This is a genomic window from Arthrobacter sp. FW306-05-C, from assembly GCF_021801725.1.
Classification (GTDB): Bacteria; Actinomycetota; Actinomycetes; order Actinomycetales; family Micrococcaceae; genus Arthrobacter.
Genome location: NZ_CP084556.1, coordinates 1,476,102 through 1,706,787, shown reverse-complemented (window position 1 = coordinate 1,706,787; position 230,686 = coordinate 1,476,102). Strand labels below are relative to the sequence as shown.

The 230,686-nt window shown below is 66.3% G+C and carries 199 protein-coding genes, 1 tRNA gene, 3 rRNA genes and 3 pseudogenes (1 of these 206 running past the window's edge); 59 read left to right on the top strand and 147 right to left on the bottom strand.

Annotated elements, in window-relative coordinates; translation table 11 throughout:
- Window positions 1–94: 94 nt before the first annotated feature.
- Window positions 95–1,498 carry a class I SAM-dependent RNA methyltransferase gene (locus tag LFT44_RS07830; protein WP_236802083.1) on the bottom strand — a complete coding sequence of 468 codons (1,404 nt, stop codon included), beginning with the start codon at window positions 1,496–1,498 and terminating at the stop codon, window positions 95–97.
- Complete coding sequence (locus LFT44_RS07825) at window positions 1,495–3,471, bottom strand: APC family permease (protein WP_236802082.1); 1,977 nt, start codon at window positions 3,469–3,471, stop codon at window positions 1,495–1,497. Before LFT44_RS07825 ends, LFT44_RS07830 begins: the two co-directional genes overlap by 4 nt.
- 118 nt (window positions 3,472–3,589) lie before the next feature.
- On the opposite strand from LFT44_RS07825, the gene LFT44_RS07820 reads away from it, so the two are divergent.
- Both LFT44_RS07820 and LFT44_RS07815 read left to right on the top strand, forming a co-directional pair.
- Window positions 3,590–4,264 carry a potassium channel family protein gene (locus LFT44_RS07820; protein ID WP_236802081.1) on the top strand — a complete coding sequence of 225 codons (675 nt, stop codon included), beginning with the start codon at window positions 3,590–3,592 and terminating at the stop codon, window positions 4,262–4,264.
- A complete protein-coding gene (locus LFT44_RS07815) occupies window positions 4,261–5,016 on the top strand; it encodes a potassium channel family protein (RefSeq protein ID WP_236802080.1) in 756 nt (251 codons plus the stop codon). The genes LFT44_RS07820 and LFT44_RS07815 overlap by 4 nt, the downstream gene beginning before the upstream one ends.
- Before the next feature lie 93 nt (window positions 5,017–5,109).
- Here LFT44_RS07815 and LFT44_RS07810 read toward each other — a convergent pair whose 3' ends face one another.
- The 4 genes from LFT44_RS07810 to dut all read right to left on the bottom strand — a co-directional run bounded on the left by LFT44_RS07810 (window position 5,110) and on the right by dut (window position 7,585).
- Window positions 5,110–5,892: a DUF3159 domain-containing protein gene (locus tag LFT44_RS07810; protein WP_236802079.1), complete on the bottom strand. Its 783-nt coding sequence runs from the start codon at window positions 5,890–5,892 to the stop codon at window positions 5,110–5,112.
- On the bottom strand, window positions 5,889–6,197 hold the full coding sequence (locus tag LFT44_RS07805) for a hypothetical protein (RefSeq protein ID WP_236802832.1): 309 nt from the start codon (window positions 6,195–6,197) through the stop codon (window positions 5,889–5,891). The genes LFT44_RS07810 and LFT44_RS07805 overlap by 4 nt, the downstream gene beginning before the upstream one ends.
- 46 nt (window positions 6,198–6,243) lie before the next feature.
- Window positions 6,244–6,960: a DUF3710 domain-containing protein gene (locus tag LFT44_RS07800; protein ID WP_236802078.1), complete on the bottom strand. Its 717-nt coding sequence runs from the start codon at window positions 6,958–6,960 to the stop codon at window positions 6,244–6,246.
- Window positions 6,961–7,066: 106 nt separating this feature from the next.
- Window positions 7,067–7,585: a dUTP diphosphatase gene (gene dut / locus LFT44_RS07795; protein ID WP_236802077.1), complete on the bottom strand. Its 519-nt coding sequence runs from the start codon at window positions 7,583–7,585 to the stop codon at window positions 7,067–7,069.
- 151 nt (window positions 7,586–7,736) lie between these two features.
- On the opposite strand from dut, the gene LFT44_RS07790 reads away from it, so the two are divergent.
- From LFT44_RS07790 to LFT44_RS07780, 3 genes are all read left to right on the top strand, one after another.
- Window positions 7,737–8,225 (top strand): DUF3093 domain-containing protein, encoded by a 489-nt coding sequence (locus LFT44_RS07790; protein WP_236802076.1) that lies wholly within the window; start codon window positions 7,737–7,739, stop codon window positions 8,223–8,225.
- Between the two features lie 163 nt (window positions 8,226–8,388).
- Window positions 8,389–9,708: a septation protein SepH gene (gene sepH, locus LFT44_RS07785; RefSeq protein WP_236802075.1), complete on the top strand. Its 1,320-nt coding sequence runs from the start codon at window positions 8,389–8,391 to the stop codon at window positions 9,706–9,708.
- Between the two features lie 95 nt (window positions 9,709–9,803).
- Window positions 9,804–10,409, top strand: coding sequence for a dihydrofolate reductase family protein (locus LFT44_RS07780; protein ID WP_236802074.1), 606 nt, complete (start codon window positions 9,804–9,806; stop codon window positions 10,407–10,409).
- Window positions 10,410–10,463: 54 nt separating this feature from the next.
- On the opposite strand, the gene LFT44_RS07775 is transcribed toward LFT44_RS07780, so the two are convergent.
- From LFT44_RS07775 to LFT44_RS07750, 6 genes are all read right to left on the bottom strand, one after another.
- Entirely contained in the window at window positions 10,464–11,912 is a 1,449-nt protein-coding gene (locus LFT44_RS07775) for an HNH endonuclease signature motif containing protein (RefSeq protein ID WP_236802073.1), read from the bottom strand.
- A gap of 140 nt (window positions 11,913–12,052) precedes the next feature.
- A complete protein-coding gene (locus LFT44_RS07770; RefSeq protein ID WP_236802072.1) occupies window positions 12,053–12,412 on the bottom strand; it encodes a hypothetical protein in 360 nt (119 codons plus the stop codon).
- A 66-nt stretch (window positions 12,413–12,478) separates the two neighbouring features.
- Window positions 12,479–13,207 (bottom strand): thymidine kinase, encoded by a 729-nt coding sequence (locus tag LFT44_RS07765; RefSeq protein ID WP_236802071.1) that lies wholly within the window; start codon window positions 13,205–13,207, stop codon window positions 12,479–12,481.
- The gene (locus LFT44_RS07760) at window positions 13,200–14,414 is read right to left on the bottom strand and encodes an alkaline phosphatase family protein (protein ID WP_236802070.1); all 1,215 of its coding nucleotides are present in this window, start codon (window positions 14,412–14,414) and stop codon (window positions 13,200–13,202) included. The genes LFT44_RS07765 and LFT44_RS07760 overlap by 8 nt, the downstream gene beginning before the upstream one ends.
- Window position 14,415: 1 nt before the next feature.
- Window positions 14,416–15,159, bottom strand: a complete 744-nt coding sequence (locus LFT44_RS07755) for a DUF5998 family protein (RefSeq protein ID WP_236802069.1) — start codon at window positions 15,157–15,159, stop codon at window positions 14,416–14,418.
- Window positions 15,160–15,200: 41 nt separating this feature from the next.
- Window positions 15,201–17,885 carry a bifunctional acetate--CoA ligase family protein/GNAT family N-acetyltransferase gene (locus LFT44_RS07750; protein WP_236802068.1) on the bottom strand — a complete coding sequence of 895 codons (2,685 nt, stop codon included), beginning with the start codon at window positions 17,883–17,885 and terminating at the stop codon, window positions 15,201–15,203.
- Between the two features lie 77 nt (window positions 17,886–17,962).
- Between LFT44_RS07750 and LFT44_RS07745 the strand changes: the two genes are divergently transcribed.
- Window positions 17,963–20,479, top strand: a complete 2,517-nt coding sequence (locus LFT44_RS07745) for a DNA gyrase/topoisomerase IV subunit A (protein ID WP_236802067.1) — start codon at window positions 17,963–17,965, stop codon at window positions 20,477–20,479.
- On the opposite strand, the gene LFT44_RS07740 is transcribed toward LFT44_RS07745, so the two are convergent.
- The 3 genes from LFT44_RS07740 to LFT44_RS07730 form a co-directional block, all read right to left on the bottom strand.
- A complete protein-coding gene (locus LFT44_RS07740; protein WP_236799774.1) occupies window positions 20,476–21,453 on the bottom strand; it encodes an IS481 family transposase in 978 nt (325 codons plus the stop codon). The two genes, LFT44_RS07745 and LFT44_RS07740, sit on opposite strands and share 4 nt — an antisense overlap.
- Window positions 21,454–21,608: 155 nt before the next feature.
- Window positions 21,609–22,409, bottom strand: coding sequence for an ABC transporter permease subunit (locus LFT44_RS07735; RefSeq protein WP_236802066.1), 801 nt, complete (start codon window positions 22,407–22,409; stop codon window positions 21,609–21,611).
- Window positions 22,399–23,397: an ABC transporter ATP-binding protein gene (locus tag LFT44_RS07730; protein ID WP_236802065.1), complete on the bottom strand. Its 999-nt coding sequence runs from the start codon at window positions 23,395–23,397 to the stop codon at window positions 22,399–22,401. Before LFT44_RS07730 ends, LFT44_RS07735 begins: the two co-directional genes overlap by 11 nt.
- A 69-nt stretch (window positions 23,398–23,466) precedes the next feature.
- On the opposite strand from LFT44_RS07730, the gene LFT44_RS07725 reads away from it, so the two are divergent.
- Window positions 23,467–23,985: a DinB family protein gene (locus LFT44_RS07725; RefSeq protein ID WP_236802064.1), complete on the top strand. Its 519-nt coding sequence runs from the start codon at window positions 23,467–23,469 to the stop codon at window positions 23,983–23,985.
- A gap of 45 nt (window positions 23,986–24,030) precedes the next feature.
- Here the strand turns inward: LFT44_RS07725 and cydD are convergent, their stop codons facing one another.
- Genes cydD through LFT44_RS07710 form a run of 3 tightly spaced genes read right to left on the bottom strand, consistent with a single transcriptional unit; the run spans window position 24,031 to window position 30,160 of the window.
- Entirely contained in the window at window positions 24,031–27,489 is a 3,459-nt protein-coding gene (cydD, locus tag LFT44_RS07720; RefSeq protein ID WP_236802063.1) for a thiol reductant ABC exporter subunit CydD, read from the bottom strand.
- Between the two features lies 1 nt (window position 27,490).
- Window positions 27,491–28,540, bottom strand: a complete 1,050-nt coding sequence (gene cydB, locus LFT44_RS07715; RefSeq protein WP_236802062.1) for a cytochrome d ubiquinol oxidase subunit II — start codon at window positions 28,538–28,540, stop codon at window positions 27,491–27,493.
- 15 nt (window positions 28,541–28,555) lie between these two features.
- Window positions 28,556–30,160: a cytochrome ubiquinol oxidase subunit I gene (locus LFT44_RS07710; protein ID WP_236802061.1), complete on the bottom strand. Its 1,605-nt coding sequence runs from the start codon at window positions 30,158–30,160 to the stop codon at window positions 28,556–28,558.
- Between the two features lie 260 nt (window positions 30,161–30,420).
- On the opposite strand from LFT44_RS07710, the gene LFT44_RS07705 reads away from it, so the two are divergent.
- On the top strand, window positions 30,421–30,804 hold the full coding sequence (locus LFT44_RS07705; protein ID WP_142134261.1) for a BlaI/MecI/CopY family transcriptional regulator: 384 nt from the start codon (window positions 30,421–30,423) through the stop codon (window positions 30,802–30,804).
- A 6-nt stretch (window positions 30,805–30,810) separates the two neighbouring features.
- The gene (locus LFT44_RS07700; protein ID WP_236802060.1) at window positions 30,811–31,800 is read left to right on the top strand and encodes a M56 family metallopeptidase; all 990 of its coding nucleotides are present in this window, start codon (window positions 30,811–30,813) and stop codon (window positions 31,798–31,800) included.
- Window positions 31,801–31,905: 105 nt separating this feature from the next.
- Here the strand turns inward: LFT44_RS07700 and LFT44_RS07695 are convergent, their stop codons facing one another.
- Window positions 31,906–34,014 (bottom strand): DNA gyrase/topoisomerase IV subunit B, encoded by a 2,109-nt coding sequence (locus LFT44_RS07695; protein WP_236802059.1) that lies wholly within the window; start codon window positions 34,012–34,014, stop codon window positions 31,906–31,908.
- Window positions 34,015–34,269: 255 nt separating this feature from the next.
- Here LFT44_RS07695 and LFT44_RS07690 point away from each other — a divergent pair, with 255 nt between their 5' ends.
- Window positions 34,270–34,491: a DUF7455 domain-containing protein gene (locus LFT44_RS07690; protein ID WP_013600696.1), complete on the top strand. Its 222-nt coding sequence runs from the start codon at window positions 34,270–34,272 to the stop codon at window positions 34,489–34,491.
- 189 nt (window positions 34,492–34,680) lie between these two features.
- Here the strand turns inward: LFT44_RS07690 and LFT44_RS07685 are convergent, their stop codons facing one another.
- The 4 genes from LFT44_RS07685 to LFT44_RS07670 all read right to left on the bottom strand — a co-directional run bounded on the left by LFT44_RS07685 (window position 34,681) and on the right by LFT44_RS07670 (window position 40,119).
- Window positions 34,681–35,988, bottom strand: coding sequence for an RNA polymerase sigma factor (locus LFT44_RS07685; RefSeq protein WP_142134267.1), 1,308 nt, complete (start codon window positions 35,986–35,988; stop codon window positions 34,681–34,683).
- Window positions 35,989–36,317: 329 nt separating this feature from the next.
- Window positions 36,318–37,676, bottom strand: coding sequence for a DUF4192 domain-containing protein (locus tag LFT44_RS07680; protein WP_236802058.1), 1,359 nt, complete (start codon window positions 37,674–37,676; stop codon window positions 36,318–36,320).
- Between the two features lie 106 nt (window positions 37,677–37,782).
- Window positions 37,783–39,129 (bottom strand): MFS transporter, encoded by a 1,347-nt coding sequence (locus LFT44_RS07675; RefSeq protein WP_236802057.1) that lies wholly within the window; start codon window positions 39,127–39,129, stop codon window positions 37,783–37,785.
- Window positions 39,130–39,180: 51 nt separating this feature from the next.
- Complete coding sequence (locus LFT44_RS07670) at window positions 39,181–40,119, bottom strand: proteasome assembly chaperone family protein (RefSeq protein WP_236802056.1); 939 nt, start codon at window positions 40,117–40,119, stop codon at window positions 39,181–39,183.
- Window positions 40,120–40,375: 256 nt separating this feature from the next.
- Here LFT44_RS07670 and LFT44_RS07665 point away from each other — a divergent pair, with 256 nt between their 5' ends.
- From LFT44_RS07665 to LFT44_RS07645, 5 genes are all read left to right on the top strand, one after another.
- Window positions 40,376–41,899, top strand: coding sequence for a leucyl aminopeptidase (locus LFT44_RS07665; protein ID WP_236802055.1), 1,524 nt, complete (start codon window positions 40,376–40,378; stop codon window positions 41,897–41,899).
- A 260-nt stretch (window positions 41,900–42,159) separates the two neighbouring features.
- Window positions 42,160–43,545: a dihydrolipoyl dehydrogenase gene (lpdA, locus tag LFT44_RS07660; RefSeq protein ID WP_236802054.1), complete on the top strand. Its 1,386-nt coding sequence runs from the start codon at window positions 42,160–42,162 to the stop codon at window positions 43,543–43,545.
- Between the two features lie 114 nt (window positions 43,546–43,659).
- Window positions 43,660–45,432, top strand: a complete 1,773-nt coding sequence (sucB, locus tag LFT44_RS07655) for a 2-oxoglutarate dehydrogenase, E2 component, dihydrolipoamide succinyltransferase (RefSeq protein ID WP_236802053.1) — start codon at window positions 43,660–43,662, stop codon at window positions 45,430–45,432.
- 160 nt (window positions 45,433–45,592) lie between these two features.
- On the top strand, window positions 45,593–45,946 hold the full coding sequence (locus LFT44_RS07650) for a hypothetical protein (protein WP_236802052.1): 354 nt from the start codon (window positions 45,593–45,595) through the stop codon (window positions 45,944–45,946).
- 136 nt (window positions 45,947–46,082) lie between these two features.
- Window positions 46,083–46,511: an OsmC family protein gene (locus LFT44_RS07645; protein WP_236802051.1), complete on the top strand. Its 429-nt coding sequence runs from the start codon at window positions 46,083–46,085 to the stop codon at window positions 46,509–46,511.
- A gap of 82 nt (window positions 46,512–46,593) precedes the next feature.
- Here LFT44_RS07645 and LFT44_RS07640 read toward each other — a convergent pair whose 3' ends face one another.
- A complete protein-coding gene (locus tag LFT44_RS07640; RefSeq protein ID WP_236802050.1) occupies window positions 46,594–50,115 on the bottom strand; it encodes a S41 family peptidase in 3,522 nt (1,173 codons plus the stop codon).
- Between the two features lie 73 nt (window positions 50,116–50,188).
- Here LFT44_RS07640 and LFT44_RS07635 point away from each other — a divergent pair, with 73 nt between their 5' ends.
- The gene (locus tag LFT44_RS07635) at window positions 50,189–51,091 is read left to right on the top strand and encodes a TIGR01777 family oxidoreductase (protein ID WP_236802049.1); all 903 of its coding nucleotides are present in this window, start codon (window positions 50,189–50,191) and stop codon (window positions 51,089–51,091) included.
- Window positions 51,092–51,170: 79 nt separating this feature from the next.
- Here LFT44_RS07635 and LFT44_RS07630 read toward each other — a convergent pair whose 3' ends face one another.
- Window positions 51,171–52,898 (bottom strand): serine/threonine-protein kinase, encoded by a 1,728-nt coding sequence (locus LFT44_RS07630; RefSeq protein WP_236802048.1) that lies wholly within the window; start codon window positions 52,896–52,898, stop codon window positions 51,171–51,173.
- Between the two features lie 135 nt (window positions 52,899–53,033).
- Here LFT44_RS07630 and lipB point away from each other — a divergent pair, with 135 nt between their 5' ends.
- The 5 genes from lipB (at window position 53,034) to LFT44_RS07605 (ending at window position 56,986) form a co-directional block, all read left to right on the top strand.
- The gene (lipB, locus tag LFT44_RS07625) at window positions 53,034–53,702 is read left to right on the top strand and encodes a lipoyl(octanoyl) transferase LipB (RefSeq protein WP_236802047.1); all 669 of its coding nucleotides are present in this window, start codon (window positions 53,034–53,036) and stop codon (window positions 53,700–53,702) included.
- Window positions 53,699–54,718 (top strand): lipoyl synthase, encoded by a 1,020-nt coding sequence (gene lipA / locus LFT44_RS07620; RefSeq protein ID WP_236802046.1) that lies wholly within the window; start codon window positions 53,699–53,701, stop codon window positions 54,716–54,718. The genes lipB and lipA overlap by 4 nt, the downstream gene beginning before the upstream one ends.
- Window positions 54,719–54,806: 88 nt before the next feature.
- Window positions 54,807–55,559, top strand: a complete 753-nt coding sequence (locus LFT44_RS07615; RefSeq protein WP_236802045.1) for a DUF4191 domain-containing protein — start codon at window positions 54,807–54,809, stop codon at window positions 55,557–55,559.
- A 97-nt stretch (window positions 55,560–55,656) separates the two neighbouring features.
- Window positions 55,657–56,010, top strand: coding sequence for a DUF3817 domain-containing protein (locus tag LFT44_RS07610; RefSeq protein WP_236802044.1), 354 nt, complete (start codon window positions 55,657–55,659; stop codon window positions 56,008–56,010).
- A gap of 49 nt (window positions 56,011–56,059) precedes the next feature.
- On the top strand, window positions 56,060–56,986 hold the full coding sequence (locus LFT44_RS07605; protein WP_236802043.1) for a DMT family transporter: 927 nt from the start codon (window positions 56,060–56,062) through the stop codon (window positions 56,984–56,986).
- Window positions 56,987–56,996: 10 nt separating this feature from the next.
- On the opposite strand, the gene LFT44_RS07600 is transcribed toward LFT44_RS07605, so the two are convergent.
- Entirely contained in the window at window positions 56,997–57,434 is a 438-nt protein-coding gene (locus LFT44_RS07600; protein ID WP_236802042.1) for an RDD family protein, read from the bottom strand.
- A 285-nt stretch (window positions 57,435–57,719) separates the two neighbouring features.
- On the opposite strand from LFT44_RS07600, the gene glnA (LFT44_RS07595) reads away from it, so the two are divergent.
- Complete coding sequence (glnA, locus tag LFT44_RS07595; RefSeq protein WP_142134301.1) at window positions 57,720–59,144, top strand: type I glutamate--ammonia ligase; 1,425 nt, start codon at window positions 57,720–57,722, stop codon at window positions 59,142–59,144.
- 286 nt (window positions 59,145–59,430) lie between these two features.
- On the opposite strand, the gene LFT44_RS07590 is transcribed toward glnA (LFT44_RS07595), so the two are convergent.
- From LFT44_RS07590 to glnA (LFT44_RS07580), 3 genes are read right to left on the bottom strand one after another with little or no spacing between them, the layout of a single operon-like run.
- Entirely contained in the window at window positions 59,431–59,967 is a 537-nt protein-coding gene (locus LFT44_RS07590) for a GNAT family N-acetyltransferase (protein ID WP_236802041.1), read from the bottom strand.
- Window positions 59,957–62,968 (bottom strand): bifunctional [glutamine synthetase] adenylyltransferase/[glutamine synthetase]-adenylyl-L-tyrosine phosphorylase, encoded by a 3,012-nt coding sequence (locus LFT44_RS07585; protein ID WP_236802040.1) that lies wholly within the window; start codon window positions 62,966–62,968, stop codon window positions 59,957–59,959. Before LFT44_RS07585 ends, LFT44_RS07590 begins: the two co-directional genes overlap by 11 nt.
- A gap of 9 nt (window positions 62,969–62,977) precedes the next feature.
- The gene (glnA, locus tag LFT44_RS07580; protein WP_141160830.1) at window positions 62,978–64,318 is read right to left on the bottom strand and encodes a type I glutamate--ammonia ligase; all 1,341 of its coding nucleotides are present in this window, start codon (window positions 64,316–64,318) and stop codon (window positions 62,978–62,980) included.
- A 284-nt stretch (window positions 64,319–64,602) separates the two neighbouring features.
- Here glnA (LFT44_RS07580) and panB point away from each other — a divergent pair, with 284 nt between their 5' ends.
- Window positions 64,603–65,490, top strand: a complete 888-nt coding sequence (gene panB / locus LFT44_RS07575; RefSeq protein WP_236802039.1) for a 3-methyl-2-oxobutanoate hydroxymethyltransferase — start codon at window positions 64,603–64,605, stop codon at window positions 65,488–65,490.
- A gap of 16 nt (window positions 65,491–65,506) precedes the next feature.
- Here panB and LFT44_RS07570 read toward each other — a convergent pair whose 3' ends face one another.
- Entirely contained in the window at window positions 65,507–65,671 is a 165-nt protein-coding gene (locus LFT44_RS07570; RefSeq protein WP_110544584.1) for an SPOR domain-containing protein, read from the bottom strand.
- 121 nt (window positions 65,672–65,792) lie between these two features.
- Here LFT44_RS07570 and map point away from each other — a divergent pair, with 121 nt between their 5' ends.
- On the top strand, window positions 65,793–66,671 hold the full coding sequence (map, locus tag LFT44_RS07565) for a type I methionyl aminopeptidase (protein WP_236802038.1): 879 nt from the start codon (window positions 65,793–65,795) through the stop codon (window positions 66,669–66,671).
- A gap of 103 nt (window positions 66,672–66,774) precedes the next feature.
- Entirely contained in the window at window positions 66,775–67,578 is an 804-nt protein-coding gene (ppgK, locus tag LFT44_RS07560; RefSeq protein WP_236802037.1) for a polyphosphate--glucose phosphotransferase, read from the top strand.
- Window positions 67,579–67,629: 51 nt separating this feature from the next.
- Here the strand turns inward: ppgK and nrdR are convergent, their stop codons facing one another.
- The 3 genes from nrdR to LFT44_RS07545 all read right to left on the bottom strand — a co-directional run bounded on the left by nrdR (window position 67,630) and on the right by LFT44_RS07545 (window position 70,180).
- Window positions 67,630–68,130 carry a transcriptional regulator NrdR gene (gene nrdR / locus LFT44_RS07555; RefSeq protein WP_236802036.1) on the bottom strand — a complete coding sequence of 167 codons (501 nt, stop codon included), beginning with the start codon at window positions 68,128–68,130 and terminating at the stop codon, window positions 67,630–67,632.
- Window positions 68,131–68,268: 138 nt separating this feature from the next.
- Window positions 68,269–69,642 (bottom strand): histidinol dehydrogenase, encoded by a 1,374-nt coding sequence (gene hisD, locus LFT44_RS07550; RefSeq protein WP_236802035.1) that lies wholly within the window; start codon window positions 69,640–69,642, stop codon window positions 68,269–68,271.
- Window positions 69,643–69,646: 4 nt separating this feature from the next.
- Window positions 69,647–70,180: a hypothetical protein gene (locus tag LFT44_RS07545; RefSeq protein ID WP_236802034.1), complete on the bottom strand. Its 534-nt coding sequence runs from the start codon at window positions 70,178–70,180 to the stop codon at window positions 69,647–69,649.
- Between the two features lie 127 nt (window positions 70,181–70,307).
- Between LFT44_RS07545 and LFT44_RS07540 the strand changes: the two genes are divergently transcribed.
- On the top strand, window positions 70,308–70,808 hold the full coding sequence (locus LFT44_RS07540; protein ID WP_236802033.1) for a flavin reductase family protein: 501 nt from the start codon (window positions 70,308–70,310) through the stop codon (window positions 70,806–70,808).
- Between the two features lie 108 nt (window positions 70,809–70,916).
- Here the strand turns inward: LFT44_RS07540 and dnaE are convergent, their stop codons facing one another.
- The 23 genes from dnaE to dinB all read right to left on the bottom strand — a co-directional run bounded on the left by dnaE (window position 70,917) and on the right by dinB (window position 97,794).
- Window positions 70,917–74,474, bottom strand: coding sequence for a DNA polymerase III subunit alpha (gene dnaE / locus LFT44_RS07535; RefSeq protein ID WP_236802032.1), 3,558 nt, complete (start codon window positions 74,472–74,474; stop codon window positions 70,917–70,919).
- A 50-nt stretch (window positions 74,475–74,524) separates the two neighbouring features.
- The gene (locus LFT44_RS07530; RefSeq protein WP_236802031.1) at window positions 74,525–75,451 is read right to left on the bottom strand and encodes an RluA family pseudouridine synthase; all 927 of its coding nucleotides are present in this window, start codon (window positions 75,449–75,451) and stop codon (window positions 74,525–74,527) included.
- A complete protein-coding gene (gene lspA / locus LFT44_RS07525) occupies window positions 75,444–76,016 on the bottom strand; it encodes a signal peptidase II (protein WP_236802030.1) in 573 nt (190 codons plus the stop codon). The genes LFT44_RS07530 and lspA overlap by 8 nt, the downstream gene beginning before the upstream one ends.
- Window positions 76,017–76,112: 96 nt before the next feature.
- Complete coding sequence (locus tag LFT44_RS07520) at window positions 76,113–76,796, bottom strand: DivIVA domain-containing protein (protein ID WP_236802029.1); 684 nt, start codon at window positions 76,794–76,796, stop codon at window positions 76,113–76,115.
- Window positions 76,797–76,970: 174 nt separating this feature from the next.
- Complete coding sequence (locus tag LFT44_RS07515; RefSeq protein WP_142134322.1) at window positions 76,971–77,258, bottom strand: YggT family protein; 288 nt, start codon at window positions 77,256–77,258, stop codon at window positions 76,971–76,973.
- A 132-nt stretch (window positions 77,259–77,390) separates the two neighbouring features.
- Complete coding sequence (locus LFT44_RS07510; protein WP_141160844.1) at window positions 77,391–77,921, bottom strand: cell division protein SepF; 531 nt, start codon at window positions 77,919–77,921, stop codon at window positions 77,391–77,393.
- Between the two features lie 90 nt (window positions 77,922–78,011).
- A complete protein-coding gene (locus LFT44_RS07505; RefSeq protein WP_236802028.1) occupies window positions 78,012–78,773 on the bottom strand; it encodes a YggS family pyridoxal phosphate-dependent enzyme in 762 nt (253 codons plus the stop codon).
- Window positions 78,766–79,455 (bottom strand): polyphenol oxidase family protein, encoded by a 690-nt coding sequence (locus LFT44_RS07500; RefSeq protein WP_236802027.1) that lies wholly within the window; start codon window positions 79,453–79,455, stop codon window positions 78,766–78,768. Before LFT44_RS07500 ends, LFT44_RS07505 begins: the two co-directional genes overlap by 8 nt.
- An 8-nt stretch (window positions 79,456–79,463) precedes the next feature.
- Window positions 79,464–80,717 (bottom strand): cell division protein FtsZ, encoded by a 1,254-nt coding sequence (ftsZ, locus tag LFT44_RS07495; protein WP_236802026.1) that lies wholly within the window; start codon window positions 80,715–80,717, stop codon window positions 79,464–79,466.
- Window positions 80,718–80,901: 184 nt separating this feature from the next.
- Entirely contained in the window at window positions 80,902–81,819 is a 918-nt protein-coding gene (locus tag LFT44_RS07490; protein ID WP_236802025.1) for a cell division protein FtsQ/DivIB, read from the bottom strand.
- Entirely contained in the window at window positions 81,812–83,188 is a 1,377-nt protein-coding gene (murC, locus tag LFT44_RS07485) for a UDP-N-acetylmuramate--L-alanine ligase (protein WP_236802024.1), read from the bottom strand. The genes LFT44_RS07490 and murC overlap by 8 nt, the downstream gene beginning before the upstream one ends.
- Complete coding sequence (murG, locus tag LFT44_RS07480; RefSeq protein WP_236802023.1) at window positions 83,185–84,285, bottom strand: undecaprenyldiphospho-muramoylpentapeptide beta-N-acetylglucosaminyltransferase; 1,101 nt, start codon at window positions 84,283–84,285, stop codon at window positions 83,185–83,187. The genes murC and murG overlap by 4 nt, the downstream gene beginning before the upstream one ends.
- Window positions 84,286–84,291: 6 nt before the next feature.
- Entirely contained in the window at window positions 84,292–85,617 is a 1,326-nt protein-coding gene (gene ftsW / locus LFT44_RS07475; protein WP_236802022.1) for a putative lipid II flippase FtsW, read from the bottom strand.
- 2 nt (window positions 85,618–85,619) lie between these two features.
- On the bottom strand, window positions 85,620–87,197 hold the full coding sequence (murD, locus tag LFT44_RS07470) for a UDP-N-acetylmuramoyl-L-alanine--D-glutamate ligase (protein ID WP_236802021.1): 1,578 nt from the start codon (window positions 87,195–87,197) through the stop codon (window positions 85,620–85,622).
- Window positions 87,179–88,288, bottom strand: a complete 1,110-nt coding sequence (mraY, locus tag LFT44_RS07465) for a phospho-N-acetylmuramoyl-pentapeptide-transferase (RefSeq protein ID WP_236802020.1) — start codon at window positions 88,286–88,288, stop codon at window positions 87,179–87,181. Before mraY ends, murD begins: the two co-directional genes overlap by 19 nt.
- Window positions 88,285–89,748, bottom strand: a complete 1,464-nt coding sequence (locus LFT44_RS07460) for a UDP-N-acetylmuramoyl-tripeptide--D-alanyl-D-alanine ligase (protein ID WP_236802019.1) — start codon at window positions 89,746–89,748, stop codon at window positions 88,285–88,287. Before LFT44_RS07460 ends, mraY begins: the two co-directional genes overlap by 4 nt.
- Before the next feature lie 6 nt (window positions 89,749–89,754).
- A complete protein-coding gene (locus LFT44_RS07455; protein WP_236802018.1) occupies window positions 89,755–91,398 on the bottom strand; it encodes a UDP-N-acetylmuramoyl-L-alanyl-D-glutamate--2,6-diaminopimelate ligase in 1,644 nt (547 codons plus the stop codon).
- Window positions 91,399–91,494: 96 nt separating this feature from the next.
- The gene (locus LFT44_RS07450; RefSeq protein WP_236802017.1) at window positions 91,495–93,297 is read right to left on the bottom strand and encodes a peptidoglycan D,D-transpeptidase FtsI family protein; all 1,803 of its coding nucleotides are present in this window, start codon (window positions 93,295–93,297) and stop codon (window positions 91,495–91,497) included.
- 48 nt (window positions 93,298–93,345) lie between these two features.
- Window positions 93,346–94,050, bottom strand: a complete 705-nt coding sequence (locus LFT44_RS07445; RefSeq protein WP_236802016.1) for a hypothetical protein — start codon at window positions 94,048–94,050, stop codon at window positions 93,346–93,348.
- Window positions 94,047–95,039, bottom strand: coding sequence for a 16S rRNA (cytosine(1402)-N(4))-methyltransferase RsmH (gene rsmH, locus LFT44_RS07440; protein ID WP_142134347.1), 993 nt, complete (start codon window positions 95,037–95,039; stop codon window positions 94,047–94,049). Before rsmH ends, LFT44_RS07445 begins: the two co-directional genes overlap by 4 nt.
- Window positions 95,040–95,205: 166 nt before the next feature.
- A complete protein-coding gene (gene mraZ / locus LFT44_RS07435; RefSeq protein ID WP_018763545.1) occupies window positions 95,206–95,634 on the bottom strand; it encodes a division/cell wall cluster transcriptional repressor MraZ in 429 nt (142 codons plus the stop codon).
- A 354-nt stretch (window positions 95,635–95,988) separates the two neighbouring features.
- Complete coding sequence (locus LFT44_RS07430; protein WP_236802015.1) at window positions 95,989–96,360, bottom strand: DUF3040 domain-containing protein; 372 nt, start codon at window positions 96,358–96,360, stop codon at window positions 95,989–95,991.
- A 252-nt stretch (window positions 96,361–96,612) separates the two neighbouring features.
- Entirely contained in the window at window positions 96,613–97,794 is a 1,182-nt protein-coding gene (gene dinB / locus LFT44_RS07425) for a DNA polymerase IV (RefSeq protein ID WP_236802014.1), read from the bottom strand.
- A gap of 173 nt (window positions 97,795–97,967) precedes the next feature.
- On the opposite strand from dinB, the gene LFT44_RS07420 reads away from it, so the two are divergent.
- Window positions 97,968–98,492, top strand: a complete 525-nt coding sequence (locus tag LFT44_RS07420; RefSeq protein WP_236802013.1) for a hypothetical protein — start codon at window positions 97,968–97,970, stop codon at window positions 98,490–98,492.
- Entirely contained in the window at window positions 98,489–99,583 is a 1,095-nt protein-coding gene (locus LFT44_RS07415; protein WP_236802012.1) for a polyprenyl synthetase family protein, read from the top strand. The genes LFT44_RS07420 and LFT44_RS07415 overlap by 4 nt, the downstream gene beginning before the upstream one ends.
- 9 nt (window positions 99,584–99,592) lie before the next feature.
- Here the strand turns inward: LFT44_RS07415 and LFT44_RS07410 are convergent, their stop codons facing one another.
- Window positions 99,593–99,946 carry an Rv2175c family DNA-binding protein gene (locus LFT44_RS07410; protein WP_236802011.1) on the bottom strand — a complete coding sequence of 118 codons (354 nt, stop codon included), beginning with the start codon at window positions 99,944–99,946 and terminating at the stop codon, window positions 99,593–99,595.
- A 249-nt stretch (window positions 99,947–100,195) separates the two neighbouring features.
- Here LFT44_RS07410 and LFT44_RS07405 point away from each other — a divergent pair, with 249 nt between their 5' ends.
- Both LFT44_RS07405 and pknB read left to right on the top strand, forming a co-directional pair.
- Entirely contained in the window at window positions 100,196–101,575 is a 1,380-nt protein-coding gene (locus LFT44_RS07405) for a lytic transglycosylase domain-containing protein (RefSeq protein ID WP_236802010.1), read from the top strand.
- A gap of 95 nt (window positions 101,576–101,670) precedes the next feature.
- Window positions 101,671–103,767 carry a Stk1 family PASTA domain-containing Ser/Thr kinase gene (pknB, locus tag LFT44_RS07400; RefSeq protein WP_236802009.1) on the top strand — a complete coding sequence of 699 codons (2,097 nt, stop codon included), beginning with the start codon at window positions 101,671–101,673 and terminating at the stop codon, window positions 103,765–103,767.
- A 79-nt stretch (window positions 103,768–103,846) separates the two neighbouring features.
- Here pknB and LFT44_RS07395 read toward each other — a convergent pair whose 3' ends face one another.
- Together LFT44_RS07395 and LFT44_RS07390 are read right to left on the bottom strand one after the other, a co-directional pair.
- Window positions 103,847–105,238: a class II 3-deoxy-7-phosphoheptulonate synthase gene (locus tag LFT44_RS07395; protein ID WP_236802008.1), complete on the bottom strand. Its 1,392-nt coding sequence runs from the start codon at window positions 105,236–105,238 to the stop codon at window positions 103,847–103,849.
- Window positions 105,239–105,335: 97 nt separating this feature from the next.
- Entirely contained in the window at window positions 105,336–106,160 is an 825-nt protein-coding gene (locus LFT44_RS07390) for a lysophospholipid acyltransferase family protein (protein ID WP_236802007.1), read from the bottom strand.
- A gap of 111 nt (window positions 106,161–106,271) precedes the next feature.
- On the opposite strand from LFT44_RS07390, the pseudogene LFT44_RS07385 reads away from it, so the two are divergent.
- From LFT44_RS07385 to LFT44_RS07375, 3 genes and pseudogenes are all read left to right on the top strand, one after another.
- Window positions 106,272–107,059, top strand: a pseudogene (locus LFT44_RS07385) (alpha/beta hydrolase).
- Complete coding sequence (locus LFT44_RS07380) at window positions 107,056–107,862, top strand: alpha/beta hydrolase (protein ID WP_236802006.1); 807 nt, start codon at window positions 107,056–107,058, stop codon at window positions 107,860–107,862. The pseudogene LFT44_RS07385 and the gene LFT44_RS07380 overlap by 4 nt, the downstream one beginning before the upstream one ends.
- Window positions 107,849–108,415, top strand: a complete 567-nt coding sequence (locus LFT44_RS07375; protein WP_236802005.1) for a hypothetical protein — start codon at window positions 107,849–107,851, stop codon at window positions 108,413–108,415. The genes LFT44_RS07380 and LFT44_RS07375 overlap by 14 nt, the downstream gene beginning before the upstream one ends.
- Window positions 108,416–108,491: 76 nt before the next feature.
- Here the strand turns inward: LFT44_RS07375 and LFT44_RS07370 are convergent, their stop codons facing one another.
- Window positions 108,492–109,580, bottom strand: a complete 1,089-nt coding sequence (locus LFT44_RS07370; RefSeq protein ID WP_236802004.1) for an ROK family glucokinase — start codon at window positions 109,578–109,580, stop codon at window positions 108,492–108,494.
- A gap of 170 nt (window positions 109,581–109,750) precedes the next feature.
- Here LFT44_RS07370 and LFT44_RS07365 point away from each other — a divergent pair, with 170 nt between their 5' ends.
- The gene (locus tag LFT44_RS07365; RefSeq protein ID WP_236802003.1) at window positions 109,751–111,559 is read left to right on the top strand and encodes an AMP-dependent synthetase/ligase; all 1,809 of its coding nucleotides are present in this window, start codon (window positions 109,751–109,753) and stop codon (window positions 111,557–111,559) included.
- 60 nt (window positions 111,560–111,619) lie between these two features.
- Here LFT44_RS07365 and LFT44_RS07360 read toward each other — a convergent pair whose 3' ends face one another.
- A complete protein-coding gene (locus LFT44_RS07360; protein ID WP_236802002.1) occupies window positions 111,620–115,018 on the bottom strand; it encodes a pyruvate carboxylase in 3,399 nt (1,132 codons plus the stop codon).
- Between the two features lie 302 nt (window positions 115,019–115,320).
- Between LFT44_RS07360 and LFT44_RS07355 the strand changes: the two genes are divergently transcribed.
- Entirely contained in the window at window positions 115,321–116,139 is an 819-nt protein-coding gene (locus LFT44_RS07355) for a ParA family protein (RefSeq protein WP_236802001.1), read from the top strand.
- A 97-nt stretch (window positions 116,140–116,236) separates the two neighbouring features.
- Here the strand turns inward: LFT44_RS07355 and LFT44_RS07350 are convergent, their stop codons facing one another.
- The 5 genes from LFT44_RS07350 to gcvH form a co-directional block, all read right to left on the bottom strand.
- Entirely contained in the window at window positions 116,237–116,830 is a 594-nt protein-coding gene (locus LFT44_RS07350) for a MerR family transcriptional regulator (protein ID WP_142134380.1), read from the bottom strand.
- 233 nt (window positions 116,831–117,063) lie between these two features.
- Window positions 117,064–117,567 carry a bifunctional nuclease family protein gene (locus LFT44_RS07345; RefSeq protein WP_056331728.1) on the bottom strand — a complete coding sequence of 168 codons (504 nt, stop codon included), beginning with the start codon at window positions 117,565–117,567 and terminating at the stop codon, window positions 117,064–117,066.
- Window positions 117,567–118,283: a transcriptional regulator FtsR gene (gene ftsR / locus LFT44_RS07340; protein ID WP_018763526.1), complete on the bottom strand. Its 717-nt coding sequence runs from the start codon at window positions 118,281–118,283 to the stop codon at window positions 117,567–117,569. Before ftsR ends, LFT44_RS07345 begins: the two co-directional genes overlap by 1 nt.
- Before the next feature lie 23 nt (window positions 118,284–118,306).
- Window positions 118,307–118,783 carry an FHA domain-containing protein gene (locus LFT44_RS07335; protein WP_236802000.1) on the bottom strand — a complete coding sequence of 159 codons (477 nt, stop codon included), beginning with the start codon at window positions 118,781–118,783 and terminating at the stop codon, window positions 118,307–118,309.
- A 157-nt stretch (window positions 118,784–118,940) separates the two neighbouring features.
- On the bottom strand, window positions 118,941–119,327 hold the full coding sequence (gcvH, locus tag LFT44_RS07330) for a glycine cleavage system protein GcvH (protein ID WP_018763524.1): 387 nt from the start codon (window positions 119,325–119,327) through the stop codon (window positions 118,941–118,943).
- A gap of 167 nt (window positions 119,328–119,494) precedes the next feature.
- Between gcvH and LFT44_RS07325 the strand changes: the two genes are divergently transcribed.
- Together LFT44_RS07325 and LFT44_RS07320 are read left to right on the top strand one after the other, a co-directional pair.
- Window positions 119,495–120,364 carry an Fpg/Nei family DNA glycosylase gene (locus LFT44_RS07325; protein WP_236801999.1) on the top strand — a complete coding sequence of 290 codons (870 nt, stop codon included), beginning with the start codon at window positions 119,495–119,497 and terminating at the stop codon, window positions 120,362–120,364.
- A gap of 115 nt (window positions 120,365–120,479) precedes the next feature.
- Window positions 120,480–122,261, top strand: coding sequence for a polysaccharide deacetylase family protein (locus tag LFT44_RS07320; RefSeq protein ID WP_236801998.1), 1,782 nt, complete (start codon window positions 120,480–120,482; stop codon window positions 122,259–122,261).
- A 184-nt stretch (window positions 122,262–122,445) separates the two neighbouring features.
- Here LFT44_RS07320 and LFT44_RS07315 read toward each other — a convergent pair.
- The 10 genes and pseudogenes from LFT44_RS07315 to LFT44_RS07270 form a co-directional block, all read right to left on the bottom strand.
- Window positions 122,446–122,519: transfer RNA gene (locus tag LFT44_RS07315), tRNA-Pro, on the bottom strand.
- Between the two features lie 136 nt (window positions 122,520–122,655).
- Complete coding sequence (gene der / locus LFT44_RS07310; protein WP_236801997.1) at window positions 122,656–124,203, bottom strand: ribosome biogenesis GTPase Der; 1,548 nt, start codon at window positions 124,201–124,203, stop codon at window positions 122,656–122,658.
- A gap of 12 nt (window positions 124,204–124,215) precedes the next feature.
- A pseudogene (locus tag LFT44_RS07305) lies at window positions 124,216–124,891 on the bottom strand (lysophospholipid acyltransferase family protein); the annotation flags it as partial.
- A gap of 31 nt (window positions 124,892–124,922) precedes the next feature.
- Complete coding sequence (gene cmk / locus LFT44_RS07300) at window positions 124,923–125,636, bottom strand: (d)CMP kinase (protein WP_236801996.1); 714 nt, start codon at window positions 125,634–125,636, stop codon at window positions 124,923–124,925.
- Window positions 125,636–126,745, bottom strand: coding sequence for a prephenate dehydrogenase (locus LFT44_RS07295; RefSeq protein WP_236801995.1), 1,110 nt, complete (start codon window positions 126,743–126,745; stop codon window positions 125,636–125,638). The genes cmk and LFT44_RS07295 overlap by 1 nt, the downstream gene beginning before the upstream one ends.
- 3 nt (window positions 126,746–126,748) lie before the next feature.
- Window positions 126,749–127,957 (bottom strand): pseudouridine synthase, encoded by a 1,209-nt coding sequence (locus LFT44_RS07290; protein ID WP_236801994.1) that lies wholly within the window; start codon window positions 127,955–127,957, stop codon window positions 126,749–126,751.
- A gap of 123 nt (window positions 127,958–128,080) precedes the next feature.
- Window positions 128,081–128,740, bottom strand: coding sequence for an SMC-Scp complex subunit ScpB (gene scpB, locus LFT44_RS07285; protein WP_236802830.1), 660 nt, complete (start codon window positions 128,738–128,740; stop codon window positions 128,081–128,083).
- Window positions 128,741–128,766: 26 nt separating this feature from the next.
- Window positions 128,767–129,582, bottom strand: coding sequence for a segregation and condensation protein A (locus LFT44_RS07280; RefSeq protein WP_236801993.1), 816 nt, complete (start codon window positions 129,580–129,582; stop codon window positions 128,767–128,769).
- Window positions 129,583–129,589: 7 nt separating this feature from the next.
- Window positions 129,590–130,489 carry a ParA family protein gene (locus LFT44_RS07275; protein WP_026266195.1) on the bottom strand — a complete coding sequence of 300 codons (900 nt, stop codon included), beginning with the start codon at window positions 130,487–130,489 and terminating at the stop codon, window positions 129,590–129,592.
- A 231-nt stretch (window positions 130,490–130,720) separates the two neighbouring features.
- The gene (locus LFT44_RS07270) at window positions 130,721–132,064 is read right to left on the bottom strand and encodes a cation:dicarboxylate symporter family transporter (protein ID WP_236801992.1); all 1,344 of its coding nucleotides are present in this window, start codon (window positions 132,062–132,064) and stop codon (window positions 130,721–130,723) included.
- 157 nt (window positions 132,065–132,221) lie between these two features.
- Here LFT44_RS07270 and LFT44_RS07265 point away from each other — a divergent pair, with 157 nt between their 5' ends.
- Together LFT44_RS07265 and LFT44_RS07260 are read left to right on the top strand one after the other, a co-directional pair.
- Entirely contained in the window at window positions 132,222–133,856 is a 1,635-nt protein-coding gene (locus tag LFT44_RS07265; protein ID WP_236801991.1) for a sensor histidine kinase, read from the top strand.
- Window positions 133,853–134,566 carry a response regulator gene (locus LFT44_RS07260; protein ID WP_236801990.1) on the top strand — a complete coding sequence of 238 codons (714 nt, stop codon included), beginning with the start codon at window positions 133,853–133,855 and terminating at the stop codon, window positions 134,564–134,566. Before LFT44_RS07265 ends, LFT44_RS07260 begins: the two co-directional genes overlap by 4 nt.
- Before the next feature lie 33 nt (window positions 134,567–134,599).
- On the opposite strand, the gene LFT44_RS07255 is transcribed toward LFT44_RS07260, so the two are convergent.
- On the bottom strand, window positions 134,600–136,504 hold the full coding sequence (locus LFT44_RS07255) for a propionyl-CoA synthetase (RefSeq protein ID WP_236801989.1): 1,905 nt from the start codon (window positions 136,502–136,504) through the stop codon (window positions 134,600–134,602).
- Between the two features lie 172 nt (window positions 136,505–136,676).
- Here LFT44_RS07255 and LFT44_RS07250 point away from each other — a divergent pair, with 172 nt between their 5' ends.
- The 4 genes from LFT44_RS07250 to LFT44_RS07235 all read left to right on the top strand — a co-directional run bounded on the left by LFT44_RS07250 (window position 136,677) and on the right by LFT44_RS07235 (window position 140,972).
- Window positions 136,677–137,333 carry a GntR family transcriptional regulator gene (locus LFT44_RS07250; protein WP_236801988.1) on the top strand — a complete coding sequence of 219 codons (657 nt, stop codon included), beginning with the start codon at window positions 136,677–136,679 and terminating at the stop codon, window positions 137,331–137,333.
- A complete protein-coding gene (locus LFT44_RS07245) occupies window positions 137,326–138,846 on the top strand; it encodes an MmgE/PrpD family protein (RefSeq protein ID WP_236801987.1) in 1,521 nt (506 codons plus the stop codon). The genes LFT44_RS07250 and LFT44_RS07245 overlap by 8 nt, the downstream gene beginning before the upstream one ends.
- Window positions 138,846–139,748 carry a methylisocitrate lyase gene (gene prpB, locus LFT44_RS07240; RefSeq protein WP_236801986.1) on the top strand — a complete coding sequence of 301 codons (903 nt, stop codon included), beginning with the start codon at window positions 138,846–138,848 and terminating at the stop codon, window positions 139,746–139,748. The genes LFT44_RS07245 and prpB overlap by 1 nt, the downstream gene beginning before the upstream one ends.
- An 84-nt stretch (window positions 139,749–139,832) precedes the next feature.
- The gene (locus tag LFT44_RS07235; RefSeq protein ID WP_236801985.1) at window positions 139,833–140,972 is read left to right on the top strand and encodes a bifunctional 2-methylcitrate synthase/citrate synthase; all 1,140 of its coding nucleotides are present in this window, start codon (window positions 139,833–139,835) and stop codon (window positions 140,970–140,972) included.
- Between the two features lie 85 nt (window positions 140,973–141,057).
- Here LFT44_RS07235 and LFT44_RS07230 read toward each other — a convergent pair whose 3' ends face one another.
- From LFT44_RS07230 to LFT44_RS07135, 20 genes are all read right to left on the bottom strand, one after another.
- Complete coding sequence (locus LFT44_RS07230) at window positions 141,058–141,540, bottom strand: 8-oxo-dGTP diphosphatase (protein ID WP_236801984.1); 483 nt, start codon at window positions 141,538–141,540, stop codon at window positions 141,058–141,060.
- Between the two features lie 35 nt (window positions 141,541–141,575).
- On the bottom strand, window positions 141,576–142,367 hold the full coding sequence (locus LFT44_RS07225; protein ID WP_236801983.1) for a hypothetical protein: 792 nt from the start codon (window positions 142,365–142,367) through the stop codon (window positions 141,576–141,578).
- A gap of 2 nt (window positions 142,368–142,369) precedes the next feature.
- Window positions 142,370–142,891 carry an RNA polymerase sigma factor gene (locus LFT44_RS07220; RefSeq protein WP_236801982.1) on the bottom strand — a complete coding sequence of 174 codons (522 nt, stop codon included), beginning with the start codon at window positions 142,889–142,891 and terminating at the stop codon, window positions 142,370–142,372.
- A gap of 105 nt (window positions 142,892–142,996) precedes the next feature.
- On the bottom strand, window positions 142,997–144,019 hold the full coding sequence (xerD, locus tag LFT44_RS07215) for a site-specific tyrosine recombinase XerD (RefSeq protein ID WP_236801981.1): 1,023 nt from the start codon (window positions 144,017–144,019) through the stop codon (window positions 142,997–142,999).
- A complete protein-coding gene (locus LFT44_RS07210) occupies window positions 144,019–144,678 on the bottom strand; it encodes an NUDIX domain-containing protein (protein WP_236801980.1) in 660 nt (219 codons plus the stop codon). Before LFT44_RS07210 ends, xerD begins: the two co-directional genes overlap by 1 nt.
- Window positions 144,679–144,703: 25 nt before the next feature.
- Window positions 144,704–146,491: a CTP synthase gene (locus LFT44_RS07205; protein ID WP_236802829.1), complete on the bottom strand. Its 1,788-nt coding sequence runs from the start codon at window positions 146,489–146,491 to the stop codon at window positions 144,704–144,706.
- Window positions 146,492–146,529: 38 nt separating this feature from the next.
- A complete protein-coding gene (gene recN / locus LFT44_RS07200) occupies window positions 146,530–148,269 on the bottom strand; it encodes a DNA repair protein RecN (RefSeq protein WP_236801979.1) in 1,740 nt (579 codons plus the stop codon).
- Window positions 148,270–148,273: 4 nt separating this feature from the next.
- Complete coding sequence (locus LFT44_RS07195) at window positions 148,274–149,299, bottom strand: NAD kinase (RefSeq protein ID WP_236801978.1); 1,026 nt, start codon at window positions 149,297–149,299, stop codon at window positions 148,274–148,276.
- 13 nt (window positions 149,300–149,312) lie between these two features.
- Window positions 149,313–150,128, bottom strand: coding sequence for a TlyA family RNA methyltransferase (locus LFT44_RS07190; protein WP_236801977.1), 816 nt, complete (start codon window positions 150,126–150,128; stop codon window positions 149,313–149,315).
- Window positions 150,128–150,391 (bottom strand): hypothetical protein, encoded by a 264-nt coding sequence (locus LFT44_RS07185; protein ID WP_236801976.1) that lies wholly within the window; start codon window positions 150,389–150,391, stop codon window positions 150,128–150,130. Before LFT44_RS07185 ends, LFT44_RS07190 begins: the two co-directional genes overlap by 1 nt.
- Window positions 150,392–150,400: 9 nt before the next feature.
- On the bottom strand, window positions 150,401–151,390 hold the full coding sequence (locus LFT44_RS07180) for an HAD-IIA family hydrolase (RefSeq protein ID WP_236801975.1): 990 nt from the start codon (window positions 151,388–151,390) through the stop codon (window positions 150,401–150,403).
- A gap of 6 nt (window positions 151,391–151,396) precedes the next feature.
- Complete coding sequence (locus LFT44_RS07175; protein ID WP_236802828.1) at window positions 151,397–152,320, bottom strand: hypothetical protein; 924 nt, start codon at window positions 152,318–152,320, stop codon at window positions 151,397–151,399.
- The gene (locus tag LFT44_RS07170) at window positions 152,305–153,093 is read right to left on the bottom strand and encodes a hypothetical protein (protein WP_236801974.1); all 789 of its coding nucleotides are present in this window, start codon (window positions 153,091–153,093) and stop codon (window positions 152,305–152,307) included. The genes LFT44_RS07175 and LFT44_RS07170 overlap by 16 nt, the downstream gene beginning before the upstream one ends.
- A gap of 605 nt (window positions 153,094–153,698) precedes the next feature.
- Entirely contained in the window at window positions 153,699–155,027 is a 1,329-nt protein-coding gene (locus LFT44_RS07165) for an ISL3 family transposase (RefSeq protein ID WP_236798899.1), read from the bottom strand.
- 186 nt (window positions 155,028–155,213) lie between these two features.
- Window positions 155,214–155,330 (bottom strand): 5S ribosomal RNA (gene rrf, locus LFT44_RS07160).
- Window positions 155,331–155,499: 169 nt separating this feature from the next.
- A 23S ribosomal RNA gene (locus LFT44_RS07155) occupies window positions 155,500–158,629 on the bottom strand.
- Between the two features lie 534 nt (window positions 158,630–159,163).
- A 16S ribosomal RNA gene (locus LFT44_RS07150) occupies window positions 159,164–160,686 on the bottom strand.
- The 16S, 23S and 5S rRNA genes sit together here, the layout of an rRNA operon.
- A 489-nt stretch (window positions 160,687–161,175) precedes the next feature.
- The gene (tyrS, locus tag LFT44_RS07145) at window positions 161,176–162,489 is read right to left on the bottom strand and encodes a tyrosine--tRNA ligase (RefSeq protein ID WP_236801973.1); all 1,314 of its coding nucleotides are present in this window, start codon (window positions 162,487–162,489) and stop codon (window positions 161,176–161,178) included.
- A gap of 34 nt (window positions 162,490–162,523) precedes the next feature.
- Window positions 162,524–164,752 (bottom strand): HelD family protein, encoded by a 2,229-nt coding sequence (locus LFT44_RS07140; protein WP_236801972.1) that lies wholly within the window; start codon window positions 164,750–164,752, stop codon window positions 162,524–162,526.
- Window positions 164,753–164,803: 51 nt separating this feature from the next.
- The gene (locus LFT44_RS07135; RefSeq protein ID WP_236801971.1) at window positions 164,804–165,493 is read right to left on the bottom strand and encodes a DNA-3-methyladenine glycosylase; all 690 of its coding nucleotides are present in this window, start codon (window positions 165,491–165,493) and stop codon (window positions 164,804–164,806) included.
- 128 nt (window positions 165,494–165,621) lie between these two features.
- Between LFT44_RS07135 and LFT44_RS07130 the strand changes: the two genes are divergently transcribed.
- Both LFT44_RS07130 and LFT44_RS07125 read left to right on the top strand, forming a co-directional pair.
- The gene (locus tag LFT44_RS07130) at window positions 165,622–167,130 is read left to right on the top strand and encodes an AlkA N-terminal domain-containing protein (protein ID WP_236801970.1); all 1,509 of its coding nucleotides are present in this window, start codon (window positions 165,622–165,624) and stop codon (window positions 167,128–167,130) included.
- A complete protein-coding gene (locus LFT44_RS07125) occupies window positions 167,127–167,621 on the top strand; it encodes a methylated-DNA--[protein]-cysteine S-methyltransferase (protein ID WP_236801969.1) in 495 nt (164 codons plus the stop codon). Before LFT44_RS07130 ends, LFT44_RS07125 begins: the two co-directional genes overlap by 4 nt.
- A gap of 101 nt (window positions 167,622–167,722) precedes the next feature.
- On the opposite strand, the gene LFT44_RS07120 is transcribed toward LFT44_RS07125, so the two are convergent.
- The 10 genes from LFT44_RS07120 to argC all read right to left on the bottom strand — a co-directional run bounded on the left by LFT44_RS07120 (window position 167,723) and on the right by argC (window position 177,843).
- Window positions 167,723–168,460, bottom strand: coding sequence for a maleylpyruvate isomerase family mycothiol-dependent enzyme (locus tag LFT44_RS07120; RefSeq protein ID WP_236801968.1), 738 nt, complete (start codon window positions 168,458–168,460; stop codon window positions 167,723–167,725).
- 21 nt (window positions 168,461–168,481) lie between these two features.
- Window positions 168,482–169,030, bottom strand: a complete 549-nt coding sequence (locus LFT44_RS07115; protein ID WP_236801967.1) for a pyridoxine/pyridoxamine 5'-phosphate oxidase — start codon at window positions 169,028–169,030, stop codon at window positions 168,482–168,484.
- Between the two features lie 141 nt (window positions 169,031–169,171).
- A complete protein-coding gene (gene argH / locus LFT44_RS07110; protein ID WP_236801966.1) occupies window positions 169,172–170,599 on the bottom strand; it encodes an argininosuccinate lyase in 1,428 nt (475 codons plus the stop codon).
- A gap of 5 nt (window positions 170,600–170,604) precedes the next feature.
- Window positions 170,605–171,810 carry an argininosuccinate synthase gene (locus LFT44_RS07105; protein WP_236801965.1) on the bottom strand — a complete coding sequence of 402 codons (1,206 nt, stop codon included), beginning with the start codon at window positions 171,808–171,810 and terminating at the stop codon, window positions 170,605–170,607.
- Between the two features lie 46 nt (window positions 171,811–171,856).
- Window positions 171,857–172,387 (bottom strand): arginine repressor, encoded by a 531-nt coding sequence (locus tag LFT44_RS07100; protein WP_236801964.1) that lies wholly within the window; start codon window positions 172,385–172,387, stop codon window positions 171,857–171,859.
- Entirely contained in the window at window positions 172,387–173,388 is a 1,002-nt protein-coding gene (argF, locus tag LFT44_RS07095; RefSeq protein ID WP_236801963.1) for an ornithine carbamoyltransferase, read from the bottom strand. The genes LFT44_RS07100 and argF overlap by 1 nt, the downstream gene beginning before the upstream one ends.
- Window positions 173,385–174,638 carry an acetylornithine transaminase gene (locus LFT44_RS07090; protein WP_236801962.1) on the bottom strand — a complete coding sequence of 418 codons (1,254 nt, stop codon included), beginning with the start codon at window positions 174,636–174,638 and terminating at the stop codon, window positions 173,385–173,387. Before LFT44_RS07090 ends, argF begins: the two co-directional genes overlap by 4 nt.
- The gene (argB, locus tag LFT44_RS07085) at window positions 174,635–175,594 is read right to left on the bottom strand and encodes an acetylglutamate kinase (RefSeq protein WP_236801961.1); all 960 of its coding nucleotides are present in this window, start codon (window positions 175,592–175,594) and stop codon (window positions 174,635–174,637) included. The genes LFT44_RS07090 and argB overlap by 4 nt, the downstream gene beginning before the upstream one ends.
- Before the next feature lie 54 nt (window positions 175,595–175,648).
- Entirely contained in the window at window positions 175,649–176,815 is a 1,167-nt protein-coding gene (argJ, locus tag LFT44_RS07080) for a bifunctional glutamate N-acetyltransferase/amino-acid acetyltransferase ArgJ (protein ID WP_236801960.1), read from the bottom strand.
- Window positions 176,812–177,843: an N-acetyl-gamma-glutamyl-phosphate reductase gene (gene argC, locus LFT44_RS07075; protein ID WP_236801959.1), complete on the bottom strand. Its 1,032-nt coding sequence runs from the start codon at window positions 177,841–177,843 to the stop codon at window positions 176,812–176,814. Before argC ends, argJ begins: the two co-directional genes overlap by 4 nt.
- Before the next feature lie 155 nt (window positions 177,844–177,998).
- On the opposite strand from argC, the gene LFT44_RS07070 reads away from it, so the two are divergent.
- On the top strand, window positions 177,999–178,964 hold the full coding sequence (locus LFT44_RS07070; RefSeq protein WP_236801958.1) for a quinone oxidoreductase family protein: 966 nt from the start codon (window positions 177,999–178,001) through the stop codon (window positions 178,962–178,964).
- An 89-nt stretch (window positions 178,965–179,053) separates the two neighbouring features.
- Here LFT44_RS07070 and pheT read toward each other — a convergent pair whose 3' ends face one another.
- Together pheT and pheS are read right to left on the bottom strand one after the other, a co-directional pair.
- Window positions 179,054–181,597 (bottom strand): phenylalanine--tRNA ligase subunit beta, encoded by a 2,544-nt coding sequence (pheT, locus tag LFT44_RS07065; RefSeq protein ID WP_236801957.1) that lies wholly within the window; start codon window positions 181,595–181,597, stop codon window positions 179,054–179,056.
- 2 nt (window positions 181,598–181,599) lie between these two features.
- Window positions 181,600–182,661 (bottom strand): phenylalanine--tRNA ligase subunit alpha, encoded by a 1,062-nt coding sequence (gene pheS, locus LFT44_RS07060; protein WP_236801956.1) that lies wholly within the window; start codon window positions 182,659–182,661, stop codon window positions 181,600–181,602.
- A 200-nt stretch (window positions 182,662–182,861) separates the two neighbouring features.
- Here pheS and LFT44_RS07055 point away from each other — a divergent pair, with 200 nt between their 5' ends.
- From LFT44_RS07055 to LFT44_RS07045, 3 genes are all read left to right on the top strand, one after another.
- Window positions 182,862–183,311 (top strand): hypothetical protein, encoded by a 450-nt coding sequence (locus tag LFT44_RS07055; RefSeq protein ID WP_236801955.1) that lies wholly within the window; start codon window positions 182,862–182,864, stop codon window positions 183,309–183,311.
- Entirely contained in the window at window positions 183,311–183,967 is a 657-nt protein-coding gene (locus LFT44_RS07050; protein WP_236801954.1) for an SIMPL domain-containing protein, read from the top strand. Before LFT44_RS07055 ends, LFT44_RS07050 begins: the two co-directional genes overlap by 1 nt.
- Window positions 183,968–184,045: 78 nt before the next feature.
- The gene (locus LFT44_RS07045; RefSeq protein ID WP_236801953.1) at window positions 184,046–185,164 is read left to right on the top strand and encodes an Rv2578c family radical SAM protein; all 1,119 of its coding nucleotides are present in this window, start codon (window positions 184,046–184,048) and stop codon (window positions 185,162–185,164) included.
- A gap of 64 nt (window positions 185,165–185,228) precedes the next feature.
- Here the strand turns inward: LFT44_RS07045 and LFT44_RS07040 are convergent, their stop codons facing one another.
- Complete coding sequence (locus LFT44_RS07040) at window positions 185,229–185,684, bottom strand: (deoxy)nucleoside triphosphate pyrophosphohydrolase (protein WP_272910882.1); 456 nt, start codon at window positions 185,682–185,684, stop codon at window positions 185,229–185,231.
- 168 nt (window positions 185,685–185,852) lie between these two features.
- On the opposite strand from LFT44_RS07040, the gene LFT44_RS07035 reads away from it, so the two are divergent.
- Together LFT44_RS07035 and LFT44_RS07030 are read left to right on the top strand one after the other, a co-directional pair.
- Window positions 185,853–187,061: an MFS transporter gene (locus tag LFT44_RS07035; protein ID WP_236801952.1), complete on the top strand. Its 1,209-nt coding sequence runs from the start codon at window positions 185,853–185,855 to the stop codon at window positions 187,059–187,061.
- Between the two features lie 152 nt (window positions 187,062–187,213).
- Entirely contained in the window at window positions 187,214–187,489 is a 276-nt protein-coding gene (locus LFT44_RS07030; protein WP_159632311.1) for a GlsB/YeaQ/YmgE family stress response membrane protein, read from the top strand.
- Between the two features lie 559 nt (window positions 187,490–188,048).
- Here the strand turns inward: LFT44_RS07030 and LFT44_RS07025 are convergent.
- The 6 genes from LFT44_RS07025 to infC all read right to left on the bottom strand — a co-directional run bounded on the left by LFT44_RS07025 (window position 188,049) and on the right by infC (window position 192,342).
- Window positions 188,049–188,885 carry an IS3 family transposase gene (locus tag LFT44_RS07025; RefSeq protein ID WP_236802826.1) on the bottom strand — a complete coding sequence of 279 codons (837 nt, stop codon included), beginning with the start codon at window positions 188,883–188,885 and terminating at the stop codon, window positions 188,049–188,051.
- Between the two features lie 14 nt (window positions 188,886–188,899).
- Window positions 188,900–189,226 (bottom strand): helix-turn-helix domain-containing protein, encoded by a 327-nt coding sequence (locus tag LFT44_RS07020; RefSeq protein WP_236801951.1) that lies wholly within the window; start codon window positions 189,224–189,226, stop codon window positions 188,900–188,902.
- A gap of 313 nt (window positions 189,227–189,539) precedes the next feature.
- The gene (locus LFT44_RS07015) at window positions 189,540–190,466 is read right to left on the bottom strand and encodes a TrmH family RNA methyltransferase (RefSeq protein WP_236801950.1); all 927 of its coding nucleotides are present in this window, start codon (window positions 190,464–190,466) and stop codon (window positions 189,540–189,542) included.
- A 69-nt stretch (window positions 190,467–190,535) separates the two neighbouring features.
- Complete coding sequence (gene rplT, locus LFT44_RS07010) at window positions 190,536–190,925, bottom strand: 50S ribosomal protein L20 (RefSeq protein WP_018763610.1); 390 nt, start codon at window positions 190,923–190,925, stop codon at window positions 190,536–190,538.
- A gap of 122 nt (window positions 190,926–191,047) precedes the next feature.
- Window positions 191,048–191,242 carry a 50S ribosomal protein L35 gene (gene rpmI / locus LFT44_RS07005; RefSeq protein WP_009358635.1) on the bottom strand — a complete coding sequence of 65 codons (195 nt, stop codon included), beginning with the start codon at window positions 191,240–191,242 and terminating at the stop codon, window positions 191,048–191,050.
- Window positions 191,243–191,361: 119 nt separating this feature from the next.
- Complete coding sequence (gene infC / locus LFT44_RS07000) at window positions 191,362–192,342, bottom strand: translation initiation factor IF-3 (protein ID WP_236801949.1); 981 nt, start codon at window positions 192,340–192,342, stop codon at window positions 191,362–191,364.
- Between the two features lie 401 nt (window positions 192,343–192,743).
- Here infC and LFT44_RS06995 point away from each other — a divergent pair, with 401 nt between their 5' ends.
- Complete coding sequence (locus LFT44_RS06995; RefSeq protein ID WP_236801948.1) at window positions 192,744–193,130, top strand: DUF1844 domain-containing protein; 387 nt, start codon at window positions 192,744–192,746, stop codon at window positions 193,128–193,130.
- 148 nt (window positions 193,131–193,278) lie between these two features.
- Here LFT44_RS06995 and LFT44_RS06990 read toward each other — a convergent pair whose 3' ends face one another.
- The 8 genes from LFT44_RS06990 to LFT44_RS06955 form a co-directional block, all read right to left on the bottom strand.
- Window positions 193,279–194,574, bottom strand: a complete 1,296-nt coding sequence (locus LFT44_RS06990; protein ID WP_236801947.1) for an MFS transporter — start codon at window positions 194,572–194,574, stop codon at window positions 193,279–193,281.
- 59 nt (window positions 194,575–194,633) lie between these two features.
- Complete coding sequence (locus LFT44_RS06985; RefSeq protein WP_236801946.1) at window positions 194,634–195,518, bottom strand: SseB family protein; 885 nt, start codon at window positions 195,516–195,518, stop codon at window positions 194,634–194,636.
- Window positions 195,519–195,538: 20 nt separating this feature from the next.
- Entirely contained in the window at window positions 195,539–196,285 is a 747-nt protein-coding gene (gene priA / locus LFT44_RS06980) for a bifunctional 1-(5-phosphoribosyl)-5-((5-phosphoribosylamino)methylideneamino)imidazole-4-carboxamide isomerase/phosphoribosylanthranilate isomerase PriA (protein ID WP_236801945.1), read from the bottom strand.
- 122 nt (window positions 196,286–196,407) lie between these two features.
- Window positions 196,408–196,566, bottom strand: a complete 159-nt coding sequence (locus LFT44_RS06975) for a hypothetical protein (protein WP_167562184.1) — start codon at window positions 196,564–196,566, stop codon at window positions 196,408–196,410.
- Window positions 196,567–197,334 carry an imidazole glycerol phosphate synthase subunit HisH gene (gene hisH, locus LFT44_RS06970; RefSeq protein WP_236801944.1) on the bottom strand — a complete coding sequence of 256 codons (768 nt, stop codon included), beginning with the start codon at window positions 197,332–197,334 and terminating at the stop codon, window positions 196,567–196,569.
- Window positions 197,331–197,957 (bottom strand): imidazoleglycerol-phosphate dehydratase HisB, encoded by a 627-nt coding sequence (hisB, locus tag LFT44_RS06965; RefSeq protein ID WP_236801943.1) that lies wholly within the window; start codon window positions 197,955–197,957, stop codon window positions 197,331–197,333. The genes hisH and hisB overlap by 4 nt, the downstream gene beginning before the upstream one ends.
- A gap of 60 nt (window positions 197,958–198,017) precedes the next feature.
- The gene (locus LFT44_RS06960) at window positions 198,018–199,136 is read right to left on the bottom strand and encodes a histidinol-phosphate transaminase (protein WP_236801942.1); all 1,119 of its coding nucleotides are present in this window, start codon (window positions 199,134–199,136) and stop codon (window positions 198,018–198,020) included.
- Between the two features lie 111 nt (window positions 199,137–199,247).
- The gene (locus LFT44_RS06955) at window positions 199,248–199,598 is read right to left on the bottom strand and encodes a LysM peptidoglycan-binding domain-containing protein (RefSeq protein ID WP_236801941.1); all 351 of its coding nucleotides are present in this window, start codon (window positions 199,596–199,598) and stop codon (window positions 199,248–199,250) included.
- Between the two features lie 359 nt (window positions 199,599–199,957).
- On the opposite strand from LFT44_RS06955, the gene lexA reads away from it, so the two are divergent.
- On the top strand, window positions 199,958–200,695 hold the full coding sequence (gene lexA / locus LFT44_RS06950; RefSeq protein WP_236801940.1) for a transcriptional repressor LexA: 738 nt from the start codon (window positions 199,958–199,960) through the stop codon (window positions 200,693–200,695).
- 125 nt (window positions 200,696–200,820) lie between these two features.
- On the opposite strand, the gene LFT44_RS06945 is transcribed toward lexA, so the two are convergent.
- Together LFT44_RS06945 and hflX are read right to left on the bottom strand one after the other, a co-directional pair.
- Entirely contained in the window at window positions 200,821–202,881 is a 2,061-nt protein-coding gene (locus LFT44_RS06945; protein WP_236801939.1) for an ATP-dependent DNA helicase, read from the bottom strand.
- Window positions 202,874–204,454, bottom strand: a complete 1,581-nt coding sequence (gene hflX, locus LFT44_RS06940) for a GTPase HflX (protein ID WP_236801938.1) — start codon at window positions 204,452–204,454, stop codon at window positions 202,874–202,876. The genes LFT44_RS06945 and hflX overlap by 8 nt, the downstream gene beginning before the upstream one ends.
- Before the next feature lie 427 nt (window positions 204,455–204,881).
- On the opposite strand from hflX, the gene LFT44_RS06935 reads away from it, so the two are divergent.
- The gene (locus LFT44_RS06935) at window positions 204,882–205,505 is read left to right on the top strand and encodes a class I SAM-dependent methyltransferase (RefSeq protein WP_236801937.1); all 624 of its coding nucleotides are present in this window, start codon (window positions 204,882–204,884) and stop codon (window positions 205,503–205,505) included.
- On the opposite strand, the gene dapF is transcribed toward LFT44_RS06935, so the two are convergent.
- From dapF to LFT44_RS06905, 6 genes are all read right to left on the bottom strand, one after another.
- Entirely contained in the window at window positions 205,477–206,421 is a 945-nt protein-coding gene (gene dapF / locus LFT44_RS06930) for a diaminopimelate epimerase (RefSeq protein WP_236801936.1), read from the bottom strand. The two genes, LFT44_RS06935 and dapF, sit on opposite strands and share 29 nt — an antisense overlap.
- A 114-nt stretch (window positions 206,422–206,535) precedes the next feature.
- Window positions 206,536–207,432, bottom strand: coding sequence for a tRNA (adenosine(37)-N6)-dimethylallyltransferase MiaA (gene miaA / locus LFT44_RS06925; protein WP_236801935.1), 897 nt, complete (start codon window positions 207,430–207,432; stop codon window positions 206,536–206,538).
- 3 nt (window positions 207,433–207,435) lie between these two features.
- Complete coding sequence (gene miaB, locus LFT44_RS06920) at window positions 207,436–208,995, bottom strand: tRNA (N6-isopentenyl adenosine(37)-C2)-methylthiotransferase MiaB (RefSeq protein ID WP_373462212.1); 1,560 nt, start codon at window positions 208,993–208,995, stop codon at window positions 207,436–207,438.
- A 3-nt stretch (window positions 208,996–208,998) separates the two neighbouring features.
- A complete protein-coding gene (locus tag LFT44_RS06915) occupies window positions 208,999–209,526 on the bottom strand; it encodes a regulatory protein RecX (protein WP_236802824.1) in 528 nt (175 codons plus the stop codon).
- A gap of 93 nt (window positions 209,527–209,619) precedes the next feature.
- Window positions 209,620–210,675: a recombinase RecA gene (recA, locus tag LFT44_RS06910; RefSeq protein WP_236802823.1), complete on the bottom strand. Its 1,056-nt coding sequence runs from the start codon at window positions 210,673–210,675 to the stop codon at window positions 209,620–209,622.
- Between the two features lie 196 nt (window positions 210,676–210,871).
- Window positions 210,872–211,096, bottom strand: a complete 225-nt coding sequence (locus LFT44_RS06905; RefSeq protein ID WP_141940786.1) for a DUF3046 domain-containing protein — start codon at window positions 211,094–211,096, stop codon at window positions 210,872–210,874.
- A gap of 41 nt (window positions 211,097–211,137) precedes the next feature.
- Between LFT44_RS06905 and LFT44_RS06900 the strand changes: the two genes are divergently transcribed.
- Entirely contained in the window at window positions 211,138–211,668 is a 531-nt protein-coding gene (locus tag LFT44_RS06900; RefSeq protein WP_236801934.1) for a MarR family winged helix-turn-helix transcriptional regulator, read from the top strand.
- Between the two features lie 93 nt (window positions 211,669–211,761).
- Here the strand turns inward: LFT44_RS06900 and LFT44_RS06895 are convergent, their stop codons facing one another.
- The 7 genes from LFT44_RS06895 to LFT44_RS06865 form a co-directional block, all read right to left on the bottom strand.
- Window positions 211,762–212,214, bottom strand: a complete 453-nt coding sequence (locus LFT44_RS06895; protein WP_236801933.1) for a helix-turn-helix domain-containing protein — start codon at window positions 212,212–212,214, stop codon at window positions 211,762–211,764.
- A 167-nt stretch (window positions 212,215–212,381) separates the two neighbouring features.
- A complete protein-coding gene (locus LFT44_RS06890) occupies window positions 212,382–212,861 on the bottom strand; it encodes a CinA family protein (RefSeq protein ID WP_236801932.1) in 480 nt (159 codons plus the stop codon).
- A complete protein-coding gene (gene pgsA, locus LFT44_RS06885) occupies window positions 212,858–213,502 on the bottom strand; it encodes a CDP-diacylglycerol--glycerol-3-phosphate 3-phosphatidyltransferase (protein WP_236801931.1) in 645 nt (214 codons plus the stop codon). Before pgsA ends, LFT44_RS06890 begins: the two co-directional genes overlap by 4 nt.
- A gap of 17 nt (window positions 213,503–213,519) precedes the next feature.
- Window positions 213,520–216,420: an FtsK/SpoIIIE family DNA translocase gene (locus LFT44_RS06880; protein WP_236801930.1), complete on the bottom strand. Its 2,901-nt coding sequence runs from the start codon at window positions 216,418–216,420 to the stop codon at window positions 213,520–213,522.
- A 140-nt stretch (window positions 216,421–216,560) separates the two neighbouring features.
- Window positions 216,561–218,252: a ribonuclease J gene (locus LFT44_RS06875; protein WP_236801929.1), complete on the bottom strand. Its 1,692-nt coding sequence runs from the start codon at window positions 218,250–218,252 to the stop codon at window positions 216,561–216,563.
- Window positions 218,253–218,292: 40 nt separating this feature from the next.
- Complete coding sequence (gene dapA, locus LFT44_RS06870) at window positions 218,293–219,201, bottom strand: 4-hydroxy-tetrahydrodipicolinate synthase (protein WP_236801928.1); 909 nt, start codon at window positions 219,199–219,201, stop codon at window positions 218,293–218,295.
- Window positions 219,202–219,259: 58 nt separating this feature from the next.
- Window positions 219,260–219,727 carry a hypothetical protein gene (locus tag LFT44_RS06865; RefSeq protein ID WP_236801927.1) on the bottom strand — a complete coding sequence of 156 codons (468 nt, stop codon included), beginning with the start codon at window positions 219,725–219,727 and terminating at the stop codon, window positions 219,260–219,262.
- 121 nt (window positions 219,728–219,848) lie between these two features.
- Between LFT44_RS06865 and LFT44_RS06860 the strand changes: the two genes are divergently transcribed.
- Window positions 219,849–221,084, top strand: coding sequence for a heparan-alpha-glucosaminide N-acetyltransferase domain-containing protein (locus LFT44_RS06860; RefSeq protein WP_236801926.1), 1,236 nt, complete (start codon window positions 219,849–219,851; stop codon window positions 221,082–221,084).
- A 126-nt stretch (window positions 221,085–221,210) separates the two neighbouring features.
- Here the strand turns inward: LFT44_RS06860 and LFT44_RS06855 are convergent, their stop codons facing one another.
- The 8 genes and pseudogenes from LFT44_RS06855 to LFT44_RS06820 form a co-directional block, all read right to left on the bottom strand.
- A complete protein-coding gene (locus LFT44_RS06855) occupies window positions 221,211–222,176 on the bottom strand; it encodes a TM2 domain-containing protein (protein WP_236801925.1) in 966 nt (321 codons plus the stop codon).
- A gap of 333 nt (window positions 222,177–222,509) precedes the next feature.
- Window positions 222,510–222,983, bottom strand: coding sequence for a hypothetical protein (locus tag LFT44_RS06850; RefSeq protein WP_236801924.1), 474 nt, complete (start codon window positions 222,981–222,983; stop codon window positions 222,510–222,512).
- Window positions 222,984–222,986: 3 nt separating this feature from the next.
- Entirely contained in the window at window positions 222,987–223,757 is a 771-nt protein-coding gene (gene dapB / locus LFT44_RS06845) for a 4-hydroxy-tetrahydrodipicolinate reductase (protein WP_236801923.1), read from the bottom strand.
- A gap of 67 nt (window positions 223,758–223,824) precedes the next feature.
- Window positions 223,825–224,289: a molybdenum cofactor biosynthesis protein MoaE gene (locus LFT44_RS06840; RefSeq protein WP_236801922.1), complete on the bottom strand. Its 465-nt coding sequence runs from the start codon at window positions 224,287–224,289 to the stop codon at window positions 223,825–223,827.
- Window positions 224,279–224,803, bottom strand: coding sequence for a MogA/MoaB family molybdenum cofactor biosynthesis protein (locus tag LFT44_RS06835; RefSeq protein WP_236801921.1), 525 nt, complete (start codon window positions 224,801–224,803; stop codon window positions 224,279–224,281). The genes LFT44_RS06840 and LFT44_RS06835 overlap by 11 nt, the downstream gene beginning before the upstream one ends.
- A complete protein-coding gene (gene moaC, locus LFT44_RS06830) occupies window positions 224,800–225,291 on the bottom strand; it encodes a cyclic pyranopterin monophosphate synthase MoaC (RefSeq protein WP_236801920.1) in 492 nt (163 codons plus the stop codon). The genes LFT44_RS06835 and moaC overlap by 4 nt, the downstream gene beginning before the upstream one ends.
- Complete coding sequence (locus tag LFT44_RS06825) at window positions 225,279–226,538, bottom strand: molybdopterin molybdotransferase MoeA (protein ID WP_236801919.1); 1,260 nt, start codon at window positions 226,536–226,538, stop codon at window positions 225,279–225,281. Before LFT44_RS06825 ends, moaC begins: the two co-directional genes overlap by 13 nt.
- A 23-nt stretch (window positions 226,539–226,561) precedes the next feature.
- Window positions 226,562–228,083 (bottom strand): annotated as a pseudogene (locus LFT44_RS06820) (molybdopterin-dependent oxidoreductase).
- 227 nt (window positions 228,084–228,310) lie between these two features.
- On the opposite strand from LFT44_RS06820, the gene moaA reads away from it, so the two are divergent.
- The 3 genes from moaA to LFT44_RS06805 all read left to right on the top strand — a co-directional run.
- Window positions 228,311–229,438 (top strand): GTP 3',8-cyclase MoaA, encoded by a 1,128-nt coding sequence (gene moaA / locus LFT44_RS06815; RefSeq protein ID WP_236801918.1) that lies wholly within the window; start codon window positions 228,311–228,313, stop codon window positions 229,436–229,438.
- 5 nt (window positions 229,439–229,443) lie between these two features.
- A complete protein-coding gene (locus tag LFT44_RS06810) occupies window positions 229,444–229,710 on the top strand; it encodes a MoaD/ThiS family protein (RefSeq protein WP_236801917.1) in 267 nt (88 codons plus the stop codon).
- Window positions 229,711–229,801: 91 nt separating this feature from the next.
- Window positions 229,802–230,686, top strand: partial view of an HNH endonuclease signature motif containing protein gene (locus tag LFT44_RS06805; RefSeq protein WP_236801916.1) — the 5' portion only. 789 nt of this gene lie beyond the right edge of the window; 885 of the gene's 1,674 nt are visible here — the first part of the coding sequence; it begins with the start codon at window positions 229,802–229,804; its stop codon lies off the right edge, out of view.

Below are 230,686 nucleotides of genomic sequence, written 5' to 3'. Positions count from 1 at the left end.
TAGTTACAGGGCCCGAAAATTGCACACGGCCGGCCGAGAATTCGGGCGCGACGTGGGACTACTACCGCCATCGTAGTCCAAAACCCCGGCCCCATCACCGACCCGGAGTAAGCAGTGCCACCGTCTCAAGGTGGTGGGTGTGGGGGTACAGATCGAAGGCGCGCAGGCCTGCCAATTCCCAGCCGGAGCGGCGGAAGTAACCGAGGTCACGGGCAAACGACGCCGGGTCGCAGGACACGTAGGCGATGGCGCGGGGCTGCGATGCGATCAGTTGGCCCACGACTGCTTTCCCGGCTCCTGCCCGGGGCGGGTCGAGGACCAGGGCGTCGAAATTCCGCGGCTTTTGGCGCAGGACCCGCTCCACGCGGCCCTGCACCACCTCCACCTGCGCGGCGGAATGCAGGTTCTTCCGCGCGTCACGGCTGGTTCCCGGCGCCCCTTCCACGGAGAGCACGGACCCCGTCTCCCCCACCGCATCGGCCAGGACGGCAGTGAAGAGCCCGGCACCCGCGTAGAGGTCTGCAACCACCGCACCCGGGTGCAGGAAGTCCCCTTGCAGGGGGTCCCCTTGCCGCAGGAATTCCGTGACGGCCCCCACAAGGGTCCCGGGCGCGTCGCGGTGGATCTGCCAGAAGCCTTCGCCGGTTACGCGGTATTCGTGGCCGACGGCGGATTCCTGCACCCAGGTGCGTCCCCGGAGTTGGGTCACCTGCCCGGTCAGCGGATCAAAGGCAGCGGCGGAGGCGTCACCCGGCACTTCCGCGGCGATGGCCCGCAACCGTTTTTCCTTGGTTCCGGGAGCCGGGGCGAGGAGCACCAGGGGGCGCGAGCCGTTGGCGGGGGCGGCTACCTCAACGCGCTCCACCCCTTGCAGGTCCAGGTTCCACAGGCGCAGGCCATTGATTGCTTCGCTGGCCAAGGGCATCTCCCGCACCGGGATGATGTGGTCGGAGCGGTGGGCGTGCATCCCCAGCCTGCCGCCGGGGGTGACCGAGAAGCTGGCGCGTGTGCGCCACGCAAGGCCCGTGCCGCCGTCGTTCCTGTCCCCTACCGCTTCCACGCCACCGGTCCACACGGACGGCACCTGCTCGAAGCCGGCCAGCCGGGTGAGTTGCTCGGCCAGCACGTCCGCCTTGAGGCTGCGCTGCCGGGCCAGGGCGATGTGGCCGAATTCGGCGCCCCCAACCGGCGGGTGGCCGTGGCTCCAGGCGCGCAGGGAATCGGCCGGACGCCAGAAGTGTTCCACCCGGTCCGGGGAGGCCTCCAGCACCTCGATGGCATCTGCGCGCCAGAACTTGGCGCCGTCCTCCGCATCGGTCAGCCGGACCCGGACCTTTTCGCCCGGAATGACGTGGCGGACAAAGACCACGCGGCCCTCATGCCGGGCTACGCAGTGCCCGCCGTGGGCAACGGGCCCGACGTCGAGCACCGCCTCTTCGCCGGTGTGGCCGGCCTCACCGGCTTGGTGCTGGGTGGCTGTGGGCGTCCTGCTGGTCACTGCACGTCCTGGAGGTTCTTGGCTTCTTCGGATGATTTGAGCTGCCAGGGCACGCTGGCCACCATGACGCCCGGTTCGAAGTGGAGGCGGGTCTTGATGCGCAGGGCCGTCTGGTTGTGCACCAGCTGCTCCCACCACTTGCCCACCACGTATTCGGGGATGTACACCACGATGAGGTCCCTCGGGGAGTCCAGGCGCATCTGCTTGACGTAGTCCATGATGGGCGTGACGGTTTCCCGGTAGGGGCTGGCCAGGACGGTCAGGGGCACCGGGATTTCGAGCTTGTCCCAGTCGGCAATGGTGTGCGCCGTTTCCTCCGGGTCGATGTCCACCGTGATGGCATCAAGCCGCGACGGCCGGGAAGCGCGGGCGTAGGCAAGGGCACGCAGGACGGGCTTGCGGACGTGCGACACCAGCAGGACCGCGTGCACCCGGGTGGGGAGCGCCCGCGGCGAGGAATCCTCATCCACCGCGAGTTCCTTGGCCACGTTGTCGTAGTGCGCGCGGATGCTCCACATAATCAGGAACAGGACGAACATGGCCAGCAGGGCGATCCAGGCACCCTGCTCGAACTTGGTGATGAGGACGATCACCAGCACCAGGCCGGTCATGCCGAAACCGATCGTGTTGATGGTGCGTGACTTCAGCATCCGCCGCCGGACAGCCTTGTCCTTGGCGAGTTTCAGTTCCCTCCCCCAATGCCGGATCATCCCCAGCTGGCTGAGGGTGAAGGAGATGAAGACACCCACGATGTAGAGCTGGATGAGCTTGGTCACGTCGGCGTCGAACGAAATGATGAGCACCAGGGCGCCGGCGGCGAGGGCCAGCACACCGTTGCTGAAGGCAAGGCGGTCGCCGCGGGTGCGGAGCTGGCGGGGCAGGTAGCCGTCCTGGGCCAGGATGGAGCCCAACACGGGGAAGCCGTTGAAGGCGGTGTTGGACGCGAACACCAGGATGACGCCGGTGGCGGCAACGACGATGTAGAAGGGAATGCTGCCCGCGCCGAAGATGGTCTGGGCGATCTGTGAGATGGCAGGGTTCTGGACGTAGCCCTCCGGCAGCGGCTTCCCGTCCAACAGAAATTCTGTGGCGGGGTCCAGCACAATGTGGACCTTGGTGGCGTTGGCAAGGTAGATGATGCCGGCCAGCATGGCTGCGCCGATGACGCCCAGGAGCAGCAGCGTGGTGGCCGCGTTCTTGCTCTTGGGGTGCCGGAAGTTGGGAACGCCGTTGCTGATCGCTTCCACGCCCGTGAGCGCCGCGGCACCGGAGGAAAAAGCCCGGAGCAGCAGGAAGGCACCGGCCAGGCCCACCAGGCCCTGGTCGAAGCCCTCCGCCGGGACGATGGTGAAGGCCGCCGACGGCGCCTCCCCCAGCTGCCCGGTTGCGGCCTGGAACATGCCCACAGCGGTCATGCCAAGGATGGAGGCCATGAAGATATAGGTGGGGACGGCGAAGACGCTGCCCGCTTCCTTGATGCCGCGCAGGTTCACCAGGGCAAGGATGACGACGCCGATGGTCGCTATCACGGCCTGCTCACCATGCAGCGACGGTACTGCAGTGGTGAGGTAGGCGGCGGCGGACGACATGGACACGGCCACGGTCAGGACGTAGTCCACCAGAAGGGCCGACGCCACCGTCAGGCCTGCGAACTTGCCGAGGTTTTCATTGGCGATCTCGTAGTCGCCGCCGCCCGAAGGGTATGCGTGTACGTTCTGCCGGTAGGAAGCGACCACGGTGAGCAGCACCACCATGACGGCCAGGCCCACCAACGGCGAGATGGCCACGGCACTGACACCGGCCAGGGCCAGGGTCAGCAGGATCTCATCCGGAGCATAGGCCACGGAGGACAAGGCGTCGGATGCAAAGATCGGAAGTGCGATCTTCTTCGGGAGCAGGGTATGGGACAGGCGGTCGTTCCGGAAAGGGCGGCCCACCAGCACGCGTTTGACGGCGTTCAGTATTGTCAACACCCCACAAAGCTAGTCTGATTCGCGGGCGATGTCATGACGGGGCCGGGCCGGGCCGAACGGGGGCCATGCCGGTAGAGTTCTAGCTGCACGATCCTGACATACATAAAGAGGAGATACGGTGGCGCATTTCGTGATCATGGGATGTGGCCGGGTGGGGGCAACGCTGGCGCACACGCTGGAGGATGCCGGGCATTCCGTGGCCATCATCGACCAGGACGACCGCGCTTTCCGCCGGCTCCGCCAGGGCTTCACCGGCCGTAAGGTCACCGGAGTGGGCTTTGACCGCGAAACCCTCAAGCAGGCAGGAGTGGGCGAGGCCTATGCCTTCGCTGCCGTTTCCAGCGGCGACAACTCCAATATCCTTGCAACGCGGGTTGCCCGGGAAACCTTCCACGTGCCGCATGTCGTCGCGCGCATCTACGATCCCGGGCGTGCTGAGATCTACCAGCGCCTGGGCATCCCCACGGTGGCCGCCGTCCGCTGGAGCGCGGACCAGGTGCTGCGGCGCATCCTTCCCGAACAGCACCTCGCGGGCGACTTCCGTGAACCGTCCGGACGCCTGGTCCTGGCCGAACTTGACCTCGACGCCGGCTGGATCGGGCACCGGATCAGCAGCATCGAAAAGGCCGCGGATGTCCGCGTCGCCTACCTCACCCGCTTCGGCGAGGGCATCCTTCCCGATGCCGGGACCGCATACCAGGACGGCGACACCGTGCACGCCATGCTGCAGGTGGACCGCAGCGCCCACATCGCCCAGGTCCTCGCCAAAGCCCCCGCCAAGGAGTACCAGTGAAAGTCGTTATCGTCGGCGCAGGCAGCGTCGGGTCATCCATCGCCCGGGAGCTGCTGGCGCACAAGCACGAGATCCTGCTGATCGACCTCAAGCCCGAGGTGATCGGCCGCAGCGGCCTGCGTGGCGCCCATTGGCTGGTGGGCGATGCCTGCGAGCTTTCCACCCTGCAGGGCGCCAAGGTGGAGGACGCCGATGTGGTGGTTTCCGCCACAGGCGATGACAAGGTCAACCTGGTGGTGTCCCTGCTGGCGAAAACGGAGTTCGGTGTAGGCCGCACCGTGGGCCGGGTGAACAACCCGAAGAACGACTGGATGTTCAACGACTCCTGGGGCGTGGACGTCGCTGTCAACACTCCGCAGCTCATGACCGCCCTCGTGGAGGAGGCGGTGGAGATCGGCGACCTGGTCCGGCTCCTGACGCTGCAGACCGGGGTTGCGTCGCTGGTGGAATTCACCGTCCCGCACGATTCGCACGTGATCGGCATGACGGTGGGCGATATCCACTGGCCCGAGGACGCCACCCTGGTGGCCATCCTCCGGGACCAGGCACCCATCACCCCCAGCAGGGACGACGTGATCGACGGCGGCGACGAGCTCTTCTTCGTCACCACCATCGCCGCTGAGGACCGGCTCCGGGAGCTGCTCTCCTCTGCCCCCGGCAGCATCGACGCCGGCCACGTGCCGGCGGACAGCAGCACGCCCGCCGGCGCCAGCCACGGGCATGCCACGGACGACGACGGCTTCGACGGCTAGGTTTCCGGCGCCGCCTTTGGTGCCGGGTGCTGGGCGTCAGCCGACATTGGGTGCCGGCGCGGGGCGCGTTCTGGTGCCAGTTTCTTCGGTGGGTCAGCTTTCCTGGTCGGCTTCGGGTTCCGCCGGAGCCGGCCGGGTCACGAGCCAGGCCACCCAGATCCCGAGGATGTACAGGGGTGCACCCATGATCAACCGGGTGGTGGCGAGGGCGGCCAGGCCGTCAGTGCCCATCAGGTACAGGGGCACCTGCACGATGAGCCGGAGTGCCAGGACGGCAACAATGATCCAGGTGCCCAGGCGGTAGGCCTTGACGCGGTCCGGATCCTTGCGCCATTCCACGCCCTCATTCCGGATGAAGCCGAAGAGCAGTCCGGCCACAGGCCACTTGACTGCGATCGAGATAACCATCGCCAGGATGTAGGCTGCGTTGGTGAAGAAGCCCGGCAGGTAGAAGTCTTCGGCTTTGCCGGTGGTGTTGGCCAACCAGGCCGAAATGCCGACGCCTGCCACGCCGGCCAAGGCCTGGGTGAGGGGCCGGCGCTGGACCAGGCGGACAACAGTGAACACGGCCGCCGATGCCAGGGCCGCCACCAGGGACAACGTAAGTTCGCGGGTGACGGTGAAAGCCACCAGGAACACCAGGCCAGGAACAATGCTTTCGGCAATGCCCTGCACTCCCCCGGCGCTGCGCAGGACGTCCACGCGGCCGTCATGGGTGCGGTGGAGTCCGGCCTTGGCTGCATACTCTGCGGCCAGGCCGGCAACTGGGGACTGTCCTGCAACCGGGGACTGTCCTGCAGCCTGCGGCCTTCCCTCCTGCGGCCTCCCGGCGGGGCCTGCAGAGCCGTTCGGCTGCTCGGGCTGGTGCTCGCTCATTCGTTCTCCTGGCGGGACAGTATCTCGTAACGGGGATTGAAGATGGTGGGCACGTCCTTGCCGCGAGCCAGCATTCCCTCTACCCGGATCTCGGCGCCCGCTTGGATGCCCGGCACGCGCCGCCGGCCCAGCCAGACAACCCGGAGCCGTGGGGGCCTTCCGCGGCCCACCCCTGTAGCAGGGCGGCCAGCGTCGTCCTCAGTGACGATGGCGCTGAACTCGGGGGCCCGGTCGGCCGGAACGAAGGTCACTGATTCGATGTGCCCCTGGCAGAGGACACGTCCCCTGTCCGGAAGCTGCCGCAACGGCGTGAGGCCGCCACGTCCCGTGGCCGCCTCGTCGGGGTGGGAATCAGCCGATCTGGGTGATTTCTGGACCACGTTCGGGCTCCTCCAGGGTGGGCGCGGCGGGCGGAGGAGTAGTGGAGGCGTCCTTGGGCAGCCGCAGCTGCAAAAGATCACGCGGCGGCATGGGGCTGTCACCGCGAACCACCACAACCTGCCGGAACAGGGCTTCAAGCGGTTCCGCAGCGGGGCGTTCCAGTGCCGCAGGTCCACCCAGGACGCCGCGCAGGAACCAGCGGGGGCCGTCCACACCGATGAACCGGGCCACACGGTAGCCCTGGCTTCCGTCCGGGAGCCCTGCGGGAAGCTTGGCCACCAGTTCGGTACCGAATGCCCCTTCCACCTCTTCAACCTGGCCGCCCTGCGCACCGACCGACTGGCCGATCTGTTCGCGGATCTCGTCCCAGAGCGTCTCCGTCTTGGGGGCGGCGAAAGCCTGCAGCTGAAGGCTGGAGCCGTTCAGGTCAAGGGTCACTGCCACGACCCGCTGTGTTGCCTCCCCTTCCACTTCGAGCCGGAGCTGGAGGCCCTCGCTCGGCGTGATCAGCAGGGCGCCCAGGTCCACGAAACCGTCGGTGCTGGTGATTTCGGACTCGTCGAACGGGCCGTGCTGGCGGCGGGCGTCCGGGGCGGGGGCGTCTTCGCCGGCCTCCGCGAGCGTCAGCTCTTCCACCGGCTCCGCCGGTTCGTCCTTCTTTGCTTTCCTGCCGAACCCAAAGACCATGGGTGACTCCTTAATTCTTCAAATGTGCCAGTTCTGAAACCTGCCGGCCGGGCCCCTGGAGGTCCCGCCGTCGTGCGTGCTGGCGTGGCAGCGGGTACAGCCGGGGTCAGGCCCCGGGTACGCTGAACCCGCCGGTGGAGCCAAAGCCCCCGGTGCCGCGCACGGATTCGCTCAGGTCACTGACAGGAATGAACTGGGCGTACTCCACCCGCTGGATGACCATTTGGGCAATTCTATCGCCGCGCCGCAGCTCTATCGGCTGGGTCAAATCGGTATTCAGCAGGGTTACCGAAATCTCGCCTCGATATCCTGCGTCCACGGTGCCGGGAGCATTGACGATCGTGAGGCCGTGCTTGGTGGCCAGGCCGGACCGGGGGTGGATCAGCGCCACGAAGCCGTCAGGCAGTGCGATGGCCACGCCGGTGGGAACAAGCTTGCGCTCCCCGGGCAAGAGGACCACGTCCTCCCGGGCGCGAAGGTCGGCGCCGGCGTCGCCCGGATGCGCGTAGGAGGGGGCTTCCAGCTCCGGATCCAGCATCTTCAACTGCACCTGCAGGGTGGGGGCAGCAGCAGCGGGCGATGCTGCGTCCGGGACAAGGTCTACCGTTGCGGGATGATCAGTCACAGTCACTCACTCTAGCCCGCGCCCCCAAATCGAGCCTAGGCAGCACTTGGGCGCGGGGCTGTCCAGGGGCCGGCACGGGGGGCCGGGGCAGGGTTGCGGGAGCAGGGTAGCCCAAGGTGAAATACCCAGCCAAAGGTGGAAAGCTTGGGCTATGCCCGAATCAAGCCCGCACGCATCCGTACCAAGCACGCCCTCAGCCGGGGCGCCTGTTGTCTACAGGGAAAAACTGTGGCCCAACGCCTGGATCTGGATCATCGCAGCCGGCGTCTCCGCAGCGGGCATCCTTGTCTTCGCCCCCATCAGCATGGCGGCGGGTTACACGGCGGCGCTGGTGCTCTTCGCCATCATCACTGTCCTCCTGGTTCTCTCCACCCCCGCCATTACGGTGACCGGGGACGCGCTCACCGTTGGAAGGGCCACCATTGAACGCCGGTTTGTGGGCAGCGTGCAGCAGTTCACCGGCGGCGAGGCGACGGCCGAGCGCGGGACCCGGTTGAACGGCCTCGCCTACCTGTGCATCCGCGGCTGGATCGATCCCGTGGTGAAGATCGAGATCACTGACCCTGCCGACCGTACCCCGTACTGGCTCGCCTCCACCCGTCATCCGGATCAACTGACTGCGGCCCTGACGCGGCGCTGACGACCCCGGGATCCCGGCGCCGGGACCTCCGAAGTCCTGTGACCTCCCCCTTTATCCCTGGGGATCCAGCGGAAAATGACGGCGCGCCCTGCTCCTTGAGCCAAATCCGCGCCTCCGAGTGGCAGAGTTTCGGTTGATAGTAATGCCAGGGTGGAGGATTTGTATGCAGGATCTACGGCTTGTAGGCGTGCACGACGACGGGACGCATGTCCTGTTGAGCGGGGCCGGCGGCGAGATGTTCCAGCTGCCGATCGATGAAGCACTCAGGACGGCCAGCCGGTCTACGGCAAAACCGCGCGCGGAACGGCCAGCTGTTCCCATGTCTCCCAGGGACATCCAGGCCCGCATCCGTGCCGGTGCCACCGCTGCGGACGTCGCCGAGTTGTCCGGGATGCCGTTGGCCAAGGTGGAGCGCTATGAAGGCCCCGTCCTGGCGGAGCGGGAGTATGTTGCCCAGCAGGCCCGGAAAGTGGAAGTTGCGGCGCCCTCCCCCGGCCACGACGTCTACCGGTCCGCCTTCGGCGACAACCCGGCGACCCTGGATGACATGGTGGCCCACCGCCTGTCAGCCCACGGCATTGACCCCGGAACCGTGGAATGGGATTCGTGGCGGCGCCAGGACGGCACGTGGACGGTCTCGGCAAGCTTCGAGGCCAAGCCCGGCGGGACGTCCGGAATCGGCGAAGAACCTCCGGCCCTGTGGACGTTCAACCCCGCACGGAAGTCGCTGCAGAACACCAACCGCTGGGCGCAGCAGCTGAGTGAACTTGAGCCGTTGGACGGTCCTGTTCCCGCGCGCAGGCTCACTGCAGTTTCAGACCGCCCCTTCGATTTCGAGACTGACGCTGATACGTCCAAGGCCTCTTCCGGTGCCCAGGCCGGCCCTGCCCAGGATGCCGGCAAGGAACCCGATGGCCTGCTGGACATGCTCCGGTCACGGCGCGGGCAGCGGCTGGGTGTGGACGAGGATTCCGACGACGCACTTGCACTGCTCCTCACGCATGGCGTACCGGCCGCGCACCCCCGTCCTTCCGAAGTGGCCGCCGAACCTGAGGCAGAGGAACCAGAGCCACGGGACGACCAGCGGGACGCGCCCGCGGCCCAAGGCGATTCCTTCATCCGGCGCAGGGACACCAGGCCGTCGATGCTTTCGAGGCTCAGCCTGCTTCCGCAGCACCGGGAGGGTCACGACGATGGTCTGCGGCTCCACGACGGCGTGAGCACAGATACCAGGGAAATCACCATTGCGGCGTCCCCGAAGAATCCCTCCGGTTCCGCAGCCGGCTCGGGGTCCGAGAATACTGGCGGAGCCGGGCTGGATGAACTGTTGGGCAGCAACCCGCGCCGCCCTGCCAAAGAGGACGACGCTGCACCTGCCACTGGGCAGCTGCCTGAGACCGAGGCACCGGAGCGCCCTGCCCGGCCGAAGCGGTCCAGCGTGCCGTCCTGGGATGAAATCGTCTTCGGCACCCGGAGCGACTAGGGCTTTTCCTCCCGCCGTAAGGGGTGTTCCTGCTGCGCTGCGTGCTACGATCCCCGCACGCTCTCGGTCAGAAGCTGCAAGTACGGAGGTTCCCTGTGTCGGACACTACCTGCCACATGTCCATGTCGCTGGACGGCTTCGTCGCCGGGCCTGACCAGAGCCGCGAAAACCCCTTGGGTAAGCGCGGGCTGGAACTGCATGGCTGGCACATTGGCGATCCTCGGGCCAACGATGCCGACGAGACCGCAACCGGATGGCTCATGCGCCCCCGGGGAGCGTATGTGATGGGCCGGAACATGTTTGGCCCTATCCGTGGCGAGTGGGATGGTGACTGGACGGGCTGGTGGGGGCCGGAACCGCCGTACCACGCTCCGGTGTTCGTGCTGACCCATTATGCGCATGACCCGATCCAGATGGAGGGCGGGACGCCTTTCCACTTTGTCACCGGGGGCTTCGACGCAGCCTATGCGGCAGCACTCGATGCCGCCGGCAGCAAAGGGGTGGACATCGCGGGCGGCGCCTCCACTGTCCGGCAGGCGTTGAAGGCGGGCGTAATCGACGAGCTCACCCTCGACATCGCGCCGGTTCTGCTCGGCTCGGGCGAGCGGATCTTCGACGGGATTGAGTCCTTCGACTTCGAACCTGTCGAGGTGCTACATTCCCCACTCGCCACCCACGTCCGCTACCGCCGGGTGGCCTAGCGAGAATTTGTGCTGCCGCAGCCCCGAATGCGGCACCACTCCGGAGTGGCACGATTACAAGACGAGATGCTCCTCGAGGGCTTCCTCGAGGATGCTGTGTTCGCCGGGCAGGGTACAACGAGGCCAGTGTGTTGGTTCCCAGTCCTGGTGCTCGCTGGGGTAATGCCGGCCGGTGGGTGAAATCCAGCCGGGCGGCTCGTTCTTCGCGGCCGGGGTGGGTTTCCATCCGGTGGTGTGCCGGAGTTTGTGGTGTTTCGGGCAGGGTTGTCCCAGGTTGCTGATCCCGGTGGTGCCGCCCTTGTGCCAGGCGAGGATGTGGTCGGCGTCGTTGTCCAGGGAGTTGTTGCTGCAGCCCGGAAACGGGCACTTTCCGTCCCGCATCCTCAGCCAGGCCCGCATCGCCCCGGTCACCCGGTAACTCTTCCGGCCGATCTCCAGCGGCGCCCCATCCCGCGGATCCACCAACACCCGGTAAAACGACCCGGCGCCGTTCGCCACCAGGTCCCGGGCCATCGACGGCGGGATCGGCCCGTACCCGTCGAGCATGGCCGGTTCATCGGTCAAGCCCATCAGGGAGAACACAGGAACCGTAACCAGAACCTGGGCCCGGATCGGTGAAGGCAAGTCTTCCCGTCCGGCGCCGGCACCTTCAACGTCAGCACTGCCGCTGTCACGCGCCCCGCCGTGGCCACTGCCGCTGCCGAGGAACACCTCGGCGAAGTTGTCGGCCCGCAACTGGGACATGGTCCGGGACTCCTCCGGACCCTGCATGCTCCGGGACATTGCGGTGAGCCGGTTCCACCCCGCCAACGCCTGCTCCGCCGGCAGACACGCGGACAGCCACGCCATCCCGTCCTGGTCCGGCCGGAACTCAACCCGCCGATCCGCCACCCCCTTGGCATGGCGCACTTCGATGCTCTCGGCGTGGTGGCGTTCCCGCCACGTCCGGGCCTTGACCCTGAACCGATGCGCTGGCATCTCCCCCACCGGGCATCCCCTCGCCGGATCCTGGGCATCCGGGTCCAAGAAATGAGCCTCCAACGCTGCCGCCCCGGCAGCATCCAGGCACACCGCTTCATCGGCCATCACCACCGCGTGCTGCCACGACAACGTCCCCGCCTGCAGCCCCGCAAGGGTCCGCGGCAACGACGACATCAGGGCGTGCGAAGTCGCCAGGAACGACGACGCCGCCCGGGGCCCCAACGCCAGCACACACCCAATCTCAGCAGCGACCGCCATCTCCTGCGCCTGCACCGGCACACCCGGCCCGGCAACAGCGCATGCGCTCTCCGCGTACCTCACCGCGGCCTTCGCCTTCAACCCCGCCAACCCGGCTTCAACCTCCCGGGCACCGGCAAGAATGTCCAGGCACCCATCAGCCAACCCAGCCAACGGATCAGCCACCGAAAACGCGTCAGACCCGCACCCATCCACCTCAGCACCAAGCACAGCAAGGGCAGCCCGGATGTCCGCATAAGCCTTGGCCACCGCCGCCTTTCCCATAAACCCATCATGACAAAGGGGTACGACAATCAGACTTTGGCACTTAAGACCTGCAGTAGCTGCTTCTGCCTGCACAGTTACCGACAATTGAAGCGCACCATGCAGCTATGCCAGCAGGTAGCATCCTCGTTCCCCGACCCTCAACTGAGGCTAAACCCGGGAGCAAAAAAGCCCAGATAGAAAAAGCCTGCTCCCACAACCAGCGCCATTACTCCAAAAACGCGCACAAAAAACATCGAAGCCAGCAAGGACTTGGAGTAATCCACACCAAAGGGGTGGTAATTCTTAATGCCCTCCACTAACCCGCTGGCAGCCCCGTTGATGTTGGCGATCACGCACAGGCCCAACAGGAATAGGACGACGCCCATGCTGCCAGACGTCCAGCGGACGTATTCAACAAGTTTGAAGGCCACGGCAATCATGTTCACGATGAAAACCAGGAAAAACACGAGGTATAGGCTTTTCAGTGGTTGGGGCAGGGCCCCAATGAACTCCCGCATCGCTCCCCCGTTACCTTCGCGCCGGTTTCTCCAAAGAATAGGGGAATTAGCGTCGAGGAAGAAGCATTATGTTGCGCGGCTGTCGCCCAGCCCACCCGAACCCCGCCAGAGGCACGCGTCCACGTCGAACGGCAGCAGCTGATCCTGCTGCGCCATTAGGGACGCACCGTGCGCCGTGACCCGCCGCATGAAGTGGCGCCGGCACAGCGTCTCGTATCCCACCACCGGAAGGTGCCCGGCCTCCGGGGCGGCGGCCTCGACCACCATGTCCACGTCGCCAACCACCACCTGCGCGCCCTCGGTGACCATGACGCCGTCCACCGTCCTGGCATTGTGTGTGGCCCTGCGGCCACACCAGCACAGCGCCTCCACTTGAAGCACCTGCACCCGGTCGGCGAGCTCTATCAGGCGCTGCGAACCCGGGAACAACCGGGTTCGGAAGTCGGCGGTGATGCCGAAAGCGAAGACGTCCACATCGATCTCGTCCACCACCTTGGCCAACTGCTCCACCTGCTCGGGAGTATAGAACTGGGCTTCGTCGCAGATCAGGTAGTCAACCCGCTGGCCTTGCGTGCGCCGGACCATGACTTCCTCCCAGAAGTCCGTGCTGTCCAGCACCTCCACGGCATCCGTCTCCAGGCCGAGGCGGCTTGAGATCCGGGACTCGCCGGCGCGGTCGTTGCGGCTGAACCGTACGCCGCCGCGCCCGCGGGCCCGGTGGTTGTAGTCCATCTGCAGGGCCAGGGTGGATTTGCCGCAATCCATGGTGCCGGAGAAGAAGATCAGCTCAGCCACGACGGTTCCTTCCCTGGGCGGTAAAGCAGAGCAGCGGAACCTCCCGCTCGGCCTTCGTCAGCGAGCCGTGCTGGCCCACCACTTCCATAGCCGTGGGTCGCATGCGCCGGCCGTCGTAAAGCGCGACGGCGTCACGCGCCGCGATCATGACGTCACCGATCCTGCCTTCAACAGCAGGCCGCACGTCGCCAAAGAGCCCACCGGCAACGGCCTCCTCCTTGGTGAAGGCCCACACCCGGTCACCGAACCGGGCTTTCCACGCGGCCAGGAGCCGGTCGCGGGCACCGGCGGCGGACTCCACGTACCCCTCGTCGAGGTACAGGTGCACCATGCGCGGTTCACCGGCCGTGTGGCGGACTCCGTCCACCAAATCCGGATCCTTGGAGAAATCAATACGCTGCGACTCGGGGACGTCCAGCATCCCGTGGTCCGCAGTCAGCAGGATGGTGGTGCCGGCTGGCAGGGAGGAGCTAAGCCGCTTGACGGTGGCGTCGAGCTCTTCCAGCTGGTGTTCCCACTGTTCGGACTTGCAGCCGTAGCGGTGCCCTGCCTTGTCGAGTTCATTGACGTAGAAATACATCAGGGACCGGCCGGAGCCGGCCATGGCCTCTGCCGCTGCGGCGGTACGCGCGTGGGAGGTTGTCCCGGAGATGAACCTGCCGCCCCGAAGCGCTGCCCGTGTCATGGGCGAACTGTCGAACTGGGCAAGGCTGACCGTGCTGACATCCACCTCTTCGGCGATCCGTTCAAAGACCGTGGGGAAAGGCTGCCACGTCGACGGATCGACACCCGGATCCCAGTTTCCCAGCAGGTTGACCACCTTGTCCTGGTCCGGGTCCAGCACGTCATAGCCCACCATGCCGTGCTGGCCGGCCGGAAGACCGGTCCCAAAGCTCGACAATGCCGCGGCGGTGGTGGAGGGAAAGGCGGAGTCCAGCCACACCGGAACCTCGCCCTGTCCCGCCTGCACCACCGAGCGCAGGAAGGGTGTGTGCGCGGCCTTTTGCTTCAGGAGGTTCCGGCCCAGGCCATCCGCGAGCACAACGCAGATTTTGGCGGCGGAGGGGAGGCCGAGGGTGTTGGCGAAGCTGTCCACGCCAAGGCTGGCTGCCGCGCTGGTGAGCACTTCGGCGATGGAGCGGTGCCCATAGGCGGGAGCGGGCGGAAGGTCGGGGGCTTGTACTGAGTGGTTGGGGTCTTCCGGCATCTCAGCGCTGCTGGTGCCCGCGGCTGAGCCGGTTGCCAAACACTCCGGAGCGCGTCCGGGGGCCCATGGACTGCACATGCGGGACCGGCGCCGCGGAGCCGGTATTGACTGCCCGCAGGGCCCGGGCAAACAGCTTGGCGTCCTGCACGGCCTGAAGGCCATCCGCCTCGGCGCTGATGCGGAGCACGATGTCTTCCTGCGCGATGGTTCCTGTGTAGCCGTGGTCCGCTTCGCACTGCGGATCGCCGCAGCTGGCCGGCCCCATGTCCAGCCGTTGGCCGCCGGACCACGCGATGGACAGGGTCAGTTCGCGGACGGGGTCCGACGGCTTGTAGTTCTGCGGCTGGGCGTACATGTAGCTCAGGACCACGGACCGGATTTGGGCCACGGGAACGGACTCGGTGGAGATCTGGGCGACGATCTGCTCCCCCGCCTCGTCCAGTTGCTGGTCGTCCACGTGGGTGATCACCAGCATGTCCGCAGTGAGGACCAGCACGGTGATGTGGCGGCGGACCTCGGCCCGGTCGAAGTGGGTCTCCAGGTGCACCAGGTGGGCCACGCAGTCCCGGCCGTCCAGTGCGTCGTCGACGACGTCCGAGACAAGGCGCGGGTAGAACCCTGCCTTCTGCAGTGCGTCTTCCAGGCTCTGGCCCTGCACTCCGTGGTTGTGTGAGCTGTGGTGGCGGACGGCCTGGTTTTCATTGCCGGGCGTTTCGGGCGCCGACGCGGGAGGCTGGAAGCTCATGCCCCCATTTTCACAGATCGCCCGGTCACTTGCTAACCGCGTCAGCCCAGCATGGCCCGTCGCGCGCTGTCCGTGCGCTGCGCGGCGTTGCCGATCCGCACGTCGGCGGCGAGAATGGTCACCCCGGTGGTGCCGCACAAAACCGGGTTAAACTCCACCAGCGCGATCTCCGGATGGTTGTCCTTCATCCAGGCCAGCCGCCCGGCAAGGTCCTCCAGGGCAGCGACATCAACGGGCGGCAGGCCCTGGTAGCCGAAGAGCTTTCGGGACGCCCGGGGGGAACGGATGAAGTCGTGCACGTCGGCGGCGGAGAGCGGCGGGACGCGGTGCGCCCAGTCGTCGAGCAGGTTGACGGCGTCACCGGCAAGGCCGAACGAGATGACGGGGCCCAGCAGCGGATCCTCGATGGCACGGAAGGTGCACGCCTGCCCCACCGGCGCCATCGCCTGCACTTCGAGCGCAGGGTCTCCGTAGGCTGCGAGCGCCCGCCGCATCTGCACCACGTTTTGGCGCAGCGACTGTTCATCCTCGATGCCCAGGCGCACCCCGCCAAGATCCAGGCGGTGGCGGAGGGCCGGGGCGGTGGTCTTCAGCACCACCGGCCAGCCCAGTGCGTCAGCGGCCGCCACGGCCTCATCAGGGGTGCTGAAGGGCAGGGAGGGCAGGACCGAGATGCCGTAGTGCCCCAGCAGGGAAGCAGTCGCCGCCGGTTCCAGCTGCTTGAGCTGGTCACCGGTGACGTCCCGCAGCAGTTCGTCGAGCTCAGCCTCGGCCTGCCGCGGGTCGCAGCCTGCGGGTTCCACAAACTGCCCCTGGTCGCGGGCGGCCCACTCCGCGTACCGCACCACGGCGGCGAGCGCGGCGACGGCGGCTCCGGGGTTGGAATAGCAGGGGACGGTGCAGCCGTCCGCCCCCAACAGGCCTTCCACATTGATGGCCGGGTCCAGGATGCCGGTGAAAGCGGCCACCACCGGTTTGCGGGCGCTGGCCGAACATTCGGCCAGGACCTGCGCCACGGCATCGGGTGTCAGTCCGCGGGCCGGCAGCAGGGCAGCGACGGCGGCATGCACGGCATCGGAGGCCAGGGCATCGAGGAGGGCCTTCCGCAGTGCGGGAAGTGCCACCGACTGGCCGGCGTCGAGGTCCAGTCCGGAGACCACCTGCGCCACCCCCAGCCCGTGGGCCACAGCACTGTCCGCCACCACATTGCCCAGCGCCTGGGAGTTGCTGAAGATGGCAACATCCGGTCCCGCGGGAAGCGGCCGGCCGGAGACCACCTGCGCCACGTCCACCAGCTGCTCCACGGTTTCCACCCGGATCACGCCCGATTGCCGGAGCATGGCATCCAGCGCCCCGGCCGGTGCCTGGGTGGTCCGGACGGCATGGCCGGGCGGCAGCCGCAGGCCCATGGTGTCCGACTTCGCCACGATCACGGGCTTGGTGCGGGCCAGCCGGCGGGCGATGCGGGAGAACTTGCGGGGGTTGCCGATCGACTCAAGGTACAGGCCCACGGCGGAGGTATCGGCGTCGTCCTCCCAGTACTGCATCATGTCATTGCCCGAAACGTCCGCCCGGTTGCCTGCCGAGAGCAGGCTGGACACTCCCACCCGGCGCCGGCTGGAGGCGGCGTAAAGCGAGACGCCGATGGCCGCGGACTGGCTGAACAGGCCCAGGCCGCCGCGCAGCGGCATGGTGGGGGCCATGGAGGCGTTCAACGCCACGTCGGGGTGGGTGTTGGCGATGCCGAGCGACGCCGGCCCGATCACCCGCATGCCGTTCGCCCTGGCCTGGCGCACCAGGGCGCGCTGCCGCAGCAGGCCGCGTTCGCCGTCGTCCGCGAAGCCTGCCGAGGCGATCACGACGCCCTTAACGCCCGCAGCGGCGCACTCCGCCACAACCCCGGCCACCTCCTCGTAGGGGACGGCGATGATGGCCAGCTGGACGGGTTCGGGGACCTCTGAGAGCTTGCCGTAGGACATCATGCCCGCGAGCTCCAGCGCTTCCGGGTTGATGGCGTAGACGGAGCCGTGGAAGCCGCCCTCGATGATGTGTTCCAGCAGCTGGTACCCCACGGTCCCCCACCTGCGGCTGGCACCGATTACAGCAACGGACGACGGCGCCAGCAGCTCCCGGACGCTTCTCGCCTCTGCGCGGTGCTCGCGGGATTCCATGACGGCCCGCGATTTTTCGGTGGGGTCGATGTTGAACTCGAGGCTCACGACGCCGTCGTCGAAGTGGCGCTTGACGTCGTAGCCGGCGTCGGAGAAGACCATCAGCATCTTCCGGTTTTCCGGCAGCACCTCTGCGGTGAACTTCCGGATCCCGTTTTCGTGCGCAGCTGCGGCCAGGTGTTCGAGCAGGATGGAGCCGATGCCCCTTCCCTGGTGGGCGTCGGCGATGTTGAAGGCGACCTCGGCCTCAGTGGGGTTGGGGAGGCGGTCGTAGCGTCCGATGCCGATGATTTCCCCGTGGATGGTGATGACGAACGCCACGCGGTCCTTGTAGTCCACCTCGGTGAAGCGCTTGAGCTCCTTGGCGGACAGCCTGGCCTTGAAGGCGAAGAAGCGCATGTAGATTGAATTCTGCGACTGCCCGGTATGGAAGGCCTGGACAGCATCCTCGTCCGACGGGTGGATGGGCCGCAAATGCGCTGTTCCGCCGTCCCGCAGGACGACATCGGCTTCCCAATGTTCCGGATATTCGCCGTCCCCGGGCTGATCCACCATAGGCTTAGCCTAGCCAAAAACTCCCGCAGCACACCCCAACGGCTGCGCAGTAACCCCAGAAGGATTCACCACACCCCATGGCCCGCCGCCAAAGTCCAGCCCCGATCGCAGACGAGAACTACACGGAAAACATCGTCGATATCGATGTCACCTCCGAGATGCAGGGCTCGTTCCTGGAGTACGCGTACTCAGTGATCTACTCGCGCGCGCTCCCGGACGCCCGTGACGGGCTCAAGCCAGTGCAGCGGCGGATCCTCTACATGATGAGCGACATGGGCCTGCGCCCCGACCGCGGCCACGTCAAGAGCGCCCGGGTGGTGGGCGAGGTCATGGGAAAGCTGCACCCGCACGGCGACGCCGCCATTTACGACGCCATGGTGCGCATGGCGCAGGACTTCTCGCTGCGCCTCCCCCTGATTGACGGGCACGGCAACTTCGGCTCGCTCGACGACGGCCCCGCAGCACCGCGGTACACGGAAGCGAGGCTGGCGGCGGCCGCCCTCACGCTCACCAACCACCTCGACGAAGACGTGGTGGACTTCGTCCCGAACTACGACAACCAGCTCACCCAGCCGGACGTCCTGCCTGCCGCTTTCCCCAACCTGCTGGTCAACGGCGCCACCGGCATCGCCGTCGGCATGGCCACCAACATGGCCCCGCACAACCTGGTGGAAGTCATCTCCGCCGCCCGGCACCTGATCGCCAACCCGGACGCCACCCTGGATGACCTCATGCGGTTCGTTCCGGGCCCGGACCTGCCCAGCGGCGGCCGGATCGTCGGCCTGGACGGCATCCGCGACGCCTACGCCACCGGCCGTGGATCCTTCAAGACCCGCGCCAAGGTGGAGATCGAACAACTTTCCGCGCGCCGCACCGGCCTGGTGGTCACGGAACTGCCGTACATGGTGGGCCCGGAAAAGGTGATCGAAAAGATCAAGGACGCGGTCAACGCCAAGAAGCTGACCGGCATCAGCGACATCGTGGACCTGACCGACCGCAAGCACGGGCTCCGGCTGGTCATCGAGCTCAAGAACGGCTTCAACCCCAACGCCGTGCTGCAGCAGCTTTACCGGTACACGCCGATGGAGGACTCCTTCGGCATCAACAACGTCACCCTGGTGGACGGCCAGCCGCAGACTCTGGGCTTGGTGGACCTCTTGTCCGTCTACGTCAACCACCGCATCAACGTGGTCCGCCGCCGGACCGTGTTCCGCATGGGGAAGAAGAAGGACCGGCTGCACCTGGTGGAGGGCCTCCTCATCGCCATCGTGGACATCGACGAGGTCATCCAGATCATCCGGTCCTCGGACGAGGCTGCTGCGGCCCGTGAACGGCTGATGTCCATCTACGACCTCACCGAGGTCCAGGCCAACTACATCCTGGAACTGCGCCTGCGCCAGCTCACCAAGTACTCCCGGATCGAGCTGGAAAAGGAACAGGACGAACTGCGCCGCGAGATCGCCGAGCTGCAGGCAATCCTGGACTCCGAGGAACTGCTGCGCACGGTGGTCTCCGACGAACTCGGCGCCATCGCCGAGGAGCACGGTACGCCCCGCAGGACCGTCCTGCTGGAATCCGAGGCCGTCTCCCCCACCGTGGCCGCCGAACTTGCCGGGGCCAACGGGAAGAAGGGCAAGCCCACTCCACTGTCCCTGGAGATTGCGGACGACCCCTGCTGGGCCATCCTCACAGCCTCCGGGCAGGTGGCCCGCACCAGCAACCAGGAACCGCTGGCCGAGGCCGGTCCCCGCAGCAAGCACGACGTCTACACCTCGGTGGTGAAGACGTCGGCCCGGGGCGAGATTGCGGCCGTCACCTCGCTGGGCCGCATGCTCCGGCTGCAGGTCATGGACATGCCCGTGCTCGCGCCCATGGCCGGGCTGCCCAACCTCGCCGGCGGCGTTCCGGCCAAGGAGTTCCTCACCCTGGTGAAGGGCGAGTCCCTGGTGGCGTTCGTGCGCCTGGACGAGGTCCTGGCCATCGGCACCGCCCAGGGCGTGGTGAAACGCGTCCAGCCGGACTATCCGCTGAACCGCGAGGACTGGGAAGTCATCACCCTCAAGGACAAGGACTTCGTGGTGGGCGTGGCTCCGGCCAGCGCAGACGACGTCGACCTGGTGTTCCTCACCCGGGAGGCCCAGCTGCTGAAGTTCCCCGCATCCGCCGTCCGTCCCCAGGGGCGTACCGCCGGCGGCGTGGCGGGAATCAAACTGGCCGCGGGTGACCAGGTGATCTTCTTCGGTGCCGTGCAGCCCAAGGACGAGGCCGCCGTCGTGGTAACCATCGCCGGGACCAACGGCGCCCTCCCTGGCACGGCTCCAGGCACGGCGAAGGTCACCGCCTTCTCCGAATACCCGGCCAAGGGACGCGCCACCGCCGGGGTTCGGTCACACCGTTTCCTGAAAGGCGAGGACATGCTGCTGCTCGCCTGGGCAGGACACGGCCCGGCGAAGGCGTCATCCGCCGCCGGCGTGGCAAGGTCCCTGCCCCAGGAGCACGGCCGCCGTGACGGATCGGGCGTCCCGCTCTCCCAGGCCGTGGAAGCGGTGGGCCCGGCCATGGCCTGGCCGGACGGAGCATCCGAGGACGACTAGGTGTAATTCCCACTGAGGTTGTGAACGCGGCTGATGGGGGTTGTGCCGCCGATGCCGGTATGGGTTCTGTGGTGATTGTAGTGGTGGAGCCACTGGTCGTAGGTGGCGGCGCGTTCGGCTTCTGAAGTGTAGGGCCGGGCGTAGGCCCATTCCGTAGCGAGAGTGCGGTTGAAGCGTTCTACCTTGCCGTTGGTCTGCGGCCGGTAGGGGCGGGTCCGCCGATGCTTGAGGTGTGGGCCCAGGGCAGCTGCGAAGGCCCGGGAGCGGTAGCAGGATCCGTTATCGGTCAGTACGGCTTTGACGGTGATGCCGTGGGCGGCGAAGAACCCTGCTGCCCGGATCCAGAAAGCGGCAGCGGTTTCCTTCTTTTCGTCGCCGAGGATTTCCGAGTACGCGAGCCGTGAGTGGTCATCGACGGCGTGGTGGAGGTACGCGTACCCGGTCCCGGCCCTTCGGTTCCTACGGCCCAGCGCCCGGCCCAGGGCGCGGTGCCCGCCGCCATCGGGAATACGGCCGAGCTTCTTGATGTCCACGTGAACGAGGTCTCCGGCGTTGTTGTGTTCGTAGCGCTGCGGCGCCGGTTTACGAACGGGCAGGCCAGTGCCTTGATCCAGGCAGGCCAGCCGGGGCATCCGGTACCTGGCCAAGACCTTGCCTACGGTTGAGCGGGCAAGACCGAGATGGGCCGCGATCCGGTGCGGTCCCCACTGCCGGTTGAAACGTAACGCGACGATCCGCCGTTCGGCGCGTACCGGTGTGCGGTTCGGGCTCCGCCGAGGCCGTGAGGACAGATCAGCCATACCGTCCTCACCACAGACGAGGTACCGGTCTACCCACTTCTTTGCGGTGGCGGGCGAGCACTGGAAACGCTCTGCGGCTCGGCGCAACGTCCAGCCCTGCTCGATGACTAAACGGGCGAGCTTACCCCTGGCCTTGGGTGTCAGGTCGGCGTTGGCATGGGTAACGTAGGACACGAGGGCCTCCTGGCGTCGATATGAGTGTGGTAACCCAAATCGATACCGGAGGCCCTCGCCCTTTACATCACGCCACGCTGTTCACAACGTCCGCGGGAATTACAACTAGTGCGGGCGGGACTGAGGCGCGGCCGCCTCCAACAGTGCAGCTGCGCTCAACCCGCCACGTCCCTGCGCCGAAAGCCCGCGACGGCGAGCGCCAACAGCACCGCAATGGTGAGGGCGGACACCAGCACGCTGTCCCACGCGGGCCCCTGCCGCAACGGGTCCTGGCCAACGTACTGGTAGAACGGTGAGGCCTTTTGGATCCGGCGGAAGGCTTCCACCAGCGGTGCAAGCGCGTTGACGATGTAGGCAAGAACCGCCAGCACCGCGGGGATTCCGCGGCTGAGGCCGGTCCGCCCTGTGGACGCCGACAAGGCGAGGGCCAGGGATCCGAAAACCACGCCCAGCAGTGCCAGGTGCAGCATGGCGGCAGCCACCTTGTCCGGCGGCAGGACAAGGTCCGCCATGTTGCCCTCAATCACCAGCGACAGCCCCATGACGGCGGCCAGCAGGAAGGTGCCCAGCACCATGGCGAAGAACTTGTCCACCACCACCCTGCCCCGGCCCACCGGGTTGGCAAGCAGCAGGTCCATGGTGTCCCGGTCCTCTTCCCCGCCAATCGACCCGGCCCCGGCGCTGATGGCGTAGATCAGCACGGCGATCGGCCCCATGAAGGACAGCAGCTCCACCTGGATATAGCCCGTGGGAGTGGACATGTCGGCGCTGGATGTGGCGAACAGCGACCGGAACGCCTCCGGCATTTGGTCGATGAAGTCACTCATGGACGGCTGCGACTTCACGGACGGCCAGATGGCTGCGTACGTGGCCACAATCAGCGCCAGGGAGACGGCCCATGCCAGCAGCACCCTCCCCTGGTCCCGGAGCGTCTTCAGCAGGACGTTAGCCAGCATGGCCCACCGCCGTTCCGGACACGCTTTCCGTCTCGGCGGCGGACGTATGGCCGGGTTGCTGGTCAATCCCGTAGTAGCTCAGGAACATCTCCTCCAGCGGGGCTTCGGAACATTCGAAGTCCTCCACTTCCCTGGCGCTGACCAGCTTGAGCAGTGCATCCAGGGCAGCCTGCGGGGCGTTGCAGCTCAACGTGCGGCCGTCAACCTGCAGATCCCGCACCCCGGGAACACCGGCAAACTCCGCCGCAGAGACCCCGTCGGTGAAACGGGCCCTCACCCGGTGCAGGGAGCGGGCGGCAAGGTCCTGCAACCGTTCCACCGCCACCAGTTTTCCACCGCGCACCACTCCGATTCGGTCCGCCACACGCTCCACCTCGCCCAGGACGTGGGAGGAGAACAAGGCTGAACCGCCGTCGGCAGTGTGCTCACGCAGGATGGAATGGAAAACCTGCTGCACCAGCGGATCGATTCCGCTCGTTGGTTCGTCCAGCACCAGCAGCCGTGGCCGCGACATCACGGCCAGGACCACGGCGAGCTTCTGGCGGTTCCCGCGCGACAACGTGCGGGCCGGCCGGTCCAGGTCCAGGTCCAGCCGGACCGCGACCTCCGCTGCCCGTTTCCGGTCATCGCGGTGCCGCAGGTGGGAGCAGTAGGCGACGTGCTGGTTGCCGGTGAGGCGGTCGTACAGCGCCGGCTCGCCGGGCACGTAGCCCACCAGGCGGTGGACGTCCCGCGACTGCCGCCAGGCATCCAGTCCCAGTACGGCCGCTGTTCCCGCAGAAGGCCGCAGCATCCCCACCAGGAGCCGGATGGTGGTGGTTTTGCCTGCCCCGTTCGGGCCCAGGTAGCCAAACACCTCGCCTGGCCCGATGGTGAGGCTGACGTCGTCGAGCGCTGCGTTCCGGCCAAACCGCTTGGTCAGGCCGGCCAGCCGCACCATGCTTTCCCCGTCCGTGCTTTGCGCGCCCATGCTCGTTTCCGGGCTCATGCTGCGACGCTAGCCGGGCCGCTGCGTCCATCCCAGAGTCTTTTGGCCCGCACCGCTTAGACTGCTCCCATGCCTATCGTTCCCGATGCCAAGGACTGGACCTGGGTCCTGTCCCGCCCCTGCCCGGAATGCTCCTTCAACGCCTCCTCAGCCACACCGGCAACGGTCCCGGGCAGCATCGAAAGCATGATTCCGCGATGGCTGGCCGTCCTGCGCCGGCCGGACGCGACCCAGCGCCCCAACGACGACACCTGGTCCGCGGTTGAGTACGCCTGCCACGTGCGGGACGTCTTCACCCTGTTCGTCCAGCGGCTGAACCTGATGCTCACGGCGGATGATGCCCGCTTCGCGGACTGGGACCAGGACCGGACAGCGGTCGAAAAGGACTACGCCAACGCCGACCCGTCGGAAGTGGGCCCGGAACTGGCGGCAGAAGGACACGAGGCGGCCGAGTCGTTCGCCGGCGTCCCCGAAGAGGACTGGGGACGCAAGGGGCTGCGCAGCAACGGCTCGGAGTTCACCGTCCTGACGCTCTCCCAATACTTCCTGCACGACGTCTTCCATCACCTGCACGACGTCAACGGCTAGGGATACAGGCTTCCCGGCCCCTTTCCGGCTTTAACGGGAGGGGCGTCAGCGCAAACGCGCCAGCGGTGCCCGCGCCTGTCCCGAGAATTCCGACAGGTCAAGGCGCCCGTCACCGGCCTGGATGTCCGCCGGGTTGTGGGTGACCAGCACCACCGTGCGGTCCCGCAGCCCGGAACGCAGGTCCGCGAGCATGGCGGCGGCGGACTCCGCGTCCAGGTGGGCGGTGGGCTCATCCAGCAGGATCACCTCCGCACCGGTCAGCAGGGTCCGGGCCACAGCCAGGCGCTGGCGCTCGCCGCCGCTCAGGAAAGCACCCCCCGGGCCGATCCGCGTGTCCAGCCCCGCCGGCAGCCGGCCAACCAGCCCGGCCAGTCCGACGGCGGCCAGGACGGCGTCCAGCTCTTCGTCACGTCCCGCAGAGGCGCCGCCGGTGGACGGCCTGCCCAGCAGCAGGTTGCCGCGGATGGTGGAGTCGAACAGGTGTGCATCCTGCGGGCACCACGCCGCCCGGCCGGTCACCCTCACCTGGCCGGAAGCGGGCGGCAGGAAACCCAGCAGCACCGAGAGCAGCGTGGATTTGCCGGAGCCTGAGGGTCCAGTGACCGCCAGCCAGCGCCCGGGTGCTGCCTCCGCATCCACGCCCGAGAAGACCGGGGAGCCACCCGGCCAGGCCGCAGCCAGGTCCACCAGTTCGATGCCTGGCGCACCGCCGGCCCTGGCGGGAACGGGCTGCAACCCGTCGGACGCGTCGCCGCCTTCTTCAAGCGCCCCCGACTCCCCCACCCGGCGCATGACGGCACGGAGCGCCGGGAACTGGCGCACCGCCGTCGTCATTGCTGCGAAGGGTTCCACCAGCGCCAGCAGCAGGAGGACCACCACGGCCGCGATGGCCGGGGCAACCCTGGCTGCAAGGACTTCGGGCCCGGCCAGCCAGGCTGCAGCCAACGCGGCAGCACCGCAGGCGGCCGTGGCGACGGCGTGTCCCAGCCCGTCGGCCCAGGCGGACCGTTGGGAGGCGCGGGTGGCGTCCCGGTCCTCGGCCAGCAATGCGTCAAGGACGCGGGGCGCCACACCGTTGGCGTGCAGTTCGGCCCGTGCGTCCAGGGCTGCCGTGACGCGGCGCAGGACGCCGGAGCGCAGGGCCTGCTCGGCACTGGCGGACTTCCGGTCACCCCACAGGGCGGCTGCGGGCGCCAGCAGCAGGCCACTGACCGCTGCCCCAACCACTGCGGGAAGGGCGGCCGGCACCAAGGTTCCGGTGGCGGCCACGGCAAGGACGGACACCGCAAGCGCCGTGACCGGCGGCAGGACCACGCGCGGCAGGAGGTCGCGGACGGTGTCGACGTCGTCGATCACCGTACCCAGCACGTTGCCGCCCTGCAGGAGCCGGCGCAGCGACAGCGCCCTGCGGCTCAGGGACTCCCACAGCCGTCCGCGCAGGCGGGTCAGGGCGGCGAACACGGCATCGTGCAGCAGCAGCCGCTCCCAATAGCGGAACACGGCGCGGCCGATGCCAAAGAACCGGACGCCGACAATGGCCGTCAGGAGGTAGAGGATGGGCGGCTGCTCGCTGGCGCGGATGATGAGCCAGCCAGACAGGCCGGAAAGCGCGACGGCGAAGACGGCCGCCAGGGTGCCGACGAAGGCCGCCGCCGCGAACTTGCCCCGGACCGGTGCCAGGAGTGCGGCCAGGAGGCGCGCGGCCCGGGGATCGGCGCCAGGAGCGGCACTGCGGGCGGGGCGGACGGGCCTGGCGCGCCTGGCGTCCGTTCCGCCGTCGGCACCGGTGTCTGTGGCGGGCGTGCCATTCGACCTTGTGCTGCCGGCGGTGCCGGCGTCATCTGCCAGGAGCGCGGAAATGCCGGCACGCGGTACCTCCGGTGTCGTGCCGGCAGGGCCGACCGGCACCAGGACGTCTGCCAACTGCCGGGTGCGCTGGTTGTGGGCCACCAGGATCACGGTGACCTCGCCGCGGAGCCGCCGGATGGCGTTCTCGACGATGACGGCCGAGGCGTCGTCCAGGTGCGCCGTGGGCTCGTCCAGCAGCAGGAGGGTGGCACCCGCGTCGATCCGGGCCAGGCCTCGGGCCAGTGCCACGCGCCGCAGCTCACCCGGGCTCAGCTCCGCCTGGTGCTTCCCGGCGAGGTGGCCGGCTCCTGCGCGTTCCAGGCAGCCGCGGGCGGCGCTTTCGGCCGTGAACCGGTCCGGGCCGTGGCCGGCGTCCGGTGAGAGGTACAGCAGCACCTCGTCCAGGACCTTTCCGGCGACCATGACCGGATGCTGCGGCACCCAGGCCACGGCGCCACGGTCCAGGCCGTTGATGTACCCGGTAATGCTGGTTCCTGCCGCATCCGGTTCGCCGCCGTTGCCGATGGTGCCGGCCAGTACACCCAGGACGGTGCTCTTGCCGGCGCCGCTGGGGCCGTCCAGGGCGGTGATCCTGTCCTGGGGTGCGGTGAAGGAGAGGGGTCCTACGGCGGCTCCGGACCGCCCGGGATAGGTCACCGTGAGGGCGGTGACCTCCAGCGGGGCGCCCGGCCTGCCGGCCTTGGCGGCCGGCAACGGCGCCGGTTCAGGCGCATCCGTCACGGCGGCTGTTTCCGCGAGCGCCACCCGGCCGTCGTCGCTGGCGTGGTGGGCGGTGCCCAGTTCCCGCAGCGGAAGGTAGCAGTCCGGGGCCAGGAGGAGTGCCAGCAGGCCCGCCTCCAGCGGCATGCCGCCGTGGACCAGCCGGACGCCAATGAAGACCGCCACCACGGCCACCGAGATGGTGGCGATGAGTTCCAGGGCCAGGGCGGACAGGAACGCGGTCCGGAGGGTGCCCATGGTGCGCGAGCGGTATTCCTCGGAGATCTCCTCCAGGGCCTTGCGCTGCGCGGTGGCCCTGCCCAGTCCCACCAGGACCGGCAGGCCCTTGGCGAGCTCCAGCATGTGGCCGGACAGCCGCGCCAGCGAGGCCTGGGCCTGCCGCACGTTGTCTTCGGTGTAGCGGCCGATCAGCACCATGAACACCGGGATCAACGGGACCGTCAGCACGATGACCAGCGCGCTGACCCAGTCTGCGAAGAGGATCCGGGCCCCGAGCAACAGCGGAACGGCGGCGCAGTTGACCAGCGCCGGGAGGAACTGGGTGTAGTAGCTGTCCAGCGCATCCAGGCCGCGGGTGGCCAGGACGGCCAGGCCGCCGTCGCCGGGACCGGTTCCCCGCACCCCGCTTCGCAAGGCCCGCTCCAACAGTTCGGCGCGAAGCTCCTCCTTGACCCCCAGGGCTGCGCGGCGGGCGGCGACGGCCTGCCCCCAGACGGTCAGGGAGCGGAGGACGACGCCGACGGCACCTGGAGTGAGCTGCTGTGCCCAGGCCTCGTTCCCCTCGGCGAGGCCGGCCAGGACGGAGGCCACCGCCTGGCCGATGAGGATCAGGGACAGGGCCTTGAGCGCGGCCAGCAGTCCCAGCCAGTAGATGGCGGACCGGGTGGCCGGGCCTGTGGGGAAGGTTGGCCGCACGTCAGCCCTTGGTGGTGAAGGCTTTGGCGGCGATGGCAGGGAGGAAGCTGTGGGCTTCGGGAATGTGCGCAGCGCTGACGCGGCGGCGGAACACCCAGTAGGTCCAGGCCTGGTAGGCGATCACCAGGGGAAGCCCAAAGGCCGCCACAATGCTCATCAGCCCCAGGGTGTAGTCCGAGGATGAAGCGTTGGAGATGGTGAGGTCAAAGGCGCTGTCCAGCGTGGAGGGCAGCACCACCGGGAACACGGCCCCGAAGATGGATGCGGTGCCCAGGATCAGGAAGGCGCCAAGGGCCAGGAAGGCCCTGCCTTCGGAGCCGTTCCGGGCCAGCAGCCAGGCGGTGGCGGCAGCGCCAACGGCCAGCACGACGGCGGCCCAGGTCCACGGCTTGCCGTCCAGGAACTGGATGGCCGAGGCCCATGCGGCGATGGGCAGGAGCAGGACCGGCAGCAGCCGCACGAACCACTGGCGGGCACGGTGGCGGACGTCGCCGTCGGTCTTGAGGGCCAGGAAGGCCAGGGCGTGGAGGAGTGAGAAGCCCACGACGGCAAGGCCGCCCAGCAGGGCGTAGCCGCTGAACCAGGCCATGGGGCCGCCTTCCCGGTCGCCGTTGGCATTCAGCGGAAGCCCGGTGGTGGTGAGGGCCAGGGCGGCGCCCACGCCGAACGCCGCGAAGAAGGAGCCCAGCGCGATGGCCCAGTCCCAGCGGTTCCGCCAGCTGTCCGTGTCCACTTTGCCCCGGTATTCGAATGCGACCGCCCGGAAGATCAGGGCCAGCAGGACCACCAGGAGGGGGAGGTAGAGCGCGGAGAACAGCGAGGCGTACCAGAGGGGAAAGGCGGCGAAGGTGGCGCCGCCGGCGGTCAGCAGCCACACCTCGTTGCCGTCCCACACAGGCCCGATGGTGTTCAGCAGTACCCGGCGCTCGGTGTTGTTGCGGGCGAAGAGCTTCATCAGCATCCCGACCCCCAGGTCGAAGCCTTCCAGGAAGAGGTAGCCGGTCCACAGCACCGCGATGGCGATGAACCATATGGTGGGAAGCAGTTCCATTGTTTGTTTCCTCTGCTAGTAGGCGAAGGCCAGGACGTCGTCGGCAGGTTTGGGCCCGGTGTTGCCGCCGGAACCGGGTGTTTCGTCCTCGTTCTCGTCCGCCGGTGCGTGGCCGAGTTCCGGCATCGCGGACACCACACCCCCGCGGATGTACTTGACCAGCAGCTTGACTTCCACCACCAGCAGGACGGCGTACACGGCGGTCAGTGCCACCAGCGAGGCAATGAGTTCCCCTGCGGAGACACCCGGGGATACGGCGGCGGCGGTGAACATGAACACCTGGTCGATTCCGCTGGGGTCCGGGTTGGGCGCCACGACGAAGGGCTGGCGGCCCATCTCGGTGAAGATCCAGCCGGCGGCATTGGCGCCGAAGGGGGCCAGGATGCCGAAGACTGCCAGACGCATGAGCCACCGGGATTCCGGCACGGTCCCCTTGCGGGTGAGCCAGAGGGCCACCAGTGCTGCCAGGGCGGCGAGGCCGCCAAAGCCGATCATCATCCGGAAGCCCCAGTAGGTGACTTCCATGACAGGGACGTACTGGATTTCCTGGCCTGCGCGCTCGCCGTAGATCGGGTTGTCCGGCAGGTGGGTTCCGTAATTGGCCTGGTACTCCGGCAGCAGGGTGTTGACGCCCTTGACCTCGGTGGTGAAGTCGCCCTTGGCTAGGAAGGACAGGATGCCCGGAACCTCGATTACGGCCACCACGTCGTCGCAGTTCCTGGAGCCGACGTTCCCGACGCTCAGGACGGAGAAGCCGGTACCGTCGTGGCAGGCGGCCTCCGCCGCGGCCATCTTCATGGGCTGCTGCTGGAACATCAGCTTGCCCTGGAGGTCGCCGGTGACGGCGGTGCCGGCGAACGAGATCATGGCGACCACGACACCGATGCGCAGGGAACGGATCCAGACGTTGTGATCGGCGCGGTCGCGGCCGGGAATGCGGACGTCTTCACCGGGGATCACCCGGCCGTCTGCACCCACGGTGTCAACGCCGTCGTGCCGCCGCCGCCACAGGTGGTACCAGGCGATGCCCAGGAGGAAGCCGCCTGCCACGGCGAGGGCGCCGAACAGGGTGTGCGGAACGGCCACAAGCGCGGTGTTGTTGGTGAAGACGGCCCAGGCGTCGGTCATGACGGGCCGGCCGTTGATCATTTCCACCCCTACCGGGTGCTGCATCCAGCTGTTCGCCACGATGATGAAGTAGGCGGAGAGTGCTGATCCGATGACGGCCACCCAGAGGCAGGCCAGGTGGATGGCCGGCTTGAGCTGCTTCCAGCCGAAGATCCACAGGCCGAGGAATGTGGACTCCACGAAGAAGGCCAGGAGCGCTTCCAGGGCCAGGGGCGCCCCGAACACATCCCCCACGAAGCGGCTGTACTCGCTCCAGGCCATACCGAACTGGAACTCCTGCACGATGCCCGTGGCCACGCCCATGATGAAGTTGATGAGGAACAGCTTTCCCCAGAACTTGGTCATGCGCAGGTATTCGGGCTTGCCGGTGCGGTACCAGGCTGTCTGGATGACGGCCACCACGAGGCCCAGGCCGATGGTCAGCGGCACCATCATGAAGTGGTAGACGGTGGTGATTCCGAATTGCCAGCGTGCGATTTCCAAGGCGTCCATGGCGGTCCCTACTGTTAGCCGATGTAGTTTTCTACGCTTCGTAGAACTTCAACTTCTACAAAGTGTAGAACATCCTTGACGGCGGATGAAAACCCTCCCGCCCTCACCTAGCATCCCGCGGCGGGCCACGCCGCGCCAGATGTTCTACTCCATGTAGAACGTTGGCCGGTTTCGGGGTAAATTAGTTCTGTAGTTGAACAACAGTGGGACGTAACCGTGCACCGAAAGTGCGCGGCGCGGGGAAATAAAGGAAAAGTGAAATGGCTAGTCTTGGTGAACTGGAACGGGCGGTCATGGACCTGCTCTGGGCGGGCCAGGAAGCGGCTACGGCCAATACCCTGAGGGACCAGTTGGCGCGCACGTCGGCGGCACAGGGCGGGCCGGGCCATGAAGGCAAGGAACTGGCCGTCACAACGGTACTGACCGTACTTTCACGCCTGGAGAAGAAGGGGCTGGTGGAACGCGAACGCGGCACCCGTCCCCACCGCTACCAGGCGGTGTCCAGCCGCGCAGACCACACCGCGGAACTCATGCATGAGGTCCTCGGGTCAGCACCGGACCGCGAGGCCGTCCTGGCCCGCTTCATCGGGTCGGTGTCCGAAGGTGAAGCCGAGACGCTGCGCAAACTGCTGGGCCGCGTCTAGCACACCATGTTCTGGGCCTCATACCTGCTGGCGGTCCTTGCGATAATCCTGGCGTGGCCGGTGCCGATCCTCCTGTCCCGGGCCCAGTGGCCGGCCAGGTCGCCGTTCACGGCCATGCTGCTGTGGCAGGCGATCGCGCTTGCAGGTGGGTTGTCAATGATCGGCGCCATGCTGGTCTACGGCCTGGAACCTATTGGAGACAACCTGATTGCAGGCCTCCGCGGCCTCGCCGGCATGGTATTTTTCAACGCGCCCACCACCGCGCTGGGGTTCTGGCACATCTTTGCCCTGTCCGCTGCTGCCCTGCTCACCGTCCATCTGGTGTTCACCCTGCTGCTGACGTACTACAAAATCCAGCGCCAGCGGCGGCGGCACCGCGAAATGCTGGCCCTGCTGGCCTCACCCTCCGGCCAGGACGCCGGAACCCTGGTCATCAGCCACGACTCACCCGTGGCGTACTGCCTTCCGGGCGGCGCGCGTTCGGTGACGGTGCTATCGGACGGCCTGATGGCGGCGCTCGAACCGGCAGAGCTTCGGGCGGTGCTGATTCACGAGAACGCCCACCTCAACCAGCGGCACCACCTCCTGCTCTGGGCCTTCGCCGCGTGGCGGCAGGCCCTCCCGTGGCTGCCCACCACCCGGCTTGCCCAGGAGTCCGTGAACTCCCTCATCGAGATGCTGGCCGATGACGTGGCCCTGCGGACCGAGAGCAAAGCCACCCTCATCAAGGCCATCGCCATCGTGGCCAGCGGTTCAGCCGCGGAGGCCGGCGCCGGTGTCCGGCCCTCCTCGCCCACGCTGGCCCTGTCCGGGCTTGAGTCAGCATCAGGCGGAGCCGGCTCGGACGCTGTCCGTACCGCAGCTTCCCGGGTCAGCCGCCTGCTGACGCCCCAGCCTCCGCTTCCTTCCGCCGTCCGCAGCGCCGTCATGGCAGGCAGCGTCCTGCTGCTCGCGCTGCCCACCGCACTTCTGCTGGTTCCCGGACTGCTCGGCTGACCAGCCGCCGTCGGGCCCTGTCCAGCGGGCCCCGCGGTACCCTCCGGCGCCTTCCCAGCCAGGTGCCAGCCGCCCTGCCCCCAATTGCGAGGCCGTACGCCGCTGTCAGGCGTCGATGCGCTCCCGGTCCAGGCTGGAGGCGCCGGCGATGATGAAGTCCTTGCGCGGCGACACGTCCGAACCCATCAGCAGGTCGAAGATTTCCTCCGCCTGCTGCGCGTTCTCGATCCCCACCTTGCGCAGCGTGCGGTGCCGCGGGTCCATGGTGGTTTCGGCCAACTGCTCGGCGTCCATCTCCCCCAGGCCCTTGTACCGCTGGATCGGTTCCTTGTACCGCTTGCCTTCCTTGGCCAGGCGGGCCAGCAGCACGTGCAGTTCAGCTTCTGAGTAGGTGTAGATCATCTCGTTGGCCTTCTGGCCTGCGTTGATGACCTCCACGCGGTGCAGCGGAGGCACCGCCGCGAATACCCTTCCCTCAAGGATCATGGGACGCATGTAGCGGAAGAACAGGGTCAGCAGCAGGGTCCGGATATGGGCTCCGTCCACGTCGGCGTCCGTCATGAGGATGACCTTGCCGTACCGGGCCGCGCTGATGTCGAAGCTGCGGCCGGAGCCTGCGCCCACCACCTGGATGAGGGCCGCGCATTCGGCGTTGGAGAGCATGTCCCCCACCGACGCCTTTTGGACGTTCAGGATCTTGCCCCGGATGGGCAGCAACGCCTGGAAGTCGGAGGATCGCGCCAGCTTGGCAGTGCCAAGTGCGGAGTCACCTTCCACGATGAACAGTTCGGAACGTCCGACGTCGTCCGTCCGGCAGTCGGCGAGCTTGGTGGGCATCGAGGAGGTTTCCAGCGCGTTCTTGCGCCGTTGGGTCTCCTTGTGCACCCGGGCCGAGATGCGGGACTTCATCTCGCTGACGATCTTTTCCAGCAGCAGGGCGGACTGGGCCTTGTCATTCTTACTTGACGACGACAGCTTGGCGGAGATCTCCTTCTCCACCACCCGGGCCACGATGGCCCGGACGGCGCTGGTGCCGAGGATCTCCTTGGTCTGGCCCTCGAACTGCGGTTCCGCCAGCCGCACGGTCAGCACCGCCGTCAGGCCCGCGAAGATGTCGTCCTTTTCGATCTTGTCGTTGCCGGCCTTGAGCTTGCGGGCGTTTGCCTCCACCGCTTTGCGGAACGTCTTGACCAGCGCCTGCTCGAAGCCGGACTGGTGGGTGCCGCCCTTCGGGGTGGCGATGATGTTCACGAAGCTGCGCACGGTGCTGTCGTAGCCGATGCCCCAGCGCAGCGCCACGTCAACTTCGCAGTCACGCTCAACCTCTGCCAGCTGGCTGTGCCCGCGTTCGTCCAGGACCGGGACCGTCTCCTTGAACTTCCCCGACCCGTGCAGGCGCCACACGTCGGTGACGGCAGGATCGGCGGCGAGGAACTCGACGAACTCGGAGATGCCGCCGTCGTGGTGGAAGACCTCCTCATGGGGGCCGGCCTCACCAGGCGTCCCGGCGACCCTGCGCTCGTCCCGCACCGTGAGCTTGAGTCCGGGCACCAGGAAGGAGGTCTGGCGGGCGCGGGCCACGAGGTCCTCGTAGGAGAACTTGGCATCGGGGGTGAAGATCTGCCGGTCCGCCCAGTAACGGATGCGGGTTCCGGTGACGCCGCGCTTGGCTTTGCCCACGATGTCCAGCACCGAGTCGTCGACGAACGGTGTGAAGGGCGCTGCGGGGTCCAGGCGGGATCCGGCGTCCTTGAACCGCCCGGGTTCGCCCCGGCGGAAGGACATCCGGTAGGTCTTGCCGCCGCGGTCCACTTCCACGTCAAGGCGTGAGGACAGGGCGTTGACCACCGAGGCGCCAACGCCGTGGAGTCCGCCCGAGGCGGTGTAGGAGCCGCCGCCGAACTTGCCGCCCGCGTGCAGCTTGGTGAAGACCACCTCGACGCCGGTGAGCCCCGTCTTGGGCTCCTTGTCGATGGGGATGCCACGGCCGTCGTCGTGGATCTCCACGGAGTTGTCCGCGTGGAGGATGATGCGGATGTCGTGCCCGAACCCGGCCAGGGCCTCGTCCACGGAGTTGTCGATGATTTCCCAGAGGCAGTGCATGAGGCCGCGCGAGTCGGTTGAGCCGATGTACATGCCCGGGCGCTTGCGGACGGCTTCGAGGCCCTCCAGGACGGAAAGGTGCCGGGCGGTGTAATCAGAGCTAGGTGCCACTGGTGATGAACTCCTTCAGGGACGTGTGCGCGGCGCTGGAACCGCATCTTCTAGGGTAATCGGCTGCGGCGGCTGGAGCCGTCTGCCACACCGCCGGCGGCTGTGCGGCACGCCACCAGCCCCAGTGATGGGCGGAACTTGCCCATTCTTGATTGAACCTTGCGGCTACGCGCACAGCGAACTTGCCCCATCCTTGCGATGGTTTGGATACGAATGCTGGTTATATAGATGTACTGATCTACTAAGGAGGCCGACATGACAACAGCAGTGGCAGACCGCACGCTCAACGCACTCGACCGGTGCGACCGTTGCGGAGCCCAGGCATATGTGCGGGTTGTACTCGAGTCCTCCGGCGGTGAGCTGCTGTTCTGCGGCCACCACGCCCGTGCAGTCGAGGCGACGCTCAAGCCGTTGAGCTCCGACTGGCACGATGAGACGGGAAAGCTTCACGAGAAAGCTGCCGTGGAAATCGACTAGATGAGGCATCGGTAACAACGAACCCTGCGGGGCCCTTCCACTACCGAAGGGCCCCGCAGGCGTTTAACCACATGCCACCGCGAAGTTCGCGGCGCGAAAAAGCAGCGAAAAACAGGGGCCGTGCCGGAGCCACCCGAAGGTGGGTTCGGCACGGCCCCTGCCGGGTCCCGTACGTGGAGTCCGGTGGACCTAGTCCAGGTAGTCCCGCAGGACCTGCGACCTGGAGGGGTGGCGGAGCTTGGACATGGTCTTTGATTCGATTTGCCGGATCCGCTCGCGGGTGACGCCGTAGACCTTGCCGATTTCGTCTAAAGTCTTCGGCTGTCCGTCGGTCAGGCCGAATCGCATGGCAACCACGCCGGCCTCGCGTTCGGAGAGGGTGTCCAGCACGGAGTGCAGCTGCTCCTGGAGGAGGGTGAAGCTCACGGCGTCAGCCGGAACAACGGCCTCGGAGTCCTCGATCAGGTCACCAAACTCCGAGTCGCCGTCCTCGCCCAGGGGCGTGTGCAGCGAAATGGGTTCGCGGCCGTACTTCTGGACCTCGACCACCTTTTCGGGTGTCATGTCCAGCTCCAGTGCCAGTTCCTCGGGCGTGGGCTCTCGGCCCAGGTCCTGCAGCATCTGGCGCTGGACACGGGCCAGCTTGTTGATGACTTCAACCATGTGCACCGGGATGCGGATGGTGCGGGCCTGGTCGGCCATGGCGCGGGTGATGGCCTGGCGGATCCACCAGGTGGCGTAGGTGGAGAACTTGAAGCCCTTGGTGTAGTCGAACTTCTCCACTGCGCGGATCAGGCCCAGGTTGCCTTCCTGGATCAGGTCCAGGAACAGCATGCCGCGGCCGGTGTAGCGCTTGGCCAGGGAGACCACCAGGCGGAGGTTGGCCTCCAGCAGGTGGTTCTTGGCGCGCTTGCCGTCGTGGATGATGAATTCGAGTTCACGCTTGTACTTCGGATCCATGGAGCCGTCGTCCGCGGCGATCTTTTCCTCGGCGAACAGCCCGGCCTCGATCCGCAGCGCAAGGTCGACTTCCTGCTCGGCGTTGAGCAGTGCGACCTTACCAATCTGCTTCAGGTAGTCCTTGACAGGGTCAGCCGTGGCGCCGGCAGACATGACCTGCTGCACGGGGGCATCGTCATCATCTGCGTCGGAGTAGACAAAGCCCTTGCCGCTGCCCACTGCGCCCTTGACGGGATCGGCGTCGGTATCGGCATCCTCTACTGCGTCCGGCCCTTCGAGGACGTCAAGGTCTTCCTCAGCGTCCTCAACCTCGTCCGCGTCAACGGCGGACTTTCCTGCAGCCTCGGCTGCAGCCTTGGCGCCAGGCTTGGGCCCACGCTTCTTGGGCTCGCGCTTGCCGTCCGCTGGAGCCGCGCCGGCCGAAGCCTTGTTGGCTGCCCGCGTAGCTGCCCGCTTGGCATTGGTCGCGGCCTGCTTCTCCTCAGGGGACAAGACATCCTGGGCGGCGGAATCCTTCTTCGTGGAAGACGGGGTCACAGAAAACCTTTCTAGCGGTGGTCTGTGGAATCACCATACGGGCAACACCACTATGACCCTGTCAAGTCCGTGATGAAAACCAAGCGCCACCACGGCCGGCAGAGTCACTTAAGACAACTCCCGGAGCGGCTGTAATGTTCCCTTGCGGGCCCATTCCAAGCACTCGATGCACGGACCCAACCGGGTCTCGGCATCTATTGTCTCATGATTTGCCTGGATCCGGCCTCCCCCGCTTCGATCCGGTCCCGCCACCTGCTGAAGGTCTTGCCCATGCCGGGCGGCGCATCCCGCTCCTTACACCGGCCGGGCGCCCCTCACAGCTCCCACTTTCACCCGGCAGTGTCCTCCCCGAACTTCTGCCAGGCGGTCTCCTTTCTCGCCGCCCAGCCACAGAGCGTGCCCCTGCCAACGAGGTCCAGCAGGAGTTCCGCAAGCCGGTAATCCGGGTCAAGTTCGAGGGCCTGTCCCAGGTGTGCAGCAGCATAGGAACCCCGGCCGCGGCACCATGCCACCCAGCCACGCATGGTCAACGCCGCCGCGGCAGCCTGCCCACCCAGCACAGCCAGATTTCCCAGGATCCGGTCCAGCGCGTCCAGGCCTTCCCAGTCGGGGACGTTCGGCGCCACGCCCATAAGCACCTCGCCGTACCCGGCAGGAACGGGACCGGGGCCGACCGGGGTGCCACTCCCGGCAGGAACGGGGCGTAAAGGGGCACCGTTCCCCGTCCGGCGCGGCGGCCCCAGGGCAGGCGCCCTTCCTCCCGCCTCTTCCGCCGCTGCCGCCCCCGGTTTGCCCGCCGCCGAGGCCCGGTGTGGGATTTCGACCGGCGGCAGCACCGGCAGGGACACGACGGACTCATCGGCACCGCCCGCGCCATCCCCGTCAGCAAATACCTTGAACTGTTCAGCCCCGGCTTCCGCAGCGTTCCTGCCCGCCGCAGCCATCACCATCACGGCGTCCCGCCACGTGGGAACCAGCAGCGTGGCCCGAAGAAAGGCATCCCGCTCGATATCAGGCAGCCAGGCAACCGGTGGGGTCCGGTCCAGCAGCGTCTGCCAGAAGCCGAGCACGGCAGAGAACTGCGCGCGGCTTCGGGACAGCCCGCCCAACTCCTCCTCCCAGCCGGCCTGTGCTTCACGGACCGCTGCCAGGTGCATGGCAGGCACCGGCGCTTCCGGCACGCTGCCTGACCTTGGCGCCGGCCCCACGCTGCTGCCGCGGTAGACCATCTCGGCGTTCAGCATGCTGTCCCTGATCTCCTGCACGGGCCGCCCCGGCATCGGACAACACGAACCGTCGCTGCACAGGGCATCCCGCCAATAGACATCGCCCACGAACCAGGCAGCACGCACCGGCATCCCGGCCTGCTCGAGGGAACACTGCACGGTGGAAATCAGGAGGTCGTAGGCACTCGGCGGGACCATTCCTGCGTCGCTGGTGAAGACGGCCAGCAGCGCGCCGTCGGCATCCTGGTCCGACTCAAGGTAACGGCGGACGGCGTCGGCGAACCCGAAAGGAGCGGCCTGCCCTGCAGGTGTCGGAAGGTCAAGCCGCAGTGTGGCGCCAAGGGTAGTGCCGTGCAGCGTCATGGCCACCAGGCTGGAAGCCGGCCAGTACCCCAGGCTGTGTGGAATGAAGCCAAGAATATCTTCCGGCCCGCGGACTGTTAATCGTTCTGGAGCTGTCATGGCTCCAGCTTTCTCCGACCACAGCACGGGCTGGCAGGGCTCAGTTCAGCTATGTGGGCAAACAGTCCGGTGGAGGAACAGTGGCAGAGGAAGGAACAGGCATGCCTCAGTCGTCGCTGCGCACTGGCTGGCGGCGGCGCGCCAGGCTTTCCCGGCGCTGCCGGGCCAGGGCACTGCGCAGCGGCGGCACCACAATCCCCTGGGCGGCCATCTGCCGGCGCACCTTCCGCCGCGAGGCCACGATGGCGGCGGCGCCCAGGGCCAGGAGCAGGAACTGGACGCTCAGGGCCAGCCGGAAGGGATCCAAACCGTACAGCACCCCCTGCGAGAATCCGGTGGCGTAGAGGAGGTCCAGCACCAGGCCGATCAGGAAGATGGACACCAGGGCAGCAATGAAGCCGCCAACGTTCACGATCCCGGTGGCGGTGCCGATCCGGTGTGCCGGATTGAACGTCCGGGCGAAATCGAAGCCGATCATCGAACCGGGGCCGCCGATGGCAAGCACCACCACCAGTCCCGCCAGCAGCCACAGCGGAGCCCGCCCGGGCAGGATCAGTACCGCAGCCCAGGCCACTGCGGTGGCGCCGGCAATCAGCAGCACCATGGTGGAGCGGCGCAGTGGGTGGCGCGAGACGAAACGTCCGATGAAGGGGCCCGCCGCCATGGCCGCGGCGACATAGAGCGCCATCAGGGCGGCAACAGTGCCTGCGTCCAGGCCCTGCCCGGAAATCAGGAACGGGTAGCCCCAGGTCATGGCAAAAACGGTGCCGCTGAACTGGATGGTGAAATGGCTCCACATCCCCAGCCGCGTGCCGGGCTGCCGCCAGGCCCGGGCCAGCGATGCCCCCGTTGCCCGGAGCCCCTGGCGGGCCTGCGGCCGCTCGGTGCCAGGGGGAGCGTCCTGGAGCAGCAGGACCACCAGTACGACGGCGAGCGCGGACATCCCTGCCAGCATCAGGAAAGCGGGGGTCCAGCCGGACAGGTGCAGGACCATGGCGAAGGGCAGGACACTGAACAGCTGCCCCAGCTGGCCGGACATACCGGTGAGCTGGGTCACGAGCGGGACGCGGGCGGGGGCGAACCACAGCGGGATCAGCCGGATGACGGAGATGAACGTCATTGCATCGCCGGCACCCACCAGGACACGGCCCAGGACTCCCCCGGGAATACTGTCCGCAAACGCCAGCTGCAGCTGTCCCAGCCCCATCAGGACCGCACCGCCGGCAATCATCACCCGCGAACCAAGCCGGTCCACCAACAGGCCCACGGGAATCTGGAGCCCGGCGTAGACCAGCAGCTGCAGGACAGTGAAAAAGGAGATGGCGGACGCCGTGGCGTGGAAACGCTCCGTCGCTTCAAGGCCCACCACGCCGAACGAGGTCCGCTGCGCCACGGCCACCAGGTACCCGAAAATTCCAATGGTCCAGATAAGCCAGGCGCGGGGTGCAGTCACCACTTCATTATGCCCGGCGGGACGCCGCTTTCCCGGAAGTTGTGACCAGCGCTACTGCCCCGGGTTCTCCCTGGCCAGGTAGGCCTCCACGGCGGCGCCGAGGTCGTCGGCGTCGGGCAGCTCGTCGTTCTCGTTGGCCAAAAGCGACCGGCGCACGATGCCGTCCGATTTTTCGTCGTACCGGGTTTCGAGGCGGGACACTACCTGCTGGACTTCCTCCGACGCTTCGATCTGCTCGGCGATCTGGCGGCTCACCTCGCGGCCCGATTCGCGGAGCCGGTCGGTGGGCAGCATCAGGGACGTGGCGGCGCCCAGGTACTCCAGACCGGCGACGGCGGCTGTGGGGTACTCGGCCTCGGCAAGGTAGTGGGGCACGTGGATGACGTAACCGGCAACGTTGCGTCCGGCTTCCACCAGCCGCAGCTCCAGGATGTGGCCGACGGCGGCGGGAACTTCAACGGTGGGCTTCCATACCGAGATGCCCTCGATGAGTTCGGGCCGGTTCCCGTGCACCGTCACCCCCACGGGGCGGGTATGTGGCACGGGCATGGGGATGGAGTGGATCCAGGTGGTGAGGTTGACATCCAGCTTCTCCACGATGTTTACGACGGCGCGGGCGAAGCGTTCCCACTGCAGGTCGGGCTCGAAGCCGGCCAGGAGCAGGAACGGCTTTCCCAGTCCGTCCACCAGCCGGTAAAGGGCCAGCCGGGGCTCCTGGTAGTCCTGGATGTGGTCCTCGACGAAGCTCAGGTGCGGGCGCCGTGACCTGTAGTCGATCAGCTGGTCGGCATCGAAGACCGCAACGGGCTGGGCGTCGAGGGAGTCCAGCAGCTCGGCATTGATCTGCTTCACCACGTGGCCGGCATCGGCAAATCCGGTGAATCCCATCACCAGGTTCAGCCCCTGGAGTTCCGGGCTGTGGAACAGCTCGATGTTGCTGGCATAAAGCGCGTCGGGGTCCAGCAGGGAGCCGGAAATCCGTTCAAGCACGGCATGTTCCTTTCAGGGGTGCGGGTGGACATCATTCATAACGCTGCAGTGACACCCGGCATTCCATCGGCCGGTGTGGCGCACCTCTCAGGAAATTCTCGCGCGGTGCCGGGGAAGGGCTACGATCGGAACTGGCCTGCCAGGCGGGCTTGCACGCACCCGGGAACCGTCCAGAACGGCCGGATCCGGGCCACCATGGCAGAGCGCCCAACATGCATCCCTGCCCGAACGTTTCGAGAATTGAGGACTCATCCCTGTGGTCAAGAATACTGAAGTCAACCTTAGTACCGTCGCGCGGGACCTTAAGAAGAACCCCAGTGATGCAGTGGTCATCGGGGTGGGCCAGGGAACCGACGGCCCCGTCCTGTTGGAGAACCCCCTGACGGCGAAGTCCGCGGAGGCCCTCGGGGACTCGCTCAAGGCGCTGGGTGTCACCGGCGCCGCGGACCAGCTGGTCCGCCTGCCGGGGCTGCCCGAAACCGGGGCAGGCATTCTGGTCCTGGCCGGCGTCGGCAAGGTTCCCGCCACCGGACCGCTCACGGGCGAGTCGCTCCGCCGGGCAGCAGGATCGGCCGTCCGGCAGCTGGCCGGCCTGCCCACGGTCACTTTGGCATTCCCGACGGCGACGGTGCAGGACGTCACGGCCGTCGCCGAGGGCGCCGCGCTGGGCGCCTACTCCTTCACCGAGTTCCGGTCTTCCTCCGACGGACTTAAGGACCCGGTGCGCAATGCCGTCATCTTCACCGAACTGGCCGGCACCCCGGAGCTGGAGGTGGCGCTGAAGCGGGCCGGCCTGGTGGCCAAGGCTGTTAACGCCACCCGGTCCCTGGTCAACACCCCGCCGAGCCACCTATACCCCGAATCGTTCGCCGAGGCCGCCAAGGACCTCGCCAAGGGACTGCCCGTCAAAGTCACGGTCTGGGACGAGAAGCGCCTCGAGAAGGAAGGTTTCGGCGGCATTATGGGCGTGGGCAAGGGATCCACGCGCCAACCGCGGCTGGTCAAGGTCGAATACTCCCCCGCCAAGGCCACTGCCAAGGTCGCCCTCGTGGGCAAGGGGATCACCTTCGACACCGGCGGAATCTCCCTTAAGCCGGCCCTCAACATGGGCGACATGAAGAGCGACATGGCCGGTGCCGCCGTCGTACTTAACACTGTCCTGGCCATCGCCGGCCTGGGCCTGCCCGTTAAAGCGACAGCCTGGCTCTGCATCGCAGAGAACATGCCCGGCGGCGGCGCCTCACGTCCTGCCGACGTCCTGACCATGTTCGGTGGCAAGACGGTGGAGGTCCTCAATACCGACGCCGAGGGCCGCCTGGTCATGGCGGACGGCATTGTCGCCGCGAGCCGCGAATACCCGGACGCCATCATCGACGTCGCAACCCTCACCGGCGCGCAGCTGATCGCCCTCGGCAACCGCACCGCCGGCGTCATGGGCTCGGACAGCGTCACGGGCGCGCTCAAGGCGGCGGCGGACCGTGCAGGCGAGCTGGTCTGGCCCATGCCCCTGCCGGAGGAACTGCGACCCACCCTGGACTCCCAGGTGGCCGACCTGGCCAACATCGGCGAACGCCACGGCGGAATGATGACCGCCGCCGTGTTCCTGCGCGAGTTCGTGGGTAAGGACAAGGCAGGCGAACAGATCCCCTGGGCGCACATCGATATTGCAGGACCTTCCTTTAATAACGGCAGCCCGTACGGCTACACGCACAAGCAGGGCACCGGCTGCACCGTCCGTACCCTGGTTGCCTACGTGGAGGACATCCTGGCCGCCGCCTAGGTGCCCCTGGGCAGTTACAACCACTGCCACGCGGCCCTGCGGCGCAGGTGATTCCTGTGCCACAGGGCCGCGTGACACTGGACACAAGCGCTCCACAAACGCAGTGCCAAGGTGGAGCATGGATAGGTGGTTCGCTAAGGTGAACCACGGTAGTCACAAATGCAAGAGAGTTGCCCTGCTGACATAATCACGGCAGTGCAAGTTCCAAGACCAGATGATGCGCGCTGATCGCGTCATCGTTCACGCGAGGGAGCGTTTAAGTGGCCGATCAGGCAACTGCGCAAGAATTCGACATCCTGGTACTCGGTGGCGGCAGCGGCGGATACGCTGCAGCGCTGCGTGCGGTACAGCTCGGCCTCACCGTCGGCCTCGTGGAGAAGGCCAAGCTGGGCGGCACCTGCCTCCACAACGGCTGCATCCCCACCAAGGCCCTGCTGCACTCCGCAGAGCTGGCCGACCACGCCCGTGACTCCGCCAAGTACGGCGTGAACGTCACCCTCGACGGCATCGATATCAACGCCGTCAACGCTTACAAGGACGGCATCATCGCCGGCAAGTACAAGGGCCTGCAGGGCCTGATCAAGTCCAAGAAGGCCATCACCGTCATCGAGGGTGAAGGCAAGCTGCAGGGCACCGACACCATCGTGGTGAACGGCACCGCCTACAAGGGCAAGAACATCGTCCTGGCCACCGGCTCCTACTCGCGCACCCTTCCCGGCCTGGAAATCGGCGGCAAGGTCATCACCTCCGACCAGGCCCTCACCATGGACTTCATTCCCAAGAGCGCCATCATCCTGGGCGGCGGCGTCATCGGCGTCGAGTTCGCCTCGGTGTGGAAGTCGTTCGGCGTGGACGTGACCATCGTCGAAGGCCTGCCCTCCCTCGTTCCCAACGAGGACGCCACGATCGTCAAGAACTTCGAGCGTGCCTTCAAGAAGCGCGGCATCAAGTTCTCCACCGGCGTCTTCTTCCAGGGCGTCGAGCAGAATGACGACGGCGTCAAAGTCACCCTGGTGGACGGCAAGACCTTCGAAGCGGACCTGCTGCTGGTCGCCGTCGGCCGTGGCCCCGTCACGGCCAACCTGGGCTACGAGGAAGCCGGCGTCACCATCGACCGCGGCTTCGTCATCACCAACGAGCGACTGCACACCGGCGTGGGCAACATCTATGCCGTCGGTGACATCGTCCCCGGCGTGCAGCTGGCCCACCGCGGCTACCAGCAGGGCATCTTCGTGGCCGAGGAGATCGCCGGCCTGAAGCCCGTGGTGGTCGAGGACATCAACATCCCCAAGGTCACCTACTCCGAACCCGAGATCGCCACCGTCGGCTACACCGAGAAGGCTGCCAAGGAAAAGTTCGGCGAGGACCAGGTGCAGACCCAGGAATACAACCTGGCCGGCAACGGCAAGAGCTCCATCCTTGGCACCTCGGGCCTGATCAAGCTGGTCCGCCAGAAGGACGGCCCCGTGGTGGGCGTCCACATGATCGGTGCCCGCATGGGCGAGCAGGTGGGCGAGGCCCAGCTGATCGTGAACTGGGAAGCCTACCCGGAGGATGTGGCACAGCTGGTGCACGCCCACCCCACCCAGAACGAAGCCCTCGGCGAAGCCCACCTGGCGCTGGCCGGCAAGCCGCTCCACGGCTGATTTTCGCCAGCATTACCAGGCCCGGTGCACCCGGTCGCGCAGACCGGGTGCACTAGGCTTCCAACAAGGCAGCAACCATTCGCACTAAAGATCAATAAGGAGAACGGGGACGACATGTCTGAATCCGTTAACTTGCCCGCCCTCGGTGAGAGTGTCACCGAAGGAACCGTCACCCGCTGGCTCAAGCAGGTAGGTGACCGGGTAGAGGTGGACGAGCCGCTGCTCGAAGTCTCCACCGACAAAGTAGACACTGAAATCCCCTCTCCTGTAGCTGGCGTGATTGAAGAAATCCTGGTCGCTGAAGATGAGACCGCCGAGGTAGGTGCGCCGCTGGTGCGCATCGGTGACGGCTCCGGCGGCGGTTCCGCACCCGCTGAAGCTCCCGCGGCTGCCCCCGCCGAAGAGGCACCTGCAGCTGCTCCCGCACAGGAAGCACCCGCCGAAGCAGCCCCCGCGCAGGAGGCACCCGCCCAGGAAGCACCCGCTGCAGGCGGCGGCGAAAGCCACGAGGTCACCCTCCCCGCACTCGGCGAAAGCGTCACCGAAGGCACCGTGACCCGCTGGCTGAAGGCCATTGGCGATTCCGTCGACGTTGACGAGCCGCTGCTCGAAGTCTCCACCGACAAGGTGGACACCGAGATCCCCTCCCCCGTTGCCGGCACCCTGCAGGAAATCCGGGTCAACGAGGACGAAACGGCCGAGGTTGGCTCCGTACTCGCCGTCATCGGCTCGGGCGCTCCCGCTGCCGCGGCTCCGGAGGCTGCACCCGCCGCTCCCCAGCAGGAAGCCCCCAAGCCCGCACCGGCAGAGTCCGCTCCCGCGCAGACCGCTCCCGCCCAGGCTGTTCCTGCCCAGCAGGCCCCTGAGCAGGCTGCACCGCAGGCTGCCCCGGCTCCCGCCGCCCAGGCTCCCGCTGCTCCGCCAGCCCAGGAAGCAGCTCCGGCCGGCGGATCCGACTCCGGCTACGTCACCCCCCTGGTCCGCAAGCTTGCCAACCAGCACGGCGTGGACATCTCCAGCCTCTCCGGCACCGGTGTTGGCGGCCGCATCCGCAAGCAGGATGTCATCGCCGCCGCCGAGGCCAAGGCTGCCCCCGCTCCCGCCGCTGCTCCGGCAGCAGCCCCCGCCGCGTCCGCCCCGGCTGCAGCCGGTGCAGCCTCGTCGCTGCGCGGCACCACCCAGAAGGCTCCCCGCATCCGCCAGGTCATCGCCCGGCGCATGCGCGAGTCGCTGGAAATCTCCACCCAGCTGACCCAGGTCCACGAAGTGGACATGACCAAGGTCGCCAAGCTTCGTGCCCGCGCCAAGAACTCGTTCCAGGCCCAGAACGGCACCAAGCTGACCTTCCTGCCTTTCATCGCCAAGGCAGTTGCCGAGGCCCTCAAGCAGCACCCCAAGCTCAACGCTGCCTACGACGAGGAAAAGCAGGAGATCACCTACCACAACGCCGAGCACCTGGCGATCGCCGTCGACACGGACAAGGGCCTCCTGGTTCCGGTCATCGCGGACGCCGGTAACCTGAATCTCGCCGGCCTGGCCGGCAAGATCGCCGACGTTGCTTCCCGCACCCGCGACGGCAAGATCGGCCCGGACGAACTCTCCGGCGGCACGTTCAGCATTACCAACATCGGTTCGGTTGGAGCGCTGTTCGATACCCCGATCATCAACCAGCCGCAGGTCGGCATCCTGGGCACCGGCGCCATCGTCAAGCGCCCCGTGGTGGTTGCTGACGAAAACGGCGATGACTCGATCGCCATCCGCTCCATGATGTACCTGTCCCTGACGTACGACCACCGCCTGGTGGACGGCGCCGATGCAGGCCGGTTCCTCCAGACCCTGAAGGCACGCCTGGAGGAAGGCGCGTTCGAAGCGGACCTGGGACTGTAACCAACAAAGGGTCCAACGACGGCGGCGCCGGCGCGGGTGGGAAACCTCCCGCAGCCGGGGCCGTCGTCGTCGTTTAACCCAAACTCCCGCCAGCCCGCCGCAGTCCGGGAACCGCGTGGCTTTGCTACAGGCGGTAGAAATGACTGGCTAAGCTGGAGCCATGAACATTCTCTTCAACATCCTGGTCTTCCTGCACGTCGTCGGGGCCGCCATGATCGTGGGCTACTGGATTGCCACGATGCGGACCCCCACCGTGCATCCGCGCCAGCGTGACGGCGCCTTCCTGCAGCTGCTCACCGGCATCGCCATGATGGGCATCCTCCCGTTCCTGCCGGACTCCAATCCGAACTACGCCAAGCTGGGCATCAAGTTCGTCATCGCCATCGTGGTGGCAGTCCTGGCGGTCATCGGCTCACGCAAGGTCAAGAACGGGCAGCCCGTCTCCACCGGACTCGCGCACGGCGTCGGTGGCCTGGCGCTGCTTAACATCGCCATTGCCACCATCTGGCAGTAAGCCCATGACGGGGAGCCGGTCATAATCCTCTGAGAGCGGACAACCCGTGCACCGGGGGTGGCTGGTCCCTAGGATGGGAAACGGTGGGGCCGGCAGCGGCTGCCGGCCCCGGATCGAACCGACGTTGAGGAGAGACATGGCTACAACACGCAACGCCCACACTGTATGGACCGGAAGCCTGACCGAGGGCTCGGGCAACACCACCCTGGACAGCTCGGGCCTGGGCACCTTCGATGTCACGTGGAAGGCCCGCACCGAAGCTGCCGGCGGCAAGACCAGCCCGGAAGAGCTCATCGCCGCAGCCCATTCAGCCTGCTTCTCCATGGCCTTCAGCCACGAACTGAGCCAGGCCGGCTTCACGCCCGAGGAGGTCAACACCAAGTCGGAGGTTGGTTTCCAGCCGGGCACCGGCATCACCGGCAGCCACCTCACCCTCAACGCCCGCATCCCCGGCATCTCGCAGGACGAGTTCCAGCGCATTGCCGAGGCCGCCAAGAAGGGCTGCCCCGTATCCCAGGCCCTGGCCGGCATCGAGATCACCCTCGACGCCACGCTGCAGTCCTAGCAGTCCCGGGCCCACCGGCCCTGCACAACGCGAAGGCCCTGTCCTTCCGGGAAACCGGAAGGACAGGGCCTTTTTGTTGTTCCTAGCGTCCCTGCGGGCGGGCCGGCAGCGGCGCAGGCAACAGCTTGCGGTAGCCGGAGCGGGCCGGCGGCCGGTCCGTGGGCAGCTCCTGGATCATCTCCTTGAGCGCCCCGATGCCGTATTCCAGCTGGGGATCGCGACCGGCCGCGTAGGCGTGCGGCGGGTAGGTCACTTCGATGTCGGGGTCAACGCCGTAGTTCTCCACGCTCCAGCCAACGCCGCCGCTGAACCAGTTGGCATAGCGGGGCTGGGTGACTCCGGTGCCGTCCGCCAGCGCAAACCGGTTGTCGATGCCCACCACACCGCCCCAGGTGCGCGTGCCGATGACCGGCCCGATGCCCCTGAGCTTTGACACCTGGGTGATGATGTCGCCGTCGGATCCGGCAAACTCGTCAGCCAGGATGATCACCGGCCCCCTCGGCGCGTGGTGCGGGTACGTGCGCGGCTTCTCCCCGCGCGGCATGCTCCACCCGGTCACCTTGCGGCCGATCAGTTCCGCGACGAGCTGCGAGGTGTGACCGCCACGGTTGCGGCGTACGTCCACGATGAGGCCGTCCAATGCTGTTTCCGTGTCGAGGTCACGGTGGAGTTGCGCCCAGCCGTTGGCCATCATGTCCGGGATGTGCAGGTAGCCAAAGGTTCCGTTGGAGGCTTCACGGACGGTCCGCCGGTTGCCGGCGACCCATTCCTGGTAGCGGAGGCGCTCTTCATCCTTGACAGGCACGACGGCGACCCGGCGTTGGGTGCCTTCGGCAGCACCGTGCCCGGAACCGTTGAGGAGGGTCAGCTCCACCGCGCGGCCTGCCGCTCCCACCAGCTGCATGGCCGGGGTGGTGCTTTCGGACAGCGGGACACCGTCAATCGCCAGCAGGATGTCCCCCGCTTTGGCGCCTACACCGGGCCTGGTCAACGGGGAGGTAGCCAGCGGATCGGAGGACTCGCCGGCCAGGATCCGGGTGATTTCCCAGCCATTGGCCGTGTGCGCGAGGTCGGCACCGAGGCGGCCCTGTCCACGGCTGCCGCGTTCGGTGACGGCGGCCGGACGAACGTAGGCGTGGGACGTTCCCAGTTCGCCGTGCAGTTCCCACAGCAGGTCCACCAGGTCGTCATGCGAACCCAGCCGTTCCACGATGGGGCGGTAACGGGCGTGGATGGAATCCCAGTCCTGCCCGGCCATGTCTTCGGTCCAGAAGAAGTCGCGCTGCAGCCGCCAGGCTTCGTCGAATGCCTGGCCCCAGACGCTGAGCGGGTCCAGCAGGACGCGGATCCGGCCCAGGTCAACCTTGACCAGCTTGCCCGATTCCTCGTCCGCCTTGGCGTCCGAAGGCACCACGGTCACCTGCTTGTCGGATACCAGCACCACCTTGCTGCGGTCACCGGTCAGCCGGTAGCTGTCAACTGCATCGACCAGCGTGGTCTGCTTCCGCCGGACGATGTCGTAGCGGACCAGGCCTGGGCGGGCGTCCTTGTCCTCCTGGCTGGCCTTTCCGTCGCCGGTCACACCTGCCAGGACGGAATCGAGCCAGAGGAGTGCGCCGTCGACGGCCGCCAGCGAGCTGTAGTTGCCCTGCGGAACCGGAACTCCGATGACGCGGTGCGCCAGGCCCTCCGCATCCACTCGGACGCCAGGAGTGTCCTTCTCCCCTGCCTCGCCCTCGTCCGTGCCCTCCGCGTCCGCTTCCGGCTCCCCGCCGGCGGGGTCAACCGATGGACCGAAGGGCGACGGCGTGTCAGCGGCGAGTGCCACCAGGTACGGCTTGATGGGGCTGGGGAAGGAGAGGTCGAACGAATGCCCGTCGTACACGGGGTCGAAGCTGCGGTTGGACAGGAAGGCGAGGAACTTGCCGTCTGGAGTGAAGGCCGGTGAGGCATCGCGGAAGCGGCCGTCGGTGACGTCCACGGGGTCGGCGTCGAGCCGCTCCACAGTGGCCAGCCGAAGCCGGCTGCGCGAGCCAAAGGACGTGACGGGCTCGGACCACGCCAGCCAGCGGGAGTCCGCAGACCATGCCAATTCGGAAATACTGCCTTCACCGATGCTGGCCACCGGGCTGAGGTGGCCGCTGCGGGTGTCCAGGACGTGCACGTCGCCGAAGGAGGTCCCAAGGGCAATCCACCGGCCATCCGGGCTGGGTTCGAGGGAACTGGCGCGCGAGGGCGTGGGAACAGTGATGCCTGCCTCTACTGCGGGCGGCAGGGCCTCCGCGGCGGTGGCCGTATCCTGTGGCGCAACGTCGGCCTGCTGCTCGTCGTCTGCCGGAGCGTGTGCTGCACTTCCCGCCAGCACCGCAGCCCCGGCTGCAGGAACGGGCTGGGGCAGGCTGACCGTTTCCAGCCCCTGGATGTCCTGCTTTTCCGCGTCCGGGGAATCGGGGGCTACGGCTGGAGCGCCGGACTTGCCGCTCCCTGCCGCCACCTGGGCAGCGGTGTGCGGCACGGGCGCTGCGATGTCCTTGATGTGGATGGCTTCAACACCGCCGTGATCGGCGATGTAGGCGATCCGGCCGTCGCCGAGGGGCCTGGGCAAGCGGCCCCGCACTCCGGGCGTTGCCTCGACGATCCGGGACGGCCCATCCTTGTGCCGCAGCCAGGAAATGGTCCCGTGCGATTCCACCGCGCTGGCGGCCCCTGTTGTGTCCGGGGCAACGGCGCCCAGGTGCTTGACGGCGTCGAGAAGGGCAGGACGCCTGGTCTGCGAGGCCGAGCCGAGGGTGATATCCAGCTTTTCCGCCTCCGAGCCGAGGTCCGGGAGTACCCAGAGTTCACCGGCGGACTCGAAGATGACGCGTTTGCCGTCGGTGGCGGCGTGCCGGACGTAGAAGTCCTGGTGGTCGGTGTGCCGGCGCAGGTCTTTTCCGTCGGGAAGCACCGAGTACAGATTGCCGTAGCCTTCGTGATCGGACAGGAAGGCGATCCGGCCGTCCACCCAGAGGGGGTCGGTGAGGTTGCCGTCAAGGTCGGGAAGGAGGCGCTCGAACTCACCGTTGCCGTCGCGGTCGATCCACAGCTTCCCGGCCGTGCCGCCGCGGTACCGCTTCCACCACGCCGGTTCCCGGGACAGCACGCTCGCCAGCACCACGGGGCGTTCATCGCCTACTTCGGGTCCATACGCCACTGACTCCACCGGGCCATAGGGAAGTTCCTGCGCCCAGCCGCCTTCAAGCGGAACGCTGTAGGCGTGGGTGTGCCGGCTTTCAGCCTGGCGGAAGGCGCTGGTGACCACCACGGCGCCCCCGGCGGTGAATCCCTTGACCTTTGTAGTGCTGTGGCCAAAGTACGTGAGCTGCCTGTACCCGCCGCCGTCGACCTCTGCTGACACCACCTCCGGAGCCGTTCCCTGCACCACGGTCCACACCAGCCGCTTGCCGTCGGGGGTGAATCGCGGGTTGCGGGCAGGCAGCTGGAGCGACGAGACGCGCCAGGCACGGCCGCCGTCCAGGGGCGCAATCCACACGTCGTCCTCGGCCACGAAAGTGACCAGATCGCCGTGCAAATGCGGGAAACGGAAGTAGCTCGAAGAGGTCATCGTTCGATCATAGTCAACCCCTCCCCTGCCCCGCGGGAGGTACACAACCCGCGCTGGCGTGGTGTGATGGACCATGCACATTGTCATGGCCGGCGCCTCCGGGCTCATCGGCACCTCCATGTCCGCAGCCTTTCGCGATGCAGGCCACTCCGTGGTGACCCTGGTCCGGCGGCCACCTGCCGGCGCAAGCGAAGTCCGCTGGGATCCAGCGGCGGGCGTCCTCGACCCCTCGTCACTGGCCGGCGCCGACGCCGTGGTCAACCTTTCCGGCGCCGGCATCGGCGACAGGCCCTGGACGCGGAAGCGGGTGGAGGAGCTGTTCAGCTCCCGGTTGGGCCCCACCAGGACCTTGGTGCAGGCCATGGCGCGCATGGATACGCCGCCGAAAACCTTCATCAGCCAGTCGGCGTCTGGTTACTATGGCGACGCCGGCAATACGGTCCTGCGCGAGGACGCACCTGCACGTTCCGGCACCTTGGCGCAGATCTGCGTCGAGTGGGAGCAGGCGGCGTTGTCGGCGCCGGCAGGTGTGCGCGTGGTGCTGGCACGCACGGGGGTGGTCTTCAGCCGTTCGGGCGGAGCGCTTGGCAAGCTGCTGCCACTGCTGCGGCTGGGCGTTGGCGGGCCCTTTGGCAACGGACGCCAGTTCTGGCCTTGGGTCACCCTTCCGGATGTTTCGGCTGCCTTCCTCTTCCTCCTCGACTCCACGGTCTCCGGTCCGGTCAACGTGACCGCACCTGAGCAGGCTGACGTCAACACGATTGTCGCGGCCCTGGCCCGCGCCCTGCACCGGCCTGCCGTGTTGCGCGTTCCGGCGCCTGTGCTGCGCACAGTGATGCCGGGCCTGGGCGAGGAGCTCCTGCTGTTCAGCCAGCGGATGGAGCCGGCAGCGCTGTCATCCGCCGGTTTCCGGTGGCAGCACGGGAGCCTGGAGGAGGCGGCACGCTGGGTGACGGCCAAGGACGGCCGGGCCTAGCTGAACTGACCCCGGTTGGAGGGTGGCGGCCTTCCGCCGGAAGATGCGCCGTCCGGCAGGAATCACTGCCCGGCAAGAATCACTGCCCGGCAAGGATCTCGCTGACGCGCCACTGGCCGTCCACGGAGACCAGGACCAACCGAAGGGGCTGCGGCCGGCTGGGTTCCCCGGTGGCAAGCACACTGTTCTCCGCGTTGACCGTGCTGTAGCCGGAGGTGGCGGACACCAGCCGGACGACGGCATGGTCCCGGGTGGCACCGCCTTCCGTTGCCACCTCGGCGAGTGTGGTGGTGAAGCCGGCCAGGCGGTGCCCGGTGGGGCGGAGCTGCGAGGCGATGCGCTCATCGGCTGCAGCTGCCGCGGAGTCTGGCGCGTTCACGTCCGCCAGCAGCTCAAGCCGGCCGCTGCTGAATGCGTGGTCCCGCAGCGCCGCCAGGCCCTCCACAGCAACGGCGGGATCAGCCGCAAGGGCCTCCTGCCTGGCGCGATCAACCGGCGCGGCGGCTCCTGTTCCTCCGTCCGAAGCGGTTTCGGTCGGGCGCGCAGCTGCCGGCAGCGAACCCGTTGCGGCAGTTTCTGACCACGGCGGCTGTCCGACGGCTGACAGCCACCACAGTCCGGCAGCCGCTGCGGCGATAGCCGGCAGGAGGGCACGTACCAGAGTCCTGGCCCGGGTCCTCCGCCCGGTTACGTGCCCGTCGGCGTGTTTCCCGTGGGGGACGGCGACGGGTCTTCCAGCATGTTTCCCCTGCGGCACAAGCGCGGCTTTCTTATCGACAGGCGGCAGTTGCTGGCCCATGGGCTGGCGTTTGGACCGGCCCGCGGGCGGCATGCCGGATGACAGGGTAAAGGACAAGGCGCTCCAAGGGGACGTCGCGATGCGGCGGCGCAAAGCCTGCAGTTTGGTCCGGATACCGCCGCCCTTTGTACCAGGGGCAATGCGCCGCCGCGTCAGCAGCTCAGGCAGGACTGTGGGGTGTACGGCATCGGAGAGGTCCACCGGCTCCGGATCTGCACTGCGGTACACAGCCGTAGCCAGTGCCACTGCATTGGGGCGCAGCCGCCGGTCCTCGTTCAGTCCTGCTTCCAGGGCTGCCGCGAGCTCCTTGGGGACGCCGGGAACCAGGAGGGACAGCGGCGGGCGGTCAGCAGTACGGCCGGGTGCAGCACCTGTCAGGCAGAACCAGCCAAGCGCGGCAGCGGAGTAGACGTCGCGTTCAGGCTGCAGTCCGGCGCGGACGGCATCGACCGGGGACGGATCAAGGAAGCCGGCCGTCCCTGCAGTCTCCGGACTGGCAGGATCCCCGAGCATCCGGGCAAAGCCCAGGTCCGACAGCATGGGTTTGCCCTGCCCGGTAAACAGTACGTTCCCTGGGGAGACATCGGAGTGGGTAAACCCCTTGCCGTGAAGGTAGCCCAGGGCCTGTGCGATGGGCGTCAGGACGGTGACGGTCTCGCCCACGGTGAGCCTGCCACGGGCCGCGACCAGCCGCGCCAGGGAGCCTCCGGCAGCGTAGTCCATGGTCAGCGCCGTGCCGCCGCCCGCATCGCCAATGCGCACGGCGTCATGGGCGCTGATCAGGTGCTGGTGGTCCAGGACCGAAAGGATCCGGATCTCCCGCCGCATTTCCTCCTCGGTGATGGCAGCGCTGCCCCTCGTCCTGCTGCCGGCGGTCCGGAAGTACTTGAGCGCTACATCCCTGCCGGTCCGCCGTTCCCTGGCCAGCCACACGTCTGCGCTGCCGCCCCGTCCCAGGAGCCGGCCGACGTCGTAACCGGGGACCTCAGGTGCCTGTGCATCGTCCATGGTCCATGTCTAGCCGAATCCCGGCCCGGCTGCAGAAGTTATCCACAGCCTCGATTGCAGCAGTCACAATGGGGACGGCGGTGAGCTTGGACACTAAACCGGGCCAGCCCGGCTGCGGGGTCTAAGCTGGATGCCATGACTCTTGAGTTTTCACAGCTGGGTCTTGCCCCCAACTTTGTTGATTACATGGAAGGCTGGGATGCCCAGCGCGAACTCCATGACAAAGTTGTCGCCGGAGTTGCCCCCAGCACAGTCCTGCTTTTGGAGCACGCCGCCGTCTACACGGCCGGCAAGCTGACAGAGGACCATGAGCGCCCGTTTGACGGCACACCGGTGGTTCCGGTGGACCGCGGCGGCAAGCTCACCTGGCATGGGCCGGGACAATTGATCGCTTACCCCATCCTGAAGCTGAAGAACCGCTCCGGCATCCGGGATTATGTGGAGCGCCTGGAAGAAATCATGATCACCGTGCTGGCGGATTACGGCATCAAGGCAGAGCGCATCAAAGGGCGGGCCGGCGTGTGGATTAAGGCAGATGCCAAGGGCCCGGACCGCAAGATCGCGGCCATCGGCATCCGCGTGCTCAACGGCGTCACCATGCACGGCGTGGCGATCAACTGCAGCAACGACCTGGCACCCTACGGGCAGATCATTGCCTGCGGAATCACCGACGCCGGGGTGACCACCATGTCCCTGGAAACGGGGCGGGAGATCACGCCCGCGGATATCGTGGACCGGTTCGTAGCGGAATTCCGCAAACATGAAGAAGCATTGGTTTCGAGCCCTGAAGGAGCTCTACTGTGACATTGGCACCTGAAGGCCGGAAGATGCTGCGGATCGAGCAGCGCAATGCTGCGGTCCCGGTGGAGCGCAAACCGGAATGGATCAAGGCCAAGGTCCAAATGGGCCCCGAGTTCGTAGGCCTGAAGAACCTGGTGAAAAAGGAAGGCCTGCACACCGTCTGCGAGGAAGCCGGCTGCCCCAACATCTTCGAATGCTGGGAAGACAAGGAAGCCACCTTCCTGATCGGCGGCTCCGAATGCACCCGCCGCTGCGACTTCTGCCAGATCGACACCGGCAAACCCTCACCCCTGGACCGGTTCGAACCCACCAAGGTGGCCCGCTCCGTCCAGTCCATGCAGCTCCGCTACGCCACCGTCACCGGCGTCGCCCGCGACGACCTCGAAGACGAAGGCGTGTGGCTCTACGCCGAAACCGTCCGCAAGATCCACGAACTGAACCCCGGCACCGGCGTCGAACTGCTCATCCCCGACTTCTCCGGCAACCCCGAGCACATCAAAGCGATCTGCGACTCCAAACCCGAAGTCTTCGCCCACAACGTCGAAACCGTGCCCCGGATCTTCAAGCGCATCCGGCCCGCGTTCCGCTACGACCGCTCCCTGGACGTCATCACCCAGGGCCGGGCCCATGGGATGGTCACCAAATCCAACCTCATCCTGGGCATGGGCGAAACCCGCGAGGAAATCTCCGAAGCCCTCCGCGACCTCCACGAAGCAGGGTGCGACCTGATCACCATCACCCAGTACCTGCGCCCCTCCGAACGGCACCTGCCCGTGGACCGCTGGGTCAAACCCCAGGAATTCGTCGACCTCCAGCACGAAGCCGAAGAAATCGGCTTCCTCGGCGTCATGTCCGGCCCCCTGGTCCGCTCCTCCTACCGCGCCGGCCGCCTCTGGGCCACCGCCATGCGCAAAAAAGGCCGCGACATCCCCGCCGAACTCGCCCACATCGCCGACGGCATCCAGGACTCCGGCACCACCCGCCAGGAAGCCGCCACCCTCCTGGCCGCCCACTCCTGACCTCGGTTTCTTGAACTGGCCAAGGGCCGGACGCTGGAAGATTCCAGCGTCCGGCCCTTGCGTTTAAGTCACGTAGAATTGAGGCACTATGGCGAAATCCCCTGACTCCAGCAACTCCTCCTCCGCGGGCTCAAGCGCGGTGAAGCGCAGCATGTTCACGCGCAAGCCGAAGGAAGCAAAGGCCAAGAAGCCCAGCAGGCTCAAGCAGATCGGCGAGGTCTTCACCATGACCCGCCGCCACGACCCCATGGTTCCGTGGCTGATGCTCCTGGTCTTCCTGGGCGTTGTGGCTGTGAGCTTCCTGGTGGGCTTCTGGCTGGACAACTGGATCACCGGCCTGATCATCGGCATTCCGCTCGGCCTGCTGGCCGCAACCTTCATCCTGTCCCGGCGCGCCGAACGTGCCGCGTTCGCGCAGATCGAGAACCAGCCCGGCGCCTCCGGCGCTGCCCTGGGAACGCTCCGGAGGGGCTGGATCACCGAGGAACAGCCGGTCGCTGTCAACCCGCGCACGCAGGATGCCGTGTTCCGTGCGGTTGGCCGTCCCGGCGTCGTCCTTGTCAGCGAAGGCCCCACCCACCGGGTGAAGCCGCTGCTCGATGCTGAGCGCAAGCGCTTGGCGCGTATCCTCCCCAACGTTCCCGTGCACACGATCCAAACCGGGCGCGGCGAGGGGCAAGTGCCGCTGAGCCAGGTGGCCAAGCAGATGGGCAAGATGAAGAACGAACTGACCAAACTGGAAGTCAGCACCGTGTCCAAGCGCATCGCGTCCATGGGCAACAGGCTTCCCATTCCCAAGGGCATCGATCCCTACAAGGCCCGTCCCAACCGCGGGCGCTAGCCACGAGGACGCCCCGGTACCGGCACAGCCGGCCGCCGGGGCGTTTTTTCTTGCGCCCGGGCCTCATCCGAAATCAAGCTACGACAGGACTTAGACCATGCGCCTCAGGACATCCGTGATCCGCATCTTCCGCATCCTCGCCATCGCCGAGGCTTGCAGCTGGGCCGCGCTTCTGGTGGGAATGTACTTCAAGTGGATTGCCGGCACCACGGAGCTTGGTGTCGAAATCGCCGGGCCTGTCCACGGTGCGCTGTTCATCGGCTACGGGGTCGCCGCGCTCACGCTGTGGCGCCTGCAGCGCTGGCCGTTCCTGGTGGCTGCCCTGGCTGGCCTTTCCGCGGTCTTCCCGTTTGCCACCATCCTTTTTGAACGCTGGTCCGGCCGGCGCGGCCACCTAACAGCTTCACCAGTGGAAACGGCCGACGCTGGCCTTGAGCCCAGCCGGGCGTAGCCGAAAAGGACCCCGTAACTTGGAGTCGGTTAAGACAGGAAAGGATCCGGTGAAGGGCAGCCAGGGCCGCCGTCGGGTGGTGGCAGTCCTCTCCCTGCTCGGGGCCACGCTCTTCTGGGCGGGCAACTACGTGGTGGGCGCCGGCGCGGTCCAAAGCATCGACCCCCTGAGCTTGGTGTTCCTGCGGTGGGCCATTGCGCTGGTGCCGCTGCTGGTAATTGCCCAGGTGGTGGAGCGGCCGTCCTGGCGGTCCGTGCTGGCCGCGTGGCCCTGGCTGCTCGCGTTGAGCGTCTGCGGCCTGCTCGGCTACAACCTCCTCCTGTACTTGGCCCTGGAGCATACGGACGCGTTCAACGCATCGCTGATTAACGCGTTCAATCCGGCGCTGATCACGCTGGCCGCCGCGGTCTTCCTGCGCGAACGGCTCACCCCGCTGGCGGTGGCGGGCGTCCTGATGGCTCTGGCGGGCGTCCTGGTGGTCATCAGCGGAGGGAACGTAGGGCGCTTGATGGACACCGGTTTCGGCACCGGTGAGGTACTCATGGTGGGCGCCATCATTGTTTGGACGGCTTATACCATCACCGGCCGCTTGGCACCGAAGATTCCGCCCATTACCGCGACTGCGGTCCAGGCAGCGGTGGTCGTGGGCATTCTGGGCCCGGTCCGCTTCGCCACGGGCGGCCTGGCGCTTCCCTCGACGGGCAACGCGCTGGCATCACTGCTCTTTATCGCCATCTTCCCGTCAGTGCTGTCCTACCTGCTGTGGAACCGGGCCCTGACGGTCCTGCCTGCGGCCGGTGCGGGCGTCTTCCTCAACCTCATCACCGTCTTCACCGCGATCCTGACAACCCTCGCCGGACAGGTCCACACGATCGCCCAACTGGTGGGCGGCGCCGTCGTCATCGCCGGCGTAGTGGTGACCAACGCTCCGGCCTTCCGGCGGCAGGGACGGGCCAGGGAACGGCCGGAGGCGTAAGCGGGACCGGCTAGCGCCGGATCAGGAGCGTGTTCATGGCTTTGTCGTGCAGGCCGCGCTGGTCCGGGTCGAAGATCACGGCAGGGATCACCAGGCACAGAAGCACTGACCTGACCAGGGCCGCGAGTGGGCCAGGGGCACCGCCGCCGGGTTTGATCACAGCAATGCCCATTACGCGGTGGCCGATGCTGTAACCGAGGGTCCCCACCAGCAGGATCTGTTCAATGGCGAACACCGCCAGGGTGGCCCACGAGTCGCCGCCAAAGGCGAAGTTGCTGATGAGCAGTGCGATGCCCCAGTCGATGCAGAGGGCCACGATGCGCCGACCTGCCCGGGCGATGGACCCGGGACCGGACTCCGGGAGACCCAGCCGCTCCCCCGGATATTTCGAGATGCCGGAGGTGTCCGGTCCGCTGAGCCAGGAGCCAATATCTTTGCGATCTACCACCGTCCAAGTTTACCGATCAGGGAAGTATCGACGCGCCCACACTGTGGATGGGAGTCGACCAAAATGTGGACGGACGATAGCGTGGTCATAGCAGGGCATTCTGTAACCTGCCCGAAACAATGCGGACACGGACGGGAAATGCCGTATCCATAGGCTGTTAGCAGTTTCAAGCAATCCCCCGGCAGGTACGCGCAGCAGGGAAAACCCCGCGTTCTCCCTGCTTTTGGATTGCGCTGGATCATATGGCTTGCATGCCAGATATTTACATATGCGTTAGGAGCATAGATGTTCAAGACTGCGGACGAAGTCCTCAAGTTCATCAAGGACGAAGATGTAAAGTTCGTCGATATTCGCTTCACCGACCTCCCGGGCGTCCAGCAGCACTTCAACGTCCCCGCCAAGAGCGTCGACGCGGACTTCTTCGTCAACGGTCAGCTCTTCGACGGTTCCTCCATTCGCGGCTTCCAGGGCATCGCCGAATCTGACATGCAGCTGATCCCGGACGTCACCACCGCGTTCCTGGACACCTTCCGCATGGAGAAGACCCTCGCGCTGAACTTCTCGATCGTCAACCCGCGCACCGGAGACCCCTACCACCGCGACCCCCGCGGCGTGGCTGAGAAGGCTGAGGCCTACCTGGCCTCCACCGGCATCGCCGACACCGCGTTCTTCGCTCCCGAAGCCGAGTTCTTCGTGTTCGACAACGTCCAGTACCAGTCCTCGCCCCAGGGCAGCTTCTACAAGATCGACTCCGAGGAAGCCCACTGGAACACGGGCCGCGAGGAAGAGGGCGGCAACCTGGGCTACAAGACCCCCGTCAAGGGCGGCTACTTCCCGGTCTCCCCCACTGACAAGCAGGCTGACCTGCGCGACGCCATGTGTGTTGCCCTGGACGAAGCCGGCCTCGAGGTCGAGCGCAGCCACCACGAAGTTGGATCCGCCGGCCAGGCCGAGATCAACTACAAGTTCACCACCCTGACCCACGCTGCGGATGACCTGCAGAAGTTCAAGTACGTCATCAAGAACACCGCTGACGCCTGGGGCAAGTCCGTCACCTTCATGCCCAAGCCGGTCTTCGGCGACAACGGCTCCGGCATGCACTGCCACCAGTCGCTGTGGAACGGTGGCGAGCCGCTGTTCTACGACGAGAAGGGCTACGCCGGCCTATCCGACACCGCCCGCTGGTACATCGGTGGCCTGCTCAAGCACGCTTCCGCCGTCCTGGCCTTCACCAACCCGACGGTGAACTCCTACCGCCGCCTGGTCAAGGGCTTCGAAGCTCCGGTCAACATGGTCTACTCGCAGGGCAACCGCTCCGCCGGTATCCGTATCCCCATCACGGGTTCCAACCCGAAGGCCAAGCGCATCGAATTCCGCGCGCCGGACCCCTCCTCCAACCCGTACCTGGCGTTCGCTGCCCAGCTGATGGCCGGAATCGACGGCATCCGCAACCGCATCGAGCCGCCCGCTCCGATCGACAAGGACCTCTACGAGCTGCCCGCCGAGGAAGCCAAGGACATCCCCAAGGCTCCGGGTTCGCTTGAGGAAGCACTCGAGGCACTGCGCGAGGACAACGAGTTCCTGCAGGCCGGCGGCGTCTTCACCCAGGACCTGATCGACACCTGGATCGAGTACAAGTACGAGAACGAGATCCGCCCGCTGTCCCTGCGCCCGAACCCCTACGAGTTCGAGCTCTACTACGGCGTCTAGTCTGCGGCCTGCCCCGCAGGACTGCTGAGACCGCGAAGGCGGCCACCGGTGCATCCGGTGGCCGCCTTCGTTGTGTCCGGCCGCCGTCGCGGCGAACAGAGGCGTTAAGGTGGGGGCCCGCCTCCAGACGTGCTGAGACCGGGAGCCGGACCCCCTGACGAATGCCCCCCGAGACGAAGACTTATCCAGCCTTCCCCCCAACAAGGTTGGAGAACACCGCCAATCCACATAATCGGGCAAACGCTTGCTGAGCGCAATGCCGGCACGGCGGGTTACGTCAAACGCGTTACTGCTGCGGGGTGGCGGGGAAGCTGTGGAACATGGTTCGCTGCGGTCCCGCCGTGCCGCCCAGGTACCGTCCTGCGTCGAGAAAGCCGGACCGGCGGTAAGCGGAAAGTCCCGCAGGGTTTTCCTCGTTGACGGAGAGTACGACGCCGGTCTCGCGGCTTTGGTCCCGAACGGTGAGTTTGCGGGCTGCCTCCACGGCCGCTGCCGCTGCCAGGGTCCCCAGCCCCTTGCCCTGGTGCCGCCGGTCGATGAGAAAGCCACGCAGCAGCCAGGCCGACTCGTCGTCAGGCCAGCCGGCAAGCCCCGCGGCCCCCGCCTGCAGCGTCAAGAGGCCGACAGCGGCACCCCCGGCCTCCACGACGTAGGGCCGGCGTGATTCTTCTGCCAGTCCTGCCAGGGCCATTCGCAGCGGGTCGCCCACGAAGCGGTCCTGGCCGGGCAGCAAGGACATGTCCGCGATGGCGCCGAGCTGGATGGCGCGGGCATCGGCGTCCAGGTCCCGCAGCGGGATGAGCCAGACCCAGTCAACGCCCATAGAAGACACGCTCGAAAACAGCCCGCGCCCGCCGGCTCACCCGCAGGTAATCCTCCTCCAGCGCGGCTGCATGCCCGGGCTCATACCCGCACCAGCGTGCCACGGCCTCCAGGTCACGGCGGGAGGAAGGAAGAAGGTCGGAGGCCTTTCCGCTCCAGATGACATTGGCGGACCGGATGCGGCTGGCAAGCCGCCAGGCATCCCCCAGCAGCCCGGCGTCGGCAGCATCCAGCAGGCCGAGGTCCGCAGCGGCGGCAAGGGCCTCCAGGGTGGACGTGGTCCGGAGCTCCGGATGCTTTCCGGCGTGCTGGAGCTGGATCAGCTGGACCAGCCACTCGACGTCGCTGAGGCCGCCGCGTCCCAGTTTGAGGTGCCGTGCGGGGTCGGCACCGCGCGGCAGCCGCTCAGACTCCACCCTTGCCTTGATGCGCCTGATCTCGCGTACGTCCTGCTCCGACACCGATTCCGGGTACCGGATTGGGTCGATGAGGGAGAGGAAGTCGGCGGCCAGGGTGTCGTCGCCTGCCATCGGCCGTGCGCGCAGCAGGGCCTGGGCTTCCCAGATGAGGGACCAGCGGCGGTAGTACTCCGCGAAGGAGTCCAGGGAGCGCACCATGGCCCCGTTCTTGCCCTCGGGCCGTAGGTCGGCGTCCATCTGGAGGACGCGTTCAGCCATGATAGCCGGCTTCAGCGGCTGGGTGAGCAGGCTGGACACCTTCGCCACGATGCGCGCGGCCTGTTCCTGGGCTTCGGCGTCGGAGAAGCCGGGAAGGGCACGGTGGACGTACATGACGTCGGCGTCCGATCCGTACCCGATCTCTCGGCCGCCCTGGCGGCCCATGGCCACCACCAGGACCGTGGTCTTGAGCGGCCCGCCGGCGGAGACGATGCCTTCCGCCACCCGCAGGGCTCCCAGGACAGCCGCCCGGTCCGTGTCCGCCAAAGCCCTGCCTACCTGGTCCTGGTCCAGGAGGCCAGCCGAATCAGCGATGGCGATGCGCAGGATTTCCCGCCGGCGGATCAGCCGGATGAGGCGCATGGCGCTTTCCGGGTCCGAGTGCCGGGACATCTTGGCGGTGATTTCCTGCCACTGCGCTTCGAAGCCCAGCGGCAGCAGGTCCTTGTCCTGTCCCAGCCATGCCACGGACTCCGGCGAGACCTCCAGGAGGTCTGCGATCAGCCGGGAATTTGAGAGCATGTGGCACAGGCGCTCTGCGGCGGCATTGGAATCGCGAAGCAGGCCGAGGTACCAGTGCGTGGTGCCCAGCGCCTCGCTGATGCGGCGGAAGGCAAGCAGCCCCGCATCGGGGTCCACGCCTTCGGCCAGCCAGTCGAGCAGGATGGGCAGGAGCTGGCGCTGCAGGGCGGCGCGGCGGCTCACGCCCGCTGTGAGCGCCTCGATATGCCGCATCGCTCCCTGCGGATCGCGGTATCCCAGGGCGGCAAGCCGGCCCTGCGCCGCCTCGGGGGTCAGCCTGGCGTCCTCAGTGCTGAGCTTGGCCGCCGAGTTCAGCAGTGGCCGGTAAAAGATGCGCTCGTGCAGTTCGCGCACCGAGCGCTTGGTGCGCTGCCACGCGGAAAGCAATGAGTCCGGGGTGGGCCGTTCGTTGGAGAACGGCCCCAGCACGGCCTTGGCCAGGGAGCGCAGCGCCGGCTCGGCCACGGGCATGAGGTGGGTGCGGCGCAGCTGGAACAGCTGGATGCGGTGTTCCAGCAGGCGCAGGTAGCGGTAGGCGTTGTCGAAGGCTGCGGCGTCGGAACGGCCGATGTAACCTCCGGCCGACAGCGCGGCGATCGCGGAGGTGGTGTCCCGCCGTCGTAATGACTCGTCTGCCTTGCCGTGCACCAGCTGGAGCAGCTGCACGGTGAATTCGACGTCGCGCAGGCCGCCGCGGCCCAGCTTGATCTGGCGCTGCTCCTCAGCGGCGGGAATGTGCTCGGTCACCCTGCGGCGCATCGCCTGGACGGACTCAACAAATCCCTCCCGGCCCGCGGAATTCCAGATCAGCGGCGCCACGGCATCCTCGTAGGCCCGGCCCAAAGCGGCATCGCCGGCGATGGCACGGGCCTTGAGCAGCGCCTGGAACTCCCAGCTTTCCGCCCATCTGGCGTAGTACGTTTCGTGGGATGCGAGGGTGCGCACCAGCGGCCCGGATTTTCCCTCGGGCCGAAGGTTGGCGTCCACCTCCCACAGGCCGGGTTCCCTGGCAACAGAGGAGATGGCGCGGGAGATGCCGCTGGCCAGGGCGGTGCCGATGGTGTTGGCGTGTGCGTCCTCCAGGCTGCCCGGGTCCACCACGTAGATGACGTCGACGTCGGAGATGTAGTTCAGTTCCCGGGCTCCGCACTTGCCCATCCCGATCACAGCCAGGCCGACATCGGCGACCTCGGCACGGCTGTGCTGCTCCGCCGCTTCGGCCCGGGAGACGGCCAGGGCGGCCTCGATGGCGGCCGCAGCCAGGTCCGCCAGCTCACCGCCCACCGACGGCAGGAAGTCCAGCGGGTCCGCGGCGCACAGGTCCTTGACGGCGAGGTCCACCAGGCCCCGGCGGTAGGCCGTGCGCAGGGCCGCGTAGGCCTCCACCCCTGTGGTGGCGGCAACGGGCCTGCCGGCGCGGGGATCTGCCCCGACGGACTGCAGGAGCGTGGCGCGCAGCCGGTCCGGGTCGGCCGGCAGCGGCTCTGGACTGGCCCGGACCCGGAAGGCCTCCAGGTGCTCCGGGTGCCGGATGAGGAACTCCCCCAGCGCCTCCGAGGCGCCGAGGACCCGGTACATGGGCTCGCTGGCCTCCGGCTCGGCGGCGGCCAGGTCGCGCAGCTGCGGATGCTTCTCGATCAGCCGGACCAGGGACTGCAGGGCAGTATCCGGGCTGGCCGCCAGCTGCAGCCCGGCAAAGAGCCTGTCCTGGTCCAGTCCCTCGAGTTCGCGCGCGGCCAGGAAGCGCTCGCCCTTTTCCAGGTCGCTGAATCCGGCCGCGATGAGGCGGCGCGCCAGGCTCACGCCCGGCACCTAGAGAATGCCGAGGTTGCGCTGCAGCTCGTAGGGCGTCACCTGCAGCCGGTAGTCCTGCCATTCGGCGCGCTTGTTGCGCAGGAAGTGCTCGTAAACCTGTTCACCCAGGATCTGCGGCATCAGCTCCGAGTCCTCCATGGAGCGGATGGCGTCGTGCAGGCTTGCCGGCAGCGGATCGTGGCCCATGGCGCGGCGTTCGGCCGAGCTCAGCGACCAGACGTCGTCCTCGGCAGCGGCCGGCAGGTCGTAACCTTCCTCGATCCCCTTGAGGCCGGCGCCCAGCAGGACGGCGTAGGCCAGGTAAGGGTTGGCGGCCGAATCGATGCCGCGGTACTCGATCCGGGCCGACTGGCCCTTGCCGGGCTTGTACAGCGGCACGCGGACCAGCGCGGAACGGTTGTTGTGGCCCCAGCTCAGGTAGCTGGGCGCCTCGCCGCCGCCCCACAGCCGCTTGTACGAGTTCACGAACTGGTTGGTGACGGCGGTGAACTCCGGGGCGTGCTTGAGAATGCCCGCGATGAACTGCCGCGCGGTCTTGGAGAGCTGGAACTCGGCGCCGGCCTCGAAGAAGGCGTTGCTGTCACCCTCGAACAGGGAGAAGTGCGTGTGCATGCCGGAACCGGGGTGGTCCGTGAACGGCTTGGGCATGAAGGTGGCGTAGGTGCCCTGCTGCAGCGCCACTTCCTTGATGACGGTGCGGAACGTCATGATGTTATCCGCGGTCTGGAGCGCATCGGCGTAGCGGAGGTCGATCTCGTTCTGGCCGGGGCCGGCCTCGTGGTGGCTGAACTCCACCGAGATGCCCACTGATTCCAGCATGGTCACGGCGGTGCGGCGGAAGTCCTGGGCCACGCCGCCCGGGACGTGGTCGAAGTACCCGCCTTCGTCAACCGGCACCGGAGCGCCGTTGGGGCCCGGCTCGTGCGACTTAAGCAGGTAGAACTCGATTTCCGGGTGGGTGTAGCAGGTGAAGCCCATGTCCGCGGCCTTGGCCAGGGTGCGCTTGAGCACGTTGCGCGGGTCCGCCGCGGAGGGTTCGCCGTCAGGGGTGAGGATGTCGCAGAACATCCGCGATGTCTGTTCGGTCTCGCCGCGCCACGGGAGGATCTGGAAAGTGGCGGGATCGGGCTGGGCCAGCATGTCCGATTCAAACACCCGGGCCAGGCCCTCGATGGAGGAGCCGTCGAAGCCCAACCCTTCCTCGAAGGCGCCTTCGACTTCTGCCGGCGCCAGCGCCACGGACTTCAGCGACCCCACGACGTCGGTGAACCACAGGCGTACGAACCGTACGTCGCGCTCTTCGATTGTGCGCAGGACAAACTCTTGCTGGCGGTCCATGATGGCCTCTTCTCCGGTCAACGTCCATGCTCCGGGCCCATGCAAGGGGAAAGCCGGCAGCAGTTCATCAACACTGTACTAATCATTCTGCGCCGATGCCGAAGCCTGCGCCGTGCGTAACACAGCATTAACCTTGCGACGCCTTGATCCTGCCTTTAGTCCACCCCGGGTCCCGCTCCCGGCACCAGTGCTGCCGGCAGCCGCCCCGCCCATGACACACATCACTGCTGGCGGGCCGGGGGGCGCGGTAGCTAGGACGGCCGGTATCGCATTACGCTCATCCCATGGCCTCCAACAGCTCCGACTCCAGCGCGTCCGCAGAAGTACCCGCCCCCTACGGCAGCGGCCCCGGCATGCCCGCCCCGGCCGAACGGAAGCCGGCGAAGGTCCGCGTCCACCACCTCCAGCAGGCCAAGCGCGACGGCACCAGGTTCGCCATGCTTACTGCGTACGAGCAGTACACCGCCGAGATTTTTGATTCCGCAGGCATCGAAGTGCTCCTCGTGGGAGACTCGGCCTCCAACAATGTCTTTGGCAACGAGACCAGCCTTCCGGTGACTGTGGACGAGCTGCTGCCCCTGTGCCGCGCCGTGGCACGGTCCGCCAAACGCGCGCTGGTGGTGGCGGACCTGCCCTTTGGCAGCTACGAGGTCAGCGCCGAACAGGCCGTGGCAAGTGGCGTGCGGTTCCTGAAGGAAGGCCTGGCGCACGCGGTCAAGATGGAGGGCGGGAAGTACTACGCACCGACAGTCCGGGCCATGGTGCAGGCGGGCATTCCCGTCATGGCGCACATCGGCTTCACCCCCCAAAGCGAGCACGCCCTGGGCGGGTACCGCGTGCAGGGCCGCGGCGACGACGCCCAGCGGCTCATTGAGGACGCCCGCGCCCTCGCTGACGCCGGAGCGTTCTGCGTGCTGATGGAAATGGTGCCGGCAGAGACGGCCGCAGCGGTCGATGCGGCCGTGGACGTCCCCACGGTGGGGATCGGCGCAGGCAACGCAACCACCGGGCAGGTCCTGGTTTGGCAGGACATGGCCGGGCTTCGGGGCGGCCGGATGGCCAAGTTCGTGAAGCAATACGCGGACCTGCGCAACACACTGTTCGACGCCGCCACCGCCTATGGCGACGACGTCCGGTCAGGCGAGTTCCCCGGCCCGGAACATTCCTTCTAGGCCGGCACTCACCCGTTTAGTCGTCGTCGCCCTTTTCCCAGGCCTCGTTGCGTGCCTTCACCTTCTCCAGCGCGTGTTCGGCTTCTGCCCGGGTCTTGTACGGCCCAATGAGCTGGCTCCAGTCCGACAGCCGGTCCTCTTCCACCTCGTGGGTTTTGATGTTGAACCAGTACTCAGTCATCGTTGCTCCTTGTTCCGGCGACAGGGGAAGCGCGAGGTGATCCACGTAACACAAACACTTACGCGTGCCTCCGCCGCTTGTCGGTTGTTAGGCGTTCTGCAGTGCCTTATATGATCAATCTATGCCTTCCCTTGCCTCGACTGCACCCATTGGCACCCTCACCCCGGGTACCTTGAGTCCGCAGCGTCCCGTCCCGGCGTCCATCCCCCGTCCGGAGTACGTCGGCAAGCCCGCGCCGGCCAAGTTCACCGGCTCCGAGGTCAAGTCGGCCGAGACCATCGAAAAGATCCGGATCGCCGGGAAGATCGCAGCGCAGGCCATCGTGGAAGTGGGCAAGCACATCCAGCCGGGTGTCACCACGGATGAGCTGGACAAAGTGGGCCACGAATTCCTGCTGGACCACCATGCCTACCCGTCCACCCTCGGCTACCGGGGCTTTCCCAAATCCCTGTGCTCCTCGCTGAACGAGGTCATTTGCCACGGCATTCCGGACAGCACGGTGGTCCAGGACGGCGACATCCTCAACATCGACATCACCGCGTTCATCAACGGCGTCCACGGCGACACCAACTACACCTTCCTGGTGGGTGACGTGGATGAGGAATCGCGGCTTCTGGTGGAGCGCACCCAGGAATCGCTGAACCGCGCCATCAAGGCGGTGGCGCCGGGCCGGGAGATCAACGTCATCGGCCGGACCATCCAGTCCTACGCCAAGCGCTTCGGCTACGGCGTGGTGCGTGACTTCACCGGACACGGAGTGGGCGAGGCATTCCACACCGGGCTGATCATCCCCCACTATGACGCCGCCCCCGCCTACAACGCGGTGATCGAAACCGGCATGGTGTTCACCATCGAACCGATGCTCACCCTGGGCACCGTGGAGTGGGACATGTGGAGTGACGACTGGACCGTTGTCACCCGGGACCGCAAGCGCACCGCCCAGTTCGAGCACACCCTGCTGGTCACCGAGACCGGTGCCGAGGTCCTCACCCTGCCGTAACCTGTCCCATGCCCCAGGGCATGGCTGCCGGTGCAGACCGGACAACTGTTTTGGGCCCAGCCGGCCCCTTTTCCTGCCCGCCCCTGTCAAGAACGGAATCCCATTGGCCAACAAGGACGAGAAGTCGCACAAGAACGCACCGCTGATCGGCATCGACATCGGTGGTACGGGCATCAAGGGCGGCATTGTCGACCTGAAGAAGGGCAAGCTCCTAGGCGAACGCTTCCGCGTGCCCACTCCCCAGCCTGCCACCCCGGAGGCGGTCGCGGAGGCCGTGGCCCTGGTGGTGGCCGAACTCTCAGCACGCCCTGAGGCCCCGGAGGCGGGCTCCCCCGTCGGTGTGACCTTCCCCGGGATCATCCAGCACGGCGTGGTCCACTCCGCTGCCAACGTGGACAAGAGCTGGCTGGATACGGACATCGACGCCCTCCTCACCGCCCGGCTGGGCCGCCCCGTGGAGGTCATCAACGACGCCGACGCAGCCGGCCTGGCCGAAGCCCGTTACGGTGCGGGCGCCGGGGTGTCCGGCACCGTCCTGGTGATCACCCTTGGCACCGGCATCGGTTCCGCGTTCATCTTCGACGGAAAACTCGTGCCCAACGCGGAGCTGGGCCACCTGGAAGTTGACGGCTTCGACGCCGAATCCAAGGCGTCCGCCGTGGCACGTGAACGGGACGGGCTGTCGTGGGACGAGTACAGCGTCCTGCTGCAGCGCTACTTCTCGCACGTGGAGTTCCTGTTCTCGCCGGAACTGTTCATCGTGGGCGGCGGCATCTCCAAGCGTGCCGACGAGTACCTTCCCAACCTCAAGCTGCGCACGCCGATTGTTCCGGCCGTCCTGCGCAACGAGGCAGGGATCGTGGGGGCTGCGCTGGAAATCGCGCTGCAGCACAAACTGGCGAAATAGGAGTGGTGCCGGTGGCGGCTGCGGCTTCCCCTCCGCTGCCGCCACCGGAGTCTAGAGGGGGCTCTTCTCGGAGCTCTTGGCGCCGGCCGCGCCCTTGGCGTCTTCCTCGGCCTCGTGGCGCAGCAGGGCAATAGCCGTTTCAAAATCCTCGAGGGACTCGAACGCCTGGTAGACGCTGGCGAAGCGCAGGTAGGCCACCTTGTCCAGCTTCTGCAGCGGTCCGAGGATCACCAGCCCAACCTCGTGCGCGTCGATCTCGGCGGCACCGGAGGCGCGGATTTGCTCTTCCACTTCCTGCGCCAGCATGGCGAGGTCGTCCTCGCTGACGGGGCGGCCCTGGCAGGCCTTGCGGACACCGTTGATCACCTTGCTGCGGCTGAAGGGTTCGCCCACGCCGGACCGCTTGATGACAGACAGGCTGGTGGTTTCCACGGTGGTGAACCGGCGGCCGCATTCGGGGCACTGGCGGCGCCGGCGGATGGCCGAGCCGTCATCGGCCATGCGGCTGTCCACAACACGGGAATCGGGGTTGCGGCAGAACGGGCAGTACATGGCGTTCCCCCTTTTCGGTTGTGGTGTGCAACGTCAGTGAAAGCCAACAGCACCGCCGGGGGGCGATGCCGTGGCAACTTTCAGTTTACGGGCAGATGTGGGGTAATAACAATCCTGTAATTACTACATGTAGTGGTGTCAGCCGAGGCCGGGAAAACGGGCCGTGACGGCGTCGCCGTGGGCAGGCAGGTCCTCGGCCCGGGACAGGCTCACAATGTGCCCGCTGACCTCGGCGAGGGCTTCCCGGCTGTAGTTGATTACCTGGATGGCGCGCAGGAAAGTGGTGACGTTCAGCCCGGAAGAGAAGGCTGCGGTACCGCTGGTGGGCAGCACGTGGTTGGAGCCCGCACAGTAGTCACCCAGGCTGACAGGGCTGTAATCGCCCACGAAAATAGCCCCGGCATTGCGGATCCGCGCAGCCACGGCAGCCGCGTCCCGGGTCATGATTTCCAGGTGCTCGGCGGCGTAGGCGTCACAGGCGGCGATCCCCTGCTCCAGGCCGTCCACCAGCACGATGCCGGACTGCGGGCCGGACAGCGCCTCCTGCACCCTGGCCGAATGCTTGGTGGCGGCGGTCTGGAGCGCCAGTTCCGCCCGCACCGCCGCAGCCAGCTCCTCGGAATCGGTAATGAGGACCGATGCCGCATTGGGGTCATGCTCGGCCTGGCTGAGCAGGTCCGCGGCAACCAGCGCCGGCTGGGCCGAGTCATCGGCCAGGATGGCGATTTCCGTGGTTCCCGCCTCGGAATCGATGCCCACGACGCCCTTGACGAGTCGCTTCGCGGTGGCCACGAAGATGTTGCCGGGCCCGGTCACCACATCCACGGGTTCCAGAGCCGGACCTGCTCCGGTGGCTTCGACGCCGTAAGCGAAGGCGGCGATGGCTTGGGCACCGCCGATGGCATAGACCTCGGTAATGCCCAGCAGCGCCGCCGCCGCCAGGATGGTGGGGTGCGGAAGTCCCCCGAACTCCTTCTGCGGGGGCGAGGCCAGGGCAATGGATTCCACGCCCGCCGCCAGTGCGGGCACCACGTTCATGATCACCGAGGATGGGTATACGGCAAGGCCACCGGGAACGTACAGTCCCACGCGGGCCACGGGCACCCAGTTCTGGCTCACCACGGCGCCGTCGCCCAGTTCAACGTCCACATTGCGCGGACGCTGCCCGTCGGCGAACTTCCGCGCCCGGCTGATGGATTCCTCCAGGGCAGCCCTGACGGCCGGGTCCAGCTGGTCGAGGGCCTCGGCGATAGCCTCGCGGGGTACCAGCGGGTGGTGCTGCGCCACGCCGTCGAACCTCTCGGCAAGCTCGGCCAGGGCAGCAAAACCGCGCTGCCGGACTGCGGAGATGATCTGCAGGACCTTGTCCTCGGCGTCCGCCACGGTCTGGCCCTTGGCGCGGGGAACAGCCGCGCGCAGGGCCGCGAGGGTGAGGTTGCGGCCCCGGAGATCGATGGTGCGGAAGTCGACGGCGGCAGTCACGGGGGCGGGAAAGTCCGGGGAAGTGGTCACCCGTCTATTTTACGGGGCTGATGGTGCCGCCGGTTCCGGGACCGCCGGTTTGGGGCTTCCTGCCCGCCGCGCCCACCAGTTCCAGGACGAAGACCGACACGGCCGTGGCAGCCGGCCACAGCAGCAGCACCGGCCACGCCCGCAGCGAGAAGGCAATGCTCGCGTTGGCGGAGGCATCCACTGCCGGGCCCCACAGCCGGGCTGCCAGGATGCCTGTCCCCCAGGCGACCAGGCTGCCCGCCGCCGCTCCGACCAGGCCGGCCAACAGCGCCGCCTGCGGGTCACGGCGCTTGCCATCTGCCAGGAACACGGCCAGCAGGCAGCCTGCCAGCACCAGGATGCCGGCGAGGGTGAGGTCGCGCGGCAGCCAAACCAGGGGTGCGGTGCCGGAGGCCAGCGCAGGATCGCGCGTAATCAGGTTCAACCCGCCCGGGGCCAGGAGCCACCAGAGGAGGCCGGCCGGAATTCCGGCCGCTGCCGGGACCAGGAACAGGGACCATGGCAGCGGCCGCCCGGCAGGGCCGGCGAAGTTTGTCATGCAACACACCTTAACAAAGGTTCCTGCAACGCCATCCTGCATGCTGACGGCGCCGCCGGTTTTCCCGCCATGACCGCTGGCCAATACGCTTGGAGGAAGAGTTAAGCCCCCTAGTCCAGGAGTTTCGGTGACAGAGAAAAGCGAGCCGTTCGAGCAGACCTTCAGGGAGATGTTCCGCCGGCACGCTGCGGGCGTCGCGATCATCACGGTGAACTACCAGGACGAGCCCTACGGTTTTACTGCCACCTCCGTGGCATCGCTGTCCGCCAAGCCGCCGCGCTTCACCTTCAACATGGCCCGCAGTTCCAGGTCCTGGCCAGCGGTGGCCAACACGCAGTATCTGGGCGTGCACATGCTCGGGCTGGAGAACCAGGAGCTGGCGGCACGCTTCGCCCGCCCGGGCAACCGGTTCGAAGGCAACCACTGGGAGGCCGGCCCGCACGGGGTGCCCATCCTGAAGGATGTCGCCGGGTGGCTGATCGGCGAGGTGCAGATGCGGCTGTCCTTCGAGAACAACGCCGTGGTGGTGGTCCAGGTGGTGGACGGCCAGGTAGGCGGCGAAGGGTCCCCCCTGCTGTACCACGGCGGCGCCTATGGGCAGCCGGTGCCGCTCGATTACGAAATCTAGCCCCGGCTGGACCGACCCACAACAAAAGACGCGGACGACGGCGGGAGGTGCCTCCCGCCGTCGTCCGCGTCTTTTTCAGGCGTTCAGGTCTTTCAGGCGTCCAGTGTCTCAGGCATCCAGGCAGGCCGGGCCCAGCAGGACCTTCAGGTCGCCGAACAGCGACGGGCTGGGGTTGACCCGGAGGTGGACGGGCAGGCCCATGATTTCCGTGCGCGTGTCGCCTTGCAGGTGCAGCCTGACCTCCGAGTTGCCCCGGTGGGTGCGCAGCACGTCGCCCAACTCGGTGACCACGGCTTCCGTCGCCTTGTGGGTCGGCATGGTGATCACCAGGGGCCCGTGCAGCCCCTCACTGAGGTCCGGCACGGACAGCTCCATGCAGTTCAAGGTGATGGCGCCGTCGTCGCGTTTTTGCAGCCGGCCCTTGACCACCACAATCAGGTCCTCGGCAAGCACGGATGCGATCGGTCCGTAGACCTGGCCAAAGAACATGACCTCGATTGAACCGCCCAGGTCCTCCACCTCGGCCCGCGCGTAAGCGTTGCCGCTGGCTTTGGCGATACGCCGGCTCAGGGAGGTGATCATGCCTGCGATGGTGATGATGGCGCCGTCCTGCGGTCCGTCCTCACCCAGGATGGTGGTGATGCTCATTTCGGCATGCTGGCTGAGGAGCCCCTCGAGGCCCTGCAGCGGGTGGTCCGACACATACAGGCCCAGCATGTCCCGTTCGAAGGAGAGCTTGTCCTTTTTCTCCCACTCGGGCAGGTCCGGGATCTCGATGCTCAGCGAAGCCTCCGATTCGGCCTCCTCGAAACCGGCGAAGAGGTCGAACTGGCCGATGGCCTCGTTGCGCTTCAGGGTGATGACGGAATCGATGGCTTCTTCATGGATCATCGCCAGCGCGCGGCGGTGGTGGCCCAGCGAGTCGAAGGCCCCGGACTTGATCAGGGATTCGATGGTCCTTTTGTTGCAGACCACCGCCGGGACCTTCATCAGGTAGTCCTTGAAGGAGGTGTAGGCGCCTTCGCTCTCGCGTGCGCTGACCATGGCCTCGACGGCGTTCGCACCCACGTTGCGGATGGCGCCCATGCCGAAGCGGATGTCGTTGCCCACCGGGGTGAAGTTCAGGGCGGACTCGTTGACGTCCGGCGGGAGCACCGTGATGCCCATGCGGCGGCACTCGTTCAGGTAGATGGCGGACTTGTCCTTGTCATCGCCCACGGACGTGAGCAGCGCCGCCATGTACTCGGGCGCATAGTGCGCCTTCAGGTATGCCGTCCAGTAGGAGATCACGCCGTACGCTGCCGAGTGGGCCTTGTTGAAGGCGTAGTCGGAGAACGGGAGCAGGATGTCCCACAGGGTCTTGACGGCCTCCATGGAGTAGCCGTTGTCCTGCATGCCCTGGGAGAAGCCGGCGAACTGCTTGTCCAGTTCCGACTTCTTCTTCTTGCCCATGGCGCGCCGGAGGATGTCTGCCTGGCCCAGCGAGTAGCCGGCCAGTTTCTGCGCCACGGCCATCACCTGCTCCTGGTACACGATCAGGCCGTACGTTCCGCCGAGGATCTCCTTGAGCGGTTCCTCCAGCTCAGGGTGGATGGGGATGACTTCCTGGATCCCGTTTTTGCGCAGCGCGTAGTCGGTGTGGGCATTGGCTCCCATGGGGCCCGGCCGGTAGAGCGCCAGCACGGCGGAAATGTCTTCGAAGTTGTCAGGCTTCATCAGCTTCAGCAGCGACCGCATGGGCCCGCCGTCGAGCTGGAACACCCCCAAGGTGTCGCCGCGGGCCAGGAGCTCGTACGACGCCGCGTCATCGAGTTCCAGGTTCTCGAGGTCCAGGTCGATCCCCCGGTTCATCTTGATGTTCTCGAGGGCGTCGGAAATGATCGTCAGGTTCCGCAGGCCCAGGAAGTCCATCTTGATCAGGCCAAGGCCCTCGGACGTCGGGTAGTCGAACTGGGTGATCACCTGGCCGTCCTGGAAACGGCGCATGATGGGGATGACGTCGATGATGGGGTCCGAGGACATGATCACGCCGGCGGCGTGCACGCCCCACTGGCGCTTCAGGCCTTCAATGCCCAACGCCGTCTCAAAGACTTTGGCAGCCTCGGGGTCGGTGGCAATCAGTTGCCGGAAGTCCCCCGCTTCGCTGTAGCGCTTGGCCTCCGGGTTCTGGATGTCCGCCAGCGGAATGTCCTTGGCCATGACGGCCGGCGGCAGTGCCTTGGTGAGCTGCTCGCCCATGCTGAAGGGGTAGCCCAGCACGCGGGAGGAGTCCTTGAGGGCCTGCTTGGTCTTGATGGTGCCGTACGTGACGATCATCGCCACACGCTCGTCACCGTATTTGCGGGTCACGTAGTCGATGACCTCCGAGCGGCGCCGGTCATCGAAGTCGACGTCGAAGTCGGGCATGGAGACGCGGTCCGGGTTCAGGAACCGTTCGAAGATCAGGCCGTGGCGCAGGGGGTCCAGGTCCGTAATGCGCATCGCGTACGCCACCATGGAGCCTGCACCGGAGCCACGCCCCGGACCTACGCGGATGCCGTTGTTCTTGGCCCAGTTGATGAAGTCTGCAACCACCAGGAAGTAGCCCGGGAAGCCCATGGAGGTGATGACGCCGAGTTCGTAGTCCGCCTGCTTGCGGACCTCGTCCGGGACACCCCCCGGGTAACGGTACTGCAGGCCCTTGTCCACTTCCTTGACCAGCCAGGAGGTCTCGTCCTCGCCGGGCGGGCAGGGGAACCGCGGCATGAAGTTGGCGTCGGTGTTGAACGACACCTCGCAGCGCTCGGCGATCAGCAGGGTGTTGTCGCAGGCATCGGGGTGGTCGCGGAACAGCTCGCGCATCTCGCGCGGGGACTTGAGGTAGTAGCCGCTGCCGGAGAAGGCGAAGCGGGACCCGCCGTTGTCATAAGTGGGTTCCAGCAGCGTGGAGCCCGACTGAATGGCCAACAGGGCCTCATGGGCCTTGGCGTCGTGCTCGTGCGTGTAGTGGAGGTCGTTCGTTGCCACCAGGGGCAGGTTCAGGTCCTTGGCGAGCCGCAACAGGTCGCCGGTGACCCGCCGTTCAATGTCCAGCCCGTGGTCCATCAGCTCGCAGAAGTAGTTCTCCGCGCCGAAGATGTCCCGGAACTCGGCAGCGGCCTCCAGTGCTTCGCGGTACTGGCCCAACCGGAGCCGGGTCTGGACCTCGCCGGACGGGCAGCCCGTGGTGGCGATGAGGCCCTCGGAGTAGGTGTTCAGCAGTTCCCGGTCCAGCCGCGGCCACTTGCCGAATACTGAGTCCAGGGAGGCGATGGATGAGGCGCGGAAGAGGTTGCGCATACCCACGTTGTTGTAGCTCAGGAGCGTCATGTGGGTGTAGGAGCCACCGCCGGAGACGTCGTCCTTGCGCTGGGATTCATCGCCCCAGCGCACGCGTTCCTTGTCCGTCCGGGCGGTCCCGGGCGTCACATAGGCTTCGACGCCGATGATCGGCTTGATGCCCTTGGCATTGGCCTTCTGCCAAAAGTCGAAGGCACCGAACAGGTACCCGTGGTCTGTTGTGGCGAGGGCCGGCATGCCGAGCCGCTCGGTTTCGTCGAACAGCTCCCCCAGGCGGGCAGCTCCATCCAGCATGGAATATTCGGTGTGGGTGTGCAGATGGACGAACGAATCATTGCTGGAACTCACCGGACTATTCTAAGCGCTGCCCCGGCCCTGCCAGGGCCAGGCACGGTGTGTCAGGCGTTGCCGGATTCCAGAACGTCCAGGGCGTAGGCCAGGTCCTGTGGATAGTCGCTGGCGACAGTGACCCGCTCGCCCGTCACCGGGTGCTCGAAGGACAGTTCACGGGCATGCAGCCACTGCCGGGTGAGTCCCAGGTTCGCAGCCAGCCGGGGGTCGGCGCCGTATGTCAGGTCACCCGCGCAGGGGTGGCGGAGCGCGGAAAAGTGGACCCGGATCTGGTGCGTGCGCCCGGTTTCGAGGTGGACTTCCACCAGGCTCGCCTTGCCGAATGCCTCCAGGACCTCGTAATGGGTCACGGAGGCGCGGCCGTCCTCGATGACGGCGAAGCGCCAGTCGTGCCCGGGGTGGCGGCCGATGGGGGCATCGATGGTGCCGGTCAGGGGGTCGGGCAGGCCCTGCACCACTGCGTGGTACACCTTGTCCACGGTGCGCTCCTTGAAGGCCCGTTTGAGGGCGGTGTACGCCCGCTCTGACTTGGCCACCACCATCACACCCGAGGTCCCGACGTCGAGCCGGTGGACGATGCCGGCACGCTCGGGAGCGCCAGAGGTGGAGATACGGTAACCGGCAGCGGCAAGCCCGCCCACGACGGTGGGGCCCACCCAGCCTGGCGAGGGGTGGGCTGCCACGCCGACAGGCTTGTCGACGACGACGAAATCGTCATCGTCGAGCAGTATTTTCAGGCCTTCCACAGCTTCCTCCACGACTTCCAGCGGGTCCCGACGTTCGGGGACGGTGACGTCGAGAACCTCCCCCGCCACGAGTTTTGCCGACTTTGCCAACGCCTTGCCCTTGTTCAGCACGTGGCCTTCCGCCAGCAGGGACGCGGCAACGGAACGGGACACGCCGAGTATGCCGGCCAGTCCGGCGTCGGCCCGTGTTCCGCCAAACTCTTCGGCGACGACGATGCGCTCACTCATGGTCGGGCTTGTCCTTGTGTCCGGTCCCGAGCCGCGTTCCGTCGAGGGCAATCCCCCGCAGGGTGAGGATGCAGATGATGGCTACGGCGGACACCACGGCGGAGTCGGCGATGTTGAAGATGGCGAAGTTGGGAAGCTGGATGAAGTCCACCACGTGTCCCATGCCAAATGACGGCTCACGGAAAAGCCGGTCGGTGAGGTTGCCCAGGGCGCCGCCAAGCAGCAGGCCCAATGCGAGCGACCACCAGGCCGAGCCCAGCCGGCGGACCTGGAACAGGATGGCGATGGCGACACCGGCCATGATGATGGAAAACACCCAGGTGACGTTCTCGCCAATGGAAAACGCCGCACCTGAATTGCGGATGAAATACCAGTGGAGCAGTGGTGGCAGCACCGGGATCCGCTCGCCCTCCACCATGGTGGAGGTTACCCAGAGTTTGGTTAGCTGGTCCAGGACATAGGCGAAAACCGCGAAGCCGGCAAACAGGGACAGCAGGACTGCCCGGCGGGGGCGGGGCGAGGGAGGGACAGGGCGTGCCGCGCCTGCGGCAATTTCGTCAGTCATGGTGCTTTCAAATTTGGGGGGAACTGGGCGTCAATGCCAAAAGCCGGCGGCCGAGGAATCCCCAGCCACCGGCTTTCAGAATACGTGCTGCCAGGCTTAGTTCGCTTCGCTGACTTCCGGCGTCGCAACGGAGCCACGGGCATCCAGGTCGCGGAGCTGGCCTTCGATGTAGGCCTTCAGGCGTGAACGGTAATCGCGTTCGAAGCCGCGGAGCTGTTCCACCTTGCGTTCCAGGACCGAGCGCTGCTGCTCGAGTGCGCCGAGGATCTTGCGGGACTTTTCCTGGGCGTCGTTGACGAGGCTGCTTGCTTCGATCTGCGCCTCGGCGATGATCTTGTCCTTCTGCGCCTGTCCGTCGGCGACGTGGCGGTCGTGCATCTGCTGTGCCATGGCAAGCAGGCCGGCGGCGGACTCGGCGGAAGTGGAGACAGCAGCTGCGGGCGCGGCCGGTGCGGCGGCAGCCGGTGCAGCGGGCTGGACGTCCTTCTTCTTGGCTTCGGCGGCCTTGGCTTCTGCTTCTGCCTTCTCGCGGGCCTCGTCCTTGTCGGCCTTGACCGGCGCGGGGACCTTCTCCACCACTGGTGCGGCAGCGGAGCTGGCCGGCACGCTGGAACCGGCTTCGGCGAGCTTCTTGCGGAGCTCGTCGTTTTCCTGGTTCAGGCGGCGGAGTTCGACGACGATTTCGTCCAGGAAGTCGTCAACCTCGTCCTGGTCATAGCCCTCGCGGAACTTGGTGGGCTGAAAGCGCTTGTTGACAACGTCTTCTGGCGTCAAAGCCATCTGGTCACCTCACTGGTCTGGTTAGTCAGTAGGCCTTCCGGCCGTCAAAACTACGGTACCTAAATTTGGTCTGCTTACTCTAATTCAACACTGCAGTGTCAAACCGGAGGTTTCTTCGCTTTACAGTAGCCGCTCAGAAGCGGAACAACCTGCATTGCGGGTCTAATTGCCGGCTCAGGCCAGGCTCCTGGTGACGCTCATCGCAATGCTGACGCCAATGAACAGGATCAGGAAGCCCAGGTCCAGCGAAATACCGCCGAGCCGGAGCGGCGGAATGAGCCGCCGCAGCCCCTTGAGCGGAGGATCCGTGATGGAGTACACGGCGTGGGCCACCACCAGGGCCGCGCCACGTGGACGCCATTCCCTCGCGAACATCTGCACCCAGTCGAACACCAGGCGGATGATGAGGGCAACAAAGAACAGCAGCAGGGCGAGATAGAGAAGTCCGAAAACAATTCCCATGACTTATTTCATATCTCCATATTCGTGCGGCACGTCCATGATGGGCGCCGCTGTTGTACTGCCGGTGTCTTCTCTATTTCAGCACAGATGCCAGACAGGTGTCCCTGCCTGGCATCTGACGAGGCCTGATGTTCAGCTCTGGTTGAAGAAACTGGCCTGCGTATCGCTGGCCTTCTTGTCGTCACCGATCACTTCGACATACGAGGGTGAGAGCAGGAACACCTTGTTGGTCACCCGCTCGATGCTGCCCCGGAGGCCAAAGACGAGACCGGCGGAGAAGTCCACCAGGCGCTTGGCGTCAGCCTCACCCATGTCCGTGACATTCATGATCACCGGAATGCCGTCCCGGAAGCTTTCACCGATGAGCTTGGCATCGTTGTAGGAGCGCGGGTGGATGGTCGTGATCTGGCGCAGACCGGTATTCTCTTCGCGGCTTGAGGCCGCACGCTTAATAGGGGTCACAGGGGCGCGGTATTCCTCTTCAGGGGCGTAGGACGCCTCGCGGCTGACTTCGCGGACCGGTGCCGGGGCACGGCGTTCCTCGCGGTCAACTTCCATGGGTTCGTCCTCATCCTTACGTGTGGTCTGTTGCTCGGGCTCGTAATGCTCATCGCCATCGGCGAGCCCAAGATAGATCATTGTCTTGCGCAGAGCGCCGGCCATGGTCGACTCCTAATCCTGTCCCGTAAGCGGGCCGCCCAATGACTTGACAGCACTGAAGTCCCCCGCCCATCACTTCCAATAGCTCCGACGCTACCCCACGGCAGGACGGGAACCGAGAATATCGGAACCGATTCGCAGGTGTGTCGCCCCGAACTTGATGGCTGCTTCGAGATCCTGGCTCATGCCTGCGGAAATGGCGGTTGCAGCGGGGTAAGCCGCCACGAGCCGGGCGGAGATCCCGGCAAGCTTTTCGAACGCCGGCTCCGCCGGGACCCCCAGCGGAGCAACCGCCATCACGCCGGCGAGGTTCAGGCCCGCAGAACGGGTGATTCCTTCTGCCAGGACCGGCACATCGGCGGGTGCTGCCCCGCCGCGGTGCGTGCCGTCGTCGTCCGCTGGATCTTCGAGGTTGACCTGGATGAAGCAGTCCAGCGGGGCGCGGCCGCTGGACTCCATCTCATTCCGCACGGCTTTTGCCAACGCATCCACGAGCTGCGGCCGGTCCACCGAGTGGACAGCGGAGGCATAGCGTGCCACGGACTTGGCCTTCTTGGTCTGCAGCTGGCCAACGAAATGCCAAGTGAGGGCGAGGTCGGCAAGTTCCAGCGCCTTGGCGGCGGCTTCCTGGTCGCGGTTCTCACCGACATCCTTGATTCCCAAGGCTGCAAGCCGCCGGATGTCCTGCGCAGGGTGGAACTTGGTGACCACGATCAGGGCGGGCAGCCGGTTGCTGCGGCCCGCACTTTCAGCCGCCGTGGCGATCCGGGAGCGTACCGCGGCAAGCCGCTGGGCAAGTTCTTCGGTACGCGCGTCTTCACCCTGGCCCTGCCCGGGAGCCGACAGATCAGTCATGGCACCAGACCAGTCCGGCAAAACGGCCTGTGTTCCGGTCCCGGCGGTACGAATAGAGCGTTTCAGTCTCAAGGGTGCAGTCCCCTGCGTATTCCACGTCCACGCCAACGGACTCAAGCTGGCTCCTAGCGCCGGCAGGGAGGTCAAGGGCTGGTGTACCCCAGGACGTAGTGCTCCAGGTCGCGGGAACCATGTTTGCCACGCCATCGCGCAGGGCGGCTGGAACTTCGTAGCAGGACCCGCAGATTGACGGCCCCAGCCAAGCGCGGATCCGGGTAGCGCCAAGAGACTCCATGCTCTCCACCGCGGCGTGCAGGATACCGTTCGCGACGCCGGGGCGGCCTGCATGCACTGCGGCAAGGACCGGACCGTTCCCGGACTCCCCCGCCAGCAGCACCGGGATGCAGTCCGCCACCATGACCGCCAGGGGCAGGCCGCGGGACACCATGGCGTCGGCCTCAGGGGCCGGTGACTCCGCGTCCATCAGCACAACCGTGGTGCCGTGCACTTGGTTCATGAAGCGCAGCGACTGCGGTCCCACACCGATGGACTGCTCCAGGCGTGCTCGGCGCCCCTGGACCCTGGCGGGATCGTCCCCCACGTGCAGGGCCAGGTTTCCTGCATCCACATTAGTGAATGCGGCCGACACCCCGGGCAGGATGTCGGCACGCCAATGGAACAAGCCGCCGCCTACTTCAGGAAGTCGGGGACATCCAGGTCATCCGGGTGGTTGCCGGTAAGGTCCGGCTCCACCACGGAAGGCAGGTCGACGTCGAAGCCCGAATCGGCAGGGACGGCAGAGGGACGCTGCTGGCCCCAGTTGCTGAGTCCCGCAGCGCCGATACCGGCGTGGAGCGGCTGGACGTTCTGCTGGTGGTTTCCGTTGCCCTGGTGGTTTCCGTTTTGCGGGTGGGCCGAGGCCGGAGCGGCTGCAGGGGCAGCGGGCCGCTGCGGGGCGGCCTGCGGCTGGGACTGGTCCATGGAGGGCGAGGTGGCCTTGACGTCGTCGAACCCGGCCGCGATCACTGTCACGCGCGCTTCATCGCCAAGGGCGTCATCGATGACGGCGCCAAAGATGATGTTGGCTTCGGGGTGGGCCACTTCCTGGACCAGCCGCGCGGCCTCGTTGATTTCGAACAGGCCAAGGTCGGAGCCGCCCTGGATGGACAGCAGCACGCCGTGGGCGCCGTCGATGGATGCCTCCAGCAGCGGCGAGGCGATGGCCAGTTCAGCAGCCTTGACGGCGCGGTCTTCGCCCCTGGCGGAGCCAATGCCCATGAGGGCTGAGCCAGCGCCCTGCATGACGGACTTAACGTCCGCGAAGTCGAGGTTGATCAGGCCCGGCGTGGTGATGAGGTCCGTGATGCCCTGGACGCCGGAAAGCAGCACCTGGTCAGCGGAGCGGAACGCGTCAAGGACGGACACGTTGCGGTCGCTGATGGAGAGCAGGCGGTCGTTGGGGATCACGATCAGGGTGTCCACTTCGTCGCGCAGGGCATCGATGCCCGCCTCCGCAGAACCGGCACGGCGGCGGCCCTCGAAAGTGAAGGGGCGCGTCACCACACCGATGGTCAGGGCACCAAGCGAGCGGGCGATGCGGGCAACGACAGGGGCGCCGCCGGTGCCCGTGCCGCCACCCTCGCCAGCGGTAACGAAGACCATGTCCGCGCCGCGGAGGACTTCCTCGATTTCGCCCGCGTGGTCCTCGGCGGCCTGCTTGCCCACCTCGGGGTTGGCGCCGGCGCCCAGGCCGCGGGTCAGCTCGCGTCCGACGTCGAGCTTCACGTCCGCGTCGCTCATCAGCAGGGCCTGGGCGTCGGTGTTGATGGCGATGAATTCAACACCCCTGAGGCCGACCTCGATCATGCGGTTGACTGCGTTCACGCCACCGCCGCCGATGCCGACGACTTTGATGACGGCCAAGTAATTCTGCGGAGCTGCCACGTTACGTGTCCCTTGTTCGTGTCTTATTGCGAAAACTGATGGAGAGCTTGAAGCCTGCAACCTTAACCTTCGAGTTGAAGGTTATAGTTATGTCAAGTAACTCTTGTCTGTGACGGTATTTCCTCTGGTGCACACATTCAATAACCGGCTCCGCGTGTCGGATTAATACCGGGAAAGAAAGCGCTCAGCGCGTCACGGGGTGCCGGGGCACACTGACGTCGTAGACCTTGACGGGATTCTTGGGATCTGCCGGAGCCTTGAGGAGCGCGGCCAGGACCTTGGCCTTGAGTTCCTTCTCCGAGGCGTTGCCCCACACGATGGTCTGGCCGTCCACGAGCTTGAGTTCGACGGCATCCACGGACTGCGCGGACGCATTGGACAGCTTGGCCAGCACATCGGCAGGCAGCGCACCCAGGACTGCCGCGGTGGCGCGGAACAGGTCCTGCCCGATCGCCCCGGCGCCGCCGTCGATCACGGGCAGGGACGCTGACGCCGGATCGTCGGTGGTGCCCAATCGCACGCCGTCGACGTCCACCAACTGGTACTGCTCCCCCTGTTTGACCAGGGCCACCGGTACCCGCTCGTGCACGGCGACGGCAAGGGTGGATGGCGGGCGCGCCTCGACGGAGACGGATTTCACCTGGATCAGGGAGCCGAGCAGCCCGCGCACATCATCGTCGCTGATCTGCGGCAGGGGCTTGCCGCGGAGGGGCTCCAGCGCCGCCTGCACCTGCTCCGGGGTGACCAGGCGGGTGCCGGAGACTGAGACGGTCTTCAGGGCCAGGACAGGTGAGTAGATTGCGGCGGCCAGCAGTGCGGCCACCAGCGCAATCACGGTTCCGACGGCGAGCAGGACTTTCTTCCGCCGCCGCCGGCCCTTTGGCTCCGGAAATGCCAGGACGGTTGCCCCGGCAGGTTTCTGCTCCTGCGCCGGCTTCTGCGCGGGTTTTTGCGTCGCCTGGTCCGGTATGCTGCGCGACGCGGTGATCACATCCCCGCCGGCGCCGCCGGGCACCTCTTCCGGCCCGCTGTCCCCCGGCCGGGGCGCGGGGCGGCTGTTCCGTTTAGGCGGGGCGTAGGTGGGGCGGCGGGAGCTAGGCATGGAGTGCCTCCACGATTCGGGGCCCGTAGGCAGTGACGTCTCCTGCGCCGACGGTGAGGACGACGTCCCCTTCACCTGCCGCTGCGGCAAGCGTCTCCACCGCCTCATCGGCGCTGACCAGCCGGCCGCCCTGGGTGAGGTGGTCGGCAATGAGCTGGCTGGTGACCCCGGGAATGGGGTCTTCCCTGGCGGGGTAGATATCGAGGACCAGGGCGGTGTCGGCCAGGTTGAGGGCCGCGGCAAACTCTGCCGCGAACTCGCGGGTGCGTGAAAACAGGTGTGGCTGGAAAAGGACATGGACCTTGTTGCCGCCCGCCACCGAACGGGCTGCGGTCAGGGCCGCACGGACTTCGGTGGGGTGGTGGGCATAGTCGTCAAAGACCCGCACCCCACGCGCCGTGCCCTTGAGCTCGAAGCGCCGGGACGCGCCGGCGAAGTGGGCCAGGCCCTCGGCCGCGGCTGCCGGGTCCACGCCGAGTTCAAGGGCCACGGCAAAGGCGGCCGCGGCGTTCAGGGCGTTGTGGCGGCCCGGAACCTGCAGCGACAGGCCGTAGCGTGCACCGCCTGTTGCCACCGCAACCTGGCCCGGGCCGCCGTCGTCCAACCTGACGTCCGCCGTCTCGCCGGTGCCGTACAGGACCACCCGGGTGTTGCCCCGCTCCCTGGTCCGTTCGGCCAGGGCCAGCGCTCCCGGATCGTCCGCGCAGGCTACCAGCAGGCCGTCCGACGGCAGCAGCTCAGTGAACCGGTCGAACGACTGGTAGACGGCTTCCGCGGTGCCGTAGTAGTCGAGGTGGTCAGGCTCAACGTTGGTGACGACGGCGATGCGGGGCCGGTAGTTCAGGAAGGAGCCGTCCGATTCGTCTGCCTCGGCGACGAAAATTCCTGAGGTCCCGTGGGCTGCGTTGACCCCAAGCGCGGGAATATTGGCTCCCACGGCGAAGCTGGGATCCAGGCCGGCTGCCCGCAGCAGGACGGTGATCATCGACGTCGTGGTGGACTTGCCGTGCGTTCCGGCCACGGTCACCACGACGTCATCGCCCATGGTGGCCGCCAAGGCCTGCGAACGGTGCAGCACCGGCAGCCCTGCGACCCGTGCCGCCGCCAGTTCAGGATTGTCTTCCCGGATTGCCGATCCGGCCACGACGGTCTGCGCGTCGCCCAGGTTTCCGGCTGCGTAACCTACCGCGATGCGTGCCCCGGCCGCAGCGAGGTCTGCCATGACCGGCAGATCCTTGGCATCGGAGCCGCTGACGGGGACACCGCGGGCCACCATGATGCGGGCCACGGCGGACATGCCTACTCCCCCGATGCCAATGAAGTGCACCTTTCCAAGGGAGTCCAGGCCGGGCAGGTTGTGGGGGCTCATGCTGATACCGCTTCCAGGACAAGACCAGCCATTCGCTGGTCGGCGTTTCGGATGCCGAGCCGGTAGGACTTGGCTTCCATGGCGGCGAGCCGTGCTTTATCAGTGATCAGCGGGATCAGCTCGCGCTTGACCCATGCAGCCGTGAAGTCGCGGTCTGGCACCAGCAGCGCGCCGCCGGCGGCCACCAGGCCCTTTGCGTTCAGCGCCTGTTCCCCGTTGCCGATGGGCAGGGGCACCAGGACTGCCGGGACCCCTACCGCTGCGACCTCGGACACCGTGGCCGCCCCGGACCTTGCCAGCAGCAGGTCGGCGGCAGCATAGGCAAGTTCCATTCCGTCGATGTACTCCATCTGCCGGTACCCCTTGGCCGTGAGGGGCCGGCCGGCCTGGTCCAGGACAGTTTTGCCCCGGCCGGTGATGTGCAGGGTCTGGACGCCCGCTTCGGCAAGCGGGCCGACCGCCGCTGCGATGGTCCGGTTGATGCTTTGCGCGCCTGACGAACCGCCGGTGACGATCAAGGTGGGCTGTTGGGGATCAAGCCCCAGCGCCTCCCGCGCGGCAGTACGGGCGGTCTTCCGGTCAAGGCTGGAAATCTCCCTGCGCATAGGCATGCCAACATGCGCGGCGTTGCGGAGCGGTGTGCCCTCAAAGGCCACTGCCACCCGTCCGCCCAGGAAGGCTCCCACCCTGTTGGCCAGTCCGGGGCGCGCGTTCGCCTCGTGGATCACGATGGGTGTGCCGCGCTTCCGCGCCGCCAGGTACATCGGGGTGCAGACATATCCGCCCACGCCCACCAGTACGTCGGCCTGCGCCCGGTCGAGGATGGCTCCGGCCTGGCGTACGGCGCCGGCCAGCCTGCCGGGCAGCCGGAGCAGGTCCGCGGACGGCTTCCGCGGAAAAGGTACGCGGTCAATTGTGGCGAGGTCCACGCCTGCGGCGGGAACCAGCCGGGTTTCCATGCCCGCGGGCGTCCCCACGGCCAGGATGGCGGCATCGGGAGCATCGCTGCGGATGGCGGCGGCGATGGCGAGCAGCGGGCTGATATGGCCGGCTGTTCCGCCGCCCGCCAGGACGATGGAGGGTTTTGTCGAAGTCATCTGGGGTTAGGCACGCTTTCTGGAATTCTTTGGTTGGCTCTTGTCCCGCGCTGGCCGGATCCGGAACTTCAGCATCCGCTTGGGCCGAATGGCCGGGGCCATCTGTTCCCGGGCCAGCGAGAGGACCACCCCCACGGCACACAGCGACATCAGCAGGGCCGAGCCGCCGTACGAAATAAACGGCAGCGGCACGCCGATGACGGGCATCAGGCCGGTGACTACAGACATGTTCACCGTGGCCTGGCCCAGCAGCCACACCATGATGGTGCCCGCCAGGACCCGGTGGAACATGTCCTCCTGTGCCACCACCACGCGGTAGATCGCAGCGCCGAGGATCGCGAAAAGAACCAGGACGACGACGGTCCCCACCAGGCCGAGTTCCTCGCCGATGATGGCGAAAATGAAGTCGTTGTGGGCTTCGGGGATCCAGCTGTACTTTTGCCGGCTCTGTCCAAGGCCAACCCCCAGCCAGCCCCCTGAGGCAAGGCCGTACATGCCGTTGGTGGCCTGGTAGTTGGCGTCGATGCCGTCGGCGCAGGATTGGCCGGTCCACCAGGAGGTGATGCGGCACATGCGGTTGGAACTGGTCACGGCCATGACGGCGGTGCCGGCAGCGGCGACAAGGCCTGCAATGCCGAAGAGGTAGAGGGGGACGCCTGCGAAGAACAGCGCGGCCGCCATGATCATCATGATGATCATGGCCGTGCCCAGGTCGTTGCCCACCAGGATCAGCACGACGATGATGGCCGCCATGGGGACGGCGGGGACCAGCACGTGCTGCCAGCGGCTGAGAAGCCTGCCCTTCCTGGCCAGCACCGTGGCCAACCATAGGGCGAGGGCCAGTTTGGCGGCTTCGGACGGCTGGAACGTGATGCCGCCCAGGTCAACCCAGTTCCGGTTGCCGTTGATCTCCGTGCCCACCACCTGCACCAGGGCAAGGAGCGCCACGGCGAACCCGACGGCGGGCCAGGCCAGCCGCTTCAGCCAGGTGACGTTGATGCGCGAGAGCACGAACATGGTAAATATGCCGATGGCAGCGAAGACACCCTGCTTCAGCGCGTCCCCGTAGGGCGACTTTCCGGCGGCGATGGATTCAACGCTGGAGGCGGAGAGGACCATCATGATCCCGATGGCCGTCAACGCGAGCGTGGCGCCAAGGATCAGGTAGTACGTGGAGCCGTTCCGGGACTTGCCGGTTCCCTCCAGCAGGGCCCAGAACCGCCGGTACGCGGTGCGCAGTTTCGCGCCTGCCGCTGCCGGCTGCCGGGAGGCGGCAGCCGTTGAGCCGGGGCGCGTCCTGCCGGCCTGGGGCCGGGTGGGCGTACTGGCCATCGTTACTCCTCGCCGGTCTGGGCCTGCCCTTCCACCAGCTCGCGGACAGCGTCGATGAAAGTACCACCACGGTGAGCGTAGGAAGAGAACTGATCCATGGAAGCAGCTGCCGGAGCCATCAGCACGGTATCGCCCGATTCGGCGATCCGTGCTGCTGACGCAACGGCCCAGGACATCACCCGTTCTCCCTTGCCGGGGGAACCGCCGGACGTGCCATCGGGCGCCGAAGCAGTCTGCACCCCTTCAGTCTCACCTGCCTCCGGTTCAATCACCGGGACATCGGGCGCGTGTCGCTGGAGGGCTTCCCGGAGGTGGGCGGTGTCCGTACCGATCAGTACCACTGCCTTGAGCCGTGGGGCGTGGTCCCGGACCAGCTCGTCGTAGCTCACGCCTTTGGACAGGCCACCGGCGATCCAGACAACGTTGCTGAAGGCCGACAGGGATGCGGAGGCCGCGTGGGGGTTGGTGGCCTTGGAGTCATTGACCCAGAGCACGCCGTTCATGCGGGCGACCGGCTGGATGCGGTGGTCGCCCGGAACGTAATCGAGGATGCCCTGGCGGACTGCCTTGGCGTCCACGCCGTACGCGCGGACCAGGCCGGCTGCGGCAAGGGCGTTGGCCACCATGTGGCGCGGGGCCAGCGGTCCAAGGTCTGCCATCGAGGCCAGTTCAGCCGCGCTGTTCCTGCGCTCCTCGATGAAGGCGCGGTCCACCAGCAGCCCTTCCACCACGCCAAGCATGCTGATGGCCGGCGTGACAGTGGTGAAGCCCACGGCACGGCAGCCCTCCACGACGTCGGCGTTTTCCACCATGCGCTCGGTTTCGATCTGCTCGGCGTTGTAGATGCAGGCCTTCTGGGTCCGCTCGTACACCTTGGCTTTGTCAGCGAGGTATGAATCATAGGAACCGTGCCAGTCGACGTGGTCTTCGGCCACGTTCAGGCAGACGCTCGCCACGGGCGACACGGATTCGGCCCAGTGGAGCTGGAAGCTCGAGAGTTCGACGGCGAAGACGTCGTACTCGACGGGATCGCGGAGGGCATCCAGGATGGGGGTGCCCACATTGCCGACGGCGATGGCTTTGAGGCCGGCGGCCCGCAGCATGGATTCGGTAAGTCCCACCGTGGTGGTCTTGCCGTTGGTTCCGGTGATTGCCAGCCAGTCCGCCGTCTTCCGGCCTTCCCTTACCCGCACCCGCCAGGCAAGTTCGACGTCGCCCCACACCGGAATGTGTGCCCGTGCCGCTGCTGCGAGCAGCGCCTGGTCCGGGCGCCATCCGGGCGAGGTCACGATCAGTTCCGGAAGCTCGCCGTCGATGCGGGGAATGTGCGTGACCGCGTCGGGACCGAGCAGCACGTCGGCGGCACCCACAATCTTCAAAGTGTCCGCGTGGGCGTGGGCCGTCTCGCTGGTGGCGGCGTCGACTACCACGACGCGTGCACCGAGTTCGATGAGGGTGTCCGCAGCGGCGAAACCCGACACCCCGATGCCCGTGACGACAACACGCAGGCCGGCCCAGTCGGAGTCCCAGGAGACGAGGTTTGCCAGGCGTGGGGAAACGGTCACAGCAGTACAACCCATTCAGCGTAGAAAATGCCCAATCCGACGGCAACGAAGAGTCCGCCCAGGATCCAGAACCGGACCACGACGGTCACTTCGGCCCACCCCTTCAGTTCGAAGTGGTGCTGCAGCGGCGCCATCTTGAACACGCGCTTGCCGCCTGTTGCCTTGAAGTAGCCCACCTGGATGATGACGGACAGGGTGATCAGCACGAAGAGACCGCCCACGATGCCCAGCAGGAGTTCGGTGCGGGACAGGATGGCGAAGCCCGCCACCGCGCCGCCGATGGCCAGCGAACCTGTGTCGCCCATGAAGATCTTTGCCGGCGATGTGTTCCACCAGAGGAACCCCACCAGCGCGGCGCTGAGGATGGCGGCCAGGAGCGCCAGGTCCAGGGGGTCCCTGACCAAGTAGCAGCCGCTGCCGGCCTCCCTGGGGGAACCGCAGGCCTGGTTGCTCTGCCATATGCCCATGAGCGTGTAAGCGCCGAAAACCATGATTGATGCGCCGGCCGCCAGGCCGTCGAGGCCGTCAGTAAGGTTCACGCCGTTCGTGGCCGCGGTGACGATCAGGTTCGACCAAATGACGAAGAGGATGGCGCCAAGGACGGTGCCGCCGAAGGCGAGGTCGAGCCAGGGCAGGTCCCGGACCAGGGAGATCTTCGTGGACGCGGGCGTCAGTCCGGCGCTATTGGGGAAGTTCAGCGCAAGGATGGCGAAGATGATGCCTACGGCGGCCTGGAGGATGAGCTTGGCCTTGGCATTGAGGCCAAGGCTGCGCTGCCGGGAGATCTTGATGAAGTCGTCCAGGAAGCCCACCAGGCCCATGCCCACCATGAGGAACAGCAGGATCAGGGCCGACGCTGATGGTCCCGGTGAGTCTGGGTTCATCATCAGCATGATGAGGTGGGTGAGACCGTAGCTCAGCAGTACGGAGGCCACCACCACGGTTCCGCCCATGGTGGGGGTGCCGCGCTTGGTGTGGTGCGATGTGGGGCCGTCGTCACGGATGAACTGGCCATAGCCGCGGTGCACCAGGAGGCGGATGAAAAGCGGGGTGCCCACCAGGGAGCACAGCAGGGCCAGGCCTGCGCCGATCAACAGAGCAATCACAGCAGAGTGCTCCTTTCGTCGGCAGGGGTGGAGGTTGGGGGTAATGCTATCCGATCGCCCAAATGACGAAGTCCCACGCTGTTGGAGGACTTGAACAACACCAGGTCGCCGGGCTGGAGTTCGGCGTCCAGGACTTCGTAGGCCTCATCCACCGTTTCGGCGAAGAGGCATTCGTCCCCCCACGACCCTTCCTGCACGGCTGAAACGTAGAGTGCCCGGGCCTCGCGGCCCACCACCAGCAGTCTGGAGATGTTGAGGCGCACCACTTGGGTTCCGACGGCGGTGTGCTCGCGGATGGAGTCGTCGCCCAGTTCCAGCATGGCCCCCAGGACGGCCCAGGTGCGGCGGCCGCGGCCAAGGTCGGCAAGGGTTCGAAGGGCCGCCCGCATGGACTCGGGGTTGGCGTTGTATGCATCGTTGATGACGGTCACGCCGTCCTGCCGCTCGGTGCGTTCCATGCGCCAACGGCTGGCGGCGGCCTGGTTGCTCAGCGAATCCGCGATGTGGTCTCCCGGCACTCCGGCACCCCATGCGGCTGCAGCGGCTGCGAGCAGGTTTCCCACGTGGTGCGCGCCGATGAGCCGGCTGCTTACGTGCCGGGGAGCAGCGCCATCCGGCAGCTGGAGGTCGAATTCGGGGCCGCCCCCGGCGTTGGTATCCACGTTGAGCGCCTGGACCTGTGCATCCGCGCGTCCGTCTGCGGAAAAGCCGAGGACGGCAGCGGAGGTACGGCTGCGCATGGCTGCCACGCGCTCGTCGTCGAGGTTGATGATCGCGGTGCCCGCGGCGGTCAGGCCTTCGACCATCTCGCCCTTGGCCAGCGCAATGTTCTCCACTCCCCCGAACTCGCCGGCGTGCGCGGTACCTACAGCCAGGACCACCCCGATGTCCGGCTTGACCATCTCTGCGAGGTAGCGGATGTGGCCGATCCCGGTGGCCCCCATCTCGATAACGAGGTAGCGGGTGTCTGTGCCGGCCCGGAAAACCGTGAGCGGGACGCCCACCTCGCCGTTGTAGGAGCCTTGCGGTGCCACCGTGTTGCCTTGCGTGGCCAGGATTCCGGCCAGGAGGTCCTTGGTGGTGGTCTTGCCCGCGGAACCGGTGATTCCAATCACCGTCAGCTGCTCTCCTGCTGCCGCACGTGCGGCACGGATCCGGCGGACGGCTTCGGCGGCAAGTGCGCCCATGGCCAGGACGGCGTCGTCCACCACGATCGAAGGGTACGCCTTGCCGTCCGGTGCGGACACCGGGCGCTCGACGAGTGCCAGTACGGCGCCCGCGCCAAAGGCGGCGTCGATGAAGTCATGGCCGTCGGCATATTCGCCCGGCTTCGCGACGTAAAGCGAACCCGGTGTGGCTTCGCGTGAATCCGTCACCACCGAGAGGGGCGTTAGTCCGGGATCGGCGTCCAGGCGCCCGCTGGTGATTTCGGCGATTTCCGCCGCAGTAAATGCAATCATCTCGGTCTAGGACTCTATCCGGTCGTCATGGAGAACGTTGAATCCCCTGGCTGTCAAGGCGCTGCGCAGTTCCACCCTGTCGTCCAGGGCAAGGTTGACGCCCTTCACTTCCTGCCAGACTTCGTGCCCGCGGCCCGCCACCAGGATGGTGTCCTGTGGGCGGGCAAGGGACACGGCGTGGCGGATGGCTTCGTCGCGGGGGAAGACCTCCAACAGCTCTGCCCCCGATGACCCGCTGGCCAGGGCTTCACGTGCCCCGGCCATCACGTCGGCGCGGATCGCAGCCGCGTCCTCGTCGTGGGGGTCGTCGTCGGTGATGATTACGGTGTCGGCAAGCCGGGCCGCAATGGCACCCATCGCGGGTCGCTTGCCCTGGTCACGTTGTCCGGTGGCACCGAACACCACGATCAGCCGGGAGTCCGGTTGGGGCGCGCGGACGGCTTCCAGGGCCCGGGCCAGGGCGTCGGTGTTGTGGGCGAAGTCCACCACGGCGGCGGGCTGCTCGGCGATCAGCTGCATCCGTCCGGGCACGGCCACGGTGAAGGGGTCGGCGGCGTCCAGGGCGGCCTGCAGATCGGCCAGGTCCACACCGGACGCAAGGACCATCAGCGCAGCCAGGGCCGCGTTGGCAACGTTGAAGCTGCCGGGCAGTCCGGTGTGGATCTGCAGGGTGGCGCCTGAGGGACCCGCAAGCGTGAAGTCGGTACCAAGCCCCCGCGGCGCCGTTGCTGCAACTGTCCAATCCGCCTGGGTGCTGCCGCCCGTGCTGAGCGTGGTGACCGGCACCTGGGTGCTGCCGGCCAGCCGGCGTCCCCACTCGTCGTCGACCGTCACTACCGCCCGGCGGGTGCGCCCGGGCGTGAAGAGTTCCGCCTTGGTGGCAAAGTACTCCTCCATGGTGTTGTGCAGGTCCAAGTGGTCCTGGGTGAGGTTGGTGAAACCCGCGACGTCAAAGAGCAGGCCGTCCACGCGCTGGTAGGAGATGGCGTGGGAGGACACTTCCATGGCGGCAGCGTCGAGCCCGCGTTCGCGCATGAGCGCCAGCAGCCCGTGGACCTCAGGCGATTCGGGCGTGGTCAGGAGGCTGGGGATCGGTTCCCCGCCGGCCAGGATTTCGATGGTTCCGATCAGGCCGGTCTTCTGCCGGAGCGCACGCAGCAGGGAGGTGATGAAGTAGGTGGTGGTGGTCTTCCCGTTGGTTCCTGTCACACCGAACAGCCGCAGTGGCCGGCCGTCAGCGGGCTGGCTGCGGTAGATCATCGCGGAGAGCGGTCCCACCTCGTTGCGGGGATTCCCGACGACGAGCACCGGGACGGGCGTGTCCGCGGACAGGGCGAGCAGCCGCGCACCGGCGTCGTCTGTCAGCACGGCCACTGCCCCAGCACCGATGGCGTCGGAGGCGAAGTCGGCGCCGTGCCTGCTGGCTCCGGGCAGCGCCACGTACAGGTCGCCGGGCTCAACGGTGCGCGAGTTCAGCGATATCCCCGTGATCTCCACGTCAGCGGCGGGTTCGGGCACAGTTACGCCAAGGGACTTCCCGACGGCGGCCAGCGGGACGGCAGCTACGGCTGCGGGCCGGAAGCGGCCTGGACTTTCATCCCGGGCTTCGTCTCGTGCAGCGTCGCTGCCGGGCGTGGTGAACTCTGACAAGGGGATCTCCGATGGTGCTAGTGCGTGCCCGGCATGGTTCGCCCCGGGCACTTTGATGCGCTGGATGCTGCTGGTACTTCCGGCCCCGCGCGGCCGCTATTTGGCGTACTGGGGCATCCTGGCCGGCGTACCGGTTGAAGGCTGGACGTTGTAGGTCCGCAGCGCCTGGCTCATGACGGACCGGAACACCGGCCCGTTGGTGATGCCGTAGATGCTGCCCTTCGGCCGCTGGAGCACCACCTCCACAATAAACCGCGGATCATCCATCGGCGCCATTCCCACGATGGAGGCCGTGTAGCCGCAGTAGCCCGACTTGCCGTCGTCGCACGGTGACTCCGACGTGCCGGTCTTGGCTCCCACCCGGTAGCCGTCGATTCCGGCGTCCTTGATTTCGCCCTCGGTGACGGCGCTTTCCAGGATGTCCTGGACCTGCTGGGCCGTGCTGTCGGAGACAACCTGCCGTGACGGCTGGGCCGGCACCTTCTCCTCCGTGCCGTCAGGCGAGATGTAGGAATCGATCAGCCGTGGCTGCAGCATGACGCCGTTGTTGGCGATGCTCTGGTAGGCACGGACCGTCTGGAGCGTGGACTGGGAAACTCCCTGCCCGAACAATACGGTGTACTGCTGGCGTCCATCCCACTGGTCCGGTGGCGTGAGGATGCCGGCGGCGGTGGCCGGCAGGCCGATATCCGGCGCCTCGCCGATGCCGAACTTCTTCAGCCAGTCATAGCGCTGTTCCTTGCTAAGCCGCTGGCCGGCCATGACGGTTCCGGTGTTCATGGAGTACCCGATGATGCCCGCCAGCGTCCGTTCCTCGGTTCCGTGGGTGAAAGCGTCGCTGAACGTCTGGCCGTCAACCGTGTAGGTGGGCGGGATGGTGAAGGTGTCGAGCGGTTTCGCAAGTCCCTCGTCGATCACAGCTGCTGCCGTCATCATCTTCTCCACGGAACCGGGCTCATAGGCTGCGGTCACGGAGCGGACGCCGCGGTCCTTGGCTGCCACCAGTCCCGGGTTGTTGGGGTCCGGGGAGTTCGTGTCGGCCAGGGCCAGGAGGTTTCCAGTTTTGGCATCCATCACGATGATGACGCCCCACTCGGCGCTGAGCTTGTCCGCCTGGCTTTGAACGGCCTGCTGCGCAAAGTACTGAAGATCGGAGTTCAGCGTGAGCTTGACGTCCTTGCCGTTCTGCGGCGGAGTCAGCTCGTCCAGGCCCACCGGGATGCGCAATCCATCGGCGCCGATCTCGAACAGGCGCTTGCCGTCCTTGCCCTTGAGTTGGTCGTCCTGGGTCTGCTCGATCCCGGCCAGCCCGGTAGTGCCGTCCTGGAGGAAACCCACCACTCCCCCGGCCACAGCGCCGTTCGGGTAGACGCGCTTGCTGACGCCCTCGGCAACGATGCCGGGCACCTGGAGTTTAGAGATGCGGTCCTCGACGTCGGGCTTCACGTCCTTGGCCACGATGTGATACGGCTGCTGGCCGGTGACCGCGTCCCGGACGGCGTTGGTGTCCATGCCGAGGGCGGCGGCAAGCTCGGAAATCGCCTGGTCGCGGCTGACGTCCACCAGTTTTTCGTGGCCGTCGGCCTGGTCCAGCCGCTTGTAGGACTCCGTCTTGGTGTTGACCCGCTGGTCCACCACGATGTTGTAGCGGATCACGCTGTTGGCCAGTACGGTGCCGCGGGAATCAAGGATGCTGCCGCGCTCTGCCGGCAGGATGGCGGAGGTCATCCGGCTGTTCAACGCCGCTTCGGCCATGCCCCCGACGTCGAGCCCCTGGACCAGGAAGAGCTTCCCGCCCACCACCAGCAGGAGCGTGAGCATGACGCCCAGTCCCAGGCGTAAGCGTTTCGTGGCGTTGGGTGCCTTGCTTTGTCCTGCCTTGCCGGTCTTCTCCGCCACCGTGATATTCCTTGCTGCTCGACGCTGCTGCCTGTCCTGCCTTTTGGCCTACTGCCCGGGGACCTTCTGCTGGGGCGCCGGAACGGAGCCGCCGTGAAGCGCGGGTGCCGGAGCCGCTGCAGCCGCCTGGGCAGCAGCGGGGCGCTGGGGAACAGTGGCCTGTGCCGGGTTCGCGGCGGGGGCCGGGCCGGCGGCGGGAGCGGGAGAAGCCTTCCCGGCGTCCGCCGTCGTGGCCTTATCCGCTGCTGCACCCTTGGGAGCCGGCGGGACAATGAGCTGCCCGGCTACGGCCGGTGCCGGGATGACCGCTCCACCCGCTGCACCCTTCACTGCCGGGGTGGCTTTTCCTGTGACTGACAGGGTGGACAGATCGATCTGGCCTTTCACCGTGGACGCCACCATGCCAAGCTCAGTGGCTTTGGCCGCCAGGTTCTGCGGGGCCTCGAAGTTCTGTACCTGCTGGGTCAGGTCCTGGTTGGTCTTGGTCAATGAGCTCTGCTTGGCGCGCAACTCCACCAACTGGTACTGCGCGGTGGAAACCGAGATGTTCAGGACCAGTACCGCAACCAGGGCGACGGCGAGCATGGCAAAGCAGAGCACGACAAAGGGGGCCCGGCGCTTCCGGGGCGCGGTGCGGACGACGGAAAGCGGCGTACGCCCCTTCCGGCCTACGCCCGGTTCACCCGCAGGCCTGGCATCGGCCGCCGAACTGCCGGAAACGATGGGAAAGTTCTTGACGGCGGCGGTGCTCATGCAGCTCTCCTGGCTCTGATTCGTTCTGCCGCGCGAAGCCTGGCGGAGGCAGCGCGCGGGTTTTCAGCAATTTCGACGGCGGTGGGCACCTCAGTGCCTTTGGTCAGGGTCTTGAGTTCAGGCTTGTGCTCTTCCAGCTCCACGGGGAAGCCGAGGGGAGCAGAAGACTTCGAGCGGGCCTGGAGGACGCCTTTGACGATCTTGTCCTCGAGGGAGTGGTAGGACATGATCACGATGCGGCCGCCGAGAGCCAGGGAGTCGACGGCGGCGGGCACAGCCCGTTCCAAAACATCAAGTTCCTCGTTGACCTCGATCCGCAGGGCCTGGAAGGTCCGCTTGGCAGGGTGTCCGCCGGACTTCGCGGCGGAGGCAGGCACCACGGAACGGATCTGCTCGACGAGTTCGCCGGTGGTGGTGAACTCCTTCACCGCACGTGCTGCAACGATCCGGTTGGCGATCCGGCCGGCGAACTTTTCCTCGCCCCATTTGCGGATGATCCGGACCAAGTCTGCTTCGCTGTAGGTATTGACCACATCCGCTGCCGTTTGGCCGCGGCTGGTGTCCATCCGCATGTCCAGCGGGGCATCGAACGAGTAGGCGAAGCCGCGCTCCCGCTCGTCCAGCTGCAGTGAAGAGACACCAAGGTCCATCAGGATGCCGTGCACTTCGGCCACGCCGAGGTCTGCCAGCACGTCCTGGATTTCGTCGTAGACCGCGTGGACCAGGTCGGTCCTGGCAGCGAAGGGAGCCAGCCGCTCCCCCGCGAGGGCCAGTGCTTCCTCGTCACGGTCAATGCCGATGAGGTGGAGGTCGGGGAACCTCTGGAGCATGGCCTCGGAGTGGCCGCCCATCCCCAGGGTTGCGTCCACGGCGATGGGGGTTTCCCCGCGGAGCCTCGCCGCTTCGAAGCCCGGTGCCAACAAATTGATGCACCGGTCGCGGAGGACCGGCACATGGCGTTCGGACGTGGGCTTGGGTTGATCGGTCATGCCTGGTCCTTTCCCGCCGTCGTTGTCACCTGATGCTTCTGGGACCAGATCCCCATCCGCACCTACCGTTCCGCCCGCCTGGCTCCGGGGAAGGTGAGCCAGGTTGGCAGCCGATGGGCCGGCTGGAGATCTCATCCAAGAAGCCGCCTGCTGCCCCGCTCCGGATTCAGAGAATGCCCGGAATGGGATCGTCAGTTTCGGAAAAGGCTGTCTCCTTCTCCGCGAGGTATTCATTCCAAGCCTGGGCGTCCCAGATCTCGGCGCGGGTACCGGCGCCGATGACGGCAAGTTCCCTTCCGAGTCCTGCGTACTCCCGGAGCGCCGGTGGAATGGTCACGCGCCCCTGCTTGTCAGGTACCTCGTCAGAGGCTCCAGAGAGAAATACGCGGATGTAGTCACGTGCCTGCTTGGAGGAGATTGGCGCCTCCCGCATTTGCTCATGGACCCGTGCAAATTCCTTCTCACTGAAGACGTAGATGCAACGTTCCTGGCCCCTTGTGAGCACCAAGCCGCTGGCAAGCTCCTCGCGGAACTTGGCCGGGAGAATGATCCGCCCCTTTTCATCCAGACGTGGCGAGTGAGTGCCCAGAAACACTGGCCCACCGCCTGTCCGCTGTCAGGAACTGCACATCCCCTATGTTGCAACCACCCTCTTATGTCCTCCACATTACTCCACTTTCCACCACAGTCAACGCGAAACGGGGGCTGCGGCGCTCTAATTGTGGGAAGGAAGGCCCGAAATAGCGGGAATTTTGGGCGGTGGTGGAAAGTGGAGGGCTTTTGTCTTGGCGGGTCCCGGTGAATTCCCTCAAGCGGGCACTGACAGGCGGAATGCCCTGGACCGCGTTTCTTAAACGCGAAAAGACCCGCCGTAGCGGGTCTTCACGGGCGATCCCCTGTGGTCAGGGGAGCAAATTGGAGGGATTCGGCATCCGGGTCTCCAAGGGGTTTAGGGCTCCCCCCTGCGGCGCTCGTCCCAGCGTTCTTCCAGGCTGCTCATGAATGAACTCCGTTGCTTGCCTGGCTTTGCCCCGCCACCCTTGGCGGCTGCACCTCCACGGGAACTTCGCATGGTGGCGAAGTACACCCCACCGCCCATGACGACGAAGCCCAGGACCCCGACGAAGATGTTCTGGAGTGTGACACCGAGCAGCAACAGGAACACGCCGGCCAGTGCGCAGAGGACCCCAATAACAACATGCCTCGTGGACCATGAACGCCCGGGGTCCGAACCCAATGAGTTCGCGAACTTCGGGTCGTCCTCGTGAAGCTGCTTCTCAAGCTGCTCAAGCAGCTTCTGTTCGTGCTCCGACAGCGGCATCACGACCTCCTTTTGTAGGCCAACGTCCGGGCTGATCCCAGCCACTACTTCTACTCCGTTGGAACGCCTGCCATTGCTGGAAAGTTCCCGTTTTCCCAGTCGTGGCAAAACGGGAATTCAGCATGCGGTCGCGGGAGCGGGAGCATGTCCAAGAGGGTCCGGCAGTAAGTCCATTCACTCGAAAACTATGTATCTCTAAGGATAGATTGTTGACGCCTGATCTGAAAGACGGCAATGACTTCGGCAAATCCCTCAAGCAGGCCGTTGCGTGCCGTCCCCGACCCGGTTTTCCGGCTCCATTAAACGTGCCGGCAGCACGGACTTGCTGCCGAACCTGCGGGTCACCTCGTCAAGGGCCTGCTCGGCCGCCCTCCAGTTCTCGTCCCGGCGGTCGATGCTGAGCTGGAGCGAGGTACGCGCCGCCTCCTCGAGCTGCTCTGCCCGGACGCCCACGAGCCTTACGGCCATCGCCCTGGTTCCGAGCGACTCCAGGAGCTGCAGTGCCACTGCGTAGATCAGCTGGGCGCTGTCCACCGGAGTCTGCACCGTCCTGCTGCGGGTTACGGTGGAAAAATCCGCGAAGCGCAACTTCAGCGCCACGGTCCTGGCCACCATTCCGGAGCCCCGCAACCGCCCTGCCGTCCGGTGCGAGAGCCGCAGGAGTTCCCGGCGGAGGAGCGCGTCGTCGTCGGTATCCGTGGCGAAGGTTTCTTCGGCTCCAATGCTCTTTTCCAGCCGCACCGGGGTAACCGGGCGGGGATCGATGCCCCAGGCAAGCTGGTGCACATGCTCCCCCGTGGCCCCCAGGACCTTCTTAAGGGAGGAGACCGGGGTTGCGGCAACGTCCGCCACCGTCCTGATTCCCATTTTTGCCAGGACCTCCCCGGTTTTCGCCCCTACACCCCACAGGGCACCTACGGGAAGGCTGTGCAGATACGGCACGGTTTCATCCGGCCCGATGAGCAGCAGCCCGTCCGGCTTGCACCGGGTGGAGGCAATTTTCGCTACAAACTTGGTCTCGGCGATTCCCACGGAGGCGGTGATGCCCAGTTCGGCTGCGACCCGGCGGCGGATCAGCTCACCTATTCCCCTCGGCGGCCCCAGCCGGCGGAGCGCGCCGGTGACGTCCAGGAACGCCTCATCCACACTGAGGGGCTCCACGAGCCCGGTGATGGACTCAAAGATCCCCATCAGCTGCCCCGACACCTCGTAGTAGAGCTTGTGCCGCGGTTCAATGACCACCGCCTGCGGACACATGCGCATGGCCACGGCCATGGGCATCGCGGACTTGACGCCGAAGGCGCGGGCTTCGTACGAGCCGGAGAGGACAACTGACCGCTCTCCCGGGAAGCCCACGATCACGGGCTTGCCGCGAAGTTCGGGGCGCGTCCGGAGCTCCACGGAAACAAAGAAAGCATCCATGTCCACGTGCATGATGCATGTGCGCCGGCGCCCCTGGGGGCGCGCGGCCGATGGTCGGTTCGTACCTGCGGGCCCCACGGCTGCAATCCTATCGGCTTATGGGACTCTGCTGTTTGTCGGGAGCGCAGCGGAGGCTGGCTAAACTGGAGGCTGATTTTGCCAACAACACCAGGAGGAAAGTCTCTGTGACGGCTATTGGAAACTTCAAGCCAGCAGGCTTGGCCGCGCTTGCCGCTGCGGCGGTGCTGGCCCTGGCCGCCTGCAGCCAGACCCCCTCCGGACAGGCAGAGCCTTCCCAGTCCGCACCCCCTGCTGCCACCCAGTCCACCCTCACGGCTTCCCCCAGCCCGTCGGCGTCGCCCAATACTTCCGCGACTGTCGGCGCGGTGGTGGCCGGCTTTCCGCAGCAACTCCTCCCCTTGATGACCGGGGCAACAGTCGTGTCCAGCAGCTTCGACAAGGCCTCCACACCCTCCACCGCTGCCCTGGTCGGGACGGTCACGGCCCCTACCGCTTCGGTCCTTGACTTCTATACGAAGGCCTTGGAAGGCCAGGGTTTCAAGGCCGTTCCCGGCGACAAGGTGGGCGGGGTGGCTTCCAAGGATTTCGTCCGCGGTGACAACGAGACCGTCAACCTCTCGGTGGTCGAAGCCGCGGGCGTTTCCACGTTCACCATCGGCGCCAACGTGGCAGCTGAGTCAGCCAAGTGACGGCAGCGGAGCAGCTACGGAATGAACAAGCCGACTTCGTGGCAGGCGTGGCAGGCGAGCTCACGGGATTCCTGACCGCGCGGCAGTCAGTAATGTCCGGCATCTCCCCGGACATCGAACCAATCATGGGTTCCATCTCCAACCTCGTCACCGGCGGCAAGCGCCTCCGCGCCCTGATGTGCTACTGGGGCTGGCGCGGCGCAGGGGGCGAGGCCGGGGCCAGCCAGGTTGTCACAGCCGGCGCTGCGCTTGAGCTGTTCCAGGCCGCCGCACTGATCCATGACGACATCATCGACCGCTCGGACACCCGCCGCGGCGGTCCCAGCGTCCACCGGCGCTTCAGCGAGTTGCACACGTCCCAGGGCTGGGCACTGGACAGCGAACGGTTCGGCCAGGCGGCCGCCATCCTTGCGGGCGATCTTTGCCTGTCCTTCAGCGAGGAGGCGTTTACCGACATCGGTGAACGGGCCGCCTCCGGAAGCAGGGCGAGGCTGATTTTCAACCTGATGCGAGCAGAGGTCATGGCCGGCCAGTACCTGGACATCCTGGAGGAAGTGGCGGGACCTGTCCGGGACCGGGCGGGAGCGGTCGGCAGGGCGCAGTCCATCATCCGGTTCAAGAGCGCCAAATACTCCACCGAGCACCCACTGGCCCTGGGCGGAGCCCTGGCCGGAGCGTCGAATGAACTGCTCCGCGGCTATTCGGCTTTCGCACTTCCGCTCGGCGAGGCCTTCCAACTCCGCGATGACGTCCTTGGCGTGTTTGGGGATCCGCTCACCACCGGCAAGCCGGCCGGCGATGATTTGCGCGAAGGAAAACGTACTGTCCTGGTGGCCCTCGCACTGGATCAGGCGACCCCGGAAGAGTCCGCATTCATTGATGCGAGCCTGGGCAGCCCCGACCTGTCGGACGCTGACATCCTGGAAATCCGGCGCATCATCGAGGATTCCAGAGCGTTGCAGGCCACCGAAGTCCTTATTAGTGAGTTCGGCGCTGCAGCATTCGAGGCACTTGATGGGCTTCCGTTGGAGGAGTTGCCCAAAATTGCGCTTCGGAAGCTGGCTGAAGCTGCTGTCAGCCGAGCCTCCTGAAGCTGCGGTTTACCAGGCCAGGGTCTGGGCCCTGCGCCTGATTTCGGTCTTGCGGCCTTCCCGCAGCGCGTCAATGGGGCGGCCCCGCAATGACTCGTCGGCCGTAAACAGCCAGACAATAAGGTCCTCATCCGAGTAGCCGGCGTCGGCCAGCACCACAATGGTGCCCTTAAGGCTGTCCACTACCTGGCCATCCTGGATGAATTCGGCGGGAACAGACCGGATCTTCCGTTCCCCCACCCGTAGTGCCACCAGGGCACGCTCATCAATGAGGCTATGGACCTTAGTGATGGAAACATCCAATAAACGGGCGACGTCGGGCAGTGGCAACCACTCGCCCACCAGGTTTTCTACATTACTCACGGATCAAGGTTGCCATGCAGCCCGGCCCGGCGCCTAGTCGAGGCAATTCATTCCGCTCCTGGCCTGCGGACACTCCCGAAATGAAGGCATTGCACAGAATCAGGAATTTCTTGTGCTAATCGCAAATTCATGAGAGATTCACACTCATCACAGTTGTAACAGGAATAACTTAAGTCACAGTAGTATCAAGATTGACAGCGGCATCCCCGTCCGCGTCCGCACCCGCAGTTGAGAAGAGGATTCTTTCCGATGACGATGTCCCGCTCGCCCAAGCAGCCCCCCAAGCCGAGTCTGCCGATGATTGCCGCCACCACCGCGGCACTGCCAGCGGTCGTCCTGTCATCCCTTGCCCTGGCCCAGCCGGCTGCAGCGCAGCAGCCCGCGCGGAGCATTCCCAGCAGCCTGGCAGCGGCAATGAAGGCCCAGGCCGAGGCGAAGGCCGCGGGCACCGTGATCCCCGCTTCTGTTGTCTCCACCACCATTCCGGCAGCTTTCCAGCCGGCCCGGCCGGCAGCCCCAGCCGAGTACACGATTGTCCGCGGCGACACAGTCAGCGGTATCGCCGGCCGTTTCGGCCTGGACACGGGTGAGATCCTCAAGCTGAACAACCTGCAGGCCAACACCATCATTTACCCCGGCCAGAAGCTCAAGCTGTCCGGCTCACCCGCTCCCGCCGCACCCGCGCCTGCAGCCGCCGCTGCCCCTGCAGCTCCGGCACCCGGCGCCGGGGCAACCTACACAGTGAAATCCGGCGACACCCTGGGCGCCATCGCTGCCAGGCACAACGTGTCGCTGTCGGATGTCTTCACCTGGAACAACCTGTCCATGCGTTCCATCATCTATCCGGGACAGAAGATCAAGGTGGGCGGCGGCTCGGCGCCGGCAGCTCCCGCGCCGGCGGCACCAGCACCTGCACCCGCCCTGGCCAACACATCGGCACCCGCAACGGGGTCCTACACCATCAAAGCCGGTGACACACTCTCGGCCATCGCATCCCGCCACGGCGTAAAGCTGCCGGACCTGCTGTCTGCCAACAAGCTGGGCATGACCAGCATCATTTACCCGGGCAGCAAACTGGTCATCCCCGGCGGTTCCGGGCAGCCGGCCCAGCAGCCCGCGGCGCCGCAGCCGGCCGCGGCTCCCCTGGTGCCCAGCTCGTTCCTCGGATTCAGCTACCCGGCAGCTGTTGTCAGCTCGGCCAATGAGAACAAGGCCCTGCTGAATGCTTCACCCGTGCCCTCGCGGGAGGAAATGAAGAACATCGTTGCCGACACCGCACGGCGCATGGGTGTCGACACTTCCCTGGCCCTTGCCTTTGCCTTCCAGGAGTCCGGTTTCAACCAGCGCGCGGTGTCGCCGGCGAACGCAATCGGCACCATGCAGGTCATTCCCAGCTCCGGACAGTGGGCGTCGGACCTGGTGGGACGGAAGCTGAACCTGCTGGACCCGTACGACAATGCAGCAGCCGGCGTGGCCATCATTCGGCAACTGCTGGCCACCAGCAAGGACCAGGACAGCGCGATCGCGGGTTACTACCAGGGCCAGTACTCGGTGAGCAAGTACGGCATGTACGACGACACCAAGGCGTATGTTGCCGCGATCAAGGCCCACCAGAAGAACTTCAGGTAAGCCACTGACGATTGCAGTAATGCGGGTCCGAACCGTTACCGGTTCGGACCCGCTTTCGTTGCGGACGCGTTTTGCTGCGGGATTAGGATCATAAGGTGCAGGAAGACGTGTCGGACCCCGTTGTAGGGACGCTGGTAGACAACCGCTACGCAGTCACCTCCAGGCTTGCCCGCGGCGGCATGTCCACGGTCTATCTGGCCGTGGACCAGAGGCTGGACCGCGAAGTGGCATTGAAAGTGCTGCACCCCCACCTTGCTGCTGACGAAAACTTCCTGGGCAGGCTGGGCAGGGAAGCAAAGGCCGCTGCCCGGCTGTCGCATCCCCACGTGGTGGGCGTGCTGGACCAGGGCAACGACGGCACCACGGCCTACCTTGTCATGGAATACATCAGGGGCCATACGCTCCGGGATGTCATCCGGGACAGGGGCGCCCTGCCGCCCAGGCTTGCGTTGGCACTTATTGATCCCGTCGTGGAGGGACTGGGTGCTGCGCACGCAGCGGGTTTTATCCACCGCGACGTGAAGCCCGAAAATGTCCTGATTGCCGATGACGGCAGGATCAAGATCGGTGACTTTGGCCTGGCCCGAGCCGTCACCAGCTCAACCAGCACCGGAGCGCTGATCGGCACGGTTGCCTACATTTCACCGGAACTGGTTTTGGGCAAGCCGGCGGACGCACGCAGCGATGTCTATTCCGTGGGGATCATGCTGTATGAAATGCTGACGGGCCGGCAGCCGTTCGAGGGCGAGGTGCCCATCCAGGTGGCCTACCAGCACGTCAACGGGACGGTGGGTCCGCCGTCGGACCAGGTACCCGGACTGGCGGGCGAGGTGGACGAACTGGTGCAGTGGTGCACCGCCAATGATCCCGAGAACCGGCCGGTGGACGGCAACGCGTTGCTTCAGGAACTGCGGCACATCCGGACCCACCTCACGGATGCGGAACTTGACTTGCTGCCGCCCGCAGCCGGTGGTCCCGCGTCCCAGCACCACACCGAGGTCCTGGCACGCGCCAGCAATCCGACAACCGTGCTGCCGCCTTCGCGGCCCGCTGCGCCGCCTTACCCGCCCGCTCACTTCGCGCCGGCCCAGGACAAGGTATCCAACGCCCAGGCTCCAACCGCCCAGGTGGCCTACCACCAGCGGCCCGGACTGGCACTGCCCGACGACGACGATTCCGACAGCGGCTGGTCTCCCCCGCCGCCCCGGCTGGGAAAGCGCGCCCAGCGCCGTGCCGACAAGGAAGACGAAAAGCTCCGGGCCGTGGCCGCTGCCACCCCGGTGCGCACCCTGCGGCAGGGCAATCCCCGGCGCCGCGGCGTCCTCTGGGTCCTGGTCCTGATCATCGCCGCCCTCCTGGCCACTGGTGCCGGATGGTTTTTCGGCATGGGTCCCGGCGCTGCCGCCGCCGTACCTGCAGTAGCTAACAAAACGGTGGCCCAGGCCCAGCAGGTGCTGAGCGGGGTGGGTTTCCGTTCCACCACGAGCGATGTGTTCGACGACGAGGTGCCCACCGGGCTCGTGGTGGGCAGTGAGCCGGCTGCGGGGACCGAGATCCGGAAGTTCCAGCCCGTCTCCCTGCTGGTCTCGAAGGGTCCACAGCTGTTTCCCCTGCCGAACATCACCGGCGGCACGCTGGACGAAGCAAAGAGTTCCCTGAACGCGGCGCAGATGGCGCTGGGGACTGTGTCCGAGAAGTTCGACGAGGATGCGGCGGCCGGGATCGTCCTGTCGCAGGACCCTGCAGCCGGCAGCCCCGCACGCCACGGCACGCCCGTGGCCATTGCGGTTTCCAAGGGCCCTCAGCCGATTGCAGTTCCATCCGTCATCGGAAAGTCCGAGGATGACGCCGTGGCGGCCATCGAGGCCGCAGGCCTTACTGCCCGGGTGGCCCCGGATGAAATTTTCGACCGGAACGTCCCGGAGGGGGATGTGGCCAGCCAGTCCCCGGCCAACGGGACGCTGACCAGGGGCGGAACGGTCACCTTGACCATCTCCAAGGGCCCCAAAATGGTGAATGTTCCCAGTTTCATTGGCAGACAGGTAGAGGATGCCCGTAAGCAACTGAAGGAGTTGGGCTTCGACGTCAAAGTGAACAACATCCTTGGTGGCTTTTTCGGCACGGTCCGGGACCAGAGCCCGGTGAACAAGGAAGTTCCGGAGGGCTCAACCGTGACCCTGACCGTGGTCTAAAGAGCGTTGGGCACACAAAAGGCGCGGCCGGAAGAGTTCCGGCCGCGCCTTTCAGCGCGGTATTCGAATGCTCTTGCTACTAGTGCTTGGCGAGGGCGCCGGCCACGAGGAAGGCCATTTCGAGTGACTGCATGTGGTTCAGCCGCGGATCGCAGACAGACTCGTAACGGTCCAGGAACGCATCCTGGTCGATCGGGTCCGCGCCGCCCAGGCATTCCGCCACATCGTCGCCGGTCATCTCCACGTGGAGGCCACCAGGCACCGTGCCCAGGCCGTGGTGCACCTCGAAGAACCCGCGCACCTCGTCGATGACGTCGTCGAAATTGCGTGTCTTGTAGCCGTTGGGCGAGGTGACAGTGTTTCCGTGCATGGGGTCGGTGACCCACAGGACCTGCGCGCCGGAGGCAGTGACCTTCTCGACGACGGCCGGCAGCTTTTCGCGGATGTTGCCGGCGCCCATGCGGGTGATGAACGTGAGGCGGCCGGGCTCGCGGTCCGGGTCCAGCTTGTCGATCAGGCGCAGGGCGTCATCACCTGTGGTGGACGGGCCGAGCTTGACGCCGATGGGGTTGCGCACGCGCGACAGGAAGTCGACGTGGGCGTGGTCCAGTTCGCGGGTGCGCTCCCCGATCCACAGGAAGTGCGCGGAGGTGTCGTAGGGGAATCCGGTGCGGGAGTCGATGCGGGTCAGGGCCCGTTCGTAATCCAGCAGCAGGGCCTCGTGGCTTGCGAAGAACTCGACGCGCTTGAGGGCCTCGAAGTCGGCGCCGCAGGAGGCCATGAACTTGATGGCACGGTCGATATCCCTGGCCAGCGATTCGTAGCGGGCGTGCGCGGGGTTCTCGGTGAACCCCTTGTTCCACTGGTGTACGGAGCGAAGGTCGGCAAAGCCACCCTGGGTGAAGGCCCGGATGAGGTTCAGCGTGGATGCGGAGGTGTGGTAGGCACGCAGCATCCGGGAGGCGTCGTGGCCGCGGGACTCGGGGGTGAACTCGTACCCGTTGACGATGTCACCGCGGTAGGCGGGCAGGGTTACGCCGTCTCGGGTTTCGTCATTGGAGGAACGGGGCTTGGCGAATTGGCCTGCCATCCGCCCCATTTTGATGACGGGCATAGCCGCACCGTAGGTGAGGACCACGGCCATCTGGAGGATGGTCTTGACACGGGCGCTGATCTTGTCCGCCGTAGCGGCCTCGAAGGTTTCCGCGCAGTCGCCGCCCTGCAGCAGGAACGCCTTGCCCTGGGCAGCAGCGGCCAGCCGCTCCCGAAGCACGTCCACTTCGCCTGCGAATACCAGCGGCGGAAGGACGGACAACTCCTTCACGGACGCATCAAAAACTTCCCGGTCCTGCCAGCTTGGCTGCTGCGAGATGGGAAGGTCCCGCCAGTGGTCCAGTCCGGGATAGTTGGCTGCTCCGCTCTGGGCGGTGCTGGACAGCGAAAATGCGGGTTTTGCAGATAGCTCAGTCACCCTCCAAGACTACCGGCAGGGCGGCGCCGGAGGGCACCGGGCCGTCACGCTGCCGGCTCCCCCCGTCACAACCGGGCTGTGCCCCTGGAAGGTTCCGTTACCCGGCGGCTGTTGTGCCGGCGTCGTCCTCCACGCCATGAGGCCCGGCGGCCGGACTGCCGGCGGCGTTGTCCTGCACGAATTCTCCCTCGGCTGCCACTGGGGCTGCCAAGGGCTCAGCTGCCGCCCGGGGCTCCACAGGCTTGCCGGCGAGCCGAAGCTTCACCACGGCCGCGTATTCGTCCACGTACTCCTGCCCCGAGAGCCGCAGCAGGCTGGACATGATCTCATCGGTGACCTTGCGCTGGACCGTCCTGTCCTCGGCCTGCTCCCGGTACTGGCTGAAGTCCAGGGGTTCGCCGAAGATCATGCCGATCCTGCGGATATTGGGCAGCCGTTTGCCTATGGGCTGGACCTTGTCGGTGCCGATCATGGCAACGGGAATGACGGGGACTCCCGCCTGCAGCGCAAGCCTGGCCACGCCCACCTTGCCGCGGTACAGCCGCCCGTCGGGACTCCGCGTGCCCTCGGGGTAGATACCCAGCAGTCCGCCTGCGCTGAGCACTTCCATTCCCGCGTTCAAGGACGCCGCGGAAGCCGCGCCGCCGGACCTGTCCATGGGCAGCTGATTGGTGAGGCGGAAGAACGCCGCCGTCAGCCTGCCCTTGATTCCCGTCCCCGTGAAGTACTCAGACTTTGCAAGGAAGACCACCGGGCGGCGCACCATGAGCGGCATGAAAATCGAATCGGAGAATGACAGGTGGTTTGAGGCGATGATGGCGGCTCCCTGCGCCGGGATGTTGTCCAGGCCTTTAACCCAGGGCCGAAAAAGCAGCTTGATCACCGGACCGAGGAAGATCCTTTTCATGACCCAATAGAACACGTGGTGAACCTCTCCGGAAGGCAGCTTCCAGTCCCCGCGTCGGGCCTGGCCAGCGATTCAATGCAACCCTACTCTAGTGAGATTTGGGTGGAACAGTGACACGATGGAGTCATGACTGAAAGCAGCATTCCGCCCCGTCCGGCCGCTTTCAGCTATCCAGGCCACGGTGTTAATGCCCGCATCGGGGTGGCCCTGTGCCATGGATTTACGGGCAGCCCGCTGAGCATCATGCCGTGGGCGCAGCACCTTGCGGACTTGGGGTACGCCGTCACCGTCCCCCTTCTCCCGGGGCACGGTACGGACTGGCGCCAGCTCGCCTCGACTGGCTGGAAGGACTGGTACCGCAGCTACGAAAAGGCCTTCCTCGACCTCGCCGGCCGGACGGACGCCTGCTTCACCGCCGGCCTGTCGATGGGCGGGGCCATCGCACTGCTTGCCGCTGCCCGCCATCCAGTGGCCGGGGTCAGCGTGGTGAACCCGGGCTTGAGCTTCTACGACTGGCGGGTGCGGATCATCGGCCTGCTTAAATATGTCCAGCGCACCACCGTTCCCCTCCAGGAGGACCAGACCGGCGCCCCCGCAACCGATGACGGCGACTACTCTCTGACTCCGCTGTCCGCGGTGCACGAGCTGAAGAAACTGTTCCGCGCAGCCGTGCGCGGCCTGCCCAGCGTGAATGCTCCCGTCCAGGTTTTCAAGTCGCGCACCGATGCCGTGGTGCCGCCCACCTCCCTGCCCTGCTGCGGAAGGGGTTGGGCGCGAACCTCGCGGCGGTGGAAGAGCTTGCCAGCAGCGGACATGTGGCTACTCTGGACGTTGACGCGCCCGCCATCTTCGCGGGGTCGGACGAATTCTTCGCCGCCCATGCCCGCCGCACCACTACTTTGGAGACGCCATGACGTCCGGTCCGGACCACAGCCCGTTCAGCAGCGCCTTCAGCGGAGAAGGGCCGCGAACGGGAGTAGTGCTGTCCCACGGCTTCACGGGAAGCCCGCATGGCCTTCGCGCCTGGGCCCTGGCATTCGCCGCTGCCGGCTTCGCCGTCAGGATGCCTTTGCTGCCCGGGCATGGGACCACGTGGCAGGATCTTGCACGCACCCGGTGGCAGCAATGGCACGGCGCCCTGGATGATGCCTTCCTGGAACTGGATGCTGAATGCGACCAGGTTTTCGCGGCCGGCCTGAGCATGGGCGGCGCCCTCGCCCTGCGCCTTGCCGCCACCCGCCCCGTGGCCGGTGTGCTGCTGGTGAACCCAGGCCTGGTGATTGACGATCCCAGGGCACCGTTGGCCGGACTGCTCAAACTGGTGCTGAAGAGTACCCCGTCCATCGGCAACGACATCCTGAAAGCGGGCATGGATGAAGGCGCCTACGCCCGTACGCCCGTGGCCGCGGCCCATGAACTGAACAAAATGTTCAAGGACACCGTCCGGCTCCTTCCCCGGGTCACGGCGCCCGTCCAGGTTTACCGGTCCACCGTGGACCATGTCGTGTCCGACTCCAGCATGGACGTCCTGCGGCGCGGGCTGGTACACGCTCCCCTGGAGGTGGTCCGGCTCGAGAACAGCTACCACGTGGCCACCCTGGACAACGACGCCGACCGCATCTTCGAGGGTTCGGTGGACTTTATCCGGCGCGTGCTGAAGCAAACGACGGCCAGCCCTGCAGGATCAGGACAGGAGGTGCGCGGTGAACAGGCCTGACTCGGAACAGCCTGACCAGGGGGCCAACCAGGACGACGCCGTATGGCTGGACCTGGTGGCACGGCTTGAGTCAGACACGGTGGCAATACGCCCCGACACCCCGGGCGCCGGGGAAAAGCCGGCCACCGGGACGGAAGCTGGCCCGGAAACACCGGGGGCTCCCTCCTTCCGCGACTTCGATCCGTTGGGTCTGGCGGGGACTGCCCCTGCCGAGCCGTCCCCGGCGGAACGCCAGGCGGGGGCAGGAGGGGAGGACGGCCAGGGTGCAGGCGGGGCCCCGGAGGGTCCCCGGGACTATGAGGTGGACGATGGCGACGAAGAGTTCGTGCCGGAGGAACCGCCCAGCCTGGCCGGCACCGAGCCGCTGACCATGCTGGCCTGGCTCGGTGCCGTGGGCGGCCCCGTGGCGCTGCTGTTGTCGGCGATGTTCTGGCGCACGGCGCCCCTGCTGGCCATCGTCGGCATCGTTGCCGCGTTCGTCCTTGGGACGGTGTACCTGATCATGAAGCTGCCGCAGGAAAAGAACGGGGACGACGACGGCGCCAGGGTGTAGCGCCCCCGGGCCCGCCGTCGTCGTCGACTAAGTCGTGGTCAACGAAGTCGTCGCCCGCCGTGTCAGCAGGCGGTGGTCAGCTGCGGACGCGGCTGCTGACCCGCGAAAGGTCCGCCGCCCCAATGAGCCCCGCGCTAGGGCCCAGTGCAGCAAGCTCGATTCCGGCAGCCGGGCGGAAGCCACGGCCCGTCAGGTTCCGGGCGAAGGCTTTGCGGGCGGGTTCCACCAGCAGGTCGCCAGCTGAGCAGAGGCCGCCGCCGATCACGAAGAGGCCCGGATCCAGGGCTGCCGCCAGATTGGCGAGCCCAAGTCCAAGCCATTCGCCGACTTCCTCGATCAGCTCGCGGGAGGCGCGGTCGCCGGCCAGTGCCAGCTCGGTGACGATGGCGCCGGTAATGGCTTCCGGATGTCCATGCACCGCTGCCAGCAGGTCCTGCGCCACCGGGGAGTTGGACCGGGCCAGCAGCCTCGCTTCGCGGCCCAGGGCATTGCCCGACGCATACTGTTCCCAACATCCGCGGTTGCCGCATTCGCACCTGTGGCCGCCCGGCATGATGATTTGGTGGCCGAACTCCCCTGCCACGCCGAACCGGCCGCGCTCCACCCTGCCGTCCATCACCATTGCACCGCCAATACCGGTGCCCAGCGTGATGCAGACCAGACGGTCCTCTCCTTGGCCGGCGCCGAAGCGCCACTCAGCCCAGGCTGCCGCATCGGCGTCGTTGGTCAGGAGTACCGGCCGGCGGAGGAGCCGCTGGAGGTTTGCACGCAGCGGCTCGTTGCGCCAGGCCAGGTGCGGGCTGAAGAGGACGGTGCCGCCGGCCAGGTCCATCCACCCGGCGGCGCCGATGCCCACCGACCAGATGCGGTGCCCCTGGCTGAGCTCCTCCACCAGTTCCACGATGACCTGTTCGACAGCACGGGGATCCGTCCCGGGGGTGGAGCGGCGGGCTTCACTAAGGATCCGGCCTTCGGCGTCCACCACGCCCGCGGCTACCTTCGTTCCCCCAATATCTATCCCGATGGCCAATCCCTTGCGGCCCAGGCGAAGATGTCCACCGGTCCCGCCATGGAGCTGTCCGGCACGGTAGCTGGCGGGACGGCGGCGCCAGGGGGCGGGTCTTTTCAGGGGGCCGGCCTGATCGCCGGGCAACGGTCCGTACATAGTCCACCATTCTAAGCGGGCGGCAAGATTGTCTTGACATATAGCGCACACAGGACGTGCATTGACGGCTAAGTTACTCGCCAGTAGGTTTATATACTGCACTGTTCCGTCCGGGGTATTAGTCTTTAGGCAACCCCCTGCGCGGGACTTCAGATATCAAAGGAGCTATAGTGCGCGAATTCAGTGTTCCGCCCCTGGTTGTTGTCCCGCCGGAAACCAACATCACCGACCTGGTGTTGCGGCAGGCGGCCAAGCCCAGCAACCCGGCACTGTTTTCCCGCCTCGACCCGGCGGGTTCTTGGCGCAACGTCCCCGCCACGGAGTTCCTCGCTGACGTCAGGGCGCTTGCCAAGGGCCTGATCGCCAGCGGAGTGGGCGCCGGGGACCGGGTGGGCATCATGTCCCGCACCCGCTACGAGTGGTCCCTGGTGGACTTCTCCATCTGGTTCGCCGGTGCGGTTTCTGTTCCCATCTATGAGACCTCATCCCCCTCCCAGGTCGCCTGGAACCTTGGGGACTCCGGTGCCGTTGCCGCTTTCGGCGAATCCGCCCACCACGAGAACGTCATCCGCCAGGCCGTCACCGCCGAGGGCCTCACAGCGGTGCAGCACGTGTGGCAGCTCGAGGGGACGGGCCTGGACAGCCTCCGCGAAGCAGGCCGCGATGTCAGCGACGAAGAGCTCGAGTCCCGCCGCAGCGGAGCAGGACTCCACGACGTGGCCACCATCATCTACACCTCCGGAACCACGGGACGGCCCAAGGGCTGCGAGCTCACGCACGGCAACTTCGTGGAACTGTCGGACAACGCCTTGGCCATCATCGGCGAAATTGTCCACGAGAACGCCAAAACCATCATGTTCCTGCCCCTGGCCCATGTGTTCGCCCGATTCATCTCGGTCCTGGCCATGGCAGCCGGAACCACGGTGGCCCACACCCCGGATATCAAAAACCTCCTGGCCGACCTGCAGAGCTACGAACCGACATTCATCCTGGCCGTGCCCCGGGTCTTCGAGAAGGTTTACAATTCCGCGCTGACCAAAGCCGAGGACGGCGGCAAGGGCGCCATCTTCCACCGCGCCGCCGAAACCGCCATCGCCTTCTCCAAGGCGCGGCAGGACGGACGGGTGGGGCTGGGCCTGAAGCTGCGGCATGCGCTGTTTGACAAGCTGGTTTACGGCAAGCTGCGTGCCGCCATGGGTGGACACGTGGCACACGCGGTGTCCGGCGGCGGCCCCCTGGGCGAGCGGCTGGGGCACTTCTTCCAGGGCATCGGCCTGCAGGTGCTGGAAGGCTACGGCCTCACCGAAACCACCGCCCCCATCACCGTGAACACCCCATCGCGGATCAAGATCGGCTCGGTGGGCAAGCCGCTGCCGGGTAACGCAGTGAAGATTGCCGACGACGGCGAAATCCTGGCCAAGGGAGTCTGCGTCATGCGGGGCTACTACCAGCGGGATGACCTTACCGCGGAAGCCTTCACTGACGGCTGGTTCCATACCGGGGACATCGGCCGGCTGGATGACGAGGGTTTCGTCTGGATCACCGGCCGCAAGAAGGAAATCATCGTCACGGCCGGCGGCAAGAACGTCATTCCCGCCCTGCTCGAAGACCAGATCCGGGCTGACGCCTTGGTGTCGCAGGTGCTGGTGGTAGGGGATAACAGGCCCTTCATCGGGGCCCTGGTCACCCTGGACCAGGAAGCCCTGCCGGGCTGGCTCCAGCGCCACAGCCTTCCCGCAGACACCACGCTGGAGCAGGCAGCACAAAACCCCGTGGTTAAGGCTGCAGTCCAGGACCTGATCACCGCAGCCAACACGTCAGTTTCCCAGGCTGAGGCCATCAAGTCCTTCCGCATCGTCCCCGCCGACTTCACCGAAGCCTCCGGCCACCTGACCCCATCCATGAAGGTGAAGAGGGCCCAGGTAATGAAGGACTTCGAAACGGTCATCGAAGAGATGTACTCCGCCCCGCGTCCCTGATCACAACAACGAAAGGGTCCTCCCGCCTTGGGAGGACCCTTTCGTTGTGTCTGGAACTTCTTACTGCTCGATGACGAGGAGCAGGTCTCCACCCTGGACCTGCTCGACGGCGGAGATGGCGAGGCGGGAAACCTTGCCGCCTACCGGCGTCGTGATGGATGCTTCCATCTTCATGGCCTCGATGGTCGCCACGGTGTCACCTGCGTTGACCGTGTCCCCGGGCTTGACCGTGACGGTAACGGCGCCGGCGAACGGTGCGGCCACCTGGCCGGGCTGGGCGGGGTCGGCCTTTTCGGCGGCCTTGACGTTGCTCACCACGGACCGGTCACGCACCACCACGGGGCGGGACTGGCCGTTGAGGGTGCACATGACGGTGCGCATCCCCTTTTCGTCCGGCTCCGAGACGGCTTCCAGGGAGGCGATGAGGCGGACACCGCGCTCCAGCTGGATCTCGTGCTCGGTGCCGCGCTGGAGGCCGTACAGGTAGTCACGGGTATCCAGGACGGAGATGTTGCCGTACGTCTCCACGCTCTTCAGGTAGTCCTTGGTGGGGCCGTCGAAGAGCAGCCGGTTCAGCGTGTGCTGGCGGGTCTTCGAATCGGACTTCAACGCGGCGCTGTCCTCGGCGCTCAGCTCGACGTCGCGCACCTTCACGCTCCTGCCCTGCAGGGCCTTGGTGCGGAAGGGCTCGGGCCAGCCTCCGGGAGGATCACCGAGCTCGCCGGAGAGGAAGCCGATGACTGAGTCGGGAATGTCGTAGTTCTGCGGGTTCGCTTCAAAGTCCGCAGGATCGGCGTTGAGGCCCACCAGGTGCAGGGCGAGGTCACCCACCACCTTGGAGGACGGCGTGACCTTCACCAGGTGGCCCAGGATGCGGTCGGCGGCGGTGTACATGTCCTCGATCGCTTCAAACCGCTCCCCCAGGCCCAGGGCCATGGCCTGCTGGCGCAGGTTGGACAGCTGGCCGCCCGGGATCTCGTGCTTGTACACCCGGCCAGTGGGGCCGGGCAGGCCCGACTCGAAGGGGGCATAGACGCGTCGGACCGCTTCCCAGTACGGCTCGAGCGAGCTGACGGCGTCCAGGTTGAGGCCGGTATCGCGCGGCGTGTGGGCCAGGGCAGCAACAAGGGCCGACGCCGACACTTGGCTGGTGGTGCCGGCCAGCGATGCGGAGGCCACGTCCACGGCATCCACGCCGGCGTCGACAGCAGCCAGCAGGGTGGCCAGCTGGCCGCCCGCGGTGTCGTGGGTGTGCAGGTGGACCGGCAGGTCGAAGCGCTCACGGAGCGCCGCAACGAGCTTCGCAGCGGCAGCGGGGCGCAGCAGCCCGGCCATGTCCTTGATGGCCAGGATGTGGGCCCCGGCGTCGACGATCTTCTGCGCCAGCCCAAGGTAGTAGTCCAGATTGTAGAGCTTCTCTTCCGGGTCCAGCAGGTTGCCCGTGTAGCACAGCGCCACTTCCGCCACGGCGGTGCCGGTGGCACGGACTGCGCGGATGGCTGGAGCCATCTGGTTGACGTCGTTCAGGGCGTCGAAGATGCGGAAGATGTCGATGCCGGTGGCGGCGGCCTCGTTGACGAAGGCCTCCGTGACTTCTTCCGGGTACGGCGTGTAGCCCACCGTGTTGCGGCCGCGCAGCAGCATCTGGATGCAGACGTTGGGCATGGCCTGGCGCAGGGCTGCCAGCCGGTCCCAGGGGTCCTCGCCCAGGAAGCGCAGCGCCACATCATAGGTGGCACCGCCCCACGCCTCGACGGACAGCAGCTGCGGCATGAGCGCCGTAACAGCGGGGCCCGCGGCTACGAGGTCGCGGGTGCGGACGCGGGTGGCCAGAAGGGACTGGTGCGCGTCGCGGAAAGTGGTATCGGTGACGGCGACGGCATTCTGCTCACGCAATGCCTTGGCGAAGCCTTCCGGCCCCAGTTCAAGGAGCTTCTGCCGTGAACCGGGTCCTGCCTCCCTGTCCTTGACGTCGGGCAGCTTGTGCGCGGGATCCGAATGCACGGTCAGGTCGCCGTTGGGCTTGTTCACGGTGACGTCGGCCAGCCAGGTGAGGAGCTTGGTGCCGCGGTCGGCGGATACCCGGGCCTTGAGCAGCTCCGGGCGCTGGTCGATGAAGTTGGTGGCCACATCTCCGGCGATGAAGTCGGGATCGTCCAGCACAGCCTGGAGGAAGGGGATGTTCGTGGAGACGCCACGGATGCGGAACTCGGCCAGGGCACGGCGGGCGCGGGCAACGGCAGTGGGGTAATCCCTGCCGCGGCAGGTGAGCTTCACCAGCATGGAGTCGAAGTGCGGGCTGATCTCGGCCCCGGAGTACACCGTGCCGCCGTCAAGCCGGACACCCGCGCCGCCGGCCGAGCGGTACCCGGTGATCTTTCCGACGTCGGGGCGGAAGCCGTTGGCGGGATCCTCCGTGGTGATGCGGCTCTGGAGGGCTGCGCCGCGAAGCCTGACCGTGTCCTGGGAGAGGCCAAGATCGGCGAGGGTCTCGCCGGAGGCGATCCGCATCTGGGCCTGGACCAGGTCCACGTCCGTGACTTCCTCGGTTACCGTATGCTCCACCTGGATGCGCGGGTTCATTTCGATGAAGACGTGCTGGCCGGCCCGCTCACCCTCGGTGTCGACGAGGAACTCGACCGTACCGGCGTTGACATACTTCAATGCCTGGGCGAACTTCACGGCGTCCCGGTAGAGGGCCTGCCGGATGTTGTCGTCCAGGTTGGGGGCGGGAGCGATCTCGATGACCTTCTGGTGCCGCCGCTGGATGGAACAGTCACGCTCGAACAGGTGCATGACGTTGCCTTCGGCGTCCGCCAGGATCTGCACTTCGATGTGCCTCGGCCGGAGGACTGCCTGCTCAAGAAACATGGTGGGGTCACCGAAGGCGGCGTCGGCTTCGCGCATGGCTGACTGCAGGGCTTCGGGCAGGGCCTCGCGGGTATCCACCCGGCGCATGCCCCGGCCACCGCCGCCGGCAACGGCCTTGGCGAAGATTGGGAAGCCGATCTCATCGGCCGCAGCAAGGAGCTCATCCAAGTCCTTGGACGGCTCGCTGGACTTCAGGACCGGCACGCCGGCCTCGCGGGCGGCCTTCAGCGCTGCCACCTTGTTGCCCGCAAGCTCCAGCACTTCGGCGGGCGGCCCCACGAACGTGATGCCGGCCTCCTTTGCCGCGCGTGCCAGCTCCGGGTTTTCCGAGAGGAAGCCGTAGCCCGGGTAGATGGCGTCAGCTCCGGACTCCTTGGCGACCCGTACCACCTCCGCCACGTCAAGGTATGCCCGGACGGGGTGTCCCTCCTGGCCAATCAGGTAGGCCTCGTCCGCTTTCTGGCGGTGAATTGAGTTTCGGTCCTCTTGGGGAAAAACGGCAACGGTCTTGGCGCCCAGCTCGTAGCCGGCGCGGAAGGCCCTGATCGCGATTTCACCGCGGTTGGCCACCAGAACTTTGGAAAACATACTTCTCCTGCATCATTGCTGGGTGGATCGATGAGTGGTCACAGTGTCTAGGACCTACAAGGACAAACACAAATCTTTGTGGTCACGGTCACAGAATTTCCCGTCATGTCCCGAACGCTTTCAGCCTGGCTGGCGGAAACCGCCCCGGCAGCACAGTCGGTGGCATGCCGACGCCCGTTAAAGCAGGATTCGCCGACGCATCAACATATGATGAGTAGGGCGGCAGGACCGCCCGGCTTCGGCTCTGCCGAGGCAAACATTACTCCCAACACGGCATCCGGCGTTAGGTTTTGGTCTCTCAAGTGCAAGTAGTCAGCATCAGCAGCCTCAAGGGTGGAGTCGGTAAGACTTCCGTCACCACAGGATTGGCGTCTGCGGCGCTGGCCGCGGGAGTACGCACGCTGGTGGTGGACCTCGATCCGCATGCCGACGCCACCACCGCCCTGGGCGTCCAGCCGGGCGACCAGTTGGATATTGGCAGGATGCTCAAGAGCCCCCGCAGGGCAAAACTGGCGGAGAACGTGGTCCGCAGCAGCTGGGCTGACCGAACCCCCACGAACGGTTCCGGGCCCGCCGTCCTGGATGTCGCCGTCGGCTCCGCCTACACCGGGATTTACGACCGGCCGGACCTGGGCCGCCGCGACCTCCGCCGGCTTTCCGCCGTGCTTGCCGGCGCCAACGACTACCAGCTGGTGCTGATCGACTGCCCGCCGTCCCTCAACGGCCTGACGCGCATGGCCTGGGCCGCCAGCGACAAGGTTGCCCTGGTTGCCGAACCCGGCCTGTTCTCGGTGGCCGGCACGGAACGCACCATGCGGGCAATCCAGCTCTTCAGGCAGGAGTTCGCCCCGAACCTGTCGCCGGCCGGGATCGTGGCAAACCGCGTCCGGAGCGGCTCGTCGGAGCACACCTACCGGCTTGCCGAAATGGAATCCATGTTTGGCGAACTCCTCCTGAGCCCGCGCATTCCGGAACAGGCCAACTGGCAGCAGATCCAAGGCGCCGCCCATCCCGTCCACCACTGGCCCGGGGATTCGGCCAAGTCCGCCGCCGGCCTGTTTGACGACCTTTTATCCAACCTGATGGCCTCCCGCAGCGGCCTGCGGAGCCGGGCCCGCTGAACCGCAGGCCGGCACAACCTCCCAGCGCACCCGACGCTTAAACGTCCAGGGGCCGTCCTCCAAATGGAGGACGGCCCCTGGTTCGTTGATCTACGGGTCAGCTGATCTTCCGCGCGGCCCTGCGCTTGCTGAGTTCATCGTCGGGAAAGGATTGCTCCGCGGCGTGTTCGCTGGGCAGCGAAGCCAGGCTGCCCTCCACCTCGCGCCATACGCGCCCAACCGCGATGCCGAAAACGCCCTGGCCGCCCTGGACCAGGTCTATGACCTCATCTGCAGACGTGCATTCGTAGACGCTGGCGCCGTCGCTCATGAGCGTGATCTGCGCAAGGTCCTCCACCCCGCGCTCGCGCAGGTGTTCCACGGCCGTACGGATCTGCTGCAGGGACACGCCAGTGTCGAGGAGCCGCTTGACCACCTTGAGCACCAGGATGTCGCGGAAGCCGTACAGCCGCTGGGATCCGGATCCTGCAGCGCCACGGACGGCCGGCTCCACCAGGCCGGTACGGGCCCAGTAATCGAGCTGGCGGTAGGTGATGCCTGCAGCCTTACAGGCAGTAGGCCCGCGGTAGCCTGCGTCTTCATCCAGTACCGGAAGGTCCTCGGTGAACAGGAGGCCCTGGGCACCACTTACGGGTACAGCAACGCCAGCCTTGGGCTGCTTTAGCCCGCCTGCTTCGCCTTTGGGACTCACCTGGATCCTCCTTGTCGTACGCTCCCTTGGTACTGATACGGCTGCATTGGCATGAAGACCATGCGTGTAATTTTTCCGCGGGGCGCACTTTCCAGTGTGACCTGCGCGGCTGCCGTAAGCAAGGAAACTTGATACTTCGACGTTAGGCCCGGCGGGTCCCGAGGTCAAAGACCTTCGGGGCTTGGAAGAGGCGTGTCGAAAGTTTCAGCCTTAACTTTAACCTTAACGTGACCTTAGCCGTCGAAATCCTCGGGTTCCACGTCGTCCAGGAACTCCCGGAAACGGCGCAGTTCGCGCTCCTCATCGACGGTGGGGCCGGGCTCGGCGTCCTCCCCCTCGTCATGTTCGGTGATGCGGACTCCCGCCTCATCCATCACCGAATCGGCGCACCAGATCCGGCACTTGGCGCGCAGTGCCACCGCAAGGGCGTCCGAAGCGCGCGAGCTGACCGTAGTTCCATTTTCGAACTGCAACTGCCCATAGAAGATGTTGTCCTCCACGGCCACGATGTTGACGCTGACCACAGAGTGGCCCAGGGACTCCACGACGTCCACGAGCAGGTCATGGGTCATGGGCCGGGGCGGGACCACGCCCTGCTGGGCAAGGGCGATGGCGCTGGCTTCCGGCGTGCCGATCCAGATGGGCACGTGGCGTTCGCCGTGCATCTCCTTGAGCAGGACCAGCGGCTGGTTGGAAGGCAGTTCGATGCGAACGCCAACAATCTCGACTTCGATCATCAGATGTCCATGCGTGAGATGTGGTCCTGCACCAGGGCCCTGTGCAGGGTGAGGCAGAGGTCGCTGATTTCGCGGGCAGCCTCCGCTGCCCGCGCCTGGGATGCCGAGTCCTTGCGGGAGGCAAGCGGCGCGACCGCACGTTCCACCAGGCCGAATTCCCGTTCGGCCGCCGCCTGGAACGGCCGCAAGTGCCGGGGTTCCAGGCCGTGGCTTTCCAGCTGGACACAGGCGCGGGCAACCTGGAGGGCGTGCTCGTCGAACTGGCCGTTGCTGTGGCTGATGAGGCCGAAACTCAAGAGTGACTGCAGCAGGGGAACGCTGGCTCCGGATTCGGTGCGGAGCTGCTCCTCACTGAGCTTCCGGCCGCGGTTCTGCAGCTCGGCAGCCAGTTCGTCGGAGACGATGCGTGGCGAAACCACGACGCCGGGCGGCAGGTTCTCCGGGCGCTCTCCCCTGTCGATGGCATCAAGGTAGTCCTTGATGACTTTCAGGGGCAGGTACTGGTCCCGCTGCAGGGCCAGCACAAAGCGCAGCCGCTCCACGTCGCCATCCGAATACTGACGGTAGCCGGCAGGAGTGCGCCGCGGGTTGATGAGTCCCTTTTCTTCAAGGAACCGGATCTTCGACGCGGTCATGCCCGGGAAGTCGGCGCTCAGCTGGGCGAGGACTTCGCCAATGTTGAGGACCTGGGGGCCCCGGCGTTCCGGTTGTGCCATTGCCACAGGCAGCGGTCCCCGGGTCAGCTGCGGCCTGCAGCCGTGGCAGGGCTCAGGTAGAAGGTGAGGCGGAACTTGCCGATCTGGACTTCGCTGCCGGACTTCAGCTCGACGCGGTCCACCCGGTCATGGTTGACGTAGGTGCCGTTGAGGCTGTTCTTGTCCACCACTTCGAAGCTGCGCGCGGTGCGCCGGAATTCGACGTGGCGGCGCGACACCGTGACGTCGTCCAGGAAGATGTCCGCATCCGGGTGGCGTCCTGCGGTGGTCACATCCGAGTCCAGCAGGAACCGGGCACCTGCGTTCGGACCGCTGTGGGCCACGAGCAGCGCCGAACCTGCGGGGAGCGCCTCAACGGAGTTGCGCTCGTCCGAGGACAGCCTGGGAGTGATGGTGGGTTCGTCGGTGACCGGGGTGAGATGGATCGAGGTGGTCTCCGACGCCCTAGCCGCACCCGTGCCGTAATCCCCATCGGCAGGGTTGTGTCTGTGGCCAGCCATGGATTCCTCCTCTTAGACGTTGCGGGCACCAAACCCGCAACCAACGTTTGCTCTGCCGGCCCTGCCAGCAGGTCCGGCACCGGCTCCCGTTCCCGGCTTTGACGTGCGGAGACGCATTGCCTGCGGCGCGGGGCCGGACCGGAATTACCGGTTAGCTTTAGCCTACCTGCTGTTCGTACTCGGATGCACTGAGCAAAGACTCAACGGCGTCAGGTTCGGCGAGTTTGACCTCGATGAGCCAGCCATCACCGTAGGGATCAGTGTTGATCAGTGCAGAATCGCTGTCCAGCGAGTCGTTCCGGGCCACGACTTCCCCGGAAACGGGCGCGTAAATATCGCTCACGCTCTTGGTGGACTCCACTTCGCCCACTACTTCGTTTGCCGTAATCTTTGTGCCCACTTCGGGCATCTGGGCGTAAACGACATCTCCAAGGGCGTCCTGGGCAAAGTCGGTGATTCCCACGCGGACCACGCCGTCGGCATTGGGGGCCGTGACCCACTCATGTTCCGCGGTGTAGGACAGGTCTTCGGGAATGTTGCTCATGGGGGGCCTTTCATCGGGGTACGCGCCAATGTCAAAAGGGGCCCGCAAAACGGGCCGCCGCTGAAAGTATAGGCATAACTGCCGGGGCCGGCACGGGGGCTTTCTGACAAGATGGGGCCATGAATGCAAGCATCGGTGCAGCACCCATGGAACCGGGCGGGTAGGCCATGCCGGAACTGCCTGAAGTCGCCGGCCTCGCCGGGTTTCTGGATGAACAACTGCGGGGCTGCGTGGTCACCAAACTGCAGATCGTCTCCTTTGCCGTGCTTAAGACGGCGGATCCGCCGTTCAACGCGATCGAGGGACGTACCGTGTCAGGCGTGCGGAGGTTCGGCAAGTTCATCAGCATCGACACGGATGGCATATCGCTGGTGTTCCACCTGGCGCGGGCAGGCTGGGTGCGTTTCACGGACTCCCCCGCCGACAGCCAGCTCCGAATGGGTAAAGGCCTCATAGCGGTGCGGTGTGCCTTCTCGGGCCCCGAGGGGCCCCGCGGGCTGGACCTGACCGAGGCGGGCACCAAGAAGAGCCTGGCCGTCTACGTGGTGCGGGATCCGCAGGAGGTGCCCGGCGTCGCCACGCTGGGGCCCGATCCTTTTACCGAGGCGTTCGACGCCGACATGCTGGCTGAGATCCTGGCCGGCAGTTCACAACAGATCAAGGGCCTCCTGCGCAGCCAGAGCGTCATTGCCGGCATCGGCAACGCCTACAGCGACGAAATCCTGCATGCCGCACGGATCTCGCCCTTTGCCACCGCAAAGTCCCTGGACCGGGACACCGTTCAAGTGCTGTACGACGCCATCCACAGCGTGTTGGGCGAGGCACTGGCAGAGGCCCGCGGCAAGCCTCCCAAGGACCTTAAGGACGTCAAGCGCAGCCACATGCGCGTGCACGCCCGTGCCGGCCAGCCCTGTCCTGTCTGCGGGGACACCGTCCGGGAGGTGTCGTTCGCGGACACGGCCCTGCAGTACTGCCCCACGTGCCAGACCAAAGGCAAGATTCTGGCTGACCGCAGGACATCGAAGTTCCTGAAATAGGAAGATCCGGCGCCCGAAGTTGCGATTCGGGACTTCCGGTCCTGCCCGGGTGCGCCCCTGGTGTGTAGCGTCTTGATCAAGGCTCAGAAGTCTCGATCAGCTCAAAGGGGCCACAATGCGCCGGTCTCGATTCGCCGTCCCCGGAATGGCCTTGGCCCTCGCCCTCGGCGGTGGTCTTGGGGGCACCGCATTGGCGCCGCCCGTTGCCGCCACGCCGGCAGTGGCTGCGCACCGGAGCCTTCCGGCTTCGATAGTCGCTGAGCAGGCCGGCGACGACGCGATCGCCCAGCACTATGAGCAGCTCGGCGGCAGCGCATCATTCCTCGGCGCGGCAATCGGCGGCACGTATGACATCGCTGGAGGTCGCGCCAAGGACTACACCGCCGGCACGGTCTACTGGAGCCCCGGCACCGGAGCACACGAGGTGCACGGGGCCATCCGCGGTGAATACCTCGCATTCGGCGGACCGGGCGGCTACTTGGGCTTCCCGCTCACCGACGAGACCGCCACTCCCGGCGGCAGTGGCCAATACAACGACTTCGAGCGCGGCACGGTCTACTGGAGCCCCGGCACCGGAGCACACGAGGTGCACGGGGCCATCCGCGGTGAATACCTCGCATTCGGCGGACCGGGCGGCTACCTGGGCTTCCCGCTCACCGACGAGACCGCCACTCCCGGCGGCAGTGGCCAATACAACGACTTCGAGCGCGGCACGGTCTACTGGAGCCCCGGCACGGGAGCACACGAGGTGCACGGGGCCATCCTCGGTGAATACCTCGCATTCGGCGGACCGGGCGGCTACCTGGGCTTCCCGCTCACCGACGAGACCGCCACTCCCGGCGGCAGTGGCCAATACAACGACTTCGAGCGCGGCACGGTCTACTGGAGCCCCGGCACCGGAGCACACGAGGTGCACGGGGCGATCCGAGGACGCTACCTCGAGCTCGGCGGGCCGTCTGGTGTTCTTGGATTCCCCGTGACGGACGAGACCGGCACCTCCGATGGGGTGGGCCGGTACAACCACTTCAGCGGCACGAACGCCGGCTCGTCGATCTTCTGGTCGCCCGCCACCGGAGCCCACGAGGTGTACGGGGCTATCCGGGCCCAGTGGGCAGTCCTGGGTTGGGAGCGCAGCCGGCTCTGCTACCCGACCAGCGGCGAGTACGGCATCACGGGCGGGCGCCGCAACGACTTCCAGCAGGGATCGATCCTGTGGCACGCAGCCAGTGGCAGGACCGAGGTCGTCTACACCAGCTTCCCGTCAGGGCTCCGGGGCGTGGACCTCGAGCGCATTCCGACCACGCAGAAGATTGCCGCGCTCACGTTCGACGCCGGGGCCAACGACGCCGCCCTCCGATCGATCCTCGCCACCCTCGCAGCCAATGGCGTCCCAGGTACGTTCTTCCTCACCGGAGACTGGGTCAACCAGTTCCCCTCCGACCCGGCGCTGATCTACAACGCGGGACATCGGATTGGAAATCACTCCATGACCCACCCAGACTTCACCACCCTGACCGACGCCCAGATCGCTGCCGAGATCAACAGCGCACAGAGGACCATCGAGGCTGCCGGAGGCGACCCCCTCCCGTTCTTCCGCTTCCCGTTTGGAGCCCGTGATGGCCGCACGATCACAGACGTCAACGCCGCAGGCTACGCGGCGATCCGGTGGACCGTCGATACCTTGGGCTGGCAAGGCACCATGAATGGAACGCGCGGTCCGGACTTCGTCGTGCAGCGTGTCATGGCATCCGCGCAGCCCGGGGAGATCATCCTGATGCACCTCGGCTCGAACCCCGACGACGGCTCAACACTCGACGCCGCGGCCCTCCCCCAGGTGATCTCCCAGCTCCGGGCGGCAGGCTACGGCTTCGTCACCCTGGATGCCGCCCTCGGCTAGCTGGCCCTGTGCCCGCCACGTCCGGCAAAGAACACCCCCACCCGGACAGATCACCCCCGGGTTCCAAGGTGCTTTGTCCGGTCGAGGGCGCTTTGTCCGGCGGAAGGTGCGCGGCCAAAAATGATTTCGAAGCCAAAAAAGCGGAAAGCGCCGGAGAAATTCTCCGGCGCTTTCCGCTCTTCGGTCGGGCTGACAGGATTTGAACCTGCGACCCCTTGACCCCCAGTCAAGTGCGCTACCAAGCTGCGCTACAGCCCGCTGGTTCCGCCGTTCTCCGCTGATCCCAACCCGAAGGTTTTCATCAGCAGTCCGGCCGAACCACCTAGAAGAGCTTACACGATCCGGAGGGGTGCCTGTGACACTTTCCGGCGATCAGCCCCAAGGTGTGTCGCAATTAACGCTTCCGGCTGCGCTTTTCACGCACGCGCATGCTGACCTCGATGGGCGTGCCTTCGAACCCGAAGGTTTCGCGCAGCCGGCGCGTGATGAACCGGCGGTACCCGGGGTCCAGGAATCCGGTGGTGAACAGCACAAACTTCGGCGGCCGGCTGGAGGCCTGGGTACCGAAGAGGATGCGCGGCTGCTTGCCGCCGCGGACCGGGTGCGGGTGCGCGGCCACCAGCTCGCCGAGGAAGGCATTCAGGCGCCCGGTAGCAATGCGCCGGTCCCAGTTCTCCAGGGCCAGGTCCAGGGCAGGAACCAGTCGGTCCTTGTGCCAGCCGGTCTTTGCCGAGATGTTGACGCGCGGAGCCCAGTCAACGTGCGCCAGGTCCTGCTCGATCTCGCGCTCCAGGTAGCGGCGGCGTTCGTCGTCGAGCAGATCCCACTTATTGAAGGCCAAAACCAGTGCGCGCCCGGACTCGATGGCCAGCTGGAGGATGCGGACGTCCTGTTCGCTGAGGACCTCGTCCACGGCCAGGAGCACGACGGCGACCTCCGCCTTCTCGAGCGCGGACTGCGTCCGGAGGGAGGCGTAGTAGTCCGCGCCCTGGGCCATGTGCTGTCGGCGGCGGATGCCGGCCGTATCCACGAAGCGCCAGGTGCGGCCGCCGAGCTCGATGAATTCGTCCACGGGGTCCCGGGTGGTGCCGGCCGTGTTGTCCACCACCACGCGTTCGGATCCGGCGAGCTTGTTCAGCAGGGAGGACTTGCCCACGTTGGGGCGTCCGATGAGGGCCACGCGGCGGGGGCCGCCGGAGCGCTCCACGCCTTCGATGGTGGAGAACTCGGGCAGCACGTCCATGACGTGGTCCAGGAGGTCGGCAACCCCGCGGCCGTGCAGGGCCGAAACCGGGTAGGGCTCGCCGAAACCCAGGCCCCACAGCGCGGCGCTGTCGGCTTCCTGGGCAAAGTCGTCCACCTTGTTGGCCACCATGATGACCGGCTTCTTGCTCCGGCGGAGCATCTTCATGACGCCTTCGTCTGTGGCGGTGGCACCCACCGCGGAGTCAACCACGAACAGCACGGCGTCGGCGAGTTCCACTGCCATCTCGGCCTGTTCGGCAACCCGGGCGTGGATGCCGCGGGCGTCATGCTCCCACCCGCCGGTGTCCACCAGGGTGAAGTTGCGGCCGTTCCACTGCGCGGAGTACATCACGCGGTCGCGGGTGACGCCGGGGGTGTCCTCCACTACCGCCTCCCGGCGGCCCAGGATGCGGTTCACCAAGGTGGACTTGCCGACGTTCGGCCGGCCGATGATGGCCAGGACGGGATCCAGCTTGAGGGGGCCCTCAAAGTCCTCGTCGCCATACTCGCCGCTCAGCAGGGCGGCGTCGTCCTCGTCAAGCTCGTAGTCCTCCAGGCCGGCCCGGAGGGAAGCGGCACGCAGCTCCGCTTCGTCGTCGTCAATCGCTGCCAGCCGTTCGGCAACTTGGTCGGTGCCTGTGGGCCTGTAGTCGTCGTCGGCGCTGGAAGGCCCGGAAGTCTGGGTGGTGTCGCTCATTGCAAGTCCTTTGTGGTCATCTGCCGGCGTCCCCGGCTACTGCTGTCAAGTCTTTAGGGTCAGCATCGGGCAGTGGCTGCCCGCTGAGTTGGATGGTGTCCTGGACGTGCCCTGCCAGCGCTGCACGGATCTCCTGCGCCGCCCTGTCCATTGAAGCACGCCCGGTTTCGCCGGTCCGGCGGGCCAGGGTGAGGGCGGAGCCGAAGCTGACGTGGAAGCGGCGCCCGGGCCGCGGAACGAAGTCCAGGTGCTCGTTGCCCTGGCGGGTCCCCAGGATGGCGACCGGTACCACTGGCGCCCCGCTGTTCAATGCCAGCCAGGCCACGCCGCCGTTGATGTCCGCGGCTGCCCCGCTCCCCCGCGTCCCTTCAGGAAGGATCCCAACGCATCGCCCGGCGTCGAGCACGTCCTTGCAGCGCTGCAGCGCGGCACGGTCCCCGCGCCGGTCCACCGGAAGCTGCCCGGAGGCGGTGAGCACCCGGCCCAGGAATCCTTTGAACATCTCCTGCTTAACCAGGATGTGCATGGGCCGGGGCGCCGCGCCGAACATCACCGGCCCGTCAAGGAAGCTGATGTGGTTGGCCGCGAAGATCACCGGCCCGCCGGTGGGGACGTTGCTCCTGCCGGTCACGGTGGTCCGGTAGACCAGATGGTCGAGGATCCAGCCCACCGGCCTGCTCCACGCCATGGTCAGGCCGGACGGCACGGCGGCCGTTGACTCAGTCACGGTTGAGGACCTTGGTGACGATCACCAGGGCGGCATCCACGGTCTGCTCGAAGTCCAGGTCCGAGGAGTCCAAGGTGACCACACCGTCTGCCGCCTTGGTGAAGTTCACCACCGCTGAGTCCTTGGCGTCCCGGTGGGTCACCTGGGCCGCCAGTTGCTCGGCGTCCTGCGTGCCGCCCAGCTGGATGCCGCGCCGGCGCAGCCGGGCTTCCTCGCTGGCCGTGAGGAGCATGCGCACTTCAGCCCCGGGCGCGACGACGGTGGTAATGTCCCTGCCTTCCACCACCATGCGGCGGTGGTGCTTTTCGATGAGGTCGCGCTGCCGGCGGATCAGTTCAGTCCGGGCACCGAGGGTGGTGGCCACGGCACTGACGGCGGACGAGATGGCCGGCTCCCGGATGGCGTCCGTGACGTCCACGCCGCCCACCCGGACGTACTCCTCCTGCGGGCTGGTGCTCACTTCCAGGACGAAGTCCCTGGATGCCTGCTCTACAGCGGGCGAGTCGTCAAGGTCGATGCCTTCGGTCACGCAATACCAGGTCAGGGCCCGGTACATCGCGCCGGTGTCCAGGTATGCCAGTCGGAGCCGACGGGCAACTTCCTTGCTCACGCTTGATTTGCCTGAGCCGGAGGGGCCGTCGATGGCGACCACCAGGGGCCGGCCAATGCGCAGCGCGCGCATGGTTTCGAGGAGTTCCTGTGTCATTACTGAAGTACCCGCCATCCGCGGTCGTTGAGAGCTTCGATCAGGTGGTCGTGCTTGTTCGGCAACACAGACAATTCCACCATGCCCACGTTCTGTCCCGAGGAATGGTCCAGCCGAAGGTCTTCCACGTTCACGCCGATTTCGCCGATTTCGGTGAGCAGCTGCGCAATCTGGCCGGGCTTGTCGTCCACCAGGACGGTGAGCCAGGAGTATGCCTGCGGCGGCCCGCCGTGCTTGCCGGGGATCCGGGCCTGGCCTGCGTTGCCCTCGCTGATCAGCTGGGCCAGGTCCAGCCTCGCACCCGGGGCTGCCGGGTCTTCCAAGGTGCCGATCAGGCGGTTCAGGTCGTCGCGGACGCCGTAGAGGATCTCCACTACCTTGGCCGCATTGCCGCCCAGGATCTGCACCCACAGGGTGGGGTCGCTGGCGGCAATCCTTGTGACATCGCGAAGTCCATTTCCGGCCAGCGACAACGCATGCAGTGGCGTCCCCTGCAGGCGGCTGGCCACCAGGGAGGACATGACCTGCGGCAGGTGCGACACCAGTGCCACGGCTTCATCGTGTTCGTCCGCGCTGAACTGCGACACCACCGCGCCTAAATCGGAGGCGAGTGAGCGGGCCACCTGCAGGGCACTCCCGGACGTCTTCTCCGACGGGCAGAGCACCCACGGCATGGAGGTGAACAGCTCGCCGCGCGCAGCTACCGGACCCGACTTTTCCCGTCCGGCCATGGGGTGGGTGCCCACGTACCGCGAAAGGTCGGCGCCGAGGGTGCGAAGCCGCGACTGGATATCCGCCTTGACGCTGGCAATATCCACCACGACGGATTCGGGGTAGTCAGCCAGTGCCCGGCAGACGACGTCGGCCGTCACGTCCGGCGGGGCAGCGACCACCACCAGCTGGGGCGTGCCACTGCCCAACTCCGCCAAGGGGCGGCCCGCACCGATGTCCACCGCCACGGCCTGGTTGGTGGGCGACGGGTCGGAAAGGAACACGGGCACGCCGCGGCCCCGCAGTCCCAGCCCGATGCTGGTGCCCAGCAGTCCGGTACCAATGACCACCACGGGGCCATCCAGGTGGCCGCGGCCCTGGCTTTTGAAGGCGGACATGCGTCAGAGTCCTACGGATGCCAGCAGGTGGCCGACTTCCTGCTTGCCCAGGTTGCGGATGCTGCCCTGGCGCTGGTCTCCAAGCCCGATCGGGCCCACCTTGACGCGCACCAGCCGCTGGACCGGGAAACCCACCGCATCGAACATGCGGCGCACGATGCGGTTCTTGCCGGAGTGGAGCACAACTTCGATCAGCACGTGCCCGGGTGTGGAATCCACCAGGCGGAAGGAGTCGACGGCGGCCATGCCGTCCTCCAGCTCCACGCCGGCCTTCAGCTGGGCGCCGACGCCCTGCGGGAACGGTCCGCGAACCTGCACCAGGTAGGTCTTGGGCACCTCGTACGACGGGTGGGTCAGCCGGTTGGCCAGTTCGCCGTCGTTGGTCAGCAGCAGCAGCCCCTCGGTGGCGACGTCGAGCCGGCCTACGTGGAAGAGGCGTTCGCCGGTGTTCTTGTTGTTCTTGAGGAAATCGCTGATGCAGGGCCGGCCTTCGGGGTCCTCCATGGTGGACACCACGCCCTTGGGCTTGTTGAACACCATGTACACCAGGTTCTCGTCCAGCTGGATCCGCAGGCCGTCGACGTGGATCACGGCAGTCTTGGGATCGACGCGGACGCCCAGCTCGGTGACCACCTGGCCGTCCACCTCAACACGGCCCTCGGCAATCATCTCCTCGCAGACGCGCCGGGAAGCGACGCCCGCGGACGCCATGACCTTCTGGAGCCGCACGCCGTCGGCGTCGTGGAGCTCGGACTGGGGAACATTGCCGCGGGGGTGCTTCTTCCGGCCTGGTTTGCGGACCGGGCCCAGGTTCTGGCCGAAGCGTTCGCTGCCGAACGCGCGGGAAGCTGCCGCCCCGGGTGCGCCGGTGCGGGGCTTGGGCTTGAGTGCGCCGGGAGTTCCCGGGGCCTTTTTAGCGCCGGGCTTCCTGGCAGCGGGCTTGCGCGACGACGGCTTGGCTCCCCTTGCGCCTTCCGCACCCCGTTCGGGCTGGTTGCCCGCGAGGTCGGGGTCGACGAAGCGTTCCTCGCGCGGTTTGGGAGCGCGGTGCGGACGATCGCCGCCGAACCCGGCAGCGCGTTTTCCGGTCCCGCCGCGGGAGCCCCCGCTGAAGCTGCCGCCCTGTGAACTGCGCTGCTGGGAATTGTTGCGTTCGTTCCCGCCGCGTCCCGAACCGTTACGTGGTGAACCCTGGCGTCCCGCCTGTGTCATGACCCGTCCTTCAATGTGTTTTGGCCGGCAGCGATGTCCAAGGACAACCCTAGCCAGCCGCGCAGACTTCGTCTGCCCTGATAACTAAACTCGGTAAATATGTGCTGCAGGCACCGTGCGTGCCTACATGGTTTCGGCGTCGTAGAATTCTGCGATCCCGTCAAGCCCAGGAAGGTGCGGCGACAGCTGGGGCAAGTCCTCAACTGAACTGATTCCCATCCGCTCGAGGAAATAGGAGGTAGTCCGGTAGAGGATTGCGCCGGATTCAGGATCCGTTCCCGCGTCCTCGATCAGCCCGCGCTGGGTGAGCGTCCGTACGACGGAATCAACATTGACACCGCGAATCGCAGACACACGGGCGCGGGAAACCGGCTGCCGGTAAGCAATGACTGCCAATGTTTCCAACGCCGCCTGGGTGAGCCTGGCAGTCTGTCCTTCCAGCACATATTTGCCAACAATGTCGGCAAATTCAGTGCGGGAGTAGATCCGCCACCCACCGGCGATGTTCCGCAATTCAAAACCCCGGGGGCTGGAACCGATACCAGCGTGGCTGGCACTGTCCATCTCCGGGGCTTTAACAGTATAGCCGTTATACTCACGCTGCAGTTCGGCCAGCAGGGAACGCACCCGTTGGACCGTCAAGCCCAGCCCTGCGGCCAACTCCTCCTCGGTGGCAGGTTGGTCCAGGACCATGAGCACCGCCTCAAGGGCGGCCTTGGCGCCGCCGGGGAGATGATCAAAGTCCGTGGCAGGGCCGGCGTCCTCCTGCGGCTGCGTATCCAGCGGCTGGGTTTCCGGAGACTGGGGGGTCACGGTTGCTCCTCATACTCTTCGCTCAGGTTTTCCGCTGACCAGTCCCGGTCTACCGCCGTCCAGTGGATGGCAAGCTCCGCCAGCGGGGAGAGCTGGTCGAATGCAACTGCCCGGTCCCGGAACAGTTCCAGGAGTGCCAGGAACCGGGCAACCACCACCAGGGTGGAGCCGGCGTCGGCAATCAACGAACGGAACGTCAACGGTGACTCCTGCTGGAGCCTAAGCCCCAGCAATTCTGCCTGCTCCTTGACGCTGACGTTGCTGCCGTGCAGATGGGCAAGTCCCACTTGGGGCGGCTGCGTGGGCACCTTGGGCCGGAGCGCGGCTTCTGCCAATGCTGCGAACTGCTGGGGCGTGTGTTTCCAGACCAGCTCGGGCAGCATCGCCGCGAAGTGTTCCTCCAAGGCCACTTGCCGCGGAAAGCGCCGGCCTTCCTGGTCCAGGGTTTCACCGAGGATGCCTGCCACCTGTTTGAAGGCCTTGTACTGGAGCAGCCGGGCGAAAAGGAGGTCCCGGGCCTCCAGCAGGGCAATATCCTCATCGTCCTCGACTTCACCGGCTGGAAGCAGCCGCGCCGCCTTAAGGTCAAGCAAGGTGGCGGCAATCACCAGGAACTCGCTCGCCTCGTCCAGCGCCCATTCTTCGCCAAGCTGCTGCAGCTTGCGGATGTACTTGATGAACTCATCGGTGACGGTGGCGATGGCCACTTCGGTGATGTCCAGCTGGTGCTTGGCGATCAGCCCCAGGAGGAGGTCGAACGGACCGGTGAAGTTGGCCAGCCGCACCTCGAAACCGGGTTTGGGTTCGGCCACGGCGTGGCTAGGGTGCGCCGCCGCGGGAAATCAGCTCCTTGGCGAGCCTGCGGTAGGCGTCAGCACCCACGTGGTTCCCCGCGTAACTGGTGATGGGTTCAGCGGCCACGGTGGCGTCTGCGAACTTGATGGAGCGCTTGATGACGGTTTCGAAGACCTTGTCTCCGAACGCTTCCACCAGCCGGGTGATGACCTCGCGGCTGTGAAGCGTCCGTGCGTCGTACATGGTGGCCAGGACACCGTCCACCTGCAGTCGCGGGTTCAGCCGGTCCTGGACCTTGTCGATGGTTTCGACCAGGAGCGCCACGGCGCGGAGGGCAAAGAATTCACAGATGAGCGGGATGATGACGCCGTGGGCGGCCGTAAGGGCGTTCACCGTCAGGAGACCCAGCGACGGCTGGCAGTCGATCAGGACAACGTCATAATCGTCTTCGACCTTCTTCAGCGCGCGGTCCAGGACCTGTTCACGTGCCACTTCATTAACCAACTGCACTTCGGCGGCGGAGAGGTCGATGTTGGCCGGCAGCAGGTCGACATTTTCAACGCCGGTGTGGTGGATGGCGTCGCGGATGTCCACTTTGCGGTCCATCAGGACGTTGTACACGGTGAGGTCCAGCTCGTGCGGGTTGACGCCCAGGCCGGCGGACAGAGCGCCCTGGGGGTCGAAGTCCACCAGCAGGACGCGGCGGCCGTATTCAGCGAGCGCGGCGGCAAGGTTGATGGTGGAGGTGGTCTTCCCCACGCCGCCCTTTTGGTTGACCATGGCAATCACCCTGGCTGGACCGTGGGAGGACAGCGGCGCGGGTTCCGGGAACTCACGGTATGGGCGCCCAGTAGGCCCCATCACCGCGTTTTCGAGGTCGAATTCCGTGCCCTCCAGAGTTGCTGAACCCTGTTCGCTGCTCACGTATCTGTCCACACTTTCGATGACGGTGATTTCCTGCCGCCGGCTTCCCGGCGGCGTTCGTTCTGCTCCCTAGGTTACAGCGCCCGACACGGTATTCGAGGGAACTTGACTTTCCGCGGATGTTGAGCCTTGACCCTCTAGCTGAGGTCGAAGGTTGAACCGCCCACCATAGGAAAAACGCCCCCGCAGCCAGGCTGCGGGGGCGTTTCCGTTTCGGTTTTGGGGCGGGAGCTAGGCCTTCGCAGCCTCGAGCGCGCCTTCTTCCTTAGGCGCCATTTCGCCGTGCCCAACCATCATGGTCTGCTCGTCGAAGGGCAGTTCGCCGGAAAGGACGCGGCCGACCTGGCCGCCGTCGATCTCCTTGACCCACGTGCCGATCAGGACCGTGGCGACAGCGTTGCCGGTGAAGTTGGTCAGGGCGCGGGCCTCGGACATGAAGCGGTCGATGCCAACGATGATGCCGACGCCGCCCAGCAGTTCAGGCCGGTGTGCCTGCAGGCCTGCCGCGAGGGTGGCCAGGCCGGCGCCGGTCACGCCGGCGGCGCCCTTGGAGGCGATGATCATGAAGACCAGCAGGGAGATCTGGGCGCCGAGGTCCAGCGGGGTTCCCATGGCGTTGGCCACGAAGAGGGAAGCCATGGTCAGGTAGATCGCCGTGCCGTCAAGGTTGAAGGAGTAGCCGGTGGGAACGGTGACGCCGACAACCGGCTTGGAGACGCCGAGGTGTTCCATCTTGGCGATAAGCCGGGGCAGCGCAGCCTCGGAGGACGAGGTGGAGAAGATGATGAGGTACTCACGGGCCAGGTACTTCATCAGCTTGAAGATGTTTACGCCGGCGACTACCTGGAGCAGGCCACCGAGGATGACCACGATGAACAGTGCGCAGGTGATGTAGAAGGCAACCATCAGGGTGAACATGCTCACGATGGCCTGGACGCCGGTTGCGCCGACGACTGCGGCGATCGCGCCAAAGGCACCGACGGGAGCGAGCCACATGATCATGATGAGGATGCGGAACACGAGCGCCTGGCCATAGCCGACGGCCCTCAGGATAGGAGCGCCCTGGGCGCCCATCTTCTGCAGTGCGAAGCCAACCAGGATGGCTGCCAGCAGTGTGGGCAGGACAGGTACGTCGCCGGGGATGATTCCCAGGAGAAAGTCCACGGTGCTGTCCGTGGCGGCCTTCTTGCTGGGGTCGTAAGGCGTAAGCTTCAGGCCCTCACCCGGGTGGATGAGGTTGCCCACCACCAGGCCAATGGCCAAGGCGAACGTGGACATGACGATGAAGTAGCCCAGCGCCAGCCCACCAACCTTGCCGACGGTCGCAGCCTTCGCAATAGAGCCGATGCCAAGGACGATGGTGCAGAAGATAACCGGCGCGATCATCATCTTGATGAGCTTGACGAAGCCGTCGCCCAGGGGCTTGAGGGACTTGCCAAACTCGGGGAAGATCAGGCCAACAAGCGCGCCGAGAATGACGGCGGCGATAACGGCGATGTAAAGGTAGTGGGACTTGTCCAGTCCCTTGCGCCGCGGCGTCGCGGTCTTGAGCGACTCTCCTCGTTGAGAAGCCATGTGTGTCTCCTTGTGGATATTCTGATAGACGCTGCGGCGCAGTCTCTGGGCTCAACACGTCCTTGCAATGTGATACCCATCATTCGGCACCCCGTGATCCAGCTCACCGTTGCGTTCATATTGGTCGCAGCGACCGCAGGGTCAGATGGAGGTACGGATGATCCACCGCTGGAGCATTGCCCGCCGGCTCTTCCTGGCGAACCTGCTCATTGTCATATCCTTTATCGCCATAGTGGGCACGGCCGCCTACGTGGATGCCCGGGACCGGACGTACGACGAAGCAGGCCGGCGCATGGAAGGAGTGGCCGCTTCCATCGCTGCCAATCCCCTGGTGCTGCAGGCTGCGGCTATGCCGGACCCATCAGTCCTCCTGCAGCCCTATGCCAAGGATGTCACTGCCGCGGCCCGCGTTGACTTCATCACCATCATGGCTCCGGACCGGACCCGCTGGACGCATCCGCGGGACGAGGAGCTGGGCCGGCCCTACATCGGCTCGATCGACGCCGCACTGCGGGGCCAGGCGTTTACGGAAGTCACGGCGGGCACGCTTGGACCGTCCGTCCGGACAATTGTTCCGGTCAAGGACTCCACGGGTGCGGTCAAGGCCCTCGTCGCAGCCGGCGTTACCGTTCGGAGCGTTGATGTTGCCCTCGCCGGGCGCCTGCCCGCCCTGCTTGGCCTTGGGATCGCGCTGCTGGTGGGCGGTTCCCTGGCGTCATGGCTGCTTGGGCGGTACCTGCGCGGCGTAACCCGGGGCTGGGGCCCCGAGCAGTTGGCGCAGCTCTTCGCCTACTACGAATCGGTGCTGCACTCGGTTCGCGAAGGCCTCATCCTGGTAGATCCCAGAAAGCGCGTTGTGATGTACAACGACCACGCTGCCGAACTGCTGGGGCTGCCCGCACCCGGCAGCAATGATCCCACCCGGCCGCCGTCGCTGGCGGAACTCCCCCTGGAAAGTGAACTGCGCAACCTGTTCGATTCCGGACGCACCACCAAGGACGAGATGGTGCTGGCCGGTACGCGCGTGCTGGTGGTTAACCAGGGACCGGCACGTGGGCCCGACTCCGCCGGGACGCGCGGGAAGGTTCCCGTCTATGGAACAGTGGCAACCCTCCGGGACAGGACGGAAATCGAAGCGCTGGGCAACGAACTCCAGACGATGCGGACCCTTTCCGACGCACTGCGGGCCCAGACCCACGAACACGCCAACCGGCTGCACACCATGGTTTCACTCCTGGAACTTGGCCGGACTGGGGAAGCCCTGGACTTCGCCACCCAGGACCTGGCCCTGAGCCAGCAGCTGACGGATGACATGGTCAGCTCAATCGATGAACCCGTGCTGGGCGCACTGGTCATGGGAAAAGTGGCCGAGGCCCACGAACGGGGCGTGCAACTGGATGTAGCCACGCTTGGATCGGGGGCAGCACCTGGGCTGGCCGTGCATGACCTGGTGACAATCCTGGGCAACCTGCTGGACAATGCCATCGATGCCGCCGCAGATGCGCCGCCGCCGCGGCGCGTGATCCTGACCCTGGAGGCGGATGACGAGGGGCTGGACATCGCCGTCAATGATTCCGGGACGCCCATCAGCGCTGGGGATACGGAGAGGATCTTCCGGCACGGATTCAGCACGAAGCCGGCGGGAGCCGGTGGCCGGGGCATTGGCCTTGCACTGGTCCGGCAGGCGGTGCAGCGTTTGGGCGGTACGCTGGCCATCAACGGCCGGCGTGGCGCCAAGTTCGAAGTATTCCTGCCCGCAGCGGTTCCCGCGGAGAAGGAGCATACACAGTGAGCAACATCCGGGTCCTCGTCGTCGAAGACGAGGCCATTGCTTCGGCAGCGCATGCGGCTTATGTGGGACGGCTTGAAGGATTCGAGCTCGCCGGAACGGCCCCGGACGGCCAGTCCGCCCTGCGGCTGCTGAGTGAATTCGTGGCGGCGGGCGAGCCGGTGGAACTGGTCCTGCTGGACATGAACCTGCCCGATCTTCACGGCCTGGACATTGCTCGGCGGATGCGTTCAGCGGGAATCCTGGCGGACATTATCGCCATCACCGCTGTCCGCGAGCTGGCCATCGTTCGCAGCGCCGTGGCCATCGGCGTAGTCCAGTACCTGATCAAGCCCTTCACGTTCGCCGCGTTCTCCGACAAGCTGGAGAACTACCGCCAGTTCCGCCTGCAGCTGGCCGGTTCCAGTGCCGGCCCCGGCAAGGGCGGCGCCTCGCAAGGCGAAGTTGACCGGGCTTTTGCCAGCCTTCGGGCTCCGTCCGAGCTGCCGCTTCCCAAGGGCCTCTCCACCGCGACGCTCGGCTCGGTGCAGGAGTTCCTCCGCCAACAGCCGGAGGCGGTGTCCGCCACCGAAGTCATGGATGCCCTGGGAATGTCCCGCGTAACGGCCCGGCGCTACCTTGAGTACCTGGCCGACGCCGGCACGGTTTCCCGGACCGCCCGCTACGGAACGCCGGGCAGGCCGGAAAACGAATACCGCTGGAACGCCCGCTGACGCGCTTCGCGCCCGGCCGTTCCAGCCATCCCATCAGCCGGCCTGTGCCCTGTCCACCCGGAGCGCTCCCACCAACTGGTCGATGACCCCGGGATCTTCGATGGTGGAGGGCACCGTGTAGTCCTCGCCGTCGGCTATCTGGCGCATGGTCTTGCGCAGGATCTTTCCCGACCGCGTCTTGGGCAGGGCGTCCACCACCGTCACGTGCTTAAAGTCAGCGACGGCGCCAATATCCCTGCGGACCAGTGCCACGAGGTCCTTGGCCAGGACGTCTTCAGGGATGTCGACCCCGGATTTGAGCACCACATAGCCGCTGGGACGCTGTCCTTTGAGGGGGTCCGCGAGGCCGATCACGGCACACTCGGCAACTGCGGGGTGCTGCCCGATGACCTGTTCCATGGCGCCGGTGGAGAGCCGGTGGCCGGCGACGTTGATGATGTCGTCAGTGCGGCCCATGACGAACAGGTAGCCGTCCTCATCCCGGTAGCCGGAGTCGCCGGTGGCGTAGCAGCCCTCAAAGGCCTGCAGGTAGGACGAGATGAAGCGTTCGTCGTTTCCCCACAGCGTGGTGAGCGTGCCCGGTGGCAGCGGCAGCCCCAGCACGATGTTGCCCTCGGTTCCGGGCTCCACTTCCCCGCCCGCGCCGTCGAGGATCCGCAGCTGGAATCCGGGCATCGGAACACTTGGGGAGCCGGCCTTGATGGGCAGCCGCTCCAGCCCGCGCGGGTTGGCGCAGATGGCCCAGCCGGTTTCGGTTTGCCACCAGTGGTCCACCACCGGCACGCCGAGGACCCGGGAAGCCCAGTGGAAGGTGTCCGTGTCCAGCCGCTCACCGGCAGTGAAAAGCGTCCGCAGGCTGGAGACGTCGTAGTCCGCCAGCAGCAATGCTTCCGGATCGGCTTTGCGGATGGCCCTCAGCGCCGTGGGGGCGGTAAAGAGGACGTTGACCTTGTGGTCCTGGACCACCCGCCAGAATGCCCCGGCGTCCGGCGTTCCCACCGGTTTGCCTTCGTACATCACGGTGGTGGCTCCGGCCAGCAGCGGACCGTACACGATGTAGGAGTGCCCCACCACCCAGCCGACGTCCGAGGCGGTCCACATCACGTCGCCGGGTCCGACGTCGTAGATATTTTCCAGTGTCCAGCGGAGGGCGACGGCGTGGCCACCGTTGTCCCGCACCACACCCTTGGGCGTACCCGTGGTGCCGGACGTGTAAAGGATGTAGAGGGGGTCGGTGGCTTTCACGCCCACCGGACCGGCCGGCTGGGCGGACGCCATGGCCTCATCCCAGTCCAGCCAGCCGGCGTGGTCCGCCGCCGTTGCTGCAAATCCGTCCCGCGCTTTGACCAGCACCGGAAGGCCGCCCGCGCCCGCCAGCTCAAGTGCCTCGGCGACGGCAGGGAGGTACTCAATGCGGCGGGAAGGTTCGATCCCGCCCGAGGCGGTAACCACGGCGGCAGGGGCGGCATCCCTGATCCGGGCCGCGAGCTCCTTGGGCGCAAAGCCGCCGAACACCACGGAGTGGACCGCGCCCAGCCTGGCAGTGGCCAGCATGGCTATGGCCGCTTCCGGGATCATCGGCATGTAGATCACCACCCGGTCCCCCTTGCCCACGCCATTGCTGCGCAGCACACCCGCAAAGCGGGCCACGAGGTCTGTGAGTTCTGCGTAGGTGTAGCGCTGCTGCGTCCCCAGCATGGCGGAGTCATGGATCAGGGCGTCCTGCCCTCCGCGGCCCTCGGCGACGTGCCGGTCCAGCGCGTTGTAGCACGTGTTTACGATGCCGTCCGGAAACCAGCCGTACAGAGGCGCCAGGCTGCTGTCCAGGGCCTGGGTGGGCGGAGAAGCCCACGAGATCTTTTGCGCTGCCTCCAGCCAGAAATCTTCGGGCTGTTCAACGCTGCGCTTGTAGGTGTCCCGGTAGCTGTTGGTGACCATGAGGTAATCCCATCCACGACATTGTGATGCAGCTCATGCTAAAGGTAAAGCCGGGACGCTGGCAAGGGGTATGTATACATCTAACCCCATATTCGGCTCGAATTCTGCAAAGTGCTGTAATTCCAGCGCGTCTCTGTATACACTGAACGGGTTATCGAGGAAGGAGGACGCCATGCGCGCCAGCGACAAGGCGTATGCCGCCCTGCGCGACGACATCATCGAGTGGCGCCTGGCGCCCGGAACGGTCCTTGCCGAAGTTGAACAGTCTGAACGCCTGGGCGTCTCACGCACACCGCTGCGGGAAGCGCTGGGTCGCCTCACAGCGGAGGGACTGACGACGGCGGGCGGCCGCGGCGTCGTCGTTACCGACATTTCCCTTGAGGACATCGACGAACTCTTCGAACTGCGCGAAACGCTTGAGGGCAGGGCCGCGGCACTGGCCGCCCGGCGCGGTGACGCCGCAACGTTCCAGCGCCTGCAGCACGAGTTGCTCCGGGCTCCCGATCTGATCAGCGGCGGTGAGCCCGGCCTCCATGACTACTACGACCTGGTCGGGCGGCTGGACACCGCCATCGACGCAGCCATTTCCAATTCCTACCTGGCGCAGGCCATGCGCAGCCTGCGCGTCCACCTGGTCCGGATCCGGCGCCTGGCAGCCGACGATGCGCACCGCCTGACCGCCGCGGCCGCCGAACACGCCGCCATCGCGGAGGCGATCGCTGCCGGCAACCCGAAGCTGGCAGAAGCAGCCACCATCGTCCACCTGCACCGAAGCCTCTCCCACGTCAAAGCAACCCACGCATCCCACCCAAAGGAGCATCATGGTTAAGGAACACCACGTCCGCGTCTACAAGAGCGAAGAAAACCTCCCCCGCGAGGACCAGCTCGCGTACAAGATCGCCCAAGTGGCAGCGGACCCCGTCGCCGTCTCCGATGAGGTGACCGACATGGTGATCAACCGCATCATCGACAACGCTTCGGTGGCCATCGCCTCCCTGAACCGGGCGCCCATCGTCGCGGCCCGTGCCCAGGCACTCACCCATGGGCCCACCACCGGCGGCCAGGGCTCCAAGGTGTTCGGCATCGAGGAGCGGGTGGCGCCGGAATGGGCGGCCTGGGCCAACGGCGTGGCCGTGCGCGAACTGGACTACCACGACACCTTCCTCGCGGCCGAGTACTCCCACCCCGGGGACAACATTCCGCCGATCCTGGCCGTCGCCCAGCACGTTGGCTCCAGCGGCCACGACTTGATCCGCGGCATTGCCACCGGCTATGAAATCCAGGTCAACCTGGTCAAGGCCATCTGCCTGCACAAGCACAAGATCGACCACGTGGCGCACCTGGGCCCCTCCGCCGCAGCAGGCATCGGGACCCTGCTGGGCCTCGACGTCGAAACCATCTTCCAGTCGGTGGGGCAGGCGCTGCACACCACCACCGCCACCCGGCAGTCCCGCAAGGGCGAGATCTCCACCTGGAAGGCCCACGCCCCTGCGTTTGCCGGCAAGATGGCCATCGAGTCCGCGGACCGGGCCATGCGCGGCCAGACCTCCCCTGTGCCCATCTACGAGGGCGAAGACGGCGTCATCGCGTGGATGCTGGACGGGCCGGACGCATCCTACATGGTCCCGCTCCCCACCCCCGGGGAAGCCAAGCGCGCCATCATGGACACCTACACCAAGGAACACTCCGCCGAGTACCAGGCCCAGGCCTGGATCGACCTGGCACGCAAGCTCCACCGCGAGAACCCGGAGGTCACCGACCCCACCAACGTGGAGTCCGTCCTGATCAAGACCAGCCACCACACGCACTACGTGATCGGCTCCGGCGCCAACGACCCCCAGAAGTACAGCCCCACCGCGAGCCGGGAAACCCTGGACCACTCCATCCCCTACATCTTCACCGTCGCCCTCCAGGATGGCGCCTGGCACCACGTGGATTCCTACGCGCCGGCACGCGCTGCCCGCCCGGACACCGTGGAGTTGTGGCACAAGGTGACCACCGTGGAAGACCCGGAATGGACCCGCCGCTACCACTCCCTGGACATCTCCGAGAAGGCTTTCGGCGGCTCCGTGGAGATCACGCTCAAGGACGGCACCGTCATCACGGACCAGATAGCCGTCGCGGACGCCCACCCGCTGGGTGCCCGCCCGTTCGCCCGGGAACAGTACGTCAACAAGTTCCGTACCCTCGCCACGGGCCTGGTGGAGGAGGCGGAGATCGAAAGGTTCCTCGCCGCCGTCGAACGCCTCCCCCAACTCGCCGCCGGCGAACTGGACCAGCTCAACATCACCGCCGCCCCGGGCGTCATCGACCTGGCCGCGGCACCGAAGGGACTCTTCTGATGCTGTACTCCAAAACCACCCCGGAACAGAAGCGGATCCGCTTCCGGGAACTGCTCTCTTCCGGCACCATCCAGCAGTTCCCGGGCGCGTTCAACCCGCTCTCCGCCCGCTTGATCGAGGAAAAGGGCTTCGCCGGCGTCTACATTTCCGGTGCCGTCCTGGCCAACGACCTGGGCCTGCCGGACATCGGGCTGACCACCCTCACGGAGGTGGCCACCCGTGCCGGGCAGATTGCGCGCATGACCGACCTGCCCTCGATCGTGGACGCGGACACCGGTTTCGGCGAGCCGATGAACGTGGCCCGCACGGTGCAGGAACTCGAAAACGCCGGCCTGGCCGGCTGCCACATCGAAGACCAGTTCAACCCCAAGCGCTGCGGCCACCTGGACGGCAAGAACGTGGTGGACCTGGACACCGCCACCAAGCGGATCCGGGCCGCCGCGGACGCCCGCCGGGACCCGAACTTCCTGATCATGGCCCGCACCGACATCCGGGCCACCGACGGGCTGGAAGCGGCCCAGCAGCGGGCAAAGGCCCTGGTTGAAGCCGGAGCCGACGCCATCTTCCCGGAAGCCATGAAGGACCTCAGCGAGTTCCAGGCCATCCGGGACGCCGTGGACGTGCCGATCCTGGCCAACATGACCGAGTTCGGCAAGAGCGACCTGTTCACCGTGGACCAGCTGGCCGGCGTCGGGGTCAATATGATCATCTATCCGGTCACCCTGCTCCGTAGTGCCATGGGTGCTGCTGAGCGTACTCTGGAATCGATCAAGTCCGACGGCACCCAGGAGGCACAGGTCCCAAGCATGCTGACCCGTGCCCGGCTCTACGAACTCGTCGACTATGAGGCCTACAACCGCTTTGACACCGGGGTGTTCAACTTCCAGATCCCCGGCATCTGACACCCAGACCTGAACGCCGGAATGCCGGCAGCAGCCGGACAACGGCTCCAGGAAAACAGGCTTTAGGAACAAAGGAGTTTCAGCATGGCTGAAAATGAGATCAAAAAGGGCCTTGCCGGCGTCGTGGTGGACTACACCGCAGTCTCCAAGGTCAACCCGGACACCAACTCCCTGCTGTACCGGGGTTATCCCGTCCAGGAGCTGGCCGCCCGCTGCAGCTTCGAGGAAGTGGCCTACCTGCTCTGGAACGGCGAACTGCCCACCCAGGAGCAGCTGGCGGAATTCACGGCGAAGGAACGCGAGGGCCGCGCCCTGGACCCGGTGGTCAAGCAGGTCATTGATGCTTTGCCCACCAGCTCCCACCCGATGGATGTCTGCCGGACGGCAGCATCGGTCATGGGCGCCCGGCATCCGCTGGCCGAGGACTCCTCCCGGGAAGCCAACATGGCAAAGGCCGTAGACCTGTTCGCGGCCATGCCTGCGGTGGTGGCCTACGACCAGCGCCGCCGCCACGGCCAGGACGTCGTGGAACCCAGGGATGACCTGGGCTACTCCGCGAACTTCTTGTGGATGGCCTTCGGCGAGGAACAGGTCCCCGAAGTGGTGGAGGCCTTCAACGTCTCGATGATCCTGTACGCCGAGCACTCCTTCAACGCATCCACCTTCACGGCCCGGGTCATCACCTCAACGCTCTCCGACCTGCACTCGGCAGTGACTGGAGCGATCGGGGCCCTGAAGGGTCCCCTGCATGGCGGTGCCAACGAGGCCGTGATGCACACCTTTGATGAGATCGGCATCCGGCAGGAGGAGTCGCTCGAGGAGGCTGCGGCCCGGGCGAAGGCCTGGATGGAAGACGCCCTGGCGAAGAAGAAGAAGGTCATGGGCTTCGGCCACCGCGTCTACAAGCACGGCGATTCCCGGGTTCCCACCATGAAGGCGGCCCTGGACAAGATGATTGCCCACTACGGCCGCCCCGAACTGCTGGGCCTGTACAACGGGCTGGAAACGGCGATGGACGAGGCCAAGGCCATCAAGCCGAACCTCGACTACCCGGCGGGACCCACGTACCACCTGATGGGCTTCGACACCCCCACGTTCACTCCCCTGTTCGTGGCCAGCCGGATCACGGGCTGGACCGCGCACATCATGGAGCAGCTGGACGCCAACTCGCTGATCAGGCCGCTGAGCGAATACAACGGCGTGGAGGAACGGCACCTTCCGTAGCTCTTGGCAGGAAGGTTACGACGGCGGGCGGGCAGTTAGGTGGCCACCCGCCGTCGAACGTTAAACGGCGGGGACGCTGCCGGACTTACTCCAGGCGGCTTTCGGACGAGGCAACCGACTCGTTGTCGCTGTGCATGGTGACCACCACGTTAACCCGGCCGCCTTCCAGCACCACGGGCAGCCAATGGTCGGCGTCCTGCCACATGCGCTCCACGGGCAGGGCCGCCACGCTGAACCATTCAGGCAGGATCTCGGCACTGGGGGCCGGCTCCCCCTGCCAGGTGCGCGCCGTGAACAGCCGGGTGGCCATGTTCCATTCCGGCCGCGCCGGAAAGACAAAGCGGACGGTCCCGGCGTCGGCGAGATCCTCGTTGCGGAGCACTACAGCAGTTTCTTCGAGTACCTCACGGATCACCGCCTGGGCGTCGGTCTCCCCCGGTTCCACGTGGCCGCCGATGCCCACGATCTTGCCCTTGCCGAAGCCTGTCTGCTTCAGCCCGAGCAGGACTTCAGCCCCGGCCGGGCCTTCCCGCAGGAGGAAACAGAGTGTGACCTGGGAGAAGTTCATGTGCACAACCCTATAGATGCCGGGAGGCCCTGACGCTATCCGGCCGCCGGGCCTTGACCAACCAGTTGCGGCCGGAACTCCACCGGAAGACCTTTGGCGGCAAAGTCACGATCCATCGCTTCCTGGGGCGTGAGGCCTTGGTTGTTCAGCGCTTGGAAATCCCAGTTCAAGACGGTGGCCCAGGGTTGGCGGACGTCCCAGAGGAAGCGGTCGTTCTGTAGTTTGGCGATCCGGAACCAGGCGTTGCCGCCGTCGAGCTGCAGGGCCCGCGCCCCCTCATCGGAGATCGTGTAGGAGAGCCAACCGCCCGCGCAGCCGAGCACGGTGTAATAGCGCTGCTCCGCCGCCGGGATCGGCAGGATCGAGCGCTGTTGGTCATTGCGCAGCTGGTCGATGTTCGCCGGCGTGCAGGGCACGCCGCCGGTGCTCAAGCCGCCAGCCGCAGGGTTTCCCGGTTGGGCGGTGGAGGGTGGCGCGGTGGCATGGGCTTGCTCACTGGCCGGCGGCGTGGCCGACTCGCTGGGCGCCGCGGCGCTTCCGGACGGCTCCGAGGGAACCCCGGCGGGGCCGGGCATGGGCCTCTTTGCCATAGTTCCACCCAGGTACACCGCGCCGGCCACCGCTGCAGCCGCGAGCACGGTCGCAGCAGCCGCGCGGACGGCTGTCCGTCCGCGCGGGGTGCCGCGTTCCGGTGCCCGCGCGGCCAGGTGGATGACTTCCATGTCCCCGATGGGTCCCAACCCATGGGCCGCATCGCCTCCGGCCACCCCATTCGGTGCCGTGGGCCGGGGCTTGGCTGCCTTCATCAACTGCTCGATCCGATCCATGGCTAGTCCTTCCGTTCGGTCATGAGCTGAGCTGGTGCTGCTTTGGCGAACGCCCGGCGTGCACGGTGAAGCCGTACGGCGGCGGTTGAGGCGGAACATTCAAGGGCTTGGCCAAGTTCGGTGATGGTCAGGTCATCCCAGTAACAGAGCATGAGGATCTCCCGGTCCCGTTCCCGGAGGCGGCCGAGTACCTCCGCCACCGCCGCCTGTTCCCCGGTATTCTCCTGCGGGAGGTTGCTGCGTGCCTCGTCATGCAACCGATCAAGAAGTTCCTGGCGGCGGCGACGGCCCTTGTATTCGTTGCCGACCACGTGGCGGGCCGTGGCGAGGAGCCAGCCGATGCCGGGTGGCTCCGGAAGTTGCTTCTGCCAGGCGATCCGGAACACATCGGCCGCCAACTCCTCGGCCCGGCCCGTGTCACTGATGCGGCAGGCGATGTACCGGTAGACCCGACCCGAATGCCGGGAATGCAGATCGATGAATGCCTGCTCGTCCGCTGCCAACATAGTTTTCCCCCCGGACACGTCATGACTTCTTCCTGAAGACTAAGTGTCGCGGGCAGCGCTGATTCTTACAGCAGCGGGAAAATTATCGTGGGAATCAATCCAAGGCTCGCGTCAGGACCCTGTTCAGCCCAACGCCCGCGGATGCGCCGCGGCGTAGACCTCGCGCAGGGTGTCGGCCGTGACCAGCGTATACACCTGGGTGGTGGTCACGGAGGCGTGGCCCAGCAGTTCCTGCACCACTCGCACGTCCGCGCCGCCTTCGAGCAGGTGGGTGGCGAACGAGTGCCTCAGGGTGTGCGGCGAGACATCCCGGGTGATGTTGGCTTTCTCCGCCGCCGCCTTCAGGATGGTCCAGGCGCTTTGCCGGCTGATCCTGCCGCCGCGGGCATTCAGGAACAGTGCCGGGGTGCCCTTTCCCTTCGCTGCGAGCAGGGGCCGGCCACGGACCAGGTAGGCATCCAGTGCCCGGGCGCCGTAGGATCCCAGCGGCACCAGCCGTTCCTTCGATCCCTTGCCGAACAGGCGGACAACAGCCGGCCCGGATCCGGGCTCGGCCAGGGAGATATCGTCCACGTCCAGTCCTACAGCTTCGCTGATCCTGGCGCCGGTGGAGTATAGGAATTCCAGGAGGGCCCGGTCCCGCAGTCCCGTTGCGGTGTCCGTTCCCGCGGCCTCGAGGATGCGGGTCACCTCGTCGACGCTGATGGCTTTGGGCAGCCGCTTGCCGGCCATCGGCGGGTGGACTTCGCTGGCCGGGTCCGCGGGCGTGTAGCCCTCCAGGGCCCAGAACTTGTGCAGCCCCCGGACAGCCACCACCGTGCGGGCTGCCGAGCGCACGCCAAGGGTGGACCCGCCGTCGGATCCGTCGGCGAGGGCGCGGACGTAGCCGGTGACATGGTGTCGGGTGATGTCTTCCGGCCGGGTGCAGCCCGAGGTTGCGAGGTAGCGGGCGTACCGGGCCAGGTCGCGGCGGTAGGCCGCCAGCGTGTTCGCCGCCAGCCCCCGTTCCACGCCCATGTGCTGGAGGTAATCCGTGATTCCCCGGTCGATGGCGGCCGGGATTTCCGTCGGGGCAGCACCGGGAGCTTTTGCATCCGGAGCCGGTTCGAGGGACGGTACTGCTTCAGCCGAGGGACCCGGGACCATCAGCGCTGGCTGGGGTGGGCGGGCCAGGGGGCGTCAGCGGGGCGGAGGTCCTGGTAGTTGCCGGCCCGGGCGGCAGCGGCGGCAAGGATCCCGACGACGGCGGACGGGTTGTGGAGGCGGCCGGCCAGTACGGAGGCCACGGCGTCGTCCAGGCTGATCCAGTGGAATTCGATTTCCGCTTCCTCGTCCGTCCGCTCGTGCCGTTCGTGGTGCGGCACCTCGGTGAGGTCCCGGGCCAGGTAGATGCGGATGGCTTCGCTGGAGGATCCCGGGGAGTTGAAGACGTCGGCCAGGACGTTCCAGGTCCCGGCCGCCAGGTCCGCTTCTTCGGCAAGTTCGCGTGCCGCCCCCACCACGAAGTCTTCGCCTTCGACGTCCAGCAGGCCGGCGGGGACTTCCCAGAGATCCATGCCCACCGGGTGCCGGTACTGCTTCAGGAGGAGGATCTGGCCTTCGTCGTTCATGGGCAGGATCGCGACCGCCCCGGGGTGTTCGATGTAGTCGCGGGTGAGGGCGTCCCCGGACTCGGAGAGCTGGAAGGTGTCGCTGACGACGTCCCAGATCCGGCCCTCATAGACCTTCTCGGACGACAAAAGACGGCGCGGGCTTGGTGCATCCGAAACCTGTTTGGCAGGGGTGGCTTCAGGTGTACCAGGCATCGCGCCGTCCTTTGTGTTCTTTTGACTACTTAGCGGTAACGCTACCCGATGCTGCAGGCTCGCCGTCCGTGGCCGCCGCCGTGTCGGCTGCGGCCTGGCCTGCACCCTGGTGGTTGGCGTTCTGGTGGTCAAGGGCAGCCTTGACCAGGCCGGCGAACAGCGGGTGCGGGCGCGTGGGCCGCGAGCTCAGCTCGGGGTGCGCCTGCGTGGCCACGTAGTACGGGTGGACGTCGGCGGGCAACTCGACGAATTCCACCAGTTTGCCGTCCGGGGAAGTGCCGGAGAAGACCAGGCCCTTATCCGCGATCTGCTGGCGGTACTTGTTGTTCACCTCGTAGCGGTGCCGGTGGCGTTCGCTGACGGTGGTCTTGCCGTACGTTCCGGCGATGACGGAGCCTTCGTCGAGCTTGGCTTCATAGAGGCCCAGGCGCATGGTGCCGCCAAGGTCGCCGCGGCCCTCGACATACTCCAGCTGCTCCTCCATGGTGGCGATGACGGGGTACTTTGAATCCGGCTCGAACTCGCTGGAGGAGGCGCCTTCCAGCCCCACCACATTGCGGGCGTACTCGATCACCATGCACTGCAGGCCAAGGCAGAGGCCCAGGACCGGCAGCTTGGTTTCGCGGGCGAACTTCAGCGCGCCCAGCTTGCCTTCGAGGCCGCGGATGCCGAAACCGCCCGGAACGCAGATGGCGTCCACGCCGTCGAGGGCCTTTATGGCCCCTTCGCGGGTCTCGCACTCATCCGACGGGACCCAGCGGATCTTGACCTTGGCCTCGTTGGCGAAGCCGCCGGCCCGCAGCGCCTCGGTGACCGAAAGGTAGGCGTCCGGCAGGTCGATGTACTTGCCCACCAGGGCGATCTCGACGTGGTGCTTGGGGTTGTGCACGGCCTCGAGGAGGCGGTCCCAGCTGGTCCAGTCGACGTCCTTGAACGGCAGGTCCAGGGCGCGGACGATGTAGGAGTCCAGTCCCTGGCCGTGCAGGGTCTTGGGGATGTCGTAGATGCTGGGGGCATCGGCGGCGTTCACCACGGCGTCGATGTCGACGTCGCACATGCGGCCGATCTTTTCCCGCATGGCCTCAGGCACTTCGCGGTCCGACCGGATCACGATGGCCTCGGGCTGGATGCCGATGGAGCGCAACGCGGCCACGGAGTGCTGCGTGGGCTTGGTCTTCAGTTCCTGGGAAGGCCCGATGTAGGGCACCAAGGAGACGTGGAGGAAGAACACGTTGTTCCGGCCGATGTCCTGGCGGACCTGGCGGGCCGATTCCAGGAAGGGCTGGGACTCGATATCGCCAACGGTGCCGCCGATTTCGGTGATGATCACGTCCGGGGCGTTCTTGCCCTCGGCGGGCAGCCGCATGCGGCGCTTGATCTCATCGGTGATGTGCGGGATGACCTGAACGGTGTCCCCGAGGTATTCGCCCCGGCGTTCCTTGGCGATAACGGTGGAGTACACCTGCCCCGTGGTCACGTTCGCAGAACCTTCGAGGTTCTCGTCGAGGAAGCGTTCGTAGTGCCCGATGTCCAGGTCCGTCTCGGCGCCGTCGTCCGTGACGAAGACCTCACCGTGCTGGAAGGGGTTCATCGTGCCCGGATCCACGTTCAGATAGGGATCGAGCTTCTGCATCGTGACCGACAGGCCGCGTGCCCGCAGTAGATGACCAAGGCTGGAGGCCGTCAGTCCCTTACCGAGCGAGGACGCCACACCGCCAGTGACGAAAATATGCTTGGTCGTCTTGGAGGAGCCCGGGAACCGGGAATTTACACGGGAATTTGATCGCTGCACCACGGAATTCGAGCCTATCATCATTTGCGCCTTCCCGTGGGTGGCCAGAGCCGTCCCGCTCAGGCCCGCTGCGGCAGGAGTTTGGCGTCGTCCAGCAGTTCCTGGGCGTGCGCCTGCGCCGATTCCGAGTCCTCCTGGCCCGCCAGCATGCGCGCAAGCTCACGCACCCGCTCCGGTCCGTCAAGCAGCCGGACGTCACTGGAGGTGAACCCGGTGGCGGTGCCGCCGTCGGCTCCCCTGACCGATGTCTTGGTCACGGTGATGTGCTGGTCCGCGAAGGCGGCCACCTGCGGAAGGTGCGTGACCACCAGCACCTGCACGTGGCGTGCCAACATGGCCAGCCGCCGGCCGATCTCGACGGCGGCGCGCCCACCCACGCCCGCGTCCACTTCGTCGAAGACAAATGTGGGGACGGGATCGACGGCGGCCAGCACCACTTCGATGGCCAGCATCACGCGGGAGAGCTCACCACCGGAGGCACCCTTGCCCAGCGGCCGGGCCGGGGCGCCCGAGTGCGGCTGCAGCAGGAAGCTGATCTCGTCCGCGCCGTAAGGGCCCAGCTGCGCGGCGGGGTCGAGGTTGATCACCAGGGTGGCGTCGGCCATGGCCAGGGCCTTCAATTCGGCGCTGACCCGGGCGGAGAGGTCCTTGGCGGCCTTGGCCCGGATCTTGCTGATGGCCGCCGACTGCTTCTTCAGGTCCGCTTCGGCGCGGACCACTTCCCCGTCCAGGGCCTCGATGCGGGAGGAATCGTCCTGCAGCTCGTCGAACCGGACGCGTGCCTTCTCCGCCCACTCCAGCACCTCATCGATGGTGGGGGCGTATTTGCGGACCAGCTTGGCCAGGGCGGCGCGCCGGTCTTCGATCTCGGCGAGCCGTTCCGGGCCCTCGGAGTCCAGGCCCGCCTGGTAGCTGGCCAGCTCGGTGGCGATGTCGTTGAGCAGAAAGCCCACCTCGGCCAGGCGCGCGGCCGCAGATCCCAGCTCGGCGTCGTGCTCGGCCACGTGTTCAAGGGTCCGTTTGGCCGAGTCCACCAGGGTGGTGGCGTCACCCGCTTCGCCGAAGTCCTCGGCAATGAGGGCTTGGTGCGCTGTGCTGGCGGCAATTCGCAGTTCCTCAACATTGGCAAGCTTCACGGCCTCGGCCTTGAGCAGCTCGTCCTCCCCCGGCTGTGGGTCCACCTCATCGATCTCCGCCAGGGCCGCCTCCAGGGATTCAGCTTCGCGGAGCCTGTCACGGGCGGCGCTGCGCAGGGCATGCAGTTCCGCCTGGCTGGCCTTCCACCGGCTGTACAGGTCCTGGTAGGCGACCAGGGGTTTGGCCAGTGCCTCGCCGGCGAACTTGTCCAGGGCTTCGCGCTGGGCCGTGGCGCCCTTGAGCCGGATCTGGTCCGTCTGGCCGTGCACCACCACCAACGATTCGCCGATCTCGGCCAGGACGCCCACGGGTGCGGCGCGGCCGCCAAGGAACGCGCGGCTCCGTCCGTCCGCACCCAGCCGGCGGGCCAGGATCAGTTCAGTGCCTCCGTCGAACTCCTCAGCGTCGGCGCCGGCTTCGAGGGCACGGGCGACGGCGGGATGTCCGGTCTCAAGCTTGAGCACGGCTTCGGCGGTGGCGCTCTTCGCACCGCTGCGGACGGCCCCTGCGTCCGAGCGGGCGCCCAGCAGCAGTCCGACGGCGGTGACCACCATGGTCTTTCCGGCGCCGGTTTCACCGGTCACCACGCTCAGTCCCGGGCCGAGCGGAAGCGTTGCGTCGGTGATGACGCCCAGATCGCGGATTCTCAGTTCTTCAAGCATGGATTCACTTTGCAGTCGACGGATCGGGATCGCTGTCCGGGTTCTCAACGTGCGGTACGGGCAGCGGCGGCATGGGCCGGGGCGTGCGCACCACGGGGATGGGGCCGGTGTGTACGGCGTCGGACTTGGGCAGTGGCCCGCGCCAGCCGTGGATGGGCAGCTCGAACTTGCGGACCAGGCGTGCCGAGAACGGGGTCTGGTGGGTGCGGGCCAGCCGGACCGGGGTGGCTGACTTGGTCACTTCCACGCGGGCGCCGGGCGGCAGGTCCACCGAGCGCCGCCCGTCGCACCACAGGACCCCCTGGGCGTCGGTCCGGCCCAGCACCTCAACCGCCAGCCTGGACCGGGGCGATACGACGAGCGGCTTGGCGAAGAGCGCATGGGCACTGATGGGCACGATCACCAGCGCCTCCACTTCCGGCCACACGACGGGTCCGCCGGCGGAGAACGCGTACGCCGTGGATCCGGTGGGAGTGGCCAGGACAATGCCGTCGGAGCCAAAGGACGTCAGCGGACGTTCGTCCACCTCGGTCACCACTTCCAGCATCCGTTCACGGTTGGCTTTCTCGATGGCGGCCTCGTTTAAAGCCCAGGTGTGCCAAATCTTTTGGCCACGGACCCAGACCTGAACGTCGATGGTCATGCGCTCTTCCACCGTGTACTCGCGGCTGGCGATCCACTCGACGGTTTGGGCCAGGTCCGCCCGTTCACTTTCGGCCAGGAACCCCACGTGGCCCAGGTTAACGCCCAGCAGCGGGACATCCACCTCGCGGACCAGTTCGGCGGCCCGCAGGATGGTCCCGTCGCCGCCGAGGACCATGACTAGTTCAACATCGGGCAGCTGCACGTGGTCGTGGAGCACTTCCACCGGCTGGGCCAGGTGCCCGAAGAACCGCTCCATGTCCCCCAGCTCGGACTCCTGCATCACGGGGACCATGCCCGAGGCGTGCAGCAGGGCGCAGGCTTCCCAGGCGGCTTTCAGTGACTCCTCGCGGCCGGTGTGGGCAAGGACCAGTACACGCCTGCTCATCAGGTTCCGCTCTCTAGTGGTTCGGCCAGATTTGTCCGAGCAACGCAGCGGCTGCTGCCTCTCGCTCTTCGATCTTAGGCAAGTCTTTGCTGATCCTGCGTTTTATCCACAGGAAGTATTCGACGTTTCCGTCCTGTCCGGGCAACGGACTGGGCGCCAGGCCGCAGAGGTCCAGCCTTGCGTCGAGCGCTGCCTTGGCAACCTTTTCGACCGCCATCCGCCGCTCACGCTCCGAGGTGACCACCCCGGTGCGGGCCAGCCGGTCCTTGCCGATCTCGAACTGCGGCTTGACCATCAGCACCAGGTCACCGCCCGGTTCGGTGCAGTCCGCCAGCGGCTGCACCACCAGGGTGAGGGAGATGAAGGACAGGTCCGCCACGGTCAGGGCGGCGGGGCCGCCAATGTCGGCCGGGGCCATGTACCTGACGTTCATCCCCTCGTGGACGTCCACGCGGGGATCGTTGCGGAGGTGTGGCACCAACTGGCCGTGCCCGACGTCGACCGCCACCACGTGCGCGGCGCCGCGCCGAAGCAGGACGTCGGTGAAACCTCCGGTCGAGGCACCCGCGTCGAGGCACCTTTTGCCCTGCGGCAACACCTCGGGGAAGGCGTCCAGGGCGCCGGCCAGCTTGTGGGCGGCGCGGCTGGCGTAGGTGTCCTGGTCATCGAGTTCGACGGCGAGGTCCCGGCTTTCGTCAACTTGCAGGGAGGCTTTGGCGAGGACGTGGCCGCCCGAGGTGACTTTGCCCCCGGCGATGAGCGACGCTGCATGCGTGCGCGACCTCGCCAGGCCGCGGGCCACCAGGGCCTGGTCGAGGCGGACCGGCATCAGGCTGCCCCGCCGGCGCGGCCGGTTGCCGCCCTGACCTGGTCGATGGAATCGCTGTTCAGGGCTGCCAGCAGTTCGTCGTGGAGCCCGTTGTAGACAGCTTCATGGTCAGCCGCAGGGAGGCCTGGGATCCCGGAAAGCCTTGCCACGGCCCGTGCCACCTGCGGATCGCTGATGTGCTGCCCATTCTCCCGGGCGACGGGTTGCGGCCACTCCGGGGCAGGCTGGGCTGTCGAGTCGTCCGGTTCGGTCAGCTCAGTCATGGAACCAGTCTAGTGATTGAGCCACACCAGCTTGGGCGCCTGCGGGGTTGCAGCCTCTGGCATCTCCGCCCACCAGGCAGCGCAGGCCGCCCGCCAGGAGTCCAGGTTGTCCTGGCTGCCGATGATGCCCACCGCTCCGTTGGCCACGCGTGCCGTCGCTTCGCCGCACACGTAGGTGCCGTCGTCGTGCGTCACGTCCGGGTACGGGCGGTGCAGGTCCGTCAGGTTCCCGATGATGTAGTTGGGTCGTTCCGCGGAACGCGCCGCAAGGATTGTTTCGCGGGTGTCGACGCCGGTCAGCACCGCCACGGTGGCGAAGCCGGCGTTGTTGCCGCCCAGGATGTCCGTGTCCAGCCGGTCCCCCACCACCAGCGGACGCTCGGCCCCAAGACGTTTGGCAGCGGAGTGGAACAAAGGCGCCTCCGGCTTACCTGCGACCCTAGGCTGCTGCGCAGTAGCCGCGGCGACAGCAGCAACCAGGGTGCCGTTCCCCGGGGCGATCCCCCGAGCCTGTGGAATCGTCATGTCCGTGTTGGTCGCCACCCAGAGGGCGCCGGCGTTCACCACATAGGTGGCTTCCGCCAGCTCCTTCCACCCAATGCCGGGGCTGAAGCCCTGCACCACCGCCACCGGTTCCTCGTCCTGGCTGCCCACTGGCACCAGACCGGCCAGCTCGATTTCCCGGGCCAGCGCCGGACTGCCAGTGATGAGGATCCGTGACCCCGGAGCCAGCAGCGACGCCAGCAGGTCCGCCGCCGCCTGCGAGGAACTGACCACCTGGTTGTCCTCGGCGGGCGCACCCAGCTCGCGCAGGTGGGCTGCAACCTCCGCAGGCGAACGGGAGGCGTTGTTCGTCACGTAGCCCAAACCGATGCCCAGCCCGGAGAGCTTCTTCAGCGATTCCACTGCCCCGGGGATTGCATGCGGTCCCGCATACACCACGCCATCCAGGTCGGCCAGCAGGGCATCGAAGCGGGAAACCAGGGAAACGTCAGTCATGGGTGGTCAGTCCCGCCGTTCTTCATTCGCAAAGGTGTCCGCGCCGTCGTGGTGGTGTTCCGCGGCGTCCTGGTCTTCCACCTGGTCCCCGTTGCCGGGCTCGTGCGCAGCTTCGGGGTCAAGCTCGTCGTGTTCCACCGAGTCCTGGTCCGATTCGGCGTCGTCAGAGACGAAGTAGTCGGCCTCCTGGTCATCGATGCCGCCGTCCTGGACAGCCTTCGCTTCGGTGGCGCGTGGGCTCTCCGTAGCTGTGACCTCGTGGTCGGCTGCCGTTGTATCGGTGCCGGTATCGCCGCCGCTTTCAGCTCCGGAAGCCTTGGAAGCACGGTCCAGCATCCGGCGGCGTTCAGCCTCTTCCCGGGCCTCTTCTTCCTCGTCCCAGCCGAGGTCGATGATGTCAGGTTCCTCATCCGCACCCTGGCCCAGGGCATTTTCCGCCACTACAGCCTGCCGGCCCCACTTCTGCGACTCGTCGTCGCGACCTACCGCAGCAAGTGCGTCGGCGTAGGCACGGAACAGACGCGGGCTGTAGGAGAATGCACGGTTGATATCCAGCTGCGGGATCTCGAGCTCCGCCACTGCCGCGTCCAGCTGTCCCAGGTCGGTCCGGGCGCCGGCGGCAACAATGGCCAGTTCAACCTTGCCGGGAGCATCCAGATCCTGGGCTTCCTCCGAGCGGGCAACGTCCAGGGCGCGGTCGGGCCGGCCCAGGCCACGTTCACAGTCGGCCATCACGGGCAGATGCACGTTGGAGCCGCTGATGCGCCGGAAGGTGCGGAACTCGCGGAGCGCTTCACCGTAGTGGCCGGCAGCGTAAGCAGTCAGTCCTACGGCTTCACGCACGGCCGCCAGCCGTCCGCCGCGACGGCTGGCGGCAAGGGCGTGCTGGAAGGCCAGCTCGGGCTCGTCATCAATCAGGCGTCCGGCCATGACCAGGTGGCGGGCCACCCATTCCGCGCTCTTGGACTCGAGCGTCTTGATCTGGTGCTGCGTGGCGCGGTCGAGCTCCTTGCCCGTGACGTCCTCGTCGATTTCGGGTGAGCGTTCCCGGTCAGGGCGGTTGGCGCTGCGAAGGTCCGCGGCGTTGGGCACGCGCGCGGGGCGTTCCTCCTGGCGGTCGCGGCCGAAGCTGCGGGGGCCGGAATCACGGGGGCCTGCGCCGCGGCCGGACTCGGCACGTGAGTCTCGGCGGTCAAAGCTGCGGGGCGCACGTTCCTGCCGGTCGCCAAACGGTTTGCGGTTGTCGCCACCGAACCCACGGCGCTCACCCTCACCATCACGGCGCGGACGATCACCATAAGGCTTACGGTCACGATCAGCGCCGCCACCGAAACCACGACGGTCACCCTCACCATCACGACGCGGACGATCACCATAAGGCTTACGGTCACGATCAGCGCCGCCACCGAAACCACGACGGTCACCCTCACCATCACGACGCGGACGATCACCATAAGGCTTCCGATCACGGTCACCGCCGCCACCGAAACCACGACGGTCACCCTCACCATCACGACGCGGACGATCACCAAAGGGCTTCCGATCACGGTCACCGCCGCCACCGAAACCACGACGGTCACCCTCACCATCACGACGCGGACGATCACCAAAGGGCTTCCGATCACGATCACCGCCGCCACCGAAACCACGACGGTCACCCTCACCATCACGACGCGGACGATCACCAAAGGGCTTCCGGTCACGATCCTCGTAGGATTTACGCTCCCCGCCTCCGGTAGCTCCACCGCGGGAGAAATTGTTGCCGTCCCGGTCAGACCGCGACCTAAAGCCGCGGGGCTCACCGCCGGAGTTGTTGTTGCCGCGGAACGCCCCGCGGTCGTTGCCGCGGTTGCCACCGTTGTGCTCGGCCATATGGATTCCTCCTGTTGTGAGCCGACCACTGGCGCAACTGCAGCCGCTCGTTTCGTTTCCTACGCAACCCGAAATCAAGCGCTTCGAAGTCCGTACATCTTCATCAATTCTAGTGGAGCCGCAAAATCCCCTGGGACGATGGGAGCCCTGGCGGCGGTATCGTGGCCATCTTCACACCAACCAGGGACTGTGGTTCTCCCCAACAACGCCCGCTCACGTGTGGCGGGTTCTCCCCCGACGCCCGCTCACATCTGGCAGGTTTTCCCCCGGCCTCCGCTCACGGGGCATGGCCTGAGGTGAGCGGGGGTTGATCGCTTACCCGTCAAAGGTCAGCGTGGGTTGATCGCTTACCCGTCAAAGGTGAGCGGGGGTTGATGGTTCACCCGTCAAAGGGGCTCTTCGCGGTTCGTGGGGAAACGGGTCCCTGGAATGAGCGTCATGCCGCCGTCCGGACGGCACTTCGTAAGAGAATAACGGATTTGTAGTTGGCTGCGTTGCGGTACCCGCGGGCGGTTCGCTTGATGTTCTTGATAGCGGTGTTGTTGGCCTCGACCTTCCCTGTTGTGGCGCCGGTAATGATCAGCACCTCTATCTCTTTCCACCATCTGCAGACGGTTCGGTAGAGCCTGTTCGTCTCCGGCCGTGCGGCTGCCCTGACCAGTTCCTCGAGTACCGTCTTGGCCGTCGCGGCGTCTTCGAGCGAGCCGGTGCGGAGTAGTGCCCGGAGTTGTTCCTTGACGTTCCAAACAGCCTGGAGGGTTCCTGTGGGATCGTCCAGGGTGAATACTTCCTCGAGTCGGCGGCCGGCCCTGCAGCTGAGGGTGTCGCCGCCCCGGAGGAGCAGCATGCGGTGGGCCCAGGCCTTGTCGATGGCCCGGCCGCGGCGGCCCTTGACCTGTTGCGAGAGGTTCTGCCGGGTCTCCGTCATGGCCTGGTTCGCCAGGGAGATCAGGTGGAAATGATCAACGGCGACTGCCGTGCGCGGCAGCCACATCCGGAGCGCTTTACGGAATGCCGCCGAGGGGTCGATCGCGACGACCTGCACGGCCAGGCGCCACTCCAGGGGCCGGGCGAACAGCCAGTCCCCGACGCCCTTGTGGTCCCGCCCGTCGACGACACCGAGGACCTGGCCGGTGTCGAGATCAACGATGGTTGTCATCCAGGGTTCGAACCGGGTCCACGCCTTCGTTGACGGGTCCTGGAAGTAGCGCACGGACCGGAACCGGTGTTCGTCGATGCCGAGCATCCGCGGGCTGAGCTTGTCCACGTCGGGCAACCGCAGCAGGCAGGCTTCGGTCACCGCAGCCCGGACCATCCACCAGGACACGGAGAAGCCGGCAGCGGTCTCCGAGACGGCCCGGCCGGAGCGGATGACGGCGTCCACGAGCTGGTCCCGAAGGCGGCTCGTGGACCGGGCATGGCGCGGGACCTGGGGCGTGGATTCGAAGAACGAGAGCCGGTCGCAGGCCGGTTCCTCGCAGTACCAGCGGTACTTGGACCAGAGGACCTCCACGGGCCCGGCGACAGGAATATCACGGAGCCGTTGAAGGCGGCGCTCTTTCCGCCGGGAAGCGATGACCCCGCAGCTCGGGCAGCCCGGTAGCTGGTCCGTTTCAACGATGACCTGCCTCCGGCCGGCAGTGATGGTGGTGGAGATGACATGGTAGTCGGGCAGGTTGAAGAGGATAGTGGCAGCGTCGGCTGCGACCCCGGTAGGCTCGTTCAAAGGCTCGTGGTCCTGTTCCAGGTTGAATGCTAGACACACTCATCCCAGCAGGGCCACGGGCCCTCTTGTCTTCAACGACACGAACTCAATTCCCCACCAACCACGAAGAGCCGTTTTACCCGCCGGAGGTGGGCTGGGGTTTCTGGGAGCCGGGGCCTGGCGGCTGTGGTGGTTAAAGTGGTAGGGCCCTGACGTTTCGTTGTCAGGGCCCTACTGTAATAGTTGTTCCGGCGGTGACCTACTCTCCCACACCCTCCCGGGTGCAGTACCATCGGCGCTGTGGGTCTTAGCTTCCGGGTTCGGAATGGGACCGGGCGTTTCCCCCACGCTATGACCGCCGTAACCTTTTCACCCGAACCCCCCTGGTGTTGCCTGGGGGTGGGAAGACTTTGTGGTTACAACATTGGTGGTGTTGTTGTATTCAGTTGTTGGTTCCGTGCCATCGACCCGTGTTGGGGGTTGTTGGTTGGGAACCACATAGTGGACGCAAGCAGAGTTTTGTATGTTCTGTGTGGTGTAAGTTGTTGGCCTATTAGTACCGGTCAGCTTCACGAGTCGTTAGTCCTCGCTTCCACATCCGGCCTATCAACCCAGTGGTCTGGCTGGGGGCCTCTCACACCCGAGGGTGTATGGAAATCTCATCTTGAAGCGAGCTTCCCGCTTAGATGCTTTCAGCGGTTATCCCATCCGAACGTAGCTAATCAGCGGTGCACTTGGCAGTACAACTGACACACCAGAGGTTCGTCCGTCCCGGTCCTCTCGTACTAAGGACAGCCCTTCTCAAATTTCCTGCGCGCGCAGCGGATAGGGACCGAACTGTCTCACGACGTTCTAAACCCAGCTCGCGTACCGCTTTAATGGGCGAACAGCCCAACCCTTGGGACCTACTCCAGCCCCAGGATGCGACGAGCCGACATCGAGGTGCCAAACCATGCCGTCGATATGGACTCTTGGGCAAGATCAGCCTGTTATCCCCGAGGTACCTTTTATCCGTTGAGCGACGGCCATTCCACAATGTACCGCCGGATCACTAGTCCCGACTTTCGTCCCTGCTCGAGATGTCTCTCTCACAGTCAAGCTCCCTTGTGCACTTACACTCGACACCTGATTGCCAACCAGGCTGAGGGAACCTTTGGGCGCCTCCGTTACTTTTTAGGAGGCAACCGCCCCAGTTAAACTACCCATCAGGCACTGTCCCTGACCCGGATTACGGGCCGAAGTTAGATGTCCAAAGTGACCAGAGTGGTATTTCAACGATGACTCCACCCGAACTGGCGTCCGGGCTTCAACGTCTCCCACCTATCCTACACAAGCCACTCCGAACACCAATACCAAACTATAGTAAAGGTCTCGGGGTCTTTCCGTCCTGCTGCGCGTAACGAGCATCTTTACTCGTACTGCAATTTCGCCGAGTTTATGGTTGAGACAGCGGGGAAGTCGTTACTCCATTCGTGCAGGTCGGAACTTACCCGACAAGGAATTTCGCTACCTTAGGATGGTTATAGTTACCACCGCCGTTTACTGGGGCTTAAATTCTCAGCTTCGCCTTGCGGCTAACCGGTCCTCTTAACCTTCCAGCACCGGGCAGGAGTCAGTCCGTATACATCGTCTTGCGACTTCGCACGGACCTGTGTTTTTAGTAAACAGTCGCTTCCCCCTGGTCTCTGCGGCCCCGATCCCCTCCCACCAGCGATGTGGTGTTCAAGGTTGGGGCCCCCCTTCTCCCGAAGTTACGGGGGCATTTTGCCGAGTTCCTTAACCATAATTCTCTCGATCGCCTTGGTATTCTCTACCTGATCACCTGTGTCGGTTTGGGGTACGGGCGGCTAAAACCTCGCGTCGATGCTTTTCTCGGCAGCATAGGATCACCAAATCCCCCCATACGGGGGTCCCATCAGATCTCAGGCCATATGAATGGCGGATTTGCCTACCATTCGCCCTACATCCTTAGACCGGGACAACCATCGCCCGGCTCGGCTACCTTCCTGCGTCACACCTGTTAATACGCTTGCCTCCCGGGATCAGGTCCTGCGCTCCACCAAAACCCTTCACCCACAAGGGGTGTCAGGCAGGTTTCGGGCAGTTAGTATCCCCCGCTCAGCATGGGCGGTTTTTCGCCGGTACGGGAATATCAACCCGTTGTCCATCGACTACGCCTGTCGGCCTCGCCTTAGGTCCCGACTTACCCAGGGCAGATTAGCTTGACCCTGGAACCCTTGATCATTCGGCGGACGGGTTTCTCACCCGTCTTTCGCTACTCATGCCTGCATTCTCACTCGTGTAGGCTCCACCACTGGTTTACACCGCAGCTTCACCGCCCACACGACGCTCCCCTACCCATCCACACTCCTGAACCACGAAGGCTAGGACAATATGTGAATGCCACAACTTCGGCGGTGTACTTGAGCCCCGCTACATTGTCGGCGCGGAATCACTTGACCAGTGAGCTATTACGCACTCTTTTAAGGGTGGCTGCTTCTAAGCCAACCTCCTGGTTGTCTGGGCAACTCCACATCCTTTCCCACTTAGCACACGCTTAGGGGCCTTAGTTGGTGGTCTGGGCTGTTTCCCTCTCGACTATGAAGCTTATCCCCCACAGTCTCACTGCTGCGCTCTCACTTACCGGCATTCGGAGTTTGGCTGACGTCAGTAACCTTGTAGGGCCCATTAGCCATCCAGTAGCTCTACCTCCAGCAAGAAACACGCAACGCTGCACCTAAATGCATTTCGGGGAGAACCAGCTATCACGAAGTTTGATTGGCCTTTCACCCCTACCCACAGCTCATCCCCTCCATTTTCAACTGAAGTGGGTTCGGTCCTCCACGACGTCTTACCGTCGCTTCAACCTGGCCATGGGTAGATCACTTCGCTTCGGGTCTAGATCACGCCACTCACACGCCCTATTCAGACTCGCTTTCGCTACGGCTGCCCCACACGGGTTAACCTCGCGACGTAACACTAACTCGCAGGCTCATTCTTCAAAAGGCACGCCGTCACCAGAATCAGACTGGCTCCGACGGATTGTAAGCACACGGTTTCAGGTACTGTTTCACTCCCCTCCCGGGGTACTTTTCACCTTTCCCTCACGGTACTGGTCCGCTATCGGTCATTAGGGAGTATTTAGGCTTATCAGGTGGTCCTGACAGATTCGCACGGGATTTCTCGGGCCCCGTACTACTTGGGATACTCTCACAGGCGGTACAAACACATTACGGTTACGGGACTAACACCCTCTCTGGCCGGCCTTTCAAAACCGTTCACCTATGCGCGCACATCACACCCCACCAGCCCGGCAGAACTGGTATGGAAAGTCCCACAACCCCGACCATGCAACGCCCGCCGGCTATCACACATGGAACGGTTTAGCCTGATCCGCGTTCGCTCGCCACTACTAACGGAATCACTATTGTTTTCTCTTCCTGCGGGTACTGAGATGTTTCACTTCCCCGCGTTCCCCCCACGCACCCTATGTGTTCAGGTACGGGTCACCAGGCAACTCACGCCCCTGGCGGGGTTTCCCCATTCGGACACCCTGGGATCACAGTCCGGTTATCGACTCCCCCAGGCTTATCGCAGATTCCTACGTCCTTCTTCGGCTCCTAATGCCAAGGCATCCACCGTGTGCTCTTAAAAACTTGACCACAAAGATCAAAAACATTTTCGAGAGAACCACAGAAACTGTCCCGCGCACCCAAAGGCACACGAACCAGATCCAGGTTCATAATCTTGGAAATTGCTTCTTATACAAGATGCTCGCGTCCACTATGTAGTTCTCAAACAACAACCCCACACCACACACCCCACACACAAACCCCCAAAAAAAGGAGTCAAACACGTGCAGGACGTCATGGCAGGGAAACCAGAAACAAACAAACCCACAACACCAGGCCCACCCTTCCCACAAAGGAAAGAACAACCCCAGCACCATGGTCCTGTTGTCTCAGGACCCAACAGTGTGCCAAACACTAAACCACCCGGCAAACCCCCGGCCCACCGTTCCAGAACCACCAGGGTTCGTACTAAAGAAGACCAAAAGACCAGACAGCCGCTATTTGTTGATATTCCACCCTTGAGCACCCGCCACGGAACAGTCGTCCGTGCAACGGGCCTTTACTCCTGACAACACACCCACCACCAACATGCATTGGCGACGGATCATTGTAGGTGCTCCTTAGAAAGGAGGTGATCCAGCCGCACCTTCCGGTACGGCTACCTTGTTACGACTTAGTCCCAATCGCCAGTCCCACCTTCGACAGCTCCCTCCCACAAGGGGTTAGGCCACCGGCTTCGGGTGTTACCAACTTTCGTGACTTGACGGGCGGTGTGTACAAGGCCCGGGAACGTATTCACCGCAGCGTTGCTGATCTGCGATTACTAGCGACTCCGACTTCATGGGGTCGAGTTGCAGACCCCAATCCGAACTGAGACCGGCTTTTTGGGATTAGCTCCACCTCACAGTATCGCAACCCTTTGTACCGGCCATTGTAGCATGCGTGAAGCCCAAGACATAAGGGGCATGATGATTTGACGTCGTCCCCACCTTCCTCCGAGTTGACCCCGGCAGTCTCCCATGAGTCCCCGGCACTACCCGCTGGCAACATGGAACGAGGGTTGCGCTCGTTGCGGGACTTAACCCAACATCTCACGACACGAGCTGACGACAACCATGCACCACCTGTAAACCAACCCCAAAGGGGAAGGACTGTTTCCAGCCCGGTCTGGTTCATGTCAAGCCTTGGTAAGGTTCTTCGCGTTGCATCGAATTAATCCGCATGCTCCGCCGCTTGTGCGGGCCCCCGTCAATTCCTTTGAGTTTTAGCCTTGCGGCCGTACTCCCCAGGCGGGGCACTTAATGCGTTAGCTACGGCGCGGAAAACGTGGAATGTCCCCCACACCTAGTGCCCAACGTTTACGGCATGGACTACCAGGGTATCTAATCCTGTTCGCTCCCCATGCTTTCGCTCCTCAGCGTCAGTTAATGCCCAGAGACCTGCCTTCGCCATCGGTGTTCCTCCTGATATCTGCGCATTTCACCGCTACACCAGGAATTCCAGTCTCCCCTACATCACTCTAGTCTGCCCGTACCCACCGCAGATCCGGAGTTGAGCCCCGGACTTTCACGGCAGACGCGACAAACCGCCTACGAGCTCTTTACGCCCAATAATTCCGGATAACGCTTGCGCCCTACGTATTACCGCGGCTGCTGGCACGTAGTTAGCCGGCGCTTCTTCTGCAGGTACCGTCACTTACGCTTCTTCCCTACTGAAAGAGGTTTACAACCCGAAGGCCGTCATCCCTCACGCGGCGTCGCTGCATCAGGCTTTCGCCCATTGTGCAATATTCCCCACTGCTGCCTCCCGTAGGAGTCTGGGCCGTGTCTCAGTCCCAGTGTGGCCGGTCACCCTCTCAGGCCGGCTACCCGTCGTCGCCTTGGTAGGCCATTACCCCACCAACAAGCTGATAGGCCGCGAGTCCATCCAAAACCACAAAAGCTTTCCACCAACCACCATGCGATGATCAGTCATATCCGGTATTAGACCCAGTTTCCCAGGCTTATCCCAGAGTCAAGGGCAGGTTACTCACGTGTTACTCACCCGTTCGCCACTAATCCACCAGCAAGCTGGCATCATCGTTCGACTTGCATGTGTTAAGCACGCCGCCAGCGTTCATCCTGAGCCAGGATCAAACTCTCCGTTGAAAACAAACAGACACAACCACAACCACCGGAAATAACGGCGACCACGGCTGCACAAAATTTGAAACCAGCCAAAAACACCATGCACACCACGGGGTGGCGGCACAGCACAATCAACCAATCACATTACATAATCGGTATCAACAAACTTGGCACACTATTGAGTTCTCAAACAACAGACACATTCGAATATTCCCGGAAACAATTCAAAGAATTTCCATTCCGTATTTCTTCGCTGCGATGTTTTTATCTTATTTCATTCATATTCACTTTTGCAAATCCGGCTATTTTCCCGGAATCAGCTTGGCGAAATGAATCTGCCCAGCAAAATAAGAAGCAGCTTCTCGGGATCCGCGTATTCGCGGTAAGAATTGCTTCTCATTAGTTGGGGGTTTGTCACCACTCAGCGGCGGCGACTCAGAAAACAATACACGCCCCCCAGCGGCCGTGCAAATCGGCTGCCGAAGGGCGTGCATGCAGGACTCAGAGGTGCTAGGGAACCAGTACCTCAACAGTGGCCAGGTTCTTCTTACCCCTGCGCAGGAGCAGGTACTGGCCGTGCAGAAGTTCAGACTCCGAGATCACGGCCTCGGGATCGGACACCTTCTCGTTGTTCACGTAGGCGCCACCCTCCCCTACCGTTCGTCGAGCGGCAGATTTGCTTTCGGACAGACCGGACGCCACCAGCAGGTCCACAATCCCCATCTCATCCACCTGCACGGTGGTGGTGGGCAATTCGGAAGTGGCGGCCTGGAGGGTTGCCTTGTCCAGGGCAGCCAGGTCACCGTTTCCGAACAATGCCGCGGAAGCATTGATCACCTTTTCGGTGGCCTCCACGCCGTGCACCAGTGAGGTCACTTCGAAGGCGAGCTTCCGCTGTCCTTCACGGGCGAATGGACGTTCAGCCACTGAAACGGCAATTTCTTCGATTTCGGCGCGCGTCAGGAAGGTGAACACCTTGAGCCGGTCCACCACATCTGCGTCGGCGGTGTTGAGCCAGAACTGGTAGAAGGCGTACGGGCTGCACATGCCGGCGTCGAGCCAGATGGCGTTGCCCTCGCTCTTGCCAAACTTGGTTCCATCGGAGTTGGTGATAAGCGGGGTTCCAAGGGCGTGGACGCTCTTGCCCTCGACTTTGCGGATCAGTTCCGTACCGCTGGTGAGGTTGCCCCACTGGTCCGAGCCGCCGGTCTGCAGGACGCAGCCGTAATCGCGGTAGAGCTGCAGGTAGTCCATGCCCTGCAGGATCTGGTAGCTGAACTCGGTGTAGCTAATGCCCTCATCGGAGTTCAGCCGGGATGCCACGGCGTCCTTGCGCAGCATGGTGCCCACGCGGAAATGCTTTCCCACTTCACGCAGGAAGTCGATGGCGCTCAGCGGCGCCGTCCAATCCAGGTTGTTCACCATCCTGGCAGCGTTGTCTCCCTCGAAGCTGAGGAAGCGCTGCACCTGGGCCTGGAGGTAGCCAACCCACTCCGCCACCGTGTCCTTGGTGTTCAAGGTGCGTTCCGCCGTCGGACGCGGGTCACCGATCATGCCGGTGGAACCGCCCACCAGTCCCAGCGGCTTGTGGCCGGCCAACTGAAGCCGCCGCATGACCAGCAACTGGACCAGGTTGCCCAGGTGCAGGCTCGGCGCGGTGGGGTCGAAGCCGCAATAGTAGGTGACCGGCCCGTTGGCGAGGAGCTTTTCCAGCTCTGCTTCGTCAGTGGAGACATGGACCAGCCCACGCCACTTCAGTTCCTGCCAAATATTGGCGAAAGTGGGGTCATTGCGCTGCGGTTCGAGGTTGTTCAGTTCAGGCACGCTTCCTAAGTTAGCAGTAACGCCGAAGGCGCCGTCAGCCGGCAATCCCTGGCGGCACCGGTTCCGCTGCAATCAGCCGCAACCGTTGAGTGGCGCGGGTCATGGCCACGTAAAGGTCCCCCACCTTGCCGTGCTCGTGGTTGAGCATCATCGACGGTTCCAGGACCACTACGCCGTCGAACTCCAGGCCTTTCGCCTCACGGGGGCTGATGACCACGATGTCCTGCTCGTAGCTGCCGGCCCCACTGCCGATCCGGCGCCCGTACACGGCACGCAGTGCTGATGTGGCCTGGGGCAGCAGGTCACCATCGGCAATCACGGCCAGCAGGCCGCCGTCGAGCGCTTCAAGCTCCTCCGGAAGCACCTCGACGAGCCGGTCCACCACGGCACCGGGAGAGACTTCGTCGATGATGGGCTCCCAGCGGCCTTCCCGGACGGCCTTGGGGGCGGAAACAACAAGCCCGGCGGCGTTGGCCATCCGGACAGCTGCCTCGGCGATCTGCGACGGCGTACGGTAGTTGACGGTCAGCTCCTCCAGCTGCCAACGGTCCCCGAACATCGGCGCCAGTGCCCCCTGCCAGGAGTTGGCTCCCGCCACAGAGCTGGTCTGCGCGATGTCACCGACGATGGTGAAGGACTTCAGCGGGCAGCGGCGCACCAGCAGCCGCCACTGCATGGGCGACAGCTCCTGGGCCTCATCGACCACGATGTGCCCAAACGCCCAGGTGCGGTCGCTGGTTGCCCGCTCTGCGGCTGTCTGCCGGACATCCTGCTCCCGGTTCTGCTCGGCCAGCTCTTCGGCCGACATAAGCGGGTCCACCCCGGCGGCCTCCATGTTTACCAGGGTTTGCTTGGCGTTGGCCAGGTCCCGGGCACGGTCGTGCTCCTGCTGGGCCAGCCCGCGCCCGGCCGCCGGATCCAGCTCGCCGAGCAGTTCGGCGGCCTCGTCCAGCAGCGGCACGTCGGACTCGGTCCAGGGGGCATCAGCAGGCCGCTGCAGCAGGGCGCGCTCCGCCGGGGTCAGGTTGGGGGTGCAGAACTCCAGTATTTCCGGCTTGCTGAAGAGATCGGTAATCAGCTTCTCCGGCGTCATGGGCATCCAGCAGAGGTTCAGGGCGATCCGCACGTCCCGGGCAGTGCGGACGTCCTCCGCAAGGTAGGAGCGGTCCGCGTTGTTGCCGATGTTGCCGGCCTCGACGAGCTCGGTCATCTGCTCGGTCAGCTCGCGCAGCAGGATTTTCACAAACGTCACGCGTGCCTCGTTGTACGGCTTTCCGGTGGCGCGTGCACGTTCCCGGGCCCGGCGGACCTGGCGGGGCGTCAGCGTGAGCTTGCGTCCGTCCACTTCGAGGATCCGGTTCTGGGCAGGGACGCGCATGCGGTTGGAGACGGCGTTGGCCACGATGGCAGCCATGTCCAGGCGCCCCTTGATGGCGGCCACGGCCGCGTTTGCTTCGGGCACGGCGTTGATGCCGGGCATCAGGCGGCCGACGCTGGCCATGACCACGCCGGTCTCGCCGAGTGAGGGCAGCACCCGTTCGATGTATTTCATGAACGACGACGACGGGCCCACCAGCAGCACGCCTGCACTCTTGAGGCGGTCGCGGTGGGTGTAGAGCAGGTAGGCGGCGCGGTGCAGGGCCACGGCGGTCTTGCCCGTGCCCGGCCCGCCCTGGACCACCACGGCTCCGGAGATGGAGGAGCGGATGATGCGGTCCTGTTCGGACTGGATGGTGCTGACGATGTCCGACATGCGGCCTGTGCGCTTGGAGTTCAGCGCAGCCAGCAGGGCGCCTTCGCCCTGGAGGGACTCGGCGTCCGTGAGCATGGAGGCGTCCAGGACATCGTCTTCAATGGCCTTGACGTCGCGTCCCTGCAGGATCAGGTGCCGGCGGCGGCGCACGCCCTGCCGGTCAAAGGCTGTGGCCTGGTAGAAGTGCCCGGCCTCGGGGGCGCGCCAGTCCACCATCAGCCGCTGCAGGTCCTCGGTGGTGAGCCCGATGCGGCCGATGTACTGTGCTTCCCCGGAGTCCAGGTCCAGGCGGCCGAAGACCAGCCGGTCATCCACCGCGTCCAGCTGCGCCAGGCGGTCCTCATACAGCGCGGCGAACGCGTCACGTTCTGAAACGTTCTGCATGGTGCCCACGGCTCCGGCACGACGGACCTGCGCCAGCTGACGGCGCTTTTCCTCCCGGAGTTCCTCCAGCCGGGCGTACAGGCCGGCAACATACTCCCGTTCGTGGGCCAATTCGGCATCGAGCATTAACGTTCCCCTATCGCGAAAGACAGACCGTCCATTCTACTACCATTTCGATTAACGCTTGTGAAACGTTGCGCCGGGCGGCGCATCTGCCATCCGCTTCCGGGCACGGGGCTGCGCCGCCTTGTATTTGGACACCGTGGGGTCGCCGGTGAGCCAGAACCGCCAGGCGTACTCGTCCGAACCTCCCGCTCCTGCCACGCCCACCCGCGGGCCGGAACTGACGGGACCGCTGGCGCCGGAGGGAAGCTCCAGGCCGAAAGGTGGAGCCAGCGCGTCCCGGCCGCTGTCCGCCGTCGTCAATCCCAGCGCCTTGGCGAGACGGGCAGGCCCGCTGGCCAGGTCCGCGGGACTTTTCGACGTCGGCCGGCGCCGCTGCGCCAGTTCCAGCCCGTCCACGATTTCGCCGGCCCGGAGCAGAAGGGCGGAGGCGACGCCGGCGGGACCGCAGACGATGTTGGTGCAGTGGTGCATCCCGTAGGTGAAGTAGACGTAGAGGTGCCCGGCGGGACCGAACATGGGGGCGTTGCGGGGTGTCGGGCCACGGTAGGTGTGCGAGCCGGGATCCGGGTGCACGGAGTCCTCGGGTCCCATGTAGGCCTCCACCTCGGTGAGCCGGATGGAAACGGCGCCGTCGCGTGACTCATGGGTCAGCACGGCGCCCAGCAGCTGCGGGGCGAGCTCACGGGCGTCGGCGGACAGGAAGTTCCGCAACCCGTCCGCTCCCAAAGTGCTTTCGTTCATTACTTGACCTTACCCAGATGCTGCGGATTTGATCCTCGGTGAAGCCTGGCCTGGCGAAGTTTTGCCCCCTCCACGCCCATGTCCGATTTCCGCTAGTAGCAGCGAACCCGGGCTGGCAGGATGGAGGAATGGACTTCTGGCAGCGCTACCGGGCAATCGATGCCCGCGACCCCCGGTTCGACGGCCAGTTCTTCACCGCCGTCCGCAGCACGGGGATCTACTGCCGCCCCTCCTGCCCGGCCCGGACACCCAAGGCGGCGAATGTGACGTTCTACGAGACGTCCGCGGCGGCCCACGAGGCAGGCTACCGGGCGTGCAAGCGTTGCCTGCCTGAGGCTGTGCCGGGCACCCCGGCGTGGAACGTGCGGCAGGACGTGGCGGGCCGCGCCATGCGGCTGATCAACGACGGGGTGATCAACCGGGACGGGGTGGCAGGCCTTGCCGCCCGGCTGGGTTATTCGCCCCGGCAGCTCAACCGGATCCTGGGCCAGGAACTCGGTGCCGGCCCCCTGTCCCTGGCCCGCGCGGCGAGGGCCCAGACAGCCCGCACCCTGCTGGTGTCCACGTCCATGAAGCTCGCCGACGTGGCGTTTGCCGCCGGCTTCAGCAGCGTCAGGCAGTTCAATGAGACCATCGCCGAGGTGTTCGCCATGACGCCCACGGCCCTTCGTCAAACGTCCCGGCACCCTTCGCGTGACGGCGGCACGACGGCCCTGACCCTGGGCCTGCCCTACCGCCCGCCCTTCGACCCGGGTATCTTCTCCTTCCTTGCAGTCCGGGCCATTCCCGGAATCGAGGAAGGGACGGCCACCTCCTACGCCCGGACCCTGCGGCTCCCCCACGGCGACGCGCGCTTCCGCGTGGAGTACGACGGCGGCACCCGGGAGCGGCAGCTGACACTCACCGTCGGCGCGGTGGACCTGCGCGACCTTCCGGCGCTGCTCAGCCGCGTGCGCAGGCTGTTCGACCTCGACGCCGACCCGGAAGCCATGGATTCCGCCCTCGTCGCCGACCCCAGGCTCGCTGCCTCCGTCGGTGAGGCGCCGGGGATGCGGATGCCCGGCGCGCTGGATCCCCAGGAGCTGCTGGTCCGGGCCATGGTGGGCCAGCAGGTCACTGTGGCGGCGGCCCGTACCGCGTTGACCCAACTGTCCGCGGCCGGCAGTCCCTCCAGTGCTCCCGGCGAGGGCCTGGACCGCTTGTTTCCCACCCCGGCGGAGATCGCGGCGGGGAGTCATTTGCTCCGCGGTCCACGGCGCAGGATCGAATCGCTGGTGCAGGCCGCGGCCGCGATGGCTGAAGGACACCTCGAGTTCGGATACGGGGACGACCTGGCCGGCCTGCGCGCCAAACTGCTGCCCTTGCCCGGCGTGGGCCCATGGACCGTGGGATACGTGGCAATGCGGGTCCTGGGCGCACCGGACGTCTTCCTTGCCAACGACGCCGCGGTCCGGAACGGGATCCGCGCCCTCGATAATGGAGGCAAAGCCAATGGGGACAACACCGATGGGCACAGCGCCCTGAGCCCCGACTTCCGCGAGACCAGCCCGTGGCGTTCCTACGCCACCATGCACCTTTGGCGCGCTGCTGCCCGGCCCGCCCTGACAACCGCCGCTCCTGGGAAAGGGATGCCATGAAAGCCCAACTGCTGCAGCTGTCCACGCCGGACGGACCGTTCACCGTCCTTGCCCGGGACGGCGTGGTCCTTGCCTCGGGCTGGACGGCCGGCCTTGCTGAACTGACCGGGCAGGTCCATCCCGCCCTCCGCCCCGAGACCGTGGAAGAGGTGGCGGACCTCGGGGACATCTCTTCCGCCGTCGAGGCCTTCTACGACGGCGACCCCGCCCCTGCCATGGCCGTGCCAGTCCTTCAGCAGTCGGGCCCGTTCCGCGTCCACGCCTGGGAGGTCCTGCGCCAGGTCAAGCCGGGTTCGCCCGTCACGTATACCGAGTACGCCGCCTTGGCCGGTAACCCGGGCGCTGTCCGGGCCGCCGCCAGCGCCTGCGCCTTCAACGCCGCGGCGCTGTTCGTTCCCTGCCACCGGGTGATCCGGACGGACGGGTCGCTGGGTGGCTTCCGCTGGGGCCTGCGCGTCAAGGAGAGCCTGCTGGCCCGGGAAGCGGGCTAAGCGCTCTTCTCCCCCGAGCGCGAGATGGCATTTAACGGCAGTGTTGCGCCGCGGCATTGCCGTTAAGTGCCATCTCGCGGAGAGGCTGGGGGCTGGGACTGCTACTTCGGTTCCGGCATTGCCGACGGCCACGGCCGCAGGGTGGGAAGATCCGTACTGTCCCCGGCGGCAGTGGCACGGAGGCTGTCCAGGGACGGCTTCCGTCCGGCCAGCCAGGCGGCGATGTCGGTGACCATGCCGCTGACGACGACGGTGCTGCCGCCGGCTCCAAGGGCCAGCGGCGGCAGTGCCACGGGCTGCAGGACCAACCTGGTTTCGGCCGGCACGCGGGCGGCCAGGAAGTCGAACAGGTGGGAGCAGAACTCCCGGTTCCAGGTTTCCGGTCCCGTGCCGCTGTCCAGGTCCGCGGTGTGGATGACCAGTTCCCGCCAGAGCGCCAGCCCCGCGTCGAAGATCACTCCGTCGCGGAACGCGATGCGCGTCTGCCACTCATCCTCGCCGAGGGCGTCGAATGCGGCCAAGGCCCGCTGCAGCGCGGCGTCCACGTCCTGCCGGTGCTGCGCAAGGCTGTGCCCGGCGGCGAGCTCGATGGCCCGGTTGCGGCCTTCCACGCCGCCGTCGTAAAGCTCCACCTTTTCGCCGCGCCGACCGTATTCCACTTGCCGGGCCAAGGCTTCGCAAATGCCGGCGATGTGGGCCAGGAGGTGTCCGCGGCTCCAGCCGGGAAGGGTGGACGGAGCGCGTTCGCCGCCGTCGGGGATCCGGTCCAGTCCGGCTGTCAATGCCGTGGCGGCCTTGTGCAGTTCAGCCAGCAGACCGGCAGGAGAAGGAGAGGTCATGCGGCCAGCCTAGCGGAGCGGTCAGCCCAGCGGCTGTCCGTCTGCGCCGACACGGTGGCGGACGTGGTTGCCGTCGTTACTCGCCTGCCAGAACTCGATCTCGATGGGCTGCAGGGCGTAGAGCTGCCAGTGCGGGTTGTCGCTGCCATCGGCCCGCGGCCGCTCATGCCAATCGACGGCGGATGCTTCGGCGGAGAGTTCGGCCACGGCGCCAGCCACGCGGACCTGCCGCCCCAGGCCGGGCCAGTAGAAGTTCATCGCGGCCCTGGGCGACTCCGCCAGTTCCCGGCCCTTCCGCGAGGTGCGGGACGTGGCGAAGTGCCAGCCGTCGTCGTCAATGTTCTTGAGGATCAGCATGCGGGAGGACGGCTGGGGACCATCATCCGACCGCGCGTCCACCGTGGCGAGGCTGAAGGCGTGCGGCTGCTGCTCCCCCGCATCGAGCGCCTCGTCCAGCCACTGCTTGAAGAGCAGCGCCGGATCCTGCGGCGCGTTCTCCGGGACGAAAGACGGCAGGTCGGACGGAAAATCAGGAAGCGTGCGGAGGAACTTGCGTAAGGTTTCGCTCATGGGGCCAGCCTAGCGGCGCGCCAGCGACCGTAACGCCCAACGCCCGCTCACTTCTTGCAGCTTAAAGGGCGACGCCCGCTCACGTTCCTGAGGAAAGTGAGCGGGCGTCTGCCAGCAACAGGCCGAAAGTGAGCGGGCGTTTTAGCCTGCGTACTCCCGCACGCCGGCGAGCTCGCCTTCCAGCGCGGCCAGCTGGCGTTCGACGGCGGCTGGTGCCGTACCGCCCTGGGAATTGCGGCTGTTGAGCGAGCCCTCGGTGGAGAGCACGGTCCGGACCTCGGGCGTGAGGTGCTCCGAGATGGCGGCGTACTCTTCGTCCGTCAGGTCCCACAGCTCAACACCGCGGGACTCTGCCTGCCTAACGGCGGCACCGGAGAGCTCATGCGCCTCGCGGAACGGCACACCCTGGCGGACCAACCATTCGGCGATGTCCGTAGCCAGCGCGAAGCCCTGCGGAGCCAGCGATTCCATCCGCTCCGTGTTGAACGTCAGGGTGGCGATCATGCCGGACACGGCAGGGAGCAGCAGCTCCAGGGTGTCCGCGGCGTCGAAGACCGGCTCCTTGTCCTCCTGCAGGTCGCGGTTGTACGCCAGCGGCAGGCCCTTGAGCGTGGCCAGCAGGCCGGTGAGGTTGCCGATAAGGCGCCCCGCCTTGCCGCGGGCCAACTCCGCCACGTCCGGGTTCTTCTTCTGCGGCATGATCGAGGACCCGGTGGAGTAGGAGTCATGCAGCGTGACGAAGGAGAACTCCTTGGTAGCCCAGAAGATGACTTCCTCGGAGATCCGGGACAGATCCACACCGATCATTGAGCAGACCCAGGCGAACTCGGCGAAGACGTCGCGGGACGCGGTGCCGTCGATTGAGTTGTGCACGGCAGAGAAGAAGCCCAGGTCCGCCGCCACCGCCTCCGGATCGAGGCCCAGCGAGGAGCCGGCCAGCGCGCCTGAACCGTAGGGCGAAACACCTGCCCGCTTGTCCCAGTCCTGCAGCCGCTGCACGTCGCGCAGCAGGGCCCAGGCGTGGGCCAGCAGGTGGTGGCTGAGCAGGACGGGCTGCGCGTGCTGCAGGTGGGTGCGGCCGGGCATGGCCACACCATGGTGTACCTTCGCCTGCTCCACCAGCGCGTCCACCGTGGCCAGCACGCCGCCGGCGATGATCCGGGCGTGGTCGCGCAGGAACATCCGGCCCAGGGTGGCCACCTGGTCGTTCCGGGACCGGCCGGCGCGGAGCTTGCCGCCCAGCTGGGCACCGGCCCGCTCGATCAGGCCGCGCTCCAGGGAACCGTGCACGTCCTCATCCGACTCGGCGGGGAGGTACGCGCCGGAGGCCACGTCCTCGTCCAGCTGCGTCAGGGCGGACAGCATGCCTTCCAGCTCGGCGTCGTCCAGCAATCCGGCCTTGTGCAGCACACGGGCGTGCGCCTTGGAGCCGGCAATGTCGTACCGCGCCAGCCGCCAATCGAAGTGCGTGGACTTGCTCAGCGCTGCCAGGGCGTCCGCGGGGCCGCCGGCGAACCGGCCGCCCCACAGCGCGCCGGCGTTTGTCGCCTCCGTTTTTTGCTCAGCCACAGGGGCTACTTCCCTGCGACGCGGATGTCGCGGCGGGCGGCAACCTTGGCGGACATGCCCCACAGTTCGATGAAGCCCTTGGCCTGGGACTGGTCGAAGGTGTCACCGGTGTCGTAGGTGGCCAGCGAGAAGTCGTACAGCGAGGTGTCGGAGCGGCGTCCGTTGACGATCGCCTGGCCGCCGTGCAGGGTCATGCGGATGTCGCCGGAGACGTACTTCTGGGTGTCCTCGATAAAGGCGTCCAGGGAGCGCTTGAGCGGCGAGAACCACTGGCCGTCGTAGACCAGCTCGGCCCAGCGCTGGCCAACGGTGGCCTTGAAGCGGGCCTGCTCGCGTTCAACAGTGATGTCCTCGAGGTGCTTGTGCGCGGTGATCAGCGCCATGGCGCCGGGGGCTTCGTAGATTTCGCGGGACTTGATGCCCACCAGGCGGTCCTCGACGACGTCGATGCGGCCCACGCCCTGGGCGCCGGCGCGGCGGTTGAGTTCCTTGATGGCCTGGAGCGGGGTGACCTTGACGCCGTCGATCGCGACAGGAACGCCGGCTTCGAAGGAGATGATGACCTCATCCGGTGCCGGCGGGAACTCCGGGGTGGCGGTGTAGTCGTAGATGTCCTTGGTGGGGGCGTTCCAGATGTCCTCGAGGTAGCCGGTTTCCACGGCGCGTCCCCAGACGTTCTGGTCGATGGAGTACGGGTTCTTCTTGGTGGTCTCGATGGGCAGTCCCTTTTCCTCGGCGAAGGCGATGGCCTTGTCGCGGGTCAGGGCGAGGTCGCGGACCGGAGCGATACACTTCAGGTCCGGGCCCAGGGTCTGGATGCCCACTTCGAAGCGGACCTGGTCGTTGCCCTTGCCGGTGCAGCCGTGGGCCACGGTGGTGGCGCCGAATTCGCGGGCAGCCTTGACCAGGTGCTTGACGATGACCGGGCGGGAGATGGCGGAGACCAGCGGGTAGTGGCCTTGGTAGAGGGCGTTGGCCTTCAGGGTGGGCACGCAGTATTCGTTGGCGAACTCGTCGGAGGCGTCGGCCACGTAGGCTTCGACGGCGCCGCAGCCCAGGGCGCGCTGACGGATGGTTTCCAGCGATTCGCCGCCCTGTCCGACGTCGACCGCCACGGCGATGACCTCGGCACCGGTGGCTTCACCGATCCAGCCGATGGCGACGGACGTGTCCAGGCCGCCGGAGTAGGCCAGCACAATGCGTTCAGTCACTTTAAATGCTCCTTGTTGGGGGTTGGTTGATTCTTTGTCTTCAAGCTTATTGCCCGGCTTCCTCAGCCATTTGCAGGAAGCGGGCGGCGAGGTCCTGGCCGCCCAACGGGTCGCGGGAGACCAGCAGTACGGTGTCATCACCGGCGATAGTGCCCAGGATGGACGGCATCACCGAGTGGTCGATGGCCAAGGCCAGGAAGTTCGCGGCACCGGGGGGAGTCCGGAGGACTGCGATGTTGCCGGACGCCTCCGCGGTGACCAGCAGCTCGCTGCACAGCCGGGCCAGCCGGGCGTCCAGGATTTCCTGGGTCACACCGCTCTTGGCGCCACGCTCACCGCCTTCGCCAGGCACCGCGTACACCAGCACGCCTTCCTTGCCGCGCACCCGGACAGCGCCCAGCTCGACGAGGTCGCGGGACAGCGTGGCCTGGGTGACCTGGACGCCGTCGTCCGCCAGCAACGCCGCGAGCTCCGCCTGGGAACGCACGGACTGCCCGGTGAGGATGGCGGTGATGCGCGCCTGCCGGGCGGTCTTGGTGGCCGGGCTGGTGCCGGGGGTGGACGGCTGGGCGGACACTAGAACGTGCTCTCTCCGGTGCCTTCGACCGGGGCCAGTCCGTCGACGAACGCCAGGCCCGAGCGGTGCATCAGCCAGGCCATCAGCGCCTTCTGCGCGTGCAGCCTGTTTTCCGCTTCGTCCCACACGATGGACTGCGGGCCGTCGATGACGTCGGCGGAAATTTCGTAGCCGCGGTAGGCGGGAAGGCAGTGAAGCACGACGGCGTCATCCGCAGCCAGCGCCATGGCGTCAGAGTCCACGGAGTAGTCCCGGAACAGCTGCATCCGGGCTTCCTTTTCGGCCTCCTGCCCCATGGAAACCCAGGTATCGGTGGCTACAACGTCGGCCCCCTGCAAAGCTTCCTTTGCGTCGCTGGTGATCAGCACGGAACCACCGGTTTCGGCCGCGCGGTCCTCGGCAGCCGCAACGATGTCCGCGGCCGGGAGGTAGCCCTCCGGTCCGGCGATGCGGACGTGCATCCCGGCCGTGACGCCGGCCAGAAGGTAGGAGTTGGCCATGTTGTTGGCGGCGTCGCCCAGGTAGCTCATGGTCAGTCCCTTGAGCTGGCCCTTGTGTTCCTTGACGGCCAGCAGGTCCGCCAGGAGCTGGCAGGGGTGGTAGTCGTCGCAGAGGGCGTTGATGACGGGCACCCTGGAGTTCTCCGCCATGGCCACCAGGCCGGCGTGGGCGCCGGTGCGCCACACGATGGTGGAGACCATGCGTTCGAGCACCTTGGCGGTGTCCTCCACGGATTCCTTGTGCCCGATCTGCGCCTCGCCGGGGTTGATGATCAGGGCGTTTCCGCCCATGTCGGCAACGCCGGTGGCGAACGAGACGCGGGTCCGGGTGGAAGTCTTGTCGAAGATTACGGCCACGGTTTTGCGGCCGCTGCCTTCGGCGGCGTACGGCTGGACGCTGTAGGGGGCTGCCTTCATTCGGGCAGCGAGCTCCAGGACTTCGGCCTGCTCGGCCGGGGAGAGGTCGGTGTCCTTGAGGAAGTGCCGGGTTGCGGTGGTCACTGGGCGTCCTTAGCTGCTTGGAGGATTGCCGGGAAAGCGGCGAGGAAGGTGTCGGCCTGCGCCGTGGTAAGGATCAGCGGCGGTGCCAGGCGGATGGTGCGCGGGCCGGGGCTGTTGACGATGAATCCGGCGTCAAGGGCGGCCTGCACGACTGCCGGTGCCACGTCGGCGTCGAGGTCGAACCCTATGAGGAGCCCTTCGCCGCGAACCTCGGTGACGCCGGGGATGGCAGCCAGCGCGGAACGCAGGTGTTCCCCCACCGCCGTTGCGTTGGCGAGCACGTTCTGGCTTTCGAGGGCGTGCAGGGTGGCAAGGGCGGCAGCGGTCGCCACCGGGTTGCCGCCAAAGGTGGTGCCGTGCTGGCCGGCGGACAACAACGACGACGTCGCCTCACCGAAGGTGATGAGGGCACCGATGGGGAACCCGCCGCCCAGGCCCTTGGCCAGGGTGATGGCGTCGGGGACGATCCCGGCATCCTCGCTGGCGAGCCATTTGCCTGTGCGGCCGATGCCGGTCTGGACCTCGTCCAGGATCAGCAGGGCGCCGGCGTTGCTGGTGGCTTCCCGCGCGGCCTTGAGGTAGCCCGCGGGAAGCGGCCGGACGCCGGCCTCGCCCTGGATGGGCTCCAGGAAGACGGCAGCCACGGTTTCGTCCACCGCCGCCTCCAGCGCGGCGATATCGCCGAACGGAATGTGCACCACGCCGCCGGGAAGCGGCTCGAAGGGTGCGCGGTAGGCTTCCTTGGCGGTGAGTGCCAGCGCACCCATGGTCCGGCCGTGGAAGGCACCCTCGAGCGCGATGATCCTGGTGCGCTTGGTTCCGTCCGTTCCGGTGTTGCGGCGGGCCAGCTTGAAGGCGGCCTCGTTTGCCTCGGTGCCGGAGTTGCTGAAGAACACCTTGGAGCCGGCAGGAGCGTGGGCGAGTTCCAGGAGCTTCTCGGCCAGTGCCACCTGGGTGGGGCTGGTGAAGAAGTTGGAGACGTGTCCCAGGGTGGCCAGTTGGCTGGCGATGACCGATGTCACGAAGGGGTGGGCGTGGCCCAGCGCGTTGACGGCGATGCCGCCCAGCAGGTCCAGGTACTCCTTGCCGTCCGCGTCCCACACCAGGCAGCCGGCGCCGCGCACCAGGACCCGTTGGGGGGTGCCGAAGACATTCATCAGCGAAGAGGAGTAGCGGGACAGCCACTCGGAGCCGGCGTGGCCCGTGGTTTCCACTAACTCGGTCACTGTGGATTTTTCCATCGTGTTCATCCGTTGATCTCCTCGTCCGGGACTACCTGGGTGCCGATGCCCGCCGTCGTAAATGTTTCAAGAAGCATGGAGTGGGCCAGGCGCCCGTCCACGATGTGCGCCCTTTCCACGCCCTCGTCGACGGCCTTCAAGCAGGCTGCCATCTTGGGGATCATGCCCGACTGGAGGCCCGGCAGCATCTCCCGCAGCTCGGAAGCCGTAAGGGACGAGATCAGGGAGGACTTATCCGGCCAGTTGGCATAGAGGCCTTCAACGTCGGTCAGGATCACCAGCTTGGAGGCGCCCAGCGCGGAGGCGACGGCGGCCGCAGCCGTATCCGCGTTGACGTTCAGGACCTGCCCGGTGGGCTGGAACCGGACGGGCCCCACGATGCCCTCCCCGGCGTCGACAATTTCCGGGGCCACCGTGGAGATCACGGGGATGCGGCCGGCGTCGAGGATGTCCACGATGCCGGCGGGGTCGACGCCCACCACCTCGCCCACCAGGCCAAGGTCCACCTCTTCGCCGTCCACCACGGTGCCGGTGCGGACGGCGCGCAGCAGGCCGCCGTCTTCGCCGGACATGCCGACGGCGTAGGGCCCGTGGGAGTTGATGAGCCCCACGAGTTCACGGCCCACCTGGCCAGTGAGGACCATGCGGACCACCTCCATGGCCTCGGGGGTGGTGACGCGCAGGCCGCCCTTGAACTCGGATTCGATGCCCAGCCGGCCCAGCATCGAGTTGATCTGGGGGCCGCCGCCGTGGACCACCACAGGGTGGATGCCCACGTGGTGGAGGAAGACGATGTCCTCGGCAAAGGCGCGGCGGAGTTCATCGTTGACCATGGCGTTGCCGCCGTATTTGACCACCATGATGCTGCCGGCGAAGCGCTGGATCCAGGGCAGGGCCTCGATCAGGGTTTCAGCCTTGTCCTGCGCGGCGGACATGGTGGTGTTTTCACGCGTCTGGGTGTTCATGGTGTCACTTTCCACAGCGGTTTGGGCTTGGCGGGTTTTGCCCGGGCGGTGCTCCTAGCTGGAGTAGGCGCTGTTTTCGTGGACGTAGTCGTGGGTGAGGTCGTTGGTCCAGATGGTTGCCTCGGCATCGCCTGCCTGCAGGTCAATCTCCACCAGGACCTCGCGGGGCTCCAGGTCCACCAGGCTACGGTCATCGCCGATGCTGCCGTTGCGGCAGATCTGGACCCCATTCATGGCGACGTTGAGCTTGTCCGGCTCGAAGGCGGCGTCCGTGGTGCCGACAGCCGAGAGCACGCGGCCCCAGTTGGGGTCCTTGCCGAAGATGGCGGTCTTGAACAGGTTGGAGCGGGCCACGGAGCGGCTGACGGTCTCGGCGTCGGCTTCGCTGGCGGCGTTGAATGTGCGGATGGCGATGTCGTGGCTGGCTCCTTCCGCGTCGGCGATCAGCTTCCGGGCCAGCTCCGCGCATACCTGCGTGAGCCCTGCACCGAAGTCCTCGGCGGACGGGACGGCTCCGGAAGCGCCGGAGGCAAGCAGGACAACCGTGTCGTTGGTGGACATGCAGCCGTCCGAGTCGGCGCGGTCGAAGGTGACGCGCGTGGCGTCGCGGAGGACGACGTCGAGCATTTCCGGCTGCACCATGGCATCGGTGGTGAGGACCACCAGCATGGTGGCCAGGCCGGGGGCCAGCATGCCGGCGCCCTTGGCGATTCCCCCGATGCTGAATTCCTGGCCGTCCGCGTCGGTGCCGATGAAGAGGGCCGACTTGGGCACGCTGTCAGTGGTCATGATTGCGGTGCCGGCATCCGCTCCGCCATCAGTGCTGAGGGCCGCGGCGGCAGCCTCCACCCCCGGCAGGATCTTGTCCATGGGCAGCTGCTCGCCGATCAGGCCGGTGGAGCAGACGAAAACGTCCGTGGCGGAGATGCCCAGCACCTCGGCTACTTTTTCCGCTGTGCTGTGGGTGTTCTGGAAGCCGGTGGGTCCGGTGCAGGCATTGGCTCCGCCGGAGTTGAGGATGACGGCGTCCACGCGGCCGTCGGAGACCACCTGGCGGGACCAGTGCACGGGCGCTGCTGCGACGCGGTTGCTGGTGAAGACGGCGGCGGCGGCCTTGGAGGGTCCGTCGTTGACGACCAGGGCGAGGTCCGGGTTGCCCGACGCCTTGAGTCCGGCGGTAACGCCGGCTGCCCGGAATCCCTGGGGTGTGGTGATGGTCACGGGGCTACTCCCTGCAGGTTGAGGCCGGCGGTTTCAGGCAGGCCGAGTGCGATGTTCATGGACTGCACGGCGCCGCCGGCCGTGCCCTTGGTGAGATTGTCGATCACGCAGGTGACAATGACCCGTCCCGTGTGGGCATCGAAGGCCAGCTGCATGGCTGCATGGTTGGAGCCCTGGACCGACTTGGTTGTGGGCCACTGGCCCTCCGGCAACAGGTGGACGAAGGGCTTGTCTTCATATGCCTCGGCCCAGGCCAGGCGCAGTTGCGCCGCCGTGGTGCCGGCCTTGACCTTTGCGGTGGCGGTGGTGAGGATGCCGCGGCTCATCGGAGCCAGCGTGGGCGTGAAGGAGACCGTAACCTTTTCCCCCGCCGCGTTGGACAGGCCCTGCTCGATTTCCGGGGTGTGCCGGTGTCCGCCGCCCACTCCATAGGGGCTCATCGAGCCCATGACCTCGGAACCGATCAAGTTGACCTTGGCGGCCTTGCCCGCACCCGAGGTGCCGGACGCGGAAACAATGACGACGTCGTCGGGCTCCAGCACGTGGCCAGCGAACCCGGGAGCCAGCGCCAGGAGGGCTGAGGTTGGGTAGCATCCGGGAACGGCGATGCGGGTGGCGCCCTTGAGGGCTTCGCGCTGGCCGGGCAGCTCGGGAAGCCCGTAGGGCCAGGTTCCGGCGTGGGCGGAGCCGTAGAACTTTTCCCAGGCGGCCGGGTCCTCGAGGCGATGGTCGGCGCCGGCGTCGATCACCACCGTCCCCTTCGGCAGCCGGGCCGCGATCTCAGCAGAGGCCCCGTGCGGCAGCGCAAGGAAGACGACATCATGGCCGGAGAGGTTCTCCACCGTGGTGTCCTCAAGGAGGCGGCTGGCAAGTCCATGCAGGTGCGGCTGCAGCTCACCCAGGCGGGAACCTGCGTTGCTGTGGGCCGTGATGGCGCCGATGGTCACCCCGGGATGTCCGGCCAGGAGGCGCAGGACCTCTCCCCCGGCATAGCCGCTGGCTCCCGAAACCGCAACAGAAATAGTCATACTCCGACTATACAGCAATAGTTATGCACTGGTATCGATAATTATGCATACGCTTTCCTGTGATGAGGACAGCAGTTGTCGGGCAGGCGTTCCCTGTCCCTAGGATGGTTTCGGCAGCCGGGGCCGGAGACGCCGGGCCCCGCGAAAGGAGAGCCATGACGCACGCAATCGTCGCACGGGAGGCAGGCGGACCGGAAGTCCTCGACTACATGGAAGTGGAGCCGCCCGTCCCAGGTCCCGGACAGTTGCTCTTCAAGGTCGGGGCGGCCGGCGTCAACTTCATCGATACCTATAAGCGCAGCGGCACCTACAAAGTGCCCTACCCCTTTACGCCCGGGTCGGAGGCAGCCGGCACGGTCGAAGCGGTGGGCGAAGGTGTTACCGGCTTTGCCGTGGGTGACCGGGTGGCCACAGCGGAAGGCATTGAGTGCTATGCGGACTACGCACTTGTGGATGAGGACGCAGCCCTTCCGGTCCCCAAAGGACTGGACATCTTCACTGCCGCAGCACTGCCCCTGCAGGGCGTCACTGCCCACTACCTCATGAATTCGACGTTCAAGGTGGAGCCGGGCCATAAGGTGCTGCTGCATGCGGGGGCGGGCGGCGTAGGGCTGCTGCTGATCCAGATGCTGAAGGCACGAGGGGCGGAAGTCCTGACCACTGTCTCCACCGACGAAAAGGAACAGTTGGCGCGCGACGCCGGCGCGGACCACGTGCTGCGTTACGACGGATTTGCGGAGCGGGTCAGGGACATTACCAGCGGGACCGGCGTGGACGTGGTGTACGACGGCGTGGGCAAGGACACCTTCGACGGTTCCTTGGCGTCTTTGCGGGTCCGCGGAATGCTGGTGCTGTTCGGTGCCGCCTCGGGCCCGGTTCCGCCCTTTGACCCGCAACGCCTCAACGCCGGGGGTTCCCTTTTCCTGACGCGCCCCACCATGGGCCACTACCTGCGGGATGCAGCGGAGCGGCGCTGGCGCTCTGACGAGATTTTTGCCGCCGCCGCGGACGGCAGCCTGAAGGTCCGGATCGGCGCCCGCTACCCCTTGAGCCAGGCCGGGCAGGCGCACCGCGACCTCGAGGGCCGGAAGACCACCGGGAAGGTCCTCCTGGTGCCCTGACACATGGTCAGGGGCCACACTGGCCGAACATTGGAAAGTCCCCGCAACCCATCAGGGTTGCGGGGACTTCCGTTTTCGAGGGGGTGCCGCTAGCGCTGGACGGCTCCGAAGCGCTCGGCCGCAAGTGCAACTGCGCTTTCGCGGGCTGCCGAGGCTTCGTCTGCGGTCAGCGTGCGATCGGCGGCCCGGAAACGGAGCCCGAAGGCCAGCGATTTCTTGCCTTCCTCGATACCCTTCCCTGCGTAGACGTCGAACAGCGCCACGTCTTCCAGCAGCTCACCGGCACCTTCGCGGAGTGCGGCGAGAACCGCGTCCGCCGGCACGTCGGCCGGGACCACGAGCGCCACGTCCTGGGTGGCCACCGGGAACGTCGAGATGTGGCGCGCCACAATCACGTCGGGTGCGGCCTCGAACAGCGCGTCGGCGTTGATCTCAACGGCAACCGAACGGGCGGGCATGTCCGAGGCTGCCAGCAGCTTGGGGTGCAGTTCGCCGGCGTACCCCACGGTCTCACCCGTCCGCAGTGCAAGCCTGGCGGTGCGGCCGGGATGGAATGCCTGGTGGCTGCCTTGGCTGACCACCAGGTCCACGCCGAGGACGTCGCCGGCAAGGCGGGCAACGTCCAGCGCATCGGCCCAGTCCCATACGCGGGGTGTGTGTGACGCGGCGGCCGGGGAATCGTGGCCGGTGAGGACGGCGGCCACGTGGAACGGCTGGTCCGGGACGCCGTCGAACAGGTCGTCCAGCACCTCATCGGAGGGCTTGACTCCGAGCGGCGGGATGGAGGCTGTGCCCACGCTTTCGCCGGGGAGGAACACCAGGCCCGATTCGAAGAGGGCCAGGTCGCGGAAGCCGCGCGAATGGTTCCGCTTGGCCACCTCGATCAGTCCGGGCAGGATGGACGTGCGAAGGTAGCCGTGCTCCTCGCTGATGGGGTTGGCGAGCTTGACGGCGGTCCGCTCCGCGCCCTGCTCCGCCACCCCAAAGGTGTCGTTGGCGGTCTTGGACACGAACGGGTACGCCAGGACCTCGGTGAGGCCGAAATCCGCCAAGGCCTGGATCAGGCGCCGGCGCTGCTGCTGGACCCTGGTGAGGCCGCGGCCGGGAGGGGCAACCGGAAGCGTGGCGGGGATCTTGTCGTAACCCACCAGCCGGGCGATCTCCTCGGTGAGGTCTTCCTTGGTCTCCAAGTCGCTGCGCCAGCTGGGCGGCGTAACGGTCCAGCCGCCGTCGTGCTTTACCACCACGGCGCCCAGGTCTTCAAGGGACGTGACGATCTGTTCCTCGGTGAAGTCGATGCCGATGCGTGCGGCAGCGAAGCCTGCGGGCAGATCGATCGTGATGGTTTCCGGAGCAGTGCCGACGTCGGTGCCGGCTTCGTCCGCCGTGCCACCGGCCAGTTCCACCAGGAGGTCCACCACGCGCTGCGCCGCTACGCCGGCCACCTGCCAGTCCACGCCGCGTTCGAAGCGCTTGGATGCCTCGGACGGCAGCTTGTGCCGGCGGCGCGAGCGCCCGATGGAGACCTCGTCGAAGTGCGCGGACTCTACGAGGATGTTGGACGTCGAGTCCCCCACCTCGGTTGCCGCGCCGCCCATGACGCCGGCGATGCCGATGGCACCGGAGTCGTCGGTGATGAGCAGGTCCTCGGCGTCAAGGGTGCGCTCCTTGCCGTCCAGCGTGGTGATCTTCTCGCCCGCCGCGGCCCGGCGCACCACGATGTCCCCGGACAGCTTGTCCAGGTCGTAGCAGTGCGTGGGCTGGCCCAGTTCCAGCATCACGTAGTTGGATATGTCCACAGGCAACGAGATGGAGCGGATGCCTGCCAGCCGGAGCCGGGACACCATCCACTGCGGGGTGGGCTTCGTGGCGTCCACGCCACGAACCGTGCGTGCCACGAAACGGTCGCAGCCGGGCTTGCCGTAGATGGGGGCATCGTCATTGAGCTTGATGCCGTAGCCGCCGGAAAGCTCCGCCGGAGCCTGCACCCTGGATGCGGGATCCGTGAAGGCGGTTCCGGTGGCGTGCGCATATTCACGGGCCACACCGCGGATGGAGAAGGCGTAGCCGCGGTCCGGGGTGACGTTGATTTCCGCGGCCTGGTCGTAGAGGCCCAGCAGCTCCATGGCGTCGGTACCCACTTCGGGGTCCAGCCCGATGCGGGACAGCACCAGGATGCCGTCGTGGTCCTCGCCGATACCCAACTCGCGGACGGAGGCGATCATCCCGGCCGAGAGGTGCCCATAGGTCTTGCGGGCCGCGATGTGGAAGTCGCCGGGCAGCACGGCACCCGGAAGGGTGACCACTACCTTGTCGCCCTCAACGAAGTTGTGGGCGCCGCACACGATGCCCTGCACACCGGAGGGGTCAATGCCCTTGCCGGTGAGCGTCTGCTCCTGCCCCTCCGGGACCACACGGACCTGGCACCAGTTAATGGTCTTGCCGTTGCTCTGCGGTTCCTTGACAATGCTCAGGACCTGGCCCACCACGATGGGACCCTGCAGGGTATCCGTGGGGCGGTGGACCGCCTCCTCCTCGAAGCCGACCTTGACCAGCTCTGCCATGACGTCTTCGGCCGTTGCTTCGGCCGGTACTGCCGCGAATTCACGCAGCCAGGAAAGTGGGATACGCACTGTTAGATCTCCATCCCGAAGTGCTCGCTGAACCGTACATCGCCTTCGATCATGTCGCGCATGTCCCCCACCTCGTTGCGGAACATGAGGGTGCGCTCGATGCCCATGCCGAAGGCAAAACCTGAATAGACGTCGGGGTCGATGCCGGCGGCGCGCAGGACGTTGGGGTTGACCATGCCGCAGCCGCCCCACTCGATCCAGGCCGGCCCGCCCTTGGCACCCGGGTGGAAGATGTCCAGCTCGGCCGAAGGCTCGGTGAAGGGGAAGTAGTTGGGGCGCAGCCGGATCTGGGCTTCGTCGCCGAACATCTGCCGGGCGAAGTGTTCCAGGGTGCCGCGCAGGTCCGCCATGCTGAGGTTCTTGTCGATGGCCAGGCCTTCGAACTGGTGGAACACCGGGGTGTGGGTTGCGTCCAGCTCATCGGTACGGAACACCTTGCCGGGGCACAGCACGTAGATGGGCACCTCGCGCTCCAGCATGGAGCGTACCTGCACCGGGGAGGTGTGGGTACGCATCAGCAGGTGGGCTTCGGGCGGCTCCACGAAAAACGTGTCCTGCATTTCGCGCGCGGGGTGGTCCGGCTTGAAGTTCAGGGCGTCGAAGTTGAACCACTCGGATTCGACCTCCGGGCCTTCGGCGATTTCCCAGCCCATGCCTACGAAGATGTCCGCCACGCGGTCCTGCAGCGTGGAGAGCGGGTGGCGGGCTCCGGCACGGCGGCGGCGCGGAGCGGCGGTGACGTCCACGGTCTCCTCCACGAGGATCCGGGCGTCATTTTCGGCTTCCAGCACTTCCGCGCGCTCGGCGAGCGCCTTGTTGACCTTCCCGCGGGAGGCACCCATCAGCTTTCCGGCGAGCGCCTTCTGGTCCTTGGGCAGCCGGCCGATCTCACGGTTGGCAAGGCTGAGCGGAGACTTCTCGCCACTGTGGGCAAGGCGCACCGCCTTCAGCTCGTCAAGGGTGGCCGCACCGGCGATGGCGGTGATGGCCTGGTCTACAGCGGCGTTGATGGCGGCCTCATCCGTGGGGTTCGGGATGGCGGCGCCCGGCAAAGTTTCAGTCATCTACTGTTCTTAGCTACGAGTCGTGGCTGCCGGCGGGCGGGACAGCCGCACGCGGTTTCCCGCCCGGTGCCGTCCGCCGCTGGCAGGTCATGGATGAATGCTGTACATCAGGGGCATTCAATGACCAGGTCAGGGCTCGCCGGCAGGACCGGCGGCCACTGCCCTCCAGTCTAGTTGAACCCTCCGGCTACCATGGCCTGATGACTTCGCGGCAGCGCACGGGCTCCCTTGACGGCCCGACGACGGCCCAGCGGCTCAGGTGGGCAGCGAACCTCCTCAACGGGAGCACCCTGGCCGGGCTCGCCGTCGCGCTTGCCGCCCGGACACGCATCAGCCGCGGTCCCCGCGGCATGGTTATTGCCGCGGGTTACCGCTGGCGGTTGCCCTTCGCGCACGCCTACACCCTGGGCAACGTGGTCCTGTGCCGCAGCACAGCCGAGGAGCTGGTCTCCCGTCCGGCGCTCCTGGGCCATGAGGAACGGCACTGCAGCCAGTACGCGTGGTGCCTGGGACTGCCGTTTGTCCCGCTGTACCTGGCAGCTGCCGCCTGGTCCGTGCTGCGCACCGGAAATCCGGGGACGGCGAACATCTTTGAACGACGGGCGGGGCTTGCCGCGGGCGGCTACCCCCTTACGGGAAGGCGGACGTGATGGGTCCGGACCCGCACGTACAGGTTGGAGCAGGAACGGTCACCGTGACGGGAACAGGGTCCGCCGAGGCGGCCCCGGACCTGGTGCTGGTTTCGGTGGGTGCGGAGTGCCGCGCCGAGTCGGTCCAGGAAGCGTATGCGGCAGCCGGCGAGGCCCTCGCTGCAGTGGGTTCGGTGCTCCGCGGCCGCGGCGTTGCCCCCGCCGACCTCCGCACCGCAGGGCTGAGCGTCCGGGCCGACCTTGCCTGGCGGGACGGGGAAGGACAGAAACTCGTGGGCTACGTGGCAGCCGGCAGCCTTCTGGTGAAGCTTCGCGACATGGGCAGCGCATCGGGCACGGTTTCGGAAGCCGTCCACGCGGCGGGGGACGCTGCCCGGCTCAACAGCCTGCAGCTGGTCCTGTCCGACGACTCCGCCATCCGGGCCGAGGCCCGGGACGCCGCGTGGGCGGACGCGCTCCGCATCGCCGGGCAGTACGCCGCCCTGGCCTCGGGCACCTTGGGACGGGTGTTGTCCGTGGCAGACCAGCGGCCGGTTTCAGGGCCCGTACCGCTTGCCGGTCTGCAGCGGGCCTCCGCCACGGAGTCCGTGGCCCTTGAGCCCGGCGAGAACCGGGTGGAGGCTGCCGTGACCGTCACGTGGGAGCTGCAGCACTGACACTCCTCGGGCAGGGGTGAGGCGGAGGGCCCGCGTTGCAGCCTTGACTTCTATTCGAACATGTTTTCGAATGGAGGCATGAGATGGGAAGCGCAAGCACTGGTGCCCACACCCAACCCCGCAGGCGCGGCCGCTCCGGCACTGCTTCCGCTGGCGGGCCTGGTCCGCTCCGTCACCACGCCTGAGTTCGCCGGCATCACGTTCCACGAGGTCACTGCCAAATCGGTGCTCAACAGGGTGCCGGCGGGGTCCAAGATGCCCTTCGAATGGACCGTCAATCCCTATCGCGGCTGCAGCCACGCCTGCGTCTACTGCTTTGCCCGCAAGACCCACACGTACCTGGATTTCGACGCCGGCATGGACTTCGACAACCAGGTGGTGGTCAAGGTGAACGCAGCGGAAGTCCTGCGCAAGGAGCTGAACAAGGCCTCCTGGACGCGCCAGCAAGTGGCGCTGGGCACCAACACCGATCCCTACCAGCGGGCGGAGGGCCGGTACCGGCTCATGCCGGGAATCATCACGGCGCTTGCCGAGTCCGGCACTCCCCTGTCCATCCTCACCAAGGGAACCCTCCTGGCGCGGGACATCCCGCTGCTCAAGAGCGCCGCCACGCAGGTCCCGGTAGGGCTCGGCATTTCCCTGGCCATGACGAACGAAGCACTGTCCGAGGCGATCGAGCCCGGAACCCCCGGACCCAGGGCCCGGCTCCGGCTGGTGTCCCGGCTCCGCGAAGCGGGACTTCCGTGCGGTGTGATGGCCACGCCCATTCTGCCGTGGCTGTCCGACAGCGATGAGGCACTCGATGCGCTGTTCGGCTCGCTGGCGGCGGCGGGCGCCACCGGAGTCACCGCGGGCGCCCTGTACCTGAAGCCGGGCACCAAGGAGTGGTTCATGAAGTGGATCGCGGCCAACCACCCCGAACTGGCGGGCCGCTACCGGCGGCTGTACGGCACCGGCTCCTACGCGTCCAAGGAATACCGGACGTGGCTCGCCGGCAGGGTCCGGTACTTCAAGGCGCGCCACGGCTTTTCGCATTCGTCAGGCTTCAGCCACCGCGACCTGGACAAGCCGGACTTGGACGATCCACGCGTCGAAGAGGCGCAGTACCCGGCAGGCAGCATCCCCGCTGCCGTTCCGGGTGGCTCCACTGCCGTGCCTTCGGTGTCGCGGTCCGGAGTGCAGGACTCCCTGTTCTGACTTTTTGCGTGTCAGTCGCAGGGCTCAGTCCCGGGGCCGGCCTTTGGGGCTCAGTCCTGTCCGGTCAGTCCTGGGTGAGGGGCTCCTCTACCGGCAACGCCACAGAGTCCAGGAGGGCGCTGACAATCGGATAATCCGCCGGGATCCAGGGCAGGCCAAGGACGGCCTCCCGATTTCGCAGGTCCACCCAGCGCAGTTCGTCATGGTCTTCAAGGGGCATGGCCTCGCCGCTGGTCACTTCGGCGAACCAGACCCGCATGCTGGCGCGTTCATTGAGGGGCCAGCCCTGAGGTTCTTCCGCGGGCAGCTCCGGCCCCAGGCGGACATCGATGCCCAGTTCCTCGGCCAGTTCGCGCGCCAGCGCTGATTCGGGTTCCTCGCCGGGCTCCACCTTGCCGCCTGGAAACTCCCACAACCCGGCCAGATGCTCCGGCGCGCTCCGCCGCGCCACCAGCATTGCCGCCGGCCGGGCCAGGTTGTCCACCACGGCTCCGCCCACTACCTGTATCAGTCCAGTCACCGGCTCATTCTATGGGCCACAATGGGAATGTCCGGAACAGCATCCGGCAGCCCGTCGACGCAACAGGAATAGCTCCTGTCCGCGCGGGGTTTGCCACATTGTCCGGATCTTCCTGCCCCATTGCCGTGGCACCGTCCATTCCATGTTCCACCTTCGAAAAGCAGGCATATGAGCAGCGTTCTTTCCCCGTCCACGGCAGCCGGCACCAAGGCCCCCAATATCGGAATGGCCATCTTTGCGCTGGCCATGGGCGGCGTGGGCATCGGCGTCACCGAGTTCACCATGATGGGCCTGCTGAAGGAAGTGGAACAGGGCCTGGGGATCAGCACGCCCGAGGCCGGCCACCTTATCTCCGCGTATGCGCTGGGAGTGGTGGTCGGCGCTCCCCTACTGGCCGCCGTCGGTGCCAAGCTCCCCCGCAAGAAACTGGCGCTGGGGCTCCTGCTGTTCTTCACTGTGGCCAACCTGAGCTCTTTCGTCGCCCCGGACTACGGGTCGATGCTCGTGTCCCGCTTTGCCGCCGGCCTCCCGCACGGGGCCTTCTTTGGCGTTGCTGCCGTCATAGCCGCCTCCCTGGTCCCGGCCAGCCGGCGGGGCTGGGCCATCTCGATGGTCATGGCGGGGCTCAGCGTCTCCAACGTGGTGGGAGTACCGTTTGCCACGTGGTTGGGCCAGACCTTCGGATGGCGGCTGCTGTTTGTCCTGGTGGGCGCAATCGGGCTGCTGGCGTTGGCCATGGTGTGGAAGTTCGTGCCCTTCCAGGCCGCCCACCCCGATGCGAGCATCCGGCGTGAACTTGGTGCCCTCAAGCGGCTGCAGGTGTGGCTGGCACTCCTGGTGGGCATCGTGGGCTTCGGCGGCTTCTTCGCCACCTATACCTACATCGCCCACACCATGACCGCGGTGGCCGGCATCCCGTCCGCACTGATCCCTCTGGTGGTGGCGCTGTACGGGCTGGGCATGGTGGCCGGGAACATCGTGGGTGGCCGGCTGGCCGACAAGTCCGTCATGGGCACCCTGTACCGGGTCCTCCCGGGCGTTGCCGTGGCCCTTGTGGTCTACGCTGTGGCCGCGCATTGGCCGTGGAGCGCCATGGTCATGGTGTTCGTGGTGGGCGCCTCCGGCTCCATGCTTATTCCCGCCCTCCAGACCCGGCTGCTGGACGCCTCGCCGGACGCGCCGTCACTGGCATCCTCGCTGAACCATGCCGCGCTGAACGTCGCCAATGCCTTGGGAGCGTTCCTCGGCGGCCTGGTCATTGCCCTCGGCTGGGGCTTCACCGCCCCGGCACTCGTCGGCGCCGTCCTGGCGCTCCTCGGTTTCGGCGTGGCCCTCTTCAGCGGCCTGATGGAACGCAAACGGCCGCTCGCTGCGTAGGCTGCGACGGGCACGCCCTTCGCTGCATGGCCTGCCGCCAAGGGGCCTAACGATGCTGCAACGCCGCCCCCGGGGCTACTGACTTTAGGGGGGGCTTATGTTAGCTTGAGCCTCATCGGGACTATTAATCCCGGTCATAATGAGGAGGAGACATGGGTTTTCTTGCTTGGATCATTTTGGGCCTGATTGTTGGGGCCATCGTTAAAGCCGTGATGCCCGGACGGGTTGGCGGCGGCTGGGTGACCAGCCTCATCCTGGGTGTCGTCGGGGCCATTGTTGGCGGCTGGATTGGCAGCCTGCTGTTCAACAAGGGCGATCTTGCCTTCTTCGACCTCGGCACCTGGATTCTCGCTATCGTCGGTGGCCTGGTTGTCGCCGGCATCTACGGAGCAGTCACCGGACGCGGAAAAGCCAGCCGCGCACCCTGATCGCTCTGTCAATCAATAACCGACGGGCCCCGGAATTGAACTGGTCCCCGAAAGTTGGACTCTCAATATACGAGATCTCGAACGGGGGCCTATGAGCGGCTCGTCACGAAAGGCTTCGTCCCACTTGGGACGGAGCCTTTCGTGTGTCGAAGTTCTGTTGCGGGTACGTCTCCAGAACTGTTGAGTGAGACTATCGGGAGCTTTTCAATCCGTTTGTGATCTGTGTTTGCGCTTCCTGGACCGACCTAGCATGACGAGATTTGCCACTGTCAGGACAAGGGAGAGCGCAACCAGGACTACGTACCAGACGCGCATTTCACCCTCTGTTCGAGTAGCAAGAAACAACCAGATCAGAGCTGACACGAACCAGCCGACGACCTGGAACAAAAGGGCTCGTGGCCCGGGCAACTCCGGCTTTTTCCCGGGCTCGGTCAAGCCCATCCAGTCCGTCATACGCAACCCATAGTTGCGGCGCCCGCTGCGCGTCATGGCCCAACCCTAACCGACACCACGACAGTTGGAAACGGGGCTGCTATCGCCCCAGCGGTAACTGGATGGCCTAGGCCGCAAGCCTTTGAGCGCGGTACTGTACCGGGCTTAATCCCTTGAGTCTGGTGGAAATTCTTTCGGTGTTGTACCAATGCATGTACTCGTGCAGTGCAGTTTCTAGCGCTTCTATGCTGAGGAACCGGACACGGTGGAAGAGTTCTTCCTTCAGGTGTCCGAAGAAGTTCTCCATGACGGCGTTGTCGTAGCAGTTGGCTTTGCGGGACATCGATTGGACCGCGGCGGCGTCTGCCAAGAGTGTGCGCCAAGAATTGTGCTGATACTGGAACCCTTGGTCGGAGTGCACGAGGGGTTTCTGTCCGTCCTCCAGCGTGGCCAAGGCGGCGCGCAACGAGGTATTGACCAGCTCCAGGTTGGGCGACGTTCCGATCGTGTAGGAGATGATCTGCCGGTCAAACAGATCCATGATCGGTGAGAGGTATAGCTTCCGGTCACCAACACTGAATTCGGTCACGTCGGTAACCCATTTCTGGTTTGGAGCATCCGCTTCAAACTGCCGCTTCAGCAGGTTCGGGGCAAGGATGCCCTGCTCGCCCTGGTAGGAGTTGTACCGCTTCCTGCTCCGGACCTTGCAGACCAGACGGAGCGAACGCATCACCTTCAGCACAGTCTTCTTGGCGACCCTCCACCCTTGCTTGACCAGCTCAATGTGCACCCGGCGGTGCCCGTACCGGCCATGGTTCTTCTTGAAAATCTCCGTAATAGCGGCCTTCAAGGAGGCTCGTGGATCCGGGCCACTAAGCCGGGACTGGTGGTAAAAGAACGTGGACCGGGCCAACCCCGCCACATCCAGAAGAACCTCTAACCGGTGCTCAGCCTTGAGAGCGATGACAGCGCGAACCTTCAGCGCCGTTCCTCGTCCCTCAAGGCGTTTACTTTTCCCAGAAAGGCAACCTCCGCACGCAGCCTTTCGTTCTCACGCCGCAGCCGCTGCAGCTCAGGTTCCGGCTGCGCCGGCGTATCTGGATTCTTCCTTGGGCGGCCCTTAGGTTTCGGACGAAGGCCTTCCTCGCCCTGAGCACGATACTGCCCCGCCCACACGGCTATCAGATGTGGCGAGGACAGTTCGAGCTCTTTGGCCAGGGCGACCCTGGTCTCGCCAGCGATATACCGCTGCACAGCGTTGAGCTTGAACTCGAAGGAATACACTCGGCTGCTTGGCTTGGTCACAAGAGCAGTATCTCCACGAACGCGCCATCTGTCGTGCAAGCGGAGGACAGCTTTCCGACCCACACCGAGCCTTGTGGCCACAGCTCTCGAGCCCCAACCGATCTCAAACAACGCCACCGCGGCATCCCGCTGCTCCTCAGACAGCGAACTGCTCTTAAACATGAAACTGCTCCCCGTAAGTCAGAACTGAATTTTCAGTCCAACTTTCGGGGAGCAGTTCAAATTCCGGGGCCTTTCTTTGTGCCCCGCATTGCCGCCGTCGTTCCTTTCTTATGCCCCGATCCTTCTTTTTGCCGTCCTGCCGCCGAGTGCCTTACCCCACCTCTCCGGTGTACGCCGCAGCTTCAACCCTGCGCTGGGACCGGGCACTGGCGTAGAGGCACACCGTAGCCGCGGTCCCAAGGTTGAGGCTTTCGGCGGCACCGTACACGGGGACAGCTACACGGTGGTCCGCCAGCGCCAACTCCTCGTCGGAGAGTCCTTGGGCTTCGTTACCGAAGAACCAGGCAGTCGGTTCAGCGAGGTCGTAAGCGGACCCGGGGCCAGTTCCGGTGAGCCTTCGCCGGGCGCTCTCGTCCTGCAGTACGTCCAGGTCCAGCTGTCCGTATCCGTCAGCGGCGAGGACGCCGATGCCACGGGCCTTGCATGCCGCAGCCAGTTCCGCAGGGTCCGCGGCCAGGACGACCGGAAGGTGGAACAACGAGCCGGCGGTGGACCGGACCGCTTTGGGGTTGTAGATATCCACGCTGGAGGCGGTGAAGACCACCGCGTCTGCGCCGGCCGAGTCCGCCGCGCGCAGTACAGTTCCGGCGTTGCCCGGGTCCCTGACCTGGCACAGGACTGCAATCAGGCGGGGGCCGGCATCCAGCACATCCGTCAGGGACACATCAACGAAGCGGCAGACGGCGACGATCCCCTGCGGATTGACCGTGTCTGCCATGGCCGCCAGGACGTCGTCGGTTGCCAGCCTTGCCGTGGTGCCATGGGCGAGCTCTTCGAACTCGGGATAACGGTCAAGGCAGCTTTCGCTGGCAAAAACTTCCGTGACCACGCCGGGAGCACCTGCTGCAAGGCGCTGCTGGTGGAGCTTGAGTGCCTCCCGGACGGCTTGCGGCCCTTCGGCCAGGAACTGGCCGCGCTTTAAACGGGCCGGGCGCCCTGCAAGTTTTGCCACGTCCCTGACCCGATCGGCTCGGGGGTTGGACAGTGGAAGATCTTGCGGGCGCCCGGTTTCGTTCATACAAGAACTGTAGTAGCTGCTGCCACCTGTTCCTGAATGGGCCCCTCAAAGGAGGGGCGGCAGCACTGGCTAGGCTGCGGCAACCTTCTTGGCGGAGGTGTCTGCCGGCAGGGAGTCCTTGGCCACCTGGACCAGTGCGGCGAAGGCGTTGGCGTCGGAGACGGCAAGCTCGGCCAGCATACGGCGGTCAACCTCGACCTCGGCGGCCTTCAGGCCCTGGATGAGGCGGTTGTAGGTGAGGCCGTTGGCGCGGGAAGCAGCGTTGATGCGCTGGATCCACAGGCGGCGGAAGTCACCCTTCTTCTTCTTGCGGTCGCCGTAGCTGTACACAAACGAGTGCAGCAGCTGCTCTTTGGCCTTGCGGTACAGGCGCGAACGCTGTCCGCGGTAACCCTTTGCCCGTTCAAGGACAACCCGGCGCTTCTTGTGGGCGTTAACCGCCCTCTTCACACGTGCCACGTGCGTACTCCTTCGAAAATCTGATCCCAAGCATCTGTTGCCGGAAATCCGGCGGCGGCCTGAGAAGGCTGTTTGGCAGGTGACCGGCCACCAGGGGGCGGCCCGTCAATAAAACTTGGGAACTAGATGCCGAGCATCTTCCGGATGACCTTGGCATCGCCCTTGAAGACGATCTTGTCGCCGGCAAGGCGACGGGTCAGGCGGGAGGACTTGTGCTCCAGGTAGTGGCGGCGGTTGGCCTGCTGGCGGCGCAGCTTGCCGCTGCCGGTCAGCTTGAAGCGCTTCTTGGCACCACTGTGGGTCTTCATCTTCGGCATGGGAACCGATCTCCTTACGTTTCTGCTGGCCCGGAGGCCGCAGTTCTATCGCGCAGCCGCCCCTGCGGGCAGCATGCTGGTTGCTGACTGCCGGAGGGCGTACCCCCGGCAGCTGTGAACTAGTTGGTCTTCTTGCCGGCCGGCTTCGGCACTGCCTTGGGGGCAGGGCGCGCAGCAGGCTTGGGCGCGGCAGGCCTGGCCACCGGCTTCGGCGGAGCAGGCACAGCAGCAGGCTTGGGCGCCGCCGGGGCAGCAGCTTCCGGGCTGGCAGCCGCTGCAGGCTTCGGCGCCGGAGCGGCCTTCGGCGCAGCCGCTTTGGGAGCTTCCTGCTTCGGCGCGGCCTTCGTAGCGGCAGCCTTGGGAGCTTCCTGCTTCGGAGCGGCAGCCTTAGGAGCTTCCTGCTCCGGGGCGGCAGCCTCAGGGGCTTCCTGCTTCGGTGCTTCCTGCTCCGGAGCGGCAGCCTCGGGCTCGGTGGACACAGTGAAGCCTTCCGGCAGGAGGTCCGCCAGTGACTGCGTCATGGGGGCCTGGTCCTCGCCGGAGGTGTCAACGCGTCCGGAAGCCTTGGCTTCGTTCTGTGCCTTGGCCTCGGCGCGCTGCGTGGCACGCCGTGCTTCAGCCTTAGCCTCGGCCTTGTTCTTCAGCGGGCCAACCACCATGACCATGTTGCGGCCGTCGATGCGGGGGCTGGACTCCACCACGCCAACTTCGGCGACGTCGTCTGCGAAGCGCTGGAGCAGGCGAATGCCCATCTCCGGACGCTGCTGCTCACGGCCGCGGAACTGGATCATGGCCTTGACCTTGTCCCCGGCACCGAGGAAGCGAAGGGCGTGCCCGCGCTTGGTCTCGTAGTCGTGGGTGTCGATCTTCAGGCGGAAGCGGATTTCCTTCAGAACGGTGTTCGTCTGGTTCTTCCGGGCCTCACGTGCCTTGACCGCGGCCTCGTACTTGTACTTGCCGAAGTCCATCAGCTTGCACACCGGAGGCTTCGCCTGAGGTGCAACTTCAACGAGATCAAGGTCGGATTCGGCAGCCAGGCGCAGGGCATCCTCAATACGGACGATTCCTACCTGTTCACCTGCAGGTCCGACCAGCCGCACCTCGGGGACGCGGATACGCTCATTGATTCTTGGCTCGCTAATGTTAAAGCTCCTGTGTTTGTTGTTGTTTCCGGCAAATAGAGAAGGCCCCCAATTGCCGGAGCAATCGAAGGCCTCAAAGAGGTTGGCTAAGCAACCCCGTGAAGGGGCCGCACATGCACAGTCCCGGCAAATGCCGGCCCATGCCCAACCAGGTACCCGGCAACCTTGCGTCCCCTGCACGTTCCAATGGAACGCCTGGGACAGCGGCTGACGCGGGTGGGAGAGAACTCCGCTTGCAAACTGCATGCCATTCTACAGAAAAAATTCCCGCCAACGCCCGAAAACGCTGTGGGAACCTGATTGTTTGGGACAATCCCTGAAATAACGACATCCAGTCGGTCTGTGTCAAGCTTACCAGTATGAGCACCTCAGACAGTAATTCGTACGTCTTCGAACCCGGCGACGCAGGCGCAGACGTTTCCCAACAGATCCGGGACATCTCGGAAGTTCCCGCCATCGAGGTCATCACCACGGCCGCAGTTCACCTGATGAGCGCCGCCGCGGTAAAGCTTGGCCTGGCCGAGGAAGACAACGCAGCCGAGTTGAAGGACCTGGACGAGGCCCGGAAATTGATCACGGCACTGGCCGGCCTTGTCACCGCCGCCGCCCCCGAAATCGGCTCCCAGCACGCCGGTCCCTTGCGCGACGGCCTGCGTTCCCTCCAGCTGGCCTTCCGCGAAGAGTCGCTGATTCCGGACGCTCCGGGCAAGGGCCCCGGTGAAAAGTACACCGGGGCAGTGAACTAAGGAAGAACTCCCCCAAGCAACGCCCGACGGCGGGACGGCCTCTTGAAGGTCGTCCCGCCGTCGCGCTTTAACACCACCCATTGCTCCGTAACTGCCGTTTGGAGGGGCCAAAAGGACAACTACGCAGCAATCGATGAAAGGGCACTGCTTAGGCAGCAGCCCTGCGACGGCGCTGTTGGAGCGCCAGGCCCACCAGGCACAGCACCACGCCCGCGGCGCCGACGGACACGAAACCTCCGGAGGGCCCCATGGCATCGATGAACACTCCGGCCAGCGGGGAACCCAGGGCAACGCCGGCGGTCAGGGCCGACCCGTACCAGCCCATGGCCTCCCCGCGCCGCTCCTCCGACACCAGGTCCGCCACCTTTTCGGAGGCTGCGGAGAGCACGGGGGCGCACAGCAGGCCCGGCAGGACGGAGACGAAGGCCAGCGTCCAGGTGTCGTGCGCGAAAGCCATGGGCAGGGTCAGGGCGGCCATGCCCAGCAGCAGGAAGATCGGCGGGATGGGCCGGTGCATGGCGCCGTAAATCAAGCCGCCCACCACCGAAGCGGCGCACCAGAAGACGAACACGATGCCGATTTCACGTTGGTGTCCGCCGATTTCCAGCGCTGCGACGATGCCGACGTCGGTGCCGCTGAGGACCATTCCGGCGCCGGCGGCCACGGCGAAGAGTGCCGAGACCGTGGCGGTGAACCATGAGAAGCCACCCGCCAGCCTTCTCCTCAGGCCCTGTGCGGCGCTGGTGGCAGCTCCGGCGGGGGCCAGCTCCGCGGCGGCTTCCTGTACATGGGCCGGAGCCGTGGACACGACCGCTACTTCGGCGGCGTGCTGCTCATCCTCCGCGCATTCGACTGTCAGTCCCTGGCTGCGGGTGGGCGGGTTGAACCACATGAGGAACAGCCCGGCAAGGGACGTTGCCACGCCCACGACCGTGAGGCCGGCAGTGGTGAAGCCGCTGGTGGCTACAACCGCGCCGGCGGCCGGGCCGATCATGAACACCATTTCGGTGGTGATGGCATCGAGGGCGAAGGCGGTGCGGCGCTGGTCGCCCTCGGCCAGGACACCGAGGGACTGCCGGACCACGCTGAAGATGGGCAGCGTGAGCAGGCCGCCCACGAAGACCAGCGGAAGGAGCCATTGGTAGGACACGTGCGGCACCACAGCCCAGATCACAGTTTCTGAGATCACCGAGGGGATGAGCGCGGTGCGCAGCCCCACCGTGTCCACACGCCGCCCACGCCAGGGCGCTCCGAGGGCGATGCCGATGGTCATGACGGCCGCGGCAGCGCCGGCCGCGGCATAGCCTTGGCCCAGGGTGAGGACGATGTGCAGGGTGAGCAGGACGCCGGCGGCCGAGTGCGGGATCCGGGCAACCATGCCCACCAGCAGCAGCCGGCGGATAGGCCGGATGGCGAGCAACTCCCGGTAGAGAGCGAAATTCACGAAAGCGGTCCTTCAGGGTGCGCCGCAATCCCGGCGGGGATCACCCATCCGGCTGGCGGCTAGTCGGAAGCGCGCCTTAGTTTGATCTCAAGCGAATCGACGCGCTCCCCAAACAATACATTCCGCGACCACTCCGCCTGCAGGCCGGCTACCAGTTGCTGGACACCGGCGGCGTCCAGGCCGTCCTCGAGGTACAGCACCACCTGCAGTTCCGGCCCCGTACCGCCGCCCGGGAGTACTGATCCGTCGGCGGCCCTTGCGGCCACTCCCCCGCCGGGCAGGAGCTCGAGCCGGCGGATGGCGGCAAAGCCGGAGGCCGCGCGGCCCATTTCGGCTGCGAGCTCCTCGTCGCTGTAGGAGGGGATCCAGTCATGCTGCTTGGCGAGGGCCCAAACGCCGGGCCTGCGCACCACGAACGTCACGTCGGCGCCCGGGTCCAGGACCAGGAGTTCGGCTCCTTCCGCGACTGCCGAGAGCGCCGCCCGGGCGGCGTAGACGGCTACCGGCCTGGCCTCCGGATGCCATGCCGACAGCGCGGCGGCCGAGGTGAATGCCGGCAGCGCGGTCCTCCCGTCGGCTGCCTTGAGCGTCACCAGGGCCATGTCCGCCTGCTTGTCGGCGTGCAGGCCGTGAGCGGTCTCTTGCTCCTCAGCCAACTGCGCCACGATCGGGATGAAGACCCGCGCAGTTGCCAGCGAGGAAACGACTGCTTCTTCACCGCCCCGTCCCTCACGGAGCGCCGCGACCGCGGCGACGTAGCCGGCGTCGGCCGTGCCGTCGTCGTCCTCGAAGTTATGGATTTTGGCGTCGTCGCCGGCGAGGCTCCGCCCCGCCCATGGCTGGCCCGCAGAATCCGTGGCGCCGCCGGCACCGGCCAGCGCGGCAGCAATATGTCCGGGCAGCCGGCGGACTGCAGGGCGTTCCGGTTCCTCGACGTTGGACATGGCTTTAGTGCGCCCCGGACCTAGCGCCGGCCGGCGACGTCGAGGGCCTCCGGAAGCGTGAAGGCTCCCGAGTACAGGGCCTTGCCCACGATGGCGCCTTCCACGCCCAGGGGGACCAGCGAGCGGAGGACCTTGAGGTCGTCCAGGCTGGAGATTCCGCCGGAGGCCACCACCGGCTTTCCGGTCTTCTCCACCATCTGGCGCAGGAGTTCCACGTTCGGTCCCTGCAGCGTGCCGTCCTTGGTCACGTCGGTCACCACGTACCGGGCGCAGCCGGCCTCTTCGAGGCGGCCCAGGACGTCCCACAGGTCCCCGCCTTCCTTGGTCCAGCCGCGGCCCGCAAGGGTCGTGCCGCGGACATCGAGCCCCACGGCAATCCTGTCGCCGAAGCGCTCGATGGCCCGGGCGGTCCACTCCGGGTTCTCCAGTGCTGCGGTGCCAAGGTTGACCCGTGCGACCCCCAGGTCAAGGGCTGCTTCGAGCGTCTCGTCGTCACGGAGGCCGCCGGAGAGTTCCACCTTGATGTCCAGCCGGCCCACCACCTCCCGGAGGAGGTCGGCGTTGGATCCGCGCCCGAAAGCGGCATCCAGGTCCACCAGGTGGACCCACTCGGCACCCTGCTGCTGCCAGTTGAGTGCCGCTTCAAGGGGGGTGCCGTAGCTGGTCTCGCTCCCGGCCTCGCCCTGGACCAGCCGCACGGCCTGGCCGTTGACGACGTCGACGGCGGGCAGCAGTTCAAGTACCGGCAGGTCATGTGCGGTGGTCATACTCATCCTCGGTGTTGGTTCTCGGGCTCAGGGCGATTGGCTGAAAATTGGGCGGGCTTGGGGCGTGCCGTTGCTGATGTGCCGGGCGGACTCCCCAGGGCGGCCCACCCTCCGGTGGGTACTCAGCTGGCCGGCAGTGTGAGCAGGTAGGCGGCGAGCAGCGCCATGGCGGCCAGGACATAGAACGCCACCTGGGTCCACAGCGGCTTGCGCTGCTGCCGGAAGGAGATGCCGCCACCGATCAGGATGCCGGCGAGCCCCATCAGTAGTACGGACCACATCTATGCGCCGCTGCCGGGGTCGGCTGATGCTGCTCCGGAACTGGATTCGTCATTGGCTGGTTTGCGCAGGCCTTCCACCCAGTTACGCAGCAGACGCGCACCGGCGTCTCCTGATTTTTCGGGGTGGAACTGGGTGGCGCAGAGCGGGCCGTTTTCCACGGCCGCAATGAAGGGAGCGCCGTGCTCGGACCAGGTGACCATCGGCGGAGCCATCCGGGGCTGGATCACGTCGAAGTTCCATTCCTGCACGCCGTAGGAGTGCACGAAGTAGAAGCGCTCGTTTTCGACGCCGGCAAAGAGCTTGGAGCCTTCGGGGACCTGGACGGTGTTCCAGCCCATGTGGGGGACGACTTCCGCGGGAAGGGCCTCCACCTTTCCGGGCCACTCGCCGATGCCTTCGGCTTCGGTGCCGTGCTCCACGCCGGCCTCGAACAGGACTTGGAGGCCTACGCAAATGCCCAGCACCGGGCGGCCGCCGGCAACGCGCCTGCCGATGAGCCGGATGCCGTCCACGGCCTTGAGTTCGCGCATCACCGTCTCGAAAGCGCCGACGCCGGGCACCACCAGTCCATCCGCGTTCAGCACGTCCTCCGGCTTGGAACTCAGGATCACTTCCGCGCCGGCACGTTCCAGTGCGCGGACCGCTGACCGAACGTTCCCGGAACCGTAGTCCAGAACCGTGACAGTTGGCTTGCCCTCGGGGGAAGGCAGCTTGCGTGAGGCGGAGGGGTCGATGATGGCCCCGTCCTTAAGGACCTGGCCGCTCACAGTGCGCCCTTGGTGGACGGGATGCCCTCGACGCGGGGATCCGGTTCGACGGCGGCGCGCAGGGCACGGGCGAAGGCTTTGAACTGCGCCTCGACGATGTGGTGCGGGTCCCGGCCGGCCAATACGGTCATGTGCAGGCAGATGCCGGCGTGCAGCGTGATGGCTTCGAAGACGTGGCGGGTCAGGGAGCCAGTGAAGTGGCCGCCGATCAGGTGGTACTCCTGGCCTGCCGGCTCGCCGCCGTGCACCAGGTAGGGGCGGCCGGAGACATCCACTACCGCGTTGGCAAGCGCTTCATCAAGCGGCACAGTGGCCTCACCGAAACGTCGGATTCCCGCCTTGTTGCCCAGGGCAGTGCGCAGGACCTCGCCGAAGGTGATGGCAACGTCCTCCACGGTGTGGTGGACGTCGATGTGGGTGTCGCCGGTGGCCTTGACCGTCATGTCGATCAGGGAGTGCTTGCACAGGGCAGTCAGCATGTGGTCGTAAAACGGCACCGAGGTATCGATATCCGACACTCCGGTTCCGTCGAGGTTGATCTCCACGAGGACGGAGGACTCGCTGGTGGCACGCTCCATGCGGGCGGTCCTGGCCGCAGCCGTATTCAATCCGGTTGGACTCATGGTGAAAGGATCCTTTGTGGGAGAAGAAGTGGTTCAAGGCGCCGACGCCGCACTATAAGTCTAGGCGGGAAGCGCGGCCTGGCCCGCAAGGATGCGTTCCAGGGACGTGAGGAAGGCTGTGGTTTCCGCCTCAGTGCCCGCAGTAACCCGAAGGTGGCCGGGGATGCCGACGTCACGGATCAGCACACCGGCGTCCAGCAGTTCCTGCCAGACCTGGTGGGGGTTTTCCAGGCCGCCGAAGAACACGTAATTGGAGTCGGAGGCCGCGGGCGTCAGGCCCATCCGTGTCAGTTCCGCCACGATCCGGTCCCGCTGGGCCTTGATGTCCTGGACGTCCGCCATAAGGGCCTCGCGGTGTTCGAGGGCGGCAAGCGCAGTGGCCTGGGTGATGGCCGAGAGGTGGTACGGAAGGCGCACCAACCGCAGGGCGTCGGTGACCTCCGGCGCGGCGGCCATGTAACCAAGCCGGGCGCCGGCCAGGGCAAATGCCTTGCTCATGGTGCGGGACACGATCAGCCGCTCCCGGCCGGGAAGCAGGGTCAGCGCGCTGGGCGTTCCGTCGTGCGCGAACTCGTGGTAAGCCTCGTCCACGATCACGATCGCCTGGCCGTCCTCCCCGGCCTCGTAGACAGCCTCCACGACATCCAGACCGAGCCCGGTTCCCGTGGGATTGTTGGGCGAGCAGAGGAACACGATGTTCGGCTGCAGTTCCTTGACCTGCCGTGCGGCCGACTCTGCGCTCAGGTCGTAGCCCTCGGAGCGCTCCCCGGTGATGTACTGCGTGTCGGTCCCGCTGGCCAGCAGGGGGTACATGGAGTACGTGGGTGGAAAGCCCAGGGCGGTGCGGCCCGGGCCTCCGAAAGCCTGAAGGATCTGCTGCAGGACCTCATTGGAGCCATTGGCTGCCCATACGTTGTTTTCGTCAAGCCCATGCCCGAGGTACTCCGCCAAGGCTTTCCGGAGTGCAGTGAACTCCCGGTCAGGATAGCGGTTCAGGCCTGCGGCAGCCTCCGTGACTGCGGCGGAAATGGCGGCGTGCACATCGGCGGGGACGCCATGGGTGTTCTCATTGACGTTCAGGAGAATGGGGACGTCCAGTTGGGGCGCCCCATAAGGGGTGAGCCCGCGAAGGTTGCTGCGGAGGGGAAGCCGGTTCAGACGCTCTAGCTGGTCGTTCACCTGAACAGTTTAGTTGCCGCAGCAACGACCGGAAAATGTGACGGTTCCTGTTCGCCCTCAGCGTGCCACATCCCGCTTCTCCGGCGCCATGCCTGGAGTGGACAGCGGGCTTCAGTGTGTTGGGACAAACAGTTGCTGCCCGGGCAGGACTGAGCCGGCGCTGAGGTTGTTGAGCTGGACGATGTCTGCCACCACGTCCCGGGCGTCCCGGTTCGGATCAACAGCACCGGCGATGGTCCACAGTGACTGGCCCGGCTGCACGGTAACCGTGACAGTCGGTGTCACCGCCAAATCCGCGGCGGAGTCTGAGGCCTTGGCGGGCGAGTTGAAGAACCCCGACAGCGACAGCAGGAAAACAGCGACGAGTACCAGCGGAACGCCGATCAGGACGATCCGCCCCCGCCGGGTAAGCCGCAGGGGCGCGGACGAAGGTGAAACGTGGTGACGAGATGAAGCTGACATGAACTGAGCCCTCCTGGACCTGCCGTGCTGCCCGGGTGTTCCCCCGAGGCCGCCCCGACCATTCAGACGACGGTCCGGAACTTCCTCCGGCCACGTTTTCGAATAGGGCGTGCGCTGGTTAGAACACATGTTCGAACTTTGCTTGTTAAGTTTTAGCACCTATCAACGAACAATGTCGAGACTCGCTAGAACAAATGTTTGAAAAAGCAATGTGGCTGGCCTAGCTTTGAAACCAAAGAACAACCACCCCTGAAGTTGAACAGCAGGGTCTGACAATGACAGTGGGAGTCCTTCCGGCGGTGCGTGCAAGCCAGCACCGGGGCGGAAGATCCGGCGGCAAGCGAAAGGCATTGGCGAATATGGCAGCAGCAGCCGCCGGGGGCAGGACCGCCCCGCAAACCAAGAGGACCGCCAAAGGCTTGACGCCCCGGCAAAAGAAAATCCTCGAAACCATACAGCGCTCCGTCAATGAGAACGGGTACCCGCCCTCCATGCGCGAGATCGGCGACACCGTCGGACTGGCAAGCCTGTCCAGCGTGACCCACCAGCTCTCCCAGCTGGAAAAACTCGGTTACCTGCGTCGCGATCCCAAGCGGCCCCGCGCCATGGAAGTGCTGATGCCCCTCACGCTGGACGGGGGTACCGGCAAGGCCGCAGGCGACTCCCCTGCGACGCAACCCGCCGGCGGAGGCGCCTCAGTGACCGAGCTGCCCACCGCGCTCGATACCGCAATGGTTCCCCTGGTGGGCCGGATCGCTGCCGGCGGTCCCATCCTCGCGGAGCAGCTTGTTGAGGATGTTATGCCGCTCCCCCGCCAGTTGGTGGGCCAGGGCGAACTCTTCATGCTGCGGGTGGCCGGCGACTCCATGGTGGACGCCGCCATTTGTGACGGTGACTGGGTGGTGGTCCGGCGCCAGGCTGACGCAGCCAACGGGGACATCGTTGCTGCGCTGCTCGACGACGAAGCGACCGTCAAGACCTTCCGCCAGCGCGACGGCCATACCTGGCTGCTCCCCCAGAACACGCAGTACGAACCCATCCTGGGCGACCATGCCACCATCATGGGCAAAGTCGTCTCGGTCCTGCGTTCGCTCTAGCGCGCTCCCTCCCGCCACAAGCACCGGCCCGCGCTGCAGGAATCCGTCCGGGCCGTCCTGGGCCCCGCGGAGGCACTCCAGGGGCGCGCTGTGCCCCTGGAGCTCCGCGGTGCGTCGTCAGGAGGCTACCGGACTGCGTCCGCCCCCAGCCTGGTGAGGGCTGCCAGCGCCTTGCTGCGGTCCGTGGTGGCCCAAAACGGCGGCAGGGCAGCCCGCAGGAACCCGGCGTAGCGCTCGGTTGCCAACCGGGAGTCCAGCACGGCCACAACGCCCTTATCCGCGGTTGACCTGATCAACCGCCCGGCGCCCTGGGCCAGGCGGATGGCCGCGTGGGTGGCTGATACGGACATGAAGCCGTTGCCGCCGGCCTGTGCCACGGCCCGGGAACGCGCCGTCATCAGTGGATCGTCCGGCCGCGGGAACGGAATACGGTCAATCACCACCAGCCGGCAGGAGCCGCCCGGCACGTCGACTCCCTGCCACAGGGACATGGTTCCGAAAAGGCAGGTGTCCGGCTCATCGGCGAACTGTTTGACCAGGGCGGTCATGGTCGACTCCCCTTGGCACAGGACGGTCACGTCCAGTTTGGGCCGCAGGGCGTCTGCGGCCTCCTCGGCAGCCCGGCGTGAGGAAAACAGGCAAAGGGCTCCCCCGCCGGACGCCTTAATCAGGGCTTCCAGTTCCTCCAGAGCCTCCGGAGACACCCCGCGGCCGGGCTTGGGCAGGTGCCCGGCCACATAGAGGATGCCCTGCTTGGGGTAGTCGAAGGGCGAGCCGACGTCCACGCCGGTCCAGCTGGGGGCGCCGTCGCCAAGAAGGCCCAGTCCTCCTGCAGCAGGTTCAAAAGCGGAACCGATGGCCAGGGTGGCGGAAGTCAGCACGACAGTGTGGTCGGCAAAGAGCCCTTCCCGCAGCCGCCCGGCGACGGACAATGGGGCGATGTTGATCAGCACCGGCGCAGTCTCGTCCGGCGGCGAGTAGCCCTGGCCGGGGTCAAAGGTGCTGGCGCGGGAGAACCACACGACTTCCCGGTTTTCCCTGGCGGCGACCAGACGCTCGCACAGTTCCAGGATGAGCATGAGGCGGGACCTGGCCAGCTGCCGGCCGCCGTCGGCAGTGGTGTTGCTGTCCCCTTTGGAATCGGACAGTGCAGCCCGGCAGGCCTCACGGAGCTGGTCCACGCAGTCCAGCTGTTCATCGTTCAGGCCGTTGGGAAGCAGGCCGCTGGGTGCGCCGGCGAGGGCCAGCTCAAGGTTGGCCGCTGCGGCATTGAGGGCATCAACGGTGATGGCGGTGTGTTTCCGGGCACCGGCAGCGGCGGCGTGGACCATCGCGACGGACAGCTGGCCGGACACTGCTCCGGTGACCCGGTCCTGGAGTTCGTGCGCTTCGTCCACCACCACGACGTCGTACTCGGGCAGGACGGCAAGTCCTTCGAATGCGCTGACGGCGAGCATGGCGTGGTTGGTCACCACCACGTCCGCTTCGGCAGCGTCCTGCCGGGCGAGCTCGCTGAAGCACTCGGCAGCCATGGGGCACTTCTGGGCACCCAGGCACTCCATGGACGTCACGGAGACCTGCCGCCAGGCGCGGTCGGTCACGCCCGGGAGCAGTTCATCCCGGTCACCCGTGGCCGTTTTCTCCGCCCACTCCCGGAGACGGACCACTTCCTTGCCAAGCTGGGACGAGGGGCCGCCCACGGACGCTGCGAAGTGCGGCACGCTGGTGTCCTCGCCAAGCGAGAAAAGCTGGCCTTCGGAGGGCTCTTCGGAGGGGAAACCGCCTTCGAGCTTGTGGCGGCAGACGTAATTGGAGCGTCCCTTGACCAAGGCAACCTTGACGGGCCGTTCCAGTGCCGGGGTGATGTTCTTCAGAAGACGGGGCAGGTCCCTGCCGACGATCTGGGTTTGCAGGGCAAGCGTGGCTGTGGAGACCAAAGCAGGCTTGTTGCTTTCCAGGGCATGGGCGATCAGCGGCACCAGGTAGGCAAGCGACTTACCGGTGCCGGTGCCGGCCTGGACCAGCAGGTGGTTGCCGGTTTCGATGGCGCGGGCCACCTGCAGGGCCATTTGATGCTGTCCGGTGCGGCTTTGACCGCCCATGCCTGCGACGGCCCGGTCAAGCAGTTCGATGACGAACTGCTCACCGGCCGTCTGCGCGGCTTCGTCCGCCGCGGGGTCACCCATTGACGGTGAAGGGTTCCAGTTCGGACGCCAGGCCCTCCCGGACCATGACGGCAGCCCTGGTGCCGGCCTCCAGGTGGTCCAGGCTGAGGATCTCGGCGTCGGACTCGTGAAGCTTGCTGATCAGGTCGCCGCGCTCGTACGGGATGAGCAATTCCATCTTGACCGAAGGCCGGGGAATGGATTCGCTGATGACCTTCAGCAGTTCCGGGATCCCCTCGCCCGTGCGGGCAGAGACCACCACATGGCGCGGTTCGCGCTGCCTCAGCCGCTCCACTACGAAGGGGTCGGCGGCGTCAGCCTTGTTCAGCACGATGATCTCCGGCACCTTCCGGGCGTCAACTTCGCTGAAGACCTTCCGGACGGCAGCAATCTGGCCTTCCGGGTCAGGGTGCGAGGCGTCCACCACGTGCAGGATCAGGTCGGCGTCCGCCACTTCCTCGAGCGTGGAGCGGAAGGCCTCCACCAGCTGGGTTGGCAGCGAACGGACGAATCCCACGGTATCCGCCAAGGTGTAGCCCAGGCCATCGGCGGTTTCCGCCTTGCGCACGGTGGGATCCAGGGTGGCGAACAGGGCGTTCTCCACGAGGACGCCGGCGTCGGTGAGCCGGTTGAGCAGGGACGACTTGCCGGCGTTGGTGTACCCGGCGATGGCAACGGAGGGCACTTCATTACGACGGCGGTTGGCCCGCTTGGTCTCCCGCGCGGGCTTCATCGCGGCGATTTCGCGCCGCAGCTTGGCCATGCGGGTACGGATGCGTCGCCGGTCCAGTTCGATCTTGGTTTCACCGGGGCCACGGGAGCCCATGCCGGCGGCGGCGCCACCCACCTGGCCACCGGCCTGGCGGGACATCGACTCGCCCCAGCCACGCAGGCGGGGAAGCAGGTATTCCAGCTGTGCGAGCTCCACCTGCGCCTTGCCCTCGCGGCTCTTGGCATGCTGGGCGAAGATATCCAGGATCAGGGCGGTCCGGTCGATGACCTTGACCTTGACGATGTCCTCCAGGGCGCGCCGCTGCGAAGGTGCCAGTTCGGCGTCCACCACCACGGTATCCGCGCCTGTGGATATCACAATGTCCTTCAGCTCCTGCGCCTTGCCCGAGCCCAGGAAGGTTCCGGGGTCCGGCTTGTCGCGGCGCTGGACCAGCCCGTCGAGGACCTCCGAGCCCGCAGTCTCGGCAAGGGCGGCCAGCTCGCGCAGGGAGTTTTCGGCGTCGGCAAGGGTGCCCTCGGACCAGAGCCCGGCCAGGACCACGCGCTCCAGGCGCAGCTGGCGGTACTCAACCTCGGTGACGTCCTCAAGCTCGGTGGACAGACCTGCGCGCCGGCGCAGGGCGCGCCGCTCCTCAAGGTCCTGCTGGTCGCCGTCGTAGGTTGAATGCTCTTCGTCCAGGCGGGAAATGGCCTGTGCCCTGCCGAGCACCGCTTTTCCATCTCCGCTGCCCTCACCGCGGGGCGTGCTGACATTTTTGGCCGGTACGTCCTTGGCGAGGATCCGGTCGATGACAGCCTGGATCTCCTGCGGACTCATGTCCTGGGCGGCTGGATCGGAACCGGTATTGGGCTGGCTGGTCATGGTCTCCTTTGAAGATTCGGCAATTCCAGAATAGTGCTGATTGGGCGGAAGTTGGAAAGTATTCGCGCTGGGCTGACGGCCTGCGGTCATGGTTCTCCTGGTGGTCTGCACCGGCTGCGATGCCGGGCTGGGAATGCCGCGCTGAAACGGCGGCAGGGCGGAAAAGGCCGGAGAGTGGCGGGACGTGCGCGGGATGCTGACGTTCGGTATCGTCCGGCGGCCGGGCAGACCCAGTGGTCTGGCCGGCGCGCAAGCGGAAGGCGTGAAGCCTGCGTCGCTGCGGAACGGACTGTCGCTGGAGGACAGGGGTCGGGACGGGCATGGCCCGTGCCGGCTACTCGAAGATCAGGAACATGCGTTCAAGCGTAGCAGAGGGGCCGCAGCACAGTTTCCCTTTACGCTGCCAGGGGAACTACTCTGGCGAGTTATGGAGTCAGCACACTATTTCAGCACGTCCCCCGCCGGCCCCTTCACCCGCAAGCCGCTCACGGTTGAGCTGGCCGGGAAGCCGCGCAGGCTCCGCACGTCCACAGGCATCTTCAGTCCGGATGGGGTCGACAAGGGCACTGCCGTGCTCCTGGCCGAGGTACCTGATCCGAACCCCCAGGGCAACCTCCTGGACATCGGCTGCGGTTGGGGTCCCGTTGCACTGACCATGGCCCTGCTGGCTCCCCAGTCCAAGGTCTACGCGGTGGACGTCAACGAACGCTGCATCGCCCTGACCAACGAAAATGCCGCCGCGCTGGGACTGACCAACGTCGTCGCCAGCACGCCGCAGGAGGTGGACCCCAGCGTCCGCTTCGACACCATCTGGTCCAATCCGCCGATCAGGATTGGCAAGGACGAGCTGCACGCCCTGCTCAAGCTCTGGCTGCCCCGCATGGCTGACGGCGGGACGGCATGGCTGGTGGTGCAGAAGAACCTGGGTTCGGATTCGCTCCAGCGCTGGCTGGCGGCGGAGCTGGACGATTCTTTCACCGTGACGCGGGAGTCAACGTCCAAGTCCTTCCGGATCCTCAAGGTTACGAAAGTGTCCCGCTCGCCACAATAACGGCGGGGCCGCTGAGTTCCACATGCTCGTGGCCGCCGGGGCCGGCAAAGAACTTCACGCCCACCACACCCCCGGGAACGTGGACGCGCCAAGCATCGGGAGCTTCAGCCCCGGCCCAATGCCGGATGGCGACGGCCGCAGCACAGGCGCCCGTCCCGCAGGACTGGGTCTCCCCCACCCCGCGCTCATGCACCCGCATGGTCACCGAACCTACTCCCTCATGGACCAGCGGCTCCGCGGGAACCACGAACTCCACGTTGGTCCCGTTCGGCGGTACGGGGTCCACCTTCGGCGCGGTGAAGAGCCTGGTGCCGGCCAGTTCGGAAAGTTCCGCGAGGGCAACCACCGTGTGCGGATTCCCCATGCTCACGGACAACGCGGGCCGCGCAACTTCCAGCCCGTCCGCGGTGACCAGCGAATCCATGGCCTTGGCAGTGGCCTCCCCGGGGAAAATGAACTCCCACGGCCCCATGTCCACTGCGTACCCGTCCCCGGTGCGGACCACCGTCTTCACGCCGCCGCGCGTGCCAATGGTGAGCGATCCGCCGTCGGGCAGGTCGATCAGGCCCTCGGTGCGCAGGAAGTGGACGAACACCCGGACCCCGTTACCGCACATTTCGGACAACGAACCGTCCGCGTTGCGGTAGTCCATGAACCATTCCGCGTTCGGGGAATCGGTTAGCAGTTCACGGCCTTCGGGCAGGAACCGGGACGGCACGGCCCTGATCAGCCCATCCGCCCCAATGCCGCGGTGGCGGTCGCAGAGCGCGGCGGCCTGGTCCGCGTCGATGGCGTGCGTCCCGTCGGGATCGGCGACCAGGACGAAGTCATTACCGGTGCCATGCCCCTTGGAGAAGCGGAGCCCGCTCAGTGTGCGCAGGGCGGGTCCGAAGGTTTCTGCGGGGGTTGCATTCATGGTCCCAAGCGTAGCGGCGCACACGTCTGGTGCTGAAACCACGGTCCTAAAAGCACAGTGCTTAAACGGCAGCAGCGGGGAGGTACCGTCAGCGCAAGGCTCGCCCCGCCTTTTCTAGCGGGTCAGCTCCGCAGCCTTGCCCACGAGCTCCGGATCCTGCCAGTCCAGCCACGTGATCCGGGGATCGGCGCGGAACCAAGTCAATTGCCGCCGGGCGAACTGGCGGGTGGCCACGATGGTTTCCTCCGCGGCATCCTCGACGGCGGAGGTGCCATCAATGACCCGCAAAAACTGCGAATAGCCCAGTGCACGGGAAGCGGTCTTGCCCTGGCGCAGGCCCAAAGCGTCGAGCCGCCGAACCTCCTCGAGCAGGCCGGCGTCCACCATTCGGTGCACCCGTTCTGCCAGGCGCTCACGAAGTACCTCCCGGTCTACGCCAAGGCCCACTTGGACGGCCGGCTGGTAGTACTCCCGGCGGGGCATGAAGGAACTGAAAGGGCGCCCGGTGAGCTCGTGGACCTCCAGCGCACGGATGATCCGCCGGGCATCCGAGACCCTGTCGGCGGAGACCGGATCCACGCTCTTCAGCCGGGCCAGGAGCTCCTGCGTTCCGACCTGGGTATGCTCCGCTTCCAGGCGGGCGCGCACAGCTGGGTCTGTGCCCGGGAACTCCAGGACGTCCAGGGCGGCGCGGACGTACAGCCCGGAGCCGCCGGCCAGGATCGCGCGCTTGCCGCGGGCGTGGACGTCCGCGACGGCCGCCCGGGCCTGCTGCTGGAAGTCGGAGACGCTGGCCTCCTGGGTCACGTCCAGGATATCCAGGAGATGGTGCGGAACGCCTTTGCGTTCATCCGCCGTGATTTTTGCCGTGCCGATGTCCATGCCGCGGTAGAACTGCATGGCGTCGGCGTTGATGACCTCGCCATCCAGTTCCAGGGCAAGGCTGACGGCAAGGTCGGACTTGCCGGAGCCGGTGGGACCGACGACGGCGATAACGGGCGGGGCAGCCACCTGTCAGCGGGTGCGCAGCGGCAGCGAGGGCATACCGAGGGAGACGCCCTTCCGTCCCTGCGGGGAACCGGGAGCCGGCGCTCCGCAGGAGTCTGCCTGCGACCTGTCCCAGGCATCCCCTGCCCGGGACCGGCGCAGGCTGTAGTCCTCGAGCGTGGGATCGGCCACCAGGTGGAACGCCGCCGCCTCGGTGATGGTAACGGTGACCAGGTCTCCCGGTCGGGGAGCGGGTGCACCCTCGGGAACCGAGAAATGCACCAGCCGCTGGTCCTGGGAGCGGCCGGACAATCTGTGGGTCTCCTCCGACTTGCGGCCGGACTGCGCCGTGACCATGACCTCGAGCCTCCGGCCCAGCTGTTTCCGGTTCTCCTCTGCGGCGATGCGGTCCTGCAGGGCGGTGAGCCGTTCGAAGCGCTCCTGGACCACAGCCTTGGGCAACTGGTCGGGGAGGTCGGCTGCGGGGGTTCCCGGGCGCTTTGAATACTGGAACGTGAAGGCAGTGGCGAAGCGCGACTGCTCCACGACGTCCAGCGTTGCCTGGAAGTCCTCTTCAGTCTCGCCGGGGAACCCCACGATGATGTCCGTGGAGATGGCTGCGTGCGGAATCCTTTCCCGGACCTTGTCCAGGATGCCCAGGAACTTGGTGGACCGGTAGGAGCGCTTCATGGCTTTGAGGATGCGGTCCGAGCCGGACTGCAGCGGCATGTGCAGCTGCGGCATCACGTTGTGCGTCTCCGCCATGGCGTCGATGACGTCGTCGGTGAATGCTGCCGGGTGCGGGCTGGTGAAGCGGACCCGTTCAAGGCCCTCGATTTCACCGCAGGCGCGCAGCAGCTTGGAGAAGGCCTGGCGGTCGCCGAACTCCACTCCGTAGGAGTTGACGTTCTGGCCGAGCAGGGTCACCTCGATGGCGCCGTCGTCCACCAATGCCTGGATCTCAGCGAGGATGTCCCCGGGCCGCCGGTCTTTTTCCTTGCCGCGGAGCGCCGGCACGATGCAAAAGGTGCAGGTGTTGTTGCATCCCACGGAAATGGACACCCAGCCGGAGTAAACGGAGTCGCGTTTGGTGGGCAGTGTGGACGGGAAGACGTCCAAGGATTCGAGAATCTCCAGCTGCGCCTCATTATTGTGCCGCGCCCGGTCCAGGAGGGCAGGCAGGGCGCCGACGTTGTGGGTGCCAAAGACGGCATCCACCCATGGCGCCTTCTTGAGGATGGTCTCCCGGTCCTTCTGGGCCAGGCATCCGCCGACGGCGATCTGCATGCCGGGGTTGGCTGCCTTGACCGGGGCGAGAATGCCCAGGTTCCCGTAAAGCTTGTTGTCGGCGTTTTCCCGAACCGCGCACGTGTTGAATACCACGACGTCGGCCTGGTCGCCTTCCGCCGGGACGTAGCCCGCGTCCTCGAGCATGCCGGCCATGCGCTCCGAATCGTGGACGTTCATTTGGCAGCCGAAGGTGCGGACCTGGTAGGTGCGTGGCTGCAGGGCTGCGGCCTGCGGAACGGCCCCGGCGTCGACGGAAGGGGCGGCGCCGGGCTGGGGGGAAGGAATGGTCAAACTCACCCGTTAAGGGTACCGGCTTTGGACCGGACCTTCGTCGGCTTCCTGCCGCGCATCGAGGACCTCGTTGACGATCCGGAACGCCTGGGACGGCTGGTAGCCCTTTCTGGCCAGCATGGAGGCCAGCCGCCGGACCGCCTTGTCCCGCTCCCCCGGGCCTGAGGCGTCCGTCGCGGGCCGGAGCTTGCGCTCAACCAAGGCGCGGGCCGCGGCTTCCTCGTCATCGTCAGTCAGTTGCTCCAGGGCCGAGGCCGCTGTTTCCTGGTCGATGCCTTTCTCCGCGAGTTCACGCCGCAGCGCACCCTTGGCCAGCTTGCGGGACTGGGATCGGCTCCTGACCCACATGTCGGCAAATTCGGCATCGTTGATCAGGCGTACTTCCTGGAACTTGTCCAGCACCGCTTCGGCAATGTGCTCGGGGATATTCCGTTCTGCCAGTTTCCGGGCGAGCTGCAGCCTGCTCTTGGGCGCCGCAGTGAGCTGCCGGTACACGATGGCCTGTGCGACAGAGAAGGGGTCCGGTTCGGCGTCAATGGACTGCGGGTCCTCAGGGACCTCAAAGTCGTCCGGCGGCCCAGGCAACGGGCCGCCGGACGAGGACCGCCGTGAGCGTGATCCAGCCAAGGGCTAGAACCCGTCGACGGCTTTCAGCTTCGGCGCATCCTTGGAGTCGTCTTCGGCGGGCTTGACCCCGACACCGAGCTTCTCCTTGATGAGGCGTTCGAGCTCGGCGGCGAGCTCAGGATTATCGCGCAGGAACCGGCGCGAGTTCTCCATGCCCTGGCCCAGCTGGTCGCCGTCATAGGTGAACCAGGAGCCGGACTTCTTGATGATGCCGTGCTCCACGCCCATGTCGATGATGCCGCCCTCGCGGGAGATGCCCTGGCCGTAGATGATGTCGAACTCCGCAACCTTGAACGGCGGGGCCATCTTGTTCTTGACGATCTTGGCCTTGGTCCGGTTGCCGACGGAATCGGCGCCTTCCTTGAGGGTCTGGATCCGGCGGACGTCGATACGGATCGAAGCGTAGAACTTCAGGGCTTTACCACCGGTAGTGGTTTCGGGGGAACCGAAGAAGACGCCGATCTTTTCACGCAACTGGTTGATGAAGATGGCGGTGGTCTTGGTCTGGCTCAGGCGGCCGGTGATCTTACGCAGGGCCTGGCTCATGAGGCGTGCCTGGAGGCCTACGTGGCTGTCGCCCATGTCGCCTTCGATTTCGGCGCGCGGCACCAGGGCGGCAACGGAGTCGATGACGATGACGTCCAGCGATCCGGAGCCCACCAGCATGTCCATGATTTCCAGGGCCTGTTCACCGGTGTCCGGCTGCGAGACGAGGAGGGCGTCCGTGTCCACCCCGAGTTTGGCGGCGTAGTCAGGATCCAGGGCGTGTTCGGCGTCGATGAAGGCCGCGATGCCGCCGGCGCGCTGCGCATTTGCCACTGCGTGCAGGGCGACGGTGGTCTTACCGGAAGACTCAGGTCCGTAGATCTCGATGACGCGGCCGCGCGGGAGCCCGCCAATGCCAAGGGCGACGTCCAGTGCGATGGAGCCGGTGGGGATGACTTCGATCGGGGCACGGACTTCGTCGCCCAGGCGCATGACCGAGCCCTTGCCGAACTGCTTGTCAATCTGGGCAAGCGCTGCTTCCAGCGCTTTTGCACGATCCGGGGCTGCCGCCATGGTTGACACCTCTAATGCTTTCTCGATGGTGGCCTTCGCGGCCGATTTATTGGTCATCTCTGACGCTAAGGGGACCCACTGACATTCCGGCCGGAGGACGACGGCTATGTGGATAAACCCAATAGAAAAAGCATAGCGTTATCCGAACAGGTATTCGAAGAGTGAAACCTCTGCGGCGTGTCCGGCCGGATTGGGGCTAGTCCCGGCGCGGGGCGATGTCCCGTCCCAGCCGGCGTTCTGCCGGTACGTCTTGGACGTCGCAAACGGCAAGCCAGACCTTCCGGGGCTCCACGCCGGCAGCGAGGGCTTGGTCGGCGGTGCGCCCGCCTACCCCGGCAAGGACCAGGGTGCTGCTCAGCACGCGGGAGTAGCCCGCGCCGAACTCGTCATCCATGAGACGCCAGTACTCGCTGATTCGCATCGGTAAATCCTCTCATGATTGTGGACCATAGAATTATTGGCATGAGCACCTCCCCGGATGTCCCGCCACGGCACGACGAAGGCGAAGAAGCCGCCGACTCCGCGCTGCAGAATGTTGAGCACCAGATCAGCCTGTTTTGGCGGCGTGCCCGGGCCATTTCCAACCAGCTTTCACGCGAAGTACATCCGGATATGGAGCCTGCCGCCTACGGGCTGCTGACGGTGATCCGGAGGGAGGGACCCATCCGGCTCACCGAGCTTGCCATGAACATCGGGGTGGGCAAGCCTTCAGTCAGCCGCCAGATCGCGTTCCTGGAAAGCCTGGGGCTGGTGTCCAAGGAGGCTGACCCACTGGACCGCAGGGCACAATCCATCCGCCTGACGCCAAAGGGCGAGGAGAAAATGCACCAGGTCCAGGACGCCCGGCGCCAGGTCTTCCAGGAGCGGCTGCGCGAGTGGCCGGTGGAGGACCTGCAGGAACTCGGCCGCTACATGGCCAAGTTGAACTCCACATATGAGCGTGATGGGTTTCCCGGGGAAGCCGCTGGTGCAGCATCGGCCCAGGACCAATAGCCGAAGAGGACAACCAAAAGAGACAGCAGGAAGCCCCCGGCCCGGCCGGGGGCTTCCTGCTGTTCGTCGGACCCTTGCGGGCGCCGGCTGCCTTTAGCGGGCGCCGGAGAAGAGGCCCGTGGAGAGTTCGTCGTTCAGTTCAGTGTTGAGGTCGCGCTCGAGGTCACGGCCGTAACGCTGGGAGAATTCCTGTGGGACGGTGTCCGGAACGGCGACGCCTTCGGCTACTGCCACACGGTCACTGACCTCGCGGAGCATGCTCGACAGCGGAACATCCAGCGCCGAACAAATCGAGGACAGGAGCTCTGACGATGCTTCCTTCTGGCCGCGCTCCACTTCACTGAGGTATCCCAGGGAGACGCGGGCGCTGTGCGAAACTTCACGGAGCGTACGCCCCTGACGCTGGCGGACATCGCGCAGGACATCACCGATTTCGTGACGAAGTACCACCATCTTGCGCTCCTTCTGTTCGCTCTTAGCCTGTTCGGCGAGGCCCACATCCTTCCAGCGGACAACGCCGTTTACGGATACGGGCTGCTTTACCATCTGTATCGCCTTGCTCCCTCATTGGTCAGGTCCACCGCCTGGCGGACCGTCTTGGTCATTTCATCCTAGGCGCCTCCGCTCTCCGGAAGCGACACAATGTAATAACTAATCGGTACCGGCTTTTGTTCCCGGCAACTTTACGCCCGGTAACTTAGGCGGCCACGGCCTCAGGCGGACAGTGTCTCCAGAAGCCTTTCCAGGGCGGCGGCGCAGGCGGCGGCGCGGATGTCCGGCCTGTTGCCGGTGAAGGAATACTCGAAGGCCGAGGTTCCGGCCGCGGTGGAGATCCCGATGTAAACCCGCCCCACCGGCTTGCCGTCGTGGGCATCGGGGCCTGCCACCCCTGTGGTGGAAAGTCCGACGTCGGCGCCGAGTTCGGTGCGTGCCCCGGCTGCCATGGCGCGGGCGACGTCCGGGTCAACGGACCCTACGCGGGCCAGCAGATCGGCGGGGACATGCAGCACCTTGTCCTTCACGGAGTTTTGGTAGGCAACCACCCCGCCCTGCAACATTCCGGATGCTCCGGGCGTGTCGGCGAGAACCGCTGACACCATGCCCGCCGTCAGCGATTCGGCCGTAGCGACGGTCCGCCCGAACTCAAGCGCCTGGCGGACGGCCTGCCCGGCCAGATGGTGAAGATTGCTCATGCCTGCTCCTGCCCCTGCACGGTCCCGGCCTGGCGTTTGCCCTTCGCACGGAGGCGCAGGGCCTCCACGACATATTCGACGCCGGTCCACAGTGTGATGGCTACGGCCGCCATCATGACCGCGAACGCAACCCACGACATCCACGGTGCGAACGGTCCGAACGGCAGGAGGTACAGGAAGATCGCCGCCGTCTGCACCACGGTCTTGAGCTTGCCGCCGCGGGAGGCAGGGATGACGCCGTACCGGATCACGAAGAAACGCAGCGCTGTGATGCCCCATTCCCGGACCAGGATCACAAGGGTGGCCCACCAGGGCAACTCCCCCAGCAGGGACAGCATCACCAACGCGGAACCGGTGAGGAGCTTGTCGGCGATGGGGTCGGCGATCTTGCCGAAGTCGGTGACCAGGTTACGGCTCCTGGCGATGTCGCCGTCGAGCTTGTCCGTGTAGATGGCGACGGCGAACGCTGCCACCGCCGCCCAGCGCCACGGCCCGGATTCGCTGTGCAGCCCGGGGGCGTCCGCTATGAGGAACCACACGAAAAACGGGACCAGCGCGATGCGGATCATAGTCAGGACGTTGGGTAGGTTCCAGACCCCGGCACGGCCTGGGCCGGCGGCGGTTGCATCGGTGCTAGTCACGTTTCTAGGCTACCGGGCTAACGCCCGGTGAGGGACCATGCGTCTTCGGACCCGTCCTCGTCATCGCCGTACCCGCCTGGCGCGGAGTCGGAGCCGTCGTAATATTCGACGCTCTGTTTCCTGTTGTCCAGGTCCGCAGCCACCAGGTCTTCGGCGTAGCCGCCCTGGGCAATGTTGGCGTTGGCGTTGTCGCTCAGCGCGGCGGTCTGGGAGTCCGCCGTGGCCGGCGCCTCCTGGCCCTTCATGGCGGCCAGGACGGCAGCGAGGTCGTCCGGTTTGACCAGCACGTCGCGTGCCTTGGACCCCTCGGAGGGACCCACCACGCCCCTGGATTCGAGCAGGTCCATGAGGCGGCCGGCCTTGGCGAAGCCGACACGCAGCTTGCGCTGCAGCATGGAGGTGGAGCCGAACTGCGTGGTGACTACGAGTTCGGTGGCCTGCAGCAGCACCTCGAGGTCGTCCCCGATGTCGTCGTCGATCTGCTTCTTTTCCGCCTCGGGGGCGACGTCGTCCCGGTAAACGGCCTGGAGCTGTCCCTTGACGTGCTCCACCACCTTGTGGATCTCCGACTCGGTGACCCAGGCGCCCTGGACGCGCATTGCCTTGGAGGCGCCCATGGGCAGGAAGAGCGCGTCACCCTGGCCGATGAGCTTCTCGGCGCCGGGCTGGTCAAGGACCACGCGGGAGTCCGTTACGGAGGACGTGGCGAACGCCATGCGGGACGGCACGTTGGCCTTGATGAGGCCGGTGACCACGTCCACGGACGGACGCTGGGTCGCCAGCACCAGGTGGATGCCGGCGGCACGGGCCAGCTGGGTGATGCGGACGATCGAGTCCTCGACGTCGCGCGGGGCCACCATCATGAGGTCCGCGAGTTCGTCCACGATGACCAGCAGGTACGGGTACGGCCGAATGACGCGCTTGGAGTCCACCGGCGGCTGGACCTTCCCGGCACGCACCGCCTTGTTGAAGTCGTCGATGTGCTTGAAGCCATAGTTGGCGAGGTCGTCGTAGCGGGCGTCCATCTCCCGGACCACCCACTGCAGTGCCTCGGCGGCCTTCTTGGGATTGGTGATGATGGGCGTGATCAGGTGCGGGACGCCTTCGTAGGCAGTCAGTTCCACGCGCTTGGGGTCCACCATGACCATGCGGACCTCATCCGGCGTGGCCCGCATGAGGATGGAGGTGATCATCGAGTTCACGAAGGAAGACTTACCGGCACCGGTGGCACCGGCCACCAGGAGGTGCGGCATCTTAGCCAGGTTGGCCACCACGTAGCCGCCCTCCACGTCCTTGCCCACGCCCATCACCATCGGGTGGTCCGTGCGGCGGGCGTTCTGGCTGCGGAGCACATCGCCGAGCGAGACGGTTTCGCGGTCCGTGTTGGGGATCTCGATGCCGATGGCCGATTTGCCGGGAATCGGGCTGAGGATCCGGACATCGCTGGACGCCACGGCGTAGGAGATGTTCTTGGATAGCGCCGTGACGCGCTCCACCTTGGTGCCGGGCGAGAGCTCGATCTCGTACCGGGTAACGGTGGGGCCGCGGCTGAATCCCGTGACCGTAGCGTCGACGTTGAACTGCGTCAGGGTGTCGGTCAGGGCAGCAACGACGGCGTCGTTGGCTTCGGTGCGCTCCTTGGGGATGGAACCTGGCGTCAGGAAGTCCGAGGCCGGGAGGGTGTACGTGACGTCGCCCGCGAGGGAGAGCTGCTCGGTGCGCTGCGGGATCGGCACGGGCGGCGGCGCCGGCGCAACAGGGTTGGAAGGCACGGTGGGCGCGGCGGCAGCCTTGCCGGGGGCAGCGGCGCCGGGGATGACCAGCGGGATGGCCTCCGTGGCGTTCTCCGCCGGAGAAGCGGTCGCCGCCGGCGCCCCGGCGCCCAGGCCCTGGGCTGCCTTGATCTTCTCGACGGCGATTTCCGCCTGGGTGGGCCGCCGCACGCCGGGCGCCGGGCGGGCAGTTTCCGGCTCGTCGTCGTCAATGACGGCATGTTCAAAGGCCTCGTCGCCCACGTAGCCCTCAAGGCCGGCGTCGGACTCCTCATCCTTGCCAAAAAGCCTGCGCTTCTTTTTCTTCGGGGCCGCAGGCCGCGTCCGTTCCAGGTAGCTGCGGTCGTGCGTGTCGCCGGGGTTTTCCTGGTCCATCAGGTCGATGCCCATGAGGTGTTCGTACGCTCCCCGAAGGCGCCGCGGGATGGCCGTGAACGGGGTTGCGGTGAGGATCAGCAGCGAAATGAAGGCCAGCAGGCCGTAGAGGAGCACGGGCACGGCGGGATGGATGGCTGCCAGCGGCGCGGCAGCCAGGAAGCCGAGCATGCCGCCGGCTCTGCGCAGGCCGTCGAAGCCATCGGCGACGGTGGGCTGGCCGCCCAGGATGTGCGCCAGGCCGCAGCCCGCGAACGCCATGATCAGGAAGCCGATGCCGACCCGGTTGTTGCCCCGTCCGTCGGAGGGCTGGCGGAACAGCCGGAACGCGCACACGAAAAGCATGAGCGGAAGCAGCAGGGAGATCCAGCCGAACGTGCCATTCACCACGGCGTACACTGCGTCCGGGAACCAGCCCGTCAGGCCCCACCAGGCGAAGGTGGCAATGAAGATGCCCAATGCCAGGTTGAACAGGGCGGCGCCGTCGCGGCGGTCCTCGGCAGGGAGGTCGCTGACGTCATGGCCGATGCGGCGCACTCCCCCGCCCACCAGATGCCCAACGCCCAGCCAGGCTCCGCCCACCACCCGCAGCAGCCAGGGCTGGTGGTGTTCGACGGCGGGAAGCTGGCGGGTGCGTGCGGTGCTGGATGAGCCGCCGCGCCCAGCCTTGCCGGCAGTGGAGCCGGTTCCGCGGCCGGTGGAGCTCCCGGATTTGCTGCCGGAGCTGCCCCTGCCGGTACCTTTGGGCGCGGAAGTAGTACGTGTGGCCATAGTAGCCACGGTACCGGAAGCATGCTGTGATTCCGGGGATATCGGGGCCGGGCAGGTGCCCGGACCCTGTCGTCAAACAGCTCCGGCCCGCACTCCCGCTTGCAGCGGGAGTACGGGCCGGAGCCAGTGTGCGGGTGCTCTCAGGCTTCGAGCACCACGGGGATGATCATGGGCTTGCGGCGGAGCTTCCGGTTGACCCACGTGCCGACGACCCTGCGGACCACCTGCTGGAGCTGGTGGCTGGTGTGGTCGGCGTGGTTCTGTACTGCTTCCTCCAGGGCCGCGTTGATCTTGGGGATGATGTCGTCGAAGACGGAATCATCCTCGGCCACGCCGCGGGCGTGGATTTCCGGGCCGGACACCACCTTGCCGGTAGCGCGGTGGATAACCGTGATGATGGAGATGAACCCTTCATCACCCAGGATGCGGCGGTCCTTGAGGTCGGCATCGGTGATCTCGCCCACGCTGGAGCCGTCCACATAGACGAAGCCCACCTCCACCTGGCCCACAATGTCTGCCTGGTGATCGCGCAGGTCGATGACGCTGCCGTTGTCCGCGAGGATGACACTGGCCTCCGGCACCCCGGACTCGATGGCAATCTTGCCGTTGGCGATCAGGTGGCGCGTTTCACCGTGTACGGGCATGGCGTTCAGCGGCTCGAGGATGTTGTAGCAGTACAGCAGTTCGCCGGCCGCAGCGTGGCCGGAGACGTGCACCTTGGCGTTGCCCTTATGGATCACGTCGGCGCCGAGCTTAAGCAGGCCGTTGATGATCCGGAACACCGCGTTCTCGTTGCCCGGGATGAGGCTGGAGGCCAGGATGACGGTATCGCCGTCGCCCACCACCACCCGGTGGTCGCCGTTTGCCATGCGGGACAGGGCAGCCATCGGCTCACCCTGGGAACCGGTGGACATGAGCACTACGCGGTTGTCGGGAAGGTTGTCGATGTTCTTGATGTCGACAATCAGTCCGGCGGGAACGTCGAGGTAGCCCAGTTTTTCGGCGATGGCCATGTTGCGGACCATGGACCGGCCCACGAAGGCCACCTTGCGGTTGTGCTTGGCGGCCGCGTCCAGCACCTGCTGCACGCGGTGGACGTGGGAGGAAAAGGAGGCCACGATGATGCGCTTGGTGGCTTGGCCGAAAAGCCGCTCCAGGGTCGGGCCGATTTCCTTCTCAGCCGTGGTGAATCCGGGGACGTCCGCGTTGGTGGAGTCGGACATGAAAAGGTCCACGCCTTCTTCGCCGAGCTTGGCGAAGTGCCGGAGGTCGGTGATGCGGCCATCCAGCGGCAGCTGGTCCATCTTGAAGTCGCCGGTGTGCAGGACGGTGCCGCCCGCGGTGCGGATGAACACGGCCAAAGCGTCCGGGATGGAGTGGTTGACGGCCACGAACTCGCATTCGAAGGGCCCGAACTTTTCCACCTGGCCCTCTTCGACGGTCAGCGTGTAGGGCCTGATGCGGTGCTCCTGCAGCTTGGCTTCGATGAGGGCAAGGGTCAGCTGCGATCCCACCAACGGGATGTCGTTGCGCAGCTTCAGCAGGTAGGGCACCGCGCCGATGTGGTCTTCGTGGCCGTGGGTGAGGACCACCGCCACCACGTCGTTTAGCCGGTCCTCAATGTAGGAGAAGTCCGGCAGGATCAGGTCAACGCCGGGCTGGGTTTCCTCGGGAAAGAGGACGCCGCAGTCCACGATCAGCAGTTTGCCGTCGATTTCGAACACGGCCATGTTCCGGCCGATTTCCCCCAGCCCGCCAAGCGGGACGATTCGCAGCGTGCCCTGGGGCAGGCGCGGAGGGGTGACAAGGCCGGTAAGGGCAGTTTGGGTCATAGTGCACTTCTTTCCAGGCGGAAGGGTGCCGGTCTTAGCCTCAGGAGAAGACCAGCCCCGCTTCCGCCAAATCCCCGCGGATGGTTTCGATCTCGGTTTCGTCCGGCTCCACGAGGGGCAAACGGACAATCGAGTTGGGCAGGACTCCCTGCCATTTAAGAATCTGTTTGGCCGCCACAGCGCCCTGGACGCGGGTCATGGTGGCGCGGACCACGGGCTGCAGCTCGAAGTTGATCTTGCGGGCGGTCCCGAGGTCGTTGGCGTTGACGGCGTCGATCAGTTCGCGGAAGCGGCGGGTGGCGACATGGGTGGTGACGCCCACCAGGCCGACGGCGCCCAGGGCCATCCAAGGAAGTGTCAGTCCGTCATCGCCCGAGTAGAACAGGAGGTCCGTTTCCGCCATGACGCGGGTGGCGGCAACAAAATCCGCCTTGGCGTCCTTCACAGCGACGATGTTGGGGTGCTGCGCCAGCCGGATCATGGTGTCCGGTTCGATGGGGATGGAGGACCGGCCGGGGATGTCGTAGAGCATGACGGGTACGTCCACGGCGGACGCGATGGTCTCGAAGTGGGCGCGGACACCTGCCTGGCTGGGCTTGTTGTAGTAAGGGGTCACCAGGAGGAGGCCGTCGACGCCGAGGGCTGCCGCCTGCTGGGAAAGGTGGACCGAGTGCGCGGTGTCGTTGGTGCCGGTACCGGCAATGATTGCCGCCCGGCCGCCTACGGCGTCTTTGACGGCGCGGAACATGCCGAGGTTCTCTTCGTCCGTCAGTGTGGAGGTTTCCCCCGTGGTTCCCGTGACTACCAGCCCGTCGCAGCCGTCGTCGACCAGCTTGCTGGCCAGCGCTGCCGCCTGGTCGTAATCCACTGCGCCGTCCTTGGTGAACGGCGTGACCATGGCGGTCAGGAGGGTACCGAGGGCAGGGATGTGCGCGGAAGAGTCAGCCATGGAAAAAACGTTACCCTGTCCCCGGCTGGTTAGGACAATGCCACGGGCGTGACGAGCGTCAAATACGGTGCCCGCCGGGCCGGGGCGCGTTTGTTCCGGCGTGGCAATAGCGTCCGACGGCGGCCTGCCGAAGGTCCTCAGCCCAGGACTCGAGCCGTTGCGCAGCGCGTACATAGTGGAACAGCTCCGTTGGCGTCAGCGCATCGATGTCGGTTTCCGCCAGCCGCCGGGCCAGCTCGGCCCCCTCTGGCTGGGCCGCGAGGCTGATGCCCTCCCGCTCCCATTGGACGTCCTCGGCGGGACGACCTGAGACGAGCTGGCGGAAGAGATAGTCCACCACTCCGGGGCTCATTGCCCTCAGCAGCCCGCCGTCCGCTCCAGTGCCGTCCACCGAAGGGCCCGCAGGGCGGAAATCTGCCGGTAATTGACCGGCCCGAAAGTTCCCTGACTGCAGCTTTCCGGAGTGCAGGTTTCCCGGCTGGTCGGATCCCCGTGGCGAAGGGGTTCCGGTAGATGGCGTCTTCATGCAGCCATGCTATTCGAACATATATTCGAAAACAAGAGGGTCACTGCACTGCCGCGCTCCCCTTCCCCCGTGGTTGCCTGCTTGACAGCAACGCCGCCAGTGCATGTGAGACGATCTGGTCATGACGTCCCGAACCCCGGCCACCCGGTCCCGGAAGACCCCAGGCGGGCAACAACCGGGGCGCCTTCGGGGCATCGACGCCGCCCGCGGCCTGGCCCTGTTGGGCATGATGGCCACGCACCTGCTGCCGACGTTCGAATCGAACGCCAGCCTCACCCCAACCTGGATCGGCCTCACGTTCTCGGGGCGGGCCGCGGCGCTCTTCGCCGTCCTGGCCGGCGTCGGGCTTGCCCTCTCCACGGGCAGGGACAAGCCCCTGGAGGGCGCCGAACTCTCCGGCGCCCGGCGTGGAGTGGCGCTGCGCGCCCTGGTGATTGCCGCCGTCGGGCTTACCCTGGGCAGCCTGGAAGTGAACGTGGCCATCATCCTGGTCCATTACGCCGCCCTTTTCCTGTGCATCCTGCCTTTCCTGGGACTCGGCGTGAAGCGACTGTGTGCGTGGGCCGCCGGCTGGATCCTGGCGTCGCCGGTGCTGGCCTATCTGCTGCGGCCCTGGCTCCTTGCCCCCGAGCCGCCCCTGAAGCTGGGCCACAACCCGAACTGGGAGGACCTGGGGACGCCTTCCAGGCTGCTCGCGGACGTGTTCTTCACCGGGTACTACCCGGTGGTGCAGTGGCTGTCCTACCTGCTGGTGGGGCTGGCCATCGGCCGCCTGGTCCTCAGTAAGGCACTGGTTCCCGTCCTGCTGCTGGTGGGCGGGACGGTGGTGGCCGTGGCCGCCAAGACCCTGGGCACAGCCGCGATGGAGGATTGGGGTGGCCGGGCCGCCCTGGAGAAAGTCCTGAACTCACCGGGATACCCGCTGGGGAGCGTGCTGCAGGTCAACCTGGCAGGACTGCCGCAGGAGGGCTCGTGGTGGTGGCTCGCGTCGGCCGCACCGCACTCCGGTACCACGCTTGACCTGCTGCACACCTCAGCGGTGGCGGCGGCGGCTATCGGGGCATGCCTGCTTCTGGGGCGGCTGGCCGAGTGGGTGGACCTGGACCTGCTGCTGCCGTTGCGGGGAGCAGGCGCCATGACGCTGACCTTGTACACGGTGCACGTCTGGGTGATATCCGGCTTCTACCTCCAGCCCCTGCCCGTGGGCTGGACCGAGGACGGCATGTACTTTGCCCATGCAGCGGCCGCCGTCATCATCGGCATGGTGTTCGCCGTGCTGGGGTGGCGCGGTCCGCTGGAATGGGTGGCCCACGCGGCGAGCCGGGTGGGCCGGGGCGGCCTCAAAGCCCTGTACTGACCGGCAGCCATCGAAAGACTGGCTTCCACATATCGGCCGGGTTTTCCAGTTAACTCCAAGGAACCCGCGCCCATTCGGTGATGGGGTCGCGGGTTCCTTTTTCAACCCCTAACGGGGGTTGTCCGGCTACTGGGCAGTCAGGGTGAAGGTGGCCGCTTTGTCGCCGTAGTCATCGAATACCACAACCTGGACCGGACCCTTTTTGACGTCGAAGGCAATGATCCCCTGGCGGGCATCACCGGCGCTTACCTCATCGCTGGGCAAGGGCCCCAGCTTCTCATCCAGGTACACCTGCTCGCCCTCTTTGCCGTCGGCATCAAGGACCGTGAAGTTGGAGGGGCTGGAGAAGCTGGTGCCGGTTTGCGTCTCCCAGGAAACCTCCACCGCAAGGAAACCGCCGTTCTTTGGCTCCATGTAGTCCATGCCGGGAATCTTGTCCGTGTAAATGGAGTCGAGAACGCTGACTTTCGCGGTGTTGCCTTCGGACACGGTGGCCACCATGGAGTTCGCTCCGGCCGCGCTGCCGCCGGTCGGGCTTCCGCCGGAGGGGGCAGGCGCGGCCTGGGAGGCCGAAGGAAGTTCAGGTGCCACGGGAACCTTCCGGGCGTCGATGGCCGCACCAACCATGGCGATGGACGTGATAGTCAACAAAATCCCGGTGATAATGCTGATCAGCCAGACGACGGCAGTGATGATCCACGCCTTCTTCTTGTTTTCCTGGTAGCCCTCCAGTGGACGGCCGTCCTTGTCCCGGGTGTTTCCCGTCAGGGTCATGATCAGGTCCACAATCGCCCAGATACCCGCACCGCCGGCCGTGAGCAGCTTCGCCACGCCGGAGCCGATCTTGCCCAGGTAGAAGCGGTCCACACCAAACGTGCCCAGCAGGAGGGAAAGGAGCCACGTGACCATGAAGGACTTCCGCGGCGCATCCGGGTAGGGCCCTTGGCCGTAGGACCCGGGCTGGTATTCCCCCTGCGGACCTGCCGGATGCTGCCCCTCGAAAGCGGGCTGCGCGCCAAAGGATGACGGCGGCGGAATGGGCGGCGCCGCCGGCCCGTTCTGCTGCGGGTGGGGGTAATTCGGGTGGCTCATTGGTGGTCCTTCTGTGCGGTGACGAGGGGGCGGTGATCAGGGTGCGGTGATGAGGCATGCGGTGGTAAGGGTGCAGCGCTGCGCCGGCATCCGGGCACGCGGAATGACGGCGTGTGGAGTACAGGGGTGGGGATGTTGGGGGCCGGGCCGGAGATGCTGCAGCCCAGTGGCGCGGACAGTGCCAACGGCAGCGGCCAACCTCATGCTTTCCCCCAAAGCTAAAGAGTGTTTACTAAGTCAACCTACCGTGGACGGCAAAAGACCGCGATGGGCAGAAATGCCCATCGCGGCGGCAATGCCGATTACGGCAGTTGGGCAGGGCTGCCCTGCGAGCTAGGACGCGGCGGTGAAAAGCTTCACGGCGTCGCGCATGGACGCCCGGGCACGCTTGCGGTCTCCGGCGGCATCGTAGGCGCAGCTCAGCCGGAACCATGAACGCCAGTCGTCGGGAGCGGCCTCAGCCTCGGCCCGGTACTTTTCGAATTCGGCATCTGCAGCCGCCCGGACAATCCGGCCGCCGGGCGTGCGCGGGAGCTCGTCCACCGGCAGGCCGCCTTCGGCCTCCAGGACCTTGGCCATTTGCTCCGTGCGGGCACCGAACATCAGCTCGCGGATCAGGGCCCAGGCGCCAACAATGGGCAGCACCAGGTAGGCGGCGCCGATGGCCTTGGCGGTCAGGTTGCTGTCCGACAGGAGCAGGAGTGAGCGCTGGAAGGACACCACCAGGTAGAACACCAGCAACAGCGTTACCGCTGCCACCCAGATCTTGGTGCGGTTCTTCCGGAAGCCGGCTGCCAGCCCGTTCACGGCCTAAAGCCCCAGGTCCAGGTAACCGTCCAGGCCAACGGTGAGGCCGGGGTGTGCAGCAACGTTGCGCACACCCAGGAGCACGCCCGGCATGAAGGAAGCACGGTCAAAGGAGTCGTGGCGGAGGGTCAGCTGCTCACCGGGACCTCCCAGGAGCACTTCCTGGTGTGCCACGAGCCCGCGGAGCCGGACGCTGTGCACGCGGACGCCATCCACTTCGCAGCCGCGTGCGCCGGCGCGTTCACTGGTGGTGGCATCGGGGCTGGGCGGCACCTGTGCAGCAGCACGTTCCGCAGCGATGAGCTGTGCGGTGCGGACGGCGGTGCCGGAAGGGGCATCCACCTTGTCCGGGTGGTGCAGTTCGATGATCTCCACCGATTCGAAGTACTTGGACGCCTTCGCGGCGAACGCGGAGGCCAGCACGGAGCCGAGGGCGAAGTTCGGCGCGATCAGGACGCCCGTCTCCGGGTGCTCGGCCAGCAGGGATTCCAGTGCGGACAGGCGTTCCGCGTCCCAACCGGTGGTGCCCACCACGGCGTGGATTCCGTGCTCGACGGCGAAGCGGACGTTCGCTTCGGTGCTTTCGGGGACCGTGAGGTCCACCAGGTACTGGGCACCAGAGGTGGTCAGCTGTTCCAGCGAGTCACCCCGTCCGAGGGCTGCGACGAGCTTCATGTCGGGAGCGGCGTCGATAGCCTTGACGGCCTCGGCGCCCATGCGTCCAGTGGCGCCGAGGACGGCCACCAGCTTGGGAACGGAGTGTTGTTCGGTCATGGCATTAACCCTACCGGCGGCGGTGGTTGGTGCAGGAACCGGGCGGCATGCGTTACCTCGCGGTGGGTCAGCCGCCTGCGCCTACCCATTCCACGGTGCCGTCGGAGAAGAACTGTTCCTTCCAAATGGGCACCTGTTCCTTGATGCGGTCCACGAGTTCGGAGCAGACGGCGAAGGCCTGGCCGCGGTGCGCGGCGGACACGGCGCACACCAGCGCGGGGTCGCCGATTTCCAGCATGCCGATGCGATGTGCTGCCCAGATGCGGACAGGCTGTTCAGCCCCGGCATCCCCTTCCGGGTCCTGTTCGGCAACAAGGCGGGCGACGACGTCGGCCATCACCTGGTGTGCCGTGGGATGCGCGCTGTAGCTGAGGCGCTGGACAGCCTTGCCGCCGTCGTGGTTGCGCACCACGCCGCTGAAGCTGACCACCGCGCCCGCGGTGTCGCTTTCCACCGCCGCTATGGCCTGGTCCACAGAGATGGGGTCCGGGCTCAGGACTGCCCTTACTACTTCGAATGCTTCAGTGCCCATGTCCGCCTTCCAACTGGTCGCAGAGGTGCCCGATCAGCGGGTCCAGGACGGTGAGCCCGTCCATGACGCCCTTGGGTGAACCGGGCAGGTTCACGATGAACGTGTGCCCTGCGGCGCCGGCGTAACCCCGGCTCAGGGACGCGAGCGGGGTTTTGGCAGCGCCCGCCCTCCTGATCGCCTCCATGATCCCGGGGATCTCCCGGTCCAGGAGCGGCAGGGTGACATCCGGCGTGCGGTCGTCGGGGCTTAGCCCGGTGCCGCCGCTGGTGATGATGACGGCGGGGTGCTGGGTGAGGAGCGCCCTGATGGCGGCACCTGCCGGGTCACCGTCGGGGACCACCATGGCCGGGAACACGTCAAAGCCATGCTCGGCGAGCCAGTCTGTAATCACGGGGCCGGTTTCGTCTTCGTAAATGCCGGCGGCCGCACGGGTGGAGGCAACGACGACGCCGGCCTTCCGCCCCTGTACCTCGCCGTGCACATGTGGGGCGGCCGCGCTGAAAGGTGTGGTCACAGTGCCCAGTCTCCGCTCTTGCCGCCGCTCTTGGCCAGCACCTTGATATCCGTCAGGACCGCGTGCTTGTCCACGGCCTTGATCATGTCGTAAACGCTCAGCGCCGCCACGGAGGCCGCCGTTAGGGCCTCCATTTCCACCCCGGTGACGCCGCGGGTTTTCACCGTGGAGCTGATGGTGACGGCCGCCGGACCAAGGTCGAAGTCGACCGTCACCTTGGACAGCGGCAGCGGATGGCAGAGCGGAATCAGGTCCGGGGTCTTCTTGGCGGCCATGATGCCGGCCACGCGGGCAACGGCCAGTGCATCCCCCTTCGGGAGCCCGCCGGTGCCCAGGAGCTGCATCACTTCGGCGGTGGTCCGGACCGTGGCGGTGGCCGTCGCCTCCCGGGTGGTCTCTGCCTTGGCGGAAACATCCACCATCTGGGCGCTGCCGTCCTGGCGCAGGTGCGTCAGGACGGGGGTCTGTTCTGCGTTCACAGCATCCATACTTCCACCTCGTCCCCGGCAGCGAGTTCCGTTACGCCGGCAGGAACGTGGACCAGGACGTTCGAACCTGCCAGCGCGTGCATCAGGTGCGAGCTCTCGCCGCCTTCCAGCCGTACCGTCCCGTCCGGCTGCAGGCTGCCCCGCCGGACCTGGTGTTTGGGCCCGGGGGACCTGAGTTGCTGGGCTTGCCCTTCAAGGTCAAGGCGGGCGCGCAGGGGCAGCCGGGCCGCCGGTGCCCCGAGCAAGGTCGACAGGGCGGGCCGGAGGAACATCTCGAAGGACACCAGGCAGCTGACAGGATTGCCGGGAAACCCAAGGAAGGGGACGCCGTCGAACGTTCCGATTCCCTGGGGGCCACCGGGCTGCATTGCGACGTGAAGGAAGTCGACCGGTTGTTCCGCCATGGCCTGCCGCACCACCTCGTAGGCTCCCTTGCTGACCCCGCCGGTCGTGACGATCAGGTCCGCGTCCCGGCCTTCCGTCCGCAGTAGCGCCTGGAGTTCCGCAGGGTTGTCGTTGGAGATCCCGGCGCGGCGGACGCGAAGCCCTGCCTGCGTCATTACCGCTTCCAGGAGGGTTCCGTTGGAGTCGTAGATCTTGCCCTCCGGCAGGGGCCGGCCCGGTTCAACTACCTCGTCCCCGGTGGTGACGAGCAGGACGGTCACCGCCCGGTACACCTCCACCTCCGTTATGCCAAGGGCGGCGAGCAGTCCCAGTTGCGCCGGCCCCAGGCAGGTTCTGGCGGCGAGCGCCCGCTCCCCTGCCGCAATGTCGCTGCCGGCGGCGCGCACGTACGTTCCCGGGGCGGTGGCAGGCAGCGTCACAACAGTGCCGTCCTGCTCCGGAAGGAAGTGGTCAGGCACCGATTTTTCAATAGGTACGACGGCGTCAGCCCCCGCCGGGATCATCGCACCTGTCATGATGGGCGCCGCAGCCCCCGGCCCAAGCGGCTGCGGGCTCGACCCGGCGGGAATGGGAGGCATGATGCGCAGCTCAGCGCCGCCGTCGGGGATGTCCGCGGAACGGACGGCATACCCGTCCATCTGGGAGTTGGCGAAGGGGGGAAGGCTGAGCGGAGCAAGGAGTCCGTGCACCAGCGCCCGGCCCAGGGCATCAGGCAGGGGAACAACTTCAGTGCGGGATTCTACCGCCAGCGGGGCGAGGAGGTCAGTGACTGCGGCCAGATGCGCGGCGACGGAGCGGGCGTTGTGGGCCTTGCCCGCAGGGGCGTGATGCGCAGTGGTCATGGGTACGCCTTTGGTCGCGGCCGTCAGGATTTCACGTCCACTCTAACCGTGTGGAATCCGGTGGCCCCGTCAGGCGCGGGCGGCCGTGATGTTTCATCCTGGGGCCGGCCGTTCATGTCGGTCGCGCGGACCTGGATTTCGTACTGCCCCGGTGTGAGGTCGACGGTCAGCTTCCACTGGTACCAAGTGTCGGCGGAGATGCCGGGCGCCAGCTCGGCTTCCCGCCAGGGCCCCCGGTTGAGCCGCACTTCCACCTTCCCGATGCCGGTGTGCTGGGCCCAGGCGACGCCGGCAAATACAACGGTTCCCGGGCTGACCGGGCGCCCGCTGCGCGGCACGTCGATCCGCGACGACGTCTTGATGGGTCCGCGCTCGGACCAGCCCCGCGGGGTCCAGTACCCGGCGTCGTCGGCAAACCTGGTGACCTTGAGTTCCGTCAGCCACTTGGTTGCCGAAACATAACCGTAAAGGCCGGGGACAACCAACCGGACGGGGAAGCCGTGCTCCAGCGGCAGTGGTTCACCGTTCATGCCGACGGCCAGCAGGGCATCCCGGTTATCCGTCAGCACCTCCAGGGGCGTTCCGGCGGTCCAGCCGTCGGTGCTGCGCGAGAGCACCATGTCGGATCCCGGCTGCGGTCCTGCCAGTGCCAGCAGGTCCCTGACCGGCCAGCCCAGCCAGCGGGCGTTGCCGATCAGGTCGCCGCCCACGTTGTTGGAGACGCAGGCGATGGTGATGTGGCGTTCGGTCAGGGGTTTGGCCATCAGGTCCGCGAAGGAGAGCTGGACCTCCCGGGGCCACCATGCCGGTGACTTTGAGCAGCCAGGTATCCGGGTTGACCGCCGGGACGGTGAGGGCTGTATCGATCCGGTAGAAGTCACGGTTTGGCGTGACCAGCGGCGGCATTCCCGCCACGCCGGACTCCGCGGCCGCCGGGATTGGCGGCGCCGGAGATGCCGGCGTTGGAAGGGTGATGCGGGCCCTGGCTTCGCTGACCGCGTTGGCGGCACCGCGCCAGATACCCGCCACGGCCCCGGCAACGGCGGCCAAAGCCGCGGTGCCGGCGAGGGCCTGGAGGAAGCTGCGGCGGGACCGGGATGGTGTGGGATCTGCTGTCCTTTCGCCGTCGCGGGTTGAGGCCGCTGACTGCCACGCCGCGAGCTTGCCCACCAGGAGCCGCAACAGCACGACGGCGGCACCCGCGGCCAGAAGCGGAAGCAGGAGTGCGACCGGGGCCGCTTGGGAACGCGTCAGGACTGCGGCAGCCCCGGCGAGGCCGAAGATGCCCGCCAGGACGGCCCCAGTGAACCGCCTCCGGAACTCAAGCACTCCGGCCAGTGCCGCCAGCCCGGCGATGACCAGCGCCATGCCCGTCAGCAGGGCAGCCTTATCGGCCGTACCGAAAAGGGAGATGGCCCAGTCCTTCACACCGGGAGGAACGGCATCGATCACCACTCCGCCGACGCCGGTCAACGGGGACAGGGACGGGCTGGCGAATCCTGCCAGCAACTCCCCCGCGGCGACCCCGCCGGCGACGGCCACCATCCCGGCGGCAGCGGCCCAACGCCCCCTTGTGTCCCGCACCCTAGCGCGCGGGACTCCCGGTTGCCGGACGGAACGTTCCGGCCGCCCCTGAAGGCCGCCGCCGTCGTCGTCCGCCCCGTACCTGTGCCCGGAACTGTTCACAACTCCCAGCATAGGTTCGTGGCACCCGGGTGACGCCGGGCCGGTCAGGGTGTGATGTGCCGCTCAAGGTGGCGTAGCCTGAATTCATGAGTGTCCAGCTAGGCATGCCCCAGCCGCGGGAGGAAGCAGCATCGGCCCTGCCGGGCGTTCCCCGTGCCAGGCCCGCGGATGCACCGGCCGGCCTGGCGGACCGATACGGCCGCCGCGCCACGGACATGAGGCTGTCCCTGACCGACAAATGCAACCTCCGCTGCACCTACTGCATGCCTGCCGAAGGCCTCGAGTGGTTGGCCAAGCAGGCAGTCATGTCCGCTGAAGAGATCGTGCGGATCGTCAAGGTGGGCGTGGATCAGCTGGGCGTCCGGGAGCTGCGGCTGACGGGCGGCGAGCCGCTGGTCCGGCACGACCTGGTGGACATCATCGCAGCCCTGCGGCGCAACCATCCGGACCTTCCGATCTCCATGACCACCAACGCCGTTGGCCTGGCGAAAAAGGCGGCCGCGCTCAAGGATGCCGGGCTGACGCGCATCAACGTCTCACTTGATTCCCTGCACGAGGAAACGTTCACCAAGCTGACCCGCCGTCCCTTCCTGAACCAGGTCCTGGCCGGTGTTGACGCCGCGTGGGCTGCCGGGCTGGGACCGGTCAAGCTGAACGCTGTCCTGATGCGCGGGATTAACGATGCCGAGTCGCCGCAACTGCTGGCCTGGGCCCTGGAGCGCGGGTACGAATTGCGGTTCATCGAGCAGATGCCCCTCGACGCCGACCACGGCTGGACGCGCCGCAACATGATTACCGCCGCCGAGATCCGCGGGCTGCTGTCCCGGGACTTCGTCCTCAGTCCCGATCCGCGGGAACGCGACGGCGCCCCTGCGGAGCGCTTTGAAGTACGACGGCGGGCGGCAGGTTCTCCTGATCCGGAGGGTCCCGTGCTGGGAACGGTGGGGATTATCGCCTCCGTCACCGAGCCCTTCTGCTCCGACTGCCGGCGCACCAGGATCACCGCCGAAGGCAAGATCATGAGTTGCCTGTTCTCGCGCGAGGAATACGACCTCCTGGGCCTGCTGCGCGCGGGTGCGAGCGACGCCGAGCTGGCGCACCGGTGGCAGGACGCCATGTGGATCAAACCCAAAGCCCACGGCATGGACCACGTGGGACTGGACGCCCCGGACTTCGTCCAGCCGGACCGCAGCATGAGTGCCATCGGGGGCTGACCGGAATGCTTGTACGCTACTTTGCTGCCGCACGCGCCGCCGCCGGTTTCGAGGAGGAGAAGTTCGACCTGCCCGGCGGCGCCACGGTGGCGGATCTGTTGGAGGCTGTTGCGGCCGTGGAGCGGCCGGAGCCTCCGTCGGGGACTCCCCCGCTGCCCAGTATCCTTTCCCGCAGCAGTTTCCTGCTCAATGAGGTGGCCGTGCGGGACCAGGCAACCGTGCTGGGTCCCGACGACGTCGTCGACGTGCTGCCGCCGTTCGCGGGGGGCTAGGCAGCAGGCTTTCTGGCCCTTGGGGTCCTGCCTGCTTGACGTTGCTCTCGCCCCCACTCTAAATGTCAGTGCCTCATTGGATGATTCTTTTATGGCAGTCATCAGTGGTGTTGGGGCAGGTGTGGAAGGTGTTCATGCCTCTGTGGCCGCCCTGGATGCGCTGGACGCCATGAGTGTGCTGGAGCGGGAGGATTCTTACCTGGCGTCCGGGGTTGGTGTTGGTTCGGGTGTTGATGTCCTGCGGCGGCGGTACGAGATCCGGCTGGAACGGCTGGAACTCGCGGCCCGGTTGGAGGCGCAGCTCGCGGCGATGAAGGCACGGGATGCAGCCGAGGCGATCGGGTTCCAGCAGGCCATGACCCCGCCGGACGCGTCGGTGCAGGACCGCACCTACGCCGAGATGTCCGTGGTGGAGGAGATCGCAGGGGTCCTGACCGTCAGTTCCGCCGCCGCCGGCGCCCTGGTGGAACAGTCCCGAAAAATCTGCTCCCTCCCACCCGTGTTCCAGGCCCTGGCCACCGGCGCCATGTCCTGGCAGCACGCCCGCATCGTCGCGGACGAAACCGAGGGCCTCGATCCGGCCGGCACTGCCGCGCTGGTGGCCCACTTCTTCGACCCCGACGCACCCCACCCCGCCCGCGGCGCAGCCCCTGGCGAACTCGTCCCCTCCCGCTTCCGGGCCAAAATCCGCGCCTGGCGCGAACGCCACCACCCCGAGACACTGCAGAAACGCCACGCCAAAGGGGTTACTGACCGGCGGATGGAATACACCCCGGACCGGGACGGGATGGCCTGGGTCTCGCTCTACCTCCCCGGCGACACCGCCTGCGCCATCTGGAACCGCACCACCGCCACCGCCCGCGGCCTCCAAGGCCCCAACGAACCACGCACCATCACCCAACGCCGCCCCGACATCGCAGCATCCCTGCTCCTTGGACCAGCAAGCGAACCCGGCAAGGTCCCCACCCCGCGGGCC

What these genes read in the sequence shown, in the direction of transcription:
- LFT44_RS07630 (WP_236802048.1), bottom strand. Translation starts at nt 52,898, where the DNA reads ATGGACGATGCACAGGCACCTGAGGTCCCCGGTTACGACGTCGGCCGG.
- sucB (WP_236802053.1), top strand. Translation starts at nt 43,660, where the DNA reads ATGTCTGAATCCGTTAACTTGCCCGCCCTCGGTGAGAGTGTCACCGAA.
- lspA (WP_236802030.1), bottom strand. Translation starts at nt 76,016, where the DNA reads ATGACTGACGAAATTGCCGCAGGCGCGGCACGCCCTGTCCCTCCCTCG.
- dapB (WP_236801923.1), bottom strand. Translation starts at nt 223,757, where the DNA reads ATGACCGAACAACACTCCGTTCCCAAGCTGGTGGCCGTCCTCGGCGCC.
- LFT44_RS07320 (WP_236801998.1), top strand. Translation starts at nt 120,480, where the DNA reads ATGCGCCGGTCTCGATTCGCCGTCCCCGGAATGGCCTTGGCCCTCGCC.
- LFT44_RS06900 (WP_236801934.1), top strand. Translation starts at nt 211,138, where the DNA reads ATGAGCACCTCCCCGGATGTCCCGCCACGGCACGACGAAGGCGAAGAA.
- argC (WP_236801959.1), bottom strand. Translation starts at nt 177,843, where the DNA reads ATGACTATTTCTGTTGCGGTTTCGGGAGCCAGCGGCTATGCCGGGGGA.
- LFT44_RS07510 (WP_141160844.1), bottom strand. Translation starts at nt 77,921, where the DNA reads ATGGCCGGCGCTCTGCGCAAGACAATGATCTATCTTGGGCTCGCCGAT.
- LFT44_RS06855 (WP_236801925.1), bottom strand. Translation starts at nt 222,176, where the DNA reads ATGAGCCACCCGAATTACCCCCACCCGCAGCAGAACGGGCCGGCGGCG.
- LFT44_RS07490 (WP_236802025.1), bottom strand. Translation starts at nt 81,819, where the DNA reads ATGCCTAGCTCCCGCCGCCCCACCTACGCCCCGCCTAAACGGAACAGC.
- LFT44_RS07250 (WP_236801988.1), top strand. Translation starts at nt 136,677, where the DNA reads ATGCGCGCCAGCGACAAGGCGTATGCCGCCCTGCGCGACGACATCATC.
- LFT44_RS07090 (WP_236801962.1), bottom strand. Translation starts at nt 174,638, where the DNA reads ATGAACACGATGGAAAAATCCACAGTGACCGAGTTAGTGGAAACCACG.
- LFT44_RS07210 (WP_236801980.1), bottom strand. Translation starts at nt 144,678, where the DNA reads ATGCCTGGTACACCTGAAGCCACCCCTGCCAAACAGGTTTCGGATGCA.
- LFT44_RS07570 (WP_110544584.1), bottom strand. Translation starts at nt 65,671, where the DNA reads ATGACTGAGTACTGGTTCAACATCAAAACCCACGAGGTGGAAGAGGAC.
- LFT44_RS07015 (WP_236801950.1), bottom strand. Translation starts at nt 190,466, where the DNA reads ATGAACGAAACCGGGCGCCCGCAAGATCTTCCACTGTCCAACCCCCGA.
- cydB (WP_236802062.1), bottom strand. Translation starts at nt 28,540, where the DNA reads ATGGAACTGCTTCCCACCATATGGTTCATCGCCATCGCGGTGCTGTGG.
- LFT44_RS07430 (WP_236802015.1), bottom strand. Translation starts at nt 96,360, where the DNA reads ATGCCGCTGTCGGAGCACGAACAGAAGCTGCTTGAGCAGCTTGAGAAG.
- LFT44_RS07445 (WP_236802016.1), bottom strand. Translation starts at nt 94,050, where the DNA reads ATGAGCACCGCCGCCGTCAAGAACTTTCCCATCGTTTCCGGCAGTTCG.
- ftsW (WP_236802022.1), bottom strand. Translation starts at nt 85,617, where the DNA reads ATGGCCAGTACGCCCACCCGGCCCCAGGCCGGCAGGACGCGCCCCGGC.
- LFT44_RS07705 (WP_142134261.1), top strand. Translation starts at nt 30,421, where the DNA reads ATGGCTAGTCTTGGTGAACTGGAACGGGCGGTCATGGACCTGCTCTGG.
- LFT44_RS07735 (WP_236802066.1), bottom strand. Translation starts at nt 22,409, where the DNA reads ATGCTGGCTAACGTCCTGCTGAAGACGCTCCGGGACCAGGGGAGGGTG.
- LFT44_RS06810 (WP_236801917.1), top strand. Translation starts at nt 229,444, where the DNA reads ATGCTTGTACGCTACTTTGCTGCCGCACGCGCCGCCGCCGGTTTCGAG.
- LFT44_RS07180 (WP_236801975.1), bottom strand. Translation starts at nt 151,390, where the DNA reads ATGACTGACGTTTCCCTGGTTTCCCGCTTCGATGCCCTGCTGGCCGAC.
- LFT44_RS06860 (WP_236801926.1), top strand. Translation starts at nt 219,849, where the DNA reads ATGACGTCCCGAACCCCGGCCACCCGGTCCCGGAAGACCCCAGGCGGG.
- LFT44_RS07700 (WP_236802060.1), top strand. Translation starts at nt 30,811, where the DNA reads ATGTTCTGGGCCTCATACCTGCTGGCGGTCCTTGCGATAATCCTGGCG.
- LFT44_RS06840 (WP_236801922.1), bottom strand. Translation starts at nt 224,289, where the DNA reads ATGGGCACTGAAGCATTCGAAGTAGTAAGGGCAGTCCTGAGCCCGGAC.
- LFT44_RS07195 (WP_236801978.1), bottom strand. Translation starts at nt 149,299, where the DNA reads ATGAGCAGGCGTGTACTGGTCCTTGCCCACACCGGCCGCGAGGAGTCA.
- LFT44_RS07590 (WP_236802041.1), bottom strand. Translation starts at nt 59,967, where the DNA reads ATGGGCGTTGACTGGGTCTGGCTCATCCCGCTGCGGGACCTGGACGCC.
- glnA (WP_142134301.1), top strand. Translation starts at nt 57,720, where the DNA reads ATGTTCAAGACTGCGGACGAAGTCCTCAAGTTCATCAAGGACGAAGAT.
- LFT44_RS07545 (WP_236802034.1), bottom strand. Translation starts at nt 70,180, where the DNA reads ATGACAAACTTCGCCGGCCCTGCCGGGCGGCCGCTGCCATGGTCCCTG.
- LFT44_RS07070 (WP_236801958.1), top strand. Translation starts at nt 177,999, where the DNA reads ATGACGCACGCAATCGTCGCACGGGAGGCAGGCGGACCGGAAGTCCTC.
- LFT44_RS07810 (WP_236802079.1), bottom strand. Translation starts at nt 5,892, where the DNA reads ATGAGCGAGCACCAGCCCGAGCAGCCGAACGGCTCTGCAGGCCCCGCC.
- LFT44_RS07770 (WP_236802072.1), bottom strand. Translation starts at nt 12,412, where the DNA reads ATGCGGGAGTTCATTGGGGCCCTGCCCCAACCACTGAAAAGCCTATAC.
- LFT44_RS06955 (WP_236801941.1), bottom strand. Translation starts at nt 199,598, where the DNA reads ATGTCAGCTTCATCTCGTCACCACGTTTCACCTTCGTCCGCGCCCCTG.
- LFT44_RS07725 (WP_236802064.1), top strand. Translation starts at nt 23,467, where the DNA reads ATGCCTATCGTTCCCGATGCCAAGGACTGGACCTGGGTCCTGTCCCGC.
- cmk (WP_236801996.1), bottom strand. Translation starts at nt 125,636, where the DNA reads ATGACACAGGAACTCCTCGAAACCATGCGCGCGCTGCGCATTGGCCGG.
- LFT44_RS07055 (WP_236801955.1), top strand. Translation starts at nt 182,862, where the DNA reads ATGACTTCGCGGCAGCGCACGGGCTCCCTTGACGGCCCGACGACGGCC.
- LFT44_RS07190 (WP_236801977.1), bottom strand. Translation starts at nt 150,128, where the DNA reads ATGCCGGTCCGCCTCGACCAGGCCCTGGTGGCCCGCGGCCTGGCGAGG.
- LFT44_RS07130 (WP_236801970.1), top strand. Translation starts at nt 165,622, where the DNA reads ATGGACTTCTGGCAGCGCTACCGGGCAATCGATGCCCGCGACCCCCGG.
- dinB (WP_236802014.1), bottom strand. Translation starts at nt 97,794, where the DNA reads ATGCACGTGGACATGGATGCTTTCTTTGTTTCCGTGGAGCTCCGGACG.
- LFT44_RS07035 (WP_236801952.1), top strand. Translation starts at nt 185,853, where the DNA reads ATGAGCAGCGTTCTTTCCCCGTCCACGGCAGCCGGCACCAAGGCCCCC.
- panB (WP_236802039.1), top strand. Translation starts at nt 64,603, where the DNA reads ATGGCCTCCAACAGCTCCGACTCCAGCGCGTCCGCAGAAGTACCCGCC.
- glnA (WP_141160830.1), bottom strand. Translation starts at nt 64,318, where the DNA reads ATGGACCGCCAGCAAGAGTTTGTCCTGCGCACAATCGAAGAGCGCGAC.
- LFT44_RS07245 (WP_236801987.1), top strand. Translation starts at nt 137,326, where the DNA reads ATGGTTAAGGAACACCACGTCCGCGTCTACAAGAGCGAAGAAAACCTC.
- recA (WP_236802823.1), bottom strand. Translation starts at nt 210,675, where the DNA reads ATGGCGGCAGCCCCGGATCGTGCAAAAGCGCTGGAAGCAGCGCTTGCC.
- priA (WP_236801945.1), bottom strand. Translation starts at nt 196,285, where the DNA reads ATGACCACCGCACATGACCTGCCGGTACTTGAACTGCTGCCCGCCGTC.
- LFT44_RS06890 (WP_236801932.1), bottom strand. Translation starts at nt 212,861, where the DNA reads ATGAGCAATCTTCACCATCTGGCCGGGCAGGCCGTCCGCCAGGCGCTT.
- LFT44_RS07645 (WP_236802051.1), top strand. Translation starts at nt 46,083, where the DNA reads ATGGCTACAACACGCAACGCCCACACTGTATGGACCGGAAGCCTGACC.
- argB (WP_236801961.1), bottom strand. Translation starts at nt 175,594, where the DNA reads ATGAACACCCAGACGCGTGAAAACACCACCATGTCCGCCGCGCAGGAC.
- LFT44_RS07530 (WP_236802031.1), bottom strand. Translation starts at nt 75,451, where the DNA reads ATGAGTGAGCGCATCGTCGTCGCCGAAGAGTTTGGCGGAACACGGGCC.
- LFT44_RS07730 (WP_236802065.1), bottom strand. Translation starts at nt 23,397, where the DNA reads ATGAGCCCGGAAACGAGCATGGGCGCGCAAAGCACGGACGGGGAAAGC.
- LFT44_RS06975 (WP_167562184.1), bottom strand. Translation starts at nt 196,566, where the DNA reads ATGTGGTCCGTACTACTGATGGGGCTCGCCGGCATCCTGATCGGTGGC.
- dapF (WP_236801936.1), bottom strand. Translation starts at nt 206,421, where the DNA reads ATGAATGCAACCCCCGCAGAAACCTTCGGACCCGCCCTGCGCACACTG.
- LFT44_RS07295 (WP_236801995.1), bottom strand. Translation starts at nt 126,745, where the DNA reads ATGTCCGCCTTCAAAAGCCAGGGCCGCGGCCACCTGGATGGCCCCGTG.
- LFT44_RS07790 (WP_236802076.1), top strand. Translation starts at nt 7,737, where the DNA reads ATGCCCGAATCAAGCCCGCACGCATCCGTACCAAGCACGCCCTCAGCC.
- LFT44_RS07640 (WP_236802050.1), bottom strand. Translation starts at nt 50,115, where the DNA reads ATGACCTCTTCGAGCTACTTCCGTTTCCCGCATTTGCACGGCGATCTG.
- LFT44_RS07635 (WP_236802049.1), top strand. Translation starts at nt 50,189, where the DNA reads ATGCACATTGTCATGGCCGGCGCCTCCGGGCTCATCGGCACCTCCATG.
- LFT44_RS07135 (WP_236801971.1), bottom strand. Translation starts at nt 165,493, where the DNA reads ATGAACGAAAGCACTTTGGGAGCGGACGGGTTGCGGAACTTCCTGTCC.
- LFT44_RS07755 (WP_236802069.1), bottom strand. Translation starts at nt 15,159, where the DNA reads ATGAGCTTCCAGCCTCCCGCGTCGGCGCCCGAAACGCCCGGCAATGAA.
- pheS (WP_236801956.1), bottom strand. Translation starts at nt 182,661, where the DNA reads ATGACTGAAACTTTGCCGGGCGCCGCCATCCCGAACCCCACGGATGAG.
- hflX (WP_236801938.1), bottom strand. Translation starts at nt 204,454, where the DNA reads ATGACCAGCCAGCCCAATACCGGTTCCGATCCAGCCGCCCAGGACATG.
- LFT44_RS06825 (WP_236801919.1), bottom strand. Translation starts at nt 226,538, where the DNA reads ATGACCACTGCGCATCACGCCCCTGCGGGCAAGGCCCACAACGCCCGC.
- LFT44_RS07760 (WP_236802070.1), bottom strand. Translation starts at nt 14,414, where the DNA reads ATGCCGGAAGACCCCAACCACTCAGTACAAGCCCCCGACCTTCCGCCC.
- recN (WP_236801979.1), bottom strand. Translation starts at nt 148,269, where the DNA reads ATGCTTGAAGAACTGAGAATCCGCGATCTGGGCGTCATCACCGACGCA.
- LFT44_RS07030 (WP_159632311.1), top strand. Translation starts at nt 187,214, where the DNA reads ATGGGTTTTCTTGCTTGGATCATTTTGGGCCTGATTGTTGGGGCCATC.
- LFT44_RS07230 (WP_236801984.1), bottom strand. Translation starts at nt 141,540, where the DNA reads ATGAACTTCTCCCAGGTCACACTCTGTTTCCTCCTGCGGGAAGGCCCG.
- LFT44_RS07380 (WP_236802006.1), top strand. Translation starts at nt 107,056, where the DNA reads ATGACGTCCGGTCCGGACCACAGCCCGTTCAGCAGCGCCTTCAGCGGA.
- LFT44_RS07225 (WP_236801983.1), bottom strand. Translation starts at nt 142,367, where the DNA reads ATGGATCGGATCGAGCAGTTGATGAAGGCAGCCAAGCCCCGGCCCACG.
- sepH (WP_236802075.1), top strand. Translation starts at nt 8,389, where the DNA reads ATGCAGGATCTACGGCTTGTAGGCGTGCACGACGACGGGACGCATGTC.
- LFT44_RS07800 (WP_236802078.1), bottom strand. Translation starts at nt 6,960, where the DNA reads ATGGTCTTTGGGTTCGGCAGGAAAGCAAAGAAGGACGAACCGGCGGAG.
- LFT44_RS07175 (WP_236802828.1), bottom strand. Translation starts at nt 152,320, where the DNA reads ATGGCCGGACGCCTGATTGATGACGAGCCCGAGCTGGCCTTCCAGCAC.
- LFT44_RS07185 (WP_236801976.1), bottom strand. Translation starts at nt 150,391, where the DNA reads ATGACTGAGCTGACCGAACCGGACGACTCGACAGCCCAGCCTGCCCCG.
- LFT44_RS06945 (WP_236801939.1), bottom strand. Translation starts at nt 202,881, where the DNA reads ATGGGTGACCCCGCGGCGGACGAAGCCGCGCAGACGGCCGGTGAGCAG.
- LFT44_RS06880 (WP_236801930.1), bottom strand. Translation starts at nt 216,420, where the DNA reads ATGGCCACACGTACTACTTCCGCGCCCAAAGGTACCGGCAGGGGCAGC.
- LFT44_RS07265 (WP_236801991.1), top strand. Translation starts at nt 132,222, where the DNA reads ATGATCCACCGCTGGAGCATTGCCCGCCGGCTCTTCCTGGCGAACCTG.
- LFT44_RS07120 (WP_236801968.1), bottom strand. Translation starts at nt 168,460, where the DNA reads ATGACCTCTCCTTCTCCTGCCGGTCTGCTGGCTGAACTGCACAAGGCC.
- moaA (WP_236801918.1), top strand. Translation starts at nt 228,311, where the DNA reads ATGAGTGTCCAGCTAGGCATGCCCCAGCCGCGGGAGGAAGCAGCATCG.
- map (WP_236802038.1), top strand. Translation starts at nt 65,793, where the DNA reads ATGCCTTCCCTTGCCTCGACTGCACCCATTGGCACCCTCACCCCGGGT.
- LFT44_RS07045 (WP_236801953.1), top strand. Translation starts at nt 184,046, where the DNA reads ATGAGATGGGAAGCGCAAGCACTGGTGCCCACACCCAACCCCGCAGGC.
- LFT44_RS06865 (WP_236801927.1), bottom strand. Translation starts at nt 219,727, where the DNA reads ATGAAGACGCCATCTACCGGAACCCCTTCGCCACGGGGATCCGACCAG.
- LFT44_RS06875 (WP_236801929.1), bottom strand. Translation starts at nt 218,252, where the DNA reads ATGACCCAAACTGCCCTTACCGGCCTTGTCACCCCTCCGCGCCTGCCC.
- LFT44_RS07125 (WP_236801969.1), top strand. Translation starts at nt 167,127, where the DNA reads ATGAAAGCCCAACTGCTGCAGCTGTCCACGCCGGACGGACCGTTCACC.
- LFT44_RS06985 (WP_236801946.1), bottom strand. Translation starts at nt 195,518, where the DNA reads ATGTCCAACGTCGAGGAACCGGAACGCCCTGCAGTCCGCCGGCTGCCC.
- LFT44_RS06895 (WP_236801933.1), bottom strand. Translation starts at nt 212,214, where the DNA reads ATGGTAAAGCAGCCCGTATCCGTAAACGGCGTTGTCCGCTGGAAGGAT.
- LFT44_RS07710 (WP_236802061.1), bottom strand. Translation starts at nt 30,160, where the DNA reads ATGGACGCCTTGGAAATCGCACGCTGGCAATTCGGAATCACCACCGTC.
- LFT44_RS07205 (WP_236802829.1), bottom strand. Translation starts at nt 146,491, where the DNA reads ATGATAGGCTCGAATTCCGTGGTGCAGCGATCAAATTCCCGTGTAAAT.
- LFT44_RS07515 (WP_142134322.1), bottom strand. Translation starts at nt 77,258, where the DNA reads ATGGGAATTGTTTTCGGACTTCTCTATCTCGCCCTGCTGCTGTTCTTT.
- LFT44_RS07750 (WP_236802068.1), bottom strand. Translation starts at nt 17,885, where the DNA reads ATGGTGGATCAGCCCGGGGACGGCGAATATCCGGAACATTGGGAAGCC.
- lipB (WP_236802047.1), top strand. Translation starts at nt 53,034, where the DNA reads ATGACTCTTGAGTTTTCACAGCTGGGTCTTGCCCCCAACTTTGTTGAT.
- LFT44_RS06995 (WP_236801948.1), top strand. Translation starts at nt 192,744, where the DNA reads ATGAGCACCTCAGACAGTAATTCGTACGTCTTCGAACCCGGCGACGCA.
- lexA (WP_236801940.1), top strand. Translation starts at nt 199,958, where the DNA reads ATGGCAGCAGCAGCCGCCGGGGGCAGGACCGCCCCGCAAACCAAGAGG.
- LFT44_RS07775 (WP_236802073.1), bottom strand. Translation starts at nt 11,912, where the DNA reads ATGGGAAAGGCGGCGGTGGCCAAGGCTTATGCGGACATCCGGGCTGCC.
- LFT44_RS07505 (WP_236802028.1), bottom strand. Translation starts at nt 78,773, where the DNA reads ATGACTGATCTGTCGGCTCCCGGGCAGGGCCAGGGTGAAGACGCGCGT.
- LFT44_RS07650 (WP_236802052.1), top strand. Translation starts at nt 45,593, where the DNA reads ATGAACATTCTCTTCAACATCCTGGTCTTCCTGCACGTCGTCGGGGCC.
- murC (WP_236802024.1), bottom strand. Translation starts at nt 83,188, where the DNA reads ATGAGCCCCCACAACCTGCCCGGCCTGGACTCCCTTGGAAAGGTGCAC.
- LFT44_RS06905 (WP_141940786.1), bottom strand. Translation starts at nt 211,096, where the DNA reads ATGCGAATCAGCGAGTACTGGCGTCTCATGGATGACGAGTTCGGCGCG.
- murD (WP_236802021.1), bottom strand. Translation starts at nt 87,197, where the DNA reads ATGGGTTGTACTGCTGTGACCGTTTCCCCACGCCTGGCAAACCTCGTC.
- xerD (WP_236801981.1), bottom strand. Translation starts at nt 144,019, where the DNA reads ATGGTCCCGGGTCCCTCGGCTGAAGCAGTACCGTCCCTCGAACCGGCT.
- rpmI (WP_009358635.1), bottom strand. Translation starts at nt 191,242, where the DNA reads ATGCCGAAGATGAAGACCCACAGTGGTGCCAAGAAGCGCTTCAAGCTG.
- LFT44_RS07405 (WP_236802010.1), top strand. Translation starts at nt 100,196, where the DNA reads ATGACGATGTCCCGCTCGCCCAAGCAGCCCCCCAAGCCGAGTCTGCCG.
- LFT44_RS07270 (WP_236801992.1), bottom strand. Translation starts at nt 132,064, where the DNA reads ATGGCTTCTCAACGAGGAGAGTCGCTCAAGACCGCGACGCCGCGGCGC.
- LFT44_RS07335 (WP_236802000.1), bottom strand. Translation starts at nt 118,783, where the DNA reads ATGGCTGGCCACAGACACAACCCTGCCGATGGGGATTACGGCACGGGT.
- LFT44_RS07140 (WP_236801972.1), bottom strand. Translation starts at nt 164,752, where the DNA reads ATGCTCGATGCCGAATTGGCCCACGAACGGGAGTATGTTGCCGGCCTG.
- LFT44_RS07050 (WP_236801954.1), top strand. Translation starts at nt 183,311, where the DNA reads ATGGGTCCGGACCCGCACGTACAGGTTGGAGCAGGAACGGTCACCGTG.
- LFT44_RS06935 (WP_236801937.1), top strand. Translation starts at nt 204,882, where the DNA reads ATGGAGTCAGCACACTATTTCAGCACGTCCCCCGCCGGCCCCTTCACC.
- LFT44_RS07345 (WP_056331728.1), bottom strand. Translation starts at nt 117,567, where the DNA reads ATGATCGAAGTCGAGATTGTTGGCGTTCGCATCGAACTGCCTTCCAAC.
- LFT44_RS07615 (WP_236802045.1), top strand. Translation starts at nt 54,807, where the DNA reads ATGGCGAAATCCCCTGACTCCAGCAACTCCTCCTCCGCGGGCTCAAGC.
- prpB (WP_236801986.1), top strand. Translation starts at nt 138,846, where the DNA reads ATGCTGTACTCCAAAACCACCCCGGAACAGAAGCGGATCCGCTTCCGG.
- hisB (WP_236801943.1), bottom strand. Translation starts at nt 197,957, where the DNA reads ATGAGTCCAACCGGATTGAATACGGCTGCGGCCAGGACCGCCCGCATG.
- moaC (WP_236801920.1), bottom strand. Translation starts at nt 225,291, where the DNA reads ATGGATGCTGTGAACGCAGAACAGACCCCCGTCCTGACGCACCTGCGC.
- LFT44_RS07690 (WP_013600696.1), top strand. Translation starts at nt 34,270, where the DNA reads ATGACAACAGCAGTGGCAGACCGCACGCTCAACGCACTCGACCGGTGC.
- gcvH (WP_018763524.1), bottom strand. Translation starts at nt 119,327, where the DNA reads ATGAGCAACATTCCCGAAGACCTGTCCTACACCGCGGAACATGAGTGG.
- LFT44_RS07325 (WP_236801999.1), top strand. Translation starts at nt 119,495, where the DNA reads ATGCCGGAACTGCCTGAAGTCGCCGGCCTCGCCGGGTTTCTGGATGAA.
- LFT44_RS07115 (WP_236801967.1), bottom strand. Translation starts at nt 169,030, where the DNA reads ATGAGCGAAACCTTACGCAAGTTCCTCCGCACGCTTCCTGATTTTCCG.
- LFT44_RS07360 (WP_236802002.1), bottom strand. Translation starts at nt 115,018, where the DNA reads ATGTTTTCCAAAGTTCTGGTGGCCAACCGCGGTGAAATCGCGATCAGG.
- LFT44_RS07370 (WP_236802004.1), bottom strand. Translation starts at nt 109,580, where the DNA reads ATGTACGGACCGTTGCCCGGCGATCAGGCCGGCCCCCTGAAAAGACCC.
- ftsR (WP_018763526.1), bottom strand. Translation starts at nt 118,283, where the DNA reads ATGGCACAACCGGAACGCCGGGGCCCCCAGGTCCTCAACATTGGCGAA.
- LFT44_RS07680 (WP_236802058.1), bottom strand. Translation starts at nt 37,676, where the DNA reads ATGACAGCTCCAGAACGATTAACAGTCCGCGGGCCGGAAGATATTCTT.
- rsmH (WP_142134347.1), bottom strand. Translation starts at nt 95,039, where the DNA reads ATGACCGATCAACCCAAGCCCACGTCCGAACGCCATGTGCCGGTCCTC.
- murG (WP_236802023.1), bottom strand. Translation starts at nt 84,285, where the DNA reads ATGACTTCGACAAAACCCTCCATCGTCCTGGCGGGCGGCGGAACAGCC.
- nrdR (WP_236802036.1), bottom strand. Translation starts at nt 68,130, where the DNA reads ATGTACTGCCCGTTCTGCCGCAACCCCGATTCCCGTGTTGTGGACAGC.
- LFT44_RS07290 (WP_236801994.1), bottom strand. Translation starts at nt 127,957, where the DNA reads ATGACACAGGCGGGACGCCAGGGTTCACCACGTAACGGTTCGGGACGC.
- LFT44_RS07460 (WP_236802019.1), bottom strand. Translation starts at nt 89,748, where the DNA reads ATGATTGCATTTACTGCGGCGGAAATCGCCGAAATCACCAGCGGGCGC.
- LFT44_RS07745 (WP_236802067.1), top strand. Translation starts at nt 17,963, where the DNA reads ATGGCCCGCCGCCAAAGTCCAGCCCCGATCGCAGACGAGAACTACACG.
- LFT44_RS07255 (WP_236801989.1), bottom strand. Translation starts at nt 136,504, where the DNA reads ATGGTCACCAACAGCTACCGGGACACCTACAAGCGCAGCGTTGAACAG.
- LFT44_RS07520 (WP_236802029.1), bottom strand. Translation starts at nt 76,796, where the DNA reads ATGGCTTTGACGCCAGAAGACGTTGTCAACAAGCGCTTTCAGCCCACC.
- der (WP_236801997.1), bottom strand. Translation starts at nt 124,203, where the DNA reads ATGAGCGACACCACCCAGACTTCCGGGCCTTCCAGCGCCGACGACGAC.
- LFT44_RS07610 (WP_236802044.1), top strand. Translation starts at nt 55,657, where the DNA reads ATGCGCCTCAGGACATCCGTGATCCGCATCTTCCGCATCCTCGCCATC.
- dapA (WP_236801928.1), bottom strand. Translation starts at nt 219,201, where the DNA reads ATGGCTGACTCTTCCGCGCACATCCCTGCCCTCGGTACCCTCCTGACC.
- LFT44_RS07235 (WP_236801985.1), top strand. Translation starts at nt 139,833, where the DNA reads ATGGCTGAAAATGAGATCAAAAAGGGCCTTGCCGGCGTCGTGGTGGAC.